This window comes from Synechococcus sp. A15-127 (assembly GCF_014280215.1).
Classification (GTDB): Bacteria; Cyanobacteriota; Cyanobacteriia; order PCC-6307; family Cyanobiaceae; genus Parasynechococcus.
In genome coordinates, this window is record NZ_CP047948.1 from 2,047,821 (window position 1) to 2,273,148 (window position 225,328).

236 protein-coding genes, 4 tRNA genes, 3 rRNA genes and 1 pseudogene (2 of these 244 only partly in view) are annotated in these 225,328 nt (G+C 60.7%); 122 read left to right on the plus strand and 122 right to left on the minus strand.

All coding sequences use genetic code 11. The features are described 5' to 3' along the window. The 7 genes from asnB to SynA15127_RS10950 form a co-directional block, all read right to left on the minus strand. Positions 1-34, minus strand: partial view of an asparagine synthase (glutamine-hydrolyzing) gene (gene asnB / locus SynA15127_RS10920; RefSeq protein ID WP_186484123.1) — the beginning only. Its footprint begins 1,949 nt before the window's first position; the window shows 34 of its 1,983 coding nt (coding positions 1-34); its start codon is at positions 32-34; its stop codon lies beyond the left edge, outside the window. A gap of 3 nt (positions 35-37) precedes the next feature. After that, positions 38-820, minus strand: coding sequence for a class I SAM-dependent methyltransferase (locus SynA15127_RS10925; RefSeq protein ID WP_186484124.1), 783 nt, complete (start codon positions 818-820; stop codon positions 38-40). A gap of 371 nt (positions 821-1,191) precedes the next feature. Further along, positions 1,192-2,316, minus strand: coding sequence for a hypothetical protein (locus SynA15127_RS10930; protein WP_186484125.1), 1,125 nt, complete (start codon positions 2,314-2,316; stop codon positions 1,192-1,194). 346 nt (positions 2,317-2,662) lie between these two features. Further along, positions 2,663-3,784, minus strand: a complete 1,122-nt coding sequence (locus tag SynA15127_RS10935) for a hypothetical protein (protein WP_186484126.1) — start codon at positions 3,782-3,784, stop codon at positions 2,663-2,665. An 8-nt stretch (positions 3,785-3,792) separates the two neighbouring features. Then, entirely contained in the window at positions 3,793-3,954 is a 162-nt protein-coding gene (locus SynA15127_RS10940) for a DUF5989 family protein (protein WP_186484127.1), read from the minus strand. 3 nt (positions 3,955-3,957) lie between these two features. Beyond that, positions 3,958-4,350, minus strand: coding sequence for an SxtJ family membrane protein (locus tag SynA15127_RS10945; RefSeq protein ID WP_186484128.1), 393 nt, complete (start codon positions 4,348-4,350; stop codon positions 3,958-3,960). 2 nt (positions 4,351-4,352) lie between these two features. After that, the gene (locus SynA15127_RS10950) at positions 4,353-6,206 is read right to left on the minus strand and encodes a carbamoyltransferase (protein WP_186484129.1); all 1,854 of its coding nucleotides are present in this window, start codon (positions 6,204-6,206) and stop codon (positions 4,353-4,355) included. Between the two features lie 282 nt (positions 6,207-6,488). Here SynA15127_RS10950 and SynA15127_RS10955 point away from each other — a divergent pair, with 282 nt between their 5' ends. Continuing rightward, positions 6,489-6,656, plus strand: coding sequence for a hypothetical protein (locus tag SynA15127_RS10955; RefSeq protein ID WP_186484130.1), 168 nt, complete (start codon positions 6,489-6,491; stop codon positions 6,654-6,656). Between the two features lie 924 nt (positions 6,657-7,580). Here SynA15127_RS10955 and SynA15127_RS10960 read toward each other — a convergent pair. From SynA15127_RS10960 to SynA15127_RS11095, 29 genes and pseudogenes are all read right to left on the minus strand, one after another. Next, entirely contained in the window at positions 7,581-7,982 is a 402-nt protein-coding gene (locus SynA15127_RS10960; RefSeq protein WP_186484131.1) for a hypothetical protein, read from the minus strand. After that, positions 7,979-8,623: a hypothetical protein gene (locus SynA15127_RS10965; RefSeq protein ID WP_186484132.1), complete on the minus strand. Its 645-nt coding sequence runs from the start codon at positions 8,621-8,623 to the stop codon at positions 7,979-7,981. The genes SynA15127_RS10960 and SynA15127_RS10965 overlap by 4 nt, the downstream gene beginning before the upstream one ends. Continuing rightward, positions 8,623-9,384, minus strand: a complete 762-nt coding sequence (locus SynA15127_RS10970) for a phytanoyl-CoA dioxygenase family protein (protein ID WP_186484133.1) — start codon at positions 9,382-9,384, stop codon at positions 8,623-8,625. The genes SynA15127_RS10965 and SynA15127_RS10970 overlap by 1 nt, the downstream gene beginning before the upstream one ends. A 17-nt stretch (positions 9,385-9,401) precedes the next feature. After that, positions 9,402-10,736 carry an aminotransferase class III-fold pyridoxal phosphate-dependent enzyme gene (locus SynA15127_RS10975; protein ID WP_186484134.1) on the minus strand — a complete coding sequence of 445 codons (1,335 nt, stop codon included), beginning with the start codon at positions 10,734-10,736 and terminating at the stop codon, positions 9,402-9,404. A gap of 20 nt (positions 10,737-10,756) precedes the next feature. Beyond that, positions 10,757-12,454 (minus strand): HAD-IIIC family phosphatase, encoded by a 1,698-nt coding sequence (locus tag SynA15127_RS10980; RefSeq protein ID WP_186484135.1) that lies wholly within the window; start codon positions 12,452-12,454, stop codon positions 10,757-10,759. Next, positions 12,444-12,644: a hypothetical protein gene (locus SynA15127_RS10985; RefSeq protein ID WP_186484136.1), complete on the minus strand. Its 201-nt coding sequence runs from the start codon at positions 12,642-12,644 to the stop codon at positions 12,444-12,446. Before SynA15127_RS10985 ends, SynA15127_RS10980 begins: the two co-directional genes overlap by 11 nt. An 84-nt stretch (positions 12,645-12,728) precedes the next feature. Further along, entirely contained in the window at positions 12,729-13,397 is a 669-nt protein-coding gene (locus tag SynA15127_RS10990) for a bifunctional 2-polyprenyl-6-hydroxyphenol methylase/3-demethylubiquinol 3-O-methyltransferase UbiG (protein WP_186484137.1), read from the minus strand. A 168-nt stretch (positions 13,398-13,565) separates the two neighbouring features. Continuing rightward, positions 13,566-14,561 (minus strand): hypothetical protein, encoded by a 996-nt coding sequence (locus SynA15127_RS10995; protein ID WP_186484138.1) that lies wholly within the window; start codon positions 14,559-14,561, stop codon positions 13,566-13,568. A 21-nt stretch (positions 14,562-14,582) separates the two neighbouring features. After that, on the minus strand, positions 14,583-15,194 hold the full coding sequence (locus tag SynA15127_RS11000) for an HAD family hydrolase (RefSeq protein WP_186484139.1): 612 nt from the start codon (positions 15,192-15,194) through the stop codon (positions 14,583-14,585). Then, positions 15,191-15,532 carry a transketolase C-terminal domain-containing protein gene (locus SynA15127_RS13435; RefSeq protein WP_255475483.1) on the minus strand — a complete coding sequence of 114 codons (342 nt, stop codon included), beginning with the start codon at positions 15,530-15,532 and terminating at the stop codon, positions 15,191-15,193. Before SynA15127_RS13435 ends, SynA15127_RS11000 begins: the two co-directional genes overlap by 4 nt. Beyond that, positions 15,456-16,103, minus strand: coding sequence for a transketolase family protein (locus tag SynA15127_RS11005; RefSeq protein WP_222930455.1), 648 nt, complete (start codon positions 16,101-16,103; stop codon positions 15,456-15,458). The genes SynA15127_RS13435 and SynA15127_RS11005 overlap by 77 nt, the downstream gene beginning before the upstream one ends. A 20-nt stretch (positions 16,104-16,123) precedes the next feature. Then, the gene (locus SynA15127_RS11010) at positions 16,124-16,966 is read right to left on the minus strand and encodes a transketolase (protein WP_186484140.1); all 843 of its coding nucleotides are present in this window, start codon (positions 16,964-16,966) and stop codon (positions 16,124-16,126) included. A 4-nt stretch (positions 16,967-16,970) separates the two neighbouring features. After that, on the minus strand, positions 16,971-17,921 hold the full coding sequence (locus tag SynA15127_RS11015; protein ID WP_186484141.1) for an NAD(P)-dependent oxidoreductase: 951 nt from the start codon (positions 17,919-17,921) through the stop codon (positions 16,971-16,973). Then, positions 17,918-18,940: an NAD(P)-dependent oxidoreductase gene (locus SynA15127_RS11020; protein WP_186484142.1), complete on the minus strand. Its 1,023-nt coding sequence runs from the start codon at positions 18,938-18,940 to the stop codon at positions 17,918-17,920. Before SynA15127_RS11020 ends, SynA15127_RS11015 begins: the two co-directional genes overlap by 4 nt. After that, complete coding sequence (locus SynA15127_RS11025) at positions 18,937-20,421, minus strand: PfkB family carbohydrate kinase (protein WP_186484143.1); 1,485 nt, start codon at positions 20,419-20,421, stop codon at positions 18,937-18,939. Before SynA15127_RS11025 ends, SynA15127_RS11020 begins: the two co-directional genes overlap by 4 nt. Positions 20,422-20,686: 265 nt before the next feature. Beyond that, on the minus strand, positions 20,687-21,133 hold the full coding sequence (locus SynA15127_RS11030; RefSeq protein ID WP_186484144.1) for an LIC12192 family sporadic carbohydrate cluster protein: 447 nt from the start codon (positions 21,131-21,133) through the stop codon (positions 20,687-20,689). Between the two features lie 11 nt (positions 21,134-21,144). Next, positions 21,145-21,954: a sporadic carbohydrate cluster 2OG-Fe(II) oxygenase gene (locus SynA15127_RS11035; RefSeq protein ID WP_186484145.1), complete on the minus strand. Its 810-nt coding sequence runs from the start codon at positions 21,952-21,954 to the stop codon at positions 21,145-21,147. 48 nt (positions 21,955-22,002) lie between these two features. After that, the gene (locus SynA15127_RS11040) at positions 22,003-22,674 is read right to left on the minus strand and encodes a class I SAM-dependent methyltransferase (RefSeq protein WP_186484146.1); all 672 of its coding nucleotides are present in this window, start codon (positions 22,672-22,674) and stop codon (positions 22,003-22,005) included. Beyond that, entirely contained in the window at positions 22,667-23,296 is a 630-nt protein-coding gene (locus tag SynA15127_RS11045; RefSeq protein WP_186484147.1) for an SIS domain-containing protein, read from the minus strand. Before SynA15127_RS11045 ends, SynA15127_RS11040 begins: the two co-directional genes overlap by 8 nt. Beyond that, positions 23,293-24,012 carry a nucleotidyltransferase family protein gene (locus SynA15127_RS11050; protein WP_186484148.1) on the minus strand — a complete coding sequence of 240 codons (720 nt, stop codon included), beginning with the start codon at positions 24,010-24,012 and terminating at the stop codon, positions 23,293-23,295. The genes SynA15127_RS11045 and SynA15127_RS11050 overlap by 4 nt, the downstream gene beginning before the upstream one ends. Continuing rightward, on the minus strand, positions 24,009-25,241 hold the full coding sequence (locus tag SynA15127_RS11055) for an NAD(P)/FAD-dependent oxidoreductase (RefSeq protein WP_186484149.1): 1,233 nt from the start codon (positions 25,239-25,241) through the stop codon (positions 24,009-24,011). The genes SynA15127_RS11050 and SynA15127_RS11055 overlap by 4 nt, the downstream gene beginning before the upstream one ends. Beyond that, positions 25,238-25,900: an HAD-IIIA family hydrolase gene (locus SynA15127_RS11060; protein ID WP_186484150.1), complete on the minus strand. Its 663-nt coding sequence runs from the start codon at positions 25,898-25,900 to the stop codon at positions 25,238-25,240. Before SynA15127_RS11060 ends, SynA15127_RS11055 begins: the two co-directional genes overlap by 4 nt. Continuing rightward, on the minus strand, positions 25,897-27,681 hold the full coding sequence (locus SynA15127_RS11065; protein ID WP_222930456.1) for an ABC transporter ATP-binding protein: 1,785 nt from the start codon (positions 27,679-27,681) through the stop codon (positions 25,897-25,899). Before SynA15127_RS11065 ends, SynA15127_RS11060 begins: the two co-directional genes overlap by 4 nt. A gap of 70 nt (positions 27,682-27,751) precedes the next feature. After that, a complete protein-coding gene (locus SynA15127_RS11070; protein ID WP_186484151.1) occupies positions 27,752-29,113 on the minus strand; it encodes a nucleotide sugar dehydrogenase in 1,362 nt (453 codons plus the stop codon). After that, on the minus strand, positions 29,110-30,132 hold the full coding sequence (locus SynA15127_RS11075) for an NAD-dependent epimerase (protein WP_304623139.1): 1,023 nt from the start codon (positions 30,130-30,132) through the stop codon (positions 29,110-29,112). Before SynA15127_RS11075 ends, SynA15127_RS11070 begins: the two co-directional genes overlap by 4 nt. Positions 30,133-30,200: 68 nt before the next feature. Then, complete coding sequence (locus SynA15127_RS11080; RefSeq protein ID WP_186484152.1) at positions 30,201-30,380, minus strand: hypothetical protein; 180 nt, start codon at positions 30,378-30,380, stop codon at positions 30,201-30,203. 189 nt (positions 30,381-30,569) lie between these two features. After that, positions 30,570-30,650, minus strand: a pseudogene (locus SynA15127_RS13585) (GDP-mannose 4,6-dehydratase); the annotation flags it as partial. Between the two features lie 328 nt (positions 30,651-30,978). Then, positions 30,979-31,305: a hypothetical protein gene (locus SynA15127_RS11090; protein ID WP_186484154.1), complete on the minus strand. Its 327-nt coding sequence runs from the start codon at positions 31,303-31,305 to the stop codon at positions 30,979-30,981. A 361-nt stretch (positions 31,306-31,666) separates the two neighbouring features. Next, positions 31,667-32,731 (minus strand): polysaccharide biosynthesis/export family protein, encoded by a 1,065-nt coding sequence (locus SynA15127_RS11095; protein ID WP_186484155.1) that lies wholly within the window; start codon positions 32,729-32,731, stop codon positions 31,667-31,669. Between the two features lie 99 nt (positions 32,732-32,830). Here SynA15127_RS11095 and SynA15127_RS11100 point away from each other — a divergent pair, with 99 nt between their 5' ends. The 4 genes from SynA15127_RS11100 (at position 32,831) to SynA15127_RS11115 (ending at position 38,202) form a co-directional block, all read left to right on the plus strand. Continuing rightward, on the plus strand, positions 32,831-35,368 hold the full coding sequence (locus tag SynA15127_RS11100; protein ID WP_186484156.1) for a polysaccharide biosynthesis tyrosine autokinase: 2,538 nt from the start codon (positions 32,831-32,833) through the stop codon (positions 35,366-35,368). Continuing rightward, positions 35,353-35,841, plus strand: coding sequence for a dual specificity protein phosphatase family protein (locus SynA15127_RS11105; RefSeq protein WP_255475484.1), 489 nt, complete (start codon positions 35,353-35,355; stop codon positions 35,839-35,841). Before SynA15127_RS11100 ends, SynA15127_RS11105 begins: the two co-directional genes overlap by 16 nt. 45 nt (positions 35,842-35,886) lie before the next feature. Beyond that, the gene (locus SynA15127_RS11110) at positions 35,887-37,233 is read left to right on the plus strand and encodes a hypothetical protein (RefSeq protein ID WP_186484157.1); all 1,347 of its coding nucleotides are present in this window, start codon (positions 35,887-35,889) and stop codon (positions 37,231-37,233) included. A 96-nt stretch (positions 37,234-37,329) separates the two neighbouring features. Next, on the plus strand, positions 37,330-38,202 hold the full coding sequence (locus tag SynA15127_RS11115; RefSeq protein ID WP_186484158.1) for a bifunctional 2-polyprenyl-6-hydroxyphenol methylase/3-demethylubiquinol 3-O-methyltransferase UbiG: 873 nt from the start codon (positions 37,330-37,332) through the stop codon (positions 38,200-38,202). 27 nt (positions 38,203-38,229) lie between these two features. Here SynA15127_RS11115 and SynA15127_RS11120 read toward each other — a convergent pair whose 3' ends face one another. Beyond that, positions 38,230-39,453, minus strand: coding sequence for a glycosyltransferase (locus SynA15127_RS11120; RefSeq protein WP_186484159.1), 1,224 nt, complete (start codon positions 39,451-39,453; stop codon positions 38,230-38,232). Then, positions 39,450-43,055, minus strand: a complete 3,606-nt coding sequence (locus SynA15127_RS11125; RefSeq protein WP_186484160.1) for a rhamnan synthesis F family protein — start codon at positions 43,053-43,055, stop codon at positions 39,450-39,452. Before SynA15127_RS11125 ends, SynA15127_RS11120 begins: the two co-directional genes overlap by 4 nt. Positions 43,056-43,106: 51 nt before the next feature. On the opposite strand from SynA15127_RS11125, the gene SynA15127_RS11130 reads away from it, so the two are divergent. Further along, on the plus strand, positions 43,107-43,661 hold the full coding sequence (locus tag SynA15127_RS11130) for a hypothetical protein (protein ID WP_186484161.1): 555 nt from the start codon (positions 43,107-43,109) through the stop codon (positions 43,659-43,661). Here the strand turns inward: SynA15127_RS11130 and SynA15127_RS11135 are convergent. Beyond that, complete coding sequence (locus tag SynA15127_RS11135) at positions 43,609-44,652, minus strand: hypothetical protein (RefSeq protein WP_186484162.1); 1,044 nt, start codon at positions 44,650-44,652, stop codon at positions 43,609-43,611. The genes SynA15127_RS11130 and SynA15127_RS11135 overlap by 53 nt on opposite strands. A 61-nt stretch (positions 44,653-44,713) precedes the next feature. On the opposite strand from SynA15127_RS11135, the gene SynA15127_RS11140 reads away from it, so the two are divergent. Genes SynA15127_RS11140 through SynA15127_RS11155 form a run of 4 tightly spaced genes read left to right on the plus strand, consistent with a single transcriptional unit; the run spans position 44,714 to position 49,864 of the window. Beyond that, a complete protein-coding gene (locus SynA15127_RS11140) occupies positions 44,714-47,554 on the plus strand; it encodes an ATP-binding cassette domain-containing protein (protein WP_186484163.1) in 2,841 nt (946 codons plus the stop codon). Beyond that, complete coding sequence (locus SynA15127_RS11145) at positions 47,554-48,810, plus strand: HlyD family secretion protein (RefSeq protein ID WP_186484164.1); 1,257 nt, start codon at positions 47,554-47,556, stop codon at positions 48,808-48,810. Before SynA15127_RS11140 ends, SynA15127_RS11145 begins: the two co-directional genes overlap by 1 nt. Beyond that, positions 48,810-49,076: a hypothetical protein gene (locus tag SynA15127_RS11150; protein WP_186484165.1), complete on the plus strand. Its 267-nt coding sequence runs from the start codon at positions 48,810-48,812 to the stop codon at positions 49,074-49,076. Before SynA15127_RS11145 ends, SynA15127_RS11150 begins: the two co-directional genes overlap by 1 nt. Then, positions 49,073-49,864, plus strand: a complete 792-nt coding sequence (locus SynA15127_RS11155; protein ID WP_186484166.1) for a peptidylprolyl isomerase — start codon at positions 49,073-49,075, stop codon at positions 49,862-49,864. The genes SynA15127_RS11150 and SynA15127_RS11155 overlap by 4 nt, the downstream gene beginning before the upstream one ends. Here SynA15127_RS11155 and SynA15127_RS11160 read toward each other — a convergent pair. Next, the gene (locus SynA15127_RS11160; RefSeq protein WP_186484167.1) at positions 49,823-50,878 is read right to left on the minus strand and encodes a hypothetical protein; all 1,056 of its coding nucleotides are present in this window, start codon (positions 50,876-50,878) and stop codon (positions 49,823-49,825) included. The two genes, SynA15127_RS11155 and SynA15127_RS11160, sit on opposite strands and share 42 nt — an antisense overlap. A gap of 54 nt (positions 50,879-50,932) precedes the next feature. Here SynA15127_RS11160 and SynA15127_RS11165 point away from each other — a divergent pair, with 54 nt between their 5' ends. From SynA15127_RS11165 to purB, 3 genes are all read left to right on the plus strand, one after another. Further along, positions 50,933-52,132 carry a glycosyltransferase gene (locus SynA15127_RS11165; RefSeq protein WP_186484168.1) on the plus strand — a complete coding sequence of 400 codons (1,200 nt, stop codon included), beginning with the start codon at positions 50,933-50,935 and terminating at the stop codon, positions 52,130-52,132. Positions 52,133-52,228: 96 nt separating this feature from the next. Next, complete coding sequence (locus SynA15127_RS11170) at positions 52,229-52,912, plus strand: hypothetical protein (RefSeq protein WP_186484169.1); 684 nt, start codon at positions 52,229-52,231, stop codon at positions 52,910-52,912. Positions 52,913-53,012: 100 nt separating this feature from the next. Then, positions 53,013-54,308 (plus strand): adenylosuccinate lyase, encoded by a 1,296-nt coding sequence (gene purB / locus SynA15127_RS11175; RefSeq protein WP_186484170.1) that lies wholly within the window; start codon positions 53,013-53,015, stop codon positions 54,306-54,308. 1 nt (position 54,309) lies between these two features. Here purB and SynA15127_RS11180 read toward each other — a convergent pair whose 3' ends face one another. Further along, positions 54,310-55,446, minus strand: a complete 1,137-nt coding sequence (locus SynA15127_RS11180) for an SLBB domain-containing protein (protein WP_186484171.1) — start codon at positions 55,444-55,446, stop codon at positions 54,310-54,312. A gap of 78 nt (positions 55,447-55,524) precedes the next feature. On the opposite strand from SynA15127_RS11180, the gene SynA15127_RS11185 reads away from it, so the two are divergent. From SynA15127_RS11185 to SynA15127_RS11195, 3 genes are read left to right on the plus strand one after another with little or no spacing between them, the layout of a single operon-like run. After that, positions 55,525-56,475, plus strand: coding sequence for a GNAT family N-acyltransferase (locus tag SynA15127_RS11185; protein WP_186484172.1), 951 nt, complete (start codon positions 55,525-55,527; stop codon positions 56,473-56,475). Positions 56,476-56,524: 49 nt separating this feature from the next. Next, on the plus strand, positions 56,525-56,806 hold the full coding sequence (locus SynA15127_RS11190) for an acyl carrier protein (protein ID WP_255475485.1): 282 nt from the start codon (positions 56,525-56,527) through the stop codon (positions 56,804-56,806). Then, positions 56,790-58,058 carry a beta-ketoacyl-[acyl-carrier-protein] synthase family protein gene (locus SynA15127_RS11195; RefSeq protein WP_186484174.1) on the plus strand — a complete coding sequence of 423 codons (1,269 nt, stop codon included), beginning with the start codon at positions 56,790-56,792 and terminating at the stop codon, positions 58,056-58,058. The genes SynA15127_RS11190 and SynA15127_RS11195 overlap by 17 nt, the downstream gene beginning before the upstream one ends. Here SynA15127_RS11195 and SynA15127_RS11200 read toward each other — a convergent pair. Continuing rightward, positions 58,037-60,049, minus strand: a complete 2,013-nt coding sequence (locus SynA15127_RS11200) for a 1-acyl-sn-glycerol-3-phosphate acyltransferase (protein WP_186484175.1) — start codon at positions 60,047-60,049, stop codon at positions 58,037-58,039. The two genes, SynA15127_RS11195 and SynA15127_RS11200, sit on opposite strands and share 22 nt — an antisense overlap. Before the next feature lie 35 nt (positions 60,050-60,084). Further along, a complete protein-coding gene (locus SynA15127_RS11205) occupies positions 60,085-62,070 on the minus strand; it encodes a capsular polysaccharide biosynthesis protein (protein ID WP_186484176.1) in 1,986 nt (661 codons plus the stop codon). Positions 62,071-62,102: 32 nt separating this feature from the next. On the opposite strand from SynA15127_RS11205, the gene SynA15127_RS11210 reads away from it, so the two are divergent. From SynA15127_RS11210 to SynA15127_RS11255, 10 genes are all read left to right on the plus strand, one after another. Next, positions 62,103-62,783 carry a cytidylyltransferase domain-containing protein gene (locus SynA15127_RS11210; RefSeq protein WP_186484177.1) on the plus strand — a complete coding sequence of 227 codons (681 nt, stop codon included), beginning with the start codon at positions 62,103-62,105 and terminating at the stop codon, positions 62,781-62,783. Between the two features lie 26 nt (positions 62,784-62,809). Then, positions 62,810-64,117 carry a DUF6716 putative glycosyltransferase gene (locus tag SynA15127_RS11215; RefSeq protein ID WP_186484178.1) on the plus strand — a complete coding sequence of 436 codons (1,308 nt, stop codon included), beginning with the start codon at positions 62,810-62,812 and terminating at the stop codon, positions 64,115-64,117. Continuing rightward, the gene (locus SynA15127_RS11220) at positions 64,114-65,166 is read left to right on the plus strand and encodes a DUF6716 putative glycosyltransferase (protein ID WP_186484179.1); all 1,053 of its coding nucleotides are present in this window, start codon (positions 64,114-64,116) and stop codon (positions 65,164-65,166) included. The genes SynA15127_RS11215 and SynA15127_RS11220 overlap by 4 nt, the downstream gene beginning before the upstream one ends. Further along, complete coding sequence (locus tag SynA15127_RS11225) at positions 65,163-66,473, plus strand: DUF6716 putative glycosyltransferase (protein ID WP_186484180.1); 1,311 nt, start codon at positions 65,163-65,165, stop codon at positions 66,471-66,473. The genes SynA15127_RS11220 and SynA15127_RS11225 overlap by 4 nt, the downstream gene beginning before the upstream one ends. 39 nt (positions 66,474-66,512) lie before the next feature. Further along, positions 66,513-68,771 carry an N-acetylneuraminate synthase family protein gene (locus SynA15127_RS11230; RefSeq protein ID WP_186484181.1) on the plus strand — a complete coding sequence of 753 codons (2,259 nt, stop codon included), beginning with the start codon at positions 66,513-66,515 and terminating at the stop codon, positions 68,769-68,771. Continuing rightward, positions 68,768-69,556, plus strand: coding sequence for a sulfotransferase family protein (locus SynA15127_RS11235; protein WP_186484182.1), 789 nt, complete (start codon positions 68,768-68,770; stop codon positions 69,554-69,556). Before SynA15127_RS11230 ends, SynA15127_RS11235 begins: the two co-directional genes overlap by 4 nt. A gap of 1 nt (position 69,557) precedes the next feature. Continuing rightward, positions 69,558-70,382, plus strand: coding sequence for a sulfotransferase (locus SynA15127_RS11240; protein ID WP_186484183.1), 825 nt, complete (start codon positions 69,558-69,560; stop codon positions 70,380-70,382). A gap of 8 nt (positions 70,383-70,390) precedes the next feature. Beyond that, entirely contained in the window at positions 70,391-71,128 is a 738-nt protein-coding gene (locus tag SynA15127_RS11245) for a sulfotransferase family protein (RefSeq protein ID WP_255475486.1), read from the plus strand. A 361-nt stretch (positions 71,129-71,489) separates the two neighbouring features. Continuing rightward, on the plus strand, positions 71,490-71,720 hold the full coding sequence (locus tag SynA15127_RS11250; protein ID WP_186484184.1) for a hypothetical protein: 231 nt from the start codon (positions 71,490-71,492) through the stop codon (positions 71,718-71,720). Between the two features lie 373 nt (positions 71,721-72,093). Beyond that, positions 72,094-72,399, plus strand: a complete 306-nt coding sequence (locus tag SynA15127_RS11255; protein WP_043692831.1) for a hypothetical protein — start codon at positions 72,094-72,096, stop codon at positions 72,397-72,399. A 38-nt stretch (positions 72,400-72,437) separates the two neighbouring features. On the opposite strand, the gene SynA15127_RS11260 is transcribed toward SynA15127_RS11255, so the two are convergent. Continuing rightward, the gene (locus SynA15127_RS11260) at positions 72,438-72,743 is read right to left on the minus strand and encodes a hypothetical protein (protein WP_043692834.1); all 306 of its coding nucleotides are present in this window, start codon (positions 72,741-72,743) and stop codon (positions 72,438-72,440) included. A gap of 124 nt (positions 72,744-72,867) precedes the next feature. Beyond that, positions 72,868-73,074: a hypothetical protein gene (locus SynA15127_RS11265; protein WP_370593993.1), complete on the minus strand. Its 207-nt coding sequence runs from the start codon at positions 73,072-73,074 to the stop codon at positions 72,868-72,870. 218 nt (positions 73,075-73,292) lie between these two features. Here SynA15127_RS11265 and SynA15127_RS11270 point away from each other — a divergent pair, with 218 nt between their 5' ends. The 7 genes from SynA15127_RS11270 to SynA15127_RS11300 all read left to right on the plus strand — a co-directional run bounded on the left by SynA15127_RS11270 (position 73,293) and on the right by SynA15127_RS11300 (position 75,699). Further along, positions 73,293-73,439 (plus strand): hypothetical protein, encoded by a 147-nt coding sequence (locus SynA15127_RS11270; RefSeq protein ID WP_186484185.1) that lies wholly within the window; start codon positions 73,293-73,295, stop codon positions 73,437-73,439. A gap of 44 nt (positions 73,440-73,483) precedes the next feature. Continuing rightward, entirely contained in the window at positions 73,484-73,678 is a 195-nt protein-coding gene (locus SynA15127_RS11275; protein ID WP_043692837.1) for a hypothetical protein, read from the plus strand. A 94-nt stretch (positions 73,679-73,772) separates the two neighbouring features. Next, the gene (locus SynA15127_RS11280) at positions 73,773-74,048 is read left to right on the plus strand and encodes a hypothetical protein (RefSeq protein WP_043692840.1); all 276 of its coding nucleotides are present in this window, start codon (positions 73,773-73,775) and stop codon (positions 74,046-74,048) included. Positions 74,049-74,071: 23 nt separating this feature from the next. Beyond that, positions 74,072-74,434, plus strand: a complete 363-nt coding sequence (locus SynA15127_RS11285; RefSeq protein WP_186485762.1) for a hypothetical protein — start codon at positions 74,072-74,074, stop codon at positions 74,432-74,434. 58 nt (positions 74,435-74,492) lie between these two features. Then, entirely contained in the window at positions 74,493-74,711 is a 219-nt protein-coding gene (locus SynA15127_RS11290) for a hypothetical protein (protein ID WP_186484186.1), read from the plus strand. Between the two features lie 191 nt (positions 74,712-74,902). After that, positions 74,903-75,079 (plus strand): DUF4278 domain-containing protein, encoded by a 177-nt coding sequence (locus SynA15127_RS11295; protein ID WP_186484187.1) that lies wholly within the window; start codon positions 74,903-74,905, stop codon positions 75,077-75,079. A gap of 131 nt (positions 75,080-75,210) precedes the next feature. After that, positions 75,211-75,699, plus strand: coding sequence for a hypothetical protein (locus tag SynA15127_RS11300; RefSeq protein ID WP_186484188.1), 489 nt, complete (start codon positions 75,211-75,213; stop codon positions 75,697-75,699). Between the two features lie 12 nt (positions 75,700-75,711). Here SynA15127_RS11300 and SynA15127_RS11305 read toward each other — a convergent pair whose 3' ends face one another. Beyond that, entirely contained in the window at positions 75,712-76,050 is a 339-nt protein-coding gene (locus SynA15127_RS11305) for a phenylpyruvate tautomerase MIF-related protein (RefSeq protein ID WP_186484189.1), read from the minus strand. A 128-nt stretch (positions 76,051-76,178) separates the two neighbouring features. Here SynA15127_RS11305 and SynA15127_RS13590 point away from each other — a divergent pair, with 128 nt between their 5' ends. Together SynA15127_RS13590 and SynA15127_RS11310 are read left to right on the plus strand one after the other, a co-directional pair. After that, entirely contained in the window at positions 76,179-76,310 is a 132-nt protein-coding gene (locus SynA15127_RS13590) for a hypothetical protein (protein WP_255475487.1), read from the plus strand. Between the two features lie 75 nt (positions 76,311-76,385). Beyond that, positions 76,386-76,673, plus strand: a complete 288-nt coding sequence (locus tag SynA15127_RS11310; RefSeq protein ID WP_186484190.1) for a hypothetical protein — start codon at positions 76,386-76,388, stop codon at positions 76,671-76,673. 374 nt (positions 76,674-77,047) lie between these two features. Here the strand turns inward: SynA15127_RS11310 and SynA15127_RS11315 are convergent, their stop codons facing one another. Then, a complete protein-coding gene (locus SynA15127_RS11315) occupies positions 77,048-77,209 on the minus strand; it encodes a hypothetical protein (RefSeq protein WP_186484191.1) in 162 nt (53 codons plus the stop codon). Positions 77,210-77,582: 373 nt separating this feature from the next. Between SynA15127_RS11315 and SynA15127_RS13595 the strand changes: the two genes are divergently transcribed. Both SynA15127_RS13595 and SynA15127_RS11325 read left to right on the plus strand, forming a co-directional pair. Then, a complete protein-coding gene (locus tag SynA15127_RS13595; protein ID WP_255475488.1) occupies positions 77,583-78,041 on the plus strand; it encodes a hypothetical protein in 459 nt (152 codons plus the stop codon). A gap of 597 nt (positions 78,042-78,638) precedes the next feature. Then, positions 78,639-78,866 (plus strand): hypothetical protein, encoded by a 228-nt coding sequence (locus SynA15127_RS11325; protein ID WP_255475489.1) that lies wholly within the window; start codon positions 78,639-78,641, stop codon positions 78,864-78,866. 249 nt (positions 78,867-79,115) lie between these two features. Here the strand turns inward: SynA15127_RS11325 and SynA15127_RS11330 are convergent, their stop codons facing one another. After that, the gene (locus tag SynA15127_RS11330; protein WP_186484193.1) at positions 79,116-79,388 is read right to left on the minus strand and encodes a DUF1651 domain-containing protein; all 273 of its coding nucleotides are present in this window, start codon (positions 79,386-79,388) and stop codon (positions 79,116-79,118) included. Positions 79,389-79,814: 426 nt separating this feature from the next. On the opposite strand from SynA15127_RS11330, the gene SynA15127_RS11340 reads away from it, so the two are divergent. Next, positions 79,815-80,939: a class I SAM-dependent RNA methyltransferase gene (locus SynA15127_RS11340; protein WP_186484194.1), complete on the plus strand. Its 1,125-nt coding sequence runs from the start codon at positions 79,815-79,817 to the stop codon at positions 80,937-80,939. A 1-nt stretch (position 80,940) separates the two neighbouring features. On the opposite strand, the gene SynA15127_RS11345 is transcribed toward SynA15127_RS11340, so the two are convergent. Then, positions 80,941-81,324 (minus strand): phage holin family protein, encoded by a 384-nt coding sequence (locus tag SynA15127_RS11345; protein ID WP_186484195.1) that lies wholly within the window; start codon positions 81,322-81,324, stop codon positions 80,941-80,943. Further along, on the minus strand, positions 81,321-81,746 hold the full coding sequence (locus SynA15127_RS11350; RefSeq protein WP_186484196.1) for a hypothetical protein: 426 nt from the start codon (positions 81,744-81,746) through the stop codon (positions 81,321-81,323). The genes SynA15127_RS11345 and SynA15127_RS11350 overlap by 4 nt, the downstream gene beginning before the upstream one ends. A gap of 87 nt (positions 81,747-81,833) precedes the next feature. On the opposite strand from SynA15127_RS11350, the gene SynA15127_RS11355 reads away from it, so the two are divergent. The 5 genes from SynA15127_RS11355 to SynA15127_RS11375 all read left to right on the plus strand — a co-directional run bounded on the left by SynA15127_RS11355 (position 81,834) and on the right by SynA15127_RS11375 (position 88,232). Then, complete coding sequence (locus SynA15127_RS11355; protein ID WP_186484197.1) at positions 81,834-82,847, plus strand: hypothetical protein; 1,014 nt, start codon at positions 81,834-81,836, stop codon at positions 82,845-82,847. Next, entirely contained in the window at positions 82,847-83,227 is a 381-nt protein-coding gene (locus SynA15127_RS11360; protein ID WP_255475490.1) for a hypothetical protein, read from the plus strand. The genes SynA15127_RS11355 and SynA15127_RS11360 overlap by 1 nt, the downstream gene beginning before the upstream one ends. 50 nt (positions 83,228-83,277) lie before the next feature. Further along, entirely contained in the window at positions 83,278-86,886 is a 3,609-nt protein-coding gene (gene smc / locus SynA15127_RS11365; protein ID WP_186484198.1) for a chromosome segregation protein SMC, read from the plus strand. A 36-nt stretch (positions 86,887-86,922) separates the two neighbouring features. Further along, positions 86,923-87,888, plus strand: a complete 966-nt coding sequence (locus SynA15127_RS11370; protein WP_186484199.1) for a PRC-barrel domain-containing protein — start codon at positions 86,923-86,925, stop codon at positions 87,886-87,888. Between the two features lie 83 nt (positions 87,889-87,971). Beyond that, a complete protein-coding gene (locus tag SynA15127_RS11375) occupies positions 87,972-88,232 on the plus strand; it encodes a hypothetical protein (RefSeq protein WP_186484200.1) in 261 nt (86 codons plus the stop codon). A gap of 3 nt (positions 88,233-88,235) precedes the next feature. On the opposite strand, the gene msrB is transcribed toward SynA15127_RS11375, so the two are convergent. From msrB to SynA15127_RS11390, 3 genes are all read right to left on the minus strand, one after another. Next, positions 88,236-88,637, minus strand: coding sequence for a peptide-methionine (R)-S-oxide reductase MsrB (msrB, locus tag SynA15127_RS11380; protein ID WP_186484201.1), 402 nt, complete (start codon positions 88,635-88,637; stop codon positions 88,236-88,238). Between the two features lie 27 nt (positions 88,638-88,664). Next, on the minus strand, positions 88,665-89,936 hold the full coding sequence (locus SynA15127_RS11385) for a glycosyl transferase (RefSeq protein ID WP_186484202.1): 1,272 nt from the start codon (positions 89,934-89,936) through the stop codon (positions 88,665-88,667). A gap of 10 nt (positions 89,937-89,946) precedes the next feature. Further along, positions 89,947-90,028 (minus strand) — tRNA-Leu (locus SynA15127_RS11390). A gap of 118 nt (positions 90,029-90,146) precedes the next feature. Between SynA15127_RS11390 and accC the strand changes: the two genes are divergently transcribed. Then, positions 90,147-91,493, plus strand: a complete 1,347-nt coding sequence (gene accC, locus SynA15127_RS11395) for an acetyl-CoA carboxylase biotin carboxylase subunit (protein ID WP_186484203.1) — start codon at positions 90,147-90,149, stop codon at positions 91,491-91,493. A gap of 18 nt (positions 91,494-91,511) precedes the next feature. On the opposite strand, the gene SynA15127_RS11400 is transcribed toward accC, so the two are convergent. After that, positions 91,512-91,841 (minus strand): YggT family protein, encoded by a 330-nt coding sequence (locus tag SynA15127_RS11400; RefSeq protein ID WP_186485713.1) that lies wholly within the window; start codon positions 91,839-91,841, stop codon positions 91,512-91,514. A gap of 78 nt (positions 91,842-91,919) precedes the next feature. Between SynA15127_RS11400 and psbX the strand changes: the two genes are divergently transcribed. From psbX to SynA15127_RS11420, 4 genes are read left to right on the plus strand one after another with little or no spacing between them, the layout of a single operon-like run. After that, positions 91,920-92,042 (plus strand): photosystem II reaction center X protein, encoded by a 123-nt coding sequence (psbX, locus tag SynA15127_RS11405; RefSeq protein ID WP_043692900.1) that lies wholly within the window; start codon positions 91,920-91,922, stop codon positions 92,040-92,042. A gap of 48 nt (positions 92,043-92,090) precedes the next feature. Then, complete coding sequence (locus SynA15127_RS11410; RefSeq protein ID WP_186484204.1) at positions 92,091-93,026, plus strand: Ycf66 family protein; 936 nt, start codon at positions 92,091-92,093, stop codon at positions 93,024-93,026. Between the two features lie 29 nt (positions 93,027-93,055). After that, positions 93,056-93,562 carry a hypothetical protein gene (locus SynA15127_RS11415; RefSeq protein ID WP_186484205.1) on the plus strand — a complete coding sequence of 169 codons (507 nt, stop codon included), beginning with the start codon at positions 93,056-93,058 and terminating at the stop codon, positions 93,560-93,562. After that, complete coding sequence (locus SynA15127_RS11420; protein WP_186484206.1) at positions 93,559-94,047, plus strand: hypothetical protein; 489 nt, start codon at positions 93,559-93,561, stop codon at positions 94,045-94,047. The genes SynA15127_RS11415 and SynA15127_RS11420 overlap by 4 nt, the downstream gene beginning before the upstream one ends. Here SynA15127_RS11420 and SynA15127_RS11425 read toward each other — a convergent pair whose 3' ends face one another. From SynA15127_RS11425 to SynA15127_RS11435, 3 genes are read right to left on the minus strand one after another with little or no spacing between them, the layout of a single operon-like run. Beyond that, positions 94,048-94,236, minus strand: coding sequence for a chlorophyll a/b-binding protein (locus SynA15127_RS11425; RefSeq protein ID WP_043692913.1), 189 nt, complete (start codon positions 94,234-94,236; stop codon positions 94,048-94,050). A 9-nt stretch (positions 94,237-94,245) separates the two neighbouring features. Further along, entirely contained in the window at positions 94,246-96,225 is a 1,980-nt protein-coding gene (locus SynA15127_RS11430; protein WP_186484207.1) for an ABC transporter ATP-binding protein/permease, read from the minus strand. Positions 96,226-96,249: 24 nt separating this feature from the next. Next, a complete protein-coding gene (locus SynA15127_RS11435) occupies positions 96,250-96,591 on the minus strand; it encodes a histidine triad nucleotide-binding protein (RefSeq protein ID WP_186484208.1) in 342 nt (113 codons plus the stop codon). A 57-nt stretch (positions 96,592-96,648) separates the two neighbouring features. Between SynA15127_RS11435 and SynA15127_RS11440 the strand changes: the two genes are divergently transcribed. Then, complete coding sequence (locus SynA15127_RS11440; RefSeq protein ID WP_186484209.1) at positions 96,649-98,193, plus strand: YifB family Mg chelatase-like AAA ATPase; 1,545 nt, start codon at positions 96,649-96,651, stop codon at positions 98,191-98,193. Positions 98,194-98,196: 3 nt separating this feature from the next. On the opposite strand, the gene SynA15127_RS11445 is transcribed toward SynA15127_RS11440, so the two are convergent. The 4 genes from SynA15127_RS11445 to def all read right to left on the minus strand — a co-directional run bounded on the left by SynA15127_RS11445 (position 98,197) and on the right by def (position 99,837). Next, complete coding sequence (locus SynA15127_RS11445) at positions 98,197-98,349, minus strand: hypothetical protein (protein WP_186485763.1); 153 nt, start codon at positions 98,347-98,349, stop codon at positions 98,197-98,199. Positions 98,350-98,414: 65 nt separating this feature from the next. Next, a complete protein-coding gene (locus SynA15127_RS11450) occupies positions 98,415-98,957 on the minus strand; it encodes a DUF3747 domain-containing protein (protein WP_255475664.1) in 543 nt (180 codons plus the stop codon). A gap of 73 nt (positions 98,958-99,030) precedes the next feature. After that, positions 99,031-99,228, minus strand: a complete 198-nt coding sequence (locus tag SynA15127_RS11455; RefSeq protein WP_186484211.1) for a hypothetical protein — start codon at positions 99,226-99,228, stop codon at positions 99,031-99,033. A 3-nt stretch (positions 99,229-99,231) separates the two neighbouring features. Beyond that, a complete protein-coding gene (gene def, locus SynA15127_RS11460) occupies positions 99,232-99,837 on the minus strand; it encodes a peptide deformylase (RefSeq protein WP_186484212.1) in 606 nt (201 codons plus the stop codon). Between the two features lie 49 nt (positions 99,838-99,886). Here def and SynA15127_RS11465 point away from each other — a divergent pair, with 49 nt between their 5' ends. Both SynA15127_RS11465 and SynA15127_RS11470 read left to right on the plus strand, forming a co-directional pair. Next, entirely contained in the window at positions 99,887-101,797 is a 1,911-nt protein-coding gene (locus SynA15127_RS11465) for a prolyl oligopeptidase family serine peptidase (RefSeq protein ID WP_186484213.1), read from the plus strand. Positions 101,798-101,950: 153 nt separating this feature from the next. Further along, positions 101,951-102,124, plus strand: coding sequence for a hypothetical protein (locus SynA15127_RS11470; RefSeq protein WP_186485764.1), 174 nt, complete (start codon positions 101,951-101,953; stop codon positions 102,122-102,124). 6 nt (positions 102,125-102,130) lie between these two features. Here SynA15127_RS11470 and SynA15127_RS11475 read toward each other — a convergent pair whose 3' ends face one another. Genes SynA15127_RS11475 through SynA15127_RS11495 form a run of 5 tightly spaced genes read right to left on the minus strand, consistent with a single transcriptional unit; the run spans position 102,131 to position 107,225 of the window. Then, positions 102,131-103,417, minus strand: a complete 1,287-nt coding sequence (locus SynA15127_RS11475; RefSeq protein WP_186484214.1) for a SufS family cysteine desulfurase — start codon at positions 103,415-103,417, stop codon at positions 102,131-102,133. Next, positions 103,414-104,592 (minus strand): SufD family Fe-S cluster assembly protein, encoded by a 1,179-nt coding sequence (locus tag SynA15127_RS11480; RefSeq protein WP_186484215.1) that lies wholly within the window; start codon positions 104,590-104,592, stop codon positions 103,414-103,416. Before SynA15127_RS11480 ends, SynA15127_RS11475 begins: the two co-directional genes overlap by 4 nt. 2 nt (positions 104,593-104,594) lie before the next feature. After that, positions 104,595-105,383 (minus strand): Fe-S cluster assembly ATPase SufC, encoded by a 789-nt coding sequence (sufC, locus tag SynA15127_RS11485; RefSeq protein WP_186484216.1) that lies wholly within the window; start codon positions 105,381-105,383, stop codon positions 104,595-104,597. Between the two features lie 40 nt (positions 105,384-105,423). Continuing rightward, on the minus strand, positions 105,424-106,863 hold the full coding sequence (gene sufB, locus SynA15127_RS11490; protein ID WP_186484217.1) for a Fe-S cluster assembly protein SufB: 1,440 nt from the start codon (positions 106,861-106,863) through the stop codon (positions 105,424-105,426). Between the two features lie 5 nt (positions 106,864-106,868). Further along, on the minus strand, positions 106,869-107,225 hold the full coding sequence (locus SynA15127_RS11495; protein WP_186484218.1) for a ferredoxin-thioredoxin reductase catalytic domain-containing protein: 357 nt from the start codon (positions 107,223-107,225) through the stop codon (positions 106,869-106,871). A 137-nt stretch (positions 107,226-107,362) separates the two neighbouring features. On the opposite strand from SynA15127_RS11495, the gene sufR reads away from it, so the two are divergent. The 9 genes from sufR (at position 107,363) to SynA15127_RS11540 (ending at position 113,577) form a co-directional block, all read left to right on the plus strand. Continuing rightward, complete coding sequence (sufR, locus tag SynA15127_RS11500) at positions 107,363-108,004, plus strand: iron-sulfur cluster biosynthesis transcriptional regulator SufR (protein WP_186484219.1); 642 nt, start codon at positions 107,363-107,365, stop codon at positions 108,002-108,004. Beyond that, positions 108,004-108,369 (plus strand): hypothetical protein, encoded by a 366-nt coding sequence (locus SynA15127_RS11505; protein ID WP_186484220.1) that lies wholly within the window; start codon positions 108,004-108,006, stop codon positions 108,367-108,369. The genes sufR and SynA15127_RS11505 overlap by 1 nt, the downstream gene beginning before the upstream one ends. Beyond that, entirely contained in the window at positions 108,359-108,958 is a 600-nt protein-coding gene (locus tag SynA15127_RS11510) for a phycobiliprotein lyase (protein ID WP_186484221.1), read from the plus strand. The genes SynA15127_RS11505 and SynA15127_RS11510 overlap by 11 nt, the downstream gene beginning before the upstream one ends. Before the next feature lie 107 nt (positions 108,959-109,065). Next, on the plus strand, positions 109,066-109,824 hold the full coding sequence (locus SynA15127_RS11515; protein ID WP_255475491.1) for a phycobilisome rod-core linker polypeptide: 759 nt from the start codon (positions 109,066-109,068) through the stop codon (positions 109,822-109,824). Positions 109,825-110,005: 181 nt separating this feature from the next. Next, the gene (locus SynA15127_RS11520) at positions 110,006-111,085 is read left to right on the plus strand and encodes a DUF4912 domain-containing protein (protein ID WP_186484223.1); all 1,080 of its coding nucleotides are present in this window, start codon (positions 110,006-110,008) and stop codon (positions 111,083-111,085) included. After that, positions 111,076-111,282 carry a hypothetical protein gene (locus tag SynA15127_RS11525; protein WP_186484224.1) on the plus strand — a complete coding sequence of 69 codons (207 nt, stop codon included), beginning with the start codon at positions 111,076-111,078 and terminating at the stop codon, positions 111,280-111,282. The genes SynA15127_RS11520 and SynA15127_RS11525 overlap by 10 nt, the downstream gene beginning before the upstream one ends. 42 nt (positions 111,283-111,324) lie before the next feature. Continuing rightward, positions 111,325-112,737 carry a phosphatidylserine/phosphatidylglycerophosphate/cardiolipin synthase family protein gene (locus SynA15127_RS11530; protein WP_370593995.1) on the plus strand — a complete coding sequence of 471 codons (1,413 nt, stop codon included), beginning with the start codon at positions 111,325-111,327 and terminating at the stop codon, positions 112,735-112,737. 118 nt (positions 112,738-112,855) lie between these two features. Next, positions 112,856-113,077, plus strand: coding sequence for a hypothetical protein (locus SynA15127_RS11535; RefSeq protein WP_186484225.1), 222 nt, complete (start codon positions 112,856-112,858; stop codon positions 113,075-113,077). A 308-nt stretch (positions 113,078-113,385) separates the two neighbouring features. Continuing rightward, the gene (locus tag SynA15127_RS11540) at positions 113,386-113,577 is read left to right on the plus strand and encodes a hypothetical protein (RefSeq protein WP_186484226.1); all 192 of its coding nucleotides are present in this window, start codon (positions 113,386-113,388) and stop codon (positions 113,575-113,577) included. An 11-nt stretch (positions 113,578-113,588) separates the two neighbouring features. Here SynA15127_RS11540 and SynA15127_RS11545 read toward each other — a convergent pair whose 3' ends face one another. Further along, entirely contained in the window at positions 113,589-113,843 is a 255-nt protein-coding gene (locus SynA15127_RS11545) for a hypothetical protein (RefSeq protein WP_186484227.1), read from the minus strand. Positions 113,844-114,049: 206 nt separating this feature from the next. Here SynA15127_RS11545 and SynA15127_RS11550 point away from each other — a divergent pair, with 206 nt between their 5' ends. Then, complete coding sequence (locus SynA15127_RS11550; protein ID WP_255475492.1) at positions 114,050-114,433, plus strand: hypothetical protein; 384 nt, start codon at positions 114,050-114,052, stop codon at positions 114,431-114,433. Positions 114,434-114,485: 52 nt separating this feature from the next. Here the strand turns inward: SynA15127_RS11550 and SynA15127_RS11555 are convergent, their stop codons facing one another. Further along, a complete protein-coding gene (locus SynA15127_RS11555; protein WP_186484228.1) occupies positions 114,486-114,692 on the minus strand; it encodes a hypothetical protein in 207 nt (68 codons plus the stop codon). 104 nt (positions 114,693-114,796) lie between these two features. Between SynA15127_RS11555 and SynA15127_RS11560 the strand changes: the two genes are divergently transcribed. Beyond that, the gene (locus SynA15127_RS11560) at positions 114,797-117,826 is read left to right on the plus strand and encodes a lectin-like protein (RefSeq protein ID WP_186484229.1); all 3,030 of its coding nucleotides are present in this window, start codon (positions 114,797-114,799) and stop codon (positions 117,824-117,826) included. A 154-nt stretch (positions 117,827-117,980) separates the two neighbouring features. Here the strand turns inward: SynA15127_RS11560 and SynA15127_RS11565 are convergent, their stop codons facing one another. Further along, positions 117,981-118,343: a hypothetical protein gene (locus SynA15127_RS11565; RefSeq protein ID WP_186484230.1), complete on the minus strand. Its 363-nt coding sequence runs from the start codon at positions 118,341-118,343 to the stop codon at positions 117,981-117,983. A 133-nt stretch (positions 118,344-118,476) separates the two neighbouring features. On the opposite strand from SynA15127_RS11565, the gene SynA15127_RS11570 reads away from it, so the two are divergent. Further along, on the plus strand, positions 118,477-118,899 hold the full coding sequence (locus SynA15127_RS11570) for a hypothetical protein (protein ID WP_186484231.1): 423 nt from the start codon (positions 118,477-118,479) through the stop codon (positions 118,897-118,899). Positions 118,900-118,905: 6 nt separating this feature from the next. Here SynA15127_RS11570 and SynA15127_RS11575 read toward each other — a convergent pair whose 3' ends face one another. Next, positions 118,906-119,256 carry a hypothetical protein gene (locus tag SynA15127_RS11575; RefSeq protein WP_186484232.1) on the minus strand — a complete coding sequence of 117 codons (351 nt, stop codon included), beginning with the start codon at positions 119,254-119,256 and terminating at the stop codon, positions 118,906-118,908. A gap of 108 nt (positions 119,257-119,364) precedes the next feature. Here SynA15127_RS11575 and SynA15127_RS11580 point away from each other — a divergent pair, with 108 nt between their 5' ends. Further along, on the plus strand, positions 119,365-121,023 hold the full coding sequence (locus SynA15127_RS11580) for an alpha-D-glucose phosphate-specific phosphoglucomutase (protein ID WP_186484233.1): 1,659 nt from the start codon (positions 119,365-119,367) through the stop codon (positions 121,021-121,023). 23 nt (positions 121,024-121,046) lie between these two features. Here SynA15127_RS11580 and SynA15127_RS11585 read toward each other — a convergent pair whose 3' ends face one another. From SynA15127_RS11585 to SynA15127_RS11595, 3 genes are read right to left on the minus strand one after another with little or no spacing between them, the layout of a single operon-like run. Continuing rightward, a complete protein-coding gene (locus SynA15127_RS11585; RefSeq protein WP_255475493.1) occupies positions 121,047-121,343 on the minus strand; it encodes a hypothetical protein in 297 nt (98 codons plus the stop codon). Next, positions 121,340-124,756: an efflux RND transporter permease subunit gene (locus SynA15127_RS11590; protein ID WP_186484234.1), complete on the minus strand. Its 3,417-nt coding sequence runs from the start codon at positions 124,754-124,756 to the stop codon at positions 121,340-121,342. The genes SynA15127_RS11585 and SynA15127_RS11590 overlap by 4 nt, the downstream gene beginning before the upstream one ends. 9 nt (positions 124,757-124,765) lie before the next feature. Further along, entirely contained in the window at positions 124,766-125,929 is a 1,164-nt protein-coding gene (locus tag SynA15127_RS11595) for an efflux RND transporter periplasmic adaptor subunit (RefSeq protein ID WP_255475495.1), read from the minus strand. Positions 125,930-126,024: 95 nt separating this feature from the next. On the opposite strand from SynA15127_RS11595, the gene SynA15127_RS11600 reads away from it, so the two are divergent. Beyond that, complete coding sequence (locus tag SynA15127_RS11600; protein WP_186484235.1) at positions 126,025-128,205, plus strand: AAA family ATPase; 2,181 nt, start codon at positions 126,025-126,027, stop codon at positions 128,203-128,205. Between the two features lie 53 nt (positions 128,206-128,258). Here SynA15127_RS11600 and SynA15127_RS11605 read toward each other — a convergent pair whose 3' ends face one another. Continuing rightward, a complete protein-coding gene (locus tag SynA15127_RS11605; RefSeq protein ID WP_186484236.1) occupies positions 128,259-128,906 on the minus strand; it encodes an alpha/beta hydrolase in 648 nt (215 codons plus the stop codon). Between the two features lie 97 nt (positions 128,907-129,003). Next, positions 129,004-129,636 (minus strand): 4'-phosphopantetheinyl transferase superfamily protein, encoded by a 633-nt coding sequence (locus SynA15127_RS11610; protein WP_186484237.1) that lies wholly within the window; start codon positions 129,634-129,636, stop codon positions 129,004-129,006. A gap of 32 nt (positions 129,637-129,668) precedes the next feature. Between SynA15127_RS11610 and bcp the strand changes: the two genes are divergently transcribed. Beyond that, on the plus strand, positions 129,669-130,136 hold the full coding sequence (gene bcp, locus SynA15127_RS11615) for a thioredoxin-dependent thiol peroxidase (RefSeq protein ID WP_186485718.1): 468 nt from the start codon (positions 129,669-129,671) through the stop codon (positions 130,134-130,136). On the opposite strand, the gene SynA15127_RS11620 is transcribed toward bcp, so the two are convergent. Both SynA15127_RS11620 and SynA15127_RS11625 read right to left on the minus strand, forming a co-directional pair. After that, the gene (locus SynA15127_RS11620; RefSeq protein ID WP_186484238.1) at positions 130,114-130,827 is read right to left on the minus strand and encodes a type III pantothenate kinase; all 714 of its coding nucleotides are present in this window, start codon (positions 130,825-130,827) and stop codon (positions 130,114-130,116) included. The two genes, bcp and SynA15127_RS11620, sit on opposite strands and share 23 nt — an antisense overlap. 2 nt (positions 130,828-130,829) lie before the next feature. Beyond that, positions 130,830-131,630, minus strand: coding sequence for a phosphoadenylyl-sulfate reductase (locus SynA15127_RS11625; protein ID WP_186484239.1), 801 nt, complete (start codon positions 131,628-131,630; stop codon positions 130,830-130,832). A 67-nt stretch (positions 131,631-131,697) separates the two neighbouring features. On the opposite strand from SynA15127_RS11625, the gene SynA15127_RS11630 reads away from it, so the two are divergent. From SynA15127_RS11630 to SynA15127_RS11655, 6 genes are read left to right on the plus strand one after another with little or no spacing between them, the layout of a single operon-like run. Next, complete coding sequence (locus tag SynA15127_RS11630) at positions 131,698-132,846, plus strand: NAD(P)/FAD-dependent oxidoreductase (protein ID WP_186484240.1); 1,149 nt, start codon at positions 131,698-131,700, stop codon at positions 132,844-132,846. After that, a complete protein-coding gene (gene hflX / locus SynA15127_RS11635; protein WP_186484241.1) occupies positions 132,843-134,531 on the plus strand; it encodes a GTPase HflX in 1,689 nt (562 codons plus the stop codon). The genes SynA15127_RS11630 and hflX overlap by 4 nt, the downstream gene beginning before the upstream one ends. Continuing rightward, positions 134,519-136,333, plus strand: a complete 1,815-nt coding sequence (locus SynA15127_RS11640; protein WP_186484242.1) for an SLC13 family permease — start codon at positions 134,519-134,521, stop codon at positions 136,331-136,333. The genes hflX and SynA15127_RS11640 overlap by 13 nt, the downstream gene beginning before the upstream one ends. Positions 136,334-136,365: 32 nt before the next feature. Then, on the plus strand, positions 136,366-137,775 hold the full coding sequence (locus SynA15127_RS11645) for a TrkH family potassium uptake protein (RefSeq protein ID WP_186485719.1): 1,410 nt from the start codon (positions 136,366-136,368) through the stop codon (positions 137,773-137,775). 24 nt (positions 137,776-137,799) lie between these two features. Then, positions 137,800-138,504 (plus strand): TrkA family potassium uptake protein, encoded by a 705-nt coding sequence (locus SynA15127_RS11650; RefSeq protein ID WP_186484243.1) that lies wholly within the window; start codon positions 137,800-137,802, stop codon positions 138,502-138,504. Between the two features lie 10 nt (positions 138,505-138,514). Next, positions 138,515-139,654, plus strand: a complete 1,140-nt coding sequence (locus SynA15127_RS11655; protein WP_186484244.1) for an anhydro-N-acetylmuramic acid kinase — start codon at positions 138,515-138,517, stop codon at positions 139,652-139,654. Between the two features lie 7 nt (positions 139,655-139,661). Here the strand turns inward: SynA15127_RS11655 and SynA15127_RS11660 are convergent, their stop codons facing one another. Next, complete coding sequence (locus SynA15127_RS11660) at positions 139,662-139,976, minus strand: hypothetical protein (RefSeq protein ID WP_186484245.1); 315 nt, start codon at positions 139,974-139,976, stop codon at positions 139,662-139,664. A gap of 105 nt (positions 139,977-140,081) precedes the next feature. On the opposite strand from SynA15127_RS11660, the gene SynA15127_RS11665 reads away from it, so the two are divergent. Both SynA15127_RS11665 and SynA15127_RS11670 read left to right on the plus strand, forming a co-directional pair. Further along, positions 140,082-140,390, plus strand: a complete 309-nt coding sequence (locus SynA15127_RS11665; protein WP_186484246.1) for a hypothetical protein — start codon at positions 140,082-140,084, stop codon at positions 140,388-140,390. Between the two features lie 56 nt (positions 140,391-140,446). Continuing rightward, complete coding sequence (locus SynA15127_RS11670; protein WP_043693032.1) at positions 140,447-140,677, plus strand: hypothetical protein; 231 nt, start codon at positions 140,447-140,449, stop codon at positions 140,675-140,677. Here the strand turns inward: SynA15127_RS11670 and SynA15127_RS11675 are convergent. Then, entirely contained in the window at positions 140,655-140,810 is a 156-nt protein-coding gene (locus tag SynA15127_RS11675; RefSeq protein ID WP_186484247.1) for a hypothetical protein, read from the minus strand. The two genes, SynA15127_RS11670 and SynA15127_RS11675, sit on opposite strands and share 23 nt — an antisense overlap. Positions 140,811-140,877: 67 nt before the next feature. Between SynA15127_RS11675 and SynA15127_RS11680 the strand changes: the two genes are divergently transcribed. Continuing rightward, complete coding sequence (locus SynA15127_RS11680) at positions 140,878-142,602, plus strand: ATP-binding cassette domain-containing protein (RefSeq protein WP_186485720.1); 1,725 nt, start codon at positions 140,878-140,880, stop codon at positions 142,600-142,602. Positions 142,603-142,729: 127 nt separating this feature from the next. Beyond that, entirely contained in the window at positions 142,730-142,903 is a 174-nt protein-coding gene (locus tag SynA15127_RS11685; protein WP_186484248.1) for a hypothetical protein, read from the plus strand. Between the two features lie 5 nt (positions 142,904-142,908). On the opposite strand, the gene SynA15127_RS11690 is transcribed toward SynA15127_RS11685, so the two are convergent. Next, on the minus strand, positions 142,909-144,066 hold the full coding sequence (locus SynA15127_RS11690; protein ID WP_370594049.1) for a trypsin-like peptidase domain-containing protein: 1,158 nt from the start codon (positions 144,064-144,066) through the stop codon (positions 142,909-142,911). Positions 144,067-144,204: 138 nt separating this feature from the next. Here SynA15127_RS11690 and SynA15127_RS11695 point away from each other — a divergent pair, with 138 nt between their 5' ends. The 8 genes from SynA15127_RS11695 to SynA15127_RS11730 all read left to right on the plus strand — a co-directional run bounded on the left by SynA15127_RS11695 (position 144,205) and on the right by SynA15127_RS11730 (position 149,902). After that, positions 144,205-144,462 (plus strand): DUF2973 domain-containing protein, encoded by a 258-nt coding sequence (locus tag SynA15127_RS11695; RefSeq protein ID WP_186484250.1) that lies wholly within the window; start codon positions 144,205-144,207, stop codon positions 144,460-144,462. A 59-nt stretch (positions 144,463-144,521) separates the two neighbouring features. Further along, positions 144,522-144,905 carry a hypothetical protein gene (locus SynA15127_RS11700; RefSeq protein WP_186484251.1) on the plus strand — a complete coding sequence of 128 codons (384 nt, stop codon included), beginning with the start codon at positions 144,522-144,524 and terminating at the stop codon, positions 144,903-144,905. Between the two features lie 204 nt (positions 144,906-145,109). Beyond that, positions 145,110-147,620, plus strand: a complete 2,511-nt coding sequence (gene hrpB / locus SynA15127_RS11705; RefSeq protein WP_186484252.1) for an ATP-dependent helicase HrpB — start codon at positions 145,110-145,112, stop codon at positions 147,618-147,620. A 93-nt stretch (positions 147,621-147,713) separates the two neighbouring features. Beyond that, on the plus strand, positions 147,714-147,860 hold the full coding sequence (locus SynA15127_RS11710; RefSeq protein WP_186484253.1) for a chlorophyll a/b-binding protein: 147 nt from the start codon (positions 147,714-147,716) through the stop codon (positions 147,858-147,860). A 109-nt stretch (positions 147,861-147,969) separates the two neighbouring features. Further along, positions 147,970-148,146 carry a hypothetical protein gene (locus SynA15127_RS11715; protein WP_186484254.1) on the plus strand — a complete coding sequence of 59 codons (177 nt, stop codon included), beginning with the start codon at positions 147,970-147,972 and terminating at the stop codon, positions 148,144-148,146. Beyond that, positions 148,136-149,299 carry an exodeoxyribonuclease VII large subunit gene (gene xseA, locus SynA15127_RS11720; RefSeq protein WP_186484255.1) on the plus strand — a complete coding sequence of 388 codons (1,164 nt, stop codon included), beginning with the start codon at positions 148,136-148,138 and terminating at the stop codon, positions 149,297-149,299. The genes SynA15127_RS11715 and xseA overlap by 11 nt, the downstream gene beginning before the upstream one ends. Further along, positions 149,296-149,556 carry an exodeoxyribonuclease VII small subunit gene (gene xseB, locus SynA15127_RS11725; RefSeq protein ID WP_186484256.1) on the plus strand — a complete coding sequence of 87 codons (261 nt, stop codon included), beginning with the start codon at positions 149,296-149,298 and terminating at the stop codon, positions 149,554-149,556. Before xseA ends, xseB begins: the two co-directional genes overlap by 4 nt. Then, positions 149,549-149,902 (plus strand): DUF2834 domain-containing protein, encoded by a 354-nt coding sequence (locus tag SynA15127_RS11730; RefSeq protein WP_043693052.1) that lies wholly within the window; start codon positions 149,549-149,551, stop codon positions 149,900-149,902. The genes xseB and SynA15127_RS11730 overlap by 8 nt, the downstream gene beginning before the upstream one ends. Here the strand turns inward: SynA15127_RS11730 and SynA15127_RS11735 are convergent. The 11 genes from SynA15127_RS11735 to SynA15127_RS11785 form a co-directional block, all read right to left on the minus strand. Beyond that, positions 149,878-150,213, minus strand: a complete 336-nt coding sequence (locus tag SynA15127_RS11735; protein ID WP_186484257.1) for a zinc finger Ran-binding domain-containing protein — start codon at positions 150,211-150,213, stop codon at positions 149,878-149,880. The two genes, SynA15127_RS11730 and SynA15127_RS11735, sit on opposite strands and share 25 nt — an antisense overlap. A 76-nt stretch (positions 150,214-150,289) precedes the next feature. Then, entirely contained in the window at positions 150,290-151,165 is an 876-nt protein-coding gene (locus SynA15127_RS11740) for a YihY/virulence factor BrkB family protein (protein WP_186484258.1), read from the minus strand. Between the two features lie 144 nt (positions 151,166-151,309). Next, positions 151,310-151,426 (minus strand): 5S ribosomal RNA (gene rrf / locus SynA15127_RS11745). Between the two features lie 110 nt (positions 151,427-151,536). Then, positions 151,537-154,402, minus strand: a 23S ribosomal RNA gene (locus tag SynA15127_RS11750). A 452-nt stretch (positions 154,403-154,854) separates the two neighbouring features. Then, positions 154,855-154,927 (minus strand) — tRNA-Ala (locus SynA15127_RS11755). 9 nt (positions 154,928-154,936) lie between these two features. Further along, positions 154,937-155,010 (minus strand) — tRNA-Ile (locus SynA15127_RS11760). Between the two features lie 190 nt (positions 155,011-155,200). Next, a 16S ribosomal RNA gene (locus SynA15127_RS11765) occupies positions 155,201-156,686 on the minus strand. Together the 16S, 23S and 5S rRNA genes with 2 tRNA genes alongside form the textbook arrangement of a ribosomal RNA operon. 620 nt (positions 156,687-157,306) lie before the next feature. After that, complete coding sequence (locus tag SynA15127_RS11770; protein ID WP_370593998.1) at positions 157,307-158,107, minus strand: inositol monophosphatase family protein; 801 nt, start codon at positions 158,105-158,107, stop codon at positions 157,307-157,309. Further along, the gene (locus SynA15127_RS11775; RefSeq protein ID WP_186484259.1) at positions 158,104-159,858 is read right to left on the minus strand and encodes a TolC family protein; all 1,755 of its coding nucleotides are present in this window, start codon (positions 159,856-159,858) and stop codon (positions 158,104-158,106) included. The genes SynA15127_RS11770 and SynA15127_RS11775 overlap by 4 nt, the downstream gene beginning before the upstream one ends. A gap of 63 nt (positions 159,859-159,921) precedes the next feature. Continuing rightward, complete coding sequence (locus tag SynA15127_RS11780; RefSeq protein WP_186484260.1) at positions 159,922-161,319, minus strand: TIGR03279 family radical SAM protein; 1,398 nt, start codon at positions 161,317-161,319, stop codon at positions 159,922-159,924. Between the two features lie 19 nt (positions 161,320-161,338). Then, a complete protein-coding gene (locus SynA15127_RS11785) occupies positions 161,339-162,202 on the minus strand; it encodes an undecaprenyl-diphosphate phosphatase (protein WP_186484261.1) in 864 nt (287 codons plus the stop codon). A gap of 97 nt (positions 162,203-162,299) precedes the next feature. Here SynA15127_RS11785 and SynA15127_RS11790 point away from each other — a divergent pair, with 97 nt between their 5' ends. The 3 genes from SynA15127_RS11790 to nadB all read left to right on the plus strand — a co-directional run bounded on the left by SynA15127_RS11790 (position 162,300) and on the right by nadB (position 165,270). After that, on the plus strand, positions 162,300-163,019 hold the full coding sequence (locus SynA15127_RS11790; RefSeq protein WP_255475496.1) for a DUF3120 domain-containing protein: 720 nt from the start codon (positions 162,300-162,302) through the stop codon (positions 163,017-163,019). A gap of 112 nt (positions 163,020-163,131) precedes the next feature. Further along, entirely contained in the window at positions 163,132-163,539 is a 408-nt protein-coding gene (gene psbU / locus SynA15127_RS11795) for a photosystem II complex extrinsic protein PsbU (protein ID WP_043693076.1), read from the plus strand. 69 nt (positions 163,540-163,608) lie between these two features. Then, a complete protein-coding gene (nadB, locus tag SynA15127_RS11800; RefSeq protein ID WP_186484262.1) occupies positions 163,609-165,270 on the plus strand; it encodes an L-aspartate oxidase in 1,662 nt (553 codons plus the stop codon). Between the two features lie 7 nt (positions 165,271-165,277). Here the strand turns inward: nadB and SynA15127_RS11805 are convergent, their stop codons facing one another. Then, a complete protein-coding gene (locus SynA15127_RS11805; protein ID WP_186484263.1) occupies positions 165,278-166,210 on the minus strand; it encodes a vitamin K epoxide reductase family protein in 933 nt (310 codons plus the stop codon). An 85-nt stretch (positions 166,211-166,295) separates the two neighbouring features. Between SynA15127_RS11805 and rimO the strand changes: the two genes are divergently transcribed. Together rimO and SynA15127_RS11815 are read left to right on the plus strand one after the other, a co-directional pair. Beyond that, positions 166,296-167,672, plus strand: a complete 1,377-nt coding sequence (gene rimO, locus SynA15127_RS11810; protein WP_186484264.1) for a 30S ribosomal protein S12 methylthiotransferase RimO — start codon at positions 166,296-166,298, stop codon at positions 167,670-167,672. Then, complete coding sequence (locus tag SynA15127_RS11815; RefSeq protein WP_186484265.1) at positions 167,669-168,898, plus strand: MFS transporter; 1,230 nt, start codon at positions 167,669-167,671, stop codon at positions 168,896-168,898. The genes rimO and SynA15127_RS11815 overlap by 4 nt, the downstream gene beginning before the upstream one ends. Here the strand turns inward: SynA15127_RS11815 and SynA15127_RS11820 are convergent. Next, positions 168,885-168,977, minus strand: a complete 93-nt coding sequence (locus tag SynA15127_RS11820; RefSeq protein ID WP_043693092.1) for a hypothetical protein — start codon at positions 168,975-168,977, stop codon at positions 168,885-168,887. The genes SynA15127_RS11815 and SynA15127_RS11820 overlap by 14 nt on opposite strands. A 148-nt stretch (positions 168,978-169,125) precedes the next feature. On the opposite strand from SynA15127_RS11820, the gene SynA15127_RS11825 reads away from it, so the two are divergent. Beyond that, positions 169,126-170,700 (plus strand): B12-binding domain-containing radical SAM protein, encoded by a 1,575-nt coding sequence (locus tag SynA15127_RS11825; protein WP_186484266.1) that lies wholly within the window; start codon positions 169,126-169,128, stop codon positions 170,698-170,700. Positions 170,701-170,732: 32 nt separating this feature from the next. On the opposite strand, the gene SynA15127_RS11830 is transcribed toward SynA15127_RS11825, so the two are convergent. The 5 genes from SynA15127_RS11830 to SynA15127_RS11850 are packed head-to-tail and all read right to left on the minus strand — an operon-like array spanning position 170,733 to position 174,382. Next, on the minus strand, positions 170,733-171,137 hold the full coding sequence (locus SynA15127_RS11830; protein ID WP_186484267.1) for a DUF4346 domain-containing protein: 405 nt from the start codon (positions 171,135-171,137) through the stop codon (positions 170,733-170,735). A gap of 9 nt (positions 171,138-171,146) precedes the next feature. Beyond that, complete coding sequence (locus tag SynA15127_RS11835) at positions 171,147-172,322, minus strand: GNAT family N-acetyltransferase (RefSeq protein ID WP_186484268.1); 1,176 nt, start codon at positions 172,320-172,322, stop codon at positions 171,147-171,149. Positions 172,323-172,371: 49 nt separating this feature from the next. Next, positions 172,372-172,743 (minus strand): hypothetical protein, encoded by a 372-nt coding sequence (locus SynA15127_RS11840; RefSeq protein WP_186484269.1) that lies wholly within the window; start codon positions 172,741-172,743, stop codon positions 172,372-172,374. A 51-nt stretch (positions 172,744-172,794) separates the two neighbouring features. Then, positions 172,795-173,424, minus strand: a complete 630-nt coding sequence (locus tag SynA15127_RS11845; protein ID WP_186485723.1) for a dihydrofolate reductase family protein — start codon at positions 173,422-173,424, stop codon at positions 172,795-172,797. Positions 173,425-173,461: 37 nt separating this feature from the next. Continuing rightward, positions 173,462-174,382, minus strand: coding sequence for a 6-carboxytetrahydropterin synthase (locus SynA15127_RS11850; RefSeq protein ID WP_186484270.1), 921 nt, complete (start codon positions 174,380-174,382; stop codon positions 173,462-173,464). A gap of 51 nt (positions 174,383-174,433) precedes the next feature. Between SynA15127_RS11850 and SynA15127_RS11855 the strand changes: the two genes are divergently transcribed. Beyond that, a complete protein-coding gene (locus SynA15127_RS11855; protein WP_186484271.1) occupies positions 174,434-175,009 on the plus strand; it encodes a shikimate kinase in 576 nt (191 codons plus the stop codon). Between the two features lies 1 nt (position 175,010). Here SynA15127_RS11855 and SynA15127_RS11860 read toward each other — a convergent pair whose 3' ends face one another. Continuing rightward, on the minus strand, positions 175,011-175,274 hold the full coding sequence (locus SynA15127_RS11860) for a chlororespiratory reduction protein 7 (RefSeq protein WP_186484272.1): 264 nt from the start codon (positions 175,272-175,274) through the stop codon (positions 175,011-175,013). On the opposite strand from SynA15127_RS11860, the gene SynA15127_RS11865 reads away from it, so the two are divergent. Then, the gene (locus SynA15127_RS11865; protein ID WP_186484273.1) at positions 175,275-175,946 is read left to right on the plus strand and encodes a DUF6816 family protein; all 672 of its coding nucleotides are present in this window, start codon (positions 175,275-175,277) and stop codon (positions 175,944-175,946) included. Here SynA15127_RS11865 and SynA15127_RS11870 read toward each other — a convergent pair. Together SynA15127_RS11870 and SynA15127_RS11875 are read right to left on the minus strand one after the other, a co-directional pair. Further along, positions 175,912-176,637 carry a glutathione S-transferase family protein gene (locus SynA15127_RS11870; RefSeq protein ID WP_186485724.1) on the minus strand — a complete coding sequence of 242 codons (726 nt, stop codon included), beginning with the start codon at positions 176,635-176,637 and terminating at the stop codon, positions 175,912-175,914. The two genes, SynA15127_RS11865 and SynA15127_RS11870, sit on opposite strands and share 35 nt — an antisense overlap. Continuing rightward, positions 176,595-176,864 carry a hypothetical protein gene (locus SynA15127_RS11875; protein ID WP_186484274.1) on the minus strand — a complete coding sequence of 90 codons (270 nt, stop codon included), beginning with the start codon at positions 176,862-176,864 and terminating at the stop codon, positions 176,595-176,597. The genes SynA15127_RS11870 and SynA15127_RS11875 overlap by 43 nt, the downstream gene beginning before the upstream one ends. Before the next feature lie 371 nt (positions 176,865-177,235). On the opposite strand from SynA15127_RS11875, the gene SynA15127_RS11880 reads away from it, so the two are divergent. The 6 genes from SynA15127_RS11880 (at position 177,236) to SynA15127_RS11905 (ending at position 182,305) form a co-directional block, all read left to right on the plus strand. After that, positions 177,236-178,012 carry a ParA family protein gene (locus tag SynA15127_RS11880; protein ID WP_186484275.1) on the plus strand — a complete coding sequence of 259 codons (777 nt, stop codon included), beginning with the start codon at positions 177,236-177,238 and terminating at the stop codon, positions 178,010-178,012. Positions 178,013-178,078: 66 nt separating this feature from the next. Beyond that, positions 178,079-178,285, plus strand: a complete 207-nt coding sequence (locus SynA15127_RS11885) for a DUF751 family protein (RefSeq protein ID WP_043693116.1) — start codon at positions 178,079-178,081, stop codon at positions 178,283-178,285. Further along, positions 178,285-178,689, plus strand: a complete 405-nt coding sequence (gene rbfA, locus SynA15127_RS11890; protein ID WP_186484276.1) for a 30S ribosome-binding factor RbfA — start codon at positions 178,285-178,287, stop codon at positions 178,687-178,689. The genes SynA15127_RS11885 and rbfA overlap by 1 nt, the downstream gene beginning before the upstream one ends. Continuing rightward, positions 178,670-180,274 (plus strand): glycoside hydrolase family 3 N-terminal domain-containing protein, encoded by a 1,605-nt coding sequence (locus SynA15127_RS11895; protein WP_186484277.1) that lies wholly within the window; start codon positions 178,670-178,672, stop codon positions 180,272-180,274. Before rbfA ends, SynA15127_RS11895 begins: the two co-directional genes overlap by 20 nt. A 34-nt stretch (positions 180,275-180,308) precedes the next feature. Further along, on the plus strand, positions 180,309-181,511 hold the full coding sequence (locus SynA15127_RS11900; protein ID WP_186484278.1) for a glycosyltransferase: 1,203 nt from the start codon (positions 180,309-180,311) through the stop codon (positions 181,509-181,511). Next, the gene (locus tag SynA15127_RS11905) at positions 181,508-182,305 is read left to right on the plus strand and encodes a uroporphyrinogen-III synthase (RefSeq protein WP_186484279.1); all 798 of its coding nucleotides are present in this window, start codon (positions 181,508-181,510) and stop codon (positions 182,303-182,305) included. Before SynA15127_RS11900 ends, SynA15127_RS11905 begins: the two co-directional genes overlap by 4 nt. Here SynA15127_RS11905 and SynA15127_RS11910 read toward each other — a convergent pair. From SynA15127_RS11910 to zds, 3 genes are read right to left on the minus strand one after another with little or no spacing between them, the layout of a single operon-like run. After that, on the minus strand, positions 182,281-182,874 hold the full coding sequence (locus tag SynA15127_RS11910; protein WP_186484280.1) for a hypothetical protein: 594 nt from the start codon (positions 182,872-182,874) through the stop codon (positions 182,281-182,283). The two genes, SynA15127_RS11905 and SynA15127_RS11910, sit on opposite strands and share 25 nt — an antisense overlap. Next, positions 182,837-183,274 (minus strand): SRPBCC family protein, encoded by a 438-nt coding sequence (locus SynA15127_RS11915; RefSeq protein WP_186484281.1) that lies wholly within the window; start codon positions 183,272-183,274, stop codon positions 182,837-182,839. Before SynA15127_RS11915 ends, SynA15127_RS11910 begins: the two co-directional genes overlap by 38 nt. Before the next feature lie 2 nt (positions 183,275-183,276). Continuing rightward, complete coding sequence (gene zds / locus SynA15127_RS11920) at positions 183,277-184,743, minus strand: 9,9'-di-cis-zeta-carotene desaturase (RefSeq protein ID WP_186484282.1); 1,467 nt, start codon at positions 184,741-184,743, stop codon at positions 183,277-183,279. A gap of 71 nt (positions 184,744-184,814) precedes the next feature. On the opposite strand from zds, the gene SynA15127_RS11925 reads away from it, so the two are divergent. The 4 genes from SynA15127_RS11925 to SynA15127_RS11940 are packed head-to-tail and all read left to right on the plus strand — an operon-like array spanning position 184,815 to position 187,159. Continuing rightward, positions 184,815-185,207, plus strand: coding sequence for an iron-sulfur cluster assembly accessory protein (locus SynA15127_RS11925; RefSeq protein WP_043697030.1), 393 nt, complete (start codon positions 184,815-184,817; stop codon positions 185,205-185,207). 55 nt (positions 185,208-185,262) lie between these two features. Next, the gene (locus tag SynA15127_RS11930; protein WP_043693138.1) at positions 185,263-185,682 is read left to right on the plus strand and encodes a hypothetical protein; all 420 of its coding nucleotides are present in this window, start codon (positions 185,263-185,265) and stop codon (positions 185,680-185,682) included. Between the two features lie 38 nt (positions 185,683-185,720). Then, positions 185,721-186,890 (plus strand): lipid-A-disaccharide synthase-related protein, encoded by a 1,170-nt coding sequence (locus SynA15127_RS11935; RefSeq protein ID WP_186484283.1) that lies wholly within the window; start codon positions 185,721-185,723, stop codon positions 186,888-186,890. Next, on the plus strand, positions 186,887-187,159 hold the full coding sequence (locus SynA15127_RS11940; RefSeq protein WP_186484284.1) for a hypothetical protein: 273 nt from the start codon (positions 186,887-186,889) through the stop codon (positions 187,157-187,159). The genes SynA15127_RS11935 and SynA15127_RS11940 overlap by 4 nt, the downstream gene beginning before the upstream one ends. Here the strand turns inward: SynA15127_RS11940 and SynA15127_RS11945 are convergent. Beyond that, positions 187,107-188,015, minus strand: a complete 909-nt coding sequence (locus SynA15127_RS11945) for a TIGR01777 family oxidoreductase (protein ID WP_186484285.1) — start codon at positions 188,013-188,015, stop codon at positions 187,107-187,109. The genes SynA15127_RS11940 and SynA15127_RS11945 overlap by 53 nt on opposite strands. 96 nt (positions 188,016-188,111) lie before the next feature. Between SynA15127_RS11945 and SynA15127_RS11950 the strand changes: the two genes are divergently transcribed. Continuing rightward, positions 188,112-188,363: an NAD(P)H-quinone oxidoreductase subunit O gene (locus tag SynA15127_RS11950; RefSeq protein WP_186484286.1), complete on the plus strand. Its 252-nt coding sequence runs from the start codon at positions 188,112-188,114 to the stop codon at positions 188,361-188,363. On the opposite strand, the gene SynA15127_RS11955 is transcribed toward SynA15127_RS11950, so the two are convergent. The 5 genes from SynA15127_RS11955 to SynA15127_RS11975 all read right to left on the minus strand — a co-directional run bounded on the left by SynA15127_RS11955 (position 188,342) and on the right by SynA15127_RS11975 (position 195,568). Further along, positions 188,342-190,411, minus strand: a complete 2,070-nt coding sequence (locus SynA15127_RS11955) for a glycosyltransferase family 39 protein (protein ID WP_186484287.1) — start codon at positions 190,409-190,411, stop codon at positions 188,342-188,344. The genes SynA15127_RS11950 and SynA15127_RS11955 overlap by 22 nt on opposite strands. Continuing rightward, positions 190,408-191,073, minus strand: coding sequence for a J domain-containing protein (locus SynA15127_RS11960; RefSeq protein WP_186484288.1), 666 nt, complete (start codon positions 191,071-191,073; stop codon positions 190,408-190,410). Before SynA15127_RS11960 ends, SynA15127_RS11955 begins: the two co-directional genes overlap by 4 nt. Further along, the gene (cysK, locus tag SynA15127_RS11965; RefSeq protein WP_186484289.1) at positions 191,070-192,038 is read right to left on the minus strand and encodes a cysteine synthase A; all 969 of its coding nucleotides are present in this window, start codon (positions 192,036-192,038) and stop codon (positions 191,070-191,072) included. The genes SynA15127_RS11960 and cysK overlap by 4 nt, the downstream gene beginning before the upstream one ends. 109 nt (positions 192,039-192,147) lie before the next feature. Further along, positions 192,148-193,818, minus strand: a complete 1,671-nt coding sequence (locus SynA15127_RS11970; protein WP_186484290.1) for an iron uptake porin — start codon at positions 193,816-193,818, stop codon at positions 192,148-192,150. Between the two features lie 208 nt (positions 193,819-194,026). Continuing rightward, positions 194,027-195,568 (minus strand): iron uptake porin, encoded by a 1,542-nt coding sequence (locus tag SynA15127_RS11975; RefSeq protein ID WP_186484291.1) that lies wholly within the window; start codon positions 195,566-195,568, stop codon positions 194,027-194,029. A 316-nt stretch (positions 195,569-195,884) separates the two neighbouring features. On the opposite strand from SynA15127_RS11975, the gene SynA15127_RS11980 reads away from it, so the two are divergent. From SynA15127_RS11980 to SynA15127_RS12000, 5 genes are all read left to right on the plus strand, one after another. Continuing rightward, on the plus strand, positions 195,885-197,417 hold the full coding sequence (locus SynA15127_RS11980) for a DUF2079 domain-containing protein (protein WP_255475497.1): 1,533 nt from the start codon (positions 195,885-195,887) through the stop codon (positions 197,415-197,417). A 307-nt stretch (positions 197,418-197,724) separates the two neighbouring features. Continuing rightward, positions 197,725-199,275, plus strand: coding sequence for a glycosyltransferase family 39 protein (locus SynA15127_RS11985; RefSeq protein WP_255475498.1), 1,551 nt, complete (start codon positions 197,725-197,727; stop codon positions 199,273-199,275). A gap of 23 nt (positions 199,276-199,298) precedes the next feature. Then, a complete protein-coding gene (locus tag SynA15127_RS11990) occupies positions 199,299-200,429 on the plus strand; it encodes a glycosyltransferase (RefSeq protein WP_186484293.1) in 1,131 nt (376 codons plus the stop codon). Further along, entirely contained in the window at positions 200,426-201,922 is a 1,497-nt protein-coding gene (locus tag SynA15127_RS11995; protein ID WP_255475499.1) for a glycosyltransferase family 39 protein, read from the plus strand. Before SynA15127_RS11990 ends, SynA15127_RS11995 begins: the two co-directional genes overlap by 4 nt. Next, positions 201,900-203,333 carry a DUF2079 domain-containing protein gene (locus tag SynA15127_RS12000; protein ID WP_186484294.1) on the plus strand — a complete coding sequence of 478 codons (1,434 nt, stop codon included), beginning with the start codon at positions 201,900-201,902 and terminating at the stop codon, positions 203,331-203,333. The genes SynA15127_RS11995 and SynA15127_RS12000 overlap by 23 nt, the downstream gene beginning before the upstream one ends. Here SynA15127_RS12000 and SynA15127_RS12005 read toward each other — a convergent pair. Together SynA15127_RS12005 and psbD are read right to left on the minus strand one after the other, a co-directional pair. Beyond that, positions 203,261-204,142 (minus strand): hypothetical protein, encoded by an 882-nt coding sequence (locus SynA15127_RS12005; RefSeq protein WP_186484295.1) that lies wholly within the window; start codon positions 204,140-204,142, stop codon positions 203,261-203,263. The genes SynA15127_RS12000 and SynA15127_RS12005 overlap by 73 nt on opposite strands. Before the next feature lie 285 nt (positions 204,143-204,427). After that, positions 204,428-205,483, minus strand: a complete 1,056-nt coding sequence (gene psbD / locus SynA15127_RS12010; RefSeq protein WP_043692195.1) for a photosystem II D2 protein (photosystem q(a) protein) — start codon at positions 205,481-205,483, stop codon at positions 204,428-204,430. Between the two features lie 163 nt (positions 205,484-205,646). Between psbD and SynA15127_RS12015 the strand changes: the two genes are divergently transcribed. From SynA15127_RS12015 to SynA15127_RS12030, 4 genes are all read left to right on the plus strand, one after another. Continuing rightward, positions 205,647-205,910: a hypothetical protein gene (locus tag SynA15127_RS12015; protein ID WP_043697040.1), complete on the plus strand. Its 264-nt coding sequence runs from the start codon at positions 205,647-205,649 to the stop codon at positions 205,908-205,910. Then, positions 205,900-206,589, plus strand: a complete 690-nt coding sequence (locus SynA15127_RS12020) for an ABC transporter ATP-binding protein (protein WP_255475500.1) — start codon at positions 205,900-205,902, stop codon at positions 206,587-206,589. The genes SynA15127_RS12015 and SynA15127_RS12020 overlap by 11 nt, the downstream gene beginning before the upstream one ends. Positions 206,590-206,605: 16 nt before the next feature. Further along, a tRNA-Asn gene (locus SynA15127_RS12025) sits at positions 206,606-206,677 on the plus strand. Positions 206,678-206,958: 281 nt separating this feature from the next. Next, complete coding sequence (locus tag SynA15127_RS12030) at positions 206,959-207,747, plus strand: response regulator transcription factor (RefSeq protein ID WP_043693183.1); 789 nt, start codon at positions 206,959-206,961, stop codon at positions 207,745-207,747. Position 207,748: 1 nt separating this feature from the next. Here SynA15127_RS12030 and SynA15127_RS12035 read toward each other — a convergent pair whose 3' ends face one another. Genes SynA15127_RS12035 through SynA15127_RS12045 form a run of 3 tightly spaced genes read right to left on the minus strand, consistent with a single transcriptional unit; the run spans position 207,749 to position 211,625 of the window. After that, positions 207,749-208,705: a DNA polymerase III subunit delta' gene (locus SynA15127_RS12035; protein WP_186484297.1), complete on the minus strand. Its 957-nt coding sequence runs from the start codon at positions 208,703-208,705 to the stop codon at positions 207,749-207,751. Further along, positions 208,702-209,331: a dTMP kinase gene (gene tmk, locus SynA15127_RS12040; protein WP_186484298.1), complete on the minus strand. Its 630-nt coding sequence runs from the start codon at positions 209,329-209,331 to the stop codon at positions 208,702-208,704. Before tmk ends, SynA15127_RS12035 begins: the two co-directional genes overlap by 4 nt. Then, positions 209,331-211,625 carry a cation-translocating P-type ATPase gene (locus SynA15127_RS12045; protein WP_186484299.1) on the minus strand — a complete coding sequence of 765 codons (2,295 nt, stop codon included), beginning with the start codon at positions 211,623-211,625 and terminating at the stop codon, positions 209,331-209,333. Before SynA15127_RS12045 ends, tmk begins: the two co-directional genes overlap by 1 nt. A gap of 50 nt (positions 211,626-211,675) precedes the next feature. On the opposite strand from SynA15127_RS12045, the gene SynA15127_RS12050 reads away from it, so the two are divergent. Continuing rightward, positions 211,676-212,221, plus strand: coding sequence for a photosystem I assembly protein Ycf3 (locus tag SynA15127_RS12050; protein ID WP_370594000.1), 546 nt, complete (start codon positions 211,676-211,678; stop codon positions 212,219-212,221). On the opposite strand, the gene radA is transcribed toward SynA15127_RS12050, so the two are convergent. Continuing rightward, on the minus strand, positions 212,212-213,621 hold the full coding sequence (gene radA / locus SynA15127_RS12055; protein WP_186484300.1) for a DNA repair protein RadA: 1,410 nt from the start codon (positions 213,619-213,621) through the stop codon (positions 212,212-212,214). The genes SynA15127_RS12050 and radA overlap by 10 nt on opposite strands. Before the next feature lie 91 nt (positions 213,622-213,712). Here radA and rpaB point away from each other — a divergent pair, with 91 nt between their 5' ends. From rpaB to SynA15127_RS12080, 5 genes are read left to right on the plus strand one after another with little or no spacing between them, the layout of a single operon-like run. Next, on the plus strand, positions 213,713-214,459 hold the full coding sequence (rpaB, locus tag SynA15127_RS12060) for a response regulator transcription factor RpaB (RefSeq protein WP_186484301.1): 747 nt from the start codon (positions 213,713-213,715) through the stop codon (positions 214,457-214,459). Next, the gene (gene plsX / locus SynA15127_RS12065) at positions 214,440-215,750 is read left to right on the plus strand and encodes a phosphate acyltransferase PlsX (RefSeq protein ID WP_186484302.1); all 1,311 of its coding nucleotides are present in this window, start codon (positions 214,440-214,442) and stop codon (positions 215,748-215,750) included. The genes rpaB and plsX overlap by 20 nt, the downstream gene beginning before the upstream one ends. A gap of 37 nt (positions 215,751-215,787) precedes the next feature. Continuing rightward, positions 215,788-216,807 (plus strand): beta-ketoacyl-ACP synthase III, encoded by a 1,020-nt coding sequence (locus SynA15127_RS12070; protein WP_255475501.1) that lies wholly within the window; start codon positions 215,788-215,790, stop codon positions 216,805-216,807. 26 nt (positions 216,808-216,833) lie between these two features. Beyond that, positions 216,834-217,730, plus strand: coding sequence for an ACP S-malonyltransferase (fabD, locus tag SynA15127_RS12075; protein WP_186484303.1), 897 nt, complete (start codon positions 216,834-216,836; stop codon positions 217,728-217,730). Continuing rightward, positions 217,727-218,389: a 1-acyl-sn-glycerol-3-phosphate acyltransferase gene (locus SynA15127_RS12080; protein WP_255475502.1), complete on the plus strand. Its 663-nt coding sequence runs from the start codon at positions 217,727-217,729 to the stop codon at positions 218,387-218,389. Before fabD ends, SynA15127_RS12080 begins: the two co-directional genes overlap by 4 nt. On the opposite strand, the gene SynA15127_RS12085 is transcribed toward SynA15127_RS12080, so the two are convergent. The 3 genes from SynA15127_RS12085 to SynA15127_RS12095 are packed head-to-tail and all read right to left on the minus strand — an operon-like array spanning position 218,352 to position 219,798. Next, entirely contained in the window at positions 218,352-218,927 is a 576-nt protein-coding gene (locus SynA15127_RS12085) for a YdcF family protein (RefSeq protein ID WP_186484304.1), read from the minus strand. The two genes, SynA15127_RS12080 and SynA15127_RS12085, sit on opposite strands and share 38 nt — an antisense overlap. Next, positions 218,927-219,550 (minus strand): tRNA (adenosine(37)-N6)-threonylcarbamoyltransferase complex dimerization subunit type 1 TsaB, encoded by a 624-nt coding sequence (tsaB, locus tag SynA15127_RS12090; protein ID WP_186484305.1) that lies wholly within the window; start codon positions 219,548-219,550, stop codon positions 218,927-218,929. Before tsaB ends, SynA15127_RS12085 begins: the two co-directional genes overlap by 1 nt. After that, positions 219,547-219,798, minus strand: coding sequence for a Ycf34 family protein (locus SynA15127_RS12095; protein WP_043693213.1), 252 nt, complete (start codon positions 219,796-219,798; stop codon positions 219,547-219,549). Before SynA15127_RS12095 ends, tsaB begins: the two co-directional genes overlap by 4 nt. Here SynA15127_RS12095 and SynA15127_RS12100 point away from each other — a divergent pair. Both SynA15127_RS12100 and SynA15127_RS12105 read left to right on the plus strand, forming a co-directional pair. Further along, a complete protein-coding gene (locus SynA15127_RS12100) occupies positions 219,797-221,002 on the plus strand; it encodes a CCA tRNA nucleotidyltransferase (protein ID WP_186484306.1) in 1,206 nt (401 codons plus the stop codon). The genes SynA15127_RS12095 and SynA15127_RS12100 overlap by 2 nt on opposite strands. Positions 221,003-221,063: 61 nt before the next feature. Then, positions 221,064-221,507: an RNA-binding protein gene (locus tag SynA15127_RS12105; protein WP_186484307.1), complete on the plus strand. Its 444-nt coding sequence runs from the start codon at positions 221,064-221,066 to the stop codon at positions 221,505-221,507. Between the two features lie 74 nt (positions 221,508-221,581). Here SynA15127_RS12105 and SynA15127_RS12110 read toward each other — a convergent pair whose 3' ends face one another. Together SynA15127_RS12110 and pds are read right to left on the minus strand one after the other, a co-directional pair. Then, positions 221,582-222,490 carry a phytoene synthase gene (locus SynA15127_RS12110; RefSeq protein WP_186484308.1) on the minus strand — a complete coding sequence of 303 codons (909 nt, stop codon included), beginning with the start codon at positions 222,488-222,490 and terminating at the stop codon, positions 221,582-221,584. Between the two features lie 3 nt (positions 222,491-222,493). Further along, a complete protein-coding gene (gene pds, locus SynA15127_RS12115) occupies positions 222,494-223,912 on the minus strand; it encodes a 15-cis-phytoene desaturase (protein ID WP_043693225.1) in 1,419 nt (472 codons plus the stop codon). A gap of 83 nt (positions 223,913-223,995) precedes the next feature. On the opposite strand from pds, the gene SynA15127_RS12120 reads away from it, so the two are divergent. Continuing rightward, entirely contained in the window at positions 223,996-224,343 is a 348-nt protein-coding gene (locus SynA15127_RS12120; protein ID WP_186484309.1) for an NAD(P)H-quinone oxidoreductase subunit M, read from the plus strand. Then, positions 224,340-224,975 (plus strand): DUF3172 domain-containing protein, encoded by a 636-nt coding sequence (locus tag SynA15127_RS12125; protein WP_043693233.1) that lies wholly within the window; start codon positions 224,340-224,342, stop codon positions 224,973-224,975. Before SynA15127_RS12120 ends, SynA15127_RS12125 begins: the two co-directional genes overlap by 4 nt. Here SynA15127_RS12125 and SynA15127_RS12130 read toward each other — a convergent pair. Beyond that, positions 224,966-225,328: the end of a LysR family transcriptional regulator gene (locus SynA15127_RS12130; RefSeq protein WP_043693236.1), read on the minus strand. The gene runs 612 nt beyond the window's last position; 363 of the gene's 975 nt are visible here — the last part of the coding sequence; its start codon lies off the right edge, out of view; the stop codon is at positions 224,966-224,968. The two genes, SynA15127_RS12125 and SynA15127_RS12130, sit on opposite strands and share 10 nt — an antisense overlap.

Sequence of the window (225,328 nt, forward strand, 5' to 3'; positions counted from 1 at the left end):
GAACTTGCGCAAATATCCCGGCGATGCCGCACATCGCTCAGGCGGCCCGCTTGATCGCCCGCACCACGCTGGAGCAACCACCCGGATAGTGCGCCATCCCCGCGAAGGTGACGTCACAGCCACGGCGGCTGAACATGCGGGCCACGTCGTCGACGCGCTGGGGGTTGTCGAACTCCGGCGAGAAGGCATCAAAGGTGTCCATCACCGCCCACTCGCGCCGTTGGGTCGGCGAAAGACCTTTTGGGAATCCGCGCACATCGGTGATCGGGATGAAGCGGGTGAGGGCGCCGAGCCGAACGGCGCAGAGCAGGTCAAAGAGGAGCAGCATCGAGCGGATGTTGAGCCGGATCAGGCGCAGCAGCAAGGGCTTGGGCAGGCGTTTAGAGAGGGGCCTGAGGATGTATTTGGAGTGGATCTTGGTATACCAACCTTTGATCGGATAAAAATCCACCACGATCTGTGCGCCCACCTTAGCTTTGGCGATCAGGGCCGCGACGGAGTCTTCAAAGGATGGGGTGTGCTGCAGCACACCCAAGCAGAACACCCGATCGAAGGTGTTGTCGGCAAATGGCAGCTCATAGATCGAAGCCTGGGCTAGCTGCAGCCGGTCGCCATAGGTGGCGTTATTCCGCCTGTTGGTATCTACAGCACTGGAATAATCTACGCTGTGAAGAACGCCCGAAGTTGTGCGTAGAAACACCTCACTGAATCGGCCGGCACCGCTACCTACCTCCAAAACGGAGGAATGGCTGAGTTGCACTGCATCCCAGCCTGTTTCGGCGTAAAAACGTTGCTCACTTAGATCAGCGCCGGAATGCACATCTAGCTGGGTCTTATCAAACTGGTACCATTGGAATCCAAAGCTAGACGAGTAGTTGTCGACCGCACAAAAGCGGGGAATACCTCTCAAAACAGGGAAGACCTCACCGGAAACAGTATCTTGGAGGCAATCGTTAGCGTGCAGTAGAACTCGGTGATGCTGAGGATGAACGTAGGAAACTGTCAAGAGAGATTTTTGCGGTTGAGTAGAGATAAGTAGCTTAAGCCTGAGACAGGGAAAACTAAACACTGCGGATACTTATAAAACTGTAAGCGAATGACGCAATATAAACATATACAGATTTGTCAAAATCAAAAGTTCAGAAGGAAGAAAGAGAAACGAAAAAACATTAAAAGAATAGACGGACTCAGTCAAAGAGCAGACAACTCCTTAAACGCGTCCAAAAGCGAACTCACTGTATAGGAAGACTTCTCCTTACTCCACAAAACGTGGCCATGAAGCATGTGAAATGGCTGATGGCCAGGTTTTGTACCTTCTCGTCGATAGTATCGATAGTCGCCATCACTACCCCCAGCGCCAAAGTTACAAATGACAGTTTTACTACCACGAACGAACAAAGACAGCGTCGCAGCGCCCGAAGGAGTGAAAATATTTACAACAGATTGTGAATACAATGCAACTCGGTGGTGCAGCGAAAATCGTGACTTTGTGCTCACAAAAACATCTTTGGGAAGCGAATAGCTTGAAAGCTTAGAAAGATCGTCTGGAACTATCACTAATGCAATCCCCAGAGAATCGGCCATTGCATAAGCCTGATCAACATCATACTGACTGGAATTACGAAGAGGAGAAAATCCATAATCCCTGAGCGTCAAAGTAATAAACTTTGAATGATTTTCGAAAAAATCAGGAAATCGCTCTATTGAATCAGAATAGGCTTTCGAAAGGGGAGAAGCCTCATCCCTCAAAGGCAAGCTCGGAGCAATAAAAGGCAGCTGAGATGGCTGGTCCTTATAAGAACTCAGGGCTCTGTAAATATCAAAATAACGAGAGCCACCAGGATCATAGTTTTTACTATGGCCAAACGGATAAATTAAAAAATCCTCCGAAGATCTACTACAGAGCGCATCATGCTCAGGCTTTGACGAAATAATACTTACAGATCTAACGTGCGAAAATAAAGATGCGATAGGAAAAATTAGATTCTGTATTCGCGCTTGTCGCTCACAAATAGGCACGAAATGATCATACTGAACACTTGCCGAAGGTAAATCAGGCGGACAATACAATATTACATCAAATTCATTATATCCAATCCTAGTCAATTGATGATATGCATAAAATAGGTTCCAGACGAAATCAAAAGTAACGGCTTGCGATTGGGTGCTCCACAAATAGGTTGCACTTGATGGTGGCTCAGCCTTACCAGAGACAATGTCTCTTAAGTGAGATCCATGCACGTAGTCAAGAATAAAATTAGACCATCGGCGGGTAGGCGTTTTAATTTCTTGGCGCCAACGCTTAAGACTGAGCAACTTAACGACGTTCAACTGGAAGCACCTGATATCACACATTAAGCATTATAAAAGACCACTCAGGCGTCCTATCTCGATTCAGTCCTTTGACAAGGAGTTGAGGAAGGTCTATGACTGGATTGATCTGTCAGGCATCTCTTCTCTCTCCTCCCGCAGGACACAACTAACTAAGTTTAATCGCGAAGAGTGGTCAATATCATAAAGAGGAGTTAAGCACATTTCTGATCATAAATCTTTTCAGTATTATCTGAAAACTGACCAAAATAAGCCGTAGGTATAATGTATAAATGCTTGAAGGCCAATTGGGCGCCTGTTCGATTGCGAAAAATGTTATTAAATTTAACGATTATTTATCCACCCGAGTAAATGTCTGGAGACTCAAATTCATTGCTAGATATTCGCCGATAGCGCGCGAACCGAGAATATTAGTGTGCAAACCATCGTAAAAACCTTCATCAGGCACAGGATTATCCAAAAACATTTTAAGGAGAAAGATATCTACGCTACTAGATGCATTAATAATCTGCTGCTGTGATAGGTAAATGGAGGCAAGACCTGAGCAGTATTCTCTAATCGCCGGGATTGCTTTTGGAGATACACGAATATATACCCTAGTGCCTGTGATTAAACATTTAGGATCCTGCTGCTGGACCACATGAATGCGAGCATTTGGAAAGTACTTTTTTGAAACAGTAAGCAATTCATTGAACAATTGCTTGTATTCTCGGATCTCGTCATGAGTTCTCAGTGGAATATTACTCGAAATGTGATTATCGAGGAACTTGGGATTACTTTTTCCATGTCCAATTTGAACAGCACCGTCTGGAAGTTTAAACTGAACCCCTCGGAGCAAGTCGAGTTTAAGTTTTAACTCTCTAAGTCTTCCATACAAGAAAGAACGTTTTGACAGATAAGAGCGAAACCGTCTGCGCAGGGTGGGCGAATCATATATGTTCGAGCGAGAAGAAACTACACCTTTTGAAAACCGAACATCGTTTACTCCTACGTAAAATATAATGTCATCGACTTTTTCGAGATCAAGTGTCTTAGCATGCCAATTCTTTAATGAAAAAACATGACCAAAAGTACTTTGTCCGTCAACTCCCCCATTGATTACTTTCTTGTCGATTTTAGACTCCAATATACGTTGCCATGTTTTGGCGTCGTCAACGTATCTCTGGTCAGTCGTAGACCCACCAATTGTCAACACGATTCCTCTATTACCAAGGTCATTCTTGGAAGGTCTATATCCTTGTTGGTCACGAGTATAAACTGATTTTGTGCCAATTTTTCGTCCCTCAATCAAGGAAGTGTCGTAGATTTTACGAACACCGACTGCGGCTTGAGGAATGTCCAATGCTGGTGAGTGCAGTAAATACCTCCCAAACGCAAGATCTATGGAAAGGAGAACAACTCCAAAGACAATCCCATTAATTGCAACTATTTTGACTGCAATTTTATAGTTCATCTCTGAGATCAGAAAATAGAGTAAATAAACGGTGCGACAACTGATCCCTGAGTGAACACAATAAGTGCTCCCATCAAAACAATCGTGATAATCAAAGGTGCCAACCAGTACTTCTTGCGAACTTTCATAAAGTCCCAGATGTCTTTGACTAAATCAAGAAATGCTTCCATGGTTCAAAAGATGCGAGTGAGGTCAGTGTTGTGGTCTTTTCGATTTTCTCTGTAGGTCTTCTCTCCTTTTCGTCGCCGTCTTAATGGGTCATATCCTGTGATGCGCATGACGTAAGCGATCGGTTGAAGGACAACGATGAAGACCAGACCAAGGATGATGTGACTATTTACCCATCCAAGAGCATGACCGAGTGCCATCCAACCCTTATATGGGTAGTGAAGTAAGCGGGGTGCCGTCAGACCGAGAATTAACCCTGGTACCCCTACCCATAGAGACCACGCTCTGAACCCGTGTCCCGCGACAGCAGGAAGCAACCATCCGATCAGGATTGGGAACCCAAATCCTATAAGCAGACCGAACTCACGCAGTTGTTTTTTAGAGATTGTTGCTTTCATGATTAATCGAGTTCAAACTCCTGCATCCAGGTTTCATCTTTTTCAACTTTGGGTTGCTCGCTCTTATAGAGGATTTGGTTTTGAAGAACCAAGACATCCATCTCTGTCCTCATAAAGCACCTGTAAGCATCCTGCGGAGTACAGACAATTGGTTCGCCTCTCACATTGAATGATGTATTGACGATGGTGGGGCAACCAGTTTTTCGTTTGAATGCACTGATCAAGTTGTGATAGCGAGGATTTGTCGTACTGCTTACAGTCTGAACTCTTGCTGAGTAATCGACGTGAGTAATAGCAGGTAGAGATGACCTAGGGATATTGAGTTTCTCGATGCCAAAGAGGTTGTCTTCTTCCTCGCTCATCAGCCTGCAGAGTTCTTTTTTAACTGGAGCAACCAGAAGCATGTAAGGACTCTTGGCATTCATCTCAAACTGATTGTTGACTTCCTCTTCAAGGACAGATGGGGCAAACGGACGAAAACTCTCTCTGTACTTAATTTTGAGGTTCATCACGCTCTGCATCCTTTGATTACGTGGATCACCAAGAATTGATCGCGCACCTAATGAACGTGGACCAAACTCCATGGGACCATTAAACCAACCGATCACATGACCCTTATCCAATTCCTTCGCTAGTAGTGCAAATAATTCGGAGTCATTATGAGTATGGTAGGGAGCATTAATTTGCCTTAGGTATTGTGTGATTTCATCGTTGCTAAATTCAGGACCCAGGTAAGTCCCCTTCATGGAATCATTTTTGTTGACGGTTCTCTCCTGCTCATGATGTTGATGCCATCCAACCAAGGCGGCACCTAGTGCTGAACCTGCATCACCACTGGCAGGTTGGATCCAGATATCGTTAAAGATCTTCTCTTTAAGAAGTTTGCCGTTGGCGACGCAGTTGAGAGCAACACCACCAGCGAGACACAGATTCTCGATGCCTGTCTCTTGCCTGAGTGATTTTGCCAACTTCAGGACAATCTCTTCTGTCACAACCTGAATCGATGCCGCCAGGTTCATGTGGAACTGAGTGAGTTCTGTTTCTACCTTTCGTGGTGGTCTACCAAAGAGTTTGTGAAATTTTCGCGCTGTCATGCGAAAACCACGGTGGTATTTGAAATAACTGATATCGAGACGGAATGTTCCATCGTCTTTGATATCAATCAAATTATCTTTGATCTTGTTGACGTATATGGGTTCTCCATAAGGAGCAAGTCCCATCAATTTATACTCACCAGAATTGACCTTAAAACCGCAGTAGTAGGTAAATGCTGAGTAAAGTAGACCTAGGGAGTGAGGGAAGCTAATCTCCCACAAAGAATTAATTTGGTTTCCTTTTCCTATCCAGGCAGAGGTTGTCGCCCACTCTCCTACGCCATCCATACAAAGGACAACAGATTCCTCAAATGGACTTGGGTAGAAAGCAGCAGCAGCGTGTGAAAGATGGTGCTCTGAAAAAAGTAAGTTTGGTATATCTGATGACTTGGCATTAAATGATGCTTGTACTTCTTTCAGGTTTTTCTTGAGTTCAGTTTTCAGAAAGAGTTTTTCCTTTAACCAAATCTGCATTGCTGCGACAAAAGACCTTCCACCTCTCGGTTCGGCACCTAGATATGTTTCAAGTAGGCGCTCAAAGGTCAAGAGAGGTTTTTCGTAGTAAACGACCTCGTTGACGTCTGAAAGGTTGATTCCCTGCGATTTCAAGCAGTATGTAACTGCATGCTTAGGGAATCTTGAATCATGCTTCTTTCTTGAAAATCTTTCTTCCTGTGCTGCAGCAACAATCTCCCCACTTTTGATTAGAGCAGCAGCACTATCATGGTAATAACAAGATATTCCAAGAATATATTGGTCCATCAGAAAAAGTTGTCGCGAGTATGCTGGAGATCGTACCTCGAATCTTGTACTTCGCCCGCAGACCAGGGCATATTAAAGGTATTTTACAGGCACTCTGACCTGAGCTCCCGGAATGGGTTTTGGTCGGTGGTATCGCCTCCTGACTGTGCCCGAAGTCGCCTCTGCCGCAACTGATCTTGATCTGATCAGTTACATGCAGGCGACATCGGATGCCCGCATGCGGCATGGGGGCCGCATTCCGGCCTGGTACCTGCTGGTGGCGGCTCAAGCTTCATCGACCAAGTGACATACTCGGCCGCCTTGGGTGTGGCGATCTCACAGGCCCGCTACAGAAAAGGTGAGGACTACGAGCGGGCGGTGCTGAAACAGCTGTTGGGCGAACTCAACCTGGAGGAAGTACTGATCCAGAACGAAGTATTGCTTAGAATAAATTTAGCATTCCTTGCATGATTGAAAAAATTTCATATGACGTATATCACTTAATCTTTCTTGAACACTATGGAAACATATGGGTAAAGCCTATAAGAAGATGGGCCAAAATGGAACGATCATAAATCTGGTGCATATCTACGGGAATCCCAAAAAACGGGCCAAGGAGGAGGTATGGTAGATATAGGATTTTCACTATCAAGAATAACAACTACAAAATACCCTTGACAAGCAGCATAATTACATAACATTGCCCATTGATCCAAGCTACTATTTCTCAAATTATCGTAATTAGAATTTCTTAGAGCAATAGTGATGAGAGGAAGATTATGTGTTATCTAGTAATTTGCAAGCTAACAATTGTGCGCAAGGTGGTGCAGTTATACATGCAAACATCGTTGATAGAGCCGAGAAAGCTTCAGTACTGTCAAAAATGTTGAGCCTGTCTGAACTTGGATTAAAAGGTGAGTAATGAGGTGGATAGATTTCGTGAAAAGCTAAGAAAAAAGTGATCTATTTGAAAGGATATTGACGACTTCAAAAGCAGGATATAAATAAACTGCAGAGGCAATTAAATGTCTAAGCCTGTACTCCTTTTTATCAACAGAATACGCACTGGCAATCAACCCATATGAAATGTGTTTAGTAGCTCCATAATAGAGAACACCAGATAAAATTTTTTACCTCTTTTTATTGCCATAAAATTAAAAGCTTCAAGGAACTCAAGGTCACTAAAGCTTACAGAATCAGACCCTAAGTCATAAAAACTTAGCAAAGTATTGGGTAGCCTGGCAGTACTGCTAAAGTAGAAGAAAAAATTCTTAAGATCAAATACAGAAAGAAGACTAGAATTTAATAGAAGATATTTGATCGTAGTGAAAGTCCAATAGGAATGCCTGGTGAGCAAAAAATAATTTAAAATGCTTACTTGCGTTAATAAGCATATCAAAAAAGGTAGCTTTTATGCTTTTGGTGAGGGCCTTCAATCGATTCTAAAAAAACACAACCATCTGCCAAAGAGGAGGTCGACCGATAAAGTGTTCTTGGCAAAGTTAGTAGCTCACCAGGAGAAAGCAGAAATGTATCAGTTAGACTTTTATCAATGGCATCAATAATATCAATTCTCATAAAGCCATATAAGCAGGTAAAAACTATTTTTCCAGGAAGTTGATCGCTAAACGCAGGATAGACAGTATTTGCAGCAAAGGCTATCAACATACATTGCATTAAATTTGAATCTTCTGTATGGAGTAAAGTTCTAGCCATTTGCTTTTTATTTTTGACTGCCTCTAGGCGAAGTAGCTCAATTTGAGACTTGGAGATGTACAAAGGGATATGCTGTTTCATTGAATAGTAAGACGCCGAGCTGGATTTCCAACGTACTGAAAACCCTCAAGAGTGTTAGACATGACAACTGAACCTGGAGCAAGCTTAGAATATTTAGATACATTAACCTCAGGAAGGACTTGACAAGCAGAACCTAAAAAAGCTTGGTCACCAACCACAACATCGCCATTGCACACAACATTATGCCCAAAGAATGAACATGAACCAACATCAACACCATGGCCCAGGACAACACCAGTAAGAAGCATATTATGAGAGCCAATAGATACACCTGGATTAATTACACATCCAGAAGATATAATATTACCAGTGCCGATATGAGCAATATAAGAAAGAGAGACAGAAGGATGTACTAGATTGATGAAAGTTGCGTTGAGAGATTGAAGTCTTTGAGTCGATTGGAGCCTGATATGACATGTTCGAGCAATGGCATTGATAACGCTAACTTTTTTTTCAATGATCCAATCAAAAGGACCTAAAACTTTAAAGCCTAAAACTTCCCTGTCTTGATTTGCCTCATTATCGTCGATGAATCCCAATAAATTATAACAATCACCCTTGTCTATGCATCTGTTATTGAAGTCGTCAATAATCGGAAGGAGTTCAGGTTGACCAGTTCCAGCAATAACAATGTCGGGCATTAGTTAATGAGATAATGAGGCTGTCCTCCTGCGGCGTGCAGGGGGTCGTTTTCAGTTAAAATAGATTGTGGAATAATTCCAGTATCAACCGAATACCTGATTTGATCGGATTTATTGATTCCATTTCCATGGATTAACATTGCCGAAAATATTAAAACACAACCTACAGGAACTTCTATTTTTTTTGGGGGAATATGAGGCAAATTTTTAATTATTTTTGGAAGATAAGGAAAACCAATGGCATGCCCATTGCTATAACGGTTAACTCTACAAGGATGTTGATTATCAAAGCTCACTTGTAAGTCCACATCATCAATTAAATGTGAGTTGGGAAAGTATAATAAGCCCGAAGAAGTCGCAGAACGACTGCATGGGATCCATATATTGTATTGATGCTTTACTTGATGTGGTGTTACAGCATAAAGTGACTCTCTATGAAAAGGTACATGGTCTTGGCAACTAATTAGATGACATGGTCGAACGGCACGAAGCTTCAAAACATTTACCCACGCTAGTTTTTCTGAAAAACTGCTTTCTAACTGGTGAGATAACAATGCAATCAAATCATGGAGTATTCCATAATTATTGAGTTCTACTTGGCAGGTGTAGACTGACTCATGCCATTTATCTCTACTATAGCTGCATAGTGACTGAATATCTGATCCAATATACTTGGCTATACATGCATTAATTGCATCGAGCACCGCTGTATCAGAAAGTGGCATTACAACAAAGCCATTTTCAGCAAGTTGTTGGGTCAATGAATTCATTCTGCTATCTAAAAGAAATTAGCGGGAATAATATTGGAATAGAAGTGATTAGTCCATAAAGCACTTGCTTGCTTGAACTCGGCAAATAATGCGCTTAACAACTGATCAATTTCGTCGTAAGAGAATGTCATTGCATGAGATAAATTAAATCGGTGCCATTTACCAGAAACAAGTATGTTATGATTTTCTTTAATCTTAGAGGCTACATACTGACCAAAAAGATTTTGCTCGGGACAAACATACTCAACAGTATTGCGGACACCGAGCCCACGAACATCATGAAAAAAGTCATGGTTTCCGAGTTCTTGCTGAATCGTCGATCTAATATAATCACCTTTTTGACACACAGTCTCGACAAAACCTGGAGCCCTAATAATTTTCTGGACAGCTAAAGCAGCACTACAGGCTAAGCTGTGACCTTGGAATGTACAAGAAGTTTCAAATCTTCCACTATTGGAAGCAATAACTGACGTAATTGCTGAGTTTATCAAAACAGCACTTAGAGGTACATATCCAGCAGCCAATGTTTTGCCAAGAATTAAAAAATCAGGCGTAAACTTATACCATTCCACACAATTAATCTTACCGCTTACGCCAGTTCCACACCATACCTCATCAATGATAAGGTGAATATTATTGTTGGTGCAGAGCTTTCTAATTCCTGCCCAATACTCTCTCGAAGCAGGTACATCACCGACTAACCCACCCATAATAGTCTCACCAACAAACCCTCCTATGTTTTCAGCTCCTAGGTCATCGATGGCAGATTGAAATTCATCAAGAAGACGTTGTGAATAAGCTTCAACTGATTCACCATCAAGTCGGTTTTTTAGATAATTATACTCTGAAAGACGATGTCTGTTATTTGAAAGAATTGGTCGATAAAATTCTAAGTTTGGTCGTTCGCCTAAAGACAAGGCTCCAGAAGTTGAACCATGATATGACTGCTGTCTTGATAGATAGCAAGCTTTTTTATTATTACCCATCTCGCAATGAGTTTGATAGCTTATTTGTAGAGCCATTTCACAGGCCTCCCCTCCAGAGCCACCACTTAACATAACTCGATCAAGCTCTAGTGGGTTTGATGAACAAAGGAGTGCTGCAAGTTCTTCTCTAAGAGGATCATCAAAAGTTTTATAGTCAACGTGATTATATAATTTAAGCTGTCTTCGAATTGCTGAATTAACAGAATCATTATTATATCCAATAACAGCGTATGCAGTTCCTCCTGCAGTAGCGTCTAGAAACCTATGACCTGACTTAGAAATAATATAGTGATCTTCTGTTCGCTGTATTGGAAACAAAGGAGGATTATTTGGAAAAGTTTTGAGAAGATTTGACATGACTGAATTTTATATGAAAATTAGATGGAAACGATATTGATATGATCATAGCGTAGAACCTTGGCAGCTTCAATTGAACAACTTGTCACTGGGTGCTTTTGCCTTGCAGAAGAAGAAATCTTGTCGCCCTCTAGTTTATGCAAGAAAGAAGCAAAAGCGGTATTTTTAGATGTGTCATTAAAGTCAAAATTTAGGACCTGCACAGTAGGGTACCTGCGGATGAGTTCATTGAGGAATGCCTCTTCTATATGTCTTCCAATAACTCGACAACTCATTACAAACTCCTTAAAAACAAGTTTAGCGTCTAGCAAATGAATAATTGCAGAGATAACTATGCCATCATCACCGAATTTATCTGTAGATCTCGCATAAATAAGCTCACACCCATTATCAAGCAGACTACTCATTTCGGAGTGAGAAATATGTCTTCCGGACATATTGAATTGGTTGGTCCTGTTATAAATTTGCAAAACACGAGCAGAAGGATTAATATGAAAATCTGAATAGATGTACAATTGAATTCCAAGACTACAAAGCCAATTAAAATACTTATCCTTAGATTCGGTATACTTTTCAGAGAAATCGCTTAAATTTTGAGCTCTCAAAGCTCGTTGCCTGTACAGTAAAACTCTTTTCTTATCTTCTTCGGTTGGTAAACGGTCAGACAAGGGTAAAATTCTTGAAAAGTAGAGTAAACGTTCATATACATTTTCAGGAGGAGAGAGAACACGAAGATCGGGAAATCTTAGATTTACTTCTGATCGTTCATGCGGGCTATCATCTATAAATGCACAATCTTGAGAGCGAATATTCAAATTTTTCAGAATTTTTGAAATTGAGTCACTCTTCGCCCCCCAGCTTGCTTCACATGCTACAAAATCATGAAGATTAAGGGGCATCTCGGGGTTCTGAGAAAAGAAAGATTCGACAAGAGAATAATCATTTTTAGATACGATTGCAAGCAAAATGCCAATAGTGGAAAGTTTTTTTAGATATTTTTGAAAGAAAAAATATGCTTCTCCAACTGGATCATGTCCTCCTATTCGGATATCAGAAAAAGAGTCAGATATAATTCCATGCCAGAGAGTATTATCTAAATCGATGAATATAAGCTTTGGAAGTTGGATAGATGCTCTTGTTATGAACGCCTTAAATTCATTAACAAGTTTATCGATTGACTCAAGTGATACTGTTGATTTTGTACGAAGAAAAGTTTTAAACTCTTTACCTGAATTGATGTGAGAAGTAAGACAAGAGCTAGATAATAGGATATTTTGGTGAGTATTGATTAGAAGGGAGAGTTTTAAGTTTAAAAGTGTACAAAAATGAATCAAGCTGTACTCGGCTTCGATATTATCAACAACAAAGTTTGACAACATCTGCACAACTACGGGTGTGATAAATACAGGGCAATCAGGATTAAGATTGCGAATTTTCCTTAATAATTGCTCAAAGTATGCAAGAACAGCGTCTGTATCAAGCTCAATTGAACCTGTATTATTAGTCATTCTGAGAACTGTATTTCCTGCCAAGCTAATAATAATTCCAGAGCAGTTTTGAAAAATTTCATGATCAAGATTGCAGTGTATTAGCAATTCTTGAGCAATTTCAGGGCTCGAGGCTAATTTTATAACATCTTGATGAAGATTAGATCTAAGTACGCGACTTAACAATCCAACACTTTGATCGCAAATTACGATTACAGAATTATTTGCCATGTAATGAATCGAAAATAAGGACTGAAAGATCTTGAACAGAAATATCTTTACCTTGATTTGACAGCAATAATTCAAAGCAGTCAAGCTCAATGCCAAACAAGTCTTTGAAATTTTCTTCTATATCTGCGAGAATAGATACGAATTCAACACTTTCTAGAGCCGAAGATTGCCCAAAGATAGTTGATTCCAAGTTAATCTCCATATCGATACCCAATTCTTGAAGAGAATTGATTATAATTTTTTTGGATAACTTTTTTTTGATCCTTATGCATGGTTAATTAAATCTAGGGGTAGAACAAACTGCAAAAATATAATGAGACATAGAATCATGACCAGTATGAACAACTTCGTCATTCATTGAAAACATTATAACTGTACTGAAATACTGGGTCATGGATTTCCTGAGACCATCTTTCGTTTTACAATTAATATGACCTGGATCTCTTTTATTCTCAGGAATAATTGATTGAGAATCTAAGGTTGGCATGCCAAACACAAATAGTGCGTCAAACGAACAACTTGAAATAGCATTCGAAATAAATTGTTTTTCATCTTCAGGGGGAATATGCTCTAAAACATCAAGGCAATAAAACCCATCAAAATTCCTAGGGAGAGGCCTCAAGGCAAAATCATGCGTAACATGACTAACTTGGCTTGATGATGCATAGAACTCTTCTGAATCAGCTATGAACCTTGAATCGTAGTCAGAAAGGGTCAATCTGCCAACAAAATCAAGCAAAAGTTTTGAACACCAACCATCTCCACAACCAGCTTCAATTACATTTTTTTTTCCTTCCAAGACTTTTGCTGTAAATTTATATCTTGACAGACTAAATAATAATCTTTTAGGATCTTTTAACCATGTAGATGAAGCTACTACCCCTAGCTGCTGTCGTCCCCCTGAGGCCTTCAACTCATGCATATACTGATACTGCTCGTTCATTACCTGTATGCATCAGTGCCATACTGTACCATGCCAGAGAAAAATTATTGCTACAAGAGCCGAGCAAGGATCAATAGCTGAATATCATGAGTATTAATTTAAGTACTTAAGGAATTTAAGGTAATTAATATGTCATAGAGCAAGTCAAATAAAGGTATTGTTTAGGGATTAAATGCTAATATCTTCATTCGCTTTAATAAAAGCTTGAGCATTATCAAAACGCTCCGAAATCAAGGAATCAATTTGACTGTCGCCATTTAGAGCTATAATTTGACTTAATCTGGCGGGATTAAGGGTAGAAAGAATAATTGCAATCCACTTCAATTTAAGTATAGGTAAAAGAACACCCAAGCGGTGGATGGTTTGATGGCGAAGGTGGAGAGGTAATGCATCAATCAGTGGTGATATTTTAATTAAGACTGGAACACGCGGTTGAAGTATAAAATCAGCAGCAGCTTTTGCTGGGTCATCCCAACCAGCGAACTCAAAATCATAAAAACGTATGCCAATATCAGTTTGGATAGCATTATGAAATCCAAAGTCACTCGGAGAGATACAAAGTTGACTCTTAGTTATAGAGTCAGAAATATAGCCAACAGATAAAATATGCTCAATTTTTGAAGTGATACACTCATAATCTTTATACAACTTATCGAGAAATAGCTCGGCATCAGTCTTATAGGCATTAGGGATATGAGCAACTTGCATCCTCTCTATACGATTCTGAATGTTCAGAAGGTGCTCGCTAATGGACATAAAGCCCTCAACAGCCTGAAGCTGGATTATTTGAGACGAGGTATTAGGGGAATTAAGCTTACGAAAAAACTCTACAGCACTCTTGACTGCATAATCAGGAGGACAAATTTTATCTGCGAACGGTGTACCATGAATATATTCTAGGACAACACATCTTCTCAGCTTGTCAACTGATATTAATTTTGGAGTATAGCCTGGAGCTACGAGTTCGGAATATTTTAAAAAATCTACTTCAGCTTGTAAACCATCGCGGAAATTTGACTGGATGGAGGGATAACCTTTGATTACCCAATATCTTTTAACACCGCAGCGATAAACAAAATTATTGATACCCCCCTTGAGCTTTACAAGGCTTGATGCTGGGGTACCAAGTCTATCTGCCCAGTATTTAGCAAAGTCTGGAAACATCTAAAAAATCAACTACGATCTTCAAGGAAGATTCTTTAGGAGTTCAGGCCAGCATGAAATGACAGTCATATTACTGATGCCAACCTTTTCAGATGACTCAAAAGGTTTAAAGAGTATAGGAAATGTATTGTCCGGGAAAAGCGGCGAGTTCAAAACTTCCTGCAGATCATCAAGAAAAACTGCACAATTTAAATTTGAAATCTGAGAAAGTTTTAAATCTCGTGTCTCTAAGAAATAAACTTTTTCTTCAGAGCCTGAATCCAGAAAAAGACCAGCAGGTTTAAGGTGTGTATCTATCCATTGTAAAGCGAAGGAGTGCAGGTCGTATGAGGGGCCTGCATATGGGTATCTACTACGATGGCTAACTATAACAAGATCATGGCCATATTCGGATAATAATTGCATAGTTTTAATTGCATCGGGGAATGGCTCTGCGTGGCACATTCCGGGTCCATAAAGTTCACCTTGGAATTCGGTCCATTCTGACTCTCGCCCTTGACTTCTTAAAAAGTCACGAAGACCAAGCTTAGTTCGGTTTACACTTGTGGGCAGGTTAGAAATTTTTTCAGACAAGAGAGAGATAGAATTATCGTAGCAAGCTATTGTGTTGTCAAAATCAAGGCCAATTTTCATGAGTAATGCTCAGAATTAAATTGCAAAATAGACTTGTATAAACCTTTTGCATCCAGCCCAAGCTGTGCCCGGATGTATTCCTGATTCCCAAGAACATTGATAAAGGAATCAGGAACCCCTAGACGCCTTAATTGCAATGAGGATTCAGCATACTCAGCTAGCCACTCAAGCAAGGCGCTTCCCAAGCCACCAACTATCCCATGCTCTTCAAGGCTGATCCAAAGAGGGAATCGCTTAGCCATATCTGTAAGAAAAGCGTGGTCAAGAGGCTTTACACCTCCAAGAGTAGCAACTGCGACAGACAAACAAACCCTCTTGCGAGAGGAGTTCCGCAGCATGTAAAGCCTCCCCAATTATTGGACCAATCCCGATCACCATAAGGTCTTTACCATCACGAAGTAAATTAGCTTTGCCAATGCCTAAGTTGGACACATCCTTGTGCAGGAGAGGCTCTCCTTTTTTCCCTATGCGCATATAAGTGGGATGAGATTCATTCAAAGCTTCCTTTAACTGAGCTTCAAGCTCAGCACTATCAGCAGGTGCGACAACATTGAGGCCGGGTAAAGTCCTCAAAATGGCAAGATCTTCTAACGAATGATGAGTGGGACCAAGCTCTGCGTATGAAAGACCTGAGCCAGTACCTATAATGACAACTGGTGACTGGTGATAAGCCAAGCCTACGCGAATCTGCTCAAGGCAACGGGTAGTGATAAAAGGCGTAATTGTGTAGACCACAGGCCTTAGGCCAGCAAGCCCCATGCCGGCCGCCATGCTCATCATGTTGGCTTCTGCAATGCCGCAATTGAAAAAGCGTGTTGGTGCTACCTCCTTGTAACGATCAAACATTCGGTTGCCGATATCACCTGAGAGCAAGCACAAATCACTGCGCTCTTTAGCAAGTTGGGTCATTGCGTTGGCAAAGGCATTTCTCACAGCTGTACCTCCTGGAGTTCAGCTAGGGCTGCAGCCAGCTCCTCCGGATTGGGTGTGCGGTAATGCCAATTATTGTCGTCTTCCATGAAGGAAACTCCCTTGCCTTTAATTGTGTGGGCCACGATCACGCTGGGCTTGCTGGTTTCAGCTCGTGCCGTAGTGAGTGCTTGGCCAATCGCTGAAAGATCATGGCCATCAATTTCCTGGACATGCCAGCCGAAGGCTTCCCATTTGTCCGCTAATGGCTCAAGGGCCATCACCTCTTGGCTGCGGCCGGTTGCCTGCCATTTGTTGTAATCGACAATGGCCGTGAGCTGATGCACGTGTTGGCCTGCCGCAAGCATTGCAGCTTCCCAAATGCTGCCTTCATTGCATTCGCCATCGCTTAATAGGGCGTAGCAACGGCTCTTGCTGCCTTGGATTCGTAGGGCAATCGCCATGCCAAGGGCCATCGGTAGACCGTGACCAAGGGAGCCAGTGGCTGCTTCGACGCCCGGGATATAGCCAGGTTTGGGAGGGTGCTCGTGGAACACACTGCCCGGTTTTCCGAATTCAGACAAGCGGTCAATCTCAAAAAAGCCGCGTTCGGCAAGTATTTGGAAAAGTACGGGTGCTCCATGGCCTTTGCTCAGCACGAAGCGATCACGATCTAGTGCATCTGGAGCCTGGGGGTCAATGCGCAGTTCTTGCCAATAGAGCGCTGTCAGTAATTCAACGCAGGATAGGCAGGAGCCCAGATGGGGAATGCGGGCACGGGCCGACGTTTCTATTGTGCGCTGCCGGATGGTGAGGGCAATGCGAGAGAGTGCTGTTGTGGAAACAGGAGCGGTGATGGCCATGGTTTTAGCGGTTGGCCTCCAGTTGCAGATGTTTCATCCATTTCACCGTGTAGCAATTCTCTCGATCGGGAAGCTCACCACTTTTGTAAGCAGTGGTGATCTCATCAATTGCATTTTGAACACTGAATTGTGGCCGAAAACCAGTGGCCAGCAATTTGCTGGAATCTTGGCGGTAGGAGCGTGGGTCGTTGGATTCGCTCACTACAAGCTCGGCCCCTGTGCCCTGTTGCACCCGCTGGGCAATCTCAAGGATTTTCAGATTTTCAAAGCCGGCGTTGTAGCAGCCCGATGGCAGCTGTGGATGTGCGAGAAAGTGGCGATAAACATTGGCCATATCTTGAATATGGATGTTGGGCCTGGTTTGCTCGCCGCCGAAGACTGTAATTTTCCCATTCTTGAGCCCCTGGTGGGTGAGCATATTCACGCTCACATCCAGCCGCATGCGTGGTGATAAGCCGCACACGGTGGCTGGGCGGATGCAGTGCACCTGCATTTGATCGGAGTAGGAGAGGAACACGCGTTCTGCCACCATTTTGGTTTTGTTGTAAACCGAGATAGGTACCAGGGTGAGGTCTTCGGTGACCTGGGGTTCATCCTTCACGCCATACACACTGCCGGAGCTGGCAAAGATGAAGTGCTTCACACCACCTCTAACTGCCCGATCAGCCAGCTGCTGGCCTGCCAGGACATTCACCTCCCAACTCAGGGTTGGGTTGAGCTCAACTGCTGGATCATTGGCGATGTTGGCCAGATGAATGATTGCCTCCACGCCATCGAGCGGGATGGCATCGGTGTCACGCACATCCAGCTTGAGGTTGGTGAGCTGGGGGTGTTCCGGCAGGGCATTGCCAAACCACTGGGTGTCAATGCTGATCACGCTGTGACCATCAGCCAGCAGCAGGGGGATCAGCACTGAGCCCTTGTAGCCGCAACCACCAGTAACGAGCAGTTTCATGACTTGTGCTGGTAACTCCAGGGAAGGGTCTTAAGGGTCGCCAGATTGGCATCCACCCAAGCCATTGTCTCCTGAATGCCCTCCTTCAGGCTGACCTGATCAGACCAGCCATGCACCTGGCGCATGGCCGAACTCTCAAGCAGGTAACTCTGATCTTTGCCGAGGCGTTCCTCGCTGCTCTCCACAAGATCGCTGAAACTAACGCTAGCAAGCTTGCAGATCTGCTCTACCAGCTCCTTGATGCTGCAGCTCTCCTGTGTGGAGAGATGCCATGTGCTGCCAGGTTCCCCTTCAATGGCCAGCTGCAAGGTCGCGCGCACCACATCCTCGATATGAATGAAGGCCCGCACGGAATGGCCGCCGCCATGGAGCTGCATGGGCTCACCGGTGCGGGCGCTCAGCAAGGAGCGGGGGATGATGCGATAGAGCTGCTGGCCGGGTCCATACACATTGGCCGCGCGGGTGAACACCACCGGGAAGCCATAGGCCTGATGGAAGCTGTGCAGGTGCAGATCACAGGCTGCCCGACTCACGGCATAGGGGGTGCTGGGGGCGAAGTGGTTGTGCTCTTTGATCCAGCCACCATCAGTGCTGCCATACACTTCCGGCGTGGTGACATGCACGTATTTTTGCAGAAAGGGTTTTTGCCGCAGGGCATCGTGCAGGGCTACCTGAGACACCACATTGGTTCGGTACCAGTGGGTGGGATTGAGCCAGCTTTCGGCCACCATGCCCTGGGCTGCGAAGTTCACCACAAGCTCGGGTTGCACCCGATCGATCAGGCTCAGCAGATCATTCAGTTGGCTGTTGAGATTAATCGCCTGAAACTGGAAGTTCTCAGCTGTGGCAAGGGCTGAACCCTTGCCGTTGACAGGCCAGCGGTAAGGAAGGAATACGGGGTGCGGCTCGGTTGAGCGGCTTACGCCCCAAACTTCGTGGCCAGCCCGTAAGGCTTCAGCCACAAAGTGGCTTCCACTAAAGCTGTTGGAGCCGATGACAAGGACTTTTTGCTTGCTCATGGTTGCAAAATCTCTTGAAGGCTGCTGCGCAGAGTTGTTGAGCTGATAGGGGTGTTGCCCATGGTTTCAACAGCGAGGGCAGCCATACAGCAGGCCAAAGCAGCAGTTGGCATCATTGCCTGACCACTGGCCAGTCCAGTGGCGAACAACGCCAACAGTGAATCACCTGCGCCCGCCACATCCAGTGGATTCACAGATAAGGCCGGAAAAGCTTGGTTGCTAATAACACCATCCTTTCCGCGATCATAGGCGATGAATCCTTGTGGTCCGAGCTTCATTACGAGACGTTCACTACCAGTGATTTGAAGCAGGCGCTGGCTCAATTGTTCTAGGCCGCTGTCTTTATCTTGTAGAGCGAGACGTGCCTCCCGTTCATTCGGGCAGAGCAATGAGAAGTTCTCGAAGCGGGTGACCGAGCCAACCTGACTGCTGCATTGGAGATCTCCGAACAGCAACAGGTTGTGCTGATCAGCGAGCCGGTGCACTACCTCCAAAATCCGAGGCGTGACAACGCCGTAGACAAAATCTGAGATGACGATTCCATGAGCTTTTGAGGCCAGCCTTTGCAGCTGGGCGATCACCTGATCTTCGACGTCTGCATCCAGATTGTGTTCTTCAAGCCGGCTGACGCGGAACAACTTTTGGTTTTCCACCACGTACCGCTTTTTGAAGGTGGTCGGTCGTGAGGGGTCTGTGCTGAGGCCATCACCAATTCCTTGAGTAGACAGCTCCTGGCGCACGAGTTGGGCCGTGCTGTCGGACCCCACGACGGAGATGAAATCGCATTGAGCACCAAGAGCGCTGATGTGTGCCGCCACCACCGCTGCACCACCAATGAAATTTTTGTGCTCCAGTTCTCGTACCACAACCACTGGAGCTTCTGCACTCATGCCGATTGCTTCACAGGCGGCGTATTGATCAACGATCGTGTCGCCTAGCACGATCAATCGGGTGGCTCCCCAGCTGTTGATGGCATTTAGTAGTTGATCTCTTTCGATTCCTTGTCGTCGGCAGGCGGCCTGAAAGAGGGAACGGCGTTGTTGGCGAAGGTCGCGTTCAGATCCGCTGAGCAGATCAGCAGTGGCGTAGTGGATATCGCCCGCATGAAATTGAACGGATCTGCCTTGTTGGCGTTGTTGCACCAACGTCGCTTGAATTTCTGAGTTGTTTTTGAACTCATTGCCTAGAACCAGGACTTCTGGTTTCAGTGCCTCGATAGCTGCCTTCAGCTCATCGGCTTCAAGCAGCAGCAGAGCATCGGCAATGCCAAGCAGGCTGAGGGCTTCCGCCCGCTCCTGTTGTTTAAAGGCATACCTGTTCCTACCGTCTCCAATTAAAGCGACCACCAACTGCTCACCAAGGCCACGGGCATGCCGCAGGTAGCGGATATGGCCAGGATGAATGGTGTTGAAGTGGCCATAGGCGAGTACACAGCCTTCAAAGGTGGCGGCATCCTTTAGTTGAAGCGATTGTGTCGGCATATCAGAAGCGGATCATCAAGCGGCCAGCGGTGGTTCTATCGAGTACTTCGTTCAGGCGAACTGGAGGAGCGCTTGGAGAGCTTAATGCTTGGCAATCGTCGGGTCGCACATAGAGAGCTGTAATTGTGTTGATACTACCTAAAGTGCCCCGTGTCAAAATCTATTTCAGTGTTCTACTGATAGGAGCATTTGACTGAGTGGGAATAAAGTATAACCATGAACTTTGTGCTTCCAATAATCATATAGAAGGATCAATCGCAATGCTTTAACAAGGCTGTGTATCGTTGATGCATAAATCCTTCAATTTATTTATATGGTCATTATAGCCTATCTCCCTTAAGATCAACAAATTAGATTTGATGAGTATTTCGAATTCGGAGAAAATTTTATCGCTTGCATTTGAGCGCATCTGCTCTGTAGCGAAATGAAGCGTGATCCCATTGGTGATACAATGCTTATACACTTCTTTTCTGACAGTTTCTCTCTCGGGCAGCTGCCAAATACTATAGAGAACAATATGTTTATAGCCTTCATTAAGTGCGGCCCACAATTGGCAATCTGTACTGCCATTAATCCAATACTCTGCGCGAGATAACACAAATCGCAAATTATTTGCGTCGCAATATGATTTGACAATTTGATTTTGAATGTGCTGTGGAACTCTATGGCCATTGAATTCGCCGCTGGCGATGTAACCTCTTGCAAGACTCATGGTTTTATTCATCATATCCAGCTTTCTGGGTGACTGTAATCCATGCCTAATCTTGTACAGTTTTTGACGGTTATTGGCATGAAATACTCGCCTAACTTTTTATCCCAGTATGGAGTATGCAATCCTTTGAAACGGCAATTAATTGACCAGTGTGTATTTCTTTCTTCATTCAAGGAATAACCGTGAGGCAGGGACTGGTCGAAAGCTAAGATTTGCCCATACTCAATCGGAATCCAAGTCAAGTCGTCGCGAAGTTCGTTAAAAAGTTCATCTGATGTGAGTCTTAATAGTTCCTTGGATTCATTAAGCCTACGTTTGTAACTATTTCTCTTTAATATGTACAAGCACATAGAGTTTGCGCAATCAACAAGTGGAATCCAAATATTGAGTTCAAATGGTGATACCCCATTCCATGTGTCTGCATGTATTGGAAGAACGTCACTTGGATTTTGGGGTAAATTAACCGAAAGTCCTGGCCTTTTCTGCATCGCCAGCTCATTTCCGCAGAGCGAGTGGATTATATTCTTGGCGGCGTAATAGTAGTTTTTGTGAAAGCCTGTATTTTGATATATGGCTTGCATTATATGGAGCCTAAGGTCGTTACTTTTGTCGTGAGATATTGATAAATGAGCGTTTTCAAGATCTTGGACTTCTTTTTCGTTAATATTGCAAAAATCACAATATGCCTTTTGGACAGCGTTTTTTATTAATTCGAGATGTTGGAAGTCTGCTTTTTCTATTATGTATCCTTCTTTATTGTATTCTTGACTTGCAATCAGTTCTTGCTTGTCTCTAAAGTCCCATGAACTTCCGCTGTTCATCGTTGGCATAGAAATCTACCAAGGTCATCATAGGCGATGGGGACAGCTCTATTCAAAATATATAAAGGAGTAATCACCAGTGTAGTTTGTTTGTCTGAACCACCAGACCCACTCCTCAGGTGTGTTGAAGGCTTCGCAGGTGACTTGCCAGTACAGAAGATTAGCTTTTTCCTGTTCGTTTCGATAGCTTTCGACGCATAGGTACTTGTTTTGTTTGCCAACTCGCTCCATCTCTCGAAGGGCGAGATCAAGGTCATATGCGTGTAGATTGTGTAACGTCGTGATGGAGATTACCAAGTCAAAGGTGTTGTCTTCCCAAGGTAGATTGATAGCATTACCAGTTTGTACTCGGTCACTAATTTCCGGCTTGCAGTTGGCAATTGCATACTCTGATATGTCAATACCATAGATTTCTGCGTCGGGGATTACCTTTAAAAAGTCATAAAGAAGAAATCCTTTTCCACATCCAATATCCAGGATCTTGGGTTTTTCCGGAAGAGGATAATATTCAGTAATGGCGCGAGCTACTTTTTCCCAGCGTCCTTCAAGGTAGTTATACCCACCGTAGCAGACTCGGCGATCGCCATCCCAGTAATCCTGGGAGAATTTTTTGGCTAACTCTGCAGCTTTTGCTTTGGGATATATAGGGTCATTAACGCGTGCCAGGTAATCTCGTTTTGTACTTTTATGAAGTACACTCATGAAATCGAGTTCAGCCATTTTTAAGAGGATTGAGCTGAGATGGTTTGTTTGAATTAAGCCATTGCATGCATAAATGTCCGACAACAAGTTGTGTATCTTCTGCAACTTGCATGTCGTTTATTTCGAAGTGAATTATTTTTTTGGCTATGTCTTTGCAGCGTCCTCCGTTAAACGCGATAATTGCATAGGTTTTAATACTCATTTGATTAGCAGCTTCCAAAACTTTGACGATGTTTGGCGAATTCCCACTGCCGGAGAGTGCGATCAATATATCTCCTTGACGTCCCTTCACCTCAATTTGGTGTGAGTAAATGTTTTCATAACCAGTGTCATTGGCAAGGCAAGTCACGACTCCACTATTGGCTGACAGTGCTTCTATGCGTAAACCAGGTAGTTTTGCGCCTGTTCCGCAAGCGCCGATGCCATAATGCAGATCGTTGGCAACATGAATAGCGTTTGCCGCGCTTCCTCCATTTCCGCAGATGTAGACATTTCGTCCATCAATCCACGCTTCACGAAGCTCTTTTGCGAGATGTTCTACAGCTTCTAAATTGGTTTTGTTGAAACAGCCTTGCAGACGCTCCAAATAAGAAAAAGCGCCATTTACGAAGGAGACAGTTTTGGTCGAAGAAGCAGTCATGCCTGGTCTCGTACTAATTGTTGTGCTGTCGTCAGAGACTCGGGCGTGCCAATATCCAGGTATGACTGGTTGGTGTGCCAGGTCTGGATTCGGCCCAGCATCTCGGGGATCACCTCAGTGCTGAAGTCGGTTGGCATTGGTGTCATGAGGTTGAGGCGATCCAGGAATTCTTGTTCGAAGGCGTACAGGGCACCGTTAGCTCTGTTCCCAGGTGGCTCTTTCAGTTTCTCATGAAAGGCTCGGACTACTAGCTGATTGTCAACCTCGACGATTCCGCAGCTGCTTGGCGTCTTGGTCTCGAAAGTCAGCATAGTCAGTTCGCAGATGGACTGTCGGTGATGGTGGGCATCCAAGAAAGTTTCCAAGTCCCCCTTCATAAAGTTGTCGGCATGAATGAGCAAACCTGTGAAACCCTCAAAAAACTCCTGGTTAGCCAGTAGGGTTCCGGCGGTGCCCAATAACTCAGGCTCGTGAACCGTACGCACGGTCATAAGGTCGCTTTGCCAGCCCTTTAGGAAGGTCGTGACTTTCTCGTGTAAATAATGGGTGTTGATTAGTACTGAATCACAACCGGCGAGCTCTAGCTTTACGAGCCAACGACCAAGCAGGGGTTCTCCAGCAATGTTCACCAAGCATTTTGGAGTGTGCAGAGTGATGGGTTTAAGTCGCGTTCCAAGCCCTGCGGCCAGAAGTATTGCGCGGAAAGGCCGTTTCATCCCAGGTTCAGGACAGGTAGAGCCTGGTCAATGATCAAATCTGCTAGTGCAAAGCTTGCGGTAAAGGCAGGGGAGATCGCATTTAGTACATGCGTGCTGCTTGGTCCGGGTATGCAAAGAAAGTCATCTTCAAGTCGTTCTGTCTGTCGATTAAACAGTTGTGAGCGGATTCCTACCTTTTGGCTGAGCTCGATGTTGTTCGGTCTGACAGCTGGAATCAGCTCTTGGGCAGCTCGAATGAGCAACGGTGGAAGTGTCAGAAAAGCCTGTTCATGCACATAGCGACGGAATCCACCACGGTTGTTTAGATATTGGCGAGCTAGTAACCCAATATTCTTTGCTGCCATGCCCGGTTCGATGGCTTGAAGACCTCTGTAATTCTCCCTGCCAAATGCAGGTGTTGCTGTAGGCCCAATGCTCACGATTGGTGTCGTATCTGCACTTGGCGTGAAGTGAACCCCAAGAAATGGAACGTTAAGATCGGGCACTGGATAGAGGTTTGTTCTTGGTTGGATTGGGCAATTTGCCTTGAGCTGCCAGTAGAGGCCCTTGAACGGGAGCAAGGTGTATTGGTGGCCCACCCCAAACGGGTAGGCCACCCGATCGGCCTGCAGGCCTGCGCAGTTGATCACATGCGAGTAGTTGATCGATCCGCCATCCGCGAGAAGCAGCTCACGGCACTTCGGCTTTGCTTTCCACCCCGAACAGCCTTTAACAAAGGAAACGCCCTGCTCTCTTAGCTCCTGTTCAAGCCGAATCACAACGTCAAGTGGTTTCACCACAGCCGTGTTTGGGCTCCACAGGGCGCGGCCACTGGCACTGCGGGCCTCTGGGATCAAATGGCGGAGCTGGGTTTCATCCAAAAACTCGACTGTGGCGCCATTGGCGGTGCCGCGCTCAGCCAACACATCCAGCTGGGCATCTAACTCCAGCTTGGGCGGCACAATCACCTTGCCGCAAGCATTCATAGGCAAGCCACGCTCCTGCACCCAGGCCCTCAGGCGCCTGGCGCCGCCCACACAGACCCGTGCCTTAACACTGCCTGGTTTGTAATAGAGCCCCGCATGCAGCACGCCGCTGTTGCGGCCGGAACTGTGGCGGCCAAGCCCAGGCTCCTTGTCAAGGACAGTGATGCTGGATGTGATCTTGCGCTCCAGCAGCTGATGGGCCAGGCAAAGTCCCACCATGCCGCCGCCTACGATCAACACATCACAACTGTGGTGACTCATCGCGGCGCTGGGGTGCCCTGCTTCAGGAGGAGCAAGGGGAATTCTTCAAGGCTGTCAAGCAACTGCAGGCCTGAGGCGGTGCTTGTATCGCCGGCCTGGCGGCCCTGTTCATACCACTGCACTACAGAGGCACGAGCATTACGTCCATGACCGCTCAGCACGTGGAAAAGGATGGCCAAATCTGCCGCGGCGCCGGCCTGTAGATCACTGAGACGATCGCCGATCAGCATTGAGCGCCCCAGATCAAGATTGAGGGCTGTTGCGGCCTCTAAGAGCATCTGCGGGCTGGGCTTGCGCCAACTACCTGCAGGAGCATCCGGCCCATGGCCATTGGCATATATGGCCGCAAGCGGCGCGTCTAATCCAAGTAACTCCTGCATACGCTGGTTGACCCGTTCAACGTGATTCCACTCGAAGAAGCCCCGCGCGATCCCAGACTGGTTTGTAATCAGAACAACAGGCCATCCGTGACTATCAGCCGATGCAATGAGCTGCCGAGAGCCTGGGCACAACCGCACGTGATCGGGATCACTGAGGTGATGGCAATCCTCGATAACTACACCGTCGCGGTCTAAGAATAGTGCTGGAGTTCTTTGGCAAAAAGGTGATACGAATAATCGATATTTTTGGATATCTTCTCTCATTTCGTTGGCAATCAAAGAGCTAAATCAATCATGTCAGCGGGGCATCCATCCGACTGGACCAATCCTTGATCGAGGCGGATAATTCGATCACAGCGCCTCACGGTGCAAAGCCTATGGGCAATCATCACGATCGTGAGGTTTCTGCTTAGTCCCTCAATCGCCTCCATGACCGCCTGCTCAGTGCTGGTGTCGAGAGCGCTCGTAGCCTCATCAAAGACAAGAATCTGGGCCTGTTTGTAGAGCGCCCGGGCGATGCCGATGCGCTGGCGTTGCCCGCCACTCAATCGAATACCTCGCTCTCCTACAAAACTGTTGTAGCCCTGCGGACTGCTTTCGATGAAAGTGGCGATCTGGGCCTGTTGAGCCGCCCGCCTCACCTGTGCATGATCGATCTGATTGAGAGGCAAGCCAAAGGCAATATTTTCGGCGAATGAGGTATCTGTCAGATAGATGCTCTGGGGCACGTGGGCGATCGCCGCTCGCCAGGCATCCAAACGCTCCGGATGGCTCGGATCGTGGAGGTCGTCGCCATTCACCAGGATTCTGCCGGCTGTGGGCTGCAGCAGACCCATCAGCAGATCCAGGGTTGTGCTCTTGCCGCTGCCAGTGCTGCCTATTAGTCCGATCCGCTCGCCTTGACGTATCTCCAAATGCAGACCTTTGAGTACCTCAGGGAGATCTGGGCCGTAGCGAAAGTGCACGTCTTTCAAACGGATCCCGTTAGTCAGCGTCAACGGAACGTGTAAGAGGAGGGAGCTGTCCGCAGGGAGTGGTTGATCCAGCAGCTGCATCACCGACGCAAGACTGTCTTTGGCGGCGCGGCTTTGGGCCCAGCCCTCGTATACCTTCTGGGCCATCGGCAACAGCCGTTGGGCGCCCAGGGCCAAGGCCCCCAGCAAGGGGAGGGCCCGGCTCACCCCCTGCTGGCTGACCAGCACGTAGCCGGCAACGGCGATCAGAGCCATCCCCGCCGGCTCCAGCACCAGACGCGGATAGGTGCTTAGAAAAATGGCATCAGCTGTAGCTCGCCGGAGGGGCTTATCGGCCAGCCGATAGTGGGTTTCATAGAAGCCCTGGTAGCCATTGAGCAACACGTCGCGGATGGCCCCCAACCCCTCCTGCAGGGTCTGGATCAAGCGTTGGTTGAGAAACACTTGTTGGCGAGCCAGCCGCTGCAAGGGCACCTGGCTCGACGCCATAGCGGCGGCATAGACAAGGGCCACCACCAGGCCAGTGCCCAGGGCGATCCCCCAATCAATCGCCAGCAGCGTCGCCACCAGGCTGGCTGCAATCAACCCCGAACTCAATAGCAGCAGCAGCGGGTTGAGCACCGCATTGGTCACCCGAATCACATCCGTGCTGATCGAGGCGATCAGCTGGCTGCTGTTGCGCGCTAGGTGCACCGCATAAGGCTGATAGAGAGTGCGCCGGTAGGCCTCACAGCTCAGGTCAGAGCCGATCGCCGCTGCCAGCCGTCCATTCAGCCACAGGGTCAGCAGCCGGATCGTGCCGGCCAGCAGAGAAGCGACGGAAAAGGCAAGCGTGATTGGCAGCAGCAGCTCCTCGGCGCTGGCGATCCCGAGCTTTGGTCCCCACTGCTGCACCAAGGACTGGTTCCAGAGCCCCTCGGGATTGGCCAACACCGCAAGAAACGGCAGCACCGCCGCCAGGCTCAGCACCTCCGCCGCACTGCTGGCCAGCATCACTAGTAAAAGCATCCACAGCTGCCAGCGCCGGCGGCGACCCAGATAGCCCCAGAGCTGACGCAGCAGCTGGCGCAGGCTTGGATCTGGCATGAGCGGTGATGCAGGCACTAAAGATAGTAGAGATGAGAGCTAGGAGCAGATGTATCGGGAATGATGGCGACTAAAGGCGAAGAGCCTGAAGCTGCCGCGGCACCAAACCCTTCAAGTCCACCAGCAACCCCTCCTGCGTGAGCATTGGCTGCCATTGATCCGGTTGCAGTTCCCTGAACTGCTGATGCGCCACCGCAACCACCACCGCACTCCAGCGCTCGCCATGGGGGATCACCGGCTGCACTGTGAGGCCGTATTTGAGTTGCGCTTCTTGCGAATCCACCCAGGGATCCACCACCAAAGGCCACATCCCGTAGCGCTGCAGTGCACAAATCAGATCCACCACACGTGTGTTGCGAAGATCTGGGCAGTTTTCCTTGAAGCTGAGCCCAAGCACTAGCACCTTGGCTTTGGCGATCACCATCCCCCGGCGAGCCATTTCCAACACCAGCTGCTCCACCACCCAGCGACCCATACCGTCGTTGATGCGCCGACCGGCCAGCACCACCTGGGGGTGGTAGCCCAGCTGTTCAGCTTTGTACGTGAGGTAATAGGGGTCGACGCCGATGCAATGGCCACCTACCAGCCCGGGCCGAAATGGCAGAAAGTTCCATTTCGTGCCAGCGGCCTCGAGCACATCCAAGGTGTCGATGTTCATCTGCCGGAAGATGATCGCAAGCTCGTTCACCAGGGCGATGTTGAGATCGCGCTGGGTGTTTTCGATCACCTTGGCGGCTTCAGCCACCTTGAGACTGCTGGCCTGGTAGGTCCCCGCCGCAATGATCGAGCCGTACAACGCATCCACCCAATCAGCAGCTTCGGGGGTGCTGCCACTAGTCACCTTGGTGATCTTTGTGAGCCTGTGCTCCTGGTCACCGGGATTGATCCGTTCCGGGCTGTAACCGCAACAAAAGCCTGCTCCTGGCTCCGCGGCGTCGAAGCGCAGGCCGCTCTCGCGCTCCAGGATCGGCACACATACCTCTTCAGTAGCACCTGGATAGACAGTGCTTTCGTAGATCACCACTGGGGTACTGCTGGTGCCCTGGGCAGCACGGGCCTTGAGCGCCCGACCCACTGCGGCACTGGCGTTCTCCAAGGGCCTAAGGTCGGGGCGTTTAGCCGAATCAATCGGCGTAGGCACCGTGACCACGAACACATCGGCTACTGCCAGCTGCTCTGGATCACTCTTGAACTCCAGCAGCTGCGCTGCCTGCAGCTCCTCCGAGCTGGTTTCATTAGTGCGGTCGAACCCCTGGCGCAGCTCGTTCAGTCGCTGGCCATTGATATCGAAGCCGATCACGCGCCGTTTCAGCGCCGTACCCGTGCGGCGGCAGGGCTGAGGCTTGGCGAATTCCACCGCCAGTGGCAGCCCCACGTATCCCAGGCCGATCACGGCCACGATGCAGGTGTTGAGCTCTGGGAAAAGGATCATGCGGCGTAAAACTCCCGATACCAGGCCACAAACCGAGCCACGCCGTCTTGCACTCGGGTGTTGGGCTTGAAACCCGTCCAGGCCTCCAGTGCTGAGGTATCCGCGGCGGTGGCGGGCACATCGCCGGGCTGCATCGGCAGAAACTCTTTGATGGCGGTAACACCCAGGGCGTTTTCCACCGCCTCGATGTAATCCATCAGCGGCGTGGGGTTGGAGTTGCCGATGTTGAACACCCGATGCGGGGCCCAGCTGGTGGCCGGATCCGGGCTGGCGCTATCGAACGCAGGATCGGGCGCGGCCGGTTTGTCGAGCAGGCGCACCAGGCTCTCGATGATGTCGTCGATATAAGTGAAATCACGCACCATCTGGCCGTTGTTGAACACCTGGATCGGCTCACCGGCCAGCATCGCCTTGGTGAACAGAAACAGGGCCATGTCCGGCCGGCCCCAAGGCCCATACACCGTGAAGAAGCGCAGGCCGGTGGCTGGAAGCCCATAAAGATGGCTGTAGGTGTGGGCCATCAGCTCGTTGGCCTTCTTGCTGGCCGCATAGAGACTCACCGGATGGTCCACGCTGTGGTGCTCGGAAAAGGGCAGCTGGGTGTTGCCGCCATACACCGAACTGCTGGAGGCATACACCAGATGCTCCACGTCGTGATGTCGGCAGCCCTCGAGGATGTGGCCAAAGCCCACCAGATTGCTCTGGATGTAGGCTGCCGGGTTCTCGATCGAATAGCGCACCCCCGCTTGGGCCGCCAGGTTCACCACCTGTTGGGGTTTGTGCTGATGGAAGGTCGCCTCCACGGCATCTCGATCCTCCAAATCGGCTTCGATCAGCTGGAAAGGGGTGCCAGCTTTTGAGGCTGCGGTCTCCAACTGAGCCATACGCGCTCGCTTCAGGGAGGGGTCGTAGTAAGGGTTGACGTTGTCAAAACCCACCACGGGTGTTCCCTGCTCCAGTAGCCGGCGGCTGAGGTGATATCCAATAAAACCTGCAGCACCGGTTACCAGAACAGTCATGCAGAGCAGAGAGAATGAAAAGTGATGAAATGCGGCACATATAGGTTGGTACCAGTTCGGCATCAAGCTCACTCCACCGTGGGTAACGGCAGAAACGTGTCGAACATGGTGTCTAGCACCGCAATTGAAACCACCGGTCCCCGTGCATCCAGCAGCGCGATCGGGCAGTGCTTCATCTCACCGGCAGATTGTTGATTCCGAGCAGCCGCAGCGCAAACAGCCACCGCCCGCCGCCGCTCCTGTTCCATCACTTAAGCCGCCAAAGTGTCGGACGATTCTTTAGGCTAAGTAATAACGATAATTAGTACATCACTGCTTAACGGGGGGTGGCGCACAAATGAGCTCGCTCGCAAAGAATCACTTAGTGGTGGTGGAGTTTGCTAAATACATATTGTCACTTCCGGTGGTGTTGTTTGCGAAGCGGGCCTGAGGCACAAGCTGCTTGCACATCGCTTGAAGCCATGCACCTTGTAGCCCTTCTTCAGCAACAGCTCCGCCAAATAACTGCCGTCCTGCATAGTGATGACTGTGACAGGGCGGTTTTGGGCGAGGGTGTTGCTATGGAGGTGATGAGGAATTAGTGAGGGTGTCGTTAAGGGGTTCAAACTGAAGCCTGCAGGAGGTTCAAGAAAGCTTCAGATGATCTAACGAAGCTTCACTGGGCGAGGGTGGCCCTTCGGAAGTCCAGGCCAACCGTTTCAGTTTGCAAATAGCAATACGTGTACACACCCCAGCTACTGAAACAACAGCGGACGGGAGCAGAGCTCGACCGCCTCGACTGCAGTTATTGGAGAATTCTGCCACGGATCGCATCCATCTACATGGGCACTGGAGAAGCCGATGCAACTACAGACCAGCCCCCAGGGAGAGATAGAGATTGTCGACACGATTACGTGTCAATGACGCCACGCAATCGCGCCACAACTGCTTGTCAGTAAGGGCTTTCCCCGCAGGGCTCCTTGTCAACCAAGCCGTGCTCCAGACGACAGCTTTTGGATCCTCAAGGCAATGCTGCAGCCGAAGGCCGCAATCGGTATAGATCTGCACCGAAAAGAAGGTTTGCTTGCGGTGAATGCAACGCCCCGCAGGCAGTGGTGAGCCTTCGAGCAGACGCAGCGCACGTAACGCGGGCTCGGCCAGCACGGTGGCCAGGGAAGGAGCCGCGTGAAACAACTCCCTCGTATCAGCTGCCCTGATCAGCGCTTCCAGCCGTGGCTGTTCAGCCAGGTTGCGGGTCCAGCGACATATCGAAATCAGCAACCAGGTGCCCCAACCCTTCCACCGAGAAGCGCTGCATCCTTGGGCACAGCCCTGCCAAATGGGTATTGGGCTGCTCCATCCAGTGACGCATCAGCTCGCATTAGGGCATTCAAGCTGCGGACCACCCGCAGAAAGAGCAGGCCCAATTGACCTTCCTTACTTATGGCCTCAAGGCCACTGCGCTCCAGGCTGGTGGTGAGGGTCATCGCCGCGAGCCGAAACACCACTGAAATTAGCTGGAACGGCCTTCACGGCCTAGCCAGGCGGGAAAGGATCAGTTGGTGTTGATCAGGCGGAACAGGGTCCAGATCTGCACCAGACCGCCCAACGGCTGACTCACCGCATTGATGGCGTCGCTGGCCCGCGCCAGGGTGCTGCGGTTCACCTTCACCGAGTCTCCATCCCGAAGCGGTGGATTCTTCTCGTTCGAGGCTCCCTCTCCCAGATCAATCCGGAACTTCTTCAACGTGGCACTGCCATTGCGGTTGATCCGCACCAACTCCACATTGCCGGTGCTGGCCCGCCAGTTCTTCGGGCCGCCGGCTGCCAGCACCGCCTGCACCAACGGCGTGTTGGCCTGCAATTCAACCCGCCCAGGGTTTTCCACCTCACCGATCACATTCACGGAAATCACCTGAGGCGAAAGATTCACGGCCGCCAGCTCCACAGCTTCCTCAGGGGTCTCCTCCGCCTCGCTGATTCGAATCGTGTCGCCATCAAACAGGAAAGGGTTCTGGCTCTGGTTGCCATCCAGAACAAGATCCAACAGATCCAGCTCCGCCTGCTTGTAACTGAGCTCACTCTCTATCCCTGGCAGACGGCGCTGCAGCACCACCCCCCGCAGATTGGCGTTCTGGGTGATGCCACCAGCCTTCTGGATCGCATCCACCACCGTTGGTAAACCGCTCAGCCGAATTTCTGGCCCGCCTTCGGTCTGGCCAGTTTCGCTGGTGGTGAGGGAATAGATGCCGGGCCGTTCCACCTGCCCCACAAGGGCCACACGGATCGGACGCGGTTTCACCACCCGCAGCTGCAGATCCGGCCGTAGCAGTTCCTTGCTCATCAGTTGCTGCACCCAATGGGTCGCCTGCTGCAGCGTCAAACCGCTGAGCCGAACGCTGCCCACCAACGGCAAAGGCACACTGCCGTCGTTCAACACCTCAAGGGAACCAGACAGCTCTTCAGCGTCAAACAGCTTCAGGTCGAGGACATCGCCTGGACCAATGATGTAAGCGTCCTCCTGAAGCGTCGACACGGACTGCTCAGTCGGCATCGCCCCGACGGGCAGCACGGCAACTCCCAGAGCCAACGTCAACGCCAGAGATCGCAGAACAGGCATCGAGGCTCTTGTCAGCCGGAATGAGTGTGCAAGTGTCCCATGCGTTCTTGGAGTGACGAGCACTGCCGGTTAAGTTGCAAATCCGTCATGCCATGTTGAATGTCGAATCTGGTGGCCGCACCGGGGCAATCACCGGATTTCGATCCCCGCAAAGATCAGACCGTGCGGGTGAGAAATCATGGCGCAACCGAGATTGTCAAAACGGATGACGAAATTGATCTACGCGAGCTCTGGCGAGCACTGCAGCGCCGCAAAAAACTGGTCGCCGTGACCGCCGGCAGCGTCATCGTGCTGGCGGCACTGTTCACCACCTATCAACGCCTGTTCCGTCCCGTTTATCAGGGCTCGTTCTCCCTCCTGATCACCGACCCGATCAGCAATGAGGGCGGCGGTCGAGCAGGCATGGCCAACGTGGAAGGCACAATGTTTGAGCAGCTAGCCCGCAACACCACAAGCAACGACATTCCCACGCTGATTGAGGTGCTGAAAAGCCCAGTGCTGCTTCAACCGGTTGCCGACAAGTTTGAGCTCTCAACGGGTGCACTGAGATCGAGAGTCAACATCAGCACTGGTGGCGCAAAACGCAAGGAAGCCGAGGGTGTTTTGAATGTGAGCCTCACAGGTCGCGATCCAGTAGAGGATGAGCTTCTGCTGAAGGCCTTGAGCAGCACCTACCTGCAGGCAGCCCTGCAGCAGCGCCAGCAACGCCTCGCTGATGGCCTCGCATTCCTCAACAAACAAGCCCCTTCGCTGCAGACCAGGCTCGATCAATTGCAGGGAGAATTGGCCGGCTTCCGCACCCGTTATTCGCTGCTGGAGCCCACAGCTGAAGCAGGAGCGCTGAAAGAGCGCGAAACCTCTATGGCAGCACAGGTGCTTGGACTGGAGGCTGATCGCAACCGGCTTCTCAAAGTGCGCGATGAGATCTCTGGCGGCACCCTCACCGCCCGCGGCTTCCAGGAGGCGATCGGCAACACAGGTGGGGCGCAGGCCAACAGCGGTCTCACCGTCAGCGATGTGGACCAGAGTCTGCTGCAACAACTGCTCAAGGTGGAAACGGAGTTGGCAGAGGCCCGATCCCGCTACAACCCCGGCTCCTCGATGGTGCTCGGTCTCGAAGAACGGCTCAACCAGCTCAGGCCGCTACTGCGCCAGAACCAATTGGAGGCTGCCGATGCAGCCCTCAGTCTCAATGCCGGACGCTTAGCCACTGCCCGCATGCAACAGGCCACCCTCAACCAGCAGTTCCTGCAGCAGCCTGGCCTGATCAAGCAGTACGAAGCCCTGCGGCAGCGTTTGGAGATCGCCAAACAAAACCTGGCCGGACTTGTGACGGCCAGGGAGAAATTCCAATTGGAGATTGCCCAGCGCACCGTTCCCTGGCGTGTGATCGCGGAACCCACGATCAACCCAAAACCGATCAAACCATCAGTCCCTCGGAACCTAGCCCTAGGCACCGTCTTGGGCCTGGTGGCCGGCGCTGCCGCAGGTCTTCTACGCGACCGCATGGACCATGTGTTCCACCACGCCGGTGAAGTCAAAGACGACCTCAACCTGCCCCTACTTGGCCATATCCCCCACGTGGAGTTCTTCAAAGGGGTGCGGGAAGACAAACGCTTTCTGTTGCAAGAACTGGACAAGTCCGTCACCACTGGAGAAGACGCTGATACCGCCAAACAGCGCCGCTACCAGCGCTTCTTCTATCAGGAGGCCTTCCGCAACCTCTTCACCTCAATCCGCTTTCTCAACAGCGACCAGCCACTTCGTTCCATCGCCCTCACCAGTTCGCTGCCGGCAGAAGGCAAATCCCTCGTGAACGTGCTGTTGGCCAAGACCCTCTCTGAGATGGGCCAGCGGGTGCTGTTGATCGACGCTGACCTACGCAAACCGCAGATGCACGTGCGACTTGGCCTTAATAACCTCAGCGGCCTCAGCAACGTGCTCACAGAAGACGACCAAACCTGGCGCGATGCAATTCAGACCGTGCCCGGTTACAACAACTGGACCGTGCTCACAGCCGGACGACGGCCGCCCGACCCCACCCGCCTGCTCAGCTCCAATCGCATGCGCTCACTTGTCAACGAACTGGAGCAATCAGGTCAGTTCGATCTGGTGCTGTTTGACACGCCCCCGGTGCTGGGTCTGGCTGATGCAGCCTTAGTGGCCGAGCACTGCGATGGGTTGATGCTGCTCGTCAGCCTGGATCGCGTCGATCGCTCCTTACCCAAAGAATCCATTGCCCGCATCCGCAGCAGTGGCGCACCACTGCTGGGCATCGTCACCAATGCCCTTAAGCCGGAGAAGCAAAGTGCCGCCTACGGCTACGGCAAATATGGCTACGGCAAGTACGGCTATGGCAAATACGGCTATGGCTATGGCGGTTACGGGGGCTATGGCTACGGCGGCTACGGCTACGCCGCTTACGACACCTCTGCGGCTTACGCCTATTACGCCAACGATGAGGACGAAACTCAGCCAAGCGAGAACGGCGATTCGTCCGCAGCTGTGACAACCCGCAAACGCCGCAGCCTGCAGCCATCCAGCAATGGCAATGGGAAAGGCAGCGACAAAGCCCCTAACCTGCGCGATCGTTGGCGGGCCCAGCGTCAACGGCTGATGAAGTGGCTGGACAACTGATGCAACGCTCCCGTTATTTCCGCATCGACTGGGTACTGGTCGATCAACTCGCCATTGGTCCAGCCCCTCGCGCTGAACGGCACCTGGATCGCCTGCGGGAAGCAGGAATCCGTTGTGTCCTCAGCCTCTGCGCCCCCGACGAAGCCACACCACCTGCAGGATTGGGCGAAGGCTTCCGAACAAGTCGATACGTGTTGCCGGACCACCGTGCCGGCCGCCTGCCCACCCTGGCTGAACTGGAAACTGCCTTATCACATTTGGCCGAGCTACATCAGCACGGTCCGGTCTTCGTGCACTGCGTAGCAGCGATGGAACGCTCACCCTTGGTCTGCCTGGCCTTGTTGGTGCGCCAGCACCGCATGAGCCCGGAGCGGGCCCTCGATTACCTGATGCAACAGCACCCCGGTACGAACCCGCTGCCGGGTCAGTTGGCCCTACTGCACGAATTGCGCATTCAACAGACTGCGGCTTGACGACAATCAATGACGCAATCAGTTCGTAAGTGTTCTTGGCTGACGTTGATCGCCACAGCGTCAGCATTGTTCCTGCAACCGTTCGTCGCACGATCAGAGGGATGGACACCCGTGGAGCCTCCCTCCACGACACAATCTCCTTTGGAATGGTCAACTCCAGAGCGTGACGATGAAGACAGCAAGCAAAAGGGAGTCACCTGGAACTCTGTCGATGCATCCCCCAACGGCGAGACCACATCAGATGCACCAATCCGATCATTGGTTTGGCAACCTCTAGAACAAAAAGACGTGATCACCGAGGACAACATTGTTCCCTTCAGCGATCTAGATGCAGAGAAAGTTATTGCTATGGAACCACTACCGGCGTATTCCCGTGGATCGATGATTCAGATCGGAGAGACGGTGTATCCCAATCTTGGATATAACGCCTTACAAAGGAAACCAGGAACCTGGGTCAATCTGCAGATTTCTGCGATTGACGATTCATGGCAGCAGGCTCCATCCCCTTGCAAAGATGGCGATTTTTTAGATCAGTGCGCGGACGGCCTAAGCCGAAACTGGCTCTCGCTATGGGCCGACGAAAACTTTAGCCTCGAGCTCCAATGGACGATCCATAGCTTGAGCGGGGAAGGGGCACCCTTTAACTTTTCAATTGGATCAGAAACATTTGGCTCCGGGGACAGTGGGACAAAATTTGGCGACGGTCAATCGCTAGGCTTCCGTCTGTCAAAAAATTTTGGCAAAACATTTGGAATCAGCCTTGGTGGCGACTCATTGTTCCACCTAGACGAAACAACTGACTTGCCCAAGCCCCTCTACCTGATGGGGACAAAAATCTTTAAACTCAATGACACAATTGAGCCGCCAATTATCAGCTTCAGCGCAGGCTTAATGAGTGATGTTTACAACCCGGAGACCAACCTTGGTACAATAACTTACCCAAAGTGGCTAAGAGGTGGACAATATGGATCTATTTTCTCGGTCAGGTATGACGACTTTGCAAAAGATGGCTTTGCGGAGGATACCGCCGGGGTCACTTCAGCCTATGTTTGCGCAGAACAATCTGTTTACAAAACTCCCTACAAGCCACCAAGCGCCGCCAGCAGCGATTGCATCCACGAAGTTTTTTGGGGGCCTGCTATTTCTTTAGGTTTTGCACCTTGGCCATGGATTGGACTCTATGCGATTTACCAAAGCGATCTAAACTTTGGCATTTCTTTTAAGCCCTTCAAGAATATTTCCTGGCAATTTGGATTCGAGTTGGTCGCACCAATCGCAGGCATAAATCCTGGCCTTGACAATTTCATCAACTCAACACACTGCCCAGGAGAAAATATCAGCTTTGGATCATGCCGCACAAGATTGGGATTTTTTACAGACCTTTCATTCTAATTACAGTAACCATATCTAGACGGCAACACGTGCCACGGTGCAGCTTGAGCAAATCGCCCGCTGCCTTAGAATTCAAATCCACAATCAAATGCTCTAATGAGCGACCAAACTCCTAGCACTGACTTACGCGAAGAGTTTGGGGTTCCCCTCATAGTGCATGAGGAGGATTTTCTGCTTAAGTTTCTTCAGCAACATTTACCAGACGATACCACTGCATTAAGACACTACTTCGACAATGGACGAGAATCCGCAACAAGAATTCGCGAGATTATTTTGAGAAATATACAACCGACAGGAATCGCAACAATCAATCCAGACAAGTTTTCTCTTCTTGACTTTGCCTCTGGCTTCGGAATGGTGAACAGGCATTTTCCTATCGTCATGCCTGAGGCGAGGGTAGAAGCCAGCGACATTCACCCTAAAGCCGTGGAGTTCCACGCGAAATACTTGAATACAAAGTGCCACTTATCAGATTATATTCCATCAAATTTAAACATTCCGTACAGATACGATGCTGTTGTTGCTCTTTCCTTCTTTTCACACATGCCAGCACATAGCTGGCTGCCGTGGCTAAGAACACTTTGTGATCTTTTGGAAGAAGGAGGCATGCTGATCTTCACAACCCACGGGCCGCCCTCAAGCGTTGCGTCTACAGAAAAATTTATTCACAAAGGCCTCGATTTTTATTTCTATCCTGAATCAGAGCAAGATGATTTGATTCAGACTGAATATGGAACGGCTTGTGCGCACCCAAGTTTTGCCATGAAAATTTTCGAAGCCCTACCAGACATGCATTTAAGTGAATACAAACAGGGCATCTGGTGGGGAGGAACACAAGACGTGTATGTATTGACTCGCCACACTCCTCGCAATCAAGTCATCCTACGCTCTGACTCAATTCAACTAACTCCTACACTTCAGAAGAGCACAGCTCCGAAGCCCGAAATAAAATTCAATTTCAATCAATAAGATGCAGCGCAACCTTTTTGCTTCAATCTACACAGCAGCCAACTTCGTATATATTTTTTGATGACAGTCACATTCGTCAATTTTGATGGCATTCTTATGCGCAATATTGGCACGGAGGTTCGACAACAAGCGATCTTCTTGAATGAGCCTTTTGATTTGAATAGCAATTGCATTTGCCGATCCCGCTTTAAACAACAATCCCGAAAAATCATGCTGTACTTTTTCAGCCATACCACCCAAATTCGGAACAATCACAGGTCGACCATACTGGAAAGCTTCTTGAATCACCATGGGAGAGTTTTCATACCAAGTTGATGCCATTGCAACAACATGGACGCAGGCCATTCTTTGCGGCAGATCCTCGGGTTCATAACGACCGTTAAAGCGCACACCATCAGGAATACTCTCAAAATCATCAGCATGCGCTCCATTGACTTCCAATTGAACAGCAACATTCACAGACCTAAGCAAACCAATAGCTTCGATTAGCAGCGACAATCCCTTCCATGGATTGACCTGTCCAAAATAACCGACCACAAGGGGGATTTCTTGACTCTGTTCCAAGAGATCCGAGTCGGATAGAGGCACTTGATGGGAAGAATCTGGGGCAGGAAGATTTTCAAGCACACTGATCTTTTTGGGATCAACGCCCCAATCCAAATAACGCTGTTTCAAAAATAAGCTGGGGCACAGCAGGTGATCGATTACCCCGAAAAGCCGCTGCAGCCTTTGTGATCGGATCGATAATTCTCCGCGACGCCCACCTCCCAAACATTGATCACAAGCTTCTGGATCACCACCACTGCACAGCTCTCCAGAAGCACGCAGTAAACGCCCCTCATAGACGCATGGTCCCCAGTAGTCATGCAGCGTCAGCAACAGCTTCGCTTTGGGAAACCAGCGCTTCAAAGCCAGCACCAGATCAATGCCCACATGCAAATAGTGATGCAGATGAATGATCTGAAAACATCGCCCGGCCAAGGCTTGATGCAACTGCCCTCCATGACAGAGGTTCACCGCTGTGTCATGAAAAAAGGGATTGGGCGAACGCTTGATCAACCATTCATCTGCGCTCAAACCCACCACCTCAGAACCCGCTGGTAATTGATCCGGTGAGGAGGCTGCCGCCAGAAAACCGCTACCTTCAAAACCCGGCTTGCTGCGAAACGCCTCGAACAACCGCCAAGCTGCCAGTTCACCACCCCCTTTGGCAAAGACCGGATGGCCATGGCTCACATAGAGAACGCTCATGCCAGCTCTTCTGCACAGAGTGCCTTCGCTTGCCAAGCGTTTAAAAGCCCCCGCCATTGGGCCATCAGATCGACGCTGTGGGTGATGCTCTGGCGCTCCAGATGGGTTAAGCGGGCACTGGGCACTAGCTGCAGACGACCACCAGCTCGCTTCCAGCGGATCGAAAAATCCAGGTCTTCAAAGTCGCCGCGGCCAAACACCGGATCAAAACCTCCAAGCTCTAGAAACCGTCGTCGTTCGAACATCAGCGCTGCGCCGCTCAGCAGCTCAACGTCGTACGACAAACCATCCGGGCTGAGGGTTTTCAGCTGGCTCGGATCCAACCCCTTGAGGCTATGAACACAGGCGGGCAGATCCTGCAACCCCAGGGGCTGAGCCGTCATCCCAGCGTGTTGAATCCTGCCCTCATCCGTCAAAAGCAGCGGGGCCAACAGCGCCTGCGGCATCATCAGCAGGGTGCGGAACATCGGCTGCAACCAACCCGGCTGGATCGGCAGCACATCGGAGTTGAGCAGACAGACGTAGGGGGTTTCCGCCGCCAACACGCCGCAGTTGCTGGCCAAGGCAAAGCCGCTGTTGCGCTGCAAGGAGATCACCGACACATCCAGCAGCTCATCCGTGAGCTGCCCGCGGCACCAGCCCAACACCTCCGTTTCAATCGTCGGGTCATCAATCACATAGAGCAAGCGCACCCGCCTCGCCTGGAACCAGGGGTCTTCACAGAAGCCGGCCACGTGGCCAAGGATGAAATCCCAGCGGCGGTAGAGGGGGATCACCACCGTGATCTCCGCATCACGCATCACGACCCCGAAATGCTCCCGGCGGTGGATCAACTCCTGCCAATGCTGCTGTGAGCTCAATGGAGCAGCCAAAGACTGAAGAGCCTGTCCAATCCCGGCTTCAAACAAAGCTGGTGCCCGTTCCAACGGAGTCAGACCCGCCTGGCACAGCAGCAACATCTGATCCACCACACCGATGTAGGGCAGTCCGCGCAGATCCCGCACATCCAGCGCTTGCTGATGGCCTTGCAACCACAGCCCGGTGAGGCTTTCGCCCGGTTCGAGGGCCAAAACAGACAGGAAGCCAGCATCACTGAGGGCCGGCAGCTGGAGTTGCTCTGACACATCCGGCCGACTCAGATTCGGCCCGGTTGATCTGGCCTGGATCCAACGCCCCGTGCTGGTGCGAGCCAGCAGCACCGCCTCACCAGCGGCCGCACGCCAACCGAAGGCAAGGAGCTGGTCCTGAGACACCCTGAGAAGCTGATCAAGGTGGGCATCTCCACGCAGCAATCTCAACCCATCAATCAACCGAAACAACCCATCACTGGGTTGCGTGTCGATCCGTGACTCCAACAAAGGCAACAGCCACGGAATCAGCCCCTGATCATCCAGCGAAGCAACAAAACTCTGCCAATCATGTGGTCCGAACCCCTGACCCTGTTCAAGCAGGGAATCCAGCCATTGGTCGGCGATTGGCAGATTCCCTTGCATCAAAGCTGCCTCGAGCTGATTCTGAATGACACAACGGCTCAGCATCTCTTTCGCTGCTGCCTTGACCTCATGATTGTCATGAAATTCCGCCAACTGTCGCCACAACTCACAGGCCTCCTCTGGGCGCTGCAAATGCAACAGTGCACGCGCCAGGTTGTCTCTCAGCCAAGGGGAGGGAAAGCCTGCCGCCAAGGCCCATGTCATCAGCTCCCGCGAGAATGTTGCTGCTCCAGCTTGACGAGAGGCGATCGCTTCACCAACAAGAGACCTCTGAAGCTCCTCCAGCGAATAAGAACCAGCCACAAGCTTTTGCAAAGACCAGCCATGGGCGTCGGCGAGTGCCTGGACTGTTGAAAAAACGTTGATGGACTGGCTCAGATCCAAACCAGCAGAATTCTTCTGCTCACATCGATCTGAGACATCTGGGAACATCCCTAAAAGACCTTCTTGACGATGCTGAACAACGAGAGGGGTGTCAATCGGTTGACTTTTTGAACAACCAGAGGTCGCAAGTGGCCTCACTGCATTGATGCCGCCATCCTCGGGCTGATCAGCCCAACGAAACCCAAAACACGGAACAGATTGAGGATTCCCAGGTAATTCTTCCATCCGCTGACCTGACTTGTGCAGGATCACCCCGATCCAACGCTCCAAGGCATGGGCCAGGGTTCCATCGGTTTGGCCAGCCTCGGCTTCAAAACAAGAGAGCTCTGGTAAATGCTCATACAAAGGCTCTAAGGACGCCAAGCGACCAGCAAACATGCTTCCAGCAATGAAGCGGGAGTCGAGGAGCTGCTCTGCATCAGTGCCCCAGCGATGCTGCAAGGCGGCCAGATGTTTGCCGTTGTTATGGAGCTGAACCGTGATCGGCATGACCGTGCCGGCTGGAGCCAAAAGCCCAAGCTCGGAATCGTTCTGCAGACGTTGTTGAAGCCCACACATCAAGTCTGGATTCAAGATGGACGACAGCAGGTGATGTCCCCAGTCCTTGCCCTCCGCCAGGTGTGGAGACGACTTGGTGTGCACCTTGAGGAAGGCCAAATGCCCGACCGACAGGGCGGCCGGGAGAAGTTGACGGACGAAGGGGGCAAGATCCCGGCCACGGTTGGGCACGCCGAACAGATGCACCCTTGGCCAGCCCTGACGACGCAACACGTTGGCCACGGCGTGTAGTTGCCGAATTGGCGTACTCACGTAGAGATCGATCGATGGCTCAGCTCGCGGATCGAGCCGATGCAACATCGACGCCAATCCATCGAGGTAATACCCGTGCACCATCAACGCCAGATTCTCAGCAGAACACTCGCCCCAAGACAATTCCTGAACGGTGGAGGTGATCGGTTCGGATGAAGAATCAGCAATCAGCTGGATCTCCCCGTCGTCACTCCACCAACGACGATGCCCACTCCAGCTCTCCAATAGAACGGGTGACCTGAGATCACCATTCCGCTGCAGGACGCTCCAATGGCTGACCAATCGCAACCACTCCCGGTAGCGCTTGGCCGTGGCATTGCAGTAACGATCCCAGTCGTTCGCTGCGAGCGCCCTGACCGCCGGAATGTGCCAGCCATGCGGTGATTCGTGCCAGTGAGCATTCCTGAGGTGCAACTCATAATTGGCACGGCTTGATGGCTGAGAGCTGCGTTCCGGCAACAGAACCTCCTCATACACACCGTCGAAACCATCCACAGATGAGGAACAACACGGAACCAACCAAGGCAGCGGATCACAACCTTGTTCTCGAAAGAGTTGCTGCAAGCGATCAGCCACGGAGGGCTCACTCCCGAGATGCTCACAGCCACGAATCAGAAGCAGTGGCAGACCAGCGATCCGATAAGCGCGTGGATGCTGTAGCCAGGGCCCGATCCCATCAAGTTTCTGTTGCAGTGAGGCAAGGCCACAGTGCTCACTGAGACACCACTCAAGGACGACCGGCAAACCATCAGGGCTTTCGAGCATCTCCCCGAGCAACTCAGCTTGCTGCGGAGCGACACCCTCAGCTTCAACAGAAATCACCCAACCATCCACCCCAAGGGCTTTGGCTGCCTCAGCAGACCACTGACCAAGGGCCCACTCCTCTGGGCTTAGGCGGCAGAGCCAATCAGCCATGGGCCCCATGTCCAGCCAGTCCATGATGACATCGGCGTTGCAGACCGTGAGATGACCACTTGGAGCTCGCCCTTCCCTGTCGACTGGAGCACACGGGCCTACCTGGACGCGCACCATATCAACGAAACCGCCTTCCCTGGCCCGCCTGGCACTGTTGTGATCATGAACAGCCCGGATCGTCTTTTGGCCGACACCGCGGATCTCCAAATCGACCTACAAGACCTGGAACAGCGATACCAGAAATTGATCATCTTGCGGAACGCAGGGCAACACAACCTGCAAACCATGCAAGATCTCAAGAAAAAATGGAATAACCCAACCCATCAGTCAGATTTACCCTGCCCTCTGATTGCGATGCTGCTGATCCAATGCGCAAGATCTCTCGTTAACCTCTACGACACGTTGCAACCCGGTTACAGCCAATGCATCGAACAGGCCTCAACTGGATCCACAGAAGCCTTGGAGCAGTGGATCAAGTTGCGCTTTGAGAACCAGCGTCTTCGCCTCTTGCTGGGGCAGCATCATGATCATCAGCGCCGCAGCATGCGTTTGCTCACTGAGCTACTGAGCGACATCCAGCAGGAGTCATCCCAAAGCGATACATAATCTCAGACAAAACAACTTCCGAGGCCTCAAGCATCAGCTCTTCAGCTTGCAACAGCGAAGATAATTTTTTCCAGCAAGGATCTTCAAATTGCCGCCGTTTTTCCAGAACCTTGATCAAAGCCTGACGCAGCGGAGTGTGATCAGGATCCACGATCAAAGCATCAACCAGATCACGAATCGCAGATTCAAGATCTGCATAGCTATGGGTAGCTAAGGCGCGATCAATCTGCTTTTGTTGTTTGCGCTGCCGCCGCTGTTGCTCAGCCTCCAGTTCGTGATGAGCCAGCAGCTCCGCTGCCATGGTCTGGATCTCCACCGAACCACTGACTGAAGCCATGAGCCGCCAAGCCACACAGGCCTCCTCCTGGCGGTCCAGCGCCACCAACGCTCGGGCGCGGTTGTCCTGCAACCAAGGCGATCGGTAGCCCTTGGCCAACGCCAGTTCCATCAAGGCCAACGAAAACAGCGGCTGATCACCCTCCCGAGAGGCAATCGCCTCCTCTAGCAGCGCATGCTCAAACGCTGAAACCGGCTGTTCGGCTGTTCTGAGCTGTTGCAACTCCCACCGGTGCTGCGCAGCCAACTGCTCCGCGGCTGCCAGAAACTCCGGCTGCTGCGCCTCCAGCTTGAGCTGATCGAGCATTCCCAATGCCGCTGCCTTGAGAGCCGCGTCCGCAGAACATGCCAGCTGCTGCCAAATCGCTGACGCCTCCTTCTGGCGGTCCAGCGCCACCAACGCTCGGGCGCGGTTGTCCTGCAACCAAGGCGATCGGTAGCCCTTGGCCAACGCCAGTTCCATCAAGGCCAACGAAAACAGCGGCTGATCACCCTCCCGAGAGGCAATCGCCTCCTCCAGCAGCGCATACTCAAATGCTGAAACCGGCTGTTCGGCTGCTCTGAGCTGTTGCAACTCCCAGCCATGCTGCGCAGCCAACTGCTCCGCAGCTGCCAGAAACTCCGGCTGCTGCGCCTCCAGCTTCAGCAGATCCATAACCTCAAGACACTGCGGGTACTTTGGGACGACGCGATCGTGAGGCGCACGCAGCAACGCCATGGGGCAGTCCTCCACCACCATCAAATTGGAGGATCTGTTCAAGGCACAGGCCGAGATCGTTCAGCTCAATCCCGGCGAGACCCTGCTTGAACCGTGCACAGCGACCTCCGGCATCTGGCTGATCAAGAGCGGCAGTGTGCGCAGCCTGGCCCAGGTGCCCCCCAGTCGGCAGTGGCGCACGATCGAGCGGCACGGACCAGGAGAGCTGGTGGGCTGGCTGAGCCTGCTGCACGGACGACCGATCGAACACCTGCGAGCAGCAGAGGCCAGCGAGCTGCTGTTTCTGCCAGCGGCTGATTTTCACAGCCACTTCAAGAACCAAGCGGAACTCAGGCAATGGTGTGCCCGACAGACCCCCGCGATCGAAGCGGTACATCTATTGCGGCAACTCAGTCATGCCAATCAGGGCCGCAGCCAGCAGCTCGAGCAATGGCAGCAGCTGCTGCCCCAGTTGCACTGGCTGGTGGATCAGCCTCCAGGTCTGGGGGAGCTGGACCTCCCCGGTCACTGGTACCGACCGGACGCCAGCCTCTGGACCCAGGCAACCACTGAACCTCTGCTGCAACAGCGGCTGATCTGGTTGCCGGACCCACAGCTGGAGGCCAACCGAGCGGCCTTCCAGGCGGAATTGGACGATCTTGTTCGCCCAGCCCCGGTGCCGGAACGATCCCATCAAGGGCAACCGCTTCAACTGAACCGGGCCAGCGGTCCCCGCGACATCCCGATGGCCATCTGCCAGGCCGTGGCCGACGTTCATGGCGTGCCGGTATACAAAGACAACCTGCGGGATCAGATCAACGGCCTGCTGGAGCGGCAACCAAGCCTGAATCTCTACAACATCGGCCAACTGCTGACGGGTCTAGATCTTTCCGTGGCATTGATTCAGCTGCCCTTACCCCAGCTGGCCCGCATCCCCACCCCCGCCGTGATCGAACACCAGGGCAGCATCGCCCTGATCGACGGCATTGACCCTGATGGCCAGCTGCGGCTGCTGGAGCCAGAGCTGGGACCATTGCGCGTGCCAGCAACCGAGCTGCTCCCCGAGGGCCAGGAAAGGCTGCCGTTGCTGCTGATCCGGCGTCGCCCGGGCAGCAAAGAGAAGCGGTTCAGCTGGAGCTGGTACGGCCCCTACCTGCTGCCCCACCGCCAGGAACTGATCCAGGTGCTGGCCTGTTCCGCCGTGATGTCAGTTCTGGGGATCGTGATCGGTCTCGGCGTCTTCCGGATGATCCAGGCCATCGGCGGCGGCACCGACGCCATCGATGGGGTGATCAGTGTGGGCGTGATCTTGATCGTGGCCTGCGTGCTGGAGGCGATCGTCACAGCCATGCGCAGCCTGATCTTCACCGGCATCGCCAACCGGGTGGACATGGACACCCGCGAGACGATCCTGGATCGGCTCGTTCGTCTGCCCCAGCATTTTTTTGATGAACGCCCCGTCGGGCGTATCACTTATTACTTCACCCAGCTGGATCGCCTGCGGGACTTCCTGATCGGCAAGGCTCTCACCAGCATTCTCGATTTCGGCTTCAGTTTTCTCTACCTGGCCGTGCTCTGGTGGATCAGCCCGACCCTCACCCTGATCACCCTCAGCGCCCTGCCCCTGTTCGTGGTGCTGGCCTTCATCGCCAATCCATTGGTGGATCACCAGATCGATCGAACGGTGGAGGAAGGGGTCAAAACCAACAGCTACCTCACCGAGGCGATCACGGGAATTCAGACGATCAAGTCTCAGAACGCCGAACTGAAGACCCGTTGGGAGTTCCAGACCCGCTACGCCAGCTTCATCGGCGAGGACTACAAACTCAAGGTGAGCGGCCAGACGATCCAGGCGCTCGCCAAGTTCATCAATGAACTCAGCTCGATCGCCCAGATGGTGGTAGGCATCTACCTGGTGTCTCGAGGCGATCTCAACATCGCGGCCCTGTTCGCCTTCCGGATCATGGGCAACAAAGTCACCGGCCCGATGATCCAGCTGGTGCAGACCTGGCAGGAGTTCAAGGTTCAGTCCAACAACCTCACGCTGGCTGCCGACATCGTCGACCGGCCCACAGAACAATCTGATCTTCAGGCCGCCAACATCCCGATGCCGCCCATCGCCGGCAGCGTCTCGATCCAAGGGGTGGACTTCCGCTACAGCGAGGATGGGCCCCAGATCCTCCACAACGTGTCACTGGAGGTGCCGGAGGGCACCTTCGTGGGCATGGTGGGCGGCTCCGGATCAGGAAAATCCACAGTGCTCAAGCTGCTCTCCCGCTTCTATGAGCCCGAGAACGGCCGAATCCTGATCGATGGCCTCGACATCGCCAAGGTGGAGCTGTATTCGCTGCGCCGTCAGATCGGCGTGGTCCCTCAGGACTCACTGCTGTTCGACGGCTCGATCAAGGACAACCTGCTGATGGTGAAACCGGATGCCAGCAGCGAAGAGCTGATCCGAGCCGCCAAGATCGCCTGCGCCCACGAGTTCATCATGGAGCAGCCCCAGGGCTACAACTCCCCAGTCGGCGAGCGGGGTGCCGGGTTGTCTGGCGGCCAGCGTCAACGCATGGCCCTGGCCCGTGCCGTGCTGCAGAACCCCCGCCTGCTGATCCTGGATGAAGCCACCAGTGCCCTGGATGCCCGCACCGAGCGCCAGGTGTGCCTCAACCTGTTCGAAGCCTTCCGCGGTCGCACCGTTTTCTTCATCACTCACCGACTGGCCACCGTGCGGCCGGCGGACATGATCGTGCTGATGGATCAGGGAGCGGTGATGGAGGTCGGAGACCACGACGAGCTGATGCAAAGACAGGGCTGGTATTTCGGACTGCACCAGAGTCAGCACCGGGAGGGGGTGAGCTGATGCAGCCCTGGAGCTTCAATCAGCCCGTTCTGCTCAACAAATCCCGGCGCAACCGCTCGGTGCTGGTATGGACGATCACTGGTACCACCGCTTTCGCCGGTGTCTGGGCCTTTCTGGCACCGCTGCCCGAAACAGTGGCTCTACAGGGCAAACTGCAGCCGGCCACACCGGTGCACGAGATCGAGTCGGCCTTGGATGGACTCGTGGCCGCAGTGCCCGTGAAGGAAGGCGCCAGCGTGGCAGTCGGCGACTTACTGGTGCGCTTCGACCCCCGCGATGCCGAAACCCGCTTGCACGCATTCCGCCGCAAACGAAGCCAGCTGCAAAGTCAGATTGCGATCAATCGGGTGATTCTCGGTGAAGAGTCCGAAGCTGAGCTCACGGCCAACCAACAACAGCAGCTGGAATCCCAACGCCGCAAGCTGAACAGCGACATCAGCGCTGCCCGCGAGGCCCTGGCCCGCAGCCGCACCCGCCTTGAAGGCCTCCGCCTGCAACTCAAAACAGCCGAAAACATCAACCAACGCTTCAACCTGCTGTACAAAAAAGGTGCCACCAGCCAGCTTCAGGCTCTACAAGCACAAACCCAGGCAGATAATTTCCTTAACCAAGTGGAAGCGGAGGAACGGGAGGTCGCCCGCCTGGAAGCAGGAGCTGGAGCCACCATCGCCGGCAGTGAATCCCAGCTTCGACGAGAGATCGAGAACAATCTGCGAGCCATCACTGATCTCAATCGCGAGATCAGTGTTTTGGAAGTTCGCCTGTCGTTGATCGAGGTGCGTGCACCAATCTCCGGTGTGGTGTTCGATCTCAGCATCAGCACCGGCAGCGTCGTGAACACCGCCTCCGAGGAAAAGCCGCTGCTGAAAATCATTCCCCAGGATCAACTGCAGGCGAAGGTTTACATCCCAAACAGCGCCATCGGCTTCATTCAACCGGGTCAGCGGGCTGATGTCGCCATCAACTCCTTTCCCCGTGGCGACTTCGGCTTCATCCCCGCCACGGTGGAGCGGATCGGGTCCGACGCCCTCACCACAGCCGAGCAGCGCCGGGTGCTCGGCACCGAGGAACCGGGGCTGTTCTTCCCCGCCGTCCTGAAGCTCAGCCGCCAGACCCTGCAGGCCGGCCAGCGCCAGGTGCCGCTGCAACCGGGCATGAGCCTGGTGGCCGATGTGCACCTGCGCAACCGCCGCTTCATCTCCTCGATCGCCGGTGGTCTCGACGACCGCCTGCGCGCTCTGGAGCGGATGCGCTGATGCTGCATCCCCTCTGGCCCTACCGGCCGGCCAAGGCCCAAACGCCACTGGCGCGGCTGCGACTTCGGATGCGCCGCCTCTGGGCCTGGCTGAAGCAGAAGCGGCAGCGGATCGTGCTGATGCTGCTCGGCTATGTGCTGGTGTGGTCCATCCCGCTCCTGCTGGGGGAGCCGCTGCTCACCGTGTTCGCACTGCTGCCACTGTTGCTAGTGCCGCCGGTGGGGCTGCTGATCTATCGCCTGGTCTGGAAGGAGTTTCACGCATGAACGAAACGGACTGGATCGAACTCAAACCGGGAGTGGCCTGGACCACCGCGAAGGAGCTCAATCGAATCGCGCGTCAGCAGGGGCTCTGCCTGGCGATGGCTCAGGCCAGCGTCTACGACGAGATCTGTCTGGTGATCGACCTGCCGACGGAGATCGAGCAGCACCTGGTGAAGACCTATGAGGCTGGCCAAGGCATCAACACCAGCGATCAGCGCCGAGAGTTCCTGCAGGAACGTGGCTGGAGTGCGGAGGATCTCCGTTATTTCTCCACCAAGGGCGAACGGGTGGAGCGGTTCCGCCGCCAGGTGTTCAGCGAGGAAGTGGAGCTGCGCTTTCTGGCCAGCAAGCTGGACCGTGATCAGATCCACTATTCCCTGATCCGGGTGCGTGATGGCGACCTGGCCTTCGAGCTGCACCAGCGCCTGCAGGAAGGCGAAGCCAGCTTTGAGGAACTGGCCGCCTGCTACTCCGAAGGCGATGAGCGCCACAACGGCGGGCGCGTCGGACCTGTTCCCCTCAGCCAGGCCCATGCTCAGGTGGCGGAGAAGCTGCGCATCAGCCAGACGGGCCAACTCTTGCCGCCCTTTTTTCTGGTGGACATCTGGCTGATCCTGCGCCTCGATGCCTGGCAGGGGGCCCGCCTCGACGACGACACCCGATCGGAGCTGCTGCAGGAGCTGTTCAACGACTGGTTGCACCAGCGCGTGATGCGGCTGCTCGACGGAGAGCAGCCGGAGCCGCTGCCGCTACACCTGCTCAGCCGAGAGCTGAGCAGCGATCTCGCGTAAGTCGCGCGTGAGCCAATCCGGCAACTGATTGGCCGATTCCACCGTGACGCTCTCCAGCGGCACGAACAGCAGCAGGGCCAGAAGATGGCCCGCAGCCCGTGGGTGGCTCAGATCCCGCGCCATCGGCAGCAGCTCCCGGCGGGCCCGCTCATCGGTGGCATCCAGCAGCTCATCACCAAAACCCGCCAGCAGCAGAGCACGGGTGATCGCCCCCACAGCCGTCTGATGCAACGTCTGCAGCTGCGCCACCTCCACATCCAGCCACAGCTGGGCCACCACCCGCCGCAGGCCGCACAGCTCGTCCAGGGTCTCCTGATCCAGGGGAGTCTCTTTGTACTGGCGGATCAGCGCCCGCATCCGAGCCAGCACCTCGGCATCTCGGAACCAGGCCATGGCCTGCTCACCGCGGCGTTGCGTCAGCGGTTCCGGTGCATCCGTCCCCGCCTTCAACAGACCAGCCGGTTGGTTCAGCTGCTCCTCCAGCTCCGGTGCGCAGTAGGCCACGTAATCACCCAGCAGCCAGTCGGGCAGCACCTGCAGCGGCTGGCTCACCTTCAACACACCAGGCCGGGTGTACGGCATCAGGGCCAGCACCCAACTGATCTGGCGCACTTGTTCCCCAGGCTGAGCCATGCCGCGGGCAAGCTGATCGCGCCAGCGCTGCTCATCCCCGGCCAGATCCTGCTGCACCAGAGGTCCCTGCAACAGCAATCGCTGCAAAGTGCCGAGTTCACCCTGGTATAAAGCCTCCAACTGATCAACGGGGGCGTCGAGCCAGAAGCGCGAGAGGCGATGGCGGGCCAATCGTGCAGCCTGCAAGGTGGTGACGGTCGGCTGATGCTCCGCCTCCCGCAGCAGATCCGTGAGCCGGGCCACGGACCAGGGGGCGGCGACTGGATCCAGCTGCAGGCCAGCCCTGGCAGGCGGCGGGATCTCCACCGGACCTGGTGCCACCAGATCAATGCGGTGCAGGTCGCCGTTCAGCCGTTGGCGGATCCAGCTGCGCAGCCCCATGGGACCATCCGAGTCAGGAGCTGGAGATTAATCCGATCGGCATAGGGTCTTTCTATGCATCTGCTGCTGATCCACCAGAACTTCCCAGGGCAGTTCCGCGACCTCGCTCCCCTGTGGCTTGCGGCCGGACATCAGGTGCGCGCCATCGGCTCAGAGCAGCAGCCCCCCTGCGGTGAGCACTGGGAAGGACTGATCTACCACCGCTATCACTTCGAGAATCGGGATGAGCCCTCCTTGAAGGAGCGCGCCGCCGGAGTGGCCCTGCTCTGCCGCCAGCTGCGGGAGAACGCTGTCCGTCCGGATCTGGTGCTAGCCCACAGCGCCTGGGGGGAGGCCCTGCAACTGCGGCGCATCTGGGGATCCGCCATGCCGATCGTGGTGTACCCGGAGCTGTGGGGTCATCCCCGGGCCCTCGGCTTCGGTTTCGATGATGCACTGGCAGATCTGACACCGGTGGGCGACGGCTTCAGCCGCCAGAATCTGTTAACTGATTTGGCCCTGGCCCAGGCGGATGCGGCCGTAGTTGCCAGCCGCAGCCAACTGGCAAGCTTTCCAGCACCACTGCAACAGCGGCTCACACTGCTGCCCGAGGGGGTGGATCTGGAGCGGATCAAGCCGGATCGCGAAGCGCGATTGAACCTGCCGGAACACGGGCTGGAGCTGGCGGCGGGCCAACCGCTGGTGACCCTGATCTCACGGAACCTGGAGCCGCTGCGAGGCCTGCGCCAGGCTCTGCGGGCCTGGCCCCTGGTGCGTCAGCAACTGCCTCAGGCTCAGCTGCTGGTGGTGGGAAAGCAGGGGCAGGGCTACGGAGTGGAACCGCCCCGGGGCACCAGCCACCTCATGGATGCATTGGACGGCTTGGATGCCAGTGGCATCAGTGTTGTGAACTGGTTAGCCCACCCCCAGATGCTGCAACTGCTGCGCTGCAGCGGCTGCCATCTGGCCCTCAGCTACCCCTACACCCTGTCCTGGAGTGCGCTGGAAGCGATGGCCTGCGGGGCACCGCTGGTCACCAACATCGGCAGCCCGATCGCCGCCGAGCTGGAACACGATAGAGACGTTCTGCTGGTGCCCTTCAACGATGTGGATGCCCTGGCCACAGCCGTTGTAGCCCTGCTGCAGGACTCGGCACGGGCGCACCAGTTGGGGGATCACGCCCGCCAAACCATGCAGGGATCCTTCAACCTTGCGGCTACTGCCCAGGCCTATGAGGAGCTGTTCAGCAACCTGATTGGCCCGAAAAAGCCATGAAAGCAGGGGCGTCAGGTGGGGAGGTGGCCACAAGAGATGGAAAATCAAGGCAAGCCGCCTTATTCTTCCCAACAAGAGTCTCGACCTCCCTGATCAATGGCTACCTCTGTAAGTGGCGGTGCTGGTAATGACCTCGTCATACCAGACGATGCAGCGACAAGCGTCGAAATCAGCGCTACCGACGACGGTGCTCTCATTGATGTGACGAGCAACGTTAAGGACATCAACATCGAAGTTGGCGGAGAAGCTCCGGTAACGGTGGAAGGTAAAGCTGTTAAAAATTCAGTTGTGCGCCCTACACCCAAAGTCGGCGAGACAGCACAGATCATCTTCGATACCACCAAAATATCCAAAACTGTCATCATCAGCGAGGGGCCGGGCGCTGTTGAAGTCGAAGTTGAAAAAGGAACTTTCAAGAAATCCACAATCGATCTTTCAGCTAGCGAAGGCGAGGACTCCATCGCTTTCGGCGGAGACACAAAGGTCGTTGGCGCATCCATTACTTTGGGCAACGGCAAGGACACCGTTGTCTTCAAAGAGGGTATCAAGCTGAAAGGTGATACCGCTATCAAAGTTGGTGATGGCAAGGACACTATCGAAGTCCCTGAAGAAGTGAAAGGTGGTGGACGCATTGGCATTAGTAACTTCTCCAAAAAAGACAAGCTTGTTGTTGATGGCCAGAAGTTGAAGGGCAAAAAGCTCTACAACGGTAGAAAAGAGCTTCCCGATTACATTGCTATCCAATTCGAAGATGGCACTACCATCTCTGGCTTTCTCTAAATTCATATTTCTGAATTTTAAAAGCCCCTCATCTCCGAGGGGCTTTTTTTATGCCACCACCACTCCATAGAGTCGCCGTGTTGTGCGACGTCGCAGACCGTTGATCGAGCGTTACACCCTGCCCGAAATGGGTGCCGTCTGGAGTGAGCAGGCGAAATTCCAGAGCTGGCTGGAGGTGGAGATCGCCGCCACCGAAGCCAACTGCCGCCTCGGCCGGGTGCCGCAGGAAGCCGTGGACACCATCAAGGCGAAGGCGAGCTTTTCGGTGGATCGCATCCTGGAGATCGAGGCGGAGGTGCGTCACGACGTGATCGCCTTCCTCACCAACGTGAACGAACACGTGGGGGATGCCGGCCGCCACATCCATGTGGGCATGACCAGCAGCGATGTGCTGGACACCGGGCTGGCCCTGCAGCTGAAACGCTCCGTCGCCTTGCTGCGCACGGAGCTGGATGCCCTGGCCGCGGCCCTGCGCAACCTCGCTGGTGAGCACAAGACCACCGAGATGATCGGCCGCTCCCATGCCATCCACGGCGAACCGATCACCTTCGGATTCAAGGTGGCCGGCTGGCTGGCGGAGACCGAACGCAACCGCACCCGTCTGGAACGGCTGCAGAGCGATGTAGCCGTCGGCCAGGTGAGCGGCGCCATGGGCACCTACGCCAATACCGATCCCCAGGTGGAAGCGATCACCTGCGAGATCCTCGGCCTCACCCCCGACATCGCCAGCACCCAGGTGATCTCCCGCGATCGCCACGCCGACTATGTGCAGACCCTGGCCCTGGTGGGGGCTTCGCTGGAGCGCTTCTCCACCGAGATCCGCAACCTGCAGCGCACCGACGTGCTGGAGGTGGAGGAGAACTTCGCCAAGGGGCAGAAGGGCAGCTCCGCCATGCCCCACAAACGCAACCCGATCCGCAGTGAGCGCATCAGCGGTCTGGCCCGGGTGCTGCGCAGCTATGTGGTGGCGGCCCTGGAGAACGTGGCGCTCTGGCATGAGCGCGACATCAGCCACAGCTCCACCGAACGGATGATGCTGCCGGATGTCTCCGTCACCCTGCATTTCATGCTGCGGGAGATGACCGCCGTGGTGCAGGGGCTCGGGGTCTATCCGGAGAACATGCGCCGCAACATGAACATCTACGGCGGCGTGGTGTTCAGCCAGCGGGTGCTGCTGGCCCTGGTGGAGAGCGGCCTGAACCGGGAAGAGGCGTACCGGATCGTGCAGCGCAATGCCCACACAGCCTGGAACACCACCGGAGGTGACTTCCGCGCCAACCTTGAGGCGGACCCAGACGTGAGCGCAAAAATGTCAGCCGATCAGCTGGCGGACTGCTTCAGCACCGCCCTGCACCAGGCCAATCTGGAGGTGATCTGGCAGCGGCTGGGGCTCTGAGTCAGAGCCCCAGCAGGCCGGTCATCGGCAGCCCCAGCAGCCGGAAGATCGACGACACGTTCAGGATCGGATTGAGGGGTTGGAAGGCGTCCTCCAGCCCATCGGTCACCTTGGCGAGCTGGTTGCGGTTCACCACCACCACATCGCCGTAACGCAGGGGCGGGTTGCTGGCGCTGCTGAGCACGGAAGTGGGATCAAACTTGAGGCTTGTTACCTTCGGCTCGCCCTCGCTGTTCATGCGGATCAGGTCCACGGTGTTCTCGCTGCCCCGGCGGGTGATGCCACCGGCTGCCAGAACAGCACCCGAGAGAGGAGCATTGGAAGGCACTTCGATCACTCCGGGACGTGCCACCTCGCCCACCACGTTCACCTGAATCGTCGCTGGAGCGAAATTGGAGGTCGCCGTGGTGATCAGATCGGCATTCTCCAGATCATCCGACTGAAGGATGCGGATGCTGTCGCCGTCGTAGATCAGCGGATTGGGAGCATGGCCGCCCTCCCGCAACACCGTCAGGTAGTCAAAGCGGTAGGTCTGGGCTTTGCCGCCGGGCCGTGGAGAAGGCCGCAGCACTTCAACGCTGGAGAGATCCGCCGAGGCACTCACGCCTCCCGCCTGCTGCACCACATCCACCAGAGTCGGCCAGCCACGGCCCTCAACAAGGCCCTTCGAAGGCAGCGAGAACACTCCGGGTCGCGCCACCTGGCCGGTGACCGTCACCCGCACCGGACGGGCTTCCACCAGATCCAGATACACCAGCGGCCGCCGCAGGATCACGTCATAGCCAGCGGTGATCTTGGCCTTGGCCTCCTCGAGCGTGAGGCCCCACACATCCACCGTGCCCAATCGCGGCAGGTTGATGGTGCCGTCGCTCAGCACCTCCACGGTGGCGGAGTAACCCTCCATCTTGAAAACCGACATCGACAGTCGATCTCCCGGCCCCAGTCGGTAGCGGAAGACCTCGCTGCTGGATGGAACCTGAAGTGTGCGGCCCAGCCTGCTGCTGCTCAGCAGCGTGGCCTCCTCAGAGCGAACAGCCTCAGCCCGAACAGCCTCTGCCGGAGCCAGAGCAGCGCAGGTGAGCAGCCCCAGGATGACCAGTTGGCGAAAACCAGTGGCAGAGCGCAGGTTGGAAGGCATGGACGAGGAGCGTTGAGGGACTGGGACGTGTCAAAGCGGCATTAATCTTCCCTCAACTTGAGACGGAATGGGACATCCATGACACTGCCTCCTCCGTCCATCCCCGATTCGGAGATCCACGAGGTGACCCTCTCGGCGGAGTTGATCGGTCGCGAACTGCTGCAGTCGCGACTGTTCTCGATCGAAGGTCTGGAGCTGCATCTGCTTCCCGGGGAACGTTTCGCCCCGGTGGCTGACGCGGTGGGGCTGCTGCGGGAGGCCACCTACCGGCAACAGCTCTCCGGCTCCGGAGACCGGCGGGATCTCGACGGACGAGACAGCGATTACGACCATCTGCTGCTGATCGAACCCGGCAGCGGTGCTCTGGCCGGTGCCGCACGCCTGCAGTTCCTGCCCAAACACTGCGAAACGGCAGATCTGCCGGACGGAAGCCAGTCCTATCTCGAACATGTCTATCCCGGCATCAAGGCGAGGCTCACCTCCCTTGGGAACCATCTGGAGATCGGCCGCGTCGCCCTCGCCAGCCGTTTCCAGAAGCAGCCCCATTCGCTGATGGCCCTGTTCCGCGGTGGCCTGCTGATCGCCGCCCGCTCCGGCTACGACACGCTGCACGGACTCGTCTCTTACAACCACTTCGCCCACAGCGAGCCGGTCAATCAGGCGTTTCTCAGTGGTCTGATGCGTCCGCCCTACCTCCAGAGCGAGCCGCCCCTGCCCGCGCCGCGCCATCCGCTGAGCACGGTTCAGGCCAGTGATCAACCCAACCCGATCGCCAATATCCAAGCTCTGGAGGTGAACATCCGCGAGCAGCTCAGTGATGCGTTCCGGCTGCCGGTGCTGCTGCGTCAGTACGTGAACCTGATGGATGCCAGGGTCTGCGGACTCTCGCTGGCCAGGGATTTCAATCAGATCACCGAAATCCTGATGGCGGCGGATCTGTCCCGCATTCCCCGGGAACGCCTCGATTACTTCATCGATGTCGCCCACCAACCGATCTACCAGCACTTCAGCTGGTACCGGGGGGATTAATGCTCAATGCACGGCTGGTACGTTAACCAGACCAAAAGGGAGATGGGCCTTGGGTGGGGCGTGCCCTGACAAGCAGGAGCTGCAGGAACGTCTGATCGAGATCCTGCATCGCATCTCCGGCACTGATCCTGCTGTCATCACGCCGGACGCCCGGCTGATGGAGGACGTTGGTATCGATTCCCTCGGCTTCTACGAAATCCTGATCGAGGCGGACACCTGTTTCGGCATCCGCATCAAAGAGGAGGAGTTGCTGCGCTTCCGCACGGTTTCAGACATTCTCGATCACCTGGAAACGCTCGAGCTGCGGCCTCCCCATGCCGAAACCGCCTGAGCGCATTGCCGTGGTCGGCTGGGGGTCCCTGTCCCCCCTCGGCGATGACGCCGACAGCACCTGGGCCGGGGTCTGCGCTGGGCAGTCCGGCATCGGGTCCATCCAGGAGTCCTGGGCCAAGGATCTGAACGTTCGCATCGCCGGCCGCGTCGCCGAAACCGCCTTTGCGGGCCTGGAACCCCTGCTGCGGCGTCGCTCCGATCGTTGCGCTCAGCTGGCCCTGCTGGCGGCCCGCCAGGCCTGGGCGATGGCAGAGCAGCACCGCCGCGGGCTCAATCCCACCCGCATCGCCGTGGTGCTTGGCACCGGCATCGGCGGGCTGGCCACCATGCATGAGCAGCATTCCCAGCTCAGTGAAGGAGGACCCAGCCGGGTGAATCCGCTCACGGTGCCGATGCTGATCCCCGACGCGGCGGCCGGCCAGGTGGCCATCGACCTCGGACTGCAGGGCGGAGCCCACACCCCCGTCTCCGCCTGTGCCTCCGGCGCCGAAGCCCTGATGCTGGCGCAATGGTTGCTGCAGGACGACCGCGCCGATCTGGTGCTGGCCGGGGGCAGCGAAGCGCCCGTGAACCGTCTCGGTCTGGTGGGCTTTTCGGCCATGCGCGCCCTCTCCCTTCGCAACGAAGCACCAGAGCAGGCCTCCCGCCCCTACGGCCAGACGCGCGACGGTTTCGTGCTGTCGGAGGGGGCCGGCATGCTGGCCCTGATGCGGCAGTCGGATGTGACAGCTAGCGACGCCCTCGGCTGGCTGCTGGCCAGCGGCAGCAGCAGCGATGCGCATCACATCGTCGCCCCCGAGCCCCAGGGGCTGCAGGCCAGCCGGGCGATTGAGGAGGCGCTCAGGCGTGCTGACTGCAAGCCCGACGACCTCTGTGCCGTGCAGGCCCACGCCACCGGCACCAGCCTCGGCGATCTGGCGGAAGCCCGCGCCCTGCGCCGCAGCCTCGGCTCCGCCGCCGATCACCTGCCGGTGTATGCCCCCAAAGGGCAGCTGGGCCATCTGCTGGGGGGCGCTGGCGCCGTTGAGACGATCCTGGCGCTGCAGTCCATGCGGGCCGGCCTGGTTCCCTGCAGCATGAATGCCGATCCACTCGATCCCGGGGTGGAGCTCGCGGTGACGGGGGGCGGACCGGTTGCCCTGCCCGACACCGACCGTGAACGGCTGCTGCTCAAGAACGCCTTCGGCTTCGGCGGCCACAACATCAGCCTGGTGCTGGCTGCACCGCCTCAGCCGAGCGCCCGGGCGTAATAGGTCTGCACCACGCGGGTGAACCCGTCGCGATCCCTGGGATCGTCCGGGAGCACCAGATCACTGGAACGTCCGCGCTGGCAGTGAATCGTCCCGAGCGGCGCCGTGAGCCGGCTGAGCAACAGCCGCCAGGGCTTGTAGCGCGCCCCAAGGGCCTCCTCCATGCCGTCGTAACGGAACACCCAGGGCACCACGCGGCCGCCGTAGTGACGCGCCAGCATCCAGGCACTGGGAGACACCCGCGCTTCGATCGGCGTTACCAGGGAACCGTTGGGAGCCAGCATGATCTGACCGTGCTCCCGCAGCAGCGTGGACGCCTGCAGCATCCCCTCCATGCGCGACTGCGGCTGGCGGTGGTCCAGCACCACCGAGCCGGCGTTGCGGGCCGCCGCGCCGTAACCAGGCAGCACCCATTTGAGATGCAGCTGGGCTGTGGTCATCCCCGGCAGTTTCAGCACCCCCTGAATCACCAGGCCATCACAGGGGCTGCGGTGGTTGAAGATGTGCACCAACGGCACCTGCGGCTCCTCGCTGCGCTGGCTGTCGTCCACTACCACCTGCACCCCGAGCGCCCGCAGCGCCACCTCGGAGGCCCAGGTCATCAGCTGCGCCGCCCACTGAGGCCGACCCAGCAGCAATGCCGGCAGCTGCAGGCCGTAGAGCACAAAACCCAGGGATGCCCAGCCCAGCCTGGCCATCACCCGCGCCGGAATCTCCAAGGGATTGGCAGATCGCGCCGGCCGCAGCGGCGGCAGCTGCGGCAACGGCTCCAACTGCCGCGCCTCCGGTCCGATCGGGAAGGTGATGCGGAAGGGGAACTCCCCATCGAAGTTGCCGTTCACCTGGGTCGTCATCACCAGGTGTTTGTAGAAACGCCAGAACAGGGGCCGCTCGCTGGGCTGCGGATCGCGCCAGAAGTCATCCAGCGGTTTCTGATCCGTCAGGCCGTCGAGGTTGTAGAAGGTGTCGCCCATCGTCTTGGTGGGCACGGCATGGAACAGAGCCTGCAGCCCTACGGTGCTGTTCACGGTGATCACACCGCGACAGGTGCGCAGGTAGCGGCTCAAGGGTCCGTCGTGGAAGTAGTGAACCCGGCCACTGACGCCGTAGCGGCGAGCCAGCAGGGCGATCAGCGTGGCGTAGCTGTTGTATCCGCGATCCCGCGGATGGTGTTTGAAGGCCAGGTGATCCGACGCGTGGGCATGAGCTGCGAAGGATCGGATCACGTCCTCGATGAAGTCGTGCATGCCCCGGTAAGGCGATCCCATCTGGATCTGGGAGTCGCTGGAGACCTGCAGCACCGCCAGGAAGAACGACAGATGCTCCAGCAGTCGGCGCTTCAGCGCCCGCTCCTGCCAGCGGTACAGCCAGTAGCGCCAGCTGCCGCGCAGCTGGCACCACAGGAACCCCGGTGAAGGCTGCAGCTTGTGCTCCCCCTCGATGATCGGGTAACGGGTGAAGGCGTGCTGGATGAAGGTGGGTGCCTTCCAGACCTTCCGCCAGCGCCAGCCGGGATCCAGCACGATGTCGCCGGGCAGTCGGTCCGCCGGCGGCAGATCCCGGTAGAAGTCCACCGGACGGTTGAGATTGGAGCGGGCGTTGACGCGATCCCGTTCCAGGGTCACGTAATTGGGGCGCAGGTACCCGAGTTCGAACACCCAGGCTTCCACCCCCAGGGCGCGGGCCTCCTCGATGGCGATCCGGTGGGGAATGATGAAATCCCCGTACATGAAGATGTGGCGGATGCCGCGTTCCGTCAGCAGCTGGCGCAGAAACGGCCGCCAGCCCTCCATGTCGCCGTCGTACGGCACCCGCACCTCGGAAGGGAAGCCGAATTCCCGAAGCGGAAACGCCACCTTGGTGACCGGAATGCCGCAGCCCCGCAGGTAGCTGCAGAAGCGGGCGAAGAACAGGCCGATCGGCCCCATCAACAGCAGCACCGGGCCGTCAATGCGCACCTGCACCAGGGCTGGAGCCCTTCCCCTGCTCAAATCCCTGGCCAGCACTCAAAGAATCCTGACACGCCCTAGCGACGCCGCAGCCGCCCCCAGTGGCGGAACAGGGCCTGCACCAGCGTCCGGCGCGGCGGCGGGCCGTCCCGCCAGGCCAGCAGCTCATCGATGGCCTGCTCCGGTTCGATGAACCAGCCGCTGCGGCGACTCACATAGCGGGGGTAGGCGATCAGGGCGGCATGGACGAGGGCGTCGAGGGGCAGCACGCGGCCCCGGCGAGAGCAGGCCAGGCGGTCCTGCGTCAGCCCCCAGCCGGCATAGAACGGCAGCCCCCAGCAATGCACCTCCACCCCGCGCAGCAGCGCCTCGAAGCCAGCCAGTGAGGTGAGCACATGCAAGGCATCCACCTGGCTGAACAGCTGCTGGATCGAACCGCCCGTGAGCACGGCGTCGCAATAGCTCCGGCTCTGGTCCTCGCCGGCGCCGGCCCGGCACAGCCCCGCCACCACATCCGGGTGCGGTTTGTACACGAGATAGGCCTCCGGTTCCGCTTGCCGCACCGCCTGCAGCAGGGCCAGGTTGCTGCGCAGCTCGGGAGCACCGAAGCGGATCGAGGCATCGGTTTCCACCTGCCCCACCACCAGCACCACCCGCTTCGGCGCCGTCGGCCGTTGCCAGGGGGCATCGCTGAGGTTGTATTTGGTGATCGCCTCGGCCACCAGCCGCTGCCGCAACGCTGCCGCGCGCGACAGCTGCAGATCGGTCCAATGGCCGGTCGCCAGCACCGTCTCCAGGTCACTGGGGGAGGTGGCGTCGTAGTAGATGCCGCTCTGATCCACCACCCAGGAAATCGGATCGATCAGCTCGGCACCGAGGCCCACCGAGCGCAGAAAACCGTCCTCTACCTGCAGCAGCGGCAGCCCCCGGGCCTCGACGGCCGCCAGCAGCCGTGGCCGGGCCCGCCGGCCCCACACGGCCACCGCCTCAGCCCGGCGACCGGGACGTGCCCGAGGCAACCGGAAGCGCAGCGTGCTTCCCGCCAGGAACCGCCGCAGATTGCGCTGCTTCCAGGGGGTGAAGCCAAAGGCCTCCACCCGGGCGGCGGGCTGGCTCTGCAGACGCCGTTGCAGACCGATGGCCCGCATCAGATCCTCGATCGGCGCAGGCTGAAGGCTGTAGGGATCGAGGCAGCGGCTGCCGGCGATCAGAGCAGCGTGCACCAGCGCCTCCAGCCCCGGCCGGGCCGTGCGCCGCTCCGGCGGCGTCAGCCGGTCCTGCGTCAGTCCCCACCCCGCATAGAAGGGCATGCCGAAGCAATGCACCGGACGACCCCACAGCAACGCCTCAAAGCCCATCTGGGAGGTCACCACATACACCGCCTCAGCGCGCTCCAGCAGGGCGGCGGGGTGCCGACCATCGGCGCAGAGCCGGATGCGCGGATGCTGCAGATCCGCAGGGCTGAAATGACCACGGGCCCGGCCCTGGATCACATCCGGGTGCACCTTCACCACCACCGTGCAATCGGGATAGTCCGCAAGGGCCGCCCGGAGCATTTGCTGGAAACTCTGCGGCCCCGCCAGTCCCAGAGGGATCGAAAGATCCCCCGCGGACTGATCCACCACCAGCACAAAGCGCTGCTCCGGAGCCAGCGACTCCCGTGGCGGATTCAACTTGCTCAACCGCTGGGTGCACCACAGCAGCTGCACCGCCCGGGCCCGGTCGCGCTGCTCGGCGCTGAGCGATGCAGCGATCCGCTGCTCCAGACGGCTCGGAGCGGTGGCATCGAAATGCACCCCCAGGTCATCCACCAGCAGGCAGAGCGGTGGATGGCGACGCCCCTTGGCCAGCGACCGCAGCAGACCGTCCTCCAGATGCCAGACCGGCAGGCCACGACGCTGGGCGAGCCGCTCCACACGCCTGGCGCTGGGCCGCCGCCCCCAGGCCAGCAGCGCATCCACATCCCGGCTCCGCCCCGGCAGCAGCTGCGCCGGGGCCATGAGGGCCGGCAGCGTCCGATGCGCCAGCATCCCGGTCTCTGGAACCCCCAGCCGGTCGTTCATCGGGTAAGACGGGGCACACCGAATCCTCACCGATGACGGCCGCTGCCGCTGCCCTGGCTCTGATTCCCGCCCGCGGCGGGTCGAAAGGCATCCCCGGCAAGAACCTGCAGGAGGTGGAGGGAGTTCCGCTGGTGGGCCGCAGCGTTCAGGCGGCTCTGGCCAGCACCCGGGTGAGCCGGGTGGTGGTCAGCACCGACGACGACGCCATTGCCGCCGCGGCCCGCAGCCATGGAGCGGAGGTGCTGCGGCGTCCCGAGCATCTGGCCGGAGACACCGCCAGTTCCGAGTCGGCCCTGCTGCATGCCCTGGAGCAGCTCTGCATGGATGGGCCGCTGCCTCCGCGGCTGGTGTTTCTGCAGTGCACCTCGCCGTTCACCAGCGGCGAGCAGATCGATCAGGTGCTGGCGGCCCTGGATGCACCAGCGGTGAACAGCAGCTTTGCCGTCGCCCCCTGGCACGGCTTTCTGTGGCGGGGCGATGGCCGTGGCATCAACCATGACCCGCAGCAGCCCCGCCAACGCCGCCAGGACCTGGAGCCCGCCTATCTGGAAACCGGAGCGATCTACGCCATGGACACAGCGGCCTTCCGCGCCGGCGGCAGCCGGTTCTGCGCCCCCTGGCAGCCGGTTGTGCTCGAGCATCCCGGACCGGAGATCGACACACCCGCCGACCTGGCGCTCTGCCGCGCACTGGCTCAGGCGGCACCACGGTAATTTTGCCGGGTTCCCGAGCGAGGCCGATGGCCGCTGCAGCCGACAAGCGCCTGGCCGGCCGCACCGTCGCTGCTGTGGCCTGCTTCGACTCGTTCGGAAAGATGGCGATGACCCTGCTGGCGGCCTGCCGGCGCCAGGGGGCGGACACGACGCTTCACCTGCTGGAGATCAACAACCGGGCCCTGTCCAGACGGCAGCGTCTGGAGATCCGCCGCACGGATCCGCGCACCCGCATCGAGAAGCACCGCTGGAACGAATTCCGCCAGCTCACCCGTGCGATGGCAGGAAACGTCGATGTGCTGGTGCTGGGGCTGGATGGCCGCCGCAGCCGCGACGCGCTGCTGATGCTCGCAGCGGAATGGAAGGAGACGAGCCGTCGCCCCCTGCTGGTGAGTGCCTATCCCGGCATCCTGTTCCGCTTCGCCCTCGAGGGCATGCTCGACCGCTCCGGCGTCGATCTGCTGTGCCTCAACAGCAACCAGGATCTGGAGCTCTACCAGCAGGGTTGTCGCGCCCTGGGGCAGGACAGCAGCAATGCCGTGGTCACCGGACTGCCGATCCTGTGGAGGGTGCCGCAGCATCAGCCCCCTCCGGATCGCCCCTCGATCGTCTTCTTCGAGCAGCCCTCGATCCCCGTGCACCCGCTGCAACGCCACTTCCTGTGCCAGGAGCTGAAACACCTGGCGGAGGCTTGGCCGGAGCATCCGGTGATCTTCAAGCCGCGCACCTCCAGCATCGAGAGCACCCTGCATCGGCGCCACGGCGAAATGGCGGGGATGATCGACCGGATGTCAGAGACGGTGCCGAACCTGGAGCTCAGTTTCAAACCGGCCACCCGCCTGCTGCGCCACTGCGGCTGTGCCATCACCGTGTCGTCCACCGCGGCCCTGGAAGCGATGGCGATGGGGGTGAGCACGCGCATCGTCGGTGACCTCGGTGTCACCGAAACCCTCGGCAACCACTTCTTTGCTGCCTCGGGTGCCGTGGCGGAGTTCGCCTCGATCCGCAGCGACCCCTTCAGCGTCACCCATGACCCCTTGTGGCTTCAGCAGCAGGGCTTTCAGGCGGATGGCGCCGACCGCTTCGTCAACGCCCTGCTGGAACGCCTGGCACACGGCCTGCCCGCCCTGCCCAGGGGGGGCACCGGTCCGGCCAGCTGGGGCAGCCGCAGCTGGCAGCGCTACGCCGTGAGCGAGGGCGGGCGCCGCATGCTGAGCAGCGGCGGCGCCCGCTCCAGCCAGCGCAAACGCCATCAGACCCGTAATCTCCTGCGACGCTTGCGCGATGGGTTGGTGGGCTTCGGCTGGCTGTCGAAACTGCTGCGGGAACGATGACGATCGTTCTGATCAGCGACGGCGGCGCCGAGCAGCATGCCTGCCGCCTGCTGGCCGACCGTCTCGAACAGCAGGGACAGCCATGCCTCACCATCGGCGCTCCCGCAACTGGATGGCACAGCCCCTGGCCGGCGGTGCGGCCCCAGCTGGAGATCCCTGCCGATGCCCTGCTGGGCACCACCCTGCTGGAGGAGGCGACCGCCATCGGCCTGTTTCTGCAGGACACCGACCAGCTCGATCGCCTCGTCCACGGCTACCGGGAGCTCTGCCGTTACCGAGGCAGAAAACCGGCACCGGTGTTCAGCGGGCCGCTGGCGCCCGTGGTGGGCGACAAGCTGATCAGCGAACTCTCCAGCCGCCACCGCTGCGACCTGGTGCTGCTGCATGGCGAGCGGCAGCGGCAGGAAGCGGCCGCCATGCGTTTCAACTGGCCGGCGTCCCTGAAGGCACCACCGCTGGTCTGCGGTGGCTTCTGGTTCATGCCGGAGCGCCCGCACCTGGGCTGCCTCAGCGGTGGACTCAGCACCCCTCCCTACAGCCTGCTGGTGCTCGCACAGCAGACCATCCCCACCCAGATCGGGGCCAAGTCGCAGATGCTGCGGCAGCTGATCCGGTGGGCGGAGGCATCCCCGCAATGGCATGTGGTGATCCAGCGCGACCATGCCTGGAACAACGACGAACCCTGGATTCCCTTCTATGAACCGGAGGACTGGACGCTGCCGCCCAACCTGGGCTTCGGAGAACCGGGCCAGATGCTGACCCTGCTGTCGAACTGCACCGCCTGTGCCGGCGTCAGTTCCCCCTGGCTGTTCACAGCGATGGCCTGGGGCCGACGCGCCATGGTGATCGGCGATTTCGGCATCCACTCCAGTCAGGGCACCAGCGGCTTCTTCGGCAGTGGCGCCATGCACCGGCTGCGCTCCATCCATCACCTGGACCAGCTGCTGGATCTGCCGAAGCCCAGTCAGAGCTGGCTGGAATCGATGGGCTGGGCCGTGCACGACGGGCCGGTGCGATTGCACCGCGCCCTGAAGGAGATCACACCGTGAGCCGACCGTTCCGCCTGCTGCTGATCGGTGACAGCGACAGCCAGCTGCTGGCCTGCGAATCGCTGTGCCGCTTCCCGGCTGAGCTCGCCGTGGCGGTCACGATCAACGCCATCCCCCGGAATGGAACCCCCGCGCCGATCCTCAGGCGGGCGCAGGCGCTGGGGCGTCTGTGGCGCCATGAGATGGGTCAGCTGCTCACCCATCCGGAGCTGATTCTGTTCGATGCCATCGGAGTGTTCCTGACAGGCAGCAAGCTCAGCGACTTCCGTCTGGCCCTCGGGCTGCTCCCCGCCAGCGAGCGGCCGCTGCTGTTCTGTGGCTTCAACGGCGTGGTGCTGGAGAAGTTCATGGAAGGCATGAGCTGGCGGCTCGGCTACGACCTGATCTGCCTCAGCGGTGAACGCGACCGGGAGGCGCTGGAGAGGATGGTGGCCAGCACCCCGTTCCTGCGGCAGCAGACCGTGCTCACCGGCCTGGGACGCAGCACCCCGTCCACACCGCCGTTGCCCAACGATGACCGCCCCCGCCGCCTGGTGTTCGCCGAGCAGGTGGTGATGCCGGCTGCTGCGCGCGACCGAGCCGAGATGGTGCGGATCCTGGCCGAGCTGGCCCGCCGCTCCCCCGACTGGGAGGTGCTGATCAAACCGCGCATCGCGCCCGACGAGGCCACCTTCCATGCCAGCGACTCGCACATCGGCAGCACCCTGATGCAGACCCTGGGCCACCCCCCGGCCAATCTGCAGCTGGATTACCGCCCGCTGCCGGAGCTGCTCAGGCATGCCCGGTTGATGGCGACCGTTTCATCCACCGCGTTCTTCGATGCCCTCGACCATGGGTGCCGCCCGGTGGTGATGGCGGATTTCGGCATCGCTCCCTCCAGCGGCAGCCACGTGTTCGCCGGCAGTGGGGTGTGGCGGACGCTGGCGGAGGTGGAGGATCTCGACACCCTGGATCAGGAGTTGCCCCTGCCGGACCCGACCTGGCTGGCCTGGATGGGCTATGGCACCGACGCGGGGCCAGCGGAGCTGATCCGTGCGCTGCAGGCGCTGAAGCAAGACCCTCCTGCCGTGATCAACGAGAGTCCTGGCCACATGAGCAATGCCAATCTCAGCTTCACCCAGCTGCGGCGCAGCGCTGAGGAGGCCATCGTTTCGAAGAACTGGGAGGAAGCCCGCAGCCTGCTGATGCTCGCCACCCTGCTGCGCCCGAAGCACCGCAACGCGGCGCGGCGCCTGTGGGCGGTGCAGTGGCCCAACCGACTGATGAGGCGCCTTCTCGTGGCCATCACCTACAGGGATGTGGGGTAAGGTCTCACGGTTCACCAGCTGACCGGCCAAAGGCGAACTGTGAAGGGCATCCAGATCGAACGGAACTTCACCCAGTTCGTGGTCTTCGCGGAAGACAGCATTCTCTCGGCCCTCAGCAAGATCACCGCGAACCAGTCGCGGCTGATCTTCGTGGTGTCGGAAGCCGGCATCCTCCAAGGGGTGCTCACCGATGGCGATTTCCGCCGCTGGATTGCAAGCTGCGGCGACATCGACCTGAACCGCCCGGTGACGGCGGCGATGAATCCCAACTGCCGCAGCGCCCCGGAGGGCACGCCACCGGCCGAGCTTTCGGGGCTGCTCACCTCCAAGATCATCGCCCTGCCGCTGCTGGACAGCCACGGCCGCATCGTGGCCGTGGCCCTGCCCGCCACCGATGGCCTGCAACTGGGCAGCCGCCGCATCGGCGAGGGCGAACCGAGCTTCGTGATCGCCGAGATCGGCAACAACCACAACGGCGACATCGGCATCGCTCTGCAGCTGATCGATGCCGCCCATGCCGCGGGTGCCGATTGCGCCAAGTTCCAGATGCGGGACATGAGCAAGCTGTACAGCAACGCCGGCGACAGCAACGACATGGCGTCCGATCTGGGGACGCAGTACACCCTGGATCTGCTGGAACGGTTCCAGCTGAGTGATGACGAGCTGTTCCGCTGTTTCGACTACGCCGCCGGCAAGGGACTGGTGCCGCTCTGCACCCCCTGGGATGAGACCAGCCTGGAGAAACTCAACCGCTGGGGCATGGAGGGCTTCAAGGTGGCCTCAGCGGATTTCACCAACCACGCCTTGATCAGTCAGCTGGCGGCCACGGGCAAACCGCTGATCTGTTCCACCGGCATGGCCAGCGAACTGGAGATCCGCTCCGGCATCCGTCACCTGCAGCAGGAGGGGGCGAACTACGTGTTGCTGCACTGCAATTCCACGTATCCCACACCCTTCAAGGATGTGAACCTTCGCTACCTGGAACGGCTGCGGGAACTGGCGGATGCACCGGTCGGCTACTCCGGCCATGAACGGGGCATTGAGGTGCCGATCGCCGCGGTGGCGATGGGTGCTGCGGTGATCGAGAAGCACATCACGCTTGACCGTGGCATGGAGGGCAACGACCACAAGGTGAGCCTGCTGCCGGACGAATTCGCCCAGATGATCCAGGGCATCCGTCGGGTGGAGGAATCCATGGGTCAGGGCGGTGAACGCAGCATCAGCCAGGGCGAGATGATGAACCGCGAGGTACTGGCCAAAAGCCTGGTTGCCGCCTGCGATGTCCCGGCCGGAACCGAGATCACAGAAGCGATGGTGCGCATCCAGAGCCCGGGGCAGGGGCTTCAGCCCAACCGATTACAGGACCTGCTGGGGCGACGGCTGCCGGTGGCCAAAGCCCAGGGCGACGTGTTCTTCCCTTCTGACCTGGAAACGCCCGCCGCGACACCCCGGACCTACCGCTTCCGCCAGCCCTTCGGGCTTCCGGTGAGGTATCACGACATCAAGGTGTTCTCCAAGGTGAGCAATCTCGATCTGGTGGAGATCCATCTGAGCTACAAGGATCTCGAGGTGGAACTGGATCAGGTGCTGCCGGAGCGCCAAGAGATCGGGCTGGTGGTGCACGCTCCTGAGCTGTTCGCCGGTGATCACACCCTGGATCTGAGCACCGCCGATGAGGGCTACCGCGATCACTCCATCAGGGAACTGCAGCGGGTGATCGACATCTCAAGGGATCTACGGTCTCGCTTCCGCTGCCCGGATCCGGTGCTGCTGGTGACCAACGTCGGAGGCTTCTCCGAACACCGCCACCTCGATCGCGACGAACGGCATCCATTGCAGCAGCGATTGATCGAAAGCCTCGGACGGCTGAACTGCGGCGGCGATGTGGAGATCATTCCTCAGACGATGCCTCCGTTTCCCTGGCATTTCGGTGGACAGCGCTTCCACAACCTGTTCGTGGACCCGGGCTTCATTCACAGCTTCTGTGAGCAGCAGGGGATGCGGGTCTGCCTGGATGTGTCGCACTCCAAGCTCGCCTGCAACCATCTGCACCTGCCCTTCCGGGACTTTCTCAATCAGATTCTTCCCTTCACGGCACACCTGCATCTAGCCGACGCCAGGGATGTGGACGGCGAAGGATTGCAGATCCAGGACGGCGAGATCGACTGGGTGCAGCTGTTCGAGCAGATCAACCAGCACTGCCCCAAGGCCTCCTTCATTCCGGAGATCTGGCAAGGCCACAAGAACGGCGGCGAGGGGGCTTGGCTCGCCCTGGAACGCCTGGAAGCTGCTGCATGAGCACATCGCCGGAACATTTCATCCTGTTCCGGGATCTGCCGCTGATGTACGGACGGGTCCCGAAGGTGGCGAACTCCTCGATCAAGGTCGCCCTCTGCAAGCTGCTGTCCAACCGGCCGGAGGAGGGTCTGCGCAAGTCGGCCGATCGCTTCTGGCGGGAGAACACTCACGGCGAAACCACTCTCGTGACCCCGGAACAGGCCAGGGATCTGCGCCGCAGCCACTTCAGCTTCAGCTTCGTTCGCAATCCCTTCGATCGGCTGGTGGCGGCTTACAACAACAAACTGATCGAAATCCAGGAGGTGCCGCAGCCGATGCAGAGGATGGGGCTGTTCCATGGCATGGCCTTTGAACAGTTCATCGCCTGCCTCGGCAGCATCGAACCCGAATTGATGGACAACCACGTTCGTCCGCAGGCGGACCTGCTGTTCTGCGAGAACGCCCTTGTGCCGAAATTCGTGGGACGCATGGAGCACATGCGCAGCCATTGGCGGAAACTCCGCCACCGCATGACCCTCGAGGGCCTGCCAGCGGTCGGGCGTCTGCCGTTCAAGAACGTGCGACGTCGCGAGAGAAGCGACATCCACAGCCTGTTCTCCAGCACGGCCCTGATCGACCGGGTTCTCTGCATGTACGAGAGAGACTTTCAGACCTTCTATCGCGACTACTCGGTGGAGCAGTTGCTGCAGGGTGATGCGCTGCCACCAAGCCGCCCCATGCAACGGGGGCGCGGCAAAGCCAGGCGCCGCCACCGCCGTCAGCTCGCCGCCACCATCCCCGCCTGAGATGAAAAAGATCATCAACCAATGCATCAAGGAAGGCATCAACCTCCGGCATCAGACAGTGGTGGATGAAAACAGAGCTGTGCTGCCGAATTTCATCATCATCGGCGCCGCCAAGTCGGCCACAACCACACTCGCCAATGCACTGAAGCGTCACCCTGACATCTTCATCAGCAAACCCAAGGAACCGAAGTTCTTCGGGCGCAATTACGCCAAAGGATGGGATTGGTACATCTCACGATTTCGCAAGGGGGAAGGCATCAAGTTTCGCGGCGAGGCCAGCACGATGTACGCCAGCCAGCTGCGCAGCTTCCGGAAGGCACCGAAGTTGATGTCGATCTACCTGCCTGATGTGAAGTTGATCTATATCGTTCGTCATCCTCTGGAACGCATCGTGTCGCAATGGCGCCATTACAGCAGCCCCGGGCGCCATCCCAACTGTGCCGATTTCTCAGCCTTGATGAGTGATCGTCGACTGCGAACATTGATTGTGGGATGTTCGATGTACTACAAACGCCTGAATCAGTACAGAAAGTTCTTCCCTGACGAACAGATTTACTGCATGACTTTTGAAGACCTGCTCGATTCACCGCGAAGCAGTCTTCGCAAGATGCTGAGGTTCATCGGAGCCCGGCCTAAAACAAGAAAACTGCTGGATGCCGATGGATGCCTCCCCAGGGACAATCAAGCCGGAGCCAAAGGACGCGGGCATGTGGACGTTCCTGAATGGACGCCAACGGTCCGGCAGCAGGTGACCCGAATCATCCAGCCGGATACCGAACGTATGCTGGAGTACATGGGCAAACCACGGGATTACTGGACGCTCTGAGGTGTGCGATGGAAGGCCCAAGAATGCGCAACCCACGCCACTTCATCGCCTTTGAAACCTTGCCGCTGCTGTACGGACGAGTACCAAAAGTGGCGAACACTTCGATCAAAGCCGCTCTGCACACCCTGCTGAAGCAGAAGGCGGAGGAGGGGTTCCGTTCCACTTCAGATGGTTTCTGGCTTGAGGCCACCCATGGCGAAACCAGAATGATCACGGCGCGGACAGCCCTGATGCGCCGTGGGACGCATTTCAGCTTCAGCTTTGTGCGCAATCCCTACGACCGACTGGTGTCGGCCTACAACAACAAATTGCTGGAACTGGAGACCTTGATGCCTCAGATGCAGGACATGGGACTGCATCGCAACATGCCATTCCAGGACTTTCTGGAATGCACCGCGAACACCCCGACCTCCGCACTGGATGTGCATCTGCTCCCTCAGAGCATGATCCTCTGCGTTGAGGGCACGCTCGTCCCCAGCTTCATCGGTCGGATGGAAAGCATGCAGAACGACTGGGATCTCCTGAATCTGACGCTGAGGAGAGAAGGACTGCCGGAACTTGGCAAGCTTCCGAAGAAGAACATCCGCCGTAGCGGCGACCGCAGCGATGTGGGCCACTACTTTCAGGATCCTGGGCTGGTGCGACTGGCGCAATCGCTGTATCAGACGGATCTCGATCTGTTCTACGGCGATGTGAGCCCATCGGATCTGATCCAGGGGGATCTGAAATCCAGCAAAGATCGGTAGCAACGGCATCCCTTCAATATCTGGTACTGATCACAAAGATGGCGAAGCGCCGCCCAGGAGGATTAGCACGAAAGTCGATACTGTCTGGCCATGACGCGTTACGTTCTACGCAATGGAGAAGTTGTGCATTCACGCCGACAACCCGACGGCCTTGATGTGTACTGCTACCAGACCGGCTACAACCACCACACTTGCCTGCTGCTGTCTGATCAGGCAGAAGCCGATTTCCTGATCAATTATGGAACCGAATTGAACGTAAGGTTTGCTCGATAATTCACCATCTCTTCCACTTTGATTTGTAAAGGCGCCACTTCTCAACAGCAAGGCCGCCGACCATCGTGTGAGCAATCGTCCAGGCCCCGTGGCACAGTCATCGCCTCGTGAACGACTCGGCCAGCTGCTGGAGCGGCGTTACCGGGACATGGGGCAGCCGTCCCTGATCCAGCAGAACGCTTACCGCGCATTGCTGTCCACGATTCAACTGGAAAAGAAACTGGTTGCCATTGAGCTGCTGGATCTGATGCTCGACGAAGTGAATCACAGCCTGTCTACACAGGATGTCGCGTCAGGCTCCCGTCGGGCGGCCAGCTGATCCGTCATCGCTGATACAGCCAGGGGGTACCGCGCTCGCTTGCAATGACGATTGGCGCGATGAATCATGGCAATCCCGCATAGCCTGATCTTCTTATCCCTGCTACCAGGGCTGCTGCAGGGCAATCTCAGCTTGTTCAAGCAGCTGAACAGTGAGCTTGGTGTTTTATGCCAGAACCCGCCATCACAAGCTTTGAACGTCTGCAAGATCCACGCCAAATTAGTGAGCAGATGAAACAGTTCTGTATCAGATATTCCAAAAGACCCATCAATCCGTGCTTTAAATAACCAATTAAGCTCGTCGATCCGGGTTTCAGCAATCATCTGCAGACACCACTCAACATCGCCAGCATGCAACGAGATTCCCGGCTGTCATGCTCAGTCCGAAAACCCGCCTGATGCTTCAGGACATCCTGGCCCGCCTCTCCAGGAGTGAGCAGGTATCGCTGAAAGAAAGAATTCTGGTGCAGAAATATGCCGACAGAAACTCAACCGTCTATTCCTGGCTGCGCAAGGCACGGTCGATCCAACGGGAAGGACATCTCGAACAGGGGTCCATGTCCGGGTTCATGCAGAACCTGAATCTGGCTGGACAAGACACGGAAGACCATTTCCACAGGTCCAGTGACGACATCGGCGACTGGTTTCAAGGATCGCCGGGATGGGTTCGCCGTAGTTGATGGACACACCCTGATCACGATCGTTTTCCGACGCTCGCTCAGATGTCGATGGTCGGTTCACCCAATGTGACACGACCTTGCCTGATCTCATTCCAACACCCCTTGGAGAAAAAATAAACCGCCCCAGGGATGGTCATCGAAAGGTTGAACAGCTGATTGGTGCGTTCCATGCTGTCGCTGGAGACAAAACGCTGACGCCGTGTTGCCAGTGATGCGATGAAGCGAAGAGCTTTGTCGCGACTGTTGAACTCACCACCAAGACCGTTCAAGGATTCGAGATCAATGGCATGAGGGAGTCGCACCCATTCGACAAACTCCGCATGCATCACGGCGATGATATTCACCCTCTGATCAGCCGAACCAGCACCCACGCCCCCGCTGCAGCAAGGATCCAGTACATCCAAGCCAACTGAAAGGTCAAGGCCATGGTCAGACCGATGAGGAAAAGGATCAGAAACGTACCGAGCGTCATGTCAGTCCATCGGAAGGGGGGTCAGGCCAAAGAAAGCTCTGATCAATGTCTGCATCTGGATGGAGCTTCAGGACCATCCACAGCAACATCGCGGAGCAATGCCTGTCATCGGCACCGTAGTCATATTTCCAGTCCTTCACCATCGCCACCAAGTCCTGCTGGGCATTGGTGATGAAGTCGTCCGTCCACTCCTGCATGGCCATCAGCTCAACCGAGAGAAGCCCTTTGGGCCAGCGTGCAGACGAGGGTCTCAAGCACCGGCCCCCGGAAGCCAAACCTTTCATCACTCTGCCGGCGGAGTGGAGTTGTGTCACCAAGCAAGGGGTCGCCCCTGACAACCGGAGGGAAGCAAATGGAGAGAACGGCTACCGCAGCCCATCGACAAACCTATTTAGACCGTTTTCAAGAGACCTCATCACTGATGAAACTGGATCTCGCCCATGCCGAACCGATGGGAACCCTGATCGATGACGGAACCCACGCTCCATTCCGCGCCCTGGCATGCCCGCTCGTGCCCCGCAAGGCCAGAGAGGACCATGGACTGATCAGCCTCTACAAGCAGAAATAAACCTGCATCGCGTCTAAGTTCAAGGGCGACATGATCGGTATGCCGTGAACAAGCTTGCAACTCTGCTGGGAGCTCTCACCATGCTGATTGCCGGCGCTGCGTCTCAGGCATCGGAGTGCACCACGGTGATGAGCCCAATCGACCCCGGCCAGAACAACGACGCCGTGGTCTGCAAGCGTGTCGCTCGCAACAGTGCCAACGGAAACATCAGCGTCTGGCGCTGCTGCCCAGGCGAATGACGCTCCAGATCGGCAGCCAATCCGATGAGCTGTAACTCTTGAAACAGAAGCCGGGAAGCGAATTGCTTCGAATGACTGAAGCAATATCGTGACCATGATTGACAACTCCGAAACGTATCAACGGGCACTTGATCTGTTCACAGAATCAGTGATCAAACCCGATTACGAATTGCGTGCCAATGCAAGTTATGCAGGATGCTACTTCGAACTGATGGAGATCCGGCAGCACTGCCTTGCCTATCTGAAAACCCTCAAGGAAATTCATCAGATTGAGACCGGTGATGAAAGCGATGCGATCGAAGCCGAAAAATCACTGATGACAAAAACGGCATCTCGAAAAATCGCCTTCACCCATGGAGAGTTCATGTAGCTCCGGGCCAATCCGTAGAGGGGATGGCAGGCCTGCTTCCAGCGAAAGCCTGCCGCATTCTCCCGAAAAACGCTGAATTCCTGACAACGCCAACAGAACGTTGCCTCGATAACAATTCAAAGGCGAACGCATCGCTGAGATGGCCGCATCAGTTTTCAGCCTCTGTGGATCAAGTCGAAATCAACTACTGGGCCAAGATCGCTGTCGACCTGGAAGTCGCCGGCGACATCGACAGCATGTATTACGAACATGCAAGAGCCATTGCACTGGGGGAACAGCTCGACGCAAGCCCCACAGCAAGCCTCCGACGACCACTGACCATGGCCTGTCAGCGAACCCGACGATCGGACGAAGCCAGCTTGCAGATCCCGCATCGCAGCAGCTGACCCGATAAGGGATCGATACCATGATGTTGACCAACATTGACAACCTTCCGGTCTGATCATGCGATTCCTGGCAGCTATGGCGGTGATGTTTGTCATGGGCAGCCACGCCGCCGCCCATGACGGCAAAGCCACGGCTCAGGGAGTGACCGAAATGTTCGCAACTGGAGAAGCCATGCGGCTGGTCCCCAAACGGGCCACCGTGACGGACACCACCTGCAAAAGCATTGATGTGGCAGCCGACACCCGCTACCAGTGCACGGTGACCTACAGCGATTGAATCGATCGCCCCTGAGATCAATGTTGTTCGCTGGCGATTCCTGTGGAGACAGGACAACCGATGGCGCTGCACTCCACCGGATCCTGTAGCCCTGCGAACTAATTCAGGTTTTCTCCATAACTCTGTGCCGCCAGGAACGTTGCTAATCCAGAAGAGCTGGGCAAATGTACTCATGAATTCGCGACTTCATGATGCAGCTGACGTTTCTTGGCAACACTTACACCAAAAACTCAGACCTGCGCGTTGCTCCAAACATTGAACTCAAATATCAGGGCAAGGCCTACCGGGCAAGACAGGAACAGGCTGCACAACAGGTTGCCCAAAGTGACATCGTGTTGACCTACCGAGGAATCAACTACGTCAAGTGATTGACGAGTCCGGCCTTTCAGCGGCTTCGGATCCAATAACCCAGGCATGGGCCTGGGTTATTTTTATGTTGCAACGGATACAGAGGCTCACCCTGACCCTGTGATGGGGTTGATGGCGCTTCCCTTGGACCATGACCGATAAAGCCGGCTTTTGCACGAGGTTGATCGACGTTCTGGCGCACGAGTCATTCGGAGCGAACGCCGCTGTGGAGGAGATCCGAGGCTTTGACGGGAAATCACCGTGGGAAGGCAATCAATACTGCTGCGTTGATGCCACTGAACAACAGTCTGAATTCCGAGGGCTGGTGACAGTCGATGGTCATCTGTATTGCTTCGTGGCTCAGATCAACTCCAATGATCAACATCGATCGCGTTTCATTCCTGCCGCTGAAGTGCTGGAGGACCCATCCGGTACGCCACGCAAAATGCAACCTCTCATTCAGGAGATGATCCTGGGCCGCAAACGTGGGGTGATGCTGATCCCCGAAACGGAAACAGACGCCGTTGATGTTGTTGCAGGCCTGGTGGAGCAGGGCTTCAGTGAATTGGCCAGCCAATACAGGGATTTCATCATGCGGCAGCTGGAGAAATCCAAGGCTGCTGCAAAGCCAACGGCATGATCGGAACAGACCTCACCCAAAGGTGCGGCCATTCCATCCCCAGCAGGTCGCATCCACATCGTCAAAGCCGATGTAGATGCGATCCTTCGGAATCCCGATCGCGTTCTCAATCAGTTCGCAGAATTCGCGCGTCATCGCTGGTGGAGCCAGGGCCCCGATGGATTTGATCTCCACGTAGGCACAAGGTTCGCTCTGGCCTGCGAAGGTCATGGGGACGCCACCTTCAAACAGGGTCATCACATAGGCCTCGGGTTTGCCCGTCGCCTTGGCCAGTGCTGCAGACAGCTGTTGAAGCAGCGATTCCGGATGGTCGATGTCGGGACGATTGGTTCGCAGGTTGATGAGCGGCAACGCACTTCTGCAACTGACTCCTTGCTAGCGCAGCCCAGGAAGCCGCGAATGGTGAGGGCTCACAGACATCGGTTGATTTCAGACCACGAGATGAGCCACGACAAAGGGGATCACACCCACAACAACCGATGGCACGCAGACTTCAACTCCCGAAGAGCCAGGCCAATTCCTCAGATCTCGCAGCATGGACTGCCGTGGTCTTCGCTTCGATCACTGCACTGGTGCTCTGGGGCGTCGCAAACGCCTATCCCTCTCTCTGAGCACCTGAAGAAGACAGCGTCGGCAGACTGCGCTCACGATCTGGCTTCGAAAGGTCAATGTCGAGACTTGAATACTTGCCGCCGTTGATCCTGCTGGCTTGTGCAGCAACCTTTTATCTTGGCTCAAGAGACGGCTTCGATGCTTTCATTCCGGAAGTCCCCGAAGAGAGTTTGCCTGCCATCTTCTTCCATGGACGCTGCATGGAACGATCAGACCAGATCTACCAAAACGAGATCGCAATCCATAGAAAAACTGAGAAGATTGTTGGTTACGGGAGATTTCGAGACGACATTCATGGCAAGGGACTGACTCGAATCACGACAGAACGACTTGAGCGCGAAGAACAATGCAAACAGAGCTGAGCAAAACTAGAAAGGCGAACAAAGACAGACCACATCAAGTTCGCACTGGAGTGATTAAGAGAATCAGAAAGATCAGAAGCACAAGGATTGACAGCAGGAAGGCATTCGTTATTTTCAGCGCATCATATCGTTGTTCATCAATGGATTTCCCAAAATGGTTTGCTGAGGTGATCCAGCGGAATGCTCAGCCGCAACCCCATTTCACTCGCATCGCTTCGCAAACCATGAGAGCAGCTACGGAAACAACATCTCCTGTGTTCAAAGCCAACAAATCAACGCCGATGATCGACACATTAACCGTTTACGTTGGCCCCAAAGGAGGCAAGTATCGGTTCAACGAAAAGGGTAGGAAGATTTACCTCAGCGCCTGAAGATCACTCATAATCTGCCAATTCCACAAACTCACGCTCCAACGCATCCGCATCGCCATATCTCTCTTCGTTGATGAGATCGATGATTCTCTCCAGAATGATTCCGAGCGTGATCCGGCTTGGCCCTTCAAACGAGAAATGGAAATTGCGGTGAAGGCTTCTCATGAACAAGACTTCAGACTGACACAGCTTCGCTGAAGAGGCTGTTATTTGTAGTATCACCTGATTCCCTTGGGGAACCAATAATCATCTGGAGAAATACCTGGTCTCTACATGGTCTTCAAACTCACTCTCGAATGCCCTGGCATCATCAAGCCTGCCCTCATCCAGCAGTCGATTGAGGTGTTGATAGACATAATCAAGGTTCCCCTTGTTCAGATAGTCAAACGAAAATCGAAGCGAATTACTTGAAGAAGGCACAAGAATTACCTCTTTACAAATTCATGGTAGTCATCCTGCTTTCGATGCCGATGTGTTCGCCGCATCGCTTTCGCACCTTTAAGGTATTAAGCAGCACACTTTCACGCGAACAAAAGCTTTGACCATTCAAGCGGATGCCTTCAGCTCACACAACAATGCGCTGATGCTTCGCGGACCCTTGACTGTGAAACGATGGCTTGCGCTACTGCTGCTGCTTCCACTGGGATTAGCAAGCCCTGTGAAGGCCTTTGATGGAGGAGGTCTCGACAAGGAGAAGGCCATTGAAATCTCTGACGACAAGTCAGAGATCATTCTCCCTGAATACTCGGACTATCATGCTTCCTGCATGGACATTCAGTTAAGAATGTGGGGCGAAGTGGCAGAACTGATGGAGGATCTGGCGACTGCTCACTGTTACTGCGAATATTCCAAACTGGAACAACTCGATGAATTGACGTTCGCACAACAGCAAGACGCGGAGGCCAGTTGCGCACGGGAAGGAACCATCAACAAAAAAGAAGCCTTCATCTGGTGGGCGCTTCCACTTCATTGGCAGCGCTTGAAAGGCGAAAACTAACCATTGCCATCGTTCACGGGATGATGCTTGTCCAAGAAAGAGGAAGGCCGCCCCTCCCGCTGGAAAGACGGCCTAGCTCGCTCGTTTGTGCATTGCGCAACCCGTGAATTGATCAGGGGTTGAGAGGCCAGCCCACCTACGACAGGAATGGGGTGACCTCTCCTATTGCTCGCTTCCGACACCCCTGTGATGACGGGAACAGGGGTCATGCCGCATGCCATTGCTGGCGCAGGGCGAAGTGTCGGGCTCTCAGGTGCCTGGGGCCATGACGTCCAAGGTGGGGCTGGTCTCCCGCGGGGCACCTGTGAACGGTGCTGAGGAGAGTCGTCACAGACGAGCAGCCCACGGTTGGGTGGAAACTGTTGGAGCAGGGACCTAAAAGTCAGGCGACTTCTAAGACCTGCTCGGTTGGACCGTCGTCTCGCATGGACGCCTCCGATCTCGATGGACACACTCTCGTCAGCGGACACGCACCCCGGCAATCAGCCTTAACGCTCATTGCCTTCTGAGCCCGACCCGTCTGAGGTTGGAACTGTCGTGCCTGATCACAGACGGTGGGAACGACCGCCAGATTCAGCCGACATGCAGAGTGCTGGCATGAAACAGCTCAACGTCAAGCAACTCCGATCGCTTCGACTCCTTGCACTTGCCCGCGATGACAGGGCTGTGGCTGAACTGAATTCACGAATCTCCAATTCACCCGACTACCTCGTGGAGGAGCTGATGAACCGCCACGGGTGGGCCGCTCACGAAGCGCTCTGCGCCGTTCAGCAGCTGCAGGAAGAAGCCCTTCGCAGTACCAGTGATCAGCAGACTGCTGCCTGACACAACTCTTGCTCCAGTGGGTCATCGAAGGGTTGCCAAGCCTCGTTGAGACGCTGCAATCAATCCAATCGGAGCCTTGAGATGACGACCCAGTTGACCAACCTTCCCTGCGGCACTGTTGAGGTCAGAGTCTGTGCCGATCAGATCTGCGCCACTGGTTGGGTCAGTTCCCACCACCTGGTCCCGACAAAGGAGGCTCAACTCAGGGAGTGCGTCACTCGAGACATGCAATCAACAGCCGAGTGATCGTCATCGCACCGGCGGCGAGCACTTCCGCCAACCTGTTTTCAACATCGTCTCCCAGGCTTCAATGGCGTTGTGCCGGAGCATCCGCCGACGTGTCTCAGGGATCGGGTAGTCAGGCGGCCGCCAGTGAAAGGTCCGCAGGATGACCCATTGACCATGGGCGGTTGGCGTATCGGACTTGAACTGAACGACCTTCTGCTGGTCAACACTCACCAGCCAACCTTCTCCGCCGGGTTTCTCCGGAGGGTGGTTTGTGGCGCCGTCCTTGTTTGACATGAGGTTGAGTCTGGCCGCCTCTGTTCACAAACGGTGGCTCTCCCATCGATTCCATGCCGGGAATCGCCACATCTGACCCGCCGCGGGATGGTTGAAGGGGCCTTCCAGCCCCCATGAGTCAATTGGGTGATAAGGCTGACTTCACCCCATCTCCCCTAAGGGTCAGGCAGCAACAGGGGCTGCTTGACGGGAGAAACGAACGATGTTGTTCGCAGTTACGGGTTTGCTCTCACCGAGCAGGCTTCAGTCACCCTCCTCATGCCCCGTCGAAACCATTGCAGCCCCGGGATGGGGGAATGGAGCTGAGCGGAATCGAACCGCTGTCCGAAACACTGGTGTGGATCACCTAGTCCGGAGAACCGGACGCTGCCATTCTGTCAGCAGTGGTGACCTGGAGCACAACCACCTTTGGGTCATGAGAACCGGATGCCCGGGGTGGCGGTTCTGCCCCAGGGCCTTGAAGAGGCCGGCAGCAGTGAACTGGAACGTCTCGGGGCGGGATCGGTGCGGCCGCTGCGCCGCGCCGCCGCTTTCGAAGCCGACATGGCCTGTCTCTACAGGCTGCATCTGCAGGCACGCCTGCCCTTCCGCCTGCTGCGGGAGATGGGACGCTTTCCCTGCTGCAGTCGCGACGAGCTGTATGACGGCATTCAGCACTGCCTGGACTGGGAACGCTGGCTGCACCCATCCCAGACCTTCCGGGTGGATGTCACCGGCATCACCCCGGGGCTGAATCACAGCCACTATTCCGCTCTTCAGGTGAAGAACGCCCTGGTGGACCGGCAACGAGACATCTGGGGAAAACGCTCATCGATCGATCTCGATGCGCCGGACCTGGCCCTGCATCTGCATCTGGCGCGCGGTGAAGCCGTTTTGAGTCTTGATGGCAGTGGCGGCAGCCTGCATCGCCGCGGCTATCGGGCTGCGATGGGAGCAGCTCCGTTAAAGGAAAACCTGGCCGCCGGACTGATTCAGCTCACGGGCTGGGATGGCCGTGAGCCTCTGGTGGATCCCTGCTGCGGATCGGCGACGCTGCTGATCGAGGCCGCCACCGCGGCGCTTGAGATGGCCCCCGGGCTTAACCGCCCCTTTGCCCTCGAGGGCTGGGCGGATTTCAATCCCGATCTCTGGCAGCGGGAGAAAACCCAAGCCCGCGGACGGAAACGACCCGACGCTGAACTGCCGGCGCTGCTTGGGTTTGAGCAGGATCCCGACATCGCTGACCAGGCGCGTGACAACGTCCGGGCCGCCGGGCTCCAGGAGCTGATCGAGATCCGCAGCGGCAGCTTCGAAGGCCAGCAGCTGCCGCCAGGCCCGGGAGTACTGGTCTGCAATCCGCCCTACGGCCAGCGCATCGGGCATGAGGCCGATCTTGAACAGCTCTACGGCGCACTGGGGCGGTTCGTGCGCAGCCAGGCCTCAGGCTGGCAACTGTGGCTGCTCAGCGGCAACGCCAACCTCACCGGAGCCCTGCGCATGAAGGCGAGCCGACGCATGCCGGTGAGCAACGGCGGCATTGACTGCCGCTGGTTGCAGTACGCGATCCGCTGATTCAGCGCCCCAGCAGCGCCCGAACCGTCTTCATGATTCCCTCGAGGGTCTGAGGCAGGAAGGGACCCTTGAGCACCTGGCCACCGATCCTGAGACTGATGCCCGCCAGCACCAGGTTCGCCACTGCCAGCGCCAGCAGCGCCTGTATCAACGAAAGCTCCCAGGCCTGCTGAATCCAGAGCACGAGAGCCACCTCACCGGCCGCCATGGCGATGAGCATCGAGACGCCACCTGTCGCAAGAAACAGGCCGCCGCTGATCAACCGGCGCTTCTCGCGATCCACCTCCTGCAGAGCGATGCGCACGTGCAGGTCCATCACCGAGGCCGCCAGAGCCGTGGCTCGGGCCGCTGCACCGAGCCCACGGGGTCGTTGCGTGTCGCTCATCGATCCCGCCTGCCACCGCTGAGCATCGTGCCGATCAGCACTCCCACGCCCAGAGCCACACCCACGGCCAGCAGCGGCCGCTGACGCACCGGCTTCTCGATGCGCGGACGCAGGGTGCTGTTGAGTTCATCCAGCAGCTGCTCCAACTGCTGCTCAAGGGGGTCGAGGTTGTCCGCCAGGGTGCGGCCATGCTCTTCAGCCGCCTGCATCAGCTCCTCCAGCTGTTCCCGCACACCCTCAGGCGTCAGGCCGGTGTTTTTCTCGATCAGGCGCACCACCTCATCCATGCTCCCCCGGGTCGCCTCCAGCGTGTGATTCGCCAGATCAGGCCAGCGCTTCTGAATCGTGGGCAGAAGGCTCTCGAACCGCTCACGGAAACGATGCTCGGACGTGCCGTTGGACCGCGACGAGGGCGCATCCATGAGGTCTGAGGGATCAAGTGTTCTCAGGTTAGGGACGCTGGCCGATCAGACCAGCTGCAGCCTTGCGAGACTCAGCTCAGGTCATGGATGTGGAACGAAGCGATGACCCGGGTGGTGTTGCACATCGGCATGCACAAGACCGCCTCCACCTACATTCAGAAACGGCTTCAGGCGAATCAGCCCCTGCTCCGGCAGCACGGCATCCGATTCGATGACGACAGCAAGAATCGGCTCAAGATCGCTGCCCGCAGAAGCGACTTCAAGCCCTGGAAGACAAGGTTGAAGCAGGCCAGGGACCGCAGCGCCGATCTGCTGATCTCCAATGAGGTGCTCAGCCATCTGCTGGCTCAGCCCCGCGGCGAGCGACCCGAGGAATGCATCGGTGACTGGCTGGTGCGTCAGTTCCAGCGCCATGGTTGCGAGATCACCCTGGTCGCCTTCCTGCGCGATCAACCGGGCTACCTGAATTCCCACTACGCCCAGCACATCCGCAATTTCGCCTTGCACTGCCCGTTCGAGGCCTACGCCGAGGCGGTGATGAACCACCGGCATCCCCGTGGGCAATGCGACCCGGAACGTCTCTTCGGCTGGATACGGCACCACGCGCAGCTCGAGGCCCGGTTTCTGCCCTACGGCGGCCGCTGCAGCGACGACCCCTTCCTGCAACTCATCGAGATCGTCGGTGGTCCCGCAGCGGCGGACTGGCAGCCCATCGCCCCGGAGAATTCCCAGTCCGGACGCCTGGCGGTGGCGACGTCGATCCGCGTGCAGGAGCATCTGCAGGCCCGCGGCATCCGGCTCTCAAGCAAGCCGGCAAGACGCGGTGCCACCCATGCCCTGCTGCGCCGCTCCCGGCGATATGGCTGGGAGCGGGACCGCTTCAATGGTCTGACGCCTGAGCTCTACCAGCGCATCCGGGATCACTACCGGCCGATGAACGACCGCTTCGCCCAGGCGGTCTGGGGCGTTGCCAGCTGGGCCGAGCTGTTTCCGGCCGCTCCACCATCCGCACAGGCACCGCTTGGACGTTGGCCGCGCTGGCGGGTGGAGTGGGAAAGCCGGGATCTGGTGCGCCGGCTAATGGCCATGCAACAGAAGTGATGAGCGATCCCCCAACAGCCCTGCTGCGTTACAGCCTGTTGCGGCACACGGGTGCCCCGGGCGACCCCAGCGGCTACCACTACGACCTGCTCCTGGAGGACGGCGAGACCTGCCGCAGCTGGCGGCTGCCCGCCATTCCCCCCCTGAACGGAACCTCCCAGGAGGCCACCCCTCTGGCTCCCCACCGGCGGGTTTGGCTGGAGCCCCGGAGCGCTGCCGTGTCCGGAGACCGGGGCTGGGCGGAACGGGTGATGGCCGGCCGCTACCGGGGAACCCTGCCCGCCGATCCCGACGCGGCCGTGCAGCTCGAGCTGGTGGATGGCGCGCTGAGAGGACAACTGCGGATCACGGCAGGACGCTGCTCGCTGACGCCCCCTTGAGCTTTCGGACAGCTCCGCTACTTTCGGCTCGCTGAAAGCCCGAAACCCTGTTGGTTCATATCAATCAGGTCGGGCTGACACAGTTCAAATCCTTCGGCGGGGCGATGACGATCCCGCTGGAGCAGGGATTCACCGTGGTCACCGGGCCGAACGGATCCGGCAAAAGCAACATCCTTGACGGCGTTCTGTTCTGCCTCGGCCTGGCGACGAGCCGCGGCATGCGCGCCGACCGTCTGCCGGATCTGGTCAACAGCGGCGTGCTCAAGGCCGGCAAGTCGGCCGAGACCACCGTGAGCGTGCGCTTCGATCTCAGCGACTGGAGCCCCGACGCTGCCGAAGAGGGTCTTGAGCCGCCGGAGGAGGGGCCGTGGATCCGCCCGGATCAGACCGAATGGACCGTCACCCGAAAACTGCGGGTGATGCCGGGGGGCTCCTACAGCTCCAGCTACAGCGCTGATGGGGTGGCCTGCAACCTGCAGCAGCTGCAGACCCAGCTGCGCCGGCTGCGCATCGATCCGGAAGGCAGCAACGTGGTGATGCAGGGGGACGTGACCCGCATCGTGTCGATGAGCAACCGCGACCGGCGCGGACTGATCGATGAACTCGCCGGTGTCGCCCTGTTCGACACCCGCATCGAGCAGACCCGCCGCAAGCTCGATGACGTGCAGGAACGGCAGGACCGCTGCCGGATCATCGAGCAGGAACTGCTGGCCAGCCGTCAGCGGCTGGAGAAGGACTGCGCCAAGGCCCGCCAGTACCAGGAGCTGCGGGAACGCCTGCATCTCGGCCGTCGGCAGGAGATGGTGCTCGCCTTCGAGGCAGCCCGGCAGGCACTGGGGGATCTCGGCAGCCGCCAACAGACGATCGAGGCACAGGAGCAGCGCGACGCCACCGCCATCGCCGGCGCGCGCGAGACCCTGGGGAAGGCCACCGGCGAGCTGCAATCCCTGCAGGAGCAGGTCAAGGCCCTCGGAGAGGACCAGCTGCTGGCGGTGCAGGCGGAATTGCTCGGACTGGAGACCCGCGGACGCGAACTGGATCGCCAGGCCACGCAGCACCAGGAGGAAGGACAGCGGCTGCAGGGTGTGCGCCATGACCTGGCCAATCGCCGCCAGCAGATGCTTCAGCAACAGCGGGAGCTGGAGCAGGACCCCGGCACTCAGGCCCTGGAGCAGGCGGAGACCACCTGCCGCAGCGCTGAAGCCGCTGTGGAAATGTCCCGCCGCCGCCTCTCCGATGTGGCCGGCCGCTCCGGAGCCTGGCTGGAGCAGCAGAAACAGCGCACCGAGCGCCGCCAGCAGCTGCAGAGCAGCCTTACGCCCCTGCTGCAGGAGCAGCAGCAGCTGCAGGAACGGCTGCGGCAGGACGCGGAACGGCTGGAGGAACTCGGCGGGGAACAACAGCAGGACGGCGCCGATGAACAGGCGGTGCAGGAACGGCTCAGCCAGCTGGAAAGCGAATGGCAGACCGTGCTGCAGGGCATCAGCAGCGGCAAGCAGGCGCTGCAGCAGGCCGCCGACTCCCTTGCGGTGCAGCAGCGCACCCGCACTCGGCTGGAGCAGGAGCAGACCCGGCTGGAACGGGAGATCGCACGGGTGGACAGCCGCCGCGATGCCCTGCAGGAGAGCCGGGGCACTGGCGCCCTGCGGCTGCTGCTGGAGGCGGGACTCGACGGCATCCACGGCCCGGTGGCTCAGCTCGGCGAGGTGGAGGAGCGGCACCGCCTGGCGCTGGAAGTGGCCGCCGGGGCCCGCCTCGGACAGGTGGTGGTGGAGGACGACCGCATCGCAGCCCGCGCCATCGAGCTGCTCAAGAGCCGTCGCGCCGGCAGGCTCACCTTCCTGCCGCTCAACAAGATCCGGGCCCCCGGTGGTGGTGGCGGGGCGGCATTCGCCCGCGGCGCCCGACCCGGTTCAGGGGACGCTGGAGCGGGCCTGATCGGTCGCGCCGTCGAGCTGGTGCGCTTCGAGCCGGTGTACGACCAGGTGTTTGCGTACGTCTTCGGGGACACGCTGGTGTTCAGCGATCTCGGCAGCGCCCGCCAGCAGCTCGGTCGCTCCCGGGCGGTGACGCTGGAGGGAGAACTGCTGGAAAAGAGCGGTGCCATGACCGGCGGCAGCCTCTCCCAGCGCAGCGGCGGACTCAGCTTCGGTCGCAGCAGCGATCAGGACGAAGCAGAACCGCTGCGGCGGCGGCTGCTGGAACTCGGGGAATCGCTGGTGGTCTGCCGGCGCGAGGAAGCCAAGCTCTCCCAGGCAGTGGAGCAGCAGCGGCCCGCGCTGCGGGATCTGGAACAGCGCCAGGCGGCCCTGGTGGCGGAACGCAATGCGGCCCGTCGCAACCATGGCCCCCTGCTGGAACGCAGCCGTCAGCGTCAGGAGCGGCTCAGCCGCCTGCAGCAGGACCGGGGGGTGCAGCAGGAACGGCTTGAGCTGATCGCCCAGCAGCTGACGCCGCTCAGCAGCGAGCTGGCTCAGCTGGACGCGGCGGAGCGCAGCAGCGACGGACACGACGACGCTTCCGCCTGGAAGCAGCTGCAGCAGGACCTGGAATCCGCCGATGCTCGGCTGGAAGCGGCCCGCAGCGAAAGGGATGCCCTGCTCAACGCCCGGAGAGAACGGCAGCTGGCGCTGGAACGGCTCGGGGATCAGCAGCAGACCCTCAGCAACGAAGAGACCCGACTGCAGGAGGCGGTGCAGGCCCTAGCGGGCGCCCATGGAGCCTGGCGAGAGCAGCAGCAGGACCTGCAGCAGCTGCGCGAGAAGCTGACTCAGCAGCAGCAGGAGCTGCAGGAGAGCTTTGGAGCCCAGCGTCGGGCCCGCGATGCGGCGGAAGCCGAGGTGGCCCGCCAGCGCCAGGCCCTGCAACAGGCCGAGTGGAACCTCGAGCGCCTGCGGGAGGAGCGCGACGGGCTGATCGAGGAGCAGCGCAGCGGCGCCATCCGGCTGCAGGAGATGGAACAGGCCCTGCCCGATCCCCGGCCCGAGATCCCCGAAGCACTGCGTCTGGCCGGCCTGGAAGCACTGCAGGCGGATCTTCAGGCGATCCAGGCCCGCATGGAGGCCCTGGAGCCGGTGAACATGCTGGCGCTGGAGGAACTGGAAGCCCTCGAACAGAGGCTGACGGAACTGAACGACCGCTTGGAGGTGCTCAACAACGAAAGGGAGGAACTGCTGCTGAGGATCGAAACGGTGGCCACCCTGCGTCAGGACGCCTTCATGGAAGCCTTCACCGCTGTGGATGGGCATTTCCGTGAGATCTTCGCCTCCCTCTCCGATGGCGATGGCCATCTGCAGCTTGAGAATCAGGAGGATCCCCTGGAGGGGGGCCTCACGCTGGTGGCCCATCCCAAGGGCAAGGCGGTGCGGCGTCTGGCAGCCATGTCCGGCGGAGAGAAGTCCCTCACCGCCCTCAGCTTCCTGTTTGCCCTGCAGCGGTTCCGGCCTTCCCCCTTCTACGCCCTCGATGAGGTGGACAGCTTTCTGGATGGCGTGAATGTGGAGCGGCTGGCTGCTCTGATCGCCCGACAGGCCGAGGACGCCCAGTTCATGGTGGTCAGCCACCGCCGGCCGATGATTGCCGCCTCCGAGCGCACGATCGGCGTCACCCAGGCCCGCGGCGCTCACACCCAGGTGGTCGGTCTTCCCGATGCCGCCTGAACGGACGCCGCAGATGCCTTGCGCCAGAATGGTCTGATGACTTCGACCCCTTCCTCGAACGACGCCCTCGCCACCATTCCGAGCGATCGCCTCTGGCTTCGCTCGGAACTGATGGGTACCCAGGTGATCACCCGTGACACGGGTCGTCGCCTCGGTGTGGTGGGAGAGGTGATCGTCGACATCGATCGCCGCGAGGTGGTGGCGGTGGGCCTGCGCGACAACCCGCTCACCCGATTCCTGCCCGGACTGCCCCGCTGGATGCCCCTGGACCGGATCCGTCAGGTAGGGGACGTGATCCTGGTGGATTCCGCCGATTCCCTCAGCGAGGGCTTCAACCCCGAGCGCTACAGCCGGGTGATCAACTGCCAGGTGATCACCGAATCCGGCCGCCAGCTGGGGCGGGTGCTGGGCTTCGCGTTCGACATCGAGACCGGTGAGCTCACCACGCTGGTGATGGGGGCGCTCGGTGTTCCCCTGCTCGGCGAGGGCGTGCTGAGCACCTGGGAGATGCCGGTGGAGGAGATCGTCAGCAGCGGTCCCGATCGGATCATTGTTTACGAGGGAGCCGAAGACAAGCTCAAGCAGTTGAACAGCGGAGTGCTGGAGAAACTCGGGGTCGGTGGTCCGAGCTGGGAGGAGCAGGAGCGGGAGCGGTACCGGGTGAACCTGGTGCCGGTGGAGAACCAGCTGAGCTCCGGTCAGCCCGTTGAGCAGGAGCAGCGGCGTCTGCAACCCTCCGAGAGTCAGCGGCTCGAGGTGGACGAGGAACTGGAGTACGTGGAGCTGGAGGAGCGGCGGCAGGAGGCACAGCCGCAGCGCCTCTACATGGACGAGACCGATGAAGGGAGCTACGCGGAGCCCTACACGGAGGAGTGGACGCCCCGCCGCCCGGTGCCCGCCTCCCGTCGTCCGGTGCAGCAGCCCGGCGAGCCGCTGGATGTGGAGCCGCTGGAGGATCCGGTCAGACCGCCTGCAGAGAGCGACCTCGACGATCCCTGGTGATGCGGTTCAATGCGCGGGTGTGACAGCCCGGATCCCGCGTGACGACTGCGCCTCTCCGCCGATCCGCCAGACCGCTCCGGGCCATGTCCAAGCCGGCGCGGCCGGTTCCGGACCTTGCTCAGTGGCTCTACAGAGGGACCGTGGTGGTGCTTCTGGGTCTGATCGCCCACGCCATCGCCAAACCGACGGCTGTGGAGCGCTGCATCGATCGCCGCTATCAGCAGGTGCTCGACAGCCATCAGCTCAAGGAAGGTCAGATCACCGAGGCGATCCGCATCAGCGAACGCAACAAGGCGACCAACTTCTGCCATGGCGGCAGCGGCCGTCAGAACTGGAGCCGCTGAAACTCAACCCGCCCGGAAGTCCAGCGAGGCGCTGTTGACGCAGTAACGCTGCCCCGTGGGCGCCGGACCATCGGGAAACACGTGACCAAGATGGGCGTCGCAACGGGCGCAGTTGATCTCTACCCGCACCATGCCGTGAGTCAGATCACGCTTTGTGGTGATCGCCTCGGGGGAGATACCGTCCCAGAAGCTGGGCCAGCCCGTGCCGGACTCGAATTTGGTCTGCGAGCTGAACAGAGGCGCCCCGCAACAGATGCAGTGGTACATCCCCGTAGCCTTGTTGTCCCAGTAGGCACCTGTGAAGGCCCGCTCGGTGCCCCCGCAGCGGGTCACCTGGAACTGCTCGGGAGTGAGCGTCTGCTTCCAGTCATCACTGCTGCGCTCGATGCAATCGGAGCTGGTCATCTCGGGGCTGATCGGAGCTTCGAAACCTTAGGCAGATCCGAGCGCGCGAGGCAGCAGAGAACGCACCTCCTCCGCCAGAGCCTCCACAGCTCCGGGCTTGCCGCGCAGGGCCCGCAGGTCCTGACGCTGGCCCTCGAGCCGTTGCGGAGCTGCCAGCCAGTCCGCCGCCTCCGCCGCGATCTGCTCCGGCGTGATCGCCCCGACACGCTCCGGCACCACCGCACGGCCGGCCGAGATGTTGGGCCATGCCATCAGGCCGTTGTTCCTCAACCGCCACAGGGTGAGCAACGCACCGATCAGACGCCGCAGCCCCGGCAGACGTGCCAGCAGCCCCAGCCCCCCATCCCAGGCCTGCATCACCTCGAGGTGCTGGGTCGGCACGATCACGATCATCGGCACGGCCAGCGCCCCCAGCTCGGCGGTGTTGGCACCCACGGTGGTGAGGGCGAGATCGCACTGGCTCAAGGGCCCGTGGGCCGGATGCTGCTCCAGCAGCTGGATGCGGGTGCCCGCAGCGGTGATCAGCAGACCGTCGCGATGCTCGGCAACGACAGCGCGGTAGCGGGCAGCGATCGGATTGGCTTCACCGGCAAAGCGCAGCAGCTGGGCCGCACTGGTGGTGGGGGCCACCGGCAGCAGAAACCGGCAACCGGGCCGCAGCTGGGCCAGCCGATCCGCCGTCTCCAGCAGAAACGGCATGCCCACACAGAGCTTGGCGGCCTTGGAACCGGGCAGCAGAGCCACCCAGTCGCCCTCAGGCAGCGGATCATCCCGGCGGGCGAAGCCCGAGAGATCAGCCATCAGATCTCCCACCACCCGGCAGCGATGCCGATGGTGCGGGGGCAACTGCTGGCGGACCTGCTCCGACATGGCGGCAACCCGGTCGTTCCACCCGGGCCAGCGGGCCACCCACTCGGCATAGGTGATGTGGCGGTAGCCGAGGCGGGCCGACAGCAGCACCGTCCAGAACTGATCTCCTCCGAGGAAGACCACCACGCCCCGGCACGGCCAGGGGCCGTAACGGCGCGGCCGCAGCAGTAGATCCCAGAAACGCCGGGCCGGCAGGATCCGGTCGAACTGCCCCCAGGGCCTGGCCGCCTCCGCTTCCAGCCCGGTGGCGTTCGGGCAGGGCACCAGCACCAGCTGCAGGGAGGCGGTCGCCGCCGGTTGACGCGGTCTCAGCAGCAGAGACGCGTGCAATCGTTCCGCCAGGGGGCGGACCCAGGTCGTCAGCTCGCCCGGGCCATTGGAGACGAGAACGATGGCGAGTCCGGGGTCAGCTGTCGCGGGACTGGCCAAGAGAATGGAGTGCGGATGGCGAGACTTGAACTCGCAAGGCCGAAGCCACACGCCCCTCAAACGTGCGTGTCTACCAATTCCACCACATCCGCGTGGTCGACTCCACCGCGCGGGCTTCGTCGAAGAAGGATCATACCGACCGAGGGGCCTCGCACCGGAATCCCTGGCCTGCACTGATACGATCCGCCTTCAGGCCTGAAGTGCTGAAGGATGCCCATCGGCAAAGTGCTGATCGCCAACCGTGGCGAGATCGCGCTCCGGATCCTTCGCAGCTGCCGGGAGCTCGGGATCGCCACCGTCGCGGTTTACAGCACGGTCGATAAGGACGCACTGCACGTCCAGCTGGCGGATGAGGCGGTTTGCGTCGGCGAGTCGCTGAGCAGCAAGAGCTACCTCAACGTTCCCAACATCCTGGCGGCCGCCACCTCCCGCGGGGTCGACGCCATCCACCCCGGCTACGGATTCCTGGCCGAGAACGACAAGTTCGCCGAGATCTGCGGAGACCACGGCATCACCTTCGTCGGCCCCTCCCCCCATGCGATCCGGTCGATGGGGGACAAAGCCACCGCCAAGGCCACGATGCAGGCGGTCGGTGTGCCCACCGTGCCGGGCAGTGAAGGGCTGCTGTCCAGCCCTGAGGAGGCTGCGGAACTGGCGGCTCAGATGGGCTACCCGGTGATGATCAAGGCCACGGCCGGCGGCGGTGGACGCGGCATGCGGCTCGTGCCCGGCCCCGATCAGCTGGACAATCTGTTCAAGGCAGCCCAGGGAGAGGCCGATGCCGCCTTTGGCAACCCCGGGCTGTACATGGAGAAATTCATCAACCAGCCCCGCCACGTGGAAGTGCAGGTGCTGGCCGACCGCCACGGCAACGTGGTGCACCTCGGGGAGCGGGACTGCTCGATCCAGCGGCGTCACCAGAAGCTGCTGGAAGAGGCTCCCAGCCCAGCGCTGGATCCGGAACTGCGCCGCCGCATGGGGGAGGCCGCGGTCGCCGCGGCCCGCAGCATCCAGTACGAAGGAGCCGGAACGGTGGAGTTCCTGCTGGACCGGAGCGGCGGGTTCTACTTCATGGAGATGAACACCCGGATCCAGGTGGAGCATCCGGTGACTGAAATGGTCACCGGCATCGATCTGATCGCCGAGCAGCTGCGCATCGCCGGTGGGGAGCCGATCAGCGTGCGCCAGGAGGACGTGCATCTGCAGGGGCATGCCATCGAATGCCGCATCAATGCCGAGGACGCCAGCCACAACTTCCGTCCCGCCCCCGGACGCATCACCGGCTGGCTTCCCCCGGGTGGACCGGGCGTGCGCGTCGACAGCCACGTGTACACGGGCTACGACATCCCGCCGTTCTACGACTCCCTGATCGGCAAGCTGATCGTCTGGGGACGGGATCGCCCGATGGCCTTGACCCGGATGAAGCGCGCCCTGAACGAATGCGCCATCACGGGGATTCCGACCACGGTCGACTTCCACCTGCAACTGCTGGAACGGCCCGAATTCATCAACGGCGACGTGCACACCAAGTTCGTCGAGCAGGAAATGCTCGGCTGAACTGGGCCGGGTGCAACCTCAGGCCGTCATCTGAGCGCGCATCAGGATCTGGGAGAGCAGACCCTGCTGCCCCACCAGCAGTTCCCGCACCAGGCTGATCAGGCCGACCCAGATCACCGGGGTCACATCCACGCCGCCGATCGGAGCAACGACCCGTCGCGTCAGGGCCAGCACAGGCTCGGTGGGCGAGGCGATCAGTGGCCAGGCCCCCTGCTTCAGATCCACCTGGGGATACCAGGTGAGCACGATCCGAAGCAGAAAGGCGAGGGTCCATGCCGCCAGCAGCAACCCCAGCAGCAGGTGGACCATCGGCAGAACCTGCAGAAGCAGCGGCGTCACAAAGCTCAACGCATTCACGGGCGCATCGTAGAAACCAGGCCCTGATCCTTAGGATCATCGCGGCTTTGATGCAGACGGCCTTCCGCCATGACTCCCTCCCTCTCCAACTTCCTGAGCAGCCTCATCTGGGGAGGTGTGATCGTCGTGGTACCCGCCACGATCGCGCTGATCCTGATCAGCCAGACCGACCGGCTCGATCGCAAGCTCTGATCCGCACTGGCGCCACTCGTAGACTGAACTCCACGCGGAGGCGCACCATTGGTTAACGCCAGTCTGAATTGGGCCAGCATCGTCGGCATCGTGCTGGCCGTCGGCGGGGCGATGCTGTATTTCATGCGGTCGTTCAAGCCAGCGCTTGCCCGCGATTACGACGTGTTCTTCGCAGCCATCGGGCTGCTGTGCGGCGGCATTCTGTTTTTCCAGGGCTGGCGGCTGGATCCGATCCTCCAGTTCGGTCAGTTTCTGCTGGCGGGCACCACGGTGTTCTTCGCCTACGAGAGCGTTCGTCTGCGCGGCGTCGCCACAGAGCAGGCGCGACGTTCCGCCTACTTCGAGGATGAGCCGGCCCCCGTCCGCGGCGGACCCGCTTCCGGCGGACTACGTGGCGGCTGGGATGACGACTATGAGCGTTTCGACGAGCCCCAGCCCCTGCGCCGGCGCTTTGGCGGTCGCGAGGATGAGCGGGAGGAGCGGCCCGAAGAGGACTTTTACCGTCCAAGGCGCACCAGCCGTGCCGCCATTCCCGAAGAAGCCGCCAGTCGCCGCCCCCGGGGACGGGACGACGACCAGGATCAGAGCTGGGGCGCGGATGATGAACGCAACCGTCGCATGGCCCGCTTCCGGGCCGGCGAGGAACGCGCTGAGCGCCGCAGTGACTTTGGCGAGCGTCGTAATGAGCGGCAGGATCAGCGGCGTGGCAGCCGCCCCTCAGGCCGACCGTCCTCCGAACAGGCTCAGCCGCCGTCGGCTCCACGCAGCACCCCGGCGAAATCAGCCGCGGAGGATGCCGCCTTCACCCCGAGCAGCCGTTCCTCAGGCCGCCCGGCAGCTGCCGGAAGCCGCTCGGCACCACGCAGCTCCAGGCAGGGCAGCGGCCCTGTTCAGAACGGCAGCACCGGGAGCACCCCTCCTTCAAGCAGCAGCCGACAGCAGACCAGCCGCCCACGGGACAACAGCTCCCGTTTCGACGACTGAGCCGCCGGGTCGGCCCTCTGCTGCTCACCGTGCTGGCGCTCTGCGTCAGTGCCTGCGGCAGCCGCCAGGAACAGGCCGCTGGCGGATTGATGGATCGCAGCCAGGAGGATCCAGCCCTCAGCGGTGACGGGCGCTTCCTGGCCGTGATCAGCCCGCAGCGGGGACGACCCACCGTGCAGCTGCGCTCCCTGTCGGACGGACGGCTGCTGCCGCTTCCCAGCCTGAAACGGCATCAACCCCACAGCTCCCCCTCCCTGAGCTGGAACGGCCGCTATCTGGCCCTGGTCACCCAGAGGGGCCGCCGCCGACTGGCGGTGGTGGCCGATCGTCTCAACAACCGCCTGCATCCCCTGCCGCTGCCGGGCGGCCGCGATCCTGTACGGGTGAGCCTCTCCCCGGATGCGCGTCAACTGGCGCTGCAGGTGGCCGAACAGGGACGCTGGCGCGTGGAACTGCTGGACCTCAGCGACCTGCTCGAACCGGACCGTCCTGCTGGCGCAGGTCTCACCACGCCACCACTGGAGCCGCAGCGATGAGCCGATGGCTGGGCTGGATCGCCACGGCAACCGTGCCGCTGCTGTTGCTGGGCTGCCGTACGCCTCAGCCCAGACCGCTGCTGGAGCTCAACGGACTGTTGCGGCAATCGGTGAACAGCCGGCGGGCACCGGATCTGGGACAGCGCTGGCTGGTCAGCCTGGGCGAGCGAGGCGGCCGCGAACGGGTGGAACTGATTGACCTGACCCGCCGACGACCGGTGACACTTCCAGGTCTCAACCGAGCCGATGCCCAACCGATCAGCGCCAGCGTCAGCGCCGACGGCGAGCGGCTGGCCGTGGTACTGCAGCGGGACGGGCGCACCGAACTGGTGCTCTACCGCCGCAACGTCGCGGCGGTGCAGCGGTTGCCTCTCGACCCCCCCGGCGTGCCCAGATCCGTCAGTCTCGATGGCTCCGGCCGTCGGTTGGCGGTGCAGGTGAGCCGCGACGGACGCTGGCAGGTGGACCTGATCCGTCTGCCCTGATCAGGGCAGCAGACCGGCCCAGTGCAGAAAGGTGTCACCGCTGAGGGCTTCGATCAGCAGGATCGCTGCGAACCCCACCATCGCGAAGCGACCGTTCACCCGCTCGGCGTAACCGCTCCAGCCGAACGCCGGCACATCGGAGGTCGTCGCCGATGTGGACGGGGTGGTGGTCTCGCTGGGGGAGGTCATCCGGCCGGATCAGGGACGCCCGAAGTCATAGCTGGTCGCCGGGAGCAGTCGCCATCCCCCATCACCGCTCAGCTCTAGCACGGTGTCGTGATAGTCCTTCAATGTGGGGCGGTGGCCGATGCTGATCACCGCCAGCTCCCGCTGACGCAGCAGCGCATAGAGGTGATCCTCCGTGGCCACATCGAGAGCACTGGTGGCTTCATCCAGCACTACGAACCGTGGGGCGTTCAGCAGCAATCGGCCAAAGGCCAGGCGTTGCTGCTCGCCAAGAGAAAGGATGCGAGGCCAATCCTGCTTGACGTCCAGGTCGGGGTAGCGGGTCGAAAGCGTGCTGAGATTCACCTCATCCAGCACATGGCGAAGTTGGTCGTCGCTGAAGCGGCCTTCATCGGTGGGGTAACAGAGCTGTTCCCGCAACGACCCCAGCAGCATGTAGGGCTTCTGGGGGATGAACAGGAGCTCACCGGTCTCTGGACGCTCCACCACACCGCGGGTCGGCATCCACAGGCCGCTGATCATCCGCAGCAGTGACGTCTTGCCGCAGCCGGAGGGACCAACCACCAGGAGCCGGTCCGCCTCACCGATACTCAGGCTCAGATCACGGAGGATTGGCTGCTCGCCACCAGGGGGCGTCAGATCGGCATGGCGCACCACGATCGCGTCGCGGCTTGTGATCCGATCGGGAGAGGCTTCACGACTGACCTGCTCAACCTTGCTCTGAAAACCTTCAAGACGGCCTACCCCTGCAGTGAACTGAGCCAATTCATCAATACGATTAACAACGAAAAGAAGTGAGCCCTCAACCATGTTGAAGGCAAAGCCAGCCTGAATAAATCGACCATAATCAATATCCCCTGAAAAATATGGCCCCGCCATCACCAAATAAGGGAAAAACACTCCAGCGTAACCAACAGATCTCTGCATCGCGCTGATGATAACTTGCCAAATAATTAACAAGTTAAAATTGCGAACAACTGAACCAAGACGGCGAGCCGTCTCTTGCTGCTCAGGCTCTTCGCCAGAATAGAAAGCAATCGACTCAGCATTATTTCTGATATGGACAAGTCCATAACGGAAATCAGCCTCATAACGCAGCTGATCATAATTAATTTTCACAAGACGACGGCCCGCAAATACAAGGACTGTCGTAGAGACGATCGCATAAGCGAATAGAGAGAAAGTAAGCTTTTGACTAATACTCCACAGGATAAGAATATTAAGAGAAAAAGTGAGAAGGGCATCAAAGATTCCAAGCGTAAATTGAAGACTCTGGGATGTAAAAGATCGCGTATCATCAGTTATACGCTGGTCGGGATTGTCTAGATCAGTCGCCTGCTCATCATTTGGATTAAGAACGTAGTAGGCACGATTGCGCATATAATCACCAATAAGGCTGCGCGAAAGCCAGTCGCGCCATACCAATCCGAGCTTGAGCGTGAAAAAAATCTGCGCCGTACGAATCGGGAGAGCGACAACAAAACAACAGGCGTAGATGATCAGAATCCGGTAGAAACCCTCCTCCTGCTTCGCCACCAGAGCGTTGGTGAGATCACGGGCAATGAAACCGATCCCGGCATTGATGCCGTTCACGGTGAGCAGCATCAGCACGATCACGCCGAGCATCAGCCAGTGCAGCCAGCGGCGGCCGCGCAGCTGCTGGCGCATCGCGAGGAAGGCAGACGCCCCCAGCAGAAACAGCCCGCTGAAGCCCACCCCCCACCAGCTTCTCCAGATGCCGCTGATGGTGGCGGCCACGCCGCCGAAGTACTTCTCGGTCAGGGCCGGCACCAGCTGCTGCAGCAGCTCGATCAGGCCCGTGAGGGCCACCAGCACCAGACCCCCCACACAGAACAGCAGGGCGACCAGCAGACCAGCGAACTGCCAGCCCGTGGCCTGATCGAGGGGCAGGAAGAAAGGCTGGGCCAGATTCCTCAGCTTGTTGAGCTGACTGCGGAGACCGGCGCGCGGTGCCGTGGCGGTAACTGTCATTTGCCCATTCTGACGAGGCAAACCTCAGCCGGGCGGCCACGCCAGAGGACGACCACCGAGCACATGCACATGCAGGTGGAACACCGTCTGCCCCGCTGCTGCGCCACTGTTGATCACCGTGCGCCAGTCCTCCAGGCCCTCCTGCTTGGCGACGCGCGCCGCCACCAGCAGCAGGTGGCCCAGCAGATCCCCATCCTCGGCGTCCGCGGACCGAAGGCTCTCGATCTGTTTCCGCGGAATCACCAGCACATGCACCGGGGCCTGGGGCGCGATGTCCCGGAAGGCCAGGCATCGGTCATCGCTGTAGACCTCATCGCAGGGAATCTCTCCGCGAAGGATCTTTCCGAAGATCGTGTCGTCCGCCATGGAACTGGTGTTGTGACGGGTGGGGCATGAACGCCATGCACCCTGGGATCGATCCCGATGCTGGCACGTTGCCTCAGCGCCTCCCTGCAGGGCCTGGACGCCCGGCCGGTCACCGTCGAGGTGGACATGGCACCGGGCTTGCCGGGCATTCAGCTGGTGGGGCTGCCGGACAAGGCGATCCAGGAATCCCGCGAGCGGGTGCGCTCAGCCCTGCGCAACAGCGGCTTCCGGGGACCGCTGGTGCGGGTCGTGATCAATCTGGCGCCGGCCGACCTGCGCAAGGAGGGCCCCGCCTTCGATCTGCCGATCGCCCTGGCACTGCTCGCCGCCAGCGGCCAGCTGGATCAGCCACGGCTGAGAAACATCTGGTGCGCCGGAGAACTGGGACTGGACGGCAGCCTGCGGCCCTGCCGCGGCGTGATCGCCTTGGCGGAACTGGCATCGGATCAGGGGGCCCGGGCCCTGATCGTGCCGACGGCCAATGCCGAGGAAGCGGCCCTGATCCCGGAACTGACTGTCCTCAGCGCCCCTGACCTGCGCCAGGTGGTCGAGCAGCTGCAGCAGCGAGGTCCGCTGCTGCGCACGATGCCCCGCAGCACAGCCTTTGAGGCTCCCGAGCCGGAACCGCTTGCGCAACCCGGCGTAGAGCAGAGCCTGGCGGCACGGGCTCTGGCCCTGGCAGCAGCGGGCGGCCATCACCTGCTGCTGGTGGGCCCCCCGGGCTGCGGCAAAACCCACCTGGCGCATCAGCTGCCCAGGCTGCTGCCGCCCCTCAGCCGGAGCGAAGCCCTCACCATCACGCGGATCCAATCGGTGGCCGGCCTGCTGCGCAATCCCGGCACCCTGCCCAGCACACGGCCGTTCCGGGCGCCCCATCACAGCTGTACCGCCGCTGCACTGCTCGGCGGCGGCATCAGTCCGCAGCCGGGGGAGCTCAGCCTCGCCCACGGCGGCGTGCTGTTTCTCGACGAGCTGGCGGAATTCTCCCGGGCCGTGCTCGACCAACTGCGGCAACCCCTGGAGGAGGGAGTTCTGCGGCTGAGCCGCAGCCGCCTGAAAACCACCTTCCCAGCTGCGATCACTCTGGTGGCAGCCACGAACCCCTGTCCCTGCGGCTGGCATGGCGACCGTGAGCACGGCTGCCGCTGCAGCCTCAGTCAGCGTCAGCGTTACTGGCAACGCTTGTCAGGCCCCCTGCTGGATCGGCTCGATCTGCAGCTCCGCCTGGAACGTCCACCGGCCAGCCGTATGCGCCGCTGCCTGGAGCCGACGCCGTCTGCCGGCATCGAGCCCTGGCTGCAAGCGAGCTGCATCAACAGTGCCCGTCAGAGAATGCGGGAGCGCAATCCCGGTGGTGGCTGCAACCGGGATCTCAGCGCCGAGGAGTTCGGCCGGGTCGGGCGGTTGGAACGCGATGGACTGCAGCTCTGGGAACACCTGATCGCCAGCCGCGGGCTCACCACCCGCAGCGCCCTGAGACTGCTGCAGGTGGCTCGCACGATCGCCGACCTCAACGGCAGGGAGACGGTGTGCGCCGATGCCGTGGCCGAGGCGAGCTGCTATCGCTGCACCGATCCACTGGTCGGGGACACGGCGGCCTGAGTGTCAGTCACGCACCCTGCGGACGGGCACGTCGCTGTACGGCTGCGGACCGATCGGCGGCGGAGCGAGATGACGGTCAGTGAGGGAACCGAGGGCATGGGTCATGGCCTCACCCAACCAGTGGAACCAGTGGAGAACCTTGGCTTGCATGAGCACCTGCTGCGACTGTCTTCAGTGTGGGAACACTGACAAAGGTCGGCAACAGGTGTTTCCACTCCCTTTCAGCTCTGCGGAGCCGTGTCGCGATAGACGTACAGGTGGCCAAGCCCCTTCTTGCCGTAAGCACGGCGCCGCAGCGACCAGCCGGGCTCGAAGCTGAGCTTCAGGAATCCAGACGCCACACCGCCTGAGCGAGCCACGAGCATGGTGGGCTGGGAGCGATCGCGGGTGGGGGCCGCCAGCAGTTCCATGTCGCTGCCGGTGTTCACCACTGTGAGCCGGTAGCGGGTGCCCAGGTCATCTCCGCCGATGCGCAGGGAATAGCCGTTGCCGTCGATGTAGCGGCTGCAGATGCCGGTGAAGTCGAAGGTGGAGAGCAGAGGATCCACCATGGCGGGAGCACTGCCGCTGACTGAGAAGCAGGGGCGCTTGCTGGTGCGCTGCTCGTAGATGTTGAGCTGGGAGCGTTCACCCTGGCCGATGGGTGCCGACACCAGGATGAAATTGGCCTCGTCCACCGGCACGGCCTGAAACACGGACCCTTGAGCGAGAGCAACGGGAGCGGCCAGAACCCCGCAGACAGTCAGTCCTGCGGCGATGGACAGAGAACGGGGGATCACAGCCGAATGACGGAAGTCCCCGGATCGTAAAAGTCCCGGGCCGGGTCGATCCAGCGGTTCAGGCCGGTTTGTTCAGGCGAATGGCGACAAGAAGTGTCCCAACCGTGCCTGGGGCGGCAAGAGCCAGGATCCAACCGGTGGTGGTCACACCGAGATCGGGATCGCCGTAAGCGAGCTCAAAGACACATCCGGTGGAAGCGATGCCCAGGATGCAGGCCAGGGCGAGGAACACGCCCGCCAGAGGTTTCATCGGCATGGATCAGGAGACGCTCCGCACGTGCTGGCTCTGAAAGCCATTCTCCTTGAGTTCCTTCTCCAGACCTGAGGCATCGGTCACCCGATCGACGAACAGCACGCCATTCAGATGATCCATCTCGTGCTGGATGCAGCGCGCCATCAGACCATCCGCCTTCATCTTGCGGGGACGCCCCATCTCGTCGCGGTAACTGAGCTCGATCGACGTCGGCCGGACCACATCGAGATAGACGCCCGGGATGCTGAGGCAGCCTTCCTCATAGGTGTCGATCGAGGCACTGGAGGCCGAGATCTCCGGGTTGATCAGCACCAGCGGCGGGGTGGCGGCATTCTCCAGATCCAGATCGATCACCAGCAGCTGCTGGTGAACGCCGACCTGGGGAGCAGCCAAGCCGATGCCCTTGGCGGTGTACATGCTGCGCAGCATGTCGCGGGCCAGCTCCCGCACCTGATCATCCACCTTGCCGATGCGACGGGCGGGTTGTCGCAGCACCTCATTGCCGAGGGTGTGAATCTCCAGCGGAGGCGTTTCCAGCGCCTGCTTGGGAACCAGCATGGTGTCCCGAGCCTTATCGGCATTCCGGGCCAACTGGGCAAAGCTTCCCGCCAAGGACTCCAGAGCGTTGATTCAACATGTTAAGCGGCCCGAACCAGGCGATATGGAACCTGCTGCACACCTGCAACCACTCGCCAGTGATCACGCCGTCGGCAGGCTGCCCGGGCTGAAGGAGCCCCGACTGCTGAAAGGGTCGGATCAACGTCTCTGGCTGCTCTGGCTGGAACAGCGTCCCCAGGAACGCGGCCGCACCACAGCACTGATCCGCCCGTTCGCGGACTCCGCCACCAAGCCGGTGGAGCTGACTCCCGCTCCGATCAACCTGCGCAGCCGCGTGCACGACTACGGCGGCGGGGTACTGACAGCTGCGATCGAGAACGGTCAGCTGCTGCTGGTCTGGATCGCAGCGGGCTGCCTCTGGCAGCAGCGCTGGCACCTGCCCGACAGCTCAGGGGGTGCAGCCGCCAAGACGGAGCCACAGCGGCTGACGCTGCCTGGGGAGTGGGATCTGGCCGACGGATTGCTGGATCTTCGCCGCCGTCGCTGGCTCGGGATCAGGGAGATGGCAGGACGTGACCAGCTGGTGCAGGTCTCGCTCGACAGCAGCGATCAGGAGCCGCAGCTGCTGCACCAGCCGGCGGACTTCGCCGGCTATGCCGTCCTCAGCGCCGATGGCGGACAGCTGGCCTGGGTGGAATGGCAGCAACCGGCGATGCCCTGGGACAGCAGCCGGGTGTGGTGGTCGCCTCTCAGCGAAACAGGTGAGCTGGCCGCTCCCTCCAGCCTGGCCGGCGGAGACGCCACCGCCGTTTTCCAGCCCCAGTGGCTGCCGGACGGGCGGCTGCTGGTGGCGGAGGACAGCAGTGGCTGGTGGAACCTGATGCTGCAGCAACCGGGGGTAACGACCTGGGATCGCCCCTGGCCGATGGCGGCGGAGACCGCGATGCCGCAGTGGATCTACGGCATGAGCACCACCGCCTGGGATGGGGAGCACCTGCTGGCAGCGGTCTGCAGCGAGGGCCGCTGGCAGCTGAAGCGCCTGCGGCTGAATGGATGCATCGAGACCGTGAACCAGCCCTTCGATGACCTGGCCGGACTCGCCGCCCTCGAGGGCCGGGCCGTGGCCGTGGCCAGCAACAGCCGCACAGGGGCCGGCCTGCTGGAGCTGGATCTGCGCCAGCAGGCCGCTGAGCCCTGGATCCATACCTCCGCGGTGCCGGCCGTGCTGGCACCCGCGGCGATCAGCGTGGCGGAGCCGATCTGGTTCGCCGGCCACAACGGTCAGCGCACCCATGCCTGGTACTACCCGCCGAGTGACGGCAGCAGCGGCGCAGCCCCGCTGCTGGTCAAGAGCCACAGCGGTCCGACGGCCATGGCCCGCCGCGGCCTCAGCCTTGCCATCCAGTACTGGACCAGTCGCGGCTGGGGCGTGGTGGATGTGAACTACGGCGGCTCCACGGGGTTCGGGCGGGCCTATCGCGAGCGGCTCAACGGGGGCTGGGGCGTGGTGGATGTGAGCGACTGCGCGGCCGCAGCCCAGGCCTTGATCACGGCCGGACGGGCCCATCCGGAACGCATCGCCATCGAAGGGGGCAGCGCCGGAGGCTTCACCACACTGGCGGCCCTCTGCTTCACCGATGTGTTCCGCGCCGGAGCCTGTCGATATGCGGTCTGTGATCTCACCGCCATGGCCATGGACACCCACCGCTTCGAAGCCCGCTATCTCGACACCCTGGTGGGGGCCTGGCCAGAGGATCGGGCCCGCTACGACGAACGCTCACCGCTGCAGCACGCCGATCGGATCCGCTGTCCGGTGCTGTTCTTTCAGGGGCTGCAGGACAAGGTGGTGCCCCCGGAGCAGACCGAACGCATGGCGGCGGCACTGAGAGCCAACGGCGTTCCGGTGGAGGTGCGGCTGTTCGAGCAGGAAGGCCATGGCTTCCGGGACAGCGCGGTGCAGATCCAGGTGCTGGAGGAGACGGAAGCCTTCTTCCGGGAGCGGCTGGGGATCTGAAGCGACGGAGGCACCTCATCCACGCTGAAAACGCAACCCACTTCAGAACATGTGATGGTTCCGACAGCGGAAAACAGCATTCATCAACACGTGCCGGGCTGAACGTCGATCAACCGTGAATCCTGAAAGGCTGCAGCATCTCTTCTTCAGCCCATGCGCCTTCTTCGGTACCGCGGAAACATCTACGCCAGCCCCGAGCCCGTCGCCGAAGCTCCCCGTCCGGGATCACGCTCCTATCGCTGGGTTCAGTACGCGGTCGACGCCCAACAGCCCGACACCCTGGACTCCGGGGTTGTGGCGACTGGGCGAAGCGAACTGGCGGCCTGATCAGGCTCAGCTGTGCTCCCGCAGGAAGGAGACCGTGGAGGCGAGCTCTTCGCCGAAACGGTCGATCTCTTCGAAGGTGCTGATGAAACTGAGGCTGGCCCTTGCAGAAGCCGTGACGCCGTAGTGGCGATGCAGCGGCTGACAGCAGTGATGGCCGCTCCGGATGCAGACACCGGAGGCATCCATGAGCGCAGCGATGTCGTTGGCGTGCACGCCCTCGACCAGGAAGGTGGCCAGGGCACCACGCTCGGGCTGTTGCTCGGGGGTGGGGCCCAGAACGCGCACGCCGTCGATGGCCTGAAGCCGCTCGAACAGATGGCGGGTGAGCTGCGCTTCCCAGGCCTGAATCGCCTCGAGGCCGACGGCCTGCAGATAGCGGATCGCCGCACCCATGCCGACCGCTTCACCGATGGCGGGGGTGCCGGCCTCGAACTTGTGAGGCAGATCCGCCCAGGTGCTGTGATCAAGGAAGACGTCCTGAATCATTTCGCCGCCACCGAGGAAGGGGGGCATCGCCTCCAGCAGCGCCTCGCGCGCCCAGAGGAACCCCATCCCGGTGGGACCACACAGCTTGTGGGAGGACGCCACCAGGAAATCGGCACCCAGAGCGGCGACGTCGGTGGGCTTGTGGGCCAGGCTCTGGCAGGCATCCACCAGCACCAGGGCACCGGCGGCATGGGCGGCGGGGATCACCTGATCGAGGGGATTGCAGCAGCCGAGACTGTTGCTGACATGCACCAGGCTCACCAGGCGGGTGCGGTCGCTGAGCTTGGCGTTGAAGTCGTCGAGATCCAGTTCACCGGTTTCCGTGATGCCGACGTGGCGCAGCACACAACCGGTGCGCTGGGCCAGCAGCTGCCAGGGCACCAAGTTGCTGTGGTGCTCCATGAGGGTGAGCAACACCTCATCCCCCGCGCGCAGGTTGGCGTCACCCCAGCTGCGGGCCACCAGGTTGATCGCCTCGCTGGCATTGCGGGTGAACACGATCTCCCGCGCACTGGCTGCACCGACGAACTCCGCAGCCGCGGACCTGGCGGCCTCGAAGGATTCGGTGGCGCGGACGCTGAGCTGGTGGGCACCGCGATGCACATTGGCGTTGTCGCAGGCGTAGTAGCGCTGCAAGGCCTCGAGCACAGGGAGCGGCTTCTGGCTGGTGGCAGCGTGATCCAGGTAGATCAGCGGGCGACCGTCAGCAGCGCGCTGCTCCAGGACCGGGAAATCGGCACGATATCGTGACGCCAGCGTATCGATATTGGCACGATTTTGTGCCAACCTGAGGTCGGTGCTGGTCATGCAGCCAGCCCCTCCAGAACCCGCTCGAGGGGAGACCAGATCCCGGCCTGATCCGGCAGCCGCCGAATCACCTCCAGACAGGCGCCGCGCAGCAGCAGGGCCGTGGCTTCTCCAGCAGCGATCCCACGGCTGCGCAGGTAGAAGAGTTCGTCCTCCTGCAACTGGCTGACGGTGGCTCCGTGGGCGCAGCGCACATCGTCAGCGACGATCTCAAGCTCGGGCTTGGTGTCGACGCGGGCCCGATCCGACAGCAGCAGGTTGCGGCTCAGCTGAGCTGCATTGGTGCGTTGCGCCGCCCTGGGCACGCTGATGCCGCCGTTGAAGATGGCGTGGGAGCGACCGGCCGCCAGGCATTTCTGCAGTTGGTCAAGCTCCCCCTCCGGTCCGTCGAAACGGACAGAGGAGTGGGTGGCGAGCTGCTGATCCGCATCGCTCACCGCCAGACCCTGCAGGGTGGTGGTGGCCTGACCATTCACCTGCACGACCCGGGGCTCGAGACGTCCAAGGGACCAGCCCCGCATCACAGAGGTGAGGGCGTAGCGGCTGCGGGGCTCCTGCTCCACCGCCAGATGGGCCAGCAGCGAGGCGCTGCCGTCTCCGAAGGCCAGCAGACCGTGGTTCAGGCAAGCCTCCTGACCCAGATGAACCTCCAGCACATGGCTGTGGGCAGCGTCAGCCTGAGCCGTCACCACCTGCAGCAGATCCAGCTGCGCCTTTTCTTCCATCAGCAGCAATACCCGTGTCGCCGTCAGCCCCGCAGCACCTGTCTGCAGAAGCTCCAGAGGCGGCACCGAACCGCGCACCCGCAACGCCAGCACCCGCCGGCTGCAGGCATGGTTCAACTCCACCGGCCACACGTCGGCGCACCCGCAACGATCGAGGGTATGGCCGAGGGCCTGCCTGAGTTCGCTTTCAGTGAGAGCACTGATCCCCTCCGGAAGGGTCACACCCTCGAGGGGATCGCCAAGACCATCCAGCCGCAGTCGCAGCACTCCCGTGCCCGCTGCGGGTTGCTCCGCCTTGGCCGGCGAGGCGCTGAGAGGCAGATCGGCCAGCGCTGCCAGACGTTTCAGATCCGTGAGCCGCCAGGCCTCCTGACGGCGGGTGGGCAGGCCGAGCCGCTGCAGGGCTTCCCGCCCCCGCTGCTGCACCGGCTCCAGCACGCTGCTTGCCATGGTCAGGCCACCCCCTGAGCGGCCAGTTCCTTGTCGACCCAGTCGTAGCCGGTCTTCTCCAGCTCGAGGGCCAGATCGCGCCCCCCAGTGCGGAGGATGCGGCCCGCCGCCATCACGTGCACGTAATCCGGGGTGATCTCATCGAGCAGGCGCTGGTAGTGGGTGATCAGCAGGGTGGCGTTCTCCGGTGTCGCCAGTTGATTCACACCTGCCGCCACGATGCGCAGCGCATCGATATCCAGACCCGAATCGGTTTCATCGAGGATCGCCACCACGGGCTCGAGCAGCGCCATCTGCAGGATCTCGTTGCGCTTCTTCTCGCCACCGGAGAAGCCTTCATTGACGCTGCGCTCGAGGAAGGCAGGGTCCATCTGCACCACCTTGAGCCTGTCGCGCACGTGGTCTTCGAAATCGAAGGTGTCCAGCTCCTCCTGCTGCCGCTGGAGCCTCCGGGCATTGGTGGCCACCCGCAGAAACTCCAGATTGCTCACCCCGGGGATCTCCACCGGATACTGGAAACCGAGAAACACCCCCAATCGGGCGCGCTGCTCCGGTTCCAGCTCGAACAGGTCGTTGCCGCAATAGCGGACGGCACCGGCGGTGACCCGGTAAGCGGGGTGGCCGGCCAGCACCTTGGACAGCGTGCTTTTGCCGCTGCCATTGCGACCCATCACGGCGTGGATCTCTCCCGCCCGCACCTGCAGGTTCACCCCTTTGAGGATGGGTTGATCCTCCACGGAGGCATGCAGGTCAGTGATGTCGAGAAGCAGCTCGGCGTCAGGGCGGATCACGTGGATGAGAAGAACGGTTGGAACGGAGTGGTCAGGGGGATCAACCCACGGATCCCTCGAGCTTGAGGGCCAACAGCTTGTCGGCTTCAGCGGCGAATTCCATCGGCAGCTGGTTGAACACATCACGGCAGAAGCCGCTCACCATCATCGACACCGCCTCTTCGAAACCGATGCCGCGGCTCTGCAGATAGAACAGCTGGTCTTCGGAGATGCGACAGGTGCTGGCCTCGTGCTCGATCGCGGCCTGGGGCTGCTGGGAGCGGATGTAGGGGTAGGTGTTCGCCGCCGCCTGATCGCCGATCAGCATCGAATCGCACTGGCTGTAGTTGCGGGCCCCTTTCGCCGCGGGGCCGATCTGCACCAGGCCGCGATAGCTGTTGCTGGAATGGCCGGCGCTGATCCCCTTGCTCACGATCGTGGAGCGGCTGCGCGGACCGACGTGAACCATCTTCGTGCCGGTGTCGGCCTGCTGGCGGTTGTTCGTGAGTGCCACGGAATAGAACTCTCCCACCGAATCCGCGCCCTGCAGGACGCAGCTGGGGTATTTCCAGGTGATCGCCGAGCCGGTTTCGACCTGGGTCCAGCTGATGCGGCTGCGATCTCCGCGGCACTGACCCCGCTTGGTGACGAAGTTGTAGATGCCGCCGACGCCGTTCTCATCGCCGGCATACCAGTTCTGCACGGTCGAGTACTTGATCGACGCATCGTCCAGTGTCACCAGTTCCACCACCGCTGCATGCAGCTGATTGGTGTCGAACATCGGCGCCGTGCAGCCCTCGAGATAGCTCACGGAAGCGCCTTCCTCGGCCACGATCAGCGTGCGCTCGAACTGACCGGTGTCGCCGGAATTGATACGGAAATAGGTGGACAGCTCCATCGGGCACTCGACGCCCTTGGGAATGAAGACAAAGGAACCGTCGCTGAACACCGCTGAATTCAGAGCGGCGAAATAGTTGTCGTTGCTGGCCACCACCGTGCCCAGATAACGCTCGATCAGCTCAGGGTGCTCTTTGACCGCCTCACTGAAGGAGCAGAACACAACACCGTGCTCTGCAAGCTTTTCCTTGTAGGTGGTGGCGATCGAAACACTGTCGAACACCGCATCCACCGCCACATTGCTGAGCCGCTTCTGCTCGCTGAGAGGAATGCCGAGTTTGTCGAAGGTTTCCAGCAGCTTGGGATCCACCTCCTCCAGGCTCGATTTCTTCTCCTGCTGCTTCGGCGCCGCGTAATAAACGATGTTCTGGTAATCGATCGCCGGATAGCCCAGAGCAGCCCAGTCGGGCTCCTCAAGGGTGAGCCAGTGCCGGAAAGCCTTGAGCCGGAAATCCAGCAGAAAGGCCGGTTCATCCTTTTTGGAGGAGATCAGCCGAACAACGTCCTCGCTGAGACCCTTGGCGATCTTGTCGGTCTCGATCTCGGTGACGAAGCCGTACTTATACGGCTGGCTGACGAGATCTCGCGTGGAGGTGCTGGTCATGCAGGTCAGCCGGCGGTGGCGTGGATCGTCTCGGTGCTGATCGTCTGAACCTTCTCCTGGGAGGCAAATGGATTGTCTTCCGTGAGAAACAGCATGCAGTGGCATTCCTTGCGTTCCCGCATGGGGACGCAGGGGCAGTTCCAGAAGGCCTGGGACACTTCCGCTTGCTTGTCTTCGTAGTGGCGGCAGGGGCAGAGAGCACCGCCCAGTTCATCCTTGTGACGCGCAAGACCCTTCAGAACCACCGCCGTCACGCTGGGTTCTGTACAGAAGTAGGTACCGGTGCGCTGGGCGTAGGTCTGAGCGAACTTGCGGATCACCTCCAGACTTTCAGCGGTCGGCTCAGGAGTGGCGTCGGACATGAAGGCGAAGACGGATTACGAAACACCGTGGTTTCCTTATCGGAAGCCTAAGGCAGCCGATCGCCCCACGGCGGCCCACCATTGTGAACTCCAGCACTCCTCTTCCAGTGGCATCGTGTGATGAGGTTCCCTCTTCCATGACCGCCCCGGCTCAGGCCAGCACCCGTGATGCTCTGCTGTCCCTGCTTCTGGAGCGCGGGGATGCGGAGGCAGCTGACCTGGCGGGCGCCCTGGATCTCTCCGTTCAGGCGATCCGGCGTCATCTGCGCAGCCTCGCGGAGGAGGGTCTTGCTGAATCCAGCACCGCAGCCAGCGGGCCTGGGCGCCCCAGCAATCGCTGGAGCCTCACCGAACGCGGGCGTGAACGGTTCCCGGATGGGAGTCGCCGTTTCGCGCTCGGCCTGCTGGACTCGATGCGCGCCAGCCTGCCCGAAGAGACGCTGAAGCAGCTGCTCAACCAGCAGGCCGAGGACAAGGCGGAACAGTACCGACAGCAGCTGGGGGACGGCAGCCTGCAGCAGCGCCTGGAACAGCTGACGCGCCTGCGGCGCGACGAGGGCTACATCACCAGCTGCAGCCCTGAAGACGACGGCTGCAGCTGGCGCCTGCAGGAAATGCACTGCTCGGTGCAACGCATCGCCGAGGAATTCCCCGCCGTATGCGACCAGGAGCTGCTGTTGATCCGCCGCACCGTTCCGGACTGCCGGGTCGAACGGGTGCACTGGCGTCTGGAGGGGGGCCATGCCTGCGGTTTCCGGATCACGCCGATCGAGAGCTGATGGCCATCGACGCGACGGTGATCGCGCGCATCGACGCGACGCTTCTGCCCCAGATGGACCGGCATCACCTGCGTTTGCTGGCCCATTGCCTTGAGAGCTTCCGGGCCATGGGCAACGCCGCAGGCGACGCGCTGCCTGATGCCGCCAGCAGACGGCGCTGGTGTGAACAGCAACCGGTGGTCGCGGAGGAGCCGGGCTTCCTGCGCTCTCTTCTGCATCAGCTCGACGCAGCCGCCGAGCAACTCCAGAGCCTGGCCGACAGCCTGAACAAGCCCCCGCTGCAGCTGTCTCTGGAGGACCTGATCAGCGCCGCCGAGGCGCGCTGCCATCATCAGATTCAGCCCGGACGCGCCGATGAGCCTTGAGATTCCTGATGCCCTCAGCTTCTTCCGGCTGAGCTGCGGCCGCTGGCGCTCCCAGCGCAGCCAGCATCATCTGCTTCATCGGAGGGCCGAGGCAGGAGCCTCTTTCATCGTGGTGGAGGAACTGCCGAAGGGAGACCCGCGGCTGGCGGAGATCGCCGCCTGCAACGGGGAGAGCGCCGAACGGATCGTGGGCGGCTGCTGGGTCCGCTGGAGCGGATCGATGGCCTGGGACAGAGCCGGCGAATCCCACGAAGACCAGACCATGTTCGGGCTGATCCCCACCGACGACAGCGGGCGCAACGGCCTGCTGCTGAGGGATCGCGGCTATGCGGAGAAGGCACCGGTGGCCGGGCAGTTCCGCATGGATGAGGAGAACGGCCTGATCCTCACCACCGACTACGAAATGATGAGCTCGCTGGAGCGCTTCTGGTTCGCAGGGCCGAATCTGCGGCTGCGCACCAGCACCGTGCAGGGCCTCTCCAACAATGCCTCCTTCTGCATGGAAACCCGCCAGCTGGATGACCCAGCAGCGGCGACGGCTGCCGCCGGTGCTGGCATGCCCGGAGCCCTGGCTCCCTTCGGCTGGTAAGCAGAAGTACTCAACTCACTATTACGGGATGTAATCGGTGCCCCTGCGGCGGGAGGGGGGACAGGTCGGCACTTCTACGATCTGCGGCAGTGGACGTTGAAGCTCGCGTGGCCATTCCCCTTCTGGAGTACGCACCGATCACCCAGAACTCACGGGTCGCCGCCCTGCGCGTCAACTCGGATGAGACGGCACGGGCCTACTCCATGGAAATCGCCATGGACCGGGACAACCTCGTCACGGTGATCGAGAGCGCCTATCGGCAGATCTTCTTCCACGCCTTCGATTCCGACCGCGACGTCAACCTGGAATCCCAGCTGAAGGACGGGCAGATCACGGTCCGGGACTTCATCCGTGGACTGGTGCTCTCCGACACCTTCAAGCGCAGCTTCTACGGGATGAACAGCAACTACAAGGTGGTTCGCCACCTTGTGGAGAAGCTGCTGGGCCGCAAGAGCAACAAGTCCGAGGAGATCGCCTGGTCGATCGTGATCGGCACCAAAGGGGTCGAGGGCCTCGTTGATGTGCTGCTCGACAGCCAGGAATACCTCGATTCCTTCGGCTACGACACGGTGCCCTCCCAGCGCAACCGGGTGCTCCCCGGCCGCGACCTGGGTGACACCCCCTTCAACATCACCAGCCCCCGCTACGACGAGTACTACCGGGGGATCCTCGGTTTCCCTCAGATCGTGTTCATGGGAGGCCCCGGCAAGGCCTTGCCAGCACGCGCCAAGATCAAGCGGGGCGGCGCTCCCGCCGATTACCTCGAATGGCTCAAGGATCTGCCGATGCCCAACCCGCGCGGGAACTCCGCCACCACGGACATCGACTACATGTCACGGGTTCCCTTCCGCAGCATCGGCCGCTGAACGTCGGCCCGGTCACTCACAAAAGCGGGGCAGCTGCCCCGCTTTTTTTGTGCTGAACAGTGATCCCCGCCAATCCCCCAACGGCTTGCCGTCAGTGGATGCTGACTCCGACTCCTGGCAAGGTCTGAATCGAGGTGTTTGGCCGCACAATGATCCCGAATGAAAACTGGAGTTTTTGGACGTGTCCCAAACCCTCACTTCTCTGGCACGTCTGACACTGCGCCAACTTCGGCAGATCGCAAGCGACCTGGGCGTTCCTCTTTACAGCCGTAAGAGCAAGGAAGCCCTCGTCGGCGAGGTGGCGCAGCGTCAGGAACAGCGCGGTGGTGATCTCAAGGCGATCGAGGCTGAGCTGAGTGCTCCCGCGGTCTCCACCAGCGAGACCCGCGTGGTCTTCCTTCCTCGCGATCCCCAGTGGGCTTACGTGTTCTGGGAGATCTCCGACGATGACCGCCAGCGGGCTCAGAAGGAAGGCGCCAGCCGCCTCTGCCTGCGCCTTGCCGATGTGACCGGCATGCAGGACGGCAGCGCTCACCCTCATACCCTTCAGGAAGTCCCCGTCGACAGCCACAGCACCGAGTGGTACCTGCCGGTTCCCCTCTGCGACCGCGACTACCGCGTCGAGCTCGGCTACCGGATCGGCACCACCTGGATGTCCCTGGCCTTCTCCTCCGTGGCCCGCGTCCCGGCTCTGCACCCCAGCGAGCAGATCCTGGATCAGTTCGTCCCCTTCAGCCTCGACACCACTTCGGCTCCGGAAGCTCCTGCTCCCATCACACCCGCTGAGCCCAGCGACAGCGGCCTCCACGAGCGTCTGTATCAGAGCGCCACGGTGCACTTCCGCCGTCGCCGCGTCGGTTCCGAGGAATTCCAGGAGGGTGTCGACTCCTCCGGCGATTCCGACAGCTTCGGGCTGAGCGATTCCGGCATCGGCCTCTGGGCCAGCGGACGCAATGAGTCCGGCCTCGGTGGCGTGGCTCCCCGCCAACGCTCCTTCTGGTTGGTGGCTGACGCGGAGCTGATCGTCTACGGCGCCACGGATCCCTCGGCCCGCCTCACCATCGGCGGCGAGGACGTGCCCCTCTCCACCGACGGCACCTTCCGCATCCAGGTGCCCTTCCGCGACGGTGAGCAGATGTACCCCATCGAAGCCACGGCCGCTGACGGTGAGCAGAAGCGCAACATCACCTTGAACTTCGCTCGTCAGACCCCCGAGGACAACAGCAACCCCGCCAGCGAAGCCCGCGCCGAGTGGTTCTGAACTCCCACGACAACGAAGCACCGGCCTCCCTGCGCTGGTTCGTCGCCATCACCCCCCTCGCGGGGGCGATGGCGTTTCCTTTAATCGTTCCGCTGGTGATGGCTCGGGTCGGGATCGCTACGGGCGTCGCCGTTGCCCTGGTGCTGAGCAGTTTGTGGTTCATCGCCATGCTCAAAACTTCGGAGATGCCGCACTGATCCCCGCGGGGAATCCTTGAAGCGTGATCCCCATACGGCATCGTGATCCGATCCTTCTCTTTGATCACAGCGCTGTTGATCAGCAGCGGCTGCAGTCAGCAGGGTCGCGTGATCGGCAGCACGGCAACGGAACTGCCTCAGCCACCTCAGATCGAGGTGCTGTTCAATCACCGCGGCAACAGCAGCTACCGCTCGCCACTGACGGGACGCTGGCGCAATGGCGATGATCTCGAGCGATCCCTGATCGTGGCCATCGAGGGCGCTAAGCAGGAGCTGCTGGTGGCCGTGCAGGAACTGACGCTGCCCGGGATCGCCACGGCCTTGATCGCTGCCCGGGATCGCGGACTCACGGTGCAGGTGGTTCTGGAGAACAGCTACAGCACCCCCTGGCGTGAGCAGCAGCCCACTCACCTGGCGAAGCATCAACGCCAGCGCTGGAAACGCCTGCAGCACCTGGCGGATCTTGATGGCGACGGCATCACCAGCGCTGAGGAGGCTGCCGCCGGAGACGCGGTCGGCCTGCTGCAGGAGGCAGGCATCCCGATGGTGGACGACCGCGAGGACGGCAGCAGCGGCAGCGGCCTGATGCACCACAAATTCCTGGTGATCGACGGTCGCAGCGTGCTCACCGGCTCAGCCAATCTGACCAGTTCCGGCATCCATGGCGATGCCGGCCGCAACAGCACCCGCGGCAACGTCAATCACATGCTGCACCTGCGGAGTGAGGACCTGGCGGAGCTGTTCCGGGCTGAATTCCAGCGCATGTGGGGAGACGGACCCGGCGGCCGCAACGACAGTCGCTTCGGGTTGGCGAAACGATCCGCCGGCCCGCAGACGGTGATGGTGGGTGATGCCCGGGTGGAGGTGCTGTTCGCCCCCCACCCGAAACGCAACACGAAACACGGGTTGAACTGGCTGGCCCAGCAGTTGGGTGCAGCACACCGTTCGATCGATATGGCGTTGTTCGTGTTCTCAGCCCAGCAGCTGGCCGATGTGCTGCAGGAGCGGGTGAAGGCCGGCGTGAAGATTCGGCTGGTGGCTGATCCCGGCTTTGCCAGCCGTTCCTTCTCGGAAGTGCTGGATCTGCTGGGGGTGGCCCTGCCGGATCACAACTGCAAGCTGGAACGGAACAACCAGCCCTACGACGAACCACTGCGCGGCGTCGGCACTCCCCGACTGGCCCGCGGCGACAAGCTGCATCACAAGTTCGCTGTGATCGACAAGCGCAAAGTGATCACGGGATCCTTCAACTGGTCCCCATCTGCTGCGTATACCAACGACGAAACCCTCCTGGTGATCCACTCTCCCCAACTCGCTAAACACTTCACCCGAGAAATGAATCGCCTCTGGGACACGGCTGAACTGGGAATCACGCCACACATCCAGAGGAAACTCGACCGTCAACGGATCCGATGCGGGGATGGGGTGAAGAACGGTTCCTCGATTCCAGACTAGAAGCAAGGTCTAACCGCATAAAAGTATCGAAGATTACTCCTGACGGTTATCCCTAATGAATCTTGCCCACAGAAAACACAATGAGAACCTTATGTTTAATGAAATAAAGGCATGATTCGTGGATTTACTTCAACGAATGAGGGTTATTGGTAGCGGATTGATTATTGCTGCATATTTCATCACTCTTCACCTTGATGTTGTGACTGGTGTTGCCGTTCACCTCACTGCAATGACCATCTCAGTTCCTTATTTCATCAAATCGAAGGCATGGGATGTCGTGATCATGATGACATTCCTTATGACGATAGGAGCAGGGAGACTTGTGACTGCAGCGATATGATCAATCTCTATTTATTAGCGGGAAGTTCTTCACCAGTTCCATCCGGCAAAGGGGTTGCCAGGGGTCTCAGAACGCCGTGAGTTCACGGTCGCCCGGTCTTAATAAGAAAAATAGTGGTTAGCATCCTAATGAGCAGGGTGTTGATGAGATCGACCTGAATAATATTCAGAAGGCTTGAAGATCAATTAATCTTGGCAACTCGCCATATCCCTACTGGAGAAACCGAAGACGAGAATTGATTTCAGAGTCAGCGACGACAAAACATTCGCCACGGTTCCCATAAAATTCATAACGATTGTTGTGACCAGATGCCTTACCAGCCCTCAAAGGAACACCTGGACAATCAGATCCCAGATGCGTTCAAGACGATCAATGGTGTTTTGAAAGACCTTCAGTCTTCCACTGGTGCCGATGAGAGGTACATCAGCATGATGTTGGATGCCCTGGCACAAGAATGGGAAAACAAAAGTCCATCCCGCGAGGGGTTCGGGTTCCGCTAAAACCGTTGAACTCAAGAGACCTTGAGAAGCTGGATTAGATCTCCCAGATCATCGATCTGAGCAGGTTCCTTATCCCTTTCCTCAACGAAGGTCACCTCATACCCTTCATAGTTCTTCAGTAAATCCAGTTCGACAATCTCGCCGTTAAGGAACATCCGAACATTGATTCCCCAGTCAGCACACTGAACCAGTATTGACTCCACCTTGTCCTCCTTGAGGTCAGTGAAGAGAGTTCGGATGGTTTCTTCAATCAGTGCTCCGTCCATTGGCTCCTCAGGGGTCAGGGAATATCAGCGGAGTCTGAATCCTGCGACAGGGAATTGGGGTTCAGAATTAACTTATCTGACCCATTTGACTCCTAAAATGACCACCGCTAGAAAAGGCTCAACAGAGTGAGCGCCACTTGAAGAGACAGAGCATCTTCATCCTTGGAACACTCATTGCCCTTACTGGATGCACCGGTGGCGAACCCTTGCATCGATTCACCTTTAACCCGGAGACGTTAGCCCCCCAAACCACAACATTGATACTGGACAAAGGCGAAAAGTTAAATTTCTGGAATAGCCTAGACGTGACATACAAACCACCAATCACCCTCGGCTTTTATATAACCATCAAAGCAGAGAAGGAGCCTCCAACCGAGATATTCTGCGACGCCTTAAATCCAACACTTACATTTATGAGTTCGACCATCGAAAAAGATAATTATATCGACAAATCCTGGAAAATTGCTCGAATGAATTGCGAGCTTGGACCCATTGAAGAGAAGCAGGCAGTTACAATTACCGCAACGCCCAAAGCAGACGGCATCGGAACGCTGCAGGTGAATGGACTAATTCTTGAACTCAAGCACTAATAGAACAATGCATCCACGAAGCTTTGAGTCAATCAAAGAAGCAATCAGGTAATCAGGGATAGAAGAGATCCACCAGAACCCCATCGCCATCGGCTGCCCACACCAACGACGGGTCACCCTGGAGATGAACCGCCTCTGGGACACCGCCGAACTGGAGATCAAACCCCACCTGCGTCGCAAGCTGGAGCAACAGAAAATCCGCTGTGGGGATGGGGTCCAGAGGCAGTAGCCAGCTTAGAGGCTGGCTTGTCGAGGGCATACAGCACACTCCTGACGCCATAACGGCACCAAAGCCGCCAGGCGCAGGCAGGAAAATTCTTAAGGCAATCTAAAATAAGACTCATCCTGCACTGAGCGGTCCAGATGGCAGTCCAGAACATCGATCTCTGGGTGTCTGCCGGCAGCTTTGATGCGCCTTACTACCACTTTTACACCGACTCAGGAGGCAGCCAGGAACTCAGTGACCTGAGCCTCGACTCCAGCAAGAGCTATACCTTCCGGCGCCTGAACGAGGCGACCTCACACCCCTTCTACCTTTCCGACACCGGATACAACAAAAGTTCCTCTGATGCACTGCTGATCACGGGCTACGGAAGTCCATCGCAAGGCATCACAGGCAATGAATCCTTCAAGGTTGAATTTGGAGATTCAGCAGGAGACGCTGAAGAGCTGCTCTATTACTGCTCCTCTCATCAATCCATGCAGGGGAATATCGCACTAGAGCAAGCTACACAATATCCTTCTGTCCGTGGAAATAGTATTTACGTGCTCGCAGAGGGAAATTGGAATGAAACACTAAATATGGCAACAAAAAAGGGCGGTAGCTTACTAACAATTAACAACGAGGAAGAGCATGAATGGATCGTAAGTGAATTTAGTGGGCTGTATCCATCTTTAAATTCCACTATGATTGGATATACCGATGAAAAAACAGAAGGAAATTGGGACTGGATAAGTGGTGAATCATCTGAATGGATTCCCTATTGGTCTGGCGAGCCAGGGCGAGTCCAGCCAGACAACTGGGGAGGCGCTGAGCATTATGCAGAACTATTCATTAGAGATGTCAATGGATGGAAGCTTTTTCGAAGAGGCTCATTGAATGACATCACCAACCTTGGCACTGCAATTCTGGAGATCCCCTTCATCCGCCGTGGTGATTCTGCCTATGTGATCGTCGAAGGGCCCACCTGGGAAGAAGCAGAAGCCAATGCAGTCGCCCTCGGTGGGCACTTAGTGACGATTAATGATGCAGATGAGAATGAGTGGATTCAATCATTTGCATTTAGAGGTAGTGAAGAAGAAGTTGCTACTTATTGGCTAGGTCTTACTGATCAGGAGGAAGAAGGGACATGGTCCTGGATCTCAGGAGAAGAGGTTAATTTTCTAAACTGGGCAGTAGGCGAACCTAATGCTGCCGATCAGACAGCAGGTCCCGAAGACTATGCAATCATATTTTCGAATTTAACAAGCAGCCCGCAATGGTTTGACGTATCAAATTCAAACGCATATTTCCGAGGACCATCGCATGAATATAAAAGTTTAGGTCTAGCAGAAATCCCACTAGCACCCAACAATGCCCCAACAGGAACTGCAACTCTCAAAGGCGACTTCAAGGTAGGACAGACCATCAGCATCGATTCATCAGCCATACAAGATGCAGATAACTTTGAAGGTTGGGCTCCCACCTATGAATACTCCTGGGAAGTCTCTAATGACAACGGCACCACATGGACTGCACTAACCAGTGCTGATGCCACTGATGGTGATGACTCCTACACCCTCACCTCAGCAGAAGTCGGCAAGCAGATCCGAGGTGTTGTGAGTTATCTGGATGGTTATGGGACCAATGAACAACTCACCAGCAGTCCGGCATCCATTCAAGAATCAACTTCTCAGAAACCTGAAACTGAACCTGAACCTGAACCAAAGCCCGATCCAGATCCAACCCCCATCAAAGATCTTGAACTTTATGGCGATGCCAATTCTATTCCCACTGAGGATGTCCTAAACGGAGAAGACGGCAATGACAAAATTTATGGACTACTCAAAGCAGACACGCTTAATGGCGGATCTGGCAACGACCTTCTTTATGGTGATTATGGCGATGATCTCCTCAATGGAGAAGCAGGGAATGATGATCTTTATGGCGAACAAGATAACGACACCCTGAATGGAGGTTCAGGCAACGATCGTCTCACCGGTGGAGAAGGCTACGACTTACTAATCGGTGGTCCCGGTAATGACACCTACATCATTGATGACGAGCGTGACACCATCGATGATCAAGGACTCGACACTGACATCGATACCGTCATCTTCCGCGCCAACCTCACCACCTACACCGTTCCTGATTCAATCAAGAACGCCAGGCTCGACAGCGGCAGTGCCTTCAAGCTGATTGGTAATGCCAAAGCCAACACACTCATCGGAAACGACATCGACAATGACATCGATGGTGGTGATGGTGACGACAGCCTCGATGGCGGAGGAGGTGATGACACCCTCAAAGGCGGCGATGGGCGTGATGCCGTCATCTATGGCAAGCAGATGCCAGGCTTCATGCTCGATGGCTCTGGCGCTCAGGACATCACCGTCAACCTGCTGAGCGGCACTGCCACCGGCTCAGAGATCGGCAGCGACTCCCTGATTGCCATTGAGGATGTACTCACCGGCGATGGCAACGACCACCTCACCGGTGATGCCCAGGACAATCGCCTCGATGCCGGAGGCGGCAACGACACCATCAGCTCAGGTGGGGGCAACGACTCCATCTACGGCGGCAACGGTGATGACCTCATCGATGGCGGCGATGGCAACGACACCGCCCACTTCACCGGCAACCTCATTGATTACGAGGTCACACCCACCAGCTCCGGTTTCACGATCACCGACACCCGGGCTTTCCATGACGGCACCGATCAGCTCAGCAGCATCGAACTCTTTGCCTTTGCCGATCAGACCCTCACACCAGAGCGGCTCACCAATGCCCACGACATCGACCTCGACGGTGCCATCAGCCCCCTCACCGATGGACTGATCCTCACCACCGCTGCCTATGCCATCGAAGTCGCCAGTGGAGCACTGACGGCACCTGCTGCTTTCAACGGCTCCCTCCTCGATGCCGTCATCCATCCGGGTTCCAACCGCTCCACATCAGCCGCGATCAAGGCACACCTCACCTCTGCACTCAGCAGCTCCTCCCTGGAGACCAACAACAACGGCATCGTTGATCTACAGGATGCTGAATCCATGCTCCGCTCTGCCATGGGCACCTTCCCAGGCAATGCCCTCTCCTCTGATCTAGCCGAATCTGCCCTCACTCTTGGCAACAGCTCCTCGCTCACCCTCGAGCAACAGATCCATGCCATTGAGCAGACCGCATGGCTGGGTTGACGAACACTTGCCCCTCACGCCTTAAGCCATGCTCCCGCTCATCGCCATGCTGATTTGCCCTGGGCAGACAACCCTGGAAGCTCAGGCCTGTGCCACGCAAAATGTCGAACAATCCGACGTCAAGCTGAACGCGATTCTTGGCGACAAAACTTTCTCAGCGTGGAACAAGCATCGTGACCGCTTCTGCTCCCTGGCCAAAGAGTCGCTGAAGGACGGATCCATTCACGGCCAAGTTCTGCTGGGTTGCTTTCAGCAGTTCAATCAACTGCTGCTGAATGAATTTCGCAGCCTGGCTGATCCGCCTCTCAAGCAGAACAGAGCAGAAGGTGAATGGGTTCACTGCATCGTCAAGCGTGAGTCCGGGCACCAGTTCGATGGCGGATGCATGGTCCAACCGTTCGCTGGCGATGGAAGCTTTCACCTGCGCAATGCCTTCCACGATGTTGATCTGCTCCCCGGGATCAATCGCCTCACCATCCGTGTCACGGAACCCGGCAAAGCTTGGTTGACCCTCCAAACCTTGAACCTTGATCAGTCACCCGGCGATGCCCGATCACCCGCTGAGCGCCGTGACGATGACAAGACCTGCTGGATCACCAGAGGGTTATCGGTCTGCATCAAGTGAACAGCGATCAGGTCAGAATGCGCCCATGACTCCGTTCCACTCCACCGCGGCTCTGCTGCTGCTGGCCCTCGCCCTGCCGGTGCAGGCAGCAGAACCCTATGTGCCATGGCCCAGCAAGGAGAAGCTGCGTGAGATTCAGCTCGCCGCCTACAGCTGTTCCAGGGAGAACGACGCGGCTGACTGCAGCCGAGCCCGCAGCCTGGCTGATCCGCTGATGGACCATCCCCGCCTGCCCGTGGTCTGCAAGAACGTGCTCTGGGCCGTGATCGAACGATCCACCACCGCCGACAGCAACGATTACAAACGCCGCGACAGCATCGACAACGAGGCCCGGCGCCTCACGATCAGCTGCGCCGAGCCGGTGAAGAAAACACCGAAGCCCAACCAGCCTCAGGGTGGACCGAATCCTGGTGGTGGTGGCAACGGCTTCGGGTTCGGGGCCTCCTGATCTCGCTCAGCGCGCTGATGCCCCGTCGCCGAGCATCTGGAGCAGTGTTTCGGAGGTGGTGAGCATTTCAGCCACGTCCAGTTCAAGCTCTCGACCAGCAATATCGGATGCCAGCTCGCACACCGACGAGGAGAGGCCGGAAACGTCGCAGCTGTTGGACAGCTGCACGATGGCGTTGGAGAGCTTGCCGCGCAGGCATTCCTCCGAACCTGCCTCATGGATCACGGCCTGAGCGGCGTTCTTGGCAGCGGCCGAGGCCTCAGGGAACGGCTTTGCCCGCTTCCAGGCCTGGGTGGCGTGGGCTGGAGCCAGCTGTAATCCGGCTCCAAGCAGCATCAGCAGCAGTGTTCTGTGCATATCCGAGCCCGAAACGCGCGGGGAGTGGCTGGCGACCGCAACTGGTCGTGTCCATCACGCTGCCACGGTCATCCCGTGTTTACGTTCCGCGTAGTCCCACTCTTCGTGATGACCACCTCGGCCCCGGTGGAACCGACGCAACGTCAGGTGCTCCTGGACACTCCCTTCACCGATCAGAAGCCCGGCACGTCCGGACTGCGCAAGAGCAGCCAGCAGTTCGAAGCGCCCAACTACCTCGAAAGCTTCGTGGAAGCCGTGTTCCGCACCCTGAGTGGTGTGCAGGGGGGAACCCTGGTGCTGGGGGGCGACGGCCGCTACGGCAACCGTCGTGCCATTGACGTGATCCTGCGCATGGGCGCCGCCCATGGCCTCAGCAAGGTGATCGTCACCACCGGCGGCATCCTCTCCACCCCCGCTGCCTCCAACCTGATCCGTCAGCGCCAGGCGATCGGCGGCATCATCCTCTCCGCCAGCCACAACCCCGGTGGCCCTGATGGGGACTTCGGCGTGAAGGTGAACGGTGCCAATGGCGGACCGACTCCGGCCAGCTTCACCGATGCGGTGTTCGAATGCACCAAGACCCTTGAGGGGTACACGATCATCGATGCTCCGGCGATCCCTCTCGATGCACCCGGCAGCTTCGGCATCGGTGCGATGCAGGTGGAGGTGATTGACGGCGTCGATGACTTCGTGGCGCTGATGCAGCAGCTGTTCAACTTCGATCAGATCCGCGATCTGATTCACAGCGACTTCCCGCTGGCCTTTGACGCCATGCATGCCGTCACCGGGCCCTACGCCAGCCGCGTGTTCGAAGGGCTGCTGGGGGCACCGACCGGGAGCGTGCGCAACGGCACACCCCTGGAAGACTTCGGCAAGGGTCATCCTGACCCCAACCTCACCTATGCCCACGAGCTGGCCGAATTGCTGCTCGAGAGCGACGACTACCGCTTCGGTGCCGCCTGCGACGGCGATGGTGATCGCAACATGATCCTGGGCCAGCGCTGCTTTGTGAATCCCAGCGACAGCCTCGCGGTGCTCACGGCCAACGCCACGCTTGCGCCGGCCTACGCCTCCGGCCTGTCGGGAGTTGCCCGCTCCATGCCCACAAGCGCAGCAGTGGATGTCGTCGCCAAGGAGCTGGGGATTGACTGCTTTGAAACCCCGACGGGTTGGAAATTCTTCGGCAACCTGCTGGATGCCGACAAGATCACCCTCTGCGGGGAAGAGAGCTTCGGCACCGGCAGCAACCACGTGCGCGAAAAGGACGGGCTCTGGGCCGTGCTGTTCTGGCTGCAGATCCTGGCCGAACGCCGCTGCAGCGTGGCCGAGATCATGGCCGAGCACTGGAAGCGCTTCGGACGCCACTACTACTCCCGGCACGACTACGAGGCCGTGGCCAGCGACGCCGCCCACGGTCTCTACGACCGTCTGGAGGCCATGTTGCCGAGCCTGGTGGGCCAATCCTTCGCAGGCCGCAGCATCAGCACAGCCGACAACTTCAGCTACACCGACCCCGTCGACGGGTCCGTGACCACGGGCCAGGGTCTGCGCATCCTGTTGGACGACGGCAGCCGAGTGGTCGTGCGTCTCTCCGGCACAGGCACCAAGGGGGCCACGATCCGTGTGTATCTCGAGAGTTACGTGCCCAGCAGCGGTGATCTCAACCAGGATCCCCAGATCGCTCTGGCCGACATGATCAGCGGCATCAACGCCCTGGCGGAGATCCAGGAGCGCACCGGCATGGACCGTCCCACCGTGATCACTTAACCAGTGATCACCTGATCGTCGGCTCAGCGGCGGCCCCGATGGGGGTTGTAGTGGCGGTAAGCCTCATCGGTGGCCTCCTGCTGAAGCTGACGCATCACCTCAATCGCAAAGCTGCTCAGGGCTCCAGCCAGGATCACCATCAGAAAGAACAACCGAACGCTGCGCTGCGGGATCTCAGCAGGGGAGTGTTCGATCAGTTCCTGGATGAAGAAACTCACGGTGGCTCCGGTGGCCGCTCCCACCACAGCAGCCATCAACACCCTCCAGCCGCTGAAGGAACGGCTCGGATCCAGTTCCGGTCGCTGATCCATCGGGGTCATGACGTCGGCGTCTGCTCAGTTGTGACGTCCCGTCCCTCCGCCTCGCCCAGCAGAGATTTCATCACCACGTAAAACACAGGCACCACGAGCGTGGAGAGGAAGGTGGCCACCAGCAGACCGCCGAACACCACAAGCCCGAGGGAGGACTGACTCTGGGCGCCGGCACCGGTGGCCAGCATCAACGGCAGGAAGCCGGTGAGTGAGGAGATCGCCGTCATCAGGATCGGCCGCAGACGCGACTGAGCCGCGAAACGGGCGGCCTCAAGGGCGGAATCCCCCTCGCCCATCCGCTGATTGGCAAGGTCCACGATCAGGATCGCGTTCCCTCCTGCCAGACCGATCAGCATCACCAGACCCACCTGGGCATAGATGTTCAGCACCTGGCCCGCACCGGCGAGAAACACCAGGGCGCCGAGCAGAGCGGTGGGAACCGTCAGCAGGATGATGATCGGATCGGTGTAGCTCTCGTACTGGGCGGAGAGCACCAGGAACACCGCCAGGATGCCGAGGGCGAAGATCACGATCGCCAGGGATCCCGCCTTCACTTCCTCCCGGGAGATGCCGGTCCAGTCGTAATTGAGACCCTGGAAGCTGCCCTGTTCAAACGTCTGGCGCATCGCCGAGATCGCCTGACCGGAACTGTTGCCCGCAGCCGGCGTGCCCTCCACCTTGATCGAGCGGTAGAGATTGAAATGGGGGATGACGCTCGGCCCCGTGGATGGGGTCACCGTGAAGAACTCGGACAGTGGGATCTGGCGACCCTCGGCATTGCTCACATAGACGGAGGCCAGCTGATCCGGTGTTGCACGGTTGTCCGCATCCGCCTGCACGTAGACACGGCGCACCTTGCCTTCCTGGAAGGTGTCGTTGACATAGGCACCACCGAAATTGACGCTGAAGGTGGACATGGCGCGGCCGTAATCCACCCCGAGGGAAGCCATCTGCTCCCGGTCCACCTTGATCTCGATCTGGGGTGATTGCGGCGTGAACAGGGTGTAGACCCGGTTCAGGATCGAATTGGTGTTGGCAGCCTGGATGATCCGGCCTGAGGCCGCGAAGAAATCATCCAGGGAGTACGCGCCGCTGCTCTGATCCAGCAGCTGGAATTCAAAGCCACCTCCGGTGCCGTAGCCGGGAATGGCCGGTGGTTCGACGACGATCACCCGGGCGCCGTCGATCTGCTCGTAGAACTTCTGGTTGAGGCGCTTCACCACCGCGCCCACGGTGTGATCCTCCCCGGGACGCTCATCCCAGTGCTTGAACCCGGCGAAGAACAGACCCTTGTTGGGAGCATTGCCATCCAGGCTGGCTCCGCTGAACAGTGCCGCGGCCCGCACGTCCTCTTCGGTGCTCATCACCTCCGCGATCTGACGGTTGATGGCGAGAGTCTTCTGGCTCGACTGGCCGTCAGGAGCCTGCACCACCCCGATCGCATACCCCTGATCCTCGATCGGCACGAATCCCCCCGGCACCCGGGTGAACGCCAGGCCCGTGAGCAGAATCCCGATCGCCAGCACGCCCATCACCACCGGACGTGCCTTGAGCACCATGTCGAGCACGCTGGCGTATCGCTTCTCGAAGCCGCTGTAGAAGCGGTTGAAGTTGGTGAAGATCGACGGGATGAACCAGCCCACCAGCAGACCGATCCCGGTGAACAACAACACGGGGGGGAGCTTGCTGATGCCGGCGATGATCACGCCGACCACGGCGCCTCCGGCCGCGAAGGGCAAGCGCAGCGGCAGCCCCGTCAGCAGCGACGCGATATAGCCGATCACCGCCCCCACCGCCATCGGCACCGCCGCCAGCACGGCACCGTCACCGGCGCTGAGCAGGCCGTAGATGAAACCGAGCACCACCCCAGCCGTGGCGTACTGATGGCGGCTGAGCTCCTTGGTTTCCCGCGCCAGCAGCAGCGCGGAGAGCATCGGGGAGAACGTGAGGGCGTTGAACGTCGAGATCCCGATTGAAAACAGGATCGTTGCGGCGAACTGCTTGTAGATCGTTCCCGTCGCACCGGGGAAGAACAGCACCGGCAGGAACACCGCCATCTTCACCAGGGAGGTGGCGATGACGGCACTGAACAGCTCATCCATCGTCTCCATCGCCGCCTGCACGGCGGTGCGACCCTCCGCCTTCTTCGCGGAGGTGTCCTCCACCACCGTGATCGCGTCGTCCACCACTAGGCCCGTGGCCAGCACCAGCCCGAACAGGGTCAGCTGATTCAGCGAGAACCCGAAGGCGAGCACCAGTGCAAAGGTGCCGATCAACGCCACGGGAATGGCGATGGCCGGCACCAGGGTGGCCTTCCAGTTCTGCAGAAACAGGAACAGGATCAGCACCACCAGGATCACCGCATCGCGCAGCGAATTGGTGACCCCCTTGATCGACTGGCTGATGAAATCGGTGGTGTCGTAGATCTTCTCCACCTCGAGGCCCACAGGCAGGGTCTGCTCGAAGGTCTCCAGCACGTCCTTGACGCCGTTGGACACCTCGATGGCATTGCTGCCGGAGAGCTGATAGATCGCCACGCCCACCGAGGGAGATCCACGCAGGTCGATGGCATCAACGCCGTAGACCTCACCGCCGAGGGAGACACGGCCCACATCCTTGAGTTTCACCAGGCCGCCATTGGCGTTCCTGGCGAGCACGATGTTCTCGAACTCGCTCTCCGTGGTCAGACGTCCCTGCAGTTGCACCGTGAAGGTGAATTCCTGACCCTCCGGCGCCGGATCGCCACCCACCTTCCCGGCTGGAACCAGGCGGTTCTGGCTCTGCAGCTGTTGGACCACATCAGTGGCGGACAGCCCGCTGGCGGTGAGCTTCTGAGGATCCAGCCAGAGACGGAAGGCGATCTTGCGGTTTCCGAAGTACGTGACATCGCCGACGCCTTTCACCCGCTTGATGTTGTCCGTCAGGTTCTTGTCGAGATAGCCACTGATCGTTTCAACGCTGTAGTCGGTCCCGGAATCGGGTGCATTGACGAAGTTGTAAACCAGCAGGATCGAATTCGAGGCCTTGTTCACCGTCACGCCCGATTTGCGCACCTCCTCAGGAAGCTGCGGCTCCGCCAGGGAGACGCGGTTCTGAACATTCACCTGGTTGATGTTGCCGTCGGTGCCGCTGTTGAAAGAGACCGCAATCGAACTGACCCCATCCGATGAGCTGTTGGAGGTGATGAAGTCCATGTCCTCCACACCGTTGATCTGCTGCTCCAGCACCGAGGTGACGCCTTGTTCAACGGAGACGGCATCAGCCCCCACATAGGTGGCACGCACCTTCACCGTCGGGGGAGCGATGTCCGGAAGGTTCTCGATCGGCAGAATCGGAATGGCGATCAGCCCGACGATCACGATCAGCAGGCTGCAGACCGTGCTGAGGACCGGGCGGGTGATGAAGGTATTGGAGGCGGACATCGTTCAGCTTCAGTTCGGTGTCGCACCCGTCTGAACCTGAACAGGCATGCCGTGCTTCAGGTTCAGCAGATTCGTGGTGATCACGGTTGCGTTCGACGACAGCCCCTTGCTGACCGGGTAGAGGTTGTTCTCCAGTTCCCCGACCATGACCGGTGTCTGCAGAGCGAAGCGGGCATTCGCGGGCAACTTGCCGGCGTCGATCGCCTTGCTGAGCTTGGCCAGATCGGCCTTGCCGGGATTCGCCTTCAGCTCCGCCAGGGTTCCGAGACGGAACACGAAGCTCTGACCGGAGGTCTGGGTGACAGCGGCGAAGGGCACCGACAGCTGCTCGGTCTGATCGAGCAGCACCCGGGTGCGCAGGCGCTGGCCGCTGCGCAGCTGGCCGGTCGGATTCTTGAAGACGGCCTTCACCAGCAGACCCTGGGTGGTCGCATCCACCTGCGGATCAATCGAATCAACGGCACCGGTGCTGATCACCTTGTCGCTGCCAGGTGCGCTGAGCATCACCGGCAGACCGAGCTTCACCCGCTCGGAGAAGACGGCAGGAATCTCGACCCTGGCCTCCAGCTCGGCGTTCTGAACCAGAGTTGTGAACACCTGACCTTGCTGAATCACATCACCGACCTGCACATGAACATCCGCCACGGTGCCGCCGGCCGGTGAGCGCAGGTTGCTGTAACTGAGGTTGGCTTCCGTCGCCCTGACCCTCTCTCGGGCGGTGTTGACCTGTTCAAGGGACGTGAAGTACTGGGTGCGGTACTGATCCAGCTGCTTCTGGGACGAGGCGCCTTGAGCGGCCAGATATTCGTAGCGCTCCCAGTTGGTCTTGGCCGTTTCCGAACGGGTCTCCTCCTCCATCAACTGCGCTTTGTCGGACGCCAGTTGCGCCTGCTGCTGCGCCTGGTCGAGCACCACGAGGAGATCCCCGGGATTCACCTGATCCCCCTGATCGATCCCCAGCTGCAGGATCCGTCCGGATGCCTGGGCCGCCAGTTCCACCTTGTTGAGGGAATCCAGGGTGCTGACCGTGTCCACCCCATCGGTGAAGACCGCCAGCTCCGCAGGAGCCACCTGAACCTTGGGCGGTGGCGGTTGTTTCGGGGGCTCGCCCTTGCAGGCACTGACGACGGCAAGGGCCATCAGTGGCAGAACCAATCGCTGCGGAGCGCGCACTGAGAATCCTTGTCTGGTCGAATTATCCGGAAGATTCCAACAACGGCCCGATTCTTCGGGATAGCGGCAAGATTGTCACCAGATGTCCGTGCCCATTGAGCCAGGACCTCTTCGCCTTTCACGGTGATCAGCAACGTCGGAGGCTGGCGCCCCTGGCCGATCGGATGCGACCGCGCACCCTTGAGGAATTCGAGGGGCAGAGCGGAATCCTGGCGGACGGTCGACTGCTGCGCCGGGCCATCGCCGCCGATCGCGTCGGCAATCTGATCCTGCACGGGCCGCCCGGAGTCGGCAAGACGACCCTGGCGCGCATCGTGGCCAATCACACACGAGCTCACTTCAGCAGCCTCAATGCCGTGCTGGCAGGGGTGAAGGATCTGCGGGAAGAGGTGGAAGCGGCACGCACCCGGCTGGAGCGTCATGGTCTGCGCACGATCCTGTTCATCGATGAGGTTCACCGCTTCAACAGCGCTCAGCAGGATGCCCTGCTGCCCTGGGTGGAGAACGGCACCGTCACCCTGATCGGAGCCACCACCGAGAACCCCTACTTCGAAGTGAACAAGGCGCTGGTGAGCCGCTCGCGGCTGTTCCGGCTGCTGCCTCTCGAACCGCAGGATCTGCAGCGCCTGCTGGTGCGTGCGCTGGACGACGGCGAGCGGGGCTTCGGCGAGCGCAGGGTGGAGATCACAGCGGAGGCCGCTGCACATCTGGTGGATGTCGCGAATGGCGATGCCCGCAGCCTGCTCAATGCCCTGGAGCTGGCGGTGGAGAGCTCCGAACCGGACGCCGGCGGTGTGATCCGGATCGATCTGACCATCGCCGAGGAGTCGATCCAGGAGCGGGCGGTGCTCTACGACAAGCACGGCGACGCCCACTTCGACACCATCAGCGCCTTCATCAAGTCGCTGCGGGGGTCCGATGCCGATGCCGCCCTCTTCTGGCTCGCCCGCATGGTGGAAGCGGGCGAAAACCCCCGTTTCATCTTCCGGCGCATGCTGATCGCCGCCGGGGAGGACATCGGCCTAGCGGATCCCCAGGCGATCGTGGTGGTGGAGGCATGCGCCGCGGCCTTCGAACGGGTCGGCCTGCCCGAGGGGCTCTATCCGCTGGCGCAGGCCGCTCTGTATCTGGCTGGTGCCGAGAAAAGCAACAGCGTGATGGGGTTCTTCGATGCCCTCAAGACCGTTCGCTCGGCCAGCCGACAGGACGTGCCCAGCCACCTGCGGGACGGCAACCGGGACGGCGCAGCCTTCGGTGATGGCGTCGGCTACCGCTACCCCCACGCCTACATGGAGCACTGGGTGGAACAGCAGTACCTGCCGACCGCTCTCCAGGGGGAGGTGTTCTGGCAACCCGGCAGCCAGGGCTGGGAAGGGCAGCGCCGCCAGCGCATGGCCGAGCGCCGCGCGGCCCAGCTCGCTGCGGCAGCTGAGCTGGCGGCGGAACAGCCGCTGTTGCTGAGCAGTGGGCCCGACAGCCCGGCCCTGGAGCGCTGGATCCAGCGGCAGTTGGGCCAGGAGGGAGACCGGCTGCATCGCCTGCGGGATCAGCTCTGGCGTTTGGTGCCATGGAAGCGAAACGACCGTGTGCTGCTCGTGGGGATGCGCTCCCTGCTCTGGGCCCTGGATCCGCTGCGGGCCGTCCCGGAGGGCGGCGTCACCGTTCTGAGTCCCACCGAGGGGGACCACAGACGGATCAGCGCCCAACTCGAACTGCTGGACGCGTCCCTGCAACCGCAGTTGCTCTGCGGCGATCCAGGGGTGCTCCGCCAGCTTCCGGACGGTCAACGCTTCGAATGGATCGGGGGCCGCCTCGGTGCCGCTGACCTGGAACCGGAGAGCTGGCAGATGCTCTGGAACGTCCTGATGCAGCGCTGCAAGGCGGGGAGCGGCCTGCGCCTGTTGATCAGCACAGCGGCAGCGGGACCGGCGACCGCTCTGATGCAGGCAACCGATGCAGCGATCGGGGATGGTCTCGAAGCGCTGCTGCAACGCGAACAGCAGTGGCTGGCTGGCACCGAGGTGTGCACCGACGTGATGCGGAACTGCGGCTGGGAGCTGGAGGAGCGCAGCTGGGGTGAGACCCTGTCGCTCAGCGGCGGTGCCGATCTGGAGGAACGCTGGCTGGCCGAGGGGTCCAGCTACCGACGCATGATCTCGGACGTGGGGAACGACGTGATCGAGCAGCTGCGCCGCGAGCTGCGCCGTGTCGGACGCGATGGCTTTGCGTTGCCGATGCGGCACCTCCTGCTGCAGGGACGTTTTGTCAAACCATGAAAAAACCCCGGCCGAAGCCGGGGCTTGATGAACGAAATCGGCTCAGGGCCTGATCACCACAGGGGACGGGCAGGAGCTGTGTAGGTCTGCACTGCACGGGGAGCGGGCTCAGGCAGTGCGGAGTTGGCCTGAACGCAAGCGGGCAGGAAGACGTACCAGGACAGCAGGGAGGTGCACTGGGCGTCGCCTTCGCACTTGTCGGGAGCACAGACGTTCTGAGCACCGGTGTAGGTGCCGCAGGTGTCGGCCAGACGGAAGTCGACAGGCAGCGCAGCCATAATGCTGGCTGAGGAGATTTTGCCGTCGATCGAGTCGGCGATGATCGCCGAGCGCAGAGCCACCACAGAGGTGGACTTCATCTTCCAGTAAGGGAAGTAGGAAGCGGTCTGATCCTTGAGGAACTTGACGCCGTCCTTGGAGTAGAGGAAGCGGGACACACCGACGATGTCGACCGAGTAGGTCTTGGTCATGCCTTCCTGGATCTCTTCGGCAGTCCAGCCGGAGTTGTTGATACCAGCGTCAAGAGCACGGTCGGTGATTTCACCAGTCTTGAAGAACGTTTTGAAAGCTTTGGAGGAGGTGGTCCACACAGCACCACCGGTGTTCCAGCGGACAGGACGCTTGGTACCGGCTTCTGCGGGAGCAGCCAGAGTGGCGAGGGAAGCACCAGCCAGAAGGCCAGCAGCGAGACGAGTAAACACGGACGACAGAGAGGGACGTCAGCTAAAAAAATAGCTGTAGGTAAAAAAATCGCCAACACAAATCGGTCGATCTCGCTCGATCAGGACCAAGTCGAGCTCAAATCCGGCAGATCGGGGGAGGCTGTCCCGGGCCGAAATCAGCTCCGACCACGGCCAGACGCCAGTCCCCGAGGCTGACGTGGTGCACCTGCAACCGCAGGCCCAGGCTGCGATGAACCGCCATGCCGATCGTCTCGCTCAACGACCATTGGTCCAGATCGGTTGCCAGTCCTCCCCGTTGCCATTTGATCGCCGCTTCCTTGGCAATCCAGTGCTGCAATACCGCCGGGCGGCGTTCCGCGGCCGCAAGGCGCAGCAGTGCATCCCGGTCATCGGGGCAGAAGAAGCGCCGGCAGAGAGCCTCCGCCGCAAAGCTGCGGTCATGCCGTTCGAGATCGACCCCGATGCGTTGGCTGGACCAGCCCAGCAGCAGGGCATCAGGACTGTGGCTGATGCTGATCCAGCCCCATCCAGCAGCGAGGGTAGGCGGATGCCCCGGGGGCGCATCCAGGGGGATGCGATCCGGACACAGTCGCAAGCGATCCGCAAGACAGCTGCGCAGCCAGCGACGGGAATGGGCAAACTGCTCCGCGCGCTGCGATCCGAGAGCGTCCGCCCAGGAGCGTTCCCGCTCCGTCAGCGTCACCTGGGCATCGGGAGCCTCCCGCCTCGGGATCAGCCAAAGGGCCATTACGCTGCCGCCAGTTGACTCCGACTGCGCCTGTGGCTCTCCAGATCGGCGATCCGGCACCTGATTTCACACTCCCCAATCAGGACGGTGAACCCGTGAAGCTGTCCTCATTTCTGGGACAACGGGTCGTTCTGTACTTCTACCCCAAGGACGACACGCCGGGTTGCACCAAGGAGGCCTGCAACTTCCGCGACCGCTGGGAACGCTTCGCTGAGCACGGCATCCAGGTGCTCGGCATCAGCAAGGACAACGCTGCCTCCCACACCAAGTTCATCAGCAAGCACGAACTGCCCTTCACCCTGCTGACGGACGAGGAGCCCTGTGCCGTGGCGACCACCTATGAGAGTTACGGCCTGAAGAAATTCATGGGCCGCGAATACATGGGGATGATGCGCCACACCTTCGTGGTGGATGCCGAAGGCAAACTTGAGCGCATCTATACAAAAGTGAAATCCGCCTCGATGGCGGATGACCTGCTCAGTGATCTGGATCTGGGCTGATCATCGGGATCAGATCCACCAGTCCCTTCATCACCAGATCGGGATCACAGCGAACGTGGAGCCCCGCCCGGATCAGTTCAGGTTTCAGCCGGGCCGCGTCTCCTCCGCAGAGCCAGATGAGAGCGCCGCACTGCCGCTGTGCTTCCCCCAGAGCTCCCACCAGAGCCTGCAGGGCGCCACGCCACATCGCTGCATCGGTTTCCCGGGGGAACAGGCTTGGGGATTCGACATCCAGAGCCGGCAGATCAAGGCCGGATGCACCCGCGGCCATGGCCTGCAGCTGCATCCGCAGGCCCGGAATCAGCTGACCACCCCGGAAACCACCGGCGGAGTCCAGAAGCGTGAGGCTGAGCACCGTGCCGGCATCCGCCAGCAGCACACCGGCCCGACGATCCAGTTGCTGTTCGATGCTGCGGCTCCAGGCACTGAATGCCCCCAGTGCCCGGTCAACCCCGAGCCAGGGAGGACAGCCCTCCACGGGGACGTCCGCCAGGGTGAGGCGTCGAACCGTGTTCAGGAATGGCGTCTCCGGCACCGGGCCGACAGCCGCCCAAACAGGCGGCGTGATCTCGAGCCGGCTGAGGTCGGGGAGGCTGTGGTCGAAATGCCAGCGATCGGCCTGGAACTCGGCCCAGTGCCAGCGACTGTTTCCGATCAGCAGGCCGGTGCTGCAGACCGCCGGATCGACCACGATCAGATGCCGTCCCCGAGCATTCCCTCAGCAGCGTTCTGCGGCAGGTGGATGCCGCACTCCTGCTTCAGGCCGCCGAAACGGGTGCCGCGGCCGCTGTGGTCTCCGCTGTCCGGACCGCTGGAATGCCAGTCCCCGACCGTCGAGTAGCCCTGATCAAACAGCGGGTGCTGAGGCAGAGCATGCTCTTGCATGTAATAGAAGACATCCCTGGGGGTCCAGTCGAGCAACGGCCGCAGGGACAGTCGAGTGCGGATCGGATCCAGCCAGGTCATCGAACGGCGGTGGTCGGTCTGCCCGCTGCGCACTCCGCTGGCCCAGCAGCGGACATCAAGGGATGCGAACGCCTCTTCAAGCGGTTCCACCTTGCGGATCCGGTGGTAGGTCTCCAGGTCACTGACCTGCCCTGTCTCCCAGAGCCGACCATGCAGGGCCTCCATGCGGGCAGGAGACATCGAACTCTGCGCCACCACCAGACGGATGCCCAGTTGTTCCGTCAGCTGCTGGGCGTAGTGGTAGGTCTCCGGTGGCAGGTAGCCGGTGTCCACCCAGATCACGGGGATGGACTCACCGTCCTCCAGCTGACTGACCATGTGCAGCAGCACTGCCGACTGGATTCCGAAACTGGTGGTGAGGGCGAAAGTGCCTGGGAAACGATGCTGCGCCCAGGCCAGTCGCTCCGCAGGGGCGAGCGGTTCCAGATCGCTGCGCGCCGCCTCGAGATCCATTGCTGCAAGCGGATCCAGGGAGGACATCTCCAGGGGGACCGCAGTGCGAGTCATGGCGTCCGAGCCGTCGGTCATAGCGCCATCTTCACCCGTCGCCGTTCCGGCAACGCTGCCTATGGTTTGCAGAACACTCACACCGCCCATGACAGCACCTTCGTCACCATGCGATGCCGTGGTGATCGTGGGCGGTGGATTCGGCGGATTGACGGCGGCCCTCAGCCTTCGCAGCCGAGATCCCTCCCTCCCCATCGTGCTGGTGGAGCCGCGGGAGCGCTTCCTGTTCCAGCCGATGCTCTATGAGCTGCTCAGTGATGAGCTGCAGCTGTGGGAAGTGGCGCCTCCCTACCGGGATCTGCTCAGCGGCCGGGGCATCAGCTGGCTGCAGGACACTGTGCAGTCGATCGACGGCGACGGCAGGACCCTGATCACCGCGGGCGGTCAGACCTTGAGCTGGAGCCAGCTGCTGATCGCCACCGGAGCGGAGTCTGCTGATTTCGGGATCCCTGGTGTGCTGCGGCATGCCATCGGCTTCCGCGATCTCGCCGACGTGGCAACCCTGCGCCGCTGGATCAGGGATCTGCGCCACCAGCGCCTGGACGATGCCGCCCTCGTCATCGCCGGTGCCGGCCCCACCGGCGTTGAGCTGGCCTGCAAGATGGCCGATCTGCTCGAGGGCTCAGCGCGCCTTCATCTGATCGAACTCAGCGACTCGATCCTGCCCGGAAACGCGGCCTTCAACCGGGAGCGTGCCGCAGCGGCTCTGGCACGACGTGACGTGACCCTGCATCTCAACACGGCCGTGACCGAGGTCCATGCCGACCGGGTGGACCTGAACAACGGCACATCCCTGAGCCATGCCGGACTGATCTGGACCGCCGGCAGTCGGCCGAGCTGGCCACCTCTGAATCCCTCCCCCGCACTGGAGGCCGGACGCCTTCAGATCCAGCCGGATCTGAGCGTGAAGGGATCGAGCAGCATCTTCGCCATCGGCGATGCCACCCGCAACGCTGACGATCCCTGGCCGAGCACCGCTCAGGTGGCGATGCAGCAGGGAGCCGCCGTGGCCGAAGCCATCTGTGCCGTGCGCCACCAGTCCACAGCCGCACCGTTCCGTTTCGAGGACCGCGGGGAGATGCTCAGCCTCGGCATCGGCGACGCCACCCTCACCGGAATGGGCATCACCCTGGCCGGGCCGCTGGCCTTTCAGATTCGCCGTGCTGCCTATCTCACGCGGTTCCCGGGCCTTGCTCTGGGCCTGAGATCGGCCGGCGCCTGGCTGCTCGGCCGTTGAAGCAAGCCCACCTCGCAGGACGCACCAGGGGCCTCCGCCCTGCCCAGCAGCGTCAGCTCGAACGGCTCAGTCACCGCCGCCATCCCGAGTCCAGCGGTGCCGACCTTCTCACCCTGGAACGGCTGGCGGAGATGGCCCTGGAGCTCGAACAGCCCCTGCATCTGGTGCTGGACGGTCGCGGCCTCTGCCGTCTGCTATGGATCGGTCCGCTCCACGGATCCGACCCCCTGCTCACGCATTTGCCGCAGGCTCCCCGTCGGCAGAGCGGCGGTTGGAGACTGATCAGCTGTCCCTTCAGTCGGCAGGGGCTGTCCAGCGAGCCCCGCGACAGCGTGGTGGCCCTGGATCTGGCGCCCCGATCCTGGCTGTGCTTCGCCCCCTGCACGGCATCGGACGGCAGCCGACCGGCGCGACTGCTGCAACCGGATCCGAAGCAGCCCCTGGGATGGCGAACCCTGGAAGAAGGGGCTCTTCGCGACCTGTGCCAGCTGCAGCCACCGAGCCTGCCGAGCGGCGACGCCCCCTCCCCTGTCGCCGCCGACAACCCGGCTGAACGCGTGCTGCTGCTCACCCTCGCGGCCCGCGATCCCGGCAGGAGTGAACGGGAGCTGGCAGAGCTGGAAGGACTGGTGCGCAGTGCCGGGGCGACACCGGTGGCCGTGATCCAGCAGCGCCCGGGCAGCGCCAACCCCCAGACCCTGTGGGGGACGGGCAAATTGCAGGAATCCGCACTCGAGGTGCGCCGCAACGGTGCGTCCCTGGTGATCACGGACCGGGAGTTGTCTCCTGTGCAGGCCCGCAATCTGGAACGGCTGCTCGACTGTCCGGTGATGGACCGCAGCGAGCTGATCCTGGACATCTTTGCCCAGCGGGCCGGCAGCGCTGCCGGTCGTCTGCAGGTGGAGCTGGCCCAGCTGCGATACCGCCTTCCACGCCTGCTGGGCCGTGGCCGCAGCCTCTCGCGTCAGGGCGGCGGTATCGGCACCCGCGGACCGGGTGAAACCCAGCTGGAGAAGGATCGACGCGCCATCAGCCGACGCATCGAACGGCTGATGCGCGATCAGAAGCAACTGCAGGAGCACCGCAGCCGTCTGCGGGAGCAGCGCCAAGACCTGCCGCGGGTGGCTCTGGTGGGGTACACCAATGCCGGAAAGTCAAGCCTGCTCAATGCACTCTGTGGCAGGCGGGAGAGCGACCGCGTGCTGGCGGAGAACAAACTCTTCGCCACCCTCGATCCCACCACCCGCAAGCTGGATATGCCCCGCCCGGGCCAACGCCCCGACCGGGTGCTGCTCACCGACACGGTCGGTTTCATCCGGGATCTTCCGGCCCCGCTCGTGGAGGCCTTCCGCGCCACCCTCGAAGAGGCCCTCGATGCCGACGTGCTGCTGCTGGTGGTGGATCTGGCCGATCCGGACTGGCCCAGTCAGCTGAGCACCGTGCACCGGCTCCTGGACTCCCTCGGCAGTCGGGCCTTCCGCCAGGTGGTGGCCAATCAGATCGACCGCTGCTCGCTGGACGCCATCGAAGCGATCCGCTGCCGGGAGCCCGCCAGCCTCTTCCTCTCAGCGATGCGGGGGGACGGTCTTCGGGGGCTGCAGCAATGGCTCCGGGATCAGTTCTTCCCTGCCGGGGCAGAATCGGAGGCACCTGTGAACGGGCAGGCCCCGGAATGGCCGAGCTGACCAGCGCGATCCAGGACCCGCATGCCCTGATCACCCTGGCCGTGTTGATCCTGGCTGTGGTGCTGTTCATCTCCGGTGCTCTGGCACCGGAACTCACCGGGCTGCTCAGCGTTGGGCTGCTGATGGCCTCAGGCGTTCTGAATCCTCAGGAGGCCCTGGCGGGATTCGGGAGCCCCGCTCTGATCACGCTGCTGGGCCTGTTCCCTGTCTCCGCTGCTCTGTTCAAAAGCGGTGCCCTCGATCGTCTGAGAGCTCTGATCGCCTCCGAGCGGATCCGGACCCCACGGCGTCTGATCGCCCTGATGGCCTTCGTGATCGCGCCGGTGTCCGGCATCGTGCCCAACACCCCCGTGGTGGCCTCACTGCTGCCGGTGGTGGAGAACTGGTGCCACCGCCGGGGGCTCTCGCCCTCGAGGGTGCTGCTGCCGCTGTCCTTCTCCACCGTGCTGGGGGGCACCCTGACCCTGCTGGGCAGTTCCGTGAACCTGCTGGTGAGCGACATCAGCGAGCAGCTCGGCTATGGATCCCTGGAACTGTTCAGCTTCACGCTGATCAGCATCCCGATCTGGCTGGCCGGCGCTCTCTATCTCGTGCTCGCCCCGCGGGTGCTGCTGCCGGATCGGGGCAGCAACGGCGACGAGCTCACCATCAATCCCCAGACCAGTTCCTACTGCACGGAAGTGACGATTCCCGGGGATTCGGAACTGGTCGGTCGCTCACTGCACAACAGCCGTCTGCAACGGCGCTTCGATGTGGACGTGCTGGAACTTCAGCGTGGCGGAGAACGCCTGCTCCCCCCCCTGGCGGATCGCCGGCTGCAGGCAGGCGATCACCTGCTGCTGCGGGTCACCCGCCAGGACCTGCTGCGCCTGCAGCAGGACCACACCATCCAGCTCACCACCCAGGGGCAGAACGCCGGCGTCAACCTCGACAGCAGCACCAGCGGCCAGAAAACGGTGGAGGTGCTGCTGCCAGCCGGCTCCACCCTGGCCGGAGCCAGCCTGCGGGAACTGCGTTTCCGCCAGCGCCACAACGCCACGGTGCTGGCGCTGCGCCGCGGCCAGGAAACCGTTCAAGAACGGCTTGGCCAGGTGGTGTTACGGGAGGGGGATGTGCTGCTGCTTCAGGCACCGCTCGATTCGATCCGCGGGCTGCAGGCCAGCAACGACCTTCTGGTGCTCGACCGGCTGGAGGAGGACCTGCCGACGGTGCGCCGCAAGCCGCTGGCGGTGTCGATCGCCGTCGGCATGCTGCTGCTGCCGACCCTGACGCCGGTGCCGCTGGTGGCCTCGGTGCTGCTCGCCACCGTGGCGGTGGTGGCCAGTGGCTGCCTGCGAGCAGGTGAGCTGCAGCGGGCGATCCGCCTGGATGTGATTCTGCTGCTGGGTTCCCTCACCAGTTTCAGCGTCGCCCTCAAGACAACGGGGCTGGCTGATGCGCTGGCTGCCGGGCTGTCGCAAGGGCTGGAGGGCTGGCCGACCTATGGGGCGCTGATGGTGGTCTTCATCGGCACCACGCTGGTGACGCAGGTGATGAGCAACGCCGCCTCGGTGGCCCTGCTGGCGCCGGTGGCGGTGCAGCTGGCACCGGGGCTGGATCTGCCGGCCACCGCCTTGCTGATCACCGTGCTGTTCGGGGCCAGCCAGTCGTTCCTCACCCCGGTGGGGTATCAGACGAATCTGATGGTGTTCGGCCCAGGACGCTATCGGTTCCTGGACGTCACCCGATACGGAAGCGGTCTGACGCTGATCATGACCGTGCTGGTGCCGGCCCTGATCCTGTGGCGCTACGGCCCAACCTGATCAACACTGGTCGAATCCTCCAGCCGCACCGCGTGCCCCTCCGCCAGGCCCTCGAACGCAGCCAGGGCTGGCATCGCCGGCTCACCGTTCCGCAGTTCACGGTGGTGACAGGCCTGCTGGTGATCCTGCTCGGGACCCTGGTGCTGAGCACACCGCTCTGTTCCAACGAACGTGTCGGCCTCTGGGAAGCGCTGTTCACGGCCACCTCCGCCATCACCGTCACGGGGCTGTCGATCATCGACATCGGCACGGACCTGACCGGTTTCGGGCAGCTGGTGCTGGCCGGGATGATCCTGGCCGGCGGTCTCGGACTGATGGCGATCACCACGTTCCTGCAGGGATTCGTGGTGAAGGGAACCGCTCTGCGCCGCCGGCTTGACCGGGGGCGAACCCTCGATGAATTCGGCGTCGGCGGAGTGGGCGCCACCTTCCGTGCCATCGCCCTGACCGCAGCCGCGGTGATCCTGATCGGCGCGATGGTGCTCTACGGCTTCGGCTTCAGCGATATCCCGGATCGGGGGGAGCGGATCTGGGCGTCGCTGTTCCACAGCATCTCGGCTTACAACAATGCCGGCTTCGGTCTCTGGTCCGACAGCCTCGAGCGCTATCACGCGAACCCGGTCGTCAACGCGGTTGTGATGCTGCTGATCGTGATGGGCGGACTGGGCTGGCGGGTCACCAGTGACCTGGTCGGGCTCGGGTTCCGTCGGGGACGACGGCGTCCAAGCCTCCACACCCGGCTGGTGCTGCGGACCACCTTGCTGCTGATCGCCTTCGGCACCCTGGGGCTGGCGGTGACCGAATGGCTCAACCGGGGGGAGGTGTTCATCGAGATGACCTGGCCCGAACGCTGGATGACCGCCCTGTTCGAATCGGTCACCGCCCGCACTGCCGGCTTCACCACCGTTCCGTTCTCCCTGGAGAACATCACCGACTCGGGGACGCTGCTGCTGATGGCGCTGATGTTCATCGGTGCCAGTCCCGGCGGGACCGGCGGCGGGATCAAGACCACAACCGTCGCGGCGCTGATGGCGGCGACCCGCTCAACGCTGCGGGGCCGCGATTCCGTGGTGATCCGCAACAGGGAGATCTCCGACAAGGTGGTGCTGCGAGCCGTGGGCATCACCGTCGCCTCGCTGCTGTTCGTTCTGGGAATGGCCCTGCTGCTCAGTCTGGGGAGCAACCTCAACGGCGAGGAACCGTTCACCTTCCTGGAGATGCTGTTCACCTGCATCTCGGCGTTCTGCACGGTTGGCCTGGATCTCGGGGTGATCGAGGAACTGGGTCGTTTCGGGCAGCTGGTGCTGCTGATCGGGATGTTCGTGGGTCGTCTGGGTGTGTTTCTGCTGCTCAGCGCCATCTGGGAGGCGGTCAGCCGAGAGGGCCATCACCTGCACCGTCAGAATCGGATCGGATACCCCCGGGAGGATCTGTATGTCTGAGCGTGATCCCCGGGCCCCTCAGCCATGAAGGAATGGTGGCAGTGGAGCCCGCTCCAGGGGAGTGAGCGGCTCGGCTTCGCGGTGATCGGCGTCGGGCGATTCGGGATCGCCGTCTGCCGCGAGCTGCTGCAGAACGGAGCCGAGGTGCTTGCCGTGGACCGCTCGGAACGCGCCATCGCGGAACTGCAGCAGCTGGAGCCCACCGTGGAGGCCAGGGTGGTCGACTGCACCGACGAGGAGTCGCTGCGCGAATCCGGCGTGCTCGACATGGGCACGGTGGTGGTGGCGATGAGTGAACCGATCGAGGCCAGCATCACCGCCACCCTGATCGCCAAGGACAGCGAGGGAACGCGGGTGAAGCAGGTGATTGCGCGGGCCACCAGCGACCTGCACGAAAAGATGCTGAAGCGGGTCGGAGCCGACCGCGTGATCTTCCCCTCCCGGATGCAGGGGGAACGCCTCGGGCTTGAACTGGTACGTCCGAATCTGATGGAGCGTCTGGCCCTGGATGAGAAGCACTGCATCGAGGAGATCAAGGTGCCGGAACCGTTCATGGGTCGATCCCTGCGGGACCTCAACCTGCGCAAGAACTTCCGCGTGAATGTGCTGGCCGCGGGCCCCCAGAGCAGCCTCACGGTGAACCCTCCGGCCTCCCACGTGCTGGAGGAAGGGCATCTGCTGGTGGTGATGGGTCTGGTGGACGACCTACAGCGACTGCCCAAGACCTGATCGCCCGCCCATGCTCTGCCTCGGTCTGATGAGCGGCACCAGCGCTGATGGGGTCGATGCCGTTCTGGCCGACTTCCAGGGCAGGGCCGAACGTCCTGGCTGGCGGCTGATCCGGCATCAGCACTGCCCGTATCCGGAGGATTTGCAGCACCAGCTGGTGACCGCCGGACAAGGCACTCCGCTGACTGCCGGAGCCTGGCTGGAGCTGGCGGAAGCGGTCACCGAAGCCCAGGCGGCTGCCGCCTGGGCCTGCGATCCGGACAGCAGAGCCGAACTGGTGGGGTGTCATGGCCAGACCCTGTGGCATCGCCCGCCGGCAAACGGACGCCGAGGGGCCAGCTGGCAGGTGCTGCAGGGGCCTCTGCTGGCCCGACTGCTGGAGCGAGCGGTGGTGCACGACTTCCGGGCAGCGGATCTGGCCCTGGGAGGACAAGGTGCACCGCTGGTGCCCAGGGCCGATGCGGCGCTGCTGGGGGGCATCGACGGCTGGCGGGCCCTGCTCAATCTCGGAGGCATCGCCAACCTGACGCTGATCCCCCCGCGATGCGGTCCGGATCGCAACGCGGCGGTGCGGGGCTGGGACTGCGGCCCCGCCAACACGCTGATTGATCTGGCGATGCAGCGATTCAGCGAAGGCCGGATCCGTTTCGACCGGGACGGCACGACGGCTGCAGCCGGTGAGTGCCGGGATGACTGGATCCGCCGCTGGCTGACGGAGCCCTACTTCCAGGAGGATCCGCCGAAATCCACCGGGCGAGAACGCTTCGGAGCCGAAGATCTGGAGCGGCGACTGGGTGACCTCTCCGGGATGCGACCGGAGGATGCGATCGCCACCCTCACCGGCTTCAGTGCAGCCGTGGTGGGGCAGGATCTCGACCGACTGCAGAGGCGGGAGGGGGTCCGGCCTCTCGAGCTGGTGGTGGCCGGCGGCGGACGACGCAATCCCAGCCTGATGTCGGCCCTGCGCCGGCGATGCCATGGCCTGCAGCTGCGCAGCTCCGACAGCCTGGGGCTGGCGGCGGAAGCCCGGGAAGCCCTCGTGTTCGCCCTGCTGGCCTGGTGGCACCACAAAGGCCACCCGGCCAACGCGCCGGCGATCACCGGCGCAGCACGGGAGACGCTGCTGGGGGTGAGGGTGGAACCGGCCTGAGGCTGCCTCAGCCGGGCCGATGCAGCCTCAGGCGACGCGGCGCTCCGCGCAGACGCCGGGGCTGCTGAGCCTCGAGGCTGTTGCGGAGCCTGTCTTCCGGCCGCATGGCTACCGGCGAAGACTCCTTGGCAGCTGATAGCCCCGCATCGCCCTGCTCATGGCGCTGCACCCCTTGCTGGATCAGCACGCGCGCCATGTTGCTGACGGTGCGGGATTCCTGCTCCGCCAGGGCCGTCAGCCGGGCACAGAGATCCTCGGGCAGGACCACCTGAATCCGCGGGGACTTGGGCTTCCCGCTGGTCGAGGTCTGACGGGTGGGCACGACCGGATCTCCTGATGGAGTCTCAGCTACCCGAAAGTGTACAGAGGTGGGCAAGGGTAGTATCCACGACTATGGTGAGGGCACTGGTCCTCCTCGGAGTACCCCATGACGCAATCCGCCTCGAAAGCGACCACCAAGGCTCCATCCCAGCCGAGTCGCCGTCCCCGACGCCGCCCGAACCGGCGCGGCCCGGACAACAGCGACGTGCTGGTGTCCGCCGTGATCAGCACCTACCTGCTGACCCATCTGCACCACGTGCTGCAGCGGGCGGAATACGGAGCGAGCCAGGAGGGCCGCAGCTCCCAGGCCGCCAATTACGCCCAGCTCCGCAAGGTGCTCTGCATGGATGCCCGCAGCATGGAGGACGCCTCCGCCCTCGGTCAGCGGGAGGAAGGGATCGACAGGGCCGCCTGAGGCCTGCGGCCAGATCCCACGGCTCTGAATAGCGTTGCGTCAGACGCGTGAGGCCGATGACCGCCAATGCCGCTGCGCTCTATGAGCGGATCCGCAGTAATCCCGATCAGACCCAGGCACTGTTCCGTCAGGCCCTGCAAGATCCCACCGGAGCGATGGACTGCATCTGCCGGCTGGGAGACGACCTCGGTCTGCCGGTGACTCCGGACGAGGTGAAGGCACACCTGGCCAGCCTCGACGACGCCGATACGAGCCGCTGGCTGATCAAAGCCCGCGGCGGTCTGTGAGGGCAGCCTGATCCCGGGAGGGAGCACGACGCTCGTAACCGCCGCCACCAGCCCAGCTGAAGAACAGCCAGTAACTGACCAGGGCGAGGCCCGCCGCCACCACCAGCGCTGCCAGCTGCTCCAGTTTCGGCATCGAGTGGTGAGCCAGAGACTTTTCAGTCTGCCGGCAGGGATGATGGGTGCTCAACGCCCCTCGGCCGGTGCTGCGACTCGAGCACGTCAGCAAGATCTATCCCACCGGGGAGGTGCTGCGGAATGTCACCTGGGAGGTGAAACCCGGAGACCGCATCGGCCTGGTGGGGGTGAATGGTGCCGGCAAGTCCACACAGATGCGCCTGATCGCAGGCGAGGAAGAGCCCAGCAGTGGCCAGGTGGTGCGCCAGGGTGAACCCCGCATCGCCTACCTGCAGCAGGAGTTCGATGTGGATCCTGACCGCTCGGTCCGGCAGGAGCTGTTTCAGGCTTTCGGAGAGGCGGCCACGGTGCTCAACCTTCAGCGGCAGGTGGAGGATGAGATGGGCTCCGAGAAGGCAGCGGAGGATCCCGCCCATCTCGACCAGCTGATCCACGAGCTCGGCCGGCTCCAGAGCCGGTTCGAAGCCCTCCATGGTTACGAGCTCGACGCGCGCATCGACAAGCTTCTGCCCACCATCGGGTTCACGCCTGAGGGTGCTGAACAGCTGGTGCGGGATTACTCCGGCGGCTGGCAGATGCGCATCGCCCTCGGCAAGATCCTTCTCCAGGAACCAGACCTGCTGCTGCTGGACGAGCCGACCAACCACCTGGACGTCGAGACGATCCAGTGGCTGGAGGGCTACCTGCTGGAGCAGACCGCAGCTCTGGTGGTGATCAGCCACGACCGCACCTTTCTGGACCGGGTGTGCAATCAGATCGTTTCCACGGAACGGGGCATTTCCCGCAGCTACCTGGGCAACTACACCGCCCATCTCGAGCAGAAACAGCTGGAACAGGAGGCGACCCAGGCGGCGTTTGATCGCCAGCAGAAGGAGATCGCCACCCAGCAGGCCTACATCGACCGCTTCCGCGCCAGTGCCACCCGCAGCACCCAGGCCAAGAGCCGCGAGAAACTGCTCGAGAAGGTCGAGATGGTCGATGCACCGATCGAGACGGTGGCTGGCCCGAGCTTCCGCTTTCCCGATGCCCCACGTTCCGGTGCCCAGGTGGCGGTGATCGAGAACCTCACCCACAGCTACGGCGAGAAGATCCTGTTCCTCGGTGCCGACCTCGAGGTGGAACGGGGGGATCGCATCGCCTTCGTGGGACCGAACGGCGCAGGCAAATCCACCCTGCTGAGGCTGGTGATGGGCCTGGAGCCCCCCGACGACGGATCGGCCCGCCTGGGTGAGCACAACGTGGTGGGGCGCTATTTCGAACAGAACCAGGCTGAAGCGCTGGATCTGGAGAAAACCGTGATCGACACCATGTTCGAGGCGGTGCCCGACTGGACCCAGACTCAGGTGCGCTCATTGCTTGGCAGCTTCTGCTTCAGCAACGACACCGTGTTCAAGGAGGTGGGCAAGTTGAGCGGTGGCGAGAAAGCTCGCCTGGCCCTGGCCCTGATGCTGCTCAGCCCCTGCAATCTGCTGGTGCTGGATGAGCCCACCAACCACCTGGACATCCCGGCGAAGCAGATGCTTGAGGAGGCTCTCCAGCACTTCGAGGGGGCCGTGCTGGTGGTGTCCCACGACCGCTATTTCATCTCCAAGGTCGCCAATCGCATCGTGGAGCTGCGTGATGGCGACCTGATCCTGTACCGAGGCGATTACGGCTATTACCTCGAAAAGAAGGCGGAAGAAAGGGCTGCAGCGGAACAGCAGCGGCTCGCAGAGGATCAAGAAGAGAAACGGAAGGCGAATCGCCAGAAGCAGAAGGACCGGCAGGCCCGCCGCAAGAAGACGGCCTGAACAGCGATCTCAGCCGAAGAGCCTCACTGCCTTAAGCAGACTTCACACAGGCTTAGGCAGGAGCACTCATTCTCCTTTACCTGTTCATCACGTGTGCATAGGCTGACAAAACCCGCTCCCAGCCGTGATGACGAAGGCCTCCCGTCCAGGTTTCGCTGCCTCGTCCGGCGGTCCGTCTGGACAGAACGAGCAGACCTGGGATGCCGTGGAGACCTACTTCGAATGCATCACGACCTGCTCGCTGGATGACGGCGACTGCATCACCCGCTGCGTGGAACAGTTGCGGGATTCCGAGAGCTAGCCCTCTCAGGCCGGCTGAAGTGTGGAGAGGTCGACCGGTGTGACCTCGAGCGTCAGCTCGTCCTCTCCGCGTCGCACCGTGATGCGCAGCCGCTCACCGACTCCACGGCTTTCGATGGCGCTGACCACGGCAGCCGGGCCCTTCATGGTGCGGCCATCGATGGAGAGGATCACATCGTCCACCTTCAGGCCGGCCTTGTCTGCCGGACCTCCGGGTTGCACCGAACGGATCACAGCCCCGGGAGGCACGGCAGCGCCAGGATTGGGGGACGGGACCGGCGAGAGACCGATACCCACTATCGGATGCTGGACCCGACCGGACTTCACCAGCTCACGGGCGATCGCCTGAGCCCGGTTGATCGGGATCGCGAATCCGAGACCGGCTCCTGGGCCGGAGCGCACCAAGGTGTTGATCCCGACGACCTCCCCATCGGCATTGAGTAGGGGGCCGCCGGAATTTCCAGGGTTGATGGCGGCATCGGTCTGGATCAGATCCAACCGCTTGCCTGAGATCCCCAGCTGGGAGACGTTGCGGTTCAGATTGCTGATAATGCCAAGGGTGACGGTGTTCTCAAGACCGAAGGGGTTGCCCACTGCGATGGCCCAGTCCCCGACATTGAGCTGATCGGAATCCCCGAGCGTCGCGGTGGGCCAGGGCCCCTTGCCTTCGAGACGCACGACCGCCAGATCGGTGAGCGTGTCCTTGCCGACCACCCGGCCGGACACCCGGCGGCCGTCGGAGAGCCCCACGCTGAGGGTGTCGGCACCCTCCACCACATGGGCGTTGGTCAGCAGCAATCCCTCCGCATCGAAGATCACCCCGCTGCCCTGGCCGCGCTGCACGCGTGAACGGGGCGTCGCCGTGCCGGGTATTCCGAAGAAATGACGGAACATGGGATCCGCCATCAGTCCGCGAGGCAGGCCGGACACCCCTGGACTGCGCACGGTGCGCGCGGTCTCCAGGGTCACCACAGCCGCTCCACTGCGCTTCACGGCCGCCGCCACGAAAGATTCCCGTGAAAGCGCAGCCGAGGCCGGTCCGGCCAGAGCCATCTGCTGAGCCGTGACGAACTGCTGGGCGGCAGCACCGCCGATCAACAGGCCACCAGCGACGACAGGAACAAGAAGGGCGCGGGGCGGGGTCCAGTTCGACAGATTCACCAGCAGGACTAACGAAGAGATGTTCAAACCGTAAGGAGATGGTCTGGCGCAATCCAGACTGCGGCCGGTCAGACCTGTGACCGAGTGCGTCCAGTCCCTGCTGGCAGCCATGATGGTGCTGTTGGAACGCTTGGCCCAACGATGCTGTCGTCCCTGTTCCCCGTTCTCTACGGCGTCGTGTTCGTGGCTTTGCTGTGGCAGGCGTTCCGCGTGATGAGCCGCGGATTCAGTGCGGCAAGCGGTCCGATTGATGAGCCCGTTGACCGTACAGGCCGTGTCACCGTGCACCCGGAATTGCTCGACAATGACGGGCGGATCACCGAGGAGGATCTGCTGACGGTGCGTTTCGGCGGGGACGAGGAGGCCGGCTCAGACACCTCAGGGACCACTGCTGAATAAGTTAGGGATCGGTTGTCGTCAGACGGCACCGTTCTGGAATCGATGAGAGGGTCGAACGAGTGGATCAGAGAACACGGATCGTTGCTGCAGTCATCAAGGGCGTGAGACTTCCGCCCCGCTTCCGTCTGAGGATGCTGAAGGAAGATCCTGTGCGACTCGAGCTCAGCCTCACGCCTGCCTACGGCAAACAACCGGTGATCGTGGGGCTGGTGGAATCCCTCGACCTGGTGGCCCGCCGCGACCGCGAAGGGCGGATTCCCCGGGATCTGCAGGGGACCTGGGACTGGACGGTGCGCCATGGCCAGGTGAGCACCGGCGGATGGAATCCTTATCTCAAGGAAGCGCTTCAGACCATGTTCGAAACCGGGCTGCCGGCGATCGTGTTTGAAGAGCTCACAGGAGAGGAATACCACCCGGTGGATGGCACCCGCCATGTGCGCTGAATCCAACGCTCTGTAAAAACGTGCGAACAGCGACCACAAGCGGCGGCGACCGGAGCTAGACCGGAATTGTTCCGGCCTTTAAGGAACTCTTTATGGCCAACCTCACCACCTCCCTTGGGCCGCTGGTGAAGCTGCTCGCCGCCTTCGGTGCCGTCAGCAGCCTGCTGTTGCTCGGGGTGCTGAACCTCGTTCACTAGCCCCGGCTTGACGGCCTACCCGATCGATCCGCTGTTGCCGCGGCTCTGCGAAGCGCTGCAACCGGGATCCACAGTGCTGCTCCAGGCTCCTCCAGGAGCTGGCAAGACGACCCGCGTGCCTCTGGCTCTGCTGGACGCCCTGGGCCCGATGGGCGGCAAACCCATCCTGGAGGGGCGGATCTGGATGATCGAACCCCGACGCCTGGCTGCCAGAGCCGCTGCATCCCGCCTGGCGGAGACCCTTGGGGAAAGCGTCGGTGAGCGGGTCGGGTTCTCGGTCCGCGGCGAGCAGCAACGCTCGGCACAGACGCAGGTGGAGGTGATCACCGATGGCCTGTTTCTGCGACGACTGCAGGCCGACCCGGCTCTCAACGGTGTGGCCGTGGTGCTGTTCGACGAATTCCACGAACGTCGTCGGGACGCCGATCTTGCCTTCGCGCTGCTGCAGGAAGCCCGTCCGCTGCTGCAACCGGAGCTGGCGGTGATGCTGATGTCAGCCACGCTCGATCTCTCCGACCTGCGGAACCGTCTGCCGGAGGCCGCCGTGCTGGACAGCGAGGGGCGGGCTCACCCTGTGGAGACCGTTCACCAGCTCCCCCGGCGCGATGAGGCCCTGCCTCGTCAGGTCCTCAGGGCGATCGAAACTCACGCCATCGAGCTGCCCGCACGCAGCGGTGTGCTGGTGTTCCTGCCGGGCCTGGCGGAGATCATCCGGTGCAAGGAACTGCTGGAGACAGCTGGATACCTGCGGCGCTGGCGGATCCTGCCGCTGCATGGCCAGCTGCCCCTGGAGGAGCAGAACCGTGCCCTGCAGCGCTGCAGCGCTGACCATGACGGAACGGTGATCCTCGCCAGCGCCATCGCGGAAAGCTCGGTGACCATCGACGGCGTGCGCCTGGTGATCGACAGCGGACTCAGCCGGCAGCTGCGCTACGACCCCGGGCATGGCATGGAAGGCCTGGAGACAGTCCCCTCCAGCCTGGCCAGCGCCGATCAACGCCGCGGACGGGCAGGACGCCAGGGGCCGGGCTGCTGCGTGCGGCTCTGGTCTCCAGCGGAACAGCAGCGGCGGCCGGCCTTCAGCACGCCGGAACTGCAGCTGGCGGATCCGCAGCCCGTGGTACTGGAACTGGCAGCCTGGGGCGCAGGCCTCGGGGAGGAGCTTCCCTGGCTCGAGCCACCGCCTGCGGCATCGCTGCTGGAGGGCCAGCAACAGCTGATCGCCCTTGGGGTCCTGACCACCGATGGCAGGCTGAGCCCCACCGGCAGGCTGCTGGGCCAGCTGGGCACGCATCCGCGCCTGGGGGTGCTGATGCTGGAGGCACACCGACGGGGCTGTCCCGAACTCGGATGTGACCTGGCGGCCCTCCTTAGCGAACGGGACCCGCTGCGTCTGCGCGACAGCGGGTGCGACCTTCACGCCCGGCTCGAGGCTCTCAAACGGGAGAGACGGCTGGCCCCGCTGCGACAGCTCAGCCGTCAGCTGCGCCGCCAGCTTGAGAGGCTGAAGCTCGATCCTCCGCATGACCAACCGGAGCAGGACGCCTCCCGGCTGATCCTGGCGGCGTTTCCAGGCTGGCTGGCACTGCAGCGTCCCGGCCAGCCGGGCCGCTACCGGTTGCGTCAGGGACGCGGAGCCGATCTGGTGCCGCTTGACCCACTGACAGGGACCGAGGCGCTGGCGGTGGCACGGGTGGACCTCGGCAGTCGTGAGACCCGCATTCAGCTCGCCGTGGCGATCAGCGACGCCACGCTGCAGAGCCTGGCCGCGCAGGAGGGGCAGTGGCAGGACAGCGCGCACTGGGATGCCGCAGCAGCACGGATCCGGGCAAGGCGGAGGCTGATGCTGGGACATCTCACGATCCGAGAGGACGCTCTGCCGACCCCGGACGGACTCCAGTGCCGCGATCTGCTGCTGGATCTGCTGGCGGAGTCGCGCAGCCTCGACTGGATTCCCTGGACCGATGCCCTGCAACAGCTCTGTCGGCGCCAGGATCTGGCTCATCGCCATCTGGGAGCTCCCTGGCCGCAGAGAACGCCTGAGGCATTGCTCGCCACGGCGGAGCACTGGCTCGGCCCGGTCCTGATCGGCTGCCTCCGCTGGCAGGACCTGGATCCCACCACCCTGGAGAACGCTCTTTGGACAGACCTGGAGTGGGGGCATCGACAGCAACTGGAGACACTGCTGCCCCGCCAGGTTCCGATCCCGTCCGGTCGGTGTGCCGCCTTGCGCTACGAGGAGGATGAAGTGGTCCTTGCCGTGAAGCTGCAGGAGATGTTCGGCTGCACTGACAGCCCTCAACTGCTCGATGGACGATTGCCGGTGACGCTCGAACTGCTCTCCCCGGCCGGGCGGCCTCTGCAGCGGACCTGCGACCTGGCCGGCTTCTGGAGCGGAAGTTACGCCGACGTCCGACGCGACATGCGCGGGCGCTATCCAAAGCACCCCTGGCCGGAGGATCCACGCCAGGCGATCCCCACCGCCCGAACAAAACGGCGGCCATCACGTCCGAACTGAAAGGCCGGCCCATCACTCAGCGGTGTGCCCGAAAGCACAAGCAACAAATCTCCATCCTTTGTTACATTGCGTTCAACCAACCGGTTCTTCCTCATGTCCGACTCCACCCAATCCCGTTTCGGTTTCGTCAACTTCGCTGAAACCTGGAACGGCCGCCTGGCCATGCTCGGCTTCGTCATCGGCCTCGGCACCGAGCTGCTGACCGGCCAGGGCATCCTGTCCCAGGTAGGCCTCGGCTGATCCCTTCAGGGCTTCACAAAACCCCGCCGATCCTCGGTGGGGTTTTTTGTTGTCATTGTCTGGATGTCCACACCATGGTTCACAGTGGACTGAATCACAACGGCTGACATTGGCACCGCTCTACGTTCAGAACCGCCGCGATGGATCGAGGCTCCTGAGCAGTGCCCTTGTGATCTTCTTCATCTCCTTGACCCAGCTGCATCAACCATGGGGTGCATTCGTGGCCATGGTGAGTGGGTTGGTCTGTCTCTACTGGGGTCTCGCCTACCGCCGCCTTGAGCGCTGATCGGATTCCGACCTATTCGGTCGGTGAACTGAATGCCGCCGTCGGCAGCCTGCTGGAACGCGGATTCGCCCCCCGCTTCCTGGTCGAGGCAAGCGTCTCGAGACCGCAGCTGAAAAAGGGGCATCTGTGGCTCACCCTGACCGACGGTGAAGCGAGCATCACCGCTGTGGTCTGGGCCTCCCGCCTCAAGCAGCTGAGCCATCATCCGCAGGACGGTGACGGCGTCACCGTGGTGGGCAAGCTCAATTTCTGGATCGCCCGCGCCAGCCTGTCTGTGCAGGTGCTGGACATCAGGCCCAGCCTCACCACCGTGCTGCGTCAGTTTGAGCAGGTGCGTGACCGGCTGCTCGAAGAAGGGGTGATCGATCCTGCCCGTCGACGCCCATTGCCGCTGCGACCTGCCGTGGTGGTCATTCTCACCAGCGTGCCCAGTTCCGCGCTGGCGGACATGCTGCGAACGGCACGGGAACGCTGGCCGATGACCCGGCTGCTGCTGGTGCCGATTCCCGTTCAGGGAGCGGTGGCTGAACGCATTCGTGGCGTGCTGTCCGCACTCACGATGCGTCACGAACACCTGCAACTGGAAGCTCTAGTGCTCGCCAGGGGCGGAGGCAGTCGCGAGGATCTTGCGGTGTTCGACGACGAAGGGCTCTGCAGGGATCTGGCGGTCTTTCCAGTGCCGGTGATCACCGGCCTCGGCCACGAGGATGACCTCACGGTGGCCGATCTAGTCGCCGATCACCGCGCCGCCACCCCCACCGCCGCCATCGTGGCGCTGCTGCCGGATCGCCAGACGGTGGAACGGGACCTGCAGCGGAGACGAGAGCGGCTGCGTGATCTGCCGAGCTGGCGGCTGGCCCGTGAGCGTCAGCGGCTGCAGGATCGGCGGCGGCGGCTGGAGCAGCAGGCACCGACAGCCCGCCTGCCACGCCTGCGCCAGGAGCTGCAGCAGAAACGGCTTCTGCTGCAGGCACTTTCGCCTGAACGATGGCTGCAGCGTGGACTGGCCCTGGTGAACGACGCATGCGGAGCCGCGGTCACCGGCATCAGCGATGTGCAACCCGGTGACAGGCTGACTGTGCAGCTCCGTGATGGTCTGCTCGACACCAGGGTGGATGCCATCCGCCCCGCTTCCGACGCATCGACTCCATGAACGACAGCGAGTCCCTTCAGGACCGGATCAATGACTGGCGAAAGGACGCCTCCGGACTCAGCTACGAGGAAGCACTGCAGGCCTTGGATCTGATCCTGGCCGAGCTGCAGGATGACGCCGTTCCGATGGCGGAGCTGCAACGGCATGTGCTGCATGGACAGGTCTATCTCGACCATTGCGAGAGCCTGTTGAAGACAATGGAAGAAGCGGTGGTTCAGCTCGACCCCGACTCCCTGGAGCCCTCAGACGATGCGTAAGGTTCTGCCCTGGATCTATCTGGCCCTGGCCTTGCTCGGAGCTGTGCTCCCCTGGCGAGCCAATCTGGAGTTCATCGCTGAAAGCGGTGGTCAGGCCTTTGATCTGCCGCGTTTCATCGCCGACGCCTCCAGCACAGCCGCCGCCCGCTCACTGAGCTCAGACCTGCTGATCGGCGCTTCGGCCGTGAGCCTCTGGATCTGCACCGAAGGCCCACGGCTGAAGATCCGCGCCTGGTGGGTGGCGATCCTGGTGAGCTTCAGCGTGTCATTCGCCTGTGGGGCCCCCCTGTTTCTGTTTCTACGGGAGCGCCACCTGCTGGCTCAGGAGTCGGAACCGGCATCCTGAGCCGTTACATCGATGGTGACCTCACTGGCTGGGACCGATGGACCAGCCCCTGACATCCCATCAAGCGGGGTTCCGCAGACGCTGCAGACGCTGGATCCCCCGAAGTTCACCGCTCCACAGGCCGAACAGGTCACCATGCGCGACTGAAGAATCTTCCAGCCGATCCAGCCCAGCCCCGTCAGCAGGAACGGCAGAACCAACAGGATGAGCAGCAATCCGCCAGCCAGATCCAACAGCAGGCGCCCTGCGGCCGTTGGCAGAAGCAGCAACAGCACGATGGCCAGCCAGACCAAGGGGGAGGGGCGCGTCATGATCACTTGCTGGCTCCTTGCTTCAGCATCGCAGCCGTTGCCGTGGATTCAAGATGCTTCGCAGGGCGGATTTCCCTTACAAGCGCGTGGATCGTGCGCTCGCCAGTTCAACACTCAAACACTGGCCAAAGTAATGAATCACACCGATCAACCAGACCCACAAGGTCAACACCATCACACCACCAATCACGCCATAAGCCTGAAAACGATTGCCGAGAGAAATGATGCTCAAGCTGAAGGCACTGTTGAGAACATTCAACGCCACACCCACCAGCAGAGCCCCTGGAATCAACGGTTTCCAGGGAACACGACGACTGGGAAGAACCCGTTGAAGCAGAAGAGCTAACAACGACAGCCACAGCGTCGGCACGATGACATGTCCGACATTCAGAAATGGAATCGTCCTCAGCACGACCACAGCATCGGGCCACATGGACAACAACGATGCCATCAGGCTTTCAGGAATCCTGCCGAGATTGAAAACAATCTGCTCCAGAACAATCAATGACGCCGCCAAAACAACGATCAGGAAGGCTTCCAGACGCCCCCGCACGAAGTCAATCGCCTGAGTTTTCAGAGGCACAACAGTTGTTGCCTGCGGCAGAAACTCCTCCCAGAGCCGGTCCGCTCCCCGCTGCAGCGTGAGATAAGCATTGCTGGAAGCCAGCACCAACAGGGCAACGCCGAACAAACCGGCTCCAAACCCCTGTGCCACGAGACCGAGCAGCGTTGACTCAACAACACCCACAGCCGAAGGGGGCAGCAGCGGCGTGATCGCATCGATCACCTGATCCATGCCACTGGTGCTTCCGAAGACTTTCGCGGCCACCGCCAGGGCGATCAACAAAAGAGGAAAGATCGACTGCAGAGTGAAGTATGCGAAAGCAGCACTGAGGTCCACACAATCACACTGAGACCAGCGCAGTCCGGCATGCCAGAGCCTGCGACTCATCCAACGGATTCGAGACACAAGCCTGGCCACGGCTTCGCCATCACTGCCGAAACGCTACAACGGCAAGCAGGATGTTTCAGACAAAGCGTCTAGGCACAAAAAAACCACCTCGAGAATAGGTGGTTTCTTCGTATGAAATGTTTTACCTGGCATCGAGCTATTTTCTCAGGGGGCTACCCCCCAAATATCGTCGCCGCTGATGCGTTTCACAACCGAGTTCGAGATGGATCGGAGTGGTTCCACACCGCTATGGACACCAGGATAGTTAAACATTCTCATGGGTTTTGAACCCTGAGAACTGCATAGGATCTGCAACTTTCGTTGCGCGTCTGAATCAAACAAAGTCTGTCTTTCAGGCAAGAACCAAGAAGTTGGTCAAGCCCTCGGTCTATTAGTACTCCTCCGCTGCATCCATTACTGGACTTCCACGTAGAGCCTATCAACGGGTGTTCTGCCCGTGACCTTACTGGGTTACCCCATGGGAACACTCATCTTGAGGTGGGCTTCCCACTTAGATGCTTTCAGCGGTTATCCACTCCGCACATGGCTACCCAGCGTTTACCGTTGGCACGATAACTGGTACACCAGAGGTGCGTTCCTCCCGGTCCTCTCGTACTAGGGAGAAATCCTCTCAATGTTCCTACGCGTACACCGGATATGGACCGAACTGTCTCACGACGTTCTGAACCCAGCTCGCGTACCGCTTTAATGGGCGAACAGCCCAACCCTTGGGACCGACTTCAGCCCCAGGTTGCGATGAGCCGACATCGAGGTGCCAAACCTCCCCGTCGATGTGAACTCTTGGGGGAGATCAGCCTGTTATCCCTAGAGTAACTTTTATCCGTTGAGCGACGGCCCTTCCACTCAGAACCGTCGGATCACTAAAGCCGACTTTCGTCCCTGTTCGACTTGTTGGTCTCACAGTCAAGCTCCCTTCTGCTTTTGCACTCGTCAGCTGATTTCCAACCAGCCTGAGGGAACCTTTGCGCGCCTCCGTTACCTTTTAGGAGGCGACCGCCCCAGTCAAACTGCCCACCTGATACTGTCCGCTCCCCGGATAACGGGTGAACGTTAGAACCCTAGCTCTGAAAGAGTGGTATCTCACCAGTGACTAACTCATACCCACAAGCATGAGATCAACGTCTCCCACCTATCCTGCGCATTCAGAGCCCGGGCACAATACCAAGCTACAGTAAAGCTTCATAGGGTCTTTCTGTCCAGGTGTACGTAGTCCGCATCTTCACAGACAATTCTATTTCGCCGAGCCTCTCTCCGAGACAGCGCCCTGATCGTTACGCCTTTCGTGCGGGTCGGAACTTACCCGACAAGGAATTTCGCTACCTTAGGACCGTTATAGTTACGGCCGCCGTTCACCGGGGCTTCAGTCGCCAGCTTCGCTTACGCTGACCGGCTTCCTTAACCTTCCGGCACTGGGCAGGCGTCAGCCCCCATACATCGTCTTGCGACTTAGCGGAGACCTGTGTTTTTGGTAAACAGTCGCCAGGGCCTCTTCACTGCGACCACCTTGCGGTGGCACCCCTTCTCCCGAAGTTACGGGGCCATTTTGCCGAGTTCCTTAGAGAGAGTTACCTCGCGCACCTCGGTATTCTCTACCACCCCACCTGTGTCGGTTTCGGGTACTGGCAGTTATGCCTTAACGGGTATAGAGCTTTTCTTGGAAGCATGACGTCACCAACTTCGCTGCCGTAGCAGCTCGTACTCACGCCTCAGCTCGGAACGTTTTCTCCGCTCCTCAACGCCTCGAACGCTTGAACCAGTAACCAACATCTGGCTTGGCTAGCCTTCTCCGTCCCTCTTCCCAAAACATAACCGGTACAGGAATGTTGACCTGTTATCCATCGACTACGCCTTTCGGCCTCGCCTTAGGTCCAGACTAACCCTCCGCGGACGAGCCTGCCGGAGGAACCCTTAGGGTTTCGGTGCATGGGATTCTCACCCATGTTTTCGCTACTCAAGCCGACATTCTCACTTCTATGCAGTCCACGTCCGCTCACGCTAACGCTTCGCCCCACATAGAACGCTCCCCTACCATAAATCCGCAGCTTCGGTACAACACTTAGCCCCGTTCATTTTCGGCGCAGGATCGCTCGACCAGTGAGCTATTACGCACTCCTTTGAGGATGGCTGCTTCTAGGCAAACCTCCTGGTTGTCTATGCAATCCCACCTCCTTTATCACTTAGTGTTGATTTGGGGACCTTAGCTGGCGGTCTGGGCTGTTTCCCTCTTGACCATGGAGCTTATCCCCCACAGTCTGACTGCCTGACTACACACAGGGTATTCAGAGTTCATCTCGATTTGGTACCGCTCTCGCAGCCCGCACCGAAATGGTGGCTTTACCCCCCTGCTGGAGCATCAGACGCTACGCCTCAACGTATTTCGGGGAGAACCAGCTAGCTCCGGGTTCGATTGGCATTTCACCCCTAACCACAGCTCATCCGCTGACTTTTCAACGTCAGTCGGTTCGGACCTCCACTTGGTATCACCCAAGCTTCATCCTGGCCATGGTTAGATCACCCGGGTTCGGGTCTATAAACACTGACAAACGCCCTATTCAGACTCGCTTTCGCTATGGCTCCACCATTTCCGGTTTAACCCGCCAGTGCCTATAAGTCGCCGGCTCATTCTTCAACAGGCACACGGTCACCCTATGAGTAGGGCTCCCATTGCTTGTAGGCTCACGGTTTCATGTTCTATTTCACTCCCCTCCCGGGGTTCTTTTCACCTTTCCCTCGCGGTACTGTTTCGCTATCGGTCACACAGGAGTACTTAGCCTTACGAGGTGGTCCTCGCGGATTCACACGGAATTTCACGTGCTCCGTGCTACTCGGGATACAGCTAGGTCAGTTCAGTTTTCAGGTACGGGGCTTTCACCCTCTGTGGCGTGTCATTCAAACACTTCTCCTAACATTCCTGATCCACGTTGCTGTCCCACAACCCCGATGCTCGAAAGCATCGGTTTAGGCTCTTCCCCGTTCGCTCGCCGCTACTGAGGGAGTCGTTTTTACTTTCCTTTCCTCCAGCTACTAAGATGTTTCAGTTCGCTGGGTTGGCTCGCGCCAGCCTATGGATTCAGCTGGCCGTACTAGGGGTTGCCCCATTCGGAAATTCCCGGATCAAAGCGTGCTTCCAGCTCCCCGAGACTTATCGCAGGTAACCACGTCCTTCATCGCCTCTGTGTGCCAAGGTATCCACCGTGAGCCCTTTGTAGCTTGACCAATTAACCTCTAAAACGCTTACCGTTGTTGAGACGGATTCTTCTGTTTTCAACTTCAGTTTTCACTGAAACTGAAAATAAAATCAAACTCCTCGTCGCTCGACACGACAAGAAGAACATTTTAGAGTCTCGGCTCTTGCTCAAAAGAATTTTCATTGCTCTGGTTCTAGGCATCCTTTCGGATACTCAGACTCAAAACAATGCATCCATGAGATGCTTTGTTTTTTCCAGACTTCACCTATGCAGTTGTCAAGGTTCTGCCAGACTCCAAATCAAATCATTGATTGCTCAATAACTTGAATTGAGCCCAGCATCTTATCAACCAAATCATGAGTTCTCACTCATCCTTGGAATGACAGGAAGCTGGGGTCATCCAGCGGACATCATCCAAATCACACCTCGCATTTCGAGTCATTTCCCGTTACACGGAAAATGGAGATTGAGTTCGGTCAGTGGAGGTTAGGAGACTCGAACTCCTGACATCCTGCTTGCAAAGCAGGCGCTCTACCAACTGAGCTAAACCCCCAACACCGAATGGGCCATCCTGGACTTGAACCAGGGACCTCACCCTTATCAGGGGTGCGCTCTAACCACCTGAGCTAATGGCCCAGGAAAAAAAACTCAACCCTTGTGGGGTGTGACCTAGACAAAGTTTAGGAACTGATCATCTCCATAACTCAAATCAACATTGCTGCTGATCCAGTTACTTCAACGCTGAGGTACCGATCGACCTAAGGTGACAGGATTTCGGCCTAAGAATAAAAATACTCAGGCATCAAAATCGTTGTTTGTCTCCCTGTTAGGAGGTGATCCATCCGCACCTTCCGGTACGGATACCTTGTTACGACTTCACCCCAGTCATCAGCCCCACCTTCGACGTCCTCCTCCACAAGGGTTGGAGTAACGGCTTCGGGCGTGGCCAACTTCCATGGTGTGACGGGCGGTGTGTACAAGGCCCGGGAACGTATTCACCGCAGTATGCTGACCTGCGATTACTAGCGATTCCTCCTTCACGTAGGCGAGTTGCAGCCTACGATCTGAACTGAGCCACGGTTTATGGGATTTGCTTGTCCTCGCGAACTTGCTGCCCTTTGTCCGTAGCATTGTAGTACGTGTGTAGCCCAGGATGTAAGGGGCATGATGACTTGACGTCATCCACACCTTCCTCCGGTTTATCACCGGCGGTCTCTCTAGAGTGCCCAACTAAATGCTGGCAACTAAAGACGTGGGTTGCGCTCGTTGCGGGACTTAACCCAACATCTCACGACACGAGCTGACGACAGCCATGCACCACCTGTCACTGCGTTCCCGAAGGCACCCTCTCGTTTCCAAGAGGTTCGCAGGATGTCAAACCCTGGTAAGGTTCTTCGCGTTGCATCGAATTAAACCACATACTCCACCGCTTGTGCGGGCCCCCGTCAATTCCTTTGAGTTTCACACTTGCGTGCGTACTCCCCAGGCGGAACACTTAACGCGTTGGCTACGACACCGAGGGGGTCGATTCCCCCGACACCTAGTGTTCATCGTTTACGGCCAGGACTACAGGGGTATCTAATCCCTTTCGCTCCCCTGGCTTTCGTCCATGAGCGTCAGTTATGGCCCAGCAGAGCGCCTTCGCCACTGGTGTTCTTCCCGATATCTACGCATTTCACCGCTACACCGGGAATTCCCTCTGCCCCTACCACACTCAAGCCCAACAGTTTCCACTGCCATGATGGAGTTAAGCTCCACGTTTTAACAGCAGACTTTCTGGGCCGCCTGCGGACGCTTTACGCCCAATAATTCCGGATAACGCTTGCCACTCCCGTATTACCGCGGCTGCTGGCACGGAATTAGCCGTGGCTTATTCATCAAGTACCGTCAGATCTTCTTCCTTGATAAAAGAGGTTTACAGCCCAGAGGCCTTCATCCCTCACGCGGCGTTGCTCCGTCAGGCTTTCGCCCATTGCGGAAAATTCCCCACTGCTGCCTCCCGTAGGAGTCTGGGCCGTGTCTCAGTCCCAGTGTGGCTGATCATCCTCTCAGACCAGCTACTGATCGATGCCTTGGTGAGCCTTTACCTACACCAACTAGCTAATCAGACGCGAGCTCATCCTCAGGCGAAATTCATTTCACCTCGCGGCATATGGGGTATTAGCAGCCGTTTCCAGCTGTTATCCCCCTCCTGAGGGCAGATTCTCACGCGTTACTCACCCGTCCGCCACTAACCCGAAGGTTCGTTCGACTTGCATGTGTTAAGCACGCCGCCAGCGTTCATCCTGAGCCAGGATCAAACTCTCCGTTGTAGTTCATGTCCTCTTACAACTCAAATAATTGCTTACCTGAATCGCTCAACATGATTGCGTCACCCATTACTCAGCAATTGCCGGCAACAGTTGAGGCCTCCTTCCCGCTGACACAGAAAGGGTTCTTAAGAGTGCATCTCTAGATTTCTCTATTAATGACTTTCCAGGATCTCAGATCCGGTTGTTGCTCCACATTGCGCACACCGGCAACCGCAAGGCTCGTGAAAACCTCGCCATTGCAAGCACAATGCTTCTCTGCAACACGTTTGTTCTTTTGACGGGACCTCACACCTTCATCGCTTCTTCATTCAAATGCTCATCTCACCTTGCGGCTCAATACTCATCTGAACGCGATGAAAGCGTCAGTTCCTAAACTTTTCAATTGTCCAGGTTCGATCAACTATCCTCTCCTCCCTTTCAGAAGGTGGGTGTTGATCAACGCGGTCTCGCGACCGCTTCTGAAACTTACAACACCGTGGGATCTCTCCCTTTCCGGCCTCGTAAGCACCTGCAGACACTCGGAAACACTCGCTTCCTCCGCAGGCTTGCGCACTCGCCTCTCGGCTCCTGCGCAAGACAAAACCATAACACCCCTCGTTGCCCCGATGCAATAACGAGCTTCAGGGCAGCAGCAGTGCCTCTCCCCAGGGCAGCAGCTGAGCCAGCTGAGACCAGGAACCGGCTGCCAGCATCGGGAAACTGGCCTGCGCCAGACCCTGACCAGGGACAAGCTGGCCGGGGTCTGCGTCCAGCCAGCGGATCGGGCAGCCCAGCTCCTCAAGCACCAGCCAGGCAGCGGCGAGATCCCAGATCTTTGGAGTGGCCTCCAGTGCCGCAACGGTCTGCCCCATGCCGACACTGAGAAGGTTGAGGCTGGCGACCCCAAGCAGACGCAGCTTTCCCGGGAACGGTTTCTGCGGGCAGCGCTGGAGCACGCGGATCGAACGACTGCAGAGGGAGACGCAGGCACTGGTGACCGTGGTGCGGGTCAGGGCCGTCAGCGGCTCACCGTTCCGCCAGACACCGCAGCCTCGGATCGCAACGATGCGCTGGCCCATCGCTGGAATGTCCAGGAAGGCCTCGACGGGACGCCCTGCAGAGAAGCGGGCGACGGAAATCGCCCAGTAAGGGATTCCAGCCGCGAAATTGGTGGTTCCATCCAAGGGATCGACGACCCAGTAAGCCGGCGAATCAGGCACCACCTGAGAGCCTTCCTCACTGAGAACCCCCTCACCGGGAGTGATCCTGTTCAAGCCATCCACCAGGGCTGCATCGCTCCAGCGATCGCAGGCGGTGATCAACGTGCCGTCAGGCTTCACATCCGAACCGATGTGACCGAAGTCCTGTCGTTGCCGCTCGGCAACACGATCCAGCAACTGATGGATGCTGCTGAGCTGATCCGCCTGGAGCAGCGTGCTCACCAGAGGCCCCGCACCGGGGACGCCTCAGGATCAGCGCTCCCAGACCCTGCAGCCGTGGAAGCCAGAGCAGGACAGGCGGCCTTCAGCGGTGTCGGTTCGATCGGGATGACCAGGCGACCTGAATCGGGCTTCGAGGAAGGAAGGTTGGACTCAGGGCAGGCGATCAGAGCATCCAGTCCGGTTCGACGCCGCAGCTCGGCGAGGCTGGTGTTGTACTCCCGGATGGCCTGGGCATAACGGATCTCAGCGTTGGTGAGATCCCTCTGGTTGTCCACCACTTCACGCTGGGTGCTCACACCGGCCTGCACCCTGAGCTGCGACAGACGCAGCGATTCACGCGATGACAGCACTTCGCTGGAGGTGGTCTGGATGTTCTGAATCGCCGTTCTCAGACCGATGAAGCTGTCCTCCACCTCCAGACGGATCTGATCGCGGGTCGCCGCCAGATTGAAAGCGCTTTCCTCGGCCGCCTGCTTGAAACGACGGTATGCGGCACGGGCACGTCCACCGTCATAAAGGCGCCAGGTCGCCGTGAGTGCGGAGCTGTTCTGGACACCCCAGGTGTAATCGTCCATGTCGATGGACCCGAGCGAGTCCAAGCCGGTCTGGCCTTGATTTCGGAAACTGGTGGTGGTGTTCACGAAGCTGAGCACCGGCTGGACGGCCGCCAGCGAGGCATTGGCCTGACTGTTATTGATCGAGATGTCCAGGATCAGGCGATCCAGCTCTTCGCGGAAGTTGTAGGCGGCCACGATGCTTTCCTGAAGCGTGGGCTCCCAGAGCCCGAGAGGTCGGGCCGGCGTCGCCGCGGTGGGGGTGATGTCCTGAGGGAGATCGAGTAGCGCCGCCAGGTTGCGACGGGTGAAGTCCTGGGTTCCGAGGCGATCGGTGAGGAGATTGCGATCACGGGCCAGCTGCGTCTCCGCTTCGAGCACCTCAAGCTTCGTGTTGACCCCGGCGTTGTAGCGGGCCCTGGCATCGCGGAGGCTGACCAGCGAAGCACGCACCGAGTCCTGTCCGATACGGACGCCTTCGTCGGATTCCTGAAGTCGGAAATAGGCCGTGGCTGCATCCAGGCGAAGATCACGCAAAGCGATCAGATAGCTGTCTCTTGCCTGCTCATAGCGATCGCGGGCAGCGGCGATGTCCGGCACTCGGGAAGGATTGATGATGTCCCAGCGAACCCGCAGGTTCGCATCAGCGCGCCATTCGCGCCCGTAGCGCTGGGGTTCGCCGCGACGTTCCCGTGCCGGACGGATCACCTCTCCGGTGAGCGGATTGGTCACCGCGGGAATCGTGGTCGACGGAACGAAGTCGGGGTTCCGGTAGGTGTAGGACTTGAAGTACTCCGGCAGGCCGTTAGCGGAGAAATCAACAGTGGGATACCAGGAGGCAATCGTCGCCCGAAGGGCCGACTTGGCCTGATCCACCTGACTGGCGGCCGCCTTCAGCCTGGGGCTGTTGACTTCAGCGAGCTCGAGGGCATTTTCGAGAGTGATCGGGCGCAGCTCATGGATGCTGACCTGATCGGTCTGATCGGGAAGCGCCAGGCTGGGAGGCGCTTGCAGGGGTTGCAGATCCGCCGGCAGTGACGTGGCAGCCGGTTGGATCTCCGATGGATCAGCCTTCGGTCGTGCTCCCTTCAGCGTGATCGCGTCCGGAAGCGTTGATTGATCGACGAGATAATCGGCGGATCTCTCTTCACTCGCCTTGTCCTGACCGAAGGCAGGGAGTGCAACTGTGACCAGCATGCCCGCAATGAGAACACGACCTGCGGAAATCCGATGCACAGCGGTCAATACTCTCGCCGGAGCTTAGGAAGATTCGCCTGAGGGGCCGAGAACGGAGGCCACGATGTCAGCCGCCCCCTCCACAACGCGCACCGGAACAGGCAGGGCTGCACGCAGGGTGTCCAGATCCATGTCGTCGAGGAAGACAGGCTGCCCCTGACGAAGCATCACGGACGGCAACAGCAACTCCTCACCCAGGTCACGCCCCTGCAGACCATCGATCAGATCCCGGCCGGTCAGCAATCCCGTCACCACCTGATCCTGACCCCAGTACGGACTGGGTAATCCGTGCAGCAGCAGGCTGACACCGTCGACTCCGTTCAGTCGATCGGTCACAGGTTTGAGCGCCTGCTCGACGATGCGGCCCACCACCCAGCTGCAGCGACGGGGATGCGGCACCCTCTCGGGCAGAGCGGTCGTGGCCTGATCCAGGGCCTCCAGAAAGGCGCGGATGCTGCCGACTCCATTCTCCTGCTGGGGAAGATCCTCGTAGTCACCCCGGGACGGAAGCGGCAGCCCGGCGATCAGATACCACTCATCGGACAACCAGGTGAAACGCGTCCCCAGCTCTGTCCTGTACTGACCCTGCCGAGCTTCCACCCGAGCGATCACATCCCTCGCAGAGGCGGGGTCCACCGGCACCAGGCCGTCATCGGCAGGACGGAAACGAGTGAGACCGACCGGCACGACCGCTGCGGAGAGCACGGCAGGCCACTCACCGCCAGCGAAACGGGACAGATCACTCAGGGTGCGGTCCAGAGCCGCTCCATCATTCAGGCCAGGACAGACCACCACCTGGGCGTGAATCTGCAGATCCCGCTCGGCGAACCAGGCCAGCTGATCCAGCAGCAGACCCGCCCGAGGATTGTCCAGAAGACGGGCTCGCAGTTCCGGTTCCGTGGCATGCACGGACACATAGAGCGGCGAAAGACGCTGCGCTTCGATCCGCTGCCAGTCCGCCTCGGTGAGATTGGTCAGGGTGAGGTAGGAGCCATAGAGAAAACTGAGCCTGAAATCGTCGTCCTTTAAGTAGAGAGAGCCGCGCCGCCCCGGTGGTTGCTGATCGATGAAGCAGAACGGACAGCCGTTGTTGCACTGACGCAACCCATCGAAGAGGGCTTCGGTGAATCCAAGCCCGAGGCCGTCGTCGGCATCCTTCTCCAACTCCACTCGGTGCAGCTCACCCGAGGAGTCACGCACCTCGAGATGGAGCTCCTCCTCGACGCAGAGGTAGCGGTAATCAATCAGGTCTCTCGGCCGCACACCGTTGATGCTGAGCAGTTGATCACCGGGTTCGAAGCCGAGCTCCTCCCCAATCGAGCCGGGCTCGACGGAATCCACCACCGCCGGCTGGGGCTGGCGGGAGACGGAATCCGGATCAAGGGCCGAGACCGCGATCCCGGCGGAGGGCTCATTCCACAAGGAGCTGGGAGCGTTTCCTTCAGTGTGCGCCGTAAATGGACCACCAGACCAGCAGCACAACGCCGAACACAAGCCGGTAAGCCACGAAGATCCAGGTGCTGTGTCGCTGGAGAAACTTCAGCAGCCAGTCAATCGCCAGCCAGGACACGATCGTGGCGGAGACGATGCCGAGCAGCAGCGGCAGAGGGCCGGCCTCTCCCGTCGCGGCAAAGGCATCCTTGAGCTCCACAAGACCGGCGATCGTGATCGCCGGAACCCCCAGCAAAAATGAGAAGCGGGCGGCATCGGAACGTTGCCAGCCATCGAAGAGCGAGGCGGTGAGGGTGCTGCCGGAACGGGACACCCCGGGAATCAGGGCCAGCACCTGTGCCAGACCCACCACCACTCCATCGCGACCGGAGACCTCACCCAGCTGTTTGCGGCGTGGACCGATCCGTTCAGCCAGGGCCAGGAGCAGTGCCATGACAATGGAGACGATTGCGATCGAAGGAACACTGCGCAGCGGTGAGTTCTCGTAGCCCTCATCCCAGAACAGCTTGATCGCCAGACCCACCGCAAGGATCGGGATCGTGCCCAGTGCCATCGCGATCCCAAGCCGGGCTTCCGGCTCCCACCACTGACCATGCCGGACGGCCCTGGCGATGCCCTTCAGGACGCCGGCGAGATCCTCCCGGAAATAGGCGATCACCGCCACGATGCTGCCCAGCTGGATCGCGGCGGTGACCGACACGCCCGGATCGCCCCAGCCCAGCATCACCGGCACCACCTTGAGGTGAGCCGTGCTGCTGATGGGCAGAAATTCCGTGAGGCCTTGAACGATTCCAAGCACCAGATCGCGCCAGCAGGCCTCGAGCAACCCCAAAGGAGCAGCCGGATCGGTCATGACGGAATCGCAGACGGGGTGACGTTATGTCCGACGCAAGCTCTGAAAATGTCTTCTAAGGTTTCGTGACTTTCTTCACAGACGACGGGGACGGATCTTGATCGGAGGCACCTGGCAAAACACAGCCTCCGACAGAACCGCCGTCGTTCCTGCGACGCAGCGGATCGCGGCCTTGATGGTGGTGCTGCCTGTGTTTCTGCAGGCCCCCTGGGTGCGTCTGCATCCCTTCTCAGCCGTGCTGTTCACCGGCGTGCTGCTGGCCATCGGCATCCCGCTGCAGCACGGTCGGCAGGGCCGGAGTGCCGACATCGGTGCCCTGCTGGTGGGCTTCAGCGGCAGCTGGCTGGCGGGCTGCCTCTTCTGGGGCTGGCTCCGCTCCCATCCCGTTCTTCATCTGCCCATCGAGGCCTTCGCCCTGCCCCTGGCCATCACCGGGCTGAACAGCCGCTGGCATCTCGCATCCGGCTTCTACCTCGCCTCCCTGCTCGGCACCGCCTGCACGGACCTGACCATGGCGATCACCGGAGTCATGCCCTTCTGGCCAGCTGTTGTTTCAGCTCCCCTTGATCTGGCACCAGCCCTTCTTCACGAAGCCGGCATGCAGCTGATGCATCCGCTGCCATTGACCGTTCTCTCTCTGGCGGCGATCACGGTGCTCCTGCTCGGCCGCTGGATGCATCGGAAATCCCAGAGCACGGTGCCGGACTCGGAAACCTGGTCCATGGCTGCCGCTGTGCTCACCACAACCCTCTGGGTGGACGGACTGTTCCTGCTCGCCGCTGTGCTTCAACCGGGCATGAGCGGACTGATCGAGTGAAACGAACTGCAAAACCTGCCGGGAGCAAACGGATCGGCAAGGAATCCGACTTGTAGTCTTCCCGGACCGGCTCTGCCGGATGAACCGTTCCGAATTTCTCCGGAGTGTTGTGATGAAGCGGCTGCTGAGCTGGCTGACCGGCCTTGTGGTGATGGCAGGCCTGATCGCCGGGTTGACCCTTCCGGCGAGCGTCCATGCCGAAGACGACCTGCTCGAGAAGTATTCGGGCAGCGTGATCCGCAACGTGGCGGACGACAAGATCGCTGAGCGAGAGGGGAAGGTGGACCTCAACAACTCTTCCGTGCGTCGCTTCCAGCAGTTCCCCGGCATGTATCCGACCATGGCCGGCAAGATCGTGCTGGGTGGCCCTTACAGCGACGTCGATGAAGTGCTCAATCTGGATCTGAGCGAGCGACAGCGGGAACTGTTCGCCAAGTACCGCGACAACTTCACGGTCACTCCTCCGTCCATCGCCCTGAACGAGGGTGATGACCGGATCAACGACGGTCAGTACCGCTGATCCCGCTGAAGGGCGAGACTTTCCCCCAGGACACCGTCGGCTGACCCGGCGGTTTTTTTTGCCTGTCCGATGGTGCATCCCCGACGCGTCGATCCCATCTCACCCGGTCCCTGGGATGTGGTGGTGATCGGGGCCGGCGCGGCCGGTCTGATGAGCTGCCTGGAACTGCCGCAGGGCCTGTCGGTGCTGCTGCTCAACCGCAACACCGGACGACGCTCCTCAAGCCGATGGGCACAGGGGGGCATCGCGGCGGTGACCCGGCCGGAGGACAGTGCTCTCTGTCATGGCGAGGACACGCTGCGGGCAGGAGCAGGGCTCTGCGACGGTGATGCCGTGCGGCTGCTGGTGGATCAGGCACCGGGGTGCGTCGAGCGGCTTCAGCAGCTCGGCATGGCCTTCGACCGAGCTGGTGGTGCACTGGCCACCACGCTGGAGGCGGCCCACAGCCATCGCCGGGTGCTGCATGTGCAGGACCGCACAGGGCGTGCCCTGGTGGATGTGCTGCGCGAGCAGGTGGAGCAGCGCCAGGGGTTGGAGCATCGCCGCGGCGTTCGGGTCACCCAGCTGCTGGTGGAGAACGGTCGCTGCTGCGGCATCCAGGTGCTGGACGGTCATCAGCTGCACTGGATCCGTTGCCGCGCCGTCGTGCTTGCCAGCGGAGGCGGTGGTCACCTGTTCGCCAACACCACCAACCCGGCCCAGGCCTGCGGCGAAGGCATCGCCCTGGCCTGGCAGGCAGGAGCGGCGGTGGAGGATCTGGAGTTCGTGCAGTTCCACCCCACCGCTCTGCGCCTGGACGATGCCCCCTGCTTCCTGATCTCGGAAGCGGTGCGGGGGGAAGGCGGCGTCCTGCTGGACGCCGAGGGAGGCAGCCCGGTGGCCGACCTGGCGCAACGGGATCTGGCCCCGCGGGATCAGGTGAGTCGCGCCCTCGTGCATGCCATGCAGCGCCAGAACGTCCAGCAGATGTGGCTCGACTTCTCGGCAATCCCCCAGCAGCAGGCCGAGGCACGGTTTCCGACGATCCTGGATCGCTGTGGTGAATACGGCCTGAATCCCCTGGAACGTCCGATCCCCGTGGCACCCGCTGCCCACTACTGGATGGGAGGCGTGGCCACGGATCTGCTGGCCGCCACCGACCTCCCCGGCCTCTACGCCGTGGGCGAAGTGGCCTGCACCGGCGTGCATGGCGCCAACCGGCTGGCCAGCAACTCGTTGATGGAATGTCTGGTGTTCGCCGGACGCATGGCCTCGATCGAACTCGGCCCAGTCCCGGGACCTCAGGCCGCTCCCCATCTGGACCGCTGCGCCACCGACCTGGACCACGCTGAAACCAGCGCTGGACTGATGGATCAGATCGAACAGCTGCGTCAGCTCTGCTGGCGACAGGCGGGGGTGGACCGCAGCGTCAGAGGCATGGAGACGGCCCTGGCCGAGCTGAAGCGGCAGCGGCACTGGCTCGATCATCAACCCCTGCTTCAGCAGCTGCACACGCTCTCAGGCGATCAGGCCCTCGCCCTGGAAGACAGCAGCCGCCGCGATCTGAATCTGCTCCTGGATGTCAGCCACCGTCTGCTGGCCAGCCGTCTGCTGCTGGAGGCCTGCCTGTTCCGACGCGAAAGCCGCGGTGGCCATTTCCGCACCGATGCGCCTCGGCCACTGCCCCAGTGGCAGCGGCATTCCCGTCAGTCCCGGGCGCTGGGAATCCGCACCCGGGACGTGCGGCCATGAGGCGGGATCAGAACTCCCTGGCCCCCTTGTAGCCACTGAGATCGGCAAGGGTCTCCAGAGGCTTCACGCCGGAATCGATGCTGCCGTTGATCTCCCAGCTGGGGAATCCCTGCAGACCTTTGCTCTTGCAGAGATCAACCTGGTTGTTCTGGCCATCGGGAGCACACTCCACCACCTTGAGCGTCTTGGCGGCTTCCTTGCCGAACAGCTCCTTCTGTTCATGACAGTGAGGACACCAGTAAGCGGAATACATCACGGCTCCAGCGGCGGTGAGGTGCTCTGCCAGGGCCTGCTTGGACGGGTTGCTGACCGTGGTGACCAGCGGTGGTGTTCCCGGGCCACCGCTGGAAACCGCCTCCGGACGCTCGGGATCGAGCACCGATGCCCAGATCAGGCCACCGAGCAGAACAGCCAGGGCCAGCAGGATGCCGCGGAACAGCAGCTGACCAGGTTCCTCCCAGCCACCACCCACAATGCTGAGCACCATCAGCAGCAGCGAGAGCACGGCCGAAAGAACGCAGAAGAAACAGAAGGCCTGGATCTTCAGCACCATCAGGCCCAGAAGCACCAGGCTGAACACCGCCATTCCTACGGACACGGCGAACAACCCCCACCAGGTGCGGCGGGACAGATCCGCTTTGTTCTCCTGCAGACCAGGCAACAGCGGCAGCAAGGCCATCAGCAGCACAGTGCCGTAGGCCAGAACACCGATCAACGACAGCGGGATGCCATCAGCCACCGTGCCCCAGGGGCTGTTGAGCACCTTGTCGCAGCCGTCTGCCCCCATCGGGCAGGTGAGATCACCGATCACCCCCCAGCGCTTGAGGGTGATGGAGCCGGTGTCGATCAGACCGACGGTGGCCAGCACCGCCATGGCAATCCGGGCCCACTTTGCTCCAGGGTCCTGGCGGCGGCGGCTGACGAGACGGGTGGTTCCCATCCATGAACTTCAGGTGGTTGAAGTTTGACAGTTCCGCCGGGAAGGGGCCTCTCCGTAGGCTGAAGAGCGGCCCTGCGGCGCAGTGATGACGAGAACCTCCCGGAAACCGACCGTCGCCTTCGCGCATCTGGGTTGCGAAAAGAACAGGGTCGACACCGAACACATGCTGGGGCTGCTGACCAACGCCGGTTACGGCGTGAGCGCCGATGAAGACGATGCGGCCGTCGTGGTGGTGAACACCTGCAGCTTCATCCAGGACGCCCGGGAGGAGTCGGTGCGCACCCTGGTGACCCTCGCGGAACAGGGCAAGGAGCTGATCATCGCCGGCTGCCTCGCCCAGCATTTTCAGGACGAACTTCTGGAATCGATCCCGGAGGCGAAGGCGATCGTCGGCACCGGCGACTACCAGCACATCGTTGAGGTGCTGCAGCGGGTGGAGGCGGGCGAGCGGGTGAACCGTGTGAGCGCAGTCCCGAGCTTCGTCGGGGATGAGCACCTGCCGCGGCTGCGCACCACCGACCAGTCCGTGGCTTATCTGAAAGTGGCCGAAGGCTGCGATTACCGCTGCGCCTTCTGCATCATCCCCAAGCTGCGAGGAGACCAACGCAGCCGGCCGATCGAATCGATCGTCGCCGAAGCGCACCAACTGGCGGAGCAGGGCGTGCAGGAACTGATCCTGATCAGTCAGATCACCACCAACTACGGCCTGGATCTCTATGGCAAGCCGAAGCTGGCGGAGTTGCTGCGGGCCCTGGGAGAGGTGGAGATTCCCTGGATCCGGGTGCATTACGCCTATCCCACCGGGCTGACGCCGAAGGTGCTGGCGGCCTACCGCGAGGTGGCCAATATGCTGCCCTATCTGGACCTACCGCTGCAGCACAGCCACCCGGAGGTGCTGCGGGCGATGAACCGCCCCTGGCAGGCGGATGTGAACGACCGGCTGCTGGATCAGATCCGCGAACAGCTGCCGGATGCGGTGCTGCGCACCACCTTGATCGTTGGCTTCCCAGGCGAGACCGAAGAGCACTTCCAGCATCTGATGGCCTTTCTGGAGCGTCAGCGCTTCGACCACGTCGGGGTGTTCACCTTCTCGCCGGAGGACGGAACCGCAGCAGCGGATCTGGCAGACCGCGTGGATCCGGACGTGGCCCAGGCTCGCAAGGATGCCCTCATGGCCCTGCAACAGCCGATTTCCGAGGAACGCAACCAACGCTGGGTCGGTCGCACGGTGGATGTCCTGATCGAACAGCACAACCCGGAGACCGGCGCGATGGTCGGACGCTGCTCCCGCTTCGCACCGGAGGTGGACGGCGAGGTGCAGGTGCTTCCCCGTGAAGACGGACGCCAGGCCCGGCCGGGATCGATGGTGCCGGTGCTGATCACAGGCGCCGACATCTACGACCTGAACGGACAGATCGTGGGAGCCCGGGCGATGGTGGCGGCAGCAAGAGCCGACGCTTGACCGCTCCTCCCCTGCGGCTGGAACAGCAGCGAAGCCTTTTCCTCGTCGCCTCCGGCGTGAGCACTGCCGGGTCATTCGCCGGCATCACCGCGAAGGGCTGGATCCTGATGCACGGCAGTGCTGAACCGCTGGTGCTGGCTCTGAATTTCGCGGCTCTTTCGCTGCCAACCCTTGCGATCAGCGGACCCGCCGGCGTGCTCACCGACCGCATCGGTTGCGAACGGGTGCTGGTGCGCTCGCAGTGGGCGCTGCTGGCAGCGGCAGCCCTGGGGGCCCTTGCGATCCCGCTGCTGGATGGCAGAGCCCAGGTGCTGCTGCTCCTCGGCAGCACCCTGCTGGTGGGAATCGCCGGTGCCTACGAACAGACAGCCCGCAACAAGTACTGCTCGCTGCTGGTGAATGATCCCGGGGAGCTGGGGAGCTATCTGGCCAGCTTCTCGGTGGTGTTCAACGTGGGAAAACTGGTGGGTCCGCCGATCGGCGGCCTGCTGGTGGCCGCGACCGGTCCGGCCTGGGCACTGGGCATCGACGCCACAAGCTATCTGCTGCCGATTGCCAGCGTGATGTTTCTGCTCCGGCCCAGGCGTGACCAGGAACAGCGCAGCGCCCCGGGTGAACGGGCCAGCCTCAGCAATGCCTGGCAGGACTGCGGATCCACACTTCGCGGTGTCTTAAGCCTGACCGCCGTGCTCTGTCTGGTGAATTTCTTCCATCCCGGACTCGCACCCCTGATTGCGGCGCGCGTGCTCGGTCCTTCGCCCCAGGACCTCGGCTTGTTCACCAGCGTGCTGGCTGCCGGCAGCATCGCCGGCGGTGTGGTGCTGCAGCGCAACAGTGACCGTTTCTGCCGCCGTCCTTTTCTGACTCTGGGAAGCTTCGGACTGGTCACCTCGATCGCCCAGCTAGGCATGGCCCGGTCTCCGGGAGTCGCGTTCAGCCTGGCGATGGCCTTCCTGATCGGAGCAGGCACGGCAGGGTTGCTGAGCAGCTGCAACCTGATCAGCCAGATCGGTTCGCCCCAGGTGATGCGGGGCCGCATGGCCGGACTGAGTCAGATCGCCTTTCTCGGCGGGGGTGGGTTGAGCGGGCTGCTGGCGGCCGCCCTTGTGATGGTGACGGATCTGCCGACCACCTTTGCGATCAGCGGCGGGATCGGTACCGCTCTTGCACTGCTCTGGATTCAGCGCCGCTCCGACCAGCGGCTGGAACCGCTCAGATCAGCTTGATCCCCTTCAGAAGCTTGGTGAGCACAAAAGCAACGGCCAGACCGGTTCCGACCAGACCGAGATAGATGGCAATGCCCATGTGCAAGTAAGGAGCTGACCACCATTAGATCAGAGATTGGACGGGGCCCTCGGCATTGCGCTTAGGGTTCGTTAACGAACGCGTGTCACCGGATCACCGTTGACCCTCGACCGGGCCGACCGGATCTTTCCCCTATCCGTCCGACGCCATGCGCACCCTCTTCATCTATCCCGAGTTCCCGAAAACCTTCTGGAGCTACGAAAAGATTCTGGAGCTGGTGAACCGAAAGGTACTACTCCCTCCGCTTGGGATGGTGACGGTGGCGGCCCTGCTTCCCCAGCAGTGGGAGATGAAATTGGTCGACCGCAACGTCCGCGAAGTCACGGATGCGGAATGGGACTGGGCGGAACTGGTGATTATCTCCGGGATGATCGTTCAGAAGGACGACATGGCCGTGCAGATCGGCCGCGCCAAGCAGCGCGGCTTGCCTGTGGCCGTCGGCGGGCCATTCGCCAGCTCCACCCCGGACGCACCCGAAATAGACGAAGCGGATTTCAAGATCCTCGATGAGGGCGAAATCACCCTGCCTCTATTCCTTGAGGCACTCGAGCGGGGTGAAACCAGCGGCCGCTTCACCTCAGACGGTGACAAGCCGGATGTGACGGCAACGCCAATTCCCCGCTTTGATCTGCTGCAGCTCGACGCCTACGACTCCATGAGCGTGCAGTTCTCCCGGGGCTGTCCCTTCAACTGCGAGTTCTGCGACATCATCGTTCTCTACGGCCGCAAACCGCGGACCAAGACGCCTGAGCAGCTGGTGGCAGAGCTTCAGTCGCTCCACGACCTGGGCTGGCGTCGTTCCATCTTCCTGGTGGACGACAACTTCATCGGCAACAAGCGCAACGCCAAGTTGCTGTTGCCCGAGATCCGCACCTGGCAGGAGGAGCGTGGTTATCCCTTCAGCTTCGCGACGGAAGCTTCCGTGGACCTTGCCGATGACGATGAAATGATGCGAATGATGCACGACGCGCGCTTCGAAAGCGTGTTCCTCGGCATCGAAACGCCGGATGAGTCGAGCCTCGAAACCGCCCGCAAGGTGCAGAACACGCGGAATCCACTGGATGCGGCTGTGGATCGGATCACCGCTAACGGGATCCGTGTGATGGCCGGATTCATCATCGGTTTCGACGGTGAGAAGGATGGTGCCGGCCACCGCATCGTTGATTTCGTGACCCGCACCGGCATTCCCGCCGCGATGATGGGAATGCTGCAGGCCCTGCCGAAAACAGCCCTGTGGGCCCGTCTGGAAAAGGAAGGTCGCCTGATCCAGGGCGAAGAAGCCGCCAAGGGCGTGAACCAGACCAACCTGCTCAACTTCAAGCCCACCCGACCGATCCGGGACATCGCCAACGAGTACGTCGAAGCGTTCTGCGCCCTGTATGAGCCCAATGCCTATATGGACCGGGTTTACAGCTACTACCTGAAGATGGGAGCTCCCCGCTGGAAGGCCGCCCCCAAACTCCCCACCTGGACAGACCTCCGTGCGCTCAGCATCGTGATCTGGCGCCAGGGCATCAAGCGGGACACCCGCGGACGCTTCTGGAAGTACATGCTGGGCATGGCCCGCCAGAATCCTGCCCTGCTGGAACAGTTCCTGGTGGTGCTAGCCCACAACGAGCACTTCCTCGAGTACCGCTCGATCGTGCAGCGTGAAATCCGCGAGCAGCTGGAGTCGCTGCCTCCCGAAGAGCCCAGCACGACCAGGTCACTGCAAACGGTCTGAGCCGGCATCCGACCCGCGGATCCAACAGGACATCAGTCCTGGACGTAGCCGACTCCGCTGCGAAGGCAGTGCTCAGCCTTCTGCAGTTCACGACCGAGATAAAGAGCGTGATCAAGACGGCTGAGGGGGTGAGGCCCCTCGCCTTCGGTGAGCTGGATGCCGATCTCCTTGGCACTGCGACCGCGGAACACCGCTGATGGGGAACGGGAACGGCTGCCACCGCGGCAGCTCAGCACCTCTCCCGTCTCAGGGTCATGGGCCAGTCCCTTGGCATCGATCGTGTTGCCGTAATGCTCGAGGATCAGCTCAGCGGCTCCCCGATCAACCTTGATCAGGAAATAGCCGTTGGGATCGAGCGCGATGAAGCGCTGGGAGAGGCTCTCATCGAGAACATCGATCGCCTCGGCGACCGCAGCGACTTCAGATGTCTTGACCATTGCTTCAACTTACAAAGTCAGGCCCGGCGCTTCCGTCTTGAAGGGCAGTTCGGCATTGATGGCCTCGATCTCCTCCAGCATCAGGCCATTGACCTTGGGCAGCCAGGCACGGATCAGAGCGTCCATTCGGGGGTGATACCAGCGGTGCAGGCTTGCGTGGGGGCGGGCCACAAAGCCGCGACGGCGCTTGTGGCTTCCGCCGGCGCCGGGATCGAAGCTCTCCAGACCCTGTTCGATCGCCCAGGCAATCGGAGCGTAGTAACAAACCTCGAAATGCAGGCAGTCAACTTCTTCTTGGCTGCCCCAGTAACGACCCCAGAGTGAGCGCTGATCCCGCACGCACATCGACATCGCCACCGGCTGATGCGGGTCGCCGCGATGGGCGGAGAACAGCACCACCTGATCGCGCTGGCCGACAGCCAGGGTCTCGAAAAAGCGCTCTTCGAGGTACTTGCTTCCCCAGGGCCCCCATCGGGCGCAGTGCTGCTCGTAGAAACCATGCATGCTCTTCATGAGCTGCAGGTCCAGCTGCTCCCCCGTCAGGGGTGTGACCGTGAGACCCGCCTGCGAGACGGCCTTGCGTTCGCGCTTGATGTTGCGCCTCTGGTTGGCATTGAACCCCCGCAGGTAGTCATCGAAGCTGCGATCGTCACCACGGCTCCAGAGGCTCTGCTGATTCAGCCAGGTGGCACAGCCGGCGGCTTCCGCAAGCGGCCTCCACTCCGGATCGACGTAGAGAAAGTTGCAGCTGAGGATGTTGTTGTGCTCGCAGAAGGCATCGATCGCCTGCATCAGCACGCCGGTGAGCTCAGCGGCGTCCTCCCCATCCAGCACATGGAAGCGGTAACCGAGCACCGGACTGACGGGGCTCATCCCCAGGAGCTTGGGGTAGTACCGCAGGCCCAGATCAGCGGCGAGGCGAGCGAAGGTCTGATCGAAGACGAACTCGCCGTAGCTGTGGCCTTTCAGATAAAGAGGGGCAACGGCAACGGGCGTGTCGCCACGCCAGAGAGCGAGATGCAGAGGCTGCCAGCCCTGGTCCGGCACGACGCTGCGGGAGGTTTCCAGGGCATCCAGCCAGCCCCAGCGGTAAAAGGGGATGGCATCGGCGCCCACAAGAGCCAGCCAGTGCTCCTCCGGAATCTCCCGGATCGACCGGTGCCAGCGAGCGGTGAGCGAGGCCATGACAGCCAGGCTAACGAGACTGCCTGGAACGCTGAACGCTGGGACGGGCTCAGAAAATGATGCGGTTGGCGAAATCCAGGGTCAAGTCACTCTCGTCAACACCCATCACCACGGCCTTCACATTGCTGCCTTTGAGGATCCAGGCGTTGTCACCGCGCATTTCGATCCTGGTGGAGGCACAGCCGCAGAATTCGATCAGATCCTTGCCGATCTCGAAATCCATGATCTTCAGGTAGCCCTTGGCGTCACGGGTCACGAAGGTGTCAGCACCATTCCCCCCCCAGGCCTTGTTCTTGCCGCCGGCGCCGCCATCGATCACATCGTCGCCGTCGTAGCCGTACAGCTTGTTCTTTTTCTTGGTCCCGATCAGCTCGTCATCACCATCAGTTCCGTGGATCTTGCGGCGTTTCTTACGGGCCATGAGACCAGGAGTTCAAGAATTATTGGAGCGTAAGAAGCTCTTCCACGGATTTCAACGGATCCGCTTGTAGCGCGTCAGTAACTCATCTCCCGGAAGCGGGCGGACCTCGTCCAACCGCCAGGAGCGAGGCGAACCGAGGGAACCTGGCAGACCCTGTGCATCCTGCGGCAGCCAACTGTGAACCCCTCCGAGAAGAGATGGCACCAGGGTCAGCTGAAGTTCATCGATGGCGTCCTCCCGAAGCAGATCAGCTGCCAGACGGCTCCCTCCGAGCAGCACAAGGTGCTGCACTCCAAGCGATAACAGGGTCAACAATCGCTCGTCCCACGACGGCCCCAGCGGGATCCAGCGATCAAAACCCCGCGCCGCCGCACCAGGGGACAGCAACCAGCGCTCCAACGGTTGCTGAAAGAAGCGCCACTCCATGGGGAAGGCGTGTCCACGACTCACCACCACCGCCGCAGGCTGGGCAGGGCGGCCAGCGCTGAGGCGCTGCTCCAGCAGATCCTGATCGCGGATGAGTGCTGTGCAGCGATGGGCCCTGAGCGTGCCGGCTCCGATCAGGCAGGCATCAGCCCAGGCCAGAGCCTCCTCCAGCACTCGCCGGTCACCAGAACCGCCCAACTGGGCCGCTCCTCCCTGGGGGGGAGCTAACCGACCATCGAGACTGACCGCAAGCACCAACCGAACATGCGTCTGGTGCGGACCTCTCGCCGCATCAGACGGTGGCAACCGACTCAAGCGTTGCGGGGGTCATCTCCAGTTGAGGCGACTCGGCATAGACCTCAGCGGCATTGTTCGGACTCTCCTGCAACCGGATTTTGTGCAGATGCGCTCCGATCGCCTTCACCGGCGTGCTGAGACGATCAGCGATGTGCAGAGCGATGTTCTCAGCGGTGGGAACGCAGTCGGCGAAGAACGGCACATCCTTGTTGAGGAACGTGTGATCGAAAGGCTCCACCACCAGATCGTCCACCAACCGCTGCAACGCCGAGAGATCGCAGACCATGCCGGTGCGGGGATCGATGGAACCGCGCACCGTCACATCCACCAGATAGTTGTGGCCGTGGCCATGGGGACGGGCGCATTTGCCGTAGATGCGCTCGTTCTCCGCCTGGCTCAGTTCCGGCCGGGCCAGACGATGAGCAGCGGCAAAGTGAGTCCGAATGGTCAGATAGGCGTCCATGGGATGTCCGAGGTAGTCGGCCCAGAGGCCCGGTTGTTCGTAGAGGCGCAGCGCCGTGATCGGCAGGTGGGAGCTGAGACGCTGCCAGATCACCCGCACCAGCGCCTCGGTGGTGGGAAGACAGCCGGCGGGGGTTGAGAGGTCGAACTCCGGCCAGGCCTCGTTGAGGAAGCGGAAGTCCAGCTGACCGGTCACCTCACTGCGGATGGCGTGCTTCACCTCGGAGAGATTCAGCACCATGCCGTCGGCATCGAGGCCACCAGCCATGGAAACGATCAACTCGTAGTTATGGCCATGGCCCGGTGACATGGCACAGGGGCCGAATCGGGCCGCGTTGTCATCCGCCGAGAGTTCGGGCAACCAGTAGCGGTGGCTGGCACTGAAGCAGGCCCTCCGCGTGATCACACAACCACGACCCTGGCCGTGGCGTGCAGGTGACTTCGTTTCAGTCATGTGACGTTCCGGCCGCAGGGCATCCTAATGAGCTATGCCCTTGATCGAGCCATGGCGGAATCCGTCCCCTCTCTGAAGCAGCGTCTTGGGGGCCGCAGCCTGTACCTCGTGGGCATGATGGGATGCGGGAAGACCAGCACCGGCAGGCCGCTCGCCGAACGCCTGGGCTACGGATTCGTGGATGCTGACGCGGTGATCGAACAGGCCGCAGGCTGCACCATTCCTGAAATCTTCGAACAGGACGGGGAATCGGGATTCCGCGCGATCGAGACCCAGGTGCTCAACGCCATCAGTCAGCGTCACTCGCTCGTGGTGGCAACAGGTGGAGGTGTCGTGACGCAATCGCCGAACTGGGGCCTGCTTCACAGCGGCATCGTGATCTGGCTGGACGTGGAACGCGAACAGCTGCTCAAAAGGCTTCGGGCTGACACGACCACGAGGCCCCTGCTGCAGCGCCCCAACCCGGAGGCTGCCCTGGATGCGCTGCTAAATGAACGACGCCCGCTGTACGCCGAAGCCGACCTCACCGTGGTGATCGATGAGGAGACACCCGATGTGGTGGCCGACGGAATTCTTCACTTGCTGCCAAGCCTGCTGCGAGATCCAACCCAGCGATCCAACGACTGAATCAACGCTCCGGCGGCTCCAACCGCACCGCAAACCACTGCAGCGTCATGCCCGGGCTGATCTCCAGATCACAGGCCGTATCCAGCAGGCGCTGCGCCGCCGCCACCGGATCGGGATGGTCTGCCAGATCGGCTGGCAACGATTCCAGCTTTCGCAACCAGCCCGTGAGCCATGTCAGGGTGTCGGCGGCGCTGAGCAATTGTTCCGGCTGGCCCGGTTCCAGCACCACATAGTCATCACAGGCACGGATCAGGGGGTCGGACATTTGCGGAGATTTCTGGTCCTGATCATCGCCATCACCATCCTGCTCAGCGACTCACCCGCATGGGCCACGCCGCTGGAAGAACGGCTCAACAGCTGGCCGGACTGGAGTCTGCCGGCTCCCTTGTCGCGCCCTTCGAACCGCGACGACCTCATCTATCCGGACTGGTTTTCAGGGCTGTGGCAGGTGGAGAGCCGCGATCTGGATGCACCTGCCGACGAACCGCTGATCCACCAGGCCCTGTTTGCACCCGATGCCCGCGATCGGCTGGTGGGGGATCGCAGCTTCAATGCCATGGCCATCGGTCGGGCCCTGCTCGGCGAGCAGCTGCTGCGGGTGGAGGACGACCCGGAGTCGGCCAACCGCCAGATCGCCTGGCTCAAGGGAGACCTGAGGCTGGAAACCACGGTGACCGGCCGACGCCAGGAGACACCTGATCAGACGTCATTTCTGGCGGACGAGCTGGTGCTGCAGATCCTTCATGCGCCGGGACCTCCGCGACTGAGCCGGATTGAAACCCTGAGCGCTTACCACCGCTGCGGAGATGAGATCTGCGCCGAACAATGGCAAGGGCGCTACGCCTCTCCCGGTGAGAGCCTGCGCGATCTGGCCGTTGCCCATCACCACTACCAGCTCCGATTCACACCTCTTCCAGAGTCCGCTCCATCAGCTTGAGCTCCAGCTGATCGCGCCAGTGAAACAGAGGCTGCAGCTTGGGATGGTCCAGCAGCCCGGCAACACCCTTTCCGGCCAGCTGACTGCCCGAGGAAGGCGGGAAACAGAGCAACGACAACTGAGCCGCCACAGACAGGTCAGCCAGGGTCATGGATGTGCCCACCAGCCAGGGACTGTGCTGAACAGCGGCGGACAGCTGTTCAAGGCTGGACAGCAGATCAGCGCGGTCACCCTGGTTCACCAGTTCGGAAACGGTGCTCACCCAGCCACCTGGGATCACCCCCATCGCGGAACGCACCGGATCGGGCAGATTGTCTGGCAGCAGAGCCACCCGCAGTTCCGGATCCAGAGCCGCGGCCTGAACCAGCGCCGATCGGCCGGCAGCCGCCAGCGTCGTGTCCGCCCAGTCCTCGATCAGATGCACTTGCGCTGCCAGCTGCGGATCGGAGGGGAGAAGAGTCGGTTCGGGATCGCGCTGCTCCAGGTGCCGAGCGATGGCACTGGAATCCGCCAGCACCGTGTCGCCGTCCACAAGCACCGGCACCTGGCGCTGACCGGAGAGGCGGAACACAGCCAGCTGGCCGATGCCGGGACTGACATCCACGGTGCGGTAGCTGAGCCCCTTGGCCTGAAGCACCATGCGCACTTTCAAACAAAAAGCGGAATGGCGGAATTGGTGCAGTTCCAGCATTGCGGCCACCGGAAGGAATCGGCACAGTAGCCAGTGTCTTCCGATGTTCGCCAGCACCGCGCGGGAGGCGTTGAGCGGAACGACTGACAACGGTCGCAACCTTTAAAAAATGCCTTGAATTTCGACGATATCGCCACCAATTCATGGCGGCTGAAGGTTCTGGGGAATTCGCCGACATTGAGAGCATGCGTCAGCACGTCATTCATCAATGCGATGTGCTGGGCCATACGATTTCAAGCCAATCAGATCAGAAAAAGACTGACGGCTTCGAAATAAGCCGAAACGATGAAATATCTCTGTTCAGGTCAAGAATCACCGCGCCAAAACGAACATTGCCGAGGTCTGCAAGTTCACTGAATTCCTGGACCTCGACCAGTGTTCGCACCTCAGCGGTGGCTGGCTGATTTCCACGAGCGGCTTCAGCAAGCCCGCTTTAACTCACGTTCGCACCGAACGCCCCTCCAACCTGCGCCTGGGCACATCAACGCCCTACGGCATCCGCTGGAACTACGACCCTCTGGGCGAAGACGATCTGGCAGCCGACGAATCCTTCGGCTTCTCCGACTGCCACTCGCAACAGCCGATCAATTCCATCGGTGTGTTCAGCTGCAAAGGAGGTATCGGCAAGACCACCGTTGCGGCCCACCTGGCAGGAGCCTATGCACTGCAGGGCTATGACGTGCTCTTGGTGGACCTGGATCCCGACAGGAATCTGCGCAAGCTGTTCATCAAAGATCAAACATCTGACGATGAAACAGCTTCGCTCTATCTACCCGCCCATCGCAAAGGCTTCATCGGGAGCACGATCACCGTGCTGAAGGCTGAGGAATGGGACGAACGCCAATATCCGGACGTCAAAATCGTGATCTGTGACTGTTCACCTGTTCTCAGCGAGAACCCTTCACGATTCATCCGGCGCTTTGATCATTGCCTCATCCCCACCACTCTCAGCCCTCTTGGAATCGCCAAGAATGGCGATGTGATCACCCGCAGCTTCCGCCATATCCGAAGCATTAACCACGCCGCAGCCCTGCACACCCTGATCAATTGCTACATCGATGACGGTGCCTTCGCGAAACGCAATCGATTGCTGCTTTCAGCCCTCGAAACTCACATCCGGGATTACCAAAAGGAAGATTCAAACTGTCAGCTGATTGATCCAAAGGACGCCCGCATCCGACGGAATGACAATCTTCTGTACTGGGGTTATCGCATCGTCGATGGCAGCATGCCGCGACTGGCTTTCAACGAAGTGCTCGGACGCAGTGTTCCTCGCACCGACGTCCTGCAGCTTGCCGAATACCTGGAAATCAAGACCTCCATCCGGGACATGCACAAACCATTGGCATCCGAGCCCAGCGCTGCTGCGGCCTGAGGCGAAGGCTGTTTCAATACTGATGTCGGTTCAGTTTCTCTCCAGAGCCATCACGTTCACTCCGGCATGAAGGAATTCTTTCTCAACGTCACCCGCTATCCCCGTTACATGGTGACCTTCACCCTCGGGGTGATGAATTCCGTGGCCGAGCCTCTGGCGCGTCGCCGCAGCAATCCCGTCACTGCGGTCTCTCTGATCGGAGCCCTGATCAGCGGTTTCATCACCCTCTCCCTGGTGCTGCGTGCCATGGTGAACGCAGCACCGGTTGCGTGATGGCTCAGGGGCGGCGGGTCGAACGGGTGGCGGCCCTGATCCGCAAAGAAACCAGCGAATTGCTGATCAACGGGATCCGTGACGAACGGGTCCATCAGGGCATGGTGAGCATCACCGAAGTGGAGGTGTCCGGCGACCTCCAGCACTGCAAGATCTTCGTGAGCATCTTCGGCGAACCGGAGGACCGCAATCAGGTGCTGGAAGGCCTGCAGGCCGCCAGCGGCTACCTGCGCGGTGAGCTTGGTCGACGATTGCAGATGCGCCGGTCCCCGGAGGTGGTCTTCCAGCTCGATCGCGGCATCGAGAAGGGCACCTCCGTGCTGGGCCTGCTGAACCGCCTTGAGGGGGAACGTCAGGAACGCGGCGAGATTCCTCCGGGAAGCGATGAACAGCAGCCCGACTGAGGCGGAACTGCGGCGGCGAGTCGCCGAGCTGCTGGTGGTGCGGGCCAGCGGTCACCTCGAGGACCGCCAGCGCCGCTACCCCCGCTGGGAGCTGACCAATGCGGACCTGCAGCGATTGCTGGAGCAGGGAGTGGGAGGGGTGATCCTGCTCGGAGGCAGCGCCGCCGAACTGCGGCAGCGCACCCACCAGCTCCAGGCATGGGCACCACAGCCTCTGCTGCTCTGCGCCGATGTGGAGGAGGGCGTCGGTCAGCGCTTCGAAGGAGCGAGCTGGCTGGTGCCGCCTCTCGCCCTGGGGCGTCTGCACCAGAAACGTCCTTCAGTGGCGCTGGCTCTGGCGGAACGCTACGGCCGCTGCACCGGCGATCAGGCCCGACGCTGCGGCCTCAACTGGGTGTTGGGGCCTGTCTGCGATGTCAACAACAACCCTGCCAATCCGGTGATCAATGTGCGGGCCTGGGGTGAGGATCCGGAGACCGCCGGACTTCTGGCAGCGGCCTTCCAGGCCGGACTGCATCTGGCTGGCGTTCTGGGCTGCGCCAAGCACTTCCCTGGCCATGGCGACACCAGCAGCGATTCCCATCTGGACCTGCCGGTGCTCCCCCACAACCGAGAGCGCCTCGACGCGATCGAGCTGCCGCCGTTCCAACGGCTGATCGCCGCCGGCATCGATGCCGTGATGACAGCCCATCTGCTGCTGCCTGAGCTAGATCCGCAGCAACCGGCCACCCTCTCCGGGGCAGTGCTCACGGATCTTTTGCGCCGTGATCTCGGATTCGACGGACTGGTGGTGACCGATGCCCTGGTGATGGAGGCGATCGCGGCCCGCCATGGTGCAGCCGAAGCGGCGGTGCTCGCCTTCGCCGCCGGAGCCGATCTGATCCTGATGCCGGCCGATGCCTCCGCCGCCATCGATGGCCTGGTGGAGGCACTGCGCAGCGGTCGCATTCCGATCCAGCGGCTTGAGGACGCCATCCGACGACGACGGTCCGCACTGACCAGGGTGTCCCCGGGCGATGAATCCGAAGGCCCCTTGGTCACGGCCGCAGACCTCGCTCTGGAGGAGCAACTGGTGGAGAGCTCTCTGATCCGCCTGTCAGCTCGGGAGATCAGCCCTGCCGCGGGGATCAATCTGATCCGGGTGGACGGTGTTCTGCCCTGCCCGCCTCTCGACAGCAGCGCCCCGGCGATCACACAGCCCCTCGCCCATGGGTTCCGTCCGGTGCTGATCCACGGGCAGGGTGTCTCCCCCTGGCAGGATCAACCGGGAAGCCCCCTTGCCCTGGAACGGCTTGGTGATGGCCCGGTGCTCCTGCAGCTGTTCCTGCGCGGCAATCCCTTCCGAGGCGATCGCGACAGCCGCGAACCCTGGGGGGCTGCCGTTCTCCAGCTGCAGCGGTTGAAGCGGCTGGCGGGTCTGCTCATCTATGGCAGCCCGTATCTGTGGGAGGAACTGCAGCCCCTGCTGAATTCCACGATTCCCGCGCTCTACAGCCCGGGGCAGATGCCTTTGGCGCAACGACTGGCCCTCGGGCAACTGCTGCCGGAATCAGCGGCTGGATTCAGAGCGGATTTCACCGACTGAGCGCCTTAACCTCGCGCCAAGCGAACCGCCGGTGATGCTCAGCCTCTCGATGATCGTGCGCAACGAGGAGGTCCGACTCGCGGCCTGTCTGGCATCCGTGAGCGCTCTGGCCGACGAGATGGTGGTGGTGGATACGGGCTCCACCGACGCCACCATCGCCATCGCGGAGGCCGCCGGTGCCAGGGTGGAGCGGATCGACTGGCCCGGTGACTTCGCCCCGGCCCGCAACCGGGCCCTGGAGTTTCTCAAAGGCGACTGGGTGCTGGTGCTGGACGCCGACGAACAGCTGAGACCTGAAGTCATCCCCAGCCTCAAGGCGCTGATGGCCCAGCCCGATGTGCTGGTGATCAACCTGCTGCGCTACGAGCTGGGTGCCGCCATGGCCCCTTACTCCAGCGTCAGCCGCCTATTCCGCCGCCACCCTGCCATCCGCTGGAGTCGGCCGTACCACTCGATGATCGACGACAGCGTCAAGGGGCTGCTGGAGGAGGAGCCTCAGTGGCGCGTCGCTGACTGCAGTGAGCCGGCCATCCTGCATGACGGTTACCGCCCGGAGCTGCTGGCGGGCACCGACAAGGCCAACCGTCTGCGGCAGGCGATGCAGGATGAACTGGAAGCCAGCCCCGGCAACCCGTATGCCAGCGCCAAGCTCGGCGGCCTGCTGATCAGCGAAGGACGTCATGAAGAGGCGATCCCTCTGCTGCGCCGCGGCCTGGAGCAGGAGGGCGTGCAGGATGCCGAGCGCTACGAGCTGCTGGTCCACCTGGGCCTTGCCATCACCCCGTCGGATCCTGTTGGCGCCATCACCTGTTACCGCGAAGCGCTCGCGATTCCCCTCGACACCCGCATCAGCCTCGGAGCCCGACTCAACCTGGCGGCACGGCTGATGGAGCAGGGAGACCTGGAAGAGGCGATCAGCCTCACCCAGACCGCCACCCAGCGCGCTCCGGAAGTGGCCCTGGGCTGGTACAACCTCGGCCTGATGCAACGCCGCCGAGGCGACATCGGCTCGGCCCTCGAGGCCTACCGCCGTGCCCTGAGCCTGGATCCCGACAACGCCGAGTGCCACCAGAACAATGCCGTGGCACTTCTGATGGGAGGCGACATCGAGGGGGCACGCAACGGCTTCCGGACGGCGGTGAGGCTGCTGCAGGACCAGGGCCGCAGCCGGGAGGCCAGCTCGTTGAGGGACAAAGCATCCGCGATCGTGAAACTGGATGCGGAGCCTGTGCCGTGAGCGATCCACTCCAGGGATTCACCGTGGTGGTGACGAGGGCTGCCGAACAGCAGGGAGAAGCCCGTCAGCTGCTGGAAGCCGCCGGCGCCCAGGTGCTGGACCTGCCGGCCCTGGTGATCGGCCCTCCCGACGACTGGGGACCCCTCGATGACGCGTTGGCCGATCTGGACAACTTTCACTGGATCGTTTTCTCCAGCGCCAACGGTGTGCAGGCGGTGGATCAGCGGTTGCAGCGGCTGGGTCGCAGCCTGTCGCGACGGCCGGACGGTCTGCGACTCGCCGCCGTGGGGCGCAAGACGGCCCGGGTGCTGGAGGAGCTGGGCGCTACGGCGGACTTCGTTCCACCACAGTTCGTGGCCGACAGCCTGATCGAACACTTCCCCGTCTCCGGTTACGGCCTGCGGATCCTGTTGCCGAGAGTTCAGAGCGGTGGGCGCACCGTTCTGGCGGAGGCTTTCGGCGAGGCGGGTATTCGGGTGGTCGAGGTGGCCGCCTATGAATCCCGCTGCCCGGAGGCGATGCCGGAGATCACCACCCGGGCTCTGGCCGAGCAGACCGTGGGAGTGATCGCCTTCAGCAGCGGTAAAACCGCTCAGCACACGGCCAGGCTGCTGGAGCAGCACCTTGGGGCAGCCTGGTTGCGGCATCTCGACGGTGTGAAGCTGATTTCCATCGGCCCCCAGACAAGCCTCAGCTGCCACAAGCACTTCGGGCGCGTGGATGCCGAGGCAACACGCCACGACCTCGAAGGGCTGGTGGAAGCCTGTTCTCAGGCCATGCAGAGCGGGGCCTGAGGCTCGCCGTTGCGTGCCAGCCGGATGCACCCCCGCTGCACGTCGATGGCCAGCACCGACCAGCCCTGAGGCAGCAGCGACCCGCGATCACCCTCGCAACGGCCCTCACGGCCGATGCAGAGCACACCGATTCCCAGAGCGCTCCGGGCCAGGGCCCGCTGCTGACCACCGACCCGCAACACACCGGTGAGGGTGACTCCGGAGCTGTTCCCGGAAGCATCGACAGACGCCGACTCCGACGAGAGACCGGATGCCTCCGTGCCAAGACCTGACTGAACCGATGCCGCTGGAACCAGCGATGCTGCGAAGGGATCGATCCGGCCGCCACCGCCGGCAGCCTGAACCTGCTGCGGCGTCGGCAGCGGTGTCAGACCGAGGTCCGGGATCGACCGCGGCGGATCCGGTTCCACCGCAGGCTGGGCGGGTCGGCGTGGGGGCTCGGAGACAGACACGTCGGCTTTTTCTCCGCCAGCGCAAGCGGTGAGCACCAGGCCGATCAACAGGCAGGCTGAAGCACCAAGAGCTCTCACCTCAGGCGCGTTCTTCCACCAGATCCCGGAAGCGGTCAAGATTCGCCTGCAGCTCCTTGGTGACGATTCCCCCCAGGATGCTGGGCTCCATCAACGGTGCCAAGACCCTCGGGAGCTCATAGGTGACGCTCAGTTTCACCACGGTGCGATCGACGGACTCCGGGTAGAAGCGCACCGCTCCCTTGGTGGACAGACCACCGACGGATTCCCAGTGAAGCTGCTGAGCCTCCACCCGCTGGGTGATGCGCGCCTTCCAGTGAAAACGAAAGCCCTGGGCGGCCAGGGTCCAATCCGTGAGCTCCGGATCATCCAGCGTTTTCACGGATTCGATCCAGCGCATCCAGCGCGGCATCGCCTCAAGATCACTCCACACGGCCCAGACTCGGTCGACTGGAGCCTGGACCTCTGTGGTGACGGTGTGTTCCAGCCAGCGTCCCATCGTCAGGCCACCGCTGCGTTGGTGGCCAGCTGCGCCGGTCTGCGCAGAATCTCGGCGGCAGCCAGATGACCGCTCATCGTCGCCCCCTCCATCGAATCGATGTAGTCCTGTCGTGTGTAACTGCCGGCCAGGAAAAAGTTGCCGATTGGGGTGCGCTGCTCAGGCCGGTAGGGCTCCATCCCCGGGGCCTCGCGATACAGCGATTGGGCCAGCTTCACCACGTTGCTCCAGGTGAGTTTGAGATGGCGGGCCGAAGGAAACAGCTCCCTCACCTGACGGTCGGTGTGCGCGACGATCTCCTCGAGACTCTTCGGGATCCAGGGATCACCGGGCGTGAGCACGCACTGGAGCAGGGAACCCTCTCCCTCCTTGCGGTAGTCCTCGGGGCTGGCGAGGGCCAGGTCGGCGAAACAGCTGAAGTCCGCATCGGCGGTGTAGAGGAGGTTGTTGAGGCCCGCCGGCTGGCCCACATCCCTTCGACGGCTCTCGTGCTCCTCGCCCAGTTCCGTGACCCAGCCGTCGTAGCGCAGCTGCACGGTGGCGACCGGAACCGCTTCAAGCTGGTGGATGGCCTCGAACTGAGGGAAGCGGCGCCAGGCCTGTGGGAGCAGTTTCTGAATGCCGGGCACATCGCAGGCCGCCAGATAGGCATCCGCCTCGACGGTGATGTCGCCCTCCGGAGTGCCCAGCTGCAGGCCGGTGACTTCGGGATGCGCCTCCTCGCTGAACATCACCTGCTTGACGCGATGACGCAGATGCAGCCGGCCGCCGCGGGCCTCGATGTACTCCAGGATCGGACCGGTGAGCCAGCGATGCGGCGACCCCTTGAGCAGGTTCAGCTTGGACGCCTCGGTCTTGGCCGCGAACATCATGAAGATGGTCAGCATGCAGCGGGCCGAGATCGCTTCGCAGTCGATGAAGCCCAGGGCATAGGCGATCGGATTCCACATGCGGCGGATGCTCTCCGGGCTGCCGCCGTGGCCGACGAACCAGTCCTGGAAGCTCACGGAGTCGAGGGCACGGATCGTGCGCATCGCCCCCTCGTAATCCACCAGACCACGCACGATCGGGGATGTGCCAAGAGCGAGGGCGTTGCGCAGTTTGTCGATCCAGCTGAGCTGAGGGGTGGTGAAGAAAGCCTTCAGCCCGTTGAAGGGTGCACCGATCGGGAAGCGGAAATCCAGCTCCCGCAAGTCGCCGCCCTTGTTCACGAACAGATGGGTGTGCTGCTTCGGCAGCAGGTTGTCGAACGCGCCCACCTTGCGCATCAGCGCGAAGAGATTGGCGTAGTTGAAAAAGAAAACATGCAACCCCATTTCGATGTGGTTGCCGCCCTGGTCCACCCAGCTGCCCACCTTGCCGCCCATGAACGGTCTGGCCTCGTAGAGGTTCACCTCATGGCCGGCCTCCACAAGATCCACCGCAGCGGACAGGCCCGCGAGACCGGAACCGACTATCGCGACCTGCACCTGGTTGCGCGCAACTGTTGCGACTCTATGAATGAGGCTCCATAGAGTGAGGGCACGCGACCGCGGCGATGATGACCACCACCCCCACCGATGCGCCGACCCACACCGCCCGGGACGGCAAGGGCATCCTGATCACGGCAACAGCCATGCAACAGCTGGCGAGACTCTGCGGAGAGCAGGGCGACAACAAGGTGCTGCGGGTGGGCGTGCGCTCCGGCGGCTGCAGCGGCATGAGTTACACGATGGATTTCGTGCCCGCCTCCGACACCCTCGAGGACGATGAGTCCTACGACTACGAGACCCCCGATGGCCACAGCTTCCGGGTGATCTGCGATCCCAAGAGTCTGCTTTACATCTACGGCATGCAGCTCGACTTCAGCACCGCACTGATCGGCGGAGGCTTCAATTTCACCAACCCGAATGCCACCCAGACCTGCGGTTGCGGCAGCTCCTTCGCCGTTTGAGCCGAACGGTCTGAGCCGCATGGGAATCTGAACAGGACCACCCCTCTGCCCGTCGATGGAATCCAGCCAGGAGAGTCTGTTCGAGCAGGCGATGGCCCGATATCAGGCGGGAGCCAGCGCCGCGGAAATCCTGCCGGACTTTCTCCGGATCACCGAGGCGGCACCCCGTCAATCCGCTGGCTGGACCTGTCTGGCCTGGCTGCAGCTGCTCTGCGACCTGCCGGAGGACGCCCTGCGCTCAGCCCGCTTCGCCGTGAAGCTCAACCCTCAGGACCCACAGGCCCGGGTGAATCTCAGTCTGGCGCTGCTGGAGACGGAATCCAAAGGCGTGCGGGAGCACGTGCAGGTGGTGCAGCAGGTGCTGACGATGGCACCGCAAATCTCGGACGAGCTCAGAACAGCCCTGGACGACGGCCTGCAGCGTCGCCCGAACTGGACCTCCCTCGAGAAGGTGAAGACCTGGCTGAATCTCTGACTCACGACCTCGCAGTCCCCATCAGCTGGTTGCGGTGAATGGCGCGTCTTCTTCTGCTCAGCAACGGCCATGGCGAGGATCTCTCCGGTGCTCTGCTGGGCCGTGCTCTGTCCGAGCAGGGCCATGAGGTTCAGGCCCTGCCGCTGGTTGGCCAGGGGAATTCCTACCGAACAGCAGGGATTCCCCTGCTGGGGCGCACCCGCGAATTCAGCACCGGCGGCATCGGCTACACCAGCCTGCGCGGACGGTTGACGGAACTGATGCAGGGACAACTGCTCCACCTGCTGGAGCAGTTGCTGCGGCTGCTGCGACGGGCTCATCGCTTCGATCTGATCGTGGTGGTGGGAGATGTGATTCCAGTGATCGCCTCCTGGCTGTGCAGACGTCCGGCGGCGACCTATCTGGTGGCGTACTCCAGCCATTACGAAGGACGCCTGCGACTGCCCTGGCCCTGCGCTGAACTGCTGGCCACCCCTCGATTCCTGGCCGTGTTCAGCCGCGATCAGCTCACAGCGGATGATCTCAGTCAGCAGCTGAGACGACCGGTGCGCTTTCTCGGCAATCCCTTCATGGATCCGGTGCTGACCCCGGTGCCGCCGCTGCCCGCTGCAACGCAACGCATCGGCCTGCTGCCGGGCAGTCGCCGGCCGGAGCTGGAGGAGAACCTGCGGCTGCTGCTGGCAGTCGCCGAACAGCTGCCTGTCTCCGGGGAGCTGAGTCTGGACCTGGCCCTGGTGCCGAGTCTGGAGGCGGACGCCCTGGGCCGGCTCGCCGATTCCGCCGGCTGGCAACAGCGCGGCGATCGTCTGATCCATCGCGATGGCGCCACCATCCACGTGCGGCGCGATGCCTTTCAGGCGCTGCTGCAGAGCAGTGATCTGCTGATCTGCATGGCGGGCACCGCCGCGGAACAGGCGGTCGGGCTCGGCCGGCCGGTGCTGCAGCTGCCGGGCCGCGGCCCGCAGTTCACCGCAGCCTTCGCGGAGGCGCAGCGGCGTCTGCTGGGCCCCACCGTGTTCTGTGCCAACGGGGACGCCGGCAGCCTTGGCAACCTCCAGGCGTCTGCGCAGCTGGCGTTGCAGTTGCTCGAACGCTGGCGCTCGGATCAGCAACTGCAGCGCCAGTGCAGGCAAGAGGCCGAACGGCGCCTTGGTGCGGCCGGCGGTGGTCGGAGGATGGCAGCTGCCATCAGTGCGCTGCTGTCATGAGTGCCCCAACGGAACCGCTCTGGAAACGCTGGCTCGACCGACTGCTGATGCTCAATGTGCTGCTGGTGGCGTCCGGGGCCGTTTTCTTCACCGTGGCGGTGGTCGCCCAGAGCCAGGGACGGGATCGGGCCATGGATCTGTTCCAGCAGCTCTGGCAGCCGCTGTTCACGCCAGCCATCAGCCTGCTGATCATGGCGGCGCTGATCAGTGGGATCGTCAGCTGGTGGCAGCGGCGAGTGCAGACGGCAGATCGGGGTAACGGAAACTGAAGCCGAGGGTCTCCAGGCGTTCGGAGCCGACCTGCTGACCCTCCAGCACCACCGAGGCTCCGTCTCCGAGCAACACCTGCAGAACCGGAGCTGGCACCGGCAACAGGCTGGGACGCCCGAGGCTGCGGCCCAGCTCACGACAGAAATCCGTCATCGACACCGGCTGGGGCGCCACACCGTTGACAGCACCTGTCCAGTTCGGATCCTCAAGCGCCCGAAGGATCAGAGCGCAGAGATCACTGCGGTGAATCCAGCTCATCCACTGACGGCCGCTGCCGATCGGTCCACCGAAGCCGGCGCGGAACACCGGCAGCATCTTGCCGAGGGCACCGCCATCGGGGGCCACGACGATGCCGATGCGAACGGTCACCGCGCGGGTTCCATCCGGAACCGCCAGGGTGGCCTGCTCCCAGCGGCGACAGAGGGAGGCGAGGAAGTCGTCACCGGCCGGGCTGGATTCGACGAATCGCTGCGAAACACTGGTGCCGTAGTAGCCGATGGCCGAAGCATTCACGAGCACCTGCGGCGGTGTGGGAGACGCTTGAATCGCCTCCACCAGCAACCTGGTGGTCTCCAGACGGCTCGTCTCCAGGATCCGCTGATGGGCCGGCGTCCAGCGCTTCTCAGCGATCGGCTCCCCGGCGAGATTGACCACGCCCTCCGCCTGCGACAGAGCCTGCAGAAGCGCCTGATCCTGCCAGGATCGAGGGTCGGCGGGATCCAGCTGCAGCCACTCCGCTTCAGGCTCCTGGCGCTGTTGACGACTCACCAGAGTCAGCTGATGACCGGCTTGGCGCAGCATCGGAACCAGTTCCCGGCCAACGAGACCGGTGCAGCCGAGAAGCAGCAGGCGCATGGTGCAGAGCAAGAAACCCGGCGAGGCTAGGTGGGGCGACCCGCGTCAGTGATGGCGGGAACGGGCTCTAGCCTTGGACAAGCATTGCTCTTCACGATGGCTGACACCGACGCCACCCCTGCGAAGGCCAAGCCGGCGGCCCTGCGCAAGGGAGCCCTGGTGCGGGTGAACCGGAAGGCCTACGACAGCAGCCTGGAAGCAGCCGCCAGCGACCCCACCGCGCCCGACTACATCTTCGAAGGGCCGGGGGAACTGCTGCTCGTGAAAGGTGATCACGGCCAGGTGCGCTGGAACCGCCCGGTGCCCGACACCTGGCTGCGCATGGATCAGCTGGAGGCCTGTTCCTGATCGACAGGCGCCAGGGCGTCTTCCACGCGATCAATGGCCTCGGGCAGGGACCGCATCGCAGCGGGTGCACGCCACACCGCCCCACCAAGAACGGCGCTGAGATCTCCCAGGGCAAGCAACAACGGATCCGGTGTCTGCTGATGGGCGGCATCCGCCACAGACGACGCCGCCCAGGCATCCCAGCCGGCCAGCAGCACCACACTGCGATAGACAGCCGGCCATGGATTCTCGGGAAGCAACGCCTGAAGAGCCGCGAAATGAGCAGCCGCCTCCTGCGGTCGGTTGGCCAGCACCGCCAGCAGCGCCAGGCTCCAGTGCGGTTGAGGGTCGCTTGAATCCTGGGCCAGCTGCTGTTCCGCCTGCCGGCGCACCGTGACGCGGTAACTGAAGTGGCCATCGAGCATGTGTTCCTGGCCCACCGCGGCAAACACCGGTTCCAGCCCGGCCGGTCCGGCCGCCAGCCCCGCAGCGAGAGCTGGAAAGCGTGCCGCGAAACCGACTCCCTCCGGTCGATCGCTGCGCCGTGTCCAGAGGGAATAGCTACCTCCCTTGGGCCGCTCGAATGCACCCACCTGCCTGAACACGCCACTGGTTCGCACCGCTTCATCGAGGCGACGGGCCGACTTGCGCACCGATCCCTGCCCCCCTTCCGCCAGCACGACCCACTGCGCAGCCCGCAGGGTTGGCCCCACGTCATCTCGGCTGCTGCCCATCTGCCGGCCCACCAGCTGCCCGCCATGGCGTCTGCCGTAGTAGCTCACGTTGTGCTGGTTCAGGTCGGAGGTGCTGGGCACCACGATCAACGTGCGCGCTGACTGCGCTGGATCGCCGCCACCCGCGGCCTGCACGAGAGCCTCGAGCGGTCCCCGCGGCCGATCCTCGAAGCGATCCAGCTGAAAGGCCATGCCCGCCGGCAGGCAGGCGAGCAACCCTGAGATCAGAGCCACGGGTGCCGCCCAGGACGCGCGTTGGCGCAGCAGCCGGCCCCACTGCCACCAGCCCCGGGCCAGCAGCAGCAGCAGGGTGGGCAACAGCGGCGTGATGTAGCGGTCACTCTTGTTGGGACTGAGGCTGGTGAGCAGCCAGGCGGCCACAAGATTGATCACCAGCCAGCGCCAACTCCGGGGGTCATCCGCACCACCCTCGTCGGCAGGAGAGCGATGGCGCTGAAGCCACCACAGCACAAGCCCTGCCAGGCCCACCACCAACAGAACAACACCCAGCTGCTCCGGCAGCAGACGCAGGTAGAACGACAGGCTTTCCATCGAGAAGGGGTTGGGATCCCCTTCCCGGGCAGCGGATTCGAACACCGCCCGGTTCGTCCCCCCGAGGCTGGTGATCCAGTTGTGGCGCAACCAGGGGCCGATCATCAGCGCCGTCAGCACGGGCAGCAGCAATCCCTGACGCAACCAGCGCCCTCGGCGACGAACGGCAACACCGGCCGCCCATAGACCAGCCGGTAAAAGCAGCAGCAACGCGCTCTGCTTGATCAGCACTGCCGCCAACGCACAGACCGTGGCCAGCAGCGCCTGGCCCCAGCGACCACCCCGCCTTGGATCACACCAGCAGCTCAGCCGCCACAGAGCAAGGGTCCCCATCGCTGCCAGGGGCATCTCCAGCACATAATCCGTGCGCAGATCCAGCAGAGCCGGTGCAATCGCGGTGAGGCCGCAGGCCAGCAGCGCCAGCCCGTCGCCCTGCAAACGGTGCCCCCAACCGGCCACCGCCAGCAGCAGCAGACCGTGCCAGAGGCTGAGGCTCCAGGCGGCAGCCGCGGGATGATCCCCACTCAGGGCCATCACACTGCCGTTCACCAAAGAGGCCAGAGGCGGAATCTTGGGGGAGAGATCCAGCAAGGCATTCCAGCCCTGCCAACCACCGCCGGGAAGCACCCCAATGGCACGGCCGTGATCCAGCGCACTGTTGAGATAGTCGGCCTGATCCCATGCGGGAAGCCCGGTCTGCAGCTCCCACCAGAGGCGGTCAGCTCCGGTGGCCAGAAGCCAGATCAGCAGCAGCGCTGCCCAGAAACGCCAGCGCACCGTCATGAAATCTCGAGCCGACGCCGCTCATCCTGAAGCCGCTTGCGCCGCTGCTTCGCCTCGCGCAGCATCTCTCGACCATCCCGCAGGTAGCTGTCCACATAGCCCATCGTGTAGCGCTCCAGCTCCTGCAGAGCGTCCTCCACCTCAGAGAAGCAGTGATACACACTCAGGCCGAACCCACGCGCCGACACCGGAGTGGGCAGGGTCTGAAACAGCGTCTTGACCCGTTCCAGCTTCTGAACACTGCGCTCCAGATAAGCGCAGAAGGCCTCCATCAACGCGTCGTCATAGGGATCTGCCGCCAGGGCCTTGAGCTGTGCCGGGAAGGGATTGATCACCTCTCCGAGCAGACGGTCGATCGGGCCGTAGACCCGTCGCAGCCATTCCGCGAGCGCATCATCGGCACTGACTCCCTGGCCCTGGGCCCGTCTGGCACGGCTGAGATCCTGCGACGCTGCCGTCGTTTGCGACGCCCGACTGCGGTCGAACGCCCGACGCCGCTCCGCATCGCCGAGCACTTCCCAGGCGGCATTGAGAGCCAGCATGCGCTGATCATCACCACCAGCATCGGGATGATGCTGCTTCACAAGCTGCCGGTAAGCAGCCTTGATCTCCTCGGCGCTCGCATGGCTGCTCACCCCCAGCTCGGCGTAGGGATCCCTCAAAGCTGACCATCCCGGCGCGCCGGCAGCACCGAACCGGAACTGAACATCGGTGTGGACAGATAACGCTCGCCGTAGCTGGCCAGCATCACCACGATCCGGCAACCGGTCATGTCGGAGCGCGCCCCGATGCGCAGGGCGGCGGCGACGGCGGCACCACTGCTGATGCCGCAGAGCAGCCCCTCCTCGCGGGCCAGACGACGACCGACATCCATCGCCTCGTCGTCGGAGACGGTGACGATCTCATCAATCCGCTCGCGCTCGAGCACCGCGGGGATGAACCCGGCTCCGATGCCCTGAATGCGATGCGCACCGGCGGAGCCACCGGAGAGCACCGGACTGGCAGCCGGTTCCACCGCCACCACACGCAGCTGCGGAGATCGCTGCTTGAGCAGGCGTGCACATCCGGTGATCGTGCCGCCGGTGCCCACCCCCGCCACAAAGCCATCGATCACACCATCGCAGTCGTGCCAGATCTCCTCTGCAGTGGTGCGTTCATGCACCGCAGGATTGGCCGGATTGTCGAACTGCTGCAGCAGATAGGCCTCGGGAATCTCCTGCACCAGCTCGCGGGCCAGGGCGATCGCACCCGCCATGCCTTCGGCGCCATCAGTGAGCTGCAGCTCGGCGCCGTAGGCCCGCAGCATGGCCCGCCGTTCGGTGCTCATCGAATCCGGCATGGTGAGAATGAGCCGGTAGCCCCGCGCGGCAGCCACCATCGCCAGGGCGATTCCGGTGTTGCCACTGGTGGGCTCCACCAGCACCGTCTGGCCGGGCTGGATCGTGCCGTTGGCTTCTGCCTCCAGCACCATGGCGCTGGCGATGCGGTCCTTGACGGACGCCGAGGGATTGAAGCTTTCCAGCTTGGCCAGCAGCTCAGCCCGACAGCCGAACTGCGCCGGGAGGCGGTTCAGCCTCACCAGCGGAGTGCCGCCGATCAGGGCGGTGATGTCGGGGGCGATGGCCATACAACGGCAGCTTGCCCGGGAGCGGCACACAAAAAAAGCCCCCCTGGCGGGGGGCTCTGGGTTGCGTGAGGAGAGATTCGAGGCCTGATATCGAGATCAGGCCGGCGAATCAGAACTTGAAGACGGTCTGAACCAGGCCACCGAAGACGCCCAGGGACTTGTAGTCGCCGTTGTAGTTCTGGGTGTTATCACCCCAGGGGCGAGACAGCCAGTAGACGGCGGGAGTCACGGAGATGTTGTCGGTCACCTGGAACTTGTACCAGAGTTCCATGGCGTAGCCGCCATCAGCCACGAAATCATCGTCGTCGTCGTTCTCAACGACGTAGGTGAACTGAGGCTGACCAACGGCGAAGCCGAGGGCGTTCTTCATCAGGAACACATCGTTCCAGGTCAGACCGACCATCCAGCTGGCGAAACGGCGCTTGCCGGTTGCGTCGTCCCAGTCACCGTTGCCGGTGAGCCAGGATTTGCCGACACCGGCACTGATGGAAGGCATCCAGCCGGAGTCCTCAGGACGCCAGAAGGCGTTGAGGGAGAAGCTGTTGCTGGAAGCTTCGGAGCGCACCGTGTCACCGTTGTCATCGGTCACGGTGCAAGGCGTGCCGAAGGAACCGCCCTTGGTGAACTGGGTAGCCGTCCGGAACTTGGCACCACACTGGCCGTAGCGGTAGCCGAGAGCTGCACCCCACTTCTTGTGGCCGTAGGCCACCTGTGCTGTGAAGTTGGCTTCGGAATTATCGGTCATGAAGCCACCCGTGTTGGGGTTGCTTTCAGCCGCCTCATTCGAGTCAGCCACGTAGTTGGCAGCAACGGTGAAGTAGGCGTCACCTTTCTCCACCTGCTTCTTGTTGGAGTAGATGGCACCGAAGCCACCACCGGTCTCCTTGTTCCACACACCGGGAACACCCAGGGAGCCTCCGAAGAAGTCAAGAACTTTCTGACCACCCTTGGCGTAAGCAGAAGCCTTGTAGCCCATCATCTCGGTGTTCCGGGTCAGAGGACCGACCTGGATCTTGAAGTTGCTGCCCAGGGGGAAGCGGTAGTACAGGCGATCAATCTCAACACCATTGCCGCCGGGGGCTGCCGTGTCGAGCTTGTTCAGGGCAACACCATTGCCGTCCCAGACCGAAGTGTCGCCCTGGTTACCAGCGCGCAGGCGGGTGAACAGCAGATCCTTTCCGGTGAAGGAGGTCTTCAGGCCCAGACGCAGGTCGTAGGAGAAGGAGAAGGCACCGTATTCAGCGTTGTAGGCATCACGCTCGCCGCGCTCGGCATCGGCTGAGGTCTTGAAGTTGTCGCCCTTGGCCTTGGTGGCACCCAGAACGAAGTTGGCCTTACCTTTCAGCTTGGTGGTGGTGGAGAACTGGGTGGCTTCCAGTTCGCCGACGCGGGCCTCAAGACCGTCGATGCGGCCGCGGACAATGGCGAGTTCCTTTTCGAATTCCTTGATCAGGCGACGCAGCTCGTCGGTCACCTCGGTGATGCGATCGAGGCAGGCGTTCAGCAGGGCAGCCGCCTCGTAGCGGGTCATCGCCCGGTTGCCGCGGAAGGTGCCGTTGGGGTAACCGGCGACGCAGCCGTAGCGCTCGATCAGGTTGGCCAGAGCCTGGTAAGCCCAGTCCGTGGGATAAACGTCAGAGAACTGGGTGATGCTGGTGACCTGCTCTTCGGTATCCGAGTAGTCGGACACACCGTTGATGTTCAGGTCGGCGGCGTTGACGCCAGTGGCCAGGAGGCCCAGGGCGGCAGGCGCTACCAGCAGTTGCTGGAAGAGTTTCATGAGATTCCTCACACCAAAATTGAGGGATTTGGACTAAAAGTCCTTCAAAAAAATACTTGCGGGAGAAAACCCTGAACAGGAGGCCGCCAAAGTTTGCGTCCATTACTAACTCTTAACTTTTTAACTCTGGCTGTATGGCAATAAAAAAACCCACCGCCGAAGCGGTGGGTTGGTTTGACCTTGCAGGTCTGCTCCAAGCGAAGTTGGATCAGAACTTGAAGGTGGTCTTCACAAGGCCGCTCATACCATTCAGAGCGTCGTCGCCACGCTGGACTCCAGCGTAGGGCTTGCTCAGGTAGTGAACAGCGGGGGTTACCGTGATGTTGTCGGTGACCTGGAACTTGTAGAAGAATTCCCAGGCGTAGCCAGCACCAGGGATGTAGAGATCATCATCACCCTTGGTGTCCATGGAGCTCACGAATGTGGGCTGACCAGAAGCGATGCCGAAGGAGTTTCCTTCCATGAAGACATCGCTCCACTCGAGACCCACATACCAGGACTGGGTGGTAGCACTCTTCACACCAACGATCTCACTATCGGGGATGTCGGTCAGACCCCAGCCAGCACTGATGGAAGGGATCCAGCCGGACTCCTCGGGCATCCACCAAGCACTAATGCCATAGCTGTAGGTGTTGCCTGAGGCAGACAAATCAACAGCTGCAGGTGTGCCGTTACCGGGATAGAGAGCGCCGCCGCCTTCAAAACCGGATGCATAAGTGAATGCACCAGCGATTCCCCAGTTCTCAGGTGCATAGGCAATCTGAGTGGTGGCGCTAGCACCAGCTGCATCAGTCATGAAGCCACCCTCATTGGGGTCGCTCAATTCTGCATCTGCAGAGAGGTAGCTCGTGGAGATGCTGAAGTCGCCGGGCTTCCACCACACACCTGCACCACCGCCGAGAGCCAGGTTGTAAGCACCCGGTGCACCGGCGTAGGTGAAGAAGTCCATCGTCATGTCAGACGGATAGGCACTGGGCCACACCGGCAGCATGTTGTCCATACGGACGCGAGGGCCACCCACAACGGTGAACTCGTCGCCGACAGGGAAGCTGTAGAACAAACGATCGATGACCACAGCGTTGCCGGTGTTCACGCCGTACTCCTGGCCGAACAGACCGACGCCGTTGCCGCCGTAGATGTTGTTCATGTTGCCGGAGCGCAGACGCGTCACCAGGCTGTCTTTGCCGGTGAAGCTGGTCTCAAGCGCCAGACGCAGGTCGTAGCTGAAGGAGGTACCACCGTTGGTAGCAGCTGCGGCATCACTGCCATTGCCGTGGTACTTGGCTGCACCGAACACCCAGTGGGTCGAACCCTTCAGCTTGGTGGTGGTGGAGAACTGGGTGGCTTCCAGTTCGCCGACGCGGGCTTCAAGGCCGTCAACGCGTCCGCGCAGGATGGCGAGTTCGGTCTCGAACTCCTTCATCAGACGACGCAGTTCGTCGGTGATTTCAGTGATGCGGTCGAGGCAGGCGTTCAGCAGAGCTGCGGCCTCGTAGCGGGTCATGGCACGGTTGCCACGGAAGGTGCCGTTGGGATAGCCAGCGACGCAGCCGTACTGCTCAACCAGGTTGCTCAGAGCCTGGTAAGCCCAGTCGGTTGGATAAACGTCAGAGAATTGAGTGACGCTGGTGACCTGCTCTTGCGTGGCGTAATCAGAGACGCCAGCGATGTTCAGATCAGCGGCCTGTGCCACAGGAGCCAGAAGGCCCAGAGCGGCAGGAGCCACCAGCAGTTGCTGGAAAAGCTTCATGGGATTCCTCACACGGAAAGGGGACAATGTCCCGAATGGATGGTGCCGTTTACCTCGCGTTAACCACGCAACGATGTGCCGGTCTTTACGCCGACATGTGCAAAGCGCTACCGAAATTGCAAAAAACCGTTCGCGACGCTACCAAAAACTTCACAAATGTTTGTGTTGAGGAACATGCAAGCTCTGCGTTTCAGCTTTTCTGATCACGTCATCCACCGCTGACACCATCAACCGTTCCCGAAAACTGCGCTCCATCCAGATCGCAGCCGGCCTGTTCGCCCTCCTCTGCCTGGCCCTGCAGGGCTGGAGATCCCAGGTGCTGCTGGCCAGCTACGACCAAGGCATCTTCCAGCAGGTGCTGTGGAACACCCTTCAAGGGCATCCCTTTGAAAGCACGCTGTCGTCTCAGTTGTCAGCCAGCGTCGGGCAAGGCGGGGAGCTGCCATCCGTGGATTACGAACGGCTGGGACAACACTTCACCCCCACGCTGCTGTTGTGGGCTCCTCTGCTCGGACTGATCGGCGGTGCCGCGCTTCCCATCGTCCAGGTGGGACTGATCACAGCGGCAGGTCTGGTGCTGCATCGCCTCGCCTGCCGGCAGCTCCCGGAACGCACCGCCAACTGGCTCGGCTACGGCTACTTCGCCGGCAACGCCCTGATCGGACCAACACTCGGCAATTTCACCGATCTATGCCAGCTGCCCCTGGCCGTCTTCGCCCTGATGCTGGGCGTGCTCGAGCGACGCCGATGGTTGATCGCGACGTCCGCCCTGCTGATCCCACTGATCCGTGAGGACACGGGCGTTCTGCTCGTAGCGGTAGGCCTCTGGGTGCTGATCCGGCAACGCGGACGCTGGCCGATGGCGCTGATGCTGATCATCTGGGGCGGCGGATGGGTGCTGATCTGCACCAACCTTTTGATGCCGTTGTTCTCGGACGACAACGCCAAACGGTTCATGGTCGAGAACTTCGGCCAGTACCTCGGAGACAGCGCCAATGAGGGCAGCAGCAGTCTCGGCGTGGCCCAGCGGATCATCAGCCAGCCGTTGCTGCTCCTGCAGCAACTGATCGACCCTCCAGGTCAGACACTGCTGTATCTGCTGGGGCATGCGCTGCCGTTCCTGTTCGTCCCGTTACTGAGCCTCGACACCGTTCTGCTGGCCGGGCCCTGCCTGCTGGGATTGTTCCTGGCCCAGGGCGCCAATGACCCTCTGTCGATCACCATCCGCTACACCCTGCTGGTGGTACCAGGGTTTGCGCTTGGATCCATGTTCTGGTGGCAACGGCGCCGAGATCCGGTGCCCGGTCGCCGCACCCGCCTGGTCTGGGGCTGCTGCCTGGCGCTCTCGCTGCTGCTCACGATCAGCAGCAACCCTCACCGCAGCCTCTCTTTTGCCATTCCAGACAGCATTCACCCCTGGATCTACAGCTCTCCGCTGCAGCAGTGGCGTCACGGCATCGCAGCCCGGGCCGCCGTGGCTGTGCTCCCGCCGAAGGCAACCGCCGCCGCCAACACCCCCCTGGTGCCCTTGCTGGCCAGGCGCGAAGTGCTGGTGCGCTTTCCCTTCACGACGGACTACCTCGATCGCGACAGGACAGCCCATCCGGTGGACTGGATCGCCGTTGATCTGGATCTGCTCGAGCGGTACGGCGTGGCCTTCAGGGGCGACTGGCGTCAGCTGCGCAACAGCCGGCGTTGGATCAGCGATCACCGCGAGTCCTATGCCGTACAGGCTCTGAGCGATGGCGTTGTCGTTCTGGAACGGCACGGTCAGCGCCAACCCCACCTTGAAACCGCTCTGGACCAGCACCTCGCCCGAGCCATGCCCGGGGATCCTCGCGATCTCTAAATAAACGATGCCCCCGACCGGTTCACCGGCCGGGGGCTCTCGCCGGGTCCGCTCTTGCCGCGAAACCGGATGATCAGTCAGAGGACGGTGCCGTTCAGCCGGCGTTCTCCGCGATCAGCAGACCCTGGGTCAAACAACTGGAACTCATGGACACCTCCTCCTGAAGGATTGTGAATGCCGGCTCTGCCTTCGAACGCACCTGTCACTCAAGGAGGACCGACACATTCACAGAGCTGCACCCCGAACATTGAGACAATAACCAGATCGGCCTGTCATCGGGGCGACGATGCGTTCATGCCCTGATTCCGTGCGCGTTCCCTGGCCCGGCCTGCTGGCGATGGCCCTGGTGGCAGCCGGCCTCGCCCTGATCGGTCTGGGTGATCAGCCGTTGCGGGATTTCGACGAGGGCACCGTGGCGCGGGTGGCCCTGGAACTCAGCCAAGGCCAGGGAGAAGCTGCTCTGCTGCCGACCCTCTGGGGTGAGCCTTATCTCAACAAGGCCCCTGGCCTGCACAGCCTGATCGGCGCAGTGATCCAGCTGTCGACTCCAGGCGACCAGCTTCCCCCGGAAGGCCTGGTGCGACTGATGCCGGCCCTGCTCTCCAGCCTGGTGGTGCCCCTCGGCGGCCTGCTGCAGTGGCGCCTGCGCCCCGGTGATCGCGGCAGTGCCCTGGCCACTGGAGCTCTCCTGCTCACCTTGCTGCCGATCGCTCGCCACGGACGTCTGGCCATGCTCGATGGCAGCCAGCTCTCGGCGATGGCGCTGCTCTGGCTGGCCTTCGCCAGCCTGAGCGGTCGCAGCGGCGACCGCTGGTGGGGACTGACCGCCGGACTGATGGGCAGCGCCATGCTGCTGTTGAAGGCACCTCTGCTGATACCGATGGCCGCCGCCGCCCTGGCAGCGGCGGCCCTGGGAATGGAATGGCGTCAGTGTCGGGTCGGGGCCGCCGTCACCGGCCTTCTCACTGGCCTTCTCCCCGGCATCGCCTGGCATCTCTGGCATGCCCACAACCGCGGGGCCCTCGCCATGTGGATGTGGGGCGGCGACGGAGCTGGCCGGGTGCTGCTCGACGCCGGTGAGGGAAGCGACCTGCGCTGGCGCGTGCCGCTGATCGAACTGCTGGAAGGAGGCTGGCCCTGGCTGCTGCTGTTTCCGCCTGCCTTGCTCTGGGCCTGGCAACAGCGTCGCAGCCGTTGGGGACGCTGGTGTCTGACCACCCTTGTGGTTCTGGCCGGAGCGATCCTGCCGCTGAAAACCCAGCTCCCCTGGTACAGCCATCCCCTCTGGCTGCCCTTCGCGCTGGTCAGTGCCCCCCTGCTCACCTGGCTGGTGGAGCGCACCGATCAGCAGGTTCCCCTCCGCCGGCTGTTGCTGCGCATTCCAGCGATGTGGATGCTGCTGGGCCTGCTGCTGCTGATGGCGACGGCTGTGAGCTTCACTCCAGCAGGGGCGGGGCTGGCTCCCTTTCGCGGTCTGGCCATCGCAGCCGGTCTGGGCTGGGGATGTGGCGGTTGGTGGCTGCAGTCTGCCCAGCGGCAGCAACGGCAACACGGCCTGATCAGCCTGGTGAGCGGCAGCGTGATCGCTCTGGCTCTGCTGTTCAGCTCGCCGCTGTGGCTCTGGGAACTGAATGAGACCTGGTCCGTCCGCCCCGTGGCAGCCCTGAGTCGTCTCAGCCCGGGGCAACCGCTCCAGCTGCAGGGATATGACGAACGGCCGAGCTTGAACTGGTACGCCCGCCAGCGGATCCGACGGAGACGCAACGGTGATGCGGGTTGGATCCTCACCCGGAAATCACGCGGGAACTGCGTGGTTTCCTTCCGAGATGGCGACTGGGCCCTGGCGCGCTGCCGGTAGCCTGACCCTGATTGCAGCGGGTTGTGTCGTCCACGCAGCAGACCGTCGAGACCACGTCGCCCGCCGGACTCTCGATCGTTCTGCCCACCTTCAACGAAGGAGACTCGATCGCCTCGGTGATCGGTTCACTGCTGACGCTCAGTGAACAGGAGCCCCTGGAGATTCTCGTCGTGGATGACGACTCCAGCGACGGCACCACGGAAACGGTCCGGGCCATGGCCCTGCGGGATCCGCGCATCCGCATCATCCATCGACTGGGGCGTTCAGGGCTGGCAAGCGCCATCAAAGAGGGCCTGATCGATGCGATTCACCCGCGGGCGATCGTGATGGACAGCGATGGACAGCACGAGCCCGCCTCAGTGCTGGATGCCTTGCGGATGCTCGACCAGCAGCATCTCGATCTGGTGGCCGGCAGTCGCTTTCTTGATCAGTCGGAGATCCGCGGCCTCAGCGATCGACGCACCGACGGCTCGAACCTGGCCAACGCCCTCGCGCGCCGAAGCCTGCCCGCCAGCTACCGCCATCTGACCGATTACATGAGCGGCTTCATGGCCCTGAATCTCAGCCGCTGCCTGCCGCTGGTGCGCCAGGTGGATGTGAACGGGTTCAAGTTCCTCTACGAACTGCTGGCCATCAGCCGAGGGCGGTTGAAGGTCGGGGAGATTCCGCTGATCTTCCAGCCCCGACGCCACGGCAGCTCAAAACTGGACAGCGCCATCCTCTGGGATTTTCTGGTGTCTCTGCTGCACACCGCCAGCCTTCGGTTGCTGCCGCGCCGCGCCATCAGCTTCGGCCTCGTGGGCGCCAGCGGTGTGCTGGTCCAGCTGATCACCACCGCTCTGCTGATGAGCCTGCCGGGACTCAGCTTTCAGCAGGCACTCCCGATCGCCGTGATCACCGCCGCCAGCTCGAACTACCTGATCAACAACGCCCTCACCTTCCGGGACCGTCGCCAGAGGGGAACCCGGCTGCTGCGCGGCCTGCTCAAGTTCCTGCTGGTCGCCTCGCTGCCCGCCCTGGCCAACGTCGGTTTGGCCACCAGCTTCTACACGCTGGTGAATGAGCACGCCATCTGGGCACAGCTCGCGGGAATCGTGGTGGTTTACGTCTGGAATTACGCGGCGTCCTCCCGTTTCGTCTGGAACACGCCGTGATCTGGCTGCCCATCGCGGTCGGTGTGCTGCTGCGGCTGATTCAGCTGTGGATGCCGATTGTCGGCGTCCACAGCTGGCGCCAGGCCGACACAGCGGCCATGGCCCGCCACTTCGCCCTGTCAGACACACCGATCTGGCTGCCCCAGATCGACTGGGCCGGCGCCGCTGAGGGCTATGTGGAATCGGAATTCCCGCTGTTTCCATTCTTGGTGAGTCGTCTCTATCAGCTGTTCGGACTCCAGGAATGGCTGGGTCGCGGGCTTTCGCTGCTCTGCAGCGCTCTGACCATCTGGCTCGTGATCCGACTGGGACGGCGCTGGTTCGGCCCCCGGGCGGGCTGGTGGGGTGGGTTGTTCTTCGCCATCGCCCCGCTGGGGGTCTATTACGGACGCACCTTTCAGGCCGAGGCCCTGCTGTTGCTCTGCGGCGCGGGCTGCCTCGAGGCTCACAGCCACTGGCGGCGCCAGGGGCCCGTCTGGGCATTGCTGCTGAGCTGGCTGTGCTTCACATGCGCAGGATTGATCAAGGTGATCCCACTGCTGTGGCTCGGACTGCCGCTGCTGATGGTCCAGCTGAGTGTCGAGCCGCAGCTTGAGACAGCCACACAGACGAACATCCTGCGACGCACCAAGGGCCTGCTGCGCTCACCCGGCTTCTGGTTGTACGTCGGCGCCAGCCTCGCCGCCATCGCGACCTGGTACGCCCATGCTTACCAACTTGGCCAGACCAGCGGCTTCAGCTTCGGGTTCTGGGGTGGCGGCAGCGATCGCAGCAGCCTCAGCCTGCTGCTGGATCCAGGCAACTGGTTCAACCTGAGCCTGCGCGTGGCGCTGCGGTTGCTGGCCATCGCCGGGGTGCCCTTCCTGTTCAGCGGCATCTGGCTGAGCTGGCGCAGCCCAGACGGACGCACGGCGATCAGCGGACTGCTGGGGGTTCTGCTCTGCACCCTGGCCACGATGCGCTCCAGCAGTGTTCACGAGTACTACCAGTTGCCACTGCTGCTGTTCGCCTGCCCCTTGATGGGACTGGGCTGGCACCAGTGGCAGCAGCGATGCCGGCGCTGGCAATCATCCGCCTTGATCAGCCTCTGGCTCGCCATCAGCCTGGCGGTTCTGTCCTTTGATTACTGGGCCCTGGAACAACGCCAGGTTCAGGATTGGATGCCACTGGCCATGAGGATCCGTCAGGAACTGCCCGAGAGCAGCCGCATCGTGAGCGTCACCAGCACCGATCCAACACTGCTGAACCTGGCCAGACGACAGGGCTGGCTGATCTCCAGCAAACAACTGAATCCGGAACGCCTTCAGAGCTGGCGGAAGCAGGGAGCCAGCCACCTGGCGGGCAGTTTCCGCTGGGAGAAAATGTACCGGCCGATGTCGGAGGGCCGACAGCATGCCCTGCGAAACCTGGCTGCCGGCAGCCAGGACGCCTGGGTGGATGACGTCAGCCAGACCTATCTGATCCCCCTTGATGCCATCAGCGCCAGTCCCTGAAGCCGGCCCGGAATCCAGCAGAAGGGTTCCATCCCACCTCGTGGTGATGGCGACTGGCGTGGGATTGCTGTTCTGGCTCAGCGCTGCGGCTCGCCATGGCCTCCTGCACAGCAATGCCTATGACCTGGGTCTGTTTGATCAGTGGGCCTGGCTGATCAGCCGGGGACTGCCGCCGATCTCCTCGATGGAGCAGGTGCATGTGCTGGCCGACCACGGTGCCTGGATGCTCTACATCGCCGGTGGCGCCTACCGCCTGCTGCCATCGGTGCAGTGGTTGCTGGCCAGTCAGGCCCTAGCGCTCAGCCTGACGGCACTGCCCATCTGGTGGCTTGCCCGACAGGCGGGCCTCCCGGAACGGCGCTGCTGGTTGATCTGTGGCCTCTGGTGGCTGCAACCGGTGGTGTTCAACGCCAACCTGTTCGATTTCCACCCGGAGACCTGGGTGATGCCCGCCTTCGCCATGGCGCTCTGGGCCGAACGAGCGGAACGGCCACGCCTGTGGCTGGCACTGCTGCTGCTGATGCTCGGGGCCCGTGATGGGCTCGTGCTCATCAGCGGCGGCATGGCGCTGGACCTGGCCTGGCGCCGGCGCTGGCGCTGGGCCGGTGCTGCAGCGGCCCTGTCTCTCGCCTGGTTGTTGATGTTGAGCCAATGGCTGTACCCATGGCTGCGCGATGGAGAAGGGCCCAAAGCCGCCGGCCGGATGTTCAGCCACCTCAGCGGCAGCCCCCTCCAGATTCTCCAGAGCCTCGACTGGAGCGGAGGAAGCCAGTATCTGCTCCTGCTCTGCCTGCCCTGCATCTGGCTCTGGCGGCGGCGATCTCTGCCGACGCTGCTGATCGGCATGCCCCTGGTGCTGGTCAACCTGCTGTCAGCGTCTGCGAGCTATCGCACCCTGGTGCACCATTACAGCCTCCCGCTGGCGGTGGTGGCTGTGGTCGCGGCCATCGATGCCACGGTGATCCGGCAGCCGCACGCACCTCAGGTTGGCCGACGCCAACGCGCCTTCATCCTGGGCTGGGTCGTGCTCTGCTGGCTGGCACTAGCCAAGCCCTGGTTCTTCACGGGTCCTTATCTGAACCGGTTGGCCATGCTTTCAGACGTCGACGCCGCCATCAACAGGATTCCTGCTTCAGCCAAGGTGTTGACCACCAGTTACATCGTGCCCCACCTCAGCCAGCGCGAACGGGTGGTATTTCCCAAGAACAAAGCGGGAATCGCTGTTTCTGAAGACACATTTGACATCATCCTGCTGAACCCGAACGACCCGGGCTGGGGCTCTTCGACCGCCGCTCAACAACAGTTGCTTGATAAGGCTTTGCTGGAGGACTGGTCGTGTCAGCGTTGGCCTTCGGGACTCAGGCTTTGCATCTCGCCCCGAGAAGGCTTCACACCACCGGGCTTGAGATAGAGATACACCGAATGAACAAAGATCCCGGAATAGAACAGCAATTCCCCCAGCTCCTGCTCACGGGTATGAAAAAACTCGAAATCGACCCCAGCCTTGGCAGCAACAACACACCAGTAGATGATCGCTGCAATCAGGAAATAACTGGCCGTGCACCAGACAGGAAGGAGGACGTCAGCCAGCGAGCGGGAACGCACCCAGCCGGAACGACGCCCCCATGCCCCAATGATCGCAAGGCAGAAGAACACTGACATCACAACAGCCGCGATCGACCATGTGTGGTGGTGAATGAACCAAAGATTATGGATGCTGCTTTCACCCTGAACATTGACGTCACTCATGAGCTTCGGTGTTTGCCAGTTAAAGATCATCTGCCCCCAACTCATCTCTTCCATTCCAACCAAGAACAACCCTGCCGCCAGCGATGAGAGGACCCATTTCGCAGTTGAGCGTTCCCATGCCAAAGCCGTTCTCCACACAAGGAACGCCGATGCGATCAACAGAAGAAAACCAGCCCACTCCACAACACTCCCTTCAGAAATCGTACGGAGATAAGACTGGAATTCTTTTTTTGTATCCAGCACAATCACCCGATAGGCAAACAAACAAGGCGCTATCACCAGCGGAAGCATGAACACCTTCCTGAAGCGACTTGGATCAAGATTGAAATCGCGCAACCACGACGACAGGCCTCGCCGGAGCGCCGACATCAACAGAACCACCCCAAGCAATCCCTGCATGGACTGCGGCCCAGAGAACGACGACTGCCCAAGAACAACTTGAACCGCGCTGACAAGGCCAAGAACGGTCAAGACCGCACCGATCAGCCCACCGAAAACGTCAGCCCCCCGAGCCAGGACCTCCACCCTGAGCGACGATGGCACCGCTGAGTTCGACGCTGCCTGGCGAACAGACGCTCGAGAAGAGGAAACTGCCAAGCAGAGGGCCTAATCAATCGTTAAGCCGAATTTAATCATTCTTTTACCTTCAGAGTCGGCTTTCCCAGCCAGTTCCACAGCGGCAGCACGCACGACACACCCACAAAAAAAGACGCCTTGCGGCGTCTTTTGATTGATTTGGTTTCGACCCTGACCGAATCAGAGAGCGTTACCACGGGGCAGAACCTCTTCAGGGAAGACGAAGTTTTCGTGCGGCTGGTCAGCCGGTGCCATCCAGGCACGCAGACCTTCATTCAGAAGGATGTTCTTGGTGTAGAAGGTCTCGAATTCGGGATCTTCTGCAGCGCGGATCTCCTGCGACACGAAGTCGTAGGCGCGCAGGTTGAGGGCGAGGCCGATGATGCCGATGGAGCTGGTCCACAGGCCCATCACAGGCACGAACAGCATGAAGAAGTGCAGCCAGCGCTTGTTGGAGAAGGCGATCCCGAAGATCTGACTCCAGAAGCGGTTGGCCGTGACCATGGAATAGGTCTCTTCTTCCTGAGTGGGCTCGAACGCCTTGAAGGTGTTGGCCTGCTCGCCGTCCTCAAACAGGGTGTTTTCCACGGTGGCGCCATGGATGGCGCAGAGCAGTGCGCCGCCGAGGATGCCGGCCACGCCCATCATGTGGAAGGGATTCAGGGTCCAGTTGTGGAAGCCCTGAAGGAAGAGCAGGAAGCGGAAGATCGCAGCCACACCAAAGGAGGGCGCGAAGAACCAGCTGCTCTGGCCGAGGGGGTACATCAGGAAGACACTGACGAACACCGCGATCGGACCGGAGAAGGCGATGGCGTTGTAGGGGCGGATGCCCACCAGACGGGCGATCTCGAACTGACGCAGCATGAAGCCGATAAGCGCGAAGGCACCGTGCAGGGCCACGAAGGCCCAGAGGCCGCCGAGCTGACACCAGCGAACGAAGTCGCCCTGAGCCTCAGGTCCCCAGAGCAGCAGCAGGCTGTGACCCATCGCATCAGCGGGGGTGGAGACAGCTGCGGTGAGGAAGTTGCAGCCTTCCAGGTACGAGGAGGCAATGCCGTGGGTGTACCAGGAGGTGACAAAGGTGGTGCCTGTCAGCCAGCCACCGATGGCCATGTAGGCCGTTGGGAAAAGGAGAATGCCGGACCAGCCGACAAAAACGAAGCGGTCGCGCTTGAGCCAGTCATCGAGGATGTCAAACCATCCCCGCTGAGGCGCGCGTCCTACAGCGATCGTCATGAGATCTGCTTCATGGAGCGTTACAAAGCGAGCCTAGGGGCTGATTCTTGAAATGGGGCGGCTCTCCGAACCAGACAGTGAATGATGAGTAGATCTACCCAATCCGTTGCAGCACAAGGCGCCATTGGTCCGCAAAGATGGCGGTCCGTCCTGCCCGAATCCCGTGTATCTCGTTGAATTGGCTCTTCGCATGAGCCCCGTCCCCGTATCGGTGCAGCGCAAGGAACAAGCCGATGCGGAAGCCCTTTACCAGCAGGTGCGTCAGGCCCTTGAGCAGGGTCAGCCCCGCTTGATGGAGCTCACCTGCGAGAAAGTGGAAGGGAAGAAAGTGACCGTGCTGATCAGTGAGGTTCTCGCCGTTCAGCTTTATGAAAAGGCGTCGGCCACCGGAGGAAGCAAACGGCCGGGATTTTCCGTTGATTCCTGACCCGGCGACCGCTGAACTCGTCCTCGATCAGGTCAGCTACCGCTGGCCCGGAGGACAACTCGCCCTTGACAGCTGCAATCTCACGATCCCAGGACCGGGACTGTGGATGCTGGTAGGCAGCAACGGCAGCGGCAAGAGCACGTTGTTCCGACTGATCGCCGGACTGCAGCAGCCGCAGGATGGTCGGATCATGCGACGTCGACACGCCGCCCTCGTGTTTCAAAACCCGGATCATCAACTGCTGCTGCCCAGCTGCGGCAGTGATCTGCTGCTGGGAATGCGGACCGGGGCGTCCGTCTCCGATCAACGTCGACGGGCCGCCTCCCTGCTTCGCCTGATGGGGCTGAGCGAACTGGAGACACGCCCGATTCACACCCTCAGCGGCGGACAGAAGCAGCGCCTGGCCATCGCCGGAGCCCTTGCCAGCGATGCCGGACTGCTGTTGCTGGACGAACCGACGGCACTTCTCGACCCCGAAAGCCAGCGCACGGTGCTGACCACTGTTGAGCATCTGTGCCGATCCAGCCCCGAACCCCTGACGGCTCTGTGGATCACCCACCGCCTCGAGGAGCTGGATCATTGCGATGCGGCAGCCCGCATGGACGCAGGGCGGATCGGCCCCTGGACATCCGGCAAGGCGCTGCGCAGACGGTTGCAGGGCGGGAGGTCTGGCAGGTAAGTTCTTCTGGAGCCATTCCTCGGTAGCTCAGCGGTAGAGCGGTCGACTGTTAATCGATTGGTCGCAGGTTCGAATCCCGCCCGGGGAGCTTTGAAGCCACAGCATCTGCTGTGGCTTTTTTATTGACAATCAGAGAAATTTCGTGACGCGGGGTTGCCCGAACCGGAAGACTTCCTGAATAGACCGGAACCGAAAAATGCGCCGTATAGCCCTGGAAAGCCAGTAGAGGCGAAGAGTTTCAGGATTTCATCGCGATCTTCCACTGAAGCTCAAAATCTGCAGACACCACAAAACCTTGAGAGAATCGGCGCAGCGTTGATCCAGACGACCCACGCTCGACCAGTTCCTCCGTCCGCCGCCGCCGAATCGATGAAGCCCTGCATCCTGCTGATCGAAGACGACCGCGACATGCGTGATCTGGTCAGCGGCCATCTGGAACACAGCGGCTTTGATGTGCAGCGCGCCGACGATGGCATCAAGGGCCAGGCCCTTGCTCTTCAGTACACCCCGGATCTGATCCTTCTGGATCTGATGCTCCCCAAGGTGGACGGTCTGACGCTCTGCCAGAGATTGCGTCGGGACGATCGAACCGCCGGTATACCGATCCTGATGCTCACCGCCCTGGGCGGCACCAAGGACAAGGTCAGTGGTTTCAACTCGGGTGCTGACGACTACCTGACCAAGCCGTTCGACCTCGAAGAACTGCAAGCACGCGTCAAAGCGCTGCTTCGTCGCAGCGACAGGGCACCGGTGGGCTCCGGCAACCACCACGAAATTCTCAGCTACGGCCCCCTGACCCTGGTGCCCGAGCGCTTCGAAGCGATCTGGTTCGACAGCCCGGTGCGTCTCACCCACCTCGAATTCGAACTGCTCCACTGCCTGCTTCAGCGGCATGGTCAGACCGTTGCTCCCTCCCTGATCCTCAAGGAGGTCTGGGGCTACGAGCCGGATGACGACATCGAAACCATCCGCGTGCACGTGCGTCATCTACGCACCAAGCTCGAGCCCGACCCCCGCAAGCCCCGGTTCATCAAAACCGTTTATGGGGCCGGGTATTGCCTGGAGCTTCCCACCGGTGGCCAGCTCGATGGACTCCAGGATGTGATTTCGATGGCTCGCGAGGATCGCAAGAAGGAAAGCGATCGGGCCAGCGCCTGAGTCAGCCCGGAGGCTGTGGTCCCCGCTGGACGAGATCCAGCAGGGCCACCTCCCATGCGAGCCGTGGCTGAACAAACGACAGCAGCTGCCGCCGCAGTCGTTCCAGTCGCTCGAGTGACTCGGCACCACGGCCTTCGCGCCAGAGGCGCTGCTGCCACCAGTTGATCAGCCAGAGCTGCTGTTCACCATCCAGAGCTTCTGAGAGATCCCTCGCCAGAGCCAAGGCATCCATGGCTTGATCGGGCGGGTTCTGCAACCGTTGTCGCAGCTCGTCCGGAAGCGCTTGCCAGTGCCGCCGATGCTCCAGCAAGGCTCCGGGAGACCCTGCCGCCATCGCCGTAATTTCCGGCGGATCATCCGCCACGGCATCACAGCGCAGGAGAACCTGATCCAATGCCTCCGAATCGAGGCGCAGAAACCGGATCAGCTGACAGCGTGAGCGGATGGTGCTCAGCAGCCGCTCCGGACTTGCCGACAACAGGATCATCAGGCCGTGGCCAGGTTCCTCCAGCGTCTTGAGCAGGGCGTTGGCGGCGGATTCGGCCATGGCCTCCGCCGTTTCGATCACCACCATGCCCCGGCTGGCTTCCACCGGCTGACGAGCCAGAAAGCGGCTGACTCCACGGATCTGCTCCAGACGCAACTGCGGCGGTGTCCGGCGGCCGATTCCTGCCTCCTCAGCCTCCGCCCGGGTGAGCAGACGTCCCTGGTGCTGGAAGGTGGGCTCCACCCAGAGAAGATCGGGATGGTTGCGCTCCTCCAGTCGGCGGCGATGGCGAGGACTGGAGCCCGTTTCGGAAAGCATCCCCTCCAGGAATCGCAGGGCAGCCAGGCGACGCCCCACCCCATCGGGGCCTGCGAACAGGTACGCCGGCGCCAACCGCTGCTGAGCCAGGGCTGACGCGAGCAGGTTGACGGCCAGGGGCTGTCCGATCAGATCCTGGAACAGCCCGTTCACCCGAACCGTTCCTGCAACAGCTGTTCCAGCGAACGGCTGACCTGCTCCACCGTTCCGTCGGCTGCCACCGCACTCCAGCCGCGCTGCCGGGCCACCGCAGCGAATCCATCGGCGACTCTGCCAAGAAACGCCTGGCCTTCCGCTTCGATCCGGTCCTGCCTGGATCCCTCACGTCGTTGGATGCTCTGCGCCAGAGGAAGCGATAACCAGAGCGTGAGATCCGGCTGCAGGCCGGTGGTGGCGATCGCCTCAAGTTGCTCGATCAACCGGCGATCCAGGCCGCGGCCGTAACCCTGATAGGCCATGGTCGAGCCGCTGAAGCGATCGCTGAGCACCCAGTCCCCCCGCTCGAGGGCAGGTCGGATCAGAGTCTCGACATGCTGGGCACGATCGGCCGCATAGAGCAGCAGTTCCGCTGTCGGAGCCGGGGCCCGCTCCCTGGAGGTCTGCAGCAGCAGCTCCCGCACCGCCCGGCCCAGTTCGGTTCCACCCGGCTCGCGGGTGCCGATCAGTCGGGCGCCGGGTGGCATCAGCCCGCTGGCCGGCAACCACTGCGACAGATGTTGCATCTGCGTTGATTTCCCGCAGCCATCCAGGCCGTCGAGGACGATGAAGCGCCCCTGCATCACGGACGCAGCGCCAGAGCGTTGACCACAACCGTGACGGAACTCAGGGCCATCAGCAACGCCGCCAGCGGGGGGGAGAGCAGCAGGCCGTGACTGGGAAGCAGAGCCCCGGCCGCGATCGGCAGGGCGATCAGGTTGTATCCGAAGGCCCAGGTCAGGTTCTGACGCACCTTCGCCAGGGTGCGTCGTGCCAGACGCAGTGCTTCCGGCAGATTGTCGAGCCGATCTCCGAGCAGCACCAGATCGGCCGTGTCCTGGGCGATCTGGGTGCCGGTGCCGATCGCGATGCCGAGATCCGCAGCCGCCAGGGCCGGCGCGTCATTGATTCCATCCCCCACCATCGCCACCTGCCGCTGACGTCCCAGCTGCTCCAGTCGCGCCAGCTTCTGCTCCGGACGCATCTGCCAACCCAGCTCACTCTCCGCAAAACCGAGTTGCTGGCCCAGACGCCGGACGGCGACTTCCCGATCCCCGCTGAACATCGCCAACTGAAGGCCCTGCTTCCTGAGCTGCTGCAGCGCAGTGAGCACATCGGAACGCAGCTGATCCTCGATCTGCACCAGGCCGAGCAGTCGGTCGGCCTCGGCCACGGCCACGAGGGTTCCCTCGGTCTTGGCCTGCCAGGTCGTGAACTCCTCACTCCAGGAAAGTCCCGTTCCCTGCAGCCATTCGGGTTTGCCAACCCGCACCTCCGCACCACAGGCTTCAAGCCGGCCAATCAGGCCTTCGCCAGTGACATTGCGCACCTGCGACACGGGCAGGAGGGGAATCTCCCGGCGCTGAGCCTCCTGCAGAAGCGCATGGGCCAACGGATGACGACTGGTCTGCTCAAGACTCGCGGCCAGCTGCAGCAGCCGCTCGGGATCGTCCGCCCGGATGGCCGTCACCAGGGGGCGTCCAAGGGTGAGGGTGCCAGTTTTGTCGAACACCACCTGGTCCAGGCCAGCTGCCGTCTCGAGCACATCGCCGCCTCGGAACAGCCAACCCCGCCGGGCCGCCAGACCCGTGGCCACCGTGATCACAGTCGGTGTCGCCAGTCCGAGAGCACAGGGGCAGGCCACCACCAACACGGCGATCGCCAGTTGCAGCGCCAGACCGATCGGAGTCTCGGCGCCGCTGCCGAGACCGGCATGGTGCATGGGATGCGCCATCATCCCCGGCGCGGAAGCCTCCAGCACCTGTGGCCAGAGGTCGGCACCGATCAGCCACCAGAACAGGAAGGCGGCCAGGGCCAGACCGATGACGAAATAGCAAAAACGACCGGCCACCCGGTCCGCCAGACCCTGGATGGGGGCACGTCGTGCCTGGGCCTGCTCCACCAGCTGGATGATCCGGGCCAGTGCCGTCTCAGAACCCACCCGCTGCACCTCCATGGCCAGAGGTGCCTCGAGATTCAGGCTGCCGGAGGCGAGCTCCGTGCCCGGTTCCGCCTCCAGCGGCAGCGGTTCGCCGGTGAGGCTGGACACATCCACTGCCGAGTGGCCCTGCATCACAACGCCATCGACTGGCACCCGGTCCCCCGGTAACAACTGAACCCGTTCACCCGGGCGCAAGGCCCCGACGCGCACCTCGCGGATGGCGCCATCGTCCAGCAGCAGCCGGGCCGTTTCAGGCTGAAGTTGCGCCAGTTGCTTTAACGCCTGACCGGTGCGGTAGCGGGCCCGTTCCTCAAGGAAGCGACCCAGCAGCACGAAGCCCAGCAGCATCACAGGCTCATTGAAGAAGCAGGGCCAGCCCACCTGCGGCCAGAACAGTGCCACGAGGCTGGCCAGATAGGCACTGCCGACCCCCAGACCCACGAGGGTGTCCATGCTTGGGGCTCCGGAACGGGCCGCCAGCACGCCACCGACCAGGATGGGGCGCCCCGGCCCGATCAGGGCAACCGTCGCCAGGGCGGCATGAAACGGCAGGCTGCCGATCACCGGCAGAGAGAGTTGGCCGGCCTCACTCAGGTGGCCGAGCACCGAGAGAAGAAGCAGCAGCAGCGCCACCATCAGCTGCCGCCACTGCTGCCACCAGCTCTGACCTGCAGAGTCGTCAGAACCAGGCGTTTCAAGAGGCTGGTTGAGAGAGCGTTCTCTCGCCGGGAAACCCCGATCGGCCAGAGCCTGAAGCACCGCCTCGACACTGCCCTCAGACTCCGCCAGGTCAAGCCAGGCGGCGCGGCTCACAAGGTTCACATCCGCCCGCTGCACTCCAGGCTGATCCAGAAGCGTGCGCTCCACCGAACGCACGCATCCGCCGCATTTCATCCCCTCCACGTCGAGAACGACGGTCTGATGTGCTGTGCCCACAGTCAGTCGATCGTTACGTCAACGCTAAGTCCGTCACGGGCGACGTCAGGATGGACGCCATCCGCTGGTGCACCGTGCCCCGCAGCAACCGCAACGACAACTTCATCGACAAGAGCTTCACGGTGATGGCGGACCTGATCGTCAAGCTGCTGCCGATCAACCCCAGGTCCAAGGAGGCTTACGTCTACTACCGGGACGGACTGTCGGCTCAGAACGATGGTGACTACGCCGAGGCTCTCGAGAACTACGAGGAGAGCCTGAAGCTGGAGGAGAACCCCACCGACCGGGGAGAGACCCTCAAGAACATGGCGATCATCTACATGTCCAATGGTGAGGAGGAACGGGCGATCGACACGTACCGCCAGGCCCTCAGCGAGAACCCGAAGCAGCCGTCCTGCCTCAAGAACATGGGCCTGATCTACGAGAAGCGCGGGCGCATCGCCGAGGAGGACGGCCGCCGAGACGAAGCCGACCGCTGGTTTGATGAAGCGGCTGATGTCTGGACCCAGGCGGTGCGCCTGAATCCCGGTGGCTACCTGGACATCGAGAACTGGCTGAAATCCACCGGCCGCAGCAATGTAGATGTCTATTTCTGAGGCGGCGCCTCATCCGATTGCACGGCGTCACCCAGAGCCAGCACCAGCGCTTCGGTGACGCCCTCGGCCTCGAGCAGAGCCAGATCAAGACCCGCCGCGAGGCCGCCGAGGCCACTGCCCTTCGGCACCACCGCGCGCCGGAAACCGAGACGAGCCGCCTCCTGGAGGCGCAGCTCCAGCTGACCGACAGGCCTGAGCTGGCCGCCGAGGCCAAGTTCCCCGATCAGTACCGTGCCGGCCGGCAGGGTCAGATCTCGGAAACTGGCCACAACGGCCGCGGCCACACCGAGATCCGCCGCCGGCTCCTCCACATCCAAGCCGCCCGCCACGGCCAGGTAGCAGTCGAAGCGCGACAGCGGCAGGCCCATGTGCTTCTCAAGCACAGCCAGGATTTGGTGGAGGCGGTTGGTTCCGATGCCTGTGGCGGTGCGACGCGGACTGGCATAGCTGGTGACGTTCACCAGGGCCTGCAGATCCACCACCAGAGAGCGGGTGCCTTCGCACGCCACGATCGTCGCCACGCCTGACGCGCGAGCATCACTCAGAAACAACTCGCTGGGGTTGCCCACCTCCGCCAGTCCCTGAGCCTGCATCTCGAACAGTCCCAGTTCATGGGTGGCCCCGAAGCGGTTCTTCACCGCACGCAGAAGCCGATGACTGGCGAAGCGATCCCCCTCGAAGGTGAGCACGGCATCCACCAGATGCTCCAGCACCTTCGGGCCCGCCAGCATCCCCTCCTTGGTCACGTGACCCACCAGCAGAAGCGCCGTGGTCTGGCGTTTGGCAAGCCGCTGCAGTGCCGCGGCGCACTCACGCACCTGACCCACCGAGCCGGGAGCACTGCTGAGATCAGCGTCATGCAGAGCCTGGATGCTGTCGATGATCGCCACCTTCGGCTGCAGTGCCTCCAGCTCCTGAAGGACCAGATCCAGATCGGTCTCCGCCAGCAGCTGCAGATCGGAGGCACCACCGGCCAGTCGCTGCCAGCGCAGCTTCACCTGCTGAGCTGACTCCTCGGCACTCACGTAGAGAACGGAGCTGTGGGCGGCCATCGCCGACGCGCTCTGAAGCAGCAGGGTGCTCTTGCCGATGCCGGGATCTCCACCCACGAGCACGAGAGAGCCAGGCACAAGGCCGCCTCCGAGCACCCGGTCGAATTCGAGAGATCCCGTGGCGAGCCGTTGCAGAGGCTGGTCATCGAGACTGGCCATGGCGGTTGAGCGCCGAGCTGCCGGTGCCTGCTTCGGATCGGGACCCTGACGGCGGCGGCGGCCATCGCCGCTGGGCTGGCTCTGCTCCACCAGGGTGTTCCAGCTGCCGCACTCCGGGCAGCGCCCAAAGAACTGACGCGCCTTGGCGCCACAGGCCTGACAGACGTAGATCGAGCTGGATCGGGGCACTGAGAACTATGAAGAAAGTTGCTGTTGGGTGAACAGATCGGGGGTGTGCCCTTTTATCTGTGTCCAGAAGCAACTAAGCGCCCCTGGCGTTATGACGACCACGGCTCCCACCAAGGAAACAATCCTCGTGGTCGACGACGAGGCTTCCATCCGCAGGATTCTGGAAACCCGGCTGTCGATGATCGGGTACAACGTCGTCACAGCCTGTGACGGCACCGAAGCTCTCGAACTGTTCCACGACTGCATCCCCGACCTGGTGGTGCTCGACGTGATGATGCCGAAGCTGGACGGCTACGGCGTCTGCCAGGAGCTGCGCAAGGAATCGGATGTGCCCATCGTGATGCTGACGGCCCTGGGTGATGTGGCCGACCGCATCACCGGCCTTGAGCTGGGAGCCGATGACTACGTGGTGAAGCCATTCAGCCCTAAGGAGCTGGAGGCTCGCATCCGCTGCGTGCTGCGCCGGGTCGAAAAGGAGCAGGTGGCGGGCATTCCCAACTCGGGCGTGATCCAGGTGGCTGATCTGCGCATCGACACCAACAAGCGGCAGGTGTTCCGCGGGGACGAGCGGATCCGCCTCACCGGCATGGAGTTCAGCCTGCTGGAACTGCTGGTGAGCCGGTCCGGCGAACCCTTCAACCGCGGCGAGATCCTCAAGGAAGTGTGGGGATACACCCCGGAGCGGCATGTGGACACCCGGGTGGTGGATGTTCATATCTCCCGGCTGCGTTCCAAACTGGAGGACGATCCCGCCAATCCCGAGCTGATCCTCACAGCTCGGGGGACCGGGTATCTGTTCCAACGCATCATCGACTCCGTTGGCTCCGAAGGATCCTGATTCCTCCCCGGCCGAAGGGCCCAGGAGTAAGAACAGCCGGCCGCGGGCAATCCGCCGTCTGGTGATCTGGTACCGGCGGAATGCCGCCGTAACCACACTTGTGGACGGGGCCACCAGCTCCGCCAGCGCTGCCGGCAACGTCGCCGGAACGGTGGCCAGCAGCGTTCTGCAACCTCTGGTGTTCGATCCACTGAGACGCCTGCAGGGGGGCGACGACACCGCGGAGATCGAGGACCGCGACCGGCTCTGGGTCGCGGTCGACGGCATGGGGGGAGACCACGCTCCGGGGCCGGTCCTGGAGGGCTGTCTTCAGGCCATCGAACGACTCCCGCTGCGCATCCGCTTCATCGGTGAAACCGACCGGGTGCTGGCAGCGGCGGCGGCCCTGCAACTTGGAGATCAGGTGAATGCCGCCGTCAGCGCCGGCCATCTGGATCTGGTGGCCAGCGGCCCCTCGATCGAGATGGGGGAAGAGGCCACAGCGGTGCGACGCAAGCGCGACGCCAGCATCAATGTGGCAATGGATCTGGTGAAGCGCGGAGAGGCGCTGGCGGTGTACTCCGCTGGCAACTCCGGAGCGGTGATGGCATCAGCGATCTTCCGGCTGGGGCGGCTCAAGGGGATCGATCGGCCCGCCATCGGTGCGCTGTTTCCCACCAAGGACCCCGGACAACCGGTGCTGGTGCTGGACGTGGGGGCCAACATGGACTGCAAGCCTGCCTATCTGCACCAGTTCGCCCTGCTCGGCAATATCTACAGCCGTGATGTGCTGCAGGTAGAGCGCCCCCGCATCGGACTGCTGAACATCGGGGAGGAGGAGTGCAAGGGCAACGAACTGGCTCAGCGCACCCATGAGCTGCTGCGCCAGGAGACGCGCCTGCACTTCGCCGGCAACTGCGAGGGCCGCGATGTGCTCTCCGGCGCGTTCGATGTGGTGGTCTGCGACGGCTTCACCGGCAACGTGCTGCTCAAGTTCCTTGAGTCGGTCGGAAGCGTTCTGCTCGGGGTCCTGCGGGCGGAGCTGCCCCGCGGCAGGAGGGGCAAGGTGGGCTCCGCCTTTCTGCGCAGCAATCTCAAGCGGATCAAGAAGCGTCTTGACCATGCCGAGCACGGCGGTGCCCTGCTGCTGGGCGTCAACGGCATCTGTGTGATCGGCCATGGCAGCAGCAAAGCCCTTTCGGTGGTCAGTGCCCTGCGCCTCGCCCATTCCGCTGCGAGTCACGGTGTGATGGACGATCTGGCACAGCTCGAGAGCCGCGTTCGGCCGAAGGTCGGGGGCAGCGCGAAGTGACTGTGATTGACTGACGCCACTTCCGGGATCAACCGCCTTGGTCGAGCTGCCCCACAGGTCAGGTGGTGTGCTGCTGAGGGGTTGCGGCAGCGCCGCGCCAGCCCGATCGATCAGCAATGAGGACCTCGGGCAACGGGTGGAGACCAGCGACAGCTGGATCAAAAGCCGCACGGGCATTGCTGCTCGACGGGTGGTGGGAGCTGATGAATCCCTGTCTCAGCTGAGCTGTGACGCCGCCCGAGCGGCGCTCGACATGGCCGGCTGGGACGCCGACAGCCTCGATCTGATCCTGCTGGCCACCTCCACTCCGGACGATCTGTTCGGCTCTGCCCCTCGCCTGCAGGCGCTGCTCGGAGCGCAGCGGGCCGTGGCCTTCGATCTCACGGCCGCCTGCAGCGGTTTCCTGTTCGCGCTGATCACCGCGGCCCAGTACCTGCGCACGGGAGCGATGCGCCGGATTCTGGTGGTCGGAGCCGATCAGCTCAGCCGCTGGGTGGACTGGGACGACCGCCGCTCCTGCGTGCTGTTCGGCGATGCCGCCGGGGCCCTCGTGCTGGAGGGCAGTGACAACGATCAGGACGACCTCGGCGGCTTTCTGCTGCGTTCCGACGGCAGCCGTGGAGAGGTGCTGCAGCTGCCGCAGGTGGAGGACCGCGCACCGCTGGTGGGGCAGGTCAGCCATCAGCGCGGGGGTTTCCAGCCGATCCGGATGAACGGGCAGGAGGTGTACAAGTTCGCCGTTCGGGAGGTACCTGCGATCCTTGACAACCTGCTCGCGCAGACCGGGACAGCCGCCGACCAACTGGACTGGCTTTTGCTGCATCAGGCCAATCAGCGCATCCTCGACGCGGTCGCCGAACGCTTCGCGATTCCCTCGGAGAGGGTGCTGAGCAACCTGGCGTCCTATGGCAACACCTCGGCGGCGACGATTCCACTGATGCTTGATGAAGCGGTGCGTGACGGCCGGATCCAGCCAGGGCACAGCATCGCCAGCAGTGGCTTCGGCGCCGGCCTGAGCTGGGGGGCTGCTCTGCTGCGCTGGAGCGGGCCCGCCTAATCTCCGCCTCGTCTTGCACTCGAACAATGGCGATTGCCTGGGTCTTCCCTGGACAGGGATCGCAGAAGCTGGGCATGGCGGACCCGCTGATGACCCTTCGCGGTGCCGAGGAGCGCTTCGCAATGGCCTCTGAGGTGCTCGGCCGTGACCTGCTGGCGATCTGCCGAGGGGAGGGGGAATCGAACGATGGTCCAACCGATCTGAACGACACCCGCAACACTCAGCCGGCGCTGTTCGTCGTGGAGTCGCTGCTGGTGGATGAGCTGATCCGTCAGGGCCGGGAAGCCTCTCTGGTGGCAGGGCACAGCCTTGGGGAACTGGTGGCGCTGTATGCCGCTGGGGTCTTCGATCTCGAAACAGGCCTGACGCTGATGAAGCGCCGGTCCGAATCGATGGCCGCAGCTGGTGGTGGAGCGATGACCGCTGTGATCGGCTTCGACCGTGGCCAGCTGGAGGATCTGGTGGCCGGCACGGAAGGGGCCTTCATCGCCAATGACAACAGCAGTGCCCAGGTGGTGCTCTCAGGGCAGCCCGAGGCGGTGCAGGCAGTCACGGAAGCCCTGACCTGCAAACGGGCGATCCCCCTCGCCGTCTCCGGGGCGTTCCACACACCGTTCATGGCTGAGGCCGCTGCAGGATTTGCCGAAGAGCTGGAAGCGACCCCGTTCCGCGATGCCCGCACCCCGGTGCTGAGCAACAGCGATCCCATCCCCACCCAGAAGGGAGACCTGCTGAAGACCCGCCTCATGCAGCAGATGACCACCGGTGTTCGCTGGCGGGAAACGATGACTGAAATGGGGAATCAAGGCATCGACACCGTCGTGGAGATCGGCCCGGGCAATGTGCTCAGCGGGTTGGCCAAGCGCTCCATGGATGGGGTGACCCTCTCCCAGATCGCCGGCGCGGGTGATCTCGGTCTGTGAATTCCGACAATCCCGCACCGATCCTTCCGGCGCCGAAGCCGAGCCTGACCTACAGGCTGGTCAGCAATCTGCTGGTGTTCCCGGTGTTCCGAGGCCTGTTTCGTGGGTCGACCGAGGGCATTGAGCGGGTTCCAGCCCAGGGCCCCCTGGTGGTGGTGGCGAATCACGGCTCCCACCTCGACCCGCCGTTGCTCGGCCACGCCCTTGGAAGGCCAGTGGCCTTCATGGCCAAGGCGGAACTGTTCGAGGTGCCTCTGCTCGGCCCGCTGATCCGAGCCTGCGGCGCCTACCCCGTGCGCCGGGGGGCGAGTGATCGCGAAGCGATCCGCACCGCGACCGCACGCCTGCAGGAGGGCTGGGCCACCGGGGTGTTCCTCGACGGCACCCGCCAACCGGATGGCCGGGTCAACCAGCCTCTGCCTGGTGCTGCCCTGCTCTCAGCCCGCAGTGGGGCGCCGCTGCTGCCTGTGGCCATCGTGAACAGCCATCGAGCCTTGGGAACCGGTCGGACCTGGCCCCGGCTGGTGCCGATCCAGTTGCGCATCGGAGATCTCGTACCGCCCCCCACAGGCCGTCGCCGGGCTGATCTGGATGCCACCACCGCCGAACTGCAGCAACGGATCAACGCACTACTGGATCAGGCAGGGCCGCGTCCCTGAGATCGCGTCCCGTGGCAACCCAGGCAAGCGCCCGCAGCCAGTCGCTGAAGCGCTTGAGAGCCCCCTCCTCCAGGCAGTCCGGCTGGCATGAGACCGGGACACCGGTCAGGTGAATGCCGCGGCTGCCGGCGACAACCTGTCCGATCGCCATGGAGCGCGGCAGATGGTCCTCACTGGTGACCATCAGCACATGTCGCACCCCGCGGGTCTGCAGTTCATCCACAACGGAGGTGAAATTTCCAAGGGTGTCGCGGGCCCGGTAGTCGAGCTGAACCCGCTCCGGCGCAAGCCCCTCCTGCTGCATCACCCAACTGGCGTATTCAGGATTGCTGCCGCCACTCACCAGAAGCGGCAGATCAAGTTCGCGGGCGAGTCGTGCTCCGACCCGCTCGCGATCCACATCCCCCCCGAGCACCATCACCAGCTGAGGTGGGCTGCGATCCAGGAACGCCCGCCGGAAGGGGGCCAGCGGGCCGGTGCTGACCAGCCAGACGGCCACGCCGCAACCGAGAAGAAGTCCAGCCCGCAGCCCCGCCATCAGACCGGCCCCACAGGGGAGGTGGGATACAGGGGCAGCACCGACTGCCAGGGTGCAGCCGTTCCCAGGCTGTGGGCCTGCCCCAGCAGTGCGAGCAGACGCTCCACGTCGGCGGCAACGTCCTCCTCAGCCGCGAGAACCGGTTCCACCCGCAGCCCAGAGGGCAGCAGATGGGGAGCACGGATCTCCTCGATGCTGCTGCCGTCCACACGCAGGTAACAGCCCGCGACCCAGCCCCGTCGGGGCAGCTCCCGCTGAATCCAGAACGGTGACCGTCGCTGCTCCGGCGGCAGTTGCTCCACCAGTCGCGCGGCCATCAGGGCATAGCTGCTCACGCCGATCAGACGACAGTTCAGCTGCTGGGCCAGGGTGCGGGCCATCACCACGGACAGACGGGTTCCGGTGAAGCCGCCCGGACCGGTGGCCACCGCGAGACCCTCGAGATCGGACCATCGCTCCTGCGGCAGCAGCGCAGCCACCCGGCCGATCAGCGTGTTGGAGAGGGCACGACCGTCCTCGAACACCGCCACCCGTGGCCCTTCCTGCGGCAACAGGGGGTCCTGCACCGCCACCCCGAAGGTCTCCGAAGAGCTGTGCAGCGCCATCAGCAGAGGACGACTCATGTGGGTACCGCATGACCGGGTCGCAACCGAACCCATCGCCCAGGGTCCGCATCGAAGCTCTCACAGGAGCGCACATCCCACTCGACACCGCTGCCGCCGTCCTTGAGGTCGAGGACCGACACGTGAATCCGGGGACCTCGGGGTTCGAAATCCGGCGCCGTGGTCAGATGCGCCGCACCATGCTGACGTTCGACCGCGTGATAGGCCTGGCAACGGTCGACCCAGCGGCAATCCACGCAGATGCACATGCCTTCCGGGATCTCCTCGGACGCCATTCTGAAACGGCTGTCACCGCAGCGGTGGCCGCTGCCGCCGCATCGCCTGCCGAATGGCACCGCCCTGGTGGGCGGTGCCATTCGGGATGCGCTTCTGGGCCGGATGCGGGATCAGCCTGATCTCGATCTCGTCGTACCCGGCGATGCTCTGATCCGAACGCGGGAGCTGGCCCAGGAGCTCGGGGGCACCTGCGTCGTGCTGGATGCCGAACGGGATATGGCCCGGCTGGTGCTGGGGGCATGGACGATCGATCTCGCCCGTCAGGAGGGATCAACGCTCACGGAGGACCTGCAGCGCCGCGACTACCGCATCAATGCCATGGCGCTTCCCCTGAACCCACCAGGGGACCTGCTGGATCCCACCGGTGGCTGCCGCGATCTGGAGGCGGGTCTGCTGACCGCTGTGCGGGAGCGAAACCTCATCGATGATCCGCTGCGATTGCTGCGGGGTCTGCGGTTGATGGCGGAGATTCCCCTGACCCTGGAGGACCGCACGGCCTCCTGGATTCACTGCCACCGCAGGCGACTGGCGGACGCTGCACCGGAGCGGATCCTGGCGGAGCTGCAGCGCCTGGTTGCCGGACCCCACGCGGATGCCGCCCTCGACTGCCTGCAGAGGCTGAAACTGCTGGCTTCCTGGAGTGATGCCAGCTGCTCAGCGCCACCCGTCCCGGATCCGAAGGCGGCGGCGGAGATGACGGTCGTGGAACGTCAGACCGCTCTCTCCCTGGCAAGGCTGACAGCGCTGATCGGTGATCCGGGCCTGGAGCAGCTGCGGGCCAGCCGCCTGCTGCGGCAGCGCTGCAGGAACCTGCGGCGCTGGAGCATCCACCTGAAGGACCAGAGCGATGAGATCTCGACCCTGTCCGAGCAGAACCGCCTGCAGCTCCACCGGGACCTGGAAGCCGACCTTCCAGCCCTGATCCTGCAGCTGCCCCATCAGCTCCGCGGCCCTTGGCTCGAACGCTGGCGCAACCAGGACGATCCCCTCTTCCACCCGGCCGCTCCCCTCGACGGCACCGTGCTGCAGCAGGAGCTGGGCATCACTCCCGGCCCAGAGCTGGGACGGCTTCTTGAGCATCTGCGTCATGAACGGGCCTTCGGACGGATCGCAGGGCGGACGGCCGCTCTGGAGGAGGCCAACCGCTGGCAGTCCCATCACGGCGATGCTTTGTGATTAACTCTCTAGGTGTCAACGATGACGGTCAGACACCGAAAGATCGCACTCACCTTCCTTCATGAGCATCCGCCTGTACATCGGCAACCTGCCGCAGACCTTTGAAGAGCAGGAGCTGGATGCTCTTCTCAAGAGCGTGGGGGAGGGGATCCGGTTCAAAGCGGTGCTGGATCGTGAAACGGGAAGCTGCCGCGGATTCGGCTTCGCGAACCTCGACGATCCAAAGCTCGCTGATGCTGTGATCGAGCAACTCAATGGCAAGGATTTCGGAGGCAGCGCTCTGCGGGTTGAGCGTTCCGAGCGCCGGGAAAGCAATCCCGGTGGCAACAGGCGTCGTAACGATTCCGGTGGAATCGGCAGCAACGGCCAGCCCCAGGTCGCCCGCAAGGCCGTGAACAAGGTGGTTCACAGCGATGCCCCCGGCGAAGCAGCTCCCGATCCACGCTGGGCCGGTGAGCTGTCGAAGCTCAAGGATCTGCTGGCTGATCAGAAGACCGCGGTCTGATCGACAAGCGGAATCACAACAATTTTCGCAGCCCCGGGGTGACTCACCCCGGGGCCTTTTTGTTGATCTTCGCTTCAGCGGGCCTGAGCCAGCACGAACGATCGCGGCAGGTCAAGCAGTTTGCTGACCTTGCCCACGTAAGCGCGGTTGTTGAACACGTCGTAATCGATGCGCTCGATGGCATCCAGGATGCCCCTGTAGAGCCTGAGAGACGTCCAGACGGGCCAGCGGGCATCTCTGGACAGCCAACGCACACCTGATTCGGAACGGGCGAACCAGTCACGGGCGCGGGCCAGCTGAAAGCCCATCAGCTCGCGCCAGGCATTGTTGAGGCGTCCCGCCATCAGGTCGTCCTCCGTGTAGCCGAAATGGTCAAGGTCCTCCTGCGGTAGATAGATGCGGCCCCTCCCGCGATCTTCCCCCACATCCCTCAGGATGTTGGTGAGCTGGTTGGCAATGCCGAGGGCCACTGCTGCATCGGAGGTGTCCGGGCGATCGCTCCAGGGGGCCGAGGTGTACGCCACATCAACGCCCATCACCCCTTGGGTCATCAACCCGACGGTGCCGGCGACCCGATAGCAGTACAGCTTGAGGTCCTCGAAGCGGGGATAGCGGGTCCAGGTGAGATCCATCCGCTGCCCCTCGATCATGTCCAGATAGGGCTGGATGTCCTGAGGAAAGCGCTCGAGGGTGTCGCACATCACGGCATCGAGATCATCCCGGATCTCCCCGTTGAACATGGCGCGGGTCCTCTCCTCCCACCGATCCAGGCGCTCAGCCAGTTCCTCCACGGGACGGGACTGGGCTTCAGGGCTGTCCATCAGCTCGTCCGTGCGTCGACACCACACGTAGATCGCCCAGATGGCGCGCCGTTTCTCCGGAGGAAGAAGCAGGGTGCCGATGTAGAAGGTCTTCGCCCACTCGGCCGTCTCCAGACGACAGGCCTCGAAGGCTGCGTCGAGGTCCGGAGCTGCGAGGGGCATGACTCAGGCCGCGACCGGCTCGCTGACAGAGGTTGATGATGCCAGCTGATCCTGCTTGCGGTCCACAGCACCGGCACAGAGCTTGCCGCTGAGCACCGCCCCCTCCATCGATGCCAGGTAGCGCTGCATCGTGTAATCACCCGCCAAGAAAAAGTTCCTAATCGGGGTGGTCTGGTCCGGACGCAGCTGCTGGCAGCCCGGAGTTGTCTTGTACACCGACAGCGGTGTCTTCACGACCTTGGACTTGCGCAACGTGGCGGGGTTGTCGCCCCCGAAATGCATCGGGAAGAGCTTCTGAAGCTCACCCATGGTCGCTTCGATGATCTCCTCGTCAGGCCGGCCGATCCAGTCCTTTGCAGGAGCGAACACCAGCTCCAGCATGGACTGATCAGGATCTTCGTACTCCTTGCAGGTGATGCTCATGTCGGCGTAGACGCTGAGCAGAGGCGAGCGGCTGAACAGCAGGTGGTCGATATCGGTGAGCTTGCGATCGAACCAGAGATGCAAGTTGATGACGGGGACACCGCGAAGCCCGTCAAGCTTCTGGAAGACCTCCATCTGCCTCCAGGGCTCCGGCAGCAGGAGCTTGAAGGGATCAACCGGCAGCGCGCTGACGTAGGCATCAGCCGTGAGGTCGAAACTGTCCTTGCCCTTCACGCCGCCGATGTGGAAGGCCGCCACGGACCCGTCGTCATTGAGCTTGATCTCCCGCAGTGGACTGTCGAGATGCACCTCACCCCCGAGGTTCTCGACGTAGTCGACCACCGGCTGGCAAAGACGCTCCGGCGGAGCACCATCCAGAAACGCCATCTGAGAGCCGTTCTTCTCCTGCAGGAAACGGTTCAGGGCCGTGAGCACCACGGTGGCGGAGATTTCATCGGGATCGATGAAATTCAGCGCCTTGCTCATGGCGATGAACACCTCATCGTTCACCCGTTCAGGGATGTTGTGGATCTTCAGCCACTCGGTCCAGGAGTACTTGTCGCACTCCTCGACATAGCCCTGGCCCCGCAGCATGGCCGGCACCAGACCTAGGCCGAAGCTGATCTTCTCCGGCCAGGTGAGCATGTCGTTGTTGCCGAGGATGGCTGCCACACCATTGACCGGGGCCGGCAGATCGGGAAAGTCGAATCGGCTGTAGGTCCCGGGCTCCTCGGGCTGATTGAAGATCATCGAGTGGCTCTTCCACTGCAGCCGGTCCTCGATGTTCAGCTCCTTGAACAGCTGCAGCATGTTCGGGTAGGCGCCGAAGAAGATGTGCAGGCCGGTCTCGTACCAGTCACCGTCCTCGTCCTTCCAGGCCGCCACCTTGCCTCCGAGCACATCACGGGCCTCGACCACGATCGGGGTATGGCCAGCATCTGCCAGATATTTGGCGCAGGACAGACCCGCAAGACCGGCTCCGGCAATAGCGACGCGCATGCGGCTGGTTAAAAGTTGAAACCAACCTTAAGAGGGCCGACGGTCCAGTCGCTTCCTAAAGTCATTCCACCCGACGGCGCGTCATGGCTGACACCCTGCTGAAGTGCACCACCCGTCACGTGCGTTTGTTCACGGCCCGGGTGGAGAACGACGACCTCGTACCGGATCCCGATCAGCTCACCCTCGATCTCGATCCGGACAATGAATTCATCTGGAGCGACAGCGCCCTGACGTGCGTTCAACAGCGGTTCAAGGGGCTTGTGGATGCCTCTGCCGGAGGAGAACTCAGCGACTACAGCCTCCGCCGCATCGGAACGGAACTGGAGGGTGAGATCCGACGGCTGCTGCAGGCAGGAGAGCTCAGCTACAACCCGGACGGACGCGTGACGAATTACTCGATGGGCCTGCCCCGCACGCCCGAACTCCTGTGAACCGGTCCCGTTACGACAGGGGGCCACGGGACAGTCGCGATCCACGGGACAGCCGTTACGACCGCTATCCGCCTGGGGCTCGTGACAGAGCCGGCTATGGGCGCCCGCCCGCTCCGGGAGGCGGCCCTGGCGGCGGCGGTCCAGGTTTCAGTTTCAATACCCTCACCGCGGCTGTTCTGGCCGGGGTTCTGATCGTGGGCATCGGCATCGGCAGTGCCGTCACCAGCACCACACAGGGAGATCAGGGCAACATCGCCAGCAGTCAGCAGCTGGACATGGCCGTGCCCGACCCGGAGTTCTGCCGTCAGTGGGGTGCGAGCGCCTTCGTGATGGATATCGAGATGTACACGACTCTCAACCCATCCAGCAGCTTCGTCACCCAGCCGACCCTGCAGCCCGGATGCGTGATCCGTCGGGAGAACTGGTCCGTGCTGCGCAAGGAGGGCGCGATCACCTCTGACCAGGAGCGGGAGTGCAAACAACGGATGAACACGTTCGCCTACATCGGCTCGGTCAGGGACAAGCCCATCGTCCGTTGCGTCTACCAGACAGACATCAGCCAGAACCGTTTCCTCACCAAGGGTGTGGCGGATGACACGGTCGGCTTGACCCCCGAGGCGGATCAGTTCTGAACCACCGGAACAGCAGGCTGCTTGATCTGCCTCAGCGGGCTGTCCGGACTGGCGAACACGGGCAGCACGTCCTGCCGGAAGGCCGCAGAGGCACGGGAGCAGTAGCGGGCTGGATGGCTGATCAGCTTCAACTGACGGCGCACCTGCAGATCGGCCACCACCGGACGGTGAATCGTTCCGGCGGCGAGCTCCCGCTCGATCGACACCACAGGCACGAAGGCGGCGCCGAGACCAGCCTGAACGGCATTCTTGATCGCCTCCAGTGAATTGAGCTCCATCTCAATCCGCAGCCTCTGCACATCGAGGCCTGAGCGGGCCAGCAGCTGATCCACCATCTTTCGGGTGGTGGACTG

Bases quoted from the DNA above. Each gene is read 5' to 3' on its own strand.
- SynA15127_RS11095 (WP_186484155.1), bottom strand. From the start codon at position 32,731: ATGCCTGTTCTGCGATCTCTGGCGTTGACGTTGGCTCTGGGAGTTGCC.
- SynA15127_RS11900 (WP_186484278.1), top strand. From the start codon at position 180,309: ATGCTCAGCCTCTCGATGATCGTGCGCAACGAGGAGGTCCGACTCGCG.
- SynA15127_RS11325 (WP_255475489.1), top strand. From the start codon at position 78,639: ATGAAACAGCTCAACGTCAAGCAACTCCGATCGCTTCGACTCCTTGCA.
- SynA15127_RS11695 (WP_186484250.1), top strand. From the start codon at position 144,205: ATGCTGTCGTCCCTGTTCCCCGTTCTCTACGGCGTCGTGTTCGTGGCT.
- SynA15127_RS11065 (WP_222930456.1), bottom strand. From the start codon at position 27,681: ATGCCAGATCCAAGCCTGCGCCAGCTGCTGCGTCAGCTCTGGGGCTAT.
- SynA15127_RS11870 (WP_186485724.1), bottom strand. From the start codon at position 176,637: ATGCTGGAACTGCACCAATTCCGCCATTCCGCTTTTTGTTTGAAAGTG.
- SynA15127_RS11315 (WP_186484191.1), bottom strand. From the start codon at position 77,209: ATGAGAAGCCTTCACCGCAATTTCCATTTCTCGTTTGAAGGGCCAAGC.
- SynA15127_RS11340 (WP_186484194.1), top strand. From the start codon at position 79,815: ATGCCCGGGGTGGCGGTTCTGCCCCAGGGCCTTGAAGAGGCCGGCAGC.
- SynA15127_RS11350 (WP_186484196.1), bottom strand. From the start codon at position 81,746: ATGGATGCGCCCTCGTCGCGGTCCAACGGCACGTCCGAGCATCGTTTC.
- SynA15127_RS11255 (WP_043692831.1), top strand. From the start codon at position 72,094: ATGCTCAGTCCGAAAACCCGCCTGATGCTTCAGGACATCCTGGCCCGC.
- SynA15127_RS11855 (WP_186484271.1), top strand. From the start codon at position 174,434: ATGGCGGAATCCGTCCCCTCTCTGAAGCAGCGTCTTGGGGGCCGCAGC.
- SynA15127_RS11420 (WP_186484206.1), top strand. From the start codon at position 93,559: ATGAGCCGATGGCTGGGCTGGATCGCCACGGCAACCGTGCCGCTGCTG.
- SynA15127_RS11785 (WP_186484261.1), bottom strand. From the start codon at position 162,202: ATGACCGATCCGGCTGCTCCTTTGGGGTTGCTCGAGGCCTGCTGGCGC.
- SynA15127_RS11185 (WP_186484172.1), top strand. From the start codon at position 55,525: ATGACACTGCCTCCTCCGTCCATCCCCGATTCGGAGATCCACGAGGTG.
- SynA15127_RS11670 (WP_043693032.1), top strand. From the start codon at position 140,447: ATGACCGCCAATGCCGCTGCGCTCTATGAGCGGATCCGCAGTAATCCC.
- SynA15127_RS11895 (WP_186484277.1), top strand. From the start codon at position 178,670: ATGAACAGCAGCCCGACTGAGGCGGAACTGCGGCGGCGAGTCGCCGAG.
- SynA15127_RS11570 (WP_186484231.1), top strand. From the start codon at position 118,477: ATGACTCCGTTCCACTCCACCGCGGCTCTGCTGCTGCTGGCCCTCGCC.
- SynA15127_RS11860 (WP_186484272.1), bottom strand. From the start codon at position 175,274: ATGTCCGACCCCCTGATCCGTGCCTGTGATGACTATGTGGTGCTGGAA.
- SynA15127_RS11020 (WP_186484142.1), bottom strand. From the start codon at position 18,940: ATGAGCAAGCAAAAAGTCCTTGTCATCGGCTCCAACAGCTTTAGTGGA.
- SynA15127_RS11740 (WP_186484258.1), bottom strand. From the start codon at position 151,165: ATGAGTCGCAGGCTCTGGCATGCCGGACTGCGCTGGTCTCAGTGTGAT.
- SynA15127_RS12110 (WP_186484308.1), bottom strand. From the start codon at position 222,490: ATGCCCCTCGCAGCTCCGGACCTCGACGCAGCCTTCGAGGCCTGTCGT.
- tmk (WP_186484298.1), bottom strand. From the start codon at position 209,331: ATGCAGGGGCGCTTCATCGTCCTCGACGGCCTGGATGGCTGCGGGAAA.
- SynA15127_RS11575 (WP_186484232.1), bottom strand. From the start codon at position 119,256: ATGCACAGAACACTGCTGCTGATGCTGCTTGGAGCCGGATTACAGCTG.
- SynA15127_RS11040 (WP_186484146.1), bottom strand. From the start codon at position 22,674: ATGGCTGAACTCGATTTCATGAGTGTACTTCATAAAAGTACAAAACGA.
- SynA15127_RS11005 (WP_222930455.1), bottom strand. From the start codon at position 16,103: ATGACCCAACTTGCTAAAGAGCGCAGTGATTTGTGCTTGCTCTCAGGT.
- SynA15127_RS10940 (WP_186484127.1), bottom strand. From the start codon at position 3,954: ATGGAAGCATTTCTTGATTTAGTCAAAGACATCTGGGACTTTATGAAA.
- SynA15127_RS13435 (WP_255475483.1), bottom strand. From the start codon at position 15,532: ATGCTGCGGAACTCCTCTCGCAAGAGGGTTTGTTTGTCTGTCGCAGTT.
- SynA15127_RS11235 (WP_186484182.1), top strand. From the start codon at position 68,768: ATGAGCACATCGCCGGAACATTTCATCCTGTTCCGGGATCTGCCGCTG.
- SynA15127_RS11585 (WP_255475493.1), bottom strand. From the start codon at position 121,343: ATGACCCCGATGGATCAGCGACCGGAACTGGATCCGAGCCGTTCCTTC.
- SynA15127_RS12030 (WP_043693183.1), top strand. From the start codon at position 206,959: ATGAAGCCCTGCATCCTGCTGATCGAAGACGACCGCGACATGCGTGAT.
- SynA15127_RS11930 (WP_043693138.1), top strand. From the start codon at position 185,263: ATGGAATCCAGCCAGGAGAGTCTGTTCGAGCAGGCGATGGCCCGATAT.
- SynA15127_RS11685 (WP_186484248.1), top strand. From the start codon at position 142,730: ATGACGAAGGCCTCCCGTCCAGGTTTCGCTGCCTCGTCCGGCGGTCCG.
- xseB (WP_186484256.1), top strand. From the start codon at position 149,296: ATGAACGACAGCGAGTCCCTTCAGGACCGGATCAATGACTGGCGAAAG.
- SynA15127_RS11650 (WP_186484243.1), top strand. From the start codon at position 137,800: ATGAAGGAATGGTGGCAGTGGAGCCCGCTCCAGGGGAGTGAGCGGCTC.
- sufB (WP_186484217.1), bottom strand. From the start codon at position 106,863: ATGACCAGCACCTCCACGCGAGATCTCGTCAGCCAGCCGTATAAGTAC.
- SynA15127_RS11835 (WP_186484268.1), bottom strand. From the start codon at position 172,322: ATGGCCTCGCTCACCGCTCGCTGGCACCGGTCGATCCGGGAGATTCCG.
- SynA15127_RS11495 (WP_186484218.1), bottom strand. From the start codon at position 107,225: ATGTCCGACGCCACTCCTGAGCCGACCGCTGAAAGTCTGGAGGTGATC.
- SynA15127_RS11820 (WP_043693092.1), bottom strand. From the start codon at position 168,977: ATGGGCATTGCCATCTATCTCGGTCTGGTCGGAACCGGTCTGGCCGTT.
- SynA15127_RS11240 (WP_186484183.1), top strand. From the start codon at position 69,558: ATGAAAAAGATCATCAACCAATGCATCAAGGAAGGCATCAACCTCCGG.
- SynA15127_RS10980 (WP_186484135.1), bottom strand. From the start codon at position 12,454: ATGGCAAATAATTCTGTAATCGTAATTTGCGATCAAAGTGTTGGATTG.
- cysK (WP_186484289.1), bottom strand. From the start codon at position 192,038: ATGGCCATCGCCCCCGACATCACCGCCCTGATCGGCGGCACTCCGCTG.
- SynA15127_RS11290 (WP_186484186.1), top strand. From the start codon at position 74,493: ATGCGATTCCTGGCAGCTATGGCGGTGATGTTTGTCATGGGCAGCCAC.
- pds (WP_043693225.1), bottom strand. From the start codon at position 223,912: ATGCGCGTCGCTATTGCCGGAGCCGGTCTTGCGGGTCTGTCCTGCGCC.
- SynA15127_RS12085 (WP_186484304.1), bottom strand. From the start codon at position 218,927: ATGGCGGGGCTGCGGGCTGGACTTCTTCTCGGTTGCGGCGTGGCCGTC.
- rimO (WP_186484264.1), top strand. From the start codon at position 166,296: ATGACGAGAACCTCCCGGAAACCGACCGTCGCCTTCGCGCATCTGGGT.
- SynA15127_RS11840 (WP_186484269.1), bottom strand. From the start codon at position 172,743: ATGGCCCGTAAGAAACGCCGCAAGATCCACGGAACTGATGGTGATGAC.
- SynA15127_RS10995 (WP_186484138.1), bottom strand. From the start codon at position 14,561: ATGTTTCCAGACTTTGCTAAATACTGGGCAGATAGACTTGGTACCCCA.
- SynA15127_RS11480 (WP_186484215.1), bottom strand. From the start codon at position 104,592: ATGGCAAGCAGCGTGCTGGAGCCGGTGCAGCAGCGGGGGCGGGAAGCC.
- SynA15127_RS11730 (WP_043693052.1), top strand. From the start codon at position 149,549: ATGCGTAAGGTTCTGCCCTGGATCTATCTGGCCCTGGCCTTGCTCGGA.
- SynA15127_RS12120 (WP_186484309.1), top strand. From the start codon at position 223,996: ATGGCTGACACCCTGCTGAAGTGCACCACCCGTCACGTGCGTTTGTTC.
- SynA15127_RS11555 (WP_186484228.1), bottom strand. From the start codon at position 114,692: ATGCCCTCGACAAGCCAGCCTCTAAGCTGGCTACTGCCTCTGGACCCC.
- SynA15127_RS13590 (WP_255475487.1), top strand. From the start codon at position 76,179: ATGGCACGCAGACTTCAACTCCCGAAGAGCCAGGCCAATTCCTCAGAT.
- SynA15127_RS11850 (WP_186484270.1), bottom strand. From the start codon at position 174,382: ATGACTGAAACGAAGTCACCTGCACGCCACGGCCAGGGTCGTGGTTGT.
- SynA15127_RS11245 (WP_255475486.1), top strand. From the start codon at position 70,391: ATGGAAGGCCCAAGAATGCGCAACCCACGCCACTTCATCGCCTTTGAA.
- rpaB (WP_186484301.1), top strand. From the start codon at position 213,713: ATGACGACCACGGCTCCCACCAAGGAAACAATCCTCGTGGTCGACGAC.
- SynA15127_RS11330 (WP_186484193.1), bottom strand. From the start codon at position 79,388: ATGTCAAACAAGGACGGCGCCACAAACCACCCTCCGGAGAAACCCGGC.
- nadB (WP_186484262.1), top strand. From the start codon at position 163,609: ATGGTGCATCCCCGACGCGTCGATCCCATCTCACCCGGTCCCTGGGAT.
- SynA15127_RS11925 (WP_043697030.1), top strand. From the start codon at position 184,815: ATGACCACCACCCCCACCGATGCGCCGACCCACACCGCCCGGGACGGC.
- SynA15127_RS12095 (WP_043693213.1), bottom strand. From the start codon at position 219,798: ATGTGCATCTGCGTGGATTGCCGCTGGGTCGACCGTTGCCAGGCCTAT.
- SynA15127_RS12100 (WP_186484306.1), top strand. From the start codon at position 219,797: ATGCCTTCCGGGATCTCCTCGGACGCCATTCTGAAACGGCTGTCACCG.
- SynA15127_RS12050 (WP_370594000.1), top strand. From the start codon at position 211,676: ATGGACGCCATCCGCTGGTGCACCGTGCCCCGCAGCAACCGCAACGAC.
- SynA15127_RS11120 (WP_186484159.1), bottom strand. From the start codon at position 39,453: ATGAGCGTTCTCTATGTGAGCCATGGCCATCCGGTCTTTGCCAAAGGG.
- SynA15127_RS11165 (WP_186484168.1), top strand. From the start codon at position 50,933: ATGCATCTGCTGCTGATCCACCAGAACTTCCCAGGGCAGTTCCGCGAC.
- SynA15127_RS11000 (WP_186484139.1), bottom strand. From the start codon at position 15,194: ATGAAAATTGGCCTTGATTTTGACAACACAATAGCTTGCTACGATAAT.
- SynA15127_RS10975 (WP_186484134.1), bottom strand. From the start codon at position 10,736: ATGTCAAATCTTCTCAAAACTTTTCCAAATAATCCTCCTTTGTTTCCA.
- SynA15127_RS11875 (WP_186484274.1), bottom strand. From the start codon at position 176,864: ATGGCCCAGCACATCGCATTGATGAATGACGTGCTGACGCATGCTCTC.
- SynA15127_RS11195 (WP_186484174.1), top strand. From the start codon at position 56,790: ATGCCGAAACCGCCTGAGCGCATTGCCGTGGTCGGCTGGGGGTCCCTG.
- SynA15127_RS10965 (WP_186484132.1), bottom strand. From the start codon at position 8,623: ATGCCCGACATTGTTATTGCTGGAACTGGTCAACCTGAACTCCTTCCG.
- SynA15127_RS11640 (WP_186484242.1), top strand. From the start codon at position 134,519: ATGGCCGAGCTGACCAGCGCGATCCAGGACCCGCATGCCCTGATCACC.
- SynA15127_RS11210 (WP_186484177.1), top strand. From the start codon at position 62,103: ATGACGGCCGCTGCCGCTGCCCTGGCTCTGATTCCCGCCCGCGGCGGG.
- SynA15127_RS11885 (WP_043693116.1), top strand. From the start codon at position 178,079: ATGAAGGAATTCTTTCTCAACGTCACCCGCTATCCCCGTTACATGGTG.
- SynA15127_RS11805 (WP_186484263.1), bottom strand. From the start codon at position 166,210: ATGGGAACCACCCGTCTCGTCAGCCGCCGCCGCCAGGACCCTGGAGCA.
- SynA15127_RS11055 (WP_186484149.1), bottom strand. From the start codon at position 25,241: ATGAGTCACCACAGTTGTGATGTGTTGATCGTAGGCGGCGGCATGGTG.
- SynA15127_RS11100 (WP_186484156.1), top strand. From the start codon at position 32,831: ATGTCGAATCTGGTGGCCGCACCGGGGCAATCACCGGATTTCGATCCC.
- SynA15127_RS11425 (WP_043692913.1), bottom strand. From the start codon at position 94,236: ATGACCTCCCCCAGCGAGACCACCACCCCGTCCACATCGGCGACGACC.
- SynA15127_RS11625 (WP_186484239.1), bottom strand. From the start codon at position 131,630: ATGACCGACGGCTCGGACGCCATGACTCGCACTGCGGTCCCCCTGGAG.
- SynA15127_RS11155 (WP_186484166.1), top strand. From the start codon at position 49,073: ATGAACGAAACGGACTGGATCGAACTCAAACCGGGAGTGGCCTGGACC.
- msrB (WP_186484201.1), bottom strand. From the start codon at position 88,637: ATGACCAGCTCCGATTGCATCGAGCGCAGCAGTGATGACTGGAAGCAG.
- tsaB (WP_186484305.1), bottom strand. From the start codon at position 219,550: ATGAGTCGTCCTCTGCTGATGGCGCTGCACAGCTCTTCGGAGACCTTC.
- SynA15127_RS11975 (WP_186484291.1), bottom strand. From the start codon at position 195,568: ATGAAGCTTTTCCAGCAACTGCTGGTGGCTCCTGCCGCTCTGGGCCTT.
- SynA15127_RS11655 (WP_186484244.1), top strand. From the start codon at position 138,515: ATGCTCTGCCTCGGTCTGATGAGCGGCACCAGCGCTGATGGGGTCGAT.
- SynA15127_RS11970 (WP_186484290.1), bottom strand. From the start codon at position 193,818: ATGAAACTCTTCCAGCAACTGCTGGTAGCGCCTGCCGCCCTGGGCCTC.
- SynA15127_RS11265 (WP_370593993.1), bottom strand. From the start codon at position 73,074: ATGGCCATGCAGGAGTGGACGGACGACTTCATCACCAATGCCCAGCAG.
- SynA15127_RS11075 (WP_304623139.1), bottom strand. From the start codon at position 30,132: ATGACTGTTCTGGTAACCGGTGCTGCAGGTTTTATTGGATATCACCTC.
- SynA15127_RS11205 (WP_186484176.1), bottom strand. From the start codon at position 62,070: ATGAACGACCGGCTGGGGGTTCCAGAGACCGGGATGCTGGCGCATCGG.
- SynA15127_RS11300 (WP_186484188.1), top strand. From the start codon at position 75,211: ATGACCGATAAAGCCGGCTTTTGCACGAGGTTGATCGACGTTCTGGCG.
- SynA15127_RS11455 (WP_186484211.1), bottom strand. From the start codon at position 99,228: ATGCCGATGAAACCTCTGGCGGGCGTGTTCCTCGCCCTGGCCTGCATC.
- SynA15127_RS12105 (WP_186484307.1), top strand. From the start codon at position 221,064: ATGAGCATCCGCCTGTACATCGGCAACCTGCCGCAGACCTTTGAAGAG.
- SynA15127_RS11610 (WP_186484237.1), bottom strand. From the start codon at position 129,636: ATGGCCCTTTGGCTGATCCCGAGGCGGGAGGCTCCCGATGCCCAGGTG.
- SynA15127_RS11150 (WP_186484165.1), top strand. From the start codon at position 48,810: ATGCTGCATCCCCTCTGGCCCTACCGGCCGGCCAAGGCCCAAACGCCA.
- SynA15127_RS11580 (WP_186484233.1), top strand. From the start codon at position 119,365: ATGACCACCTCGGCCCCGGTGGAACCGACGCAACGTCAGGTGCTCCTG.
- SynA15127_RS11545 (WP_186484227.1), bottom strand. From the start codon at position 113,843: ATGGACGGAGCACTGATTGAAGAAACCATCCGAACTCTCTTCACTGAC.
- SynA15127_RS11475 (WP_186484214.1), bottom strand. From the start codon at position 103,417: ATGACCAGCACCGACCTCAGGTTGGCACAAAATCGTGCCAATATCGAT.
- SynA15127_RS11430 (WP_186484207.1), bottom strand. From the start codon at position 96,225: ATGACAGTTACCGCCACGGCACCGCGCGCCGGTCTCCGCAGTCAGCTC.
- SynA15127_RS11465 (WP_186484213.1), top strand. From the start codon at position 99,887: ATGGAACCTGCTGCACACCTGCAACCACTCGCCAGTGATCACGCCGTC.
- SynA15127_RS11345 (WP_186484195.1), bottom strand. From the start codon at position 81,324: ATGAGCGACACGCAACGACCCCGTGGGCTCGGTGCAGCGGCCCGAGCC.
- SynA15127_RS11140 (WP_186484163.1), top strand. From the start codon at position 44,714: ATGGGGCAGTCCTCCACCACCATCAAATTGGAGGATCTGTTCAAGGCA.
- SynA15127_RS11945 (WP_186484285.1), bottom strand. From the start codon at position 188,015: ATGCGCCTGCTGCTTCTCGGCTGCACCGGTCTCGTTGGCCGGGAACTG.
- SynA15127_RS11270 (WP_186484185.1), top strand. From the start codon at position 73,293: ATGAAACTGGATCTCGCCCATGCCGAACCGATGGGAACCCTGATCGAT.
- psbX (WP_043692900.1), top strand. From the start codon at position 91,920: ATGACTCCCTCCCTCTCCAACTTCCTGAGCAGCCTCATCTGGGGAGGT.
- SynA15127_RS11675 (WP_186484247.1), bottom strand. From the start codon at position 140,810: ATGCCGAAACTGGAGCAGCTGGCAGCGCTGGTGGTGGCGGCGGGCCTC.
- accC (WP_186484203.1), top strand. From the start codon at position 90,147: ATGCCCATCGGCAAAGTGCTGATCGCCAACCGTGGCGAGATCGCGCTC.
- SynA15127_RS11375 (WP_186484200.1), top strand. From the start codon at position 87,972: ATGTCCAAGCCGGCGCGGCCGGTTCCGGACCTTGCTCAGTGGCTCTAC.
- SynA15127_RS11130 (WP_186484161.1), top strand. From the start codon at position 43,107: ATGACCACTTGGAGCTCGCCCTTCCCTGTCGACTGGAGCACACGGGCC.
- SynA15127_RS11710 (WP_186484253.1), top strand. From the start codon at position 147,714: ATGTCCGACTCCACCCAATCCCGTTTCGGTTTCGTCAACTTCGCTGAA.
- SynA15127_RS11935 (WP_186484283.1), top strand. From the start codon at position 185,721: ATGGCGCGTCTTCTTCTGCTCAGCAACGGCCATGGCGAGGATCTCTCC.
- SynA15127_RS11045 (WP_186484147.1), bottom strand. From the start codon at position 23,296: ATGACTGCTTCTTCGACCAAAACTGTCTCCTTCGTAAATGGCGCTTTT.
- SynA15127_RS11735 (WP_186484257.1), bottom strand. From the start codon at position 150,213: ATGACGCGCCCCTCCCCCTTGGTCTGGCTGGCCATCGTGCTGTTGCTG.
- SynA15127_RS11145 (WP_186484164.1), top strand. From the start codon at position 47,554: ATGCAGCCCTGGAGCTTCAATCAGCCCGTTCTGCTCAACAAATCCCGG.
- SynA15127_RS11220 (WP_186484179.1), top strand. From the start codon at position 64,114: ATGACGATCGTTCTGATCAGCGACGGCGGCGCCGAGCAGCATGCCTGC.
- fabD (WP_186484303.1), top strand. From the start codon at position 216,834: ATGGCGATTGCCTGGGTCTTCCCTGGACAGGGATCGCAGAAGCTGGGC.
- SynA15127_RS11180 (WP_186484171.1), bottom strand. From the start codon at position 55,446: ATGCCTTCCAACCTGCGCTCTGCCACTGGTTTTCGCCAACTGGTCATC.
- SynA15127_RS11355 (WP_186484197.1), top strand. From the start codon at position 81,834: ATGTGGAACGAAGCGATGACCCGGGTGGTGTTGCACATCGGCATGCAC.
- SynA15127_RS11295 (WP_186484187.1), top strand. From the start codon at position 74,903: ATGCAGCTGACGTTTCTTGGCAACACTTACACCAAAAACTCAGACCTG.
- SynA15127_RS11830 (WP_186484267.1), bottom strand. From the start codon at position 171,137: ATGGTCAAGACATCTGAAGTCGCTGCGGTCGCCGAGGCGATCGATGTT.
- SynA15127_RS11825 (WP_186484266.1), top strand. From the start codon at position 169,126: ATGCGCACCCTCTTCATCTATCCCGAGTTCCCGAAAACCTTCTGGAGC.
- SynA15127_RS11435 (WP_186484208.1), bottom strand. From the start codon at position 96,591: ATGGCGGACGACACGATCTTCGGAAAGATCCTTCGCGGAGAGATTCCC.
- SynA15127_RS11950 (WP_186484286.1), top strand. From the start codon at position 188,112: ATGGCTGACACCGACGCCACCCCTGCGAAGGCCAAGCCGGCGGCCCTG.
- SynA15127_RS10945 (WP_186484128.1), bottom strand. From the start codon at position 4,350: ATGAAAGCAACAATCTCTAAAAAACAACTGCGTGAGTTCGGTCTGCTT.
- psbU (WP_043693076.1), top strand. From the start codon at position 163,132: ATGAAGCGGCTGCTGAGCTGGCTGACCGGCCTTGTGGTGATGGCAGGC.
- SynA15127_RS11010 (WP_186484140.1), bottom strand. From the start codon at position 16,966: ATGGCCATCACCGCTCCTGTTTCCACAACAGCACTCTCTCGCATTGCC.
- SynA15127_RS11115 (WP_186484158.1), top strand. From the start codon at position 37,330: ATGAGCGACCAAACTCCTAGCACTGACTTACGCGAAGAGTTTGGGGTT.
- rbfA (WP_186484276.1), top strand. From the start codon at position 178,285: ATGGCTCAGGGGCGGCGGGTCGAACGGGTGGCGGCCCTGATCCGCAAA.
- SynA15127_RS11170 (WP_186484169.1), top strand. From the start codon at position 52,229: ATGGCTACCTCTGTAAGTGGCGGTGCTGGTAATGACCTCGTCATACCA.
- SynA15127_RS11030 (WP_186484144.1), bottom strand. From the start codon at position 21,133: ATGAGTCTTGCAAGAGGTTACATCGCCAGCGGCGAATTCAATGGCCAT.
- SynA15127_RS11015 (WP_186484141.1), bottom strand. From the start codon at position 17,921: ATGAAACTGCTCGTTACTGGTGGTTGCGGCTACAAGGGCTCAGTGCTG.
- SynA15127_RS11080 (WP_186484152.1), bottom strand. From the start codon at position 30,380: ATGGAACAGGAGCGGCGGCGGGCGGTGGCTGTTTGCGCTGCGGCTGCT.
- SynA15127_RS10990 (WP_186484137.1), bottom strand. From the start codon at position 13,397: ATGAACGAGCAGTATCAGTATATGCATGAGTTGAAGGCCTCAGGGGGA.
- sufR (WP_186484219.1), top strand. From the start codon at position 107,363: ATGACCGCCCCGGCTCAGGCCAGCACCCGTGATGCTCTGCTGTCCCTG.
- SynA15127_RS11590 (WP_186484234.1), bottom strand. From the start codon at position 124,756: ATGTCCGCCTCCAATACCTTCATCACCCGCCCGGTCCTCAGCACGGTC.
- psbD (WP_043692195.1), bottom strand. From the start codon at position 205,483: ATGACGATCGCTGTAGGACGCGCGCCTCAGCGGGGATGGTTTGACATC.
- SynA15127_RS11285 (WP_186485762.1), top strand. From the start codon at position 74,072: ATGGCAGGCCTGCTTCCAGCGAAAGCCTGCCGCATTCTCCCGAAAAAC.
- SynA15127_RS11560 (WP_186484229.1), top strand. From the start codon at position 114,797: ATGGCAGTCCAGAACATCGATCTCTGGGTGTCTGCCGGCAGCTTTGAT.
- SynA15127_RS11955 (WP_186484287.1), bottom strand. From the start codon at position 190,411: ATGACGGTGCGCTGGCGTTTCTGGGCAGCGCTGCTGCTGATCTGGCTT.
- SynA15127_RS11940 (WP_186484284.1), top strand. From the start codon at position 186,887: ATGAGTGCCCCAACGGAACCGCTCTGGAAACGCTGGCTCGACCGACTG.
- SynA15127_RS11360 (WP_255475490.1), top strand. From the start codon at position 82,847: ATGAGCGATCCCCCAACAGCCCTGCTGCGTTACAGCCTGTTGCGGCAC.
- SynA15127_RS11135 (WP_186484162.1), bottom strand. From the start codon at position 44,652: ATGGATCTGCTGAAGCTGGAGGCGCAGCAGCCGGAGTTTCTGGCAGCT.
- SynA15127_RS10960 (WP_186484131.1), bottom strand. From the start codon at position 7,982: ATGAAACAGCATATCCCTTTGTACATCTCCAAGTCTCAAATTGAGCTA.
- SynA15127_RS11280 (WP_043692840.1), top strand. From the start codon at position 73,773: ATGATTGACAACTCCGAAACGTATCAACGGGCACTTGATCTGTTCACA.
- SynA15127_RS11370 (WP_186484199.1), top strand. From the start codon at position 86,923: ATGACTTCGACCCCTTCCTCGAACGACGCCCTCGCCACCATTCCGAGC.
- SynA15127_RS12000 (WP_186484294.1), top strand. From the start codon at position 201,900: ATGCCATCAGCGCCAGTCCCTGAAGCCGGCCCGGAATCCAGCAGAAGG.
- SynA15127_RS11630 (WP_186484240.1), top strand. From the start codon at position 131,698: ATGACAGCACCTTCGTCACCATGCGATGCCGTGGTGATCGTGGGCGGT.
- SynA15127_RS10935 (WP_186484126.1), bottom strand. From the start codon at position 3,784: ATGAACTATAAAATTGCAGTCAAAATAGTTGCAATTAATGGGATTGTC.
- SynA15127_RS11160 (WP_186484167.1), bottom strand. From the start codon at position 50,878: ATGGGGCTGCGCAGCTGGATCCGCCAACGGCTGAACGGCGACCTGCAC.
- SynA15127_RS11035 (WP_186484145.1), bottom strand. From the start codon at position 21,954: ATGAACAGCGGAAGTTCATGGGACTTTAGAGACAAGCAAGAACTGATT.
- SynA15127_RS11470 (WP_186485764.1), top strand. From the start codon at position 101,951: ATGCGCCTTCTTCGGTACCGCGGAAACATCTACGCCAGCCCCGAGCCC.
- SynA15127_RS11025 (WP_186484143.1), bottom strand. From the start codon at position 20,421: ATGCCGACACAATCGCTTCAACTAAAGGATGCCGCCACCTTTGAAGGC.
- SynA15127_RS11540 (WP_186484226.1), top strand. From the start codon at position 113,386: ATGCCTTACCAGCCCTCAAAGGAACACCTGGACAATCAGATCCCAGAT.
- SynA15127_RS11125 (WP_186484160.1), bottom strand. From the start codon at position 43,055: ATGGCTGATTGGCTCTGCCGCCTAAGCCCAGAGGAGTGGGCCCTTGGT.
- SynA15127_RS11440 (WP_186484209.1), top strand. From the start codon at position 96,649: ATGCTGGCACGTTGCCTCAGCGCCTCCCTGCAGGGCCTGGACGCCCGG.
- SynA15127_RS11665 (WP_186484246.1), top strand. From the start codon at position 140,082: ATGACGCAATCCGCCTCGAAAGCGACCACCAAGGCTCCATCCCAGCCG.
- SynA15127_RS11775 (WP_186484259.1), bottom strand. From the start codon at position 159,858: ATGCTGGTCACAGTTGCACTCCCTGCCTTCGGTCAGGACAAGGCGAGT.
- SynA15127_RS11510 (WP_186484221.1), top strand. From the start codon at position 108,359: ATGAGCCTTGAGATTCCTGATGCCCTCAGCTTCTTCCGGCTGAGCTGC.
- SynA15127_RS10950 (WP_186484129.1), bottom strand. From the start codon at position 6,206: ATGGACCAATATATTCTTGGAATATCTTGTTATTACCATGATAGTGCT.
- SynA15127_RS11915 (WP_186484281.1), bottom strand. From the start codon at position 183,274: ATGGGACGCTGGCTGGAACACACCGTCACCACAGAGGTCCAGGCTCCA.
- SynA15127_RS11215 (WP_186484178.1), top strand. From the start codon at position 62,810: ATGGCCGCTGCAGCCGACAAGCGCCTGGCCGGCCGCACCGTCGCTGCT.
- SynA15127_RS11505 (WP_186484220.1), top strand. From the start codon at position 108,004: ATGGCCATCGACGCGACGGTGATCGCGCGCATCGACGCGACGCTTCTG.
- SynA15127_RS11050 (WP_186484148.1), bottom strand. From the start codon at position 24,012: ATGAAACGGCCTTTCCGCGCAATACTTCTGGCCGCAGGGCTTGGAACG.
- SynA15127_RS11070 (WP_186484151.1), bottom strand. From the start codon at position 29,113: ATGATCCTTTTCCCAGAGCTCAACACCTGCATCGTGGCCGTGATCGGC.